This window comes from Hyphomicrobium sp. (genome assembly GCF_036262015.1).
In the GTDB taxonomy this organism is placed as follows: Bacteria; Pseudomonadota; Alphaproteobacteria; order Rhizobiales; family Hyphomicrobiaceae; genus Hyphomicrobium_C.
This window is the reverse complement of the sequence record NZ_DATAJR010000004.1, coordinates 568920-765612: the sequence shown is the minus strand read 5'-3', so window position 1 is coordinate 765612 and position 196693 is coordinate 568920. Positions and strand designations below refer to the sequence as shown.

Here is a 196693-nt window from a genome sequence, read left to right as displayed (position 1 = left end):
GACCTCTGCAATGTTGCGCACCTGGCCGGTGAGATTACCGGCCATCGAGTTCACAGAGTCTGTCAGCGTCTTCCACGTACCTGCGACACCCGGCACGTCGGCCTGACCGCCGAGCTTGCCCTCGGTGCCCACCTCGCGCGCGACGCGCGTCACCTCCGCTGCGAACGACGACAGCTGGTCCACCATCGTATTGATGGTGACTTTCAGCTCCAGGATTTCGCCTTTCACGTCGACCGCGATCTTCTTCGAGAGGTCACCGCCGGCGACGGCCGTCGTGACTTCCGCGATGTTGCGCACTTGGGCCGTCAGGTTGCCGGCCATCGAGTTCACGGAGTCCGTCAGGTCTTTCCACGTGCCGGCCACACCGCGAACGTCGGCCTGGCCGCCGAGCTTGCCTTCGGTTCCCACCTCGCGCGCGACGCGCGTCACCTCGGAGGCGAAGGACGACAGCTGATCCACCATCGTGTTGATGGTGCTCTTGAGCTCCAGCAGCTCTCCTTTGACGTCGACCGTAATCTTCTTCGACAAGTCGCCCATGGCGACGGCCGTCGTCACGTCGGCAATGTTGCGCACCTGGGCCGTGAGGTTACCGGCCATGAGGTTCACATTTTCGGTGAGGTCACGCCACGTCCCCGAAACACCCTGCACGTCGGCCTGGCCGCCGAGCTTGCCTTCGGTGCCAACCTCGCGCGCAACGCGCGTCACCTCGGCCGCGAACGAACGTAGCTGATCCACCATCGTGTTGATGGTGTTCTTGAGCTCCAGAAGCTCGCCTTTGACGTCGACCGTAATCTTCTTGGACAAATCGCCGCGAGCGACGGCCGTCGTCACGTCGGCGATGTTGCGCACCTGGGCCGTCAGGTTGCCGGCCATGAAGTTCACGCTGTCGGTCAGGTCGCGCCACGTCCCCGAGACGCCCTGTACGTCAGCCTGACCACCGAGCTTGCCTTCGGTGCCCACCTCGCGCGCAACGCGCGTCACTTCCGCCGCGAAGGAGCGAAGCTGATCCACCATCGTGTTGATCGTCTTGGCTGTGCGGAGAAATTCGCCTTCGAGGGGGCGCCCTTCCACTTCGAGCGCCATGCTCTTGGTGAGGTCGCCCTGGGCGACGGCGCCGATGACGCGCGCCACCTCGCTCGAGGGGTGAACAAGATCCTCGATCAACGAGTTGACGGCCTCGATAGACGAACGCCAGAACCCGGTCGCAGCGCCCGGATGGACGCGCTCCCGCAATTGCCCCTTCTTGCCGGCGACTTGGCTCAGCCGCTCAAGCTCGTGCTGAAGGTGGTCGTTCAGCTCGACAATATCATTGAACGTTTCAGCGATTTTGCCTGAGAGCCCCGGCCAGTCCACCGGCAAGCGGACGGTTGCATCACCTTTCCTTACGGCCAGCAGAGCGCCGAGAAGCGCAGGCGCTTCGTCGGCCAAATGCGCATGCGGATGCGCGCCGGCGTCACCGTTCAGCGAACGTGTTCCGAGCAAGCGGATGCGGCCGCCGTTGCGCGCTCGTCGCATGTTGTCGTTGGACGGAGCATGAAGCCCGTTGGCATCTTCGGCCACGGCATTGAATGCGCGCGCGACATCACCCGCAACGCCGGACCAGTCGCTCGGCAACCTGACGGATTTGTCCCCGTTGCCCAATGCCTCAAGGGCGGCAAGTACCGTTCGCAATGCCTGATCCTGGCCCGCGCTCTCAGCTGAAAGCACCCTACCCTCCACGCGCTACCAGACCTGCCGAAACGTCGTCCGGCAGGAAAGGTTCCAAGAATTTATCCCGCGGAGGCTCGTAGCCTTAAAAACCCCTTACGCTATTTGCCGAGCGGCATATTCAGCTGAAGACGTCCCGACCACGTGTCGGAGGCGGACTGGCCACCCGATTCAACGCCGCCGGTCGCCTGCAGGTTCATGCTGTCCTTGACGCCGACAGCAACCCCGGCCTCGGCCTTCCACCGCAGATCAGGCGACTGCGAGACGCCGCCAAGCTGGGAGACGTTGTCGAAGGGCACAAAACCTCCGGCGGCAATGCGAGGCTCGATAAACGCCTCGCTGTTCAATTCAAACCGGCGCTTCATCTCCGGAAGGACGTCGAGCCTACCCGTTCCCGTGGGTGACGTCGAAGCCCCTTCAAACGAACTCTCCTGCAAGGCGGGGGTGTCCTGCACGTAGCTCAGCCCCACGCTCGGCGCCACCGTCCATCCGCTGACCTGACGCGTTCCCCGAAGCGTGCCACGGAGAAGGCTGCGATCCGCCGGCGTCGTGTCGATGGCCACGCCGTTCGGGAGACTTTCGGCGACGCCCCAAGCCGCACGGCCGTCGAACACGACCCCGGGGCCGAAGCGGACGCTCATGTAGGGCCCTGCCATCCACCCGCTTGCCGAGGCCCCATCGCCGTAGCGGCTCACCTCGTCGGTCTGATCGAACTGGGCGAGATAGCCGAGCATGATATCTGGGCCGAGCATGTACTTGCTGCCGAGATACATGACGCTGTAGCTGCCGTCGCGCTGGCGTGCATTGAGGTCGAGCGCGTCGTAGGTAAGGTGACGTCCCTCGAACCAGAAGTCGAGAATGCCCGGCTCGGGCTTCGAACCCGGCTTCATCGCCGCTGCCAGCTCGGAGAGGCTTACTGAGGCGGTGACCTCGCGCGGTACTTCACCGTTTCTTGTGGTCTGCGCCTCGGGATCGATCGGCTTCACTTCAGCCGGCGGCCGATCAATACGAATTCGGTCCGGTTCACGGCTGGTGAGGAATGCCTTGCGCCGATCCAACAGCGCTCGTTCAGCCGCCGACCTGGCGACCGATGTGCAGCTCACGGATAGCGCAACGCGTTCGGTCTGCCCGGCATCGAGGCGAAAATCATAGGCGGCGGAGCTTGGCGCGACAAAAACAATGGCAGACGCGCGTCCATTGTGAAGGGTCCGCGTTACGCCGTCGCTGCCGGAAACCGTCACCACAGCTGTGCCGCGGGTCGAAACATTGAGGGTCAGTATCTCGCCCTCTTCGAGAGACGCCTGCTTCGCGGCACTTCCTGCCGCCGAGACGCTAAAGTTCATGCTGCCACGATTTGCGGCCTCACAACCGGCGCTTGCGTTGACCGCGGCAGTCGCGGGGGCGCTTCCAAGTAAGCCTACGCAAGAAACTATGCACGCCGCTCCCCACACGGAACGGTGCTGAACGATTTGCTGCATCGTTCGAGGACCTCCTTTGATCGCCAAATGTCGTTGCTGATCAATGTGATCTATGGCGGGGAATATCGGCCAAAGCATGACTTCGCTGCAGTGCATCCGAAGCCGGCACGCTGCCTTCACTCCAAGTGGCTGCCGTGGTCGTTCAAAATAAATGTTCGCTCGCGCGATCTTTCTGTCGGCGTACGGCGTTTAGTTCCCGGTCCAGATTCCGGACCGAGGTCTTTTCGAGTGTCCTCCCAAAAATTCATCCTTCAAAGGTGAGCGATTGCCAGTCATTACCGAACACGGCGCGCGGACGCTTCCGAGTGTGGACGTCGATAGCTACAACCTCGAGATCCGTGACGAGGACGGTTTCGTCGGAGATCGCGCGAGCCACGGTGCGTTCAAGGCCATCATCGATGAATGGCGCGAGCCCTTGCGCAAACTTGGAGATGACCCGCTCGGCGATCAGCCCACCAAGGAAGTCAGCAAGAAGGAGCTCGATGCCATTCTGGCAGAAGGCGCCCCCGAAGCCGGCGGTCTCATTCACAGCGCCATCGAAGCGTTCGCCAAGGAACTCGAGCATGTCATCCGCCGCTTTCTCAAGACTGCAAGCTGGCGCGATACGGAAGCCATCGTCATCGGCGGTGGTTTTCGCCAGAGCCGCGTCGGCGAGCTTGCAATCGGGCGCACCGGAGTGTTGCTCAAGTCAGGCGGCACCAATATCGAGCTTGAACTCATCAGCAATCACCCGGATGAGGCAGGGCTGATTGGGTGTGCGCACCTCATGCCGGCATGGACGCTCGAGGGCTTCGACGGACTTATGGCTGTCGACATCGGAGGAACCAACATCCGCGCTGGCGTTGTCGAGACCAATCTCAAGAAGTCCAGCAAACTCGACAAAGCGGGCGTCTGGAAATCGGAGCTATGGAGACATGGCGACGAAAAGACCAAGCGGGATGAAGCCGTGGACCGGCTGATCGATATGCTGAAGGATTTGATCAAAGCTGCGGGCAAGTCGAAACTCAATCTCGCACCTGTCATCGGCATTGGATGCCCCGGCCTCATCCGGGAAGACGGCTCGATCGAAACCGGGGCGCAGAACCTACCGGGCAACTGGGAAAGCAAGACCTTCAATCTGCCCAATTGCATCATCGACGCCATCCCCGAGATCGGTAAGCACGAGACGGCGGTCGCCATGCACAACGATGCCGTGGTTCAGGGGCTCAGCGAGCTGCCCCGTATGAGGGAGTATGATCGCTGGGGTGTCCTGACGATCGGTACGGGCTTGGGAAACGCTCGTTTCACTACGCGGCGGAAAAAGAGTTGAAGTGCGCCACGCATCGCTCAATTCGCCATGCGACGGCTCAGTTTACGACGCCTCGCAACCAGCTGACGCCCGGACGGAACCCAAATTCTCAAAGGCGCGTTATCCGTGGCGATATTGCAGCGCGAGAGGTAGGCGGCCATATGCAGGATTTTGAGCGCGTCTACATGCGCACACTGCGCCACATCTATGACACCGAAAAGCAGCTCCAGGCGTCAGCCTTGGTGATCGCGGCAACGGTGAAGGACCTGCGACTTGCCCAAGCACTCCGCGAGATCGGAGGCCAATCAAGTGCACAGCTTCGACGCATCGAGGACATCTTTCGGGTTCTCTACTTGGAACCGACAAGTGAAGCAGCATGGCCGACCACAGCGCTCCTGCGAGAGGCCCTGGATACGGTATCGAGTAGCCGGAATGGCGGAACGCAAGGCTGCGCGGCCGCACTGCTCGCAATAAAGCGGTATGAAATTACTCTCTACGAAGCTCTTCTTCGCTGGTCGGAGCAGTGCGAACTGGATGAAGCCATCCCGGACATCCGCCGAAGCATCGCTGAGGAGTTGGTGCAAGCCAGCATACTTTCAGAACTCGCTTTCGAAGCGGAGCCGGCCGAAGTGCCCGCCCTGACCGCTGAAGACGTCAACGCGCTTCTTCATTGAGGCCATCTCTTCTCCGCAAAAAAAGCCGACCCATGAAGGTCGGCTTTTTTTGCTGCGATCTCTCTGTCGCCTGCTCAGATCATCCCGAGCAGATGCAGCACAATAAGACCCGAGATCGGGACCCCGAGGGCCCAGAGTACAATGTAGCGCATGGCTTTCGCTTTCTCGTGGAATGGAGCGCTCAGCCTTCTGGCCGAGCGGCCTGTTATGCTTCCATAAACACGCCGCTCGCGCGGAAAGTTCCGCGGCATCAACGTGTGTCGCCGCGATGTAAGTCATCATCTTGGAGGTATGCGATCCTGAAAGCGGCGAGCGTATTGCCCTCCAAAGCAAAAGGGCGGGCCCGTAAAGAGCCCGCCCTCATCCAAACCAATATCGCTCGATGTTACGCCTTGGGGTCCTGAGGCAGGAAGGCGCTGACCTTGCGGACAAGGTCGGCAACGTTCTGTGCGCCGATCCGCTCCATCACCCAGGCGCGGTAGGTTTCTACGGTGCGCGGGCTGATCGAGAGCTTGGCGGCAATCTGCTTGTTGGACATGCCGGAGGCCACGAACTCAAGCACTTCGCGCTGGCGCGGCGACAGAGCCTTGAGGCGCTCGGCGATGTCGATGCGCTCGCTATTCTCGGAGCTCTGGCGCCGGCCCTTTTGCACGGCATCGTTGACGCTCGAAGCGAGGCGCTCGCCGTCGTAGGGTTTCTCGAAGAAGTCGAACGCGCCCTCCTTCAGGGCTTCCACCGCCATGGACACGTCGGCGTGTCCGCTGATGAGAATGAGCGGCGCTTCGTGATTTCTCTGCTTGAGCACGCGCTGGAGCTCGAGGCCCGACATGCCCGGCATGCGCACGTCCGCTACGACGCACGACGGCTTGGTTTCGGGCAGATCTTCAAGAAAGGCCTCGGCGGATTCATAGCAAGCCACGGGGAGCTCGCGGCTTTCGATCAGAAGCCGCATGGAATGCAGCACGGCAGAATCGTCGTCGATCAAAGCTACTGTCACTTCGGGCATCCTCTAGGTCGTTCTCTCTATTGGTGTCACACCGGCGACGGCTGTCGGTAGAGTAAAGGAAACAGCGGCTCCACCACCAGCGCTTTCCACCACGAGCTTGCCGCCGTGCGTTTCGGCGGTCGAATGGGCGAGCGCCAAGCCGAGGCCGAGCCCTTCTCCCTTGGTCGTGGTAAACGGCATCACCGCTCGATCCAGAATATCCGGATCAAATCCTGGACCATTGTCGCGAACGGTGACGATCACACGTCCAGCGTCGGTCATATCTGCTTCTACGACAATGCGGCCATCCGGCCTACCGCTTCCGGAGATGGATTCGGCTCCGTTGCGGATCAGGTTGATCAAAACTTGTTGAATCTGAAGCCCGTCACAAACTACCGAGGGAAGATTGCGTGCGTATCGCATCTCGATCGAGACGTGGCTGGCCTGTGCGTCGAAGCGGCAGTGCGAGATCGCCTCGCGGATCAAATCAACTGCCGCATGCGGACGCATCTCATTGCGGCCGAGCTGAATGAAATCCCGCAATCTGCGCACCACCTCGGCCGCGCGATCCACCTGGACCACCGCATGCCCAGCGGCGGTCCGCGCGGCATCATTGTCCGGCGGATTCTTCTCGACGGCCATCTTCGCAATGCGGGTGTAGTTGGCGATCGCTGTCAGCGGTTGATTGATCTCGTGCGCAAGCGCTGCCGCGAACGCACCCATCGTATCGAGACGGGCGGCACGTTCGAGCGCCTCCTGGTTGCGGCGGAGCTGAGCTTGGGTTCGCAACTGCTCGTTGACCACTGCGCCGATGGTCAATCCGGTCAACGCAAGCACGATCATCAGCGCCTGGTAGGCCGTGACTTCGTTGGGTTGGACGCCTGCATACTGCATCGCGGCCATCAGCCCGACTTGCGTGAGAACGAGACCGGCCGTCACGCCTTCCAGGCCGAACCGCACCGCCGTCCACATCACCGGAAGGAAGAAGAGATAGAACTGCTTGACGCGAAAGGTGTCCGATAGCCCGAAGACCGCCGCCAACGTCGCCATCAACACGAGTACAAGCGCCACTAGCTCGAGCGAGGGAACGAGGATGCGGCGGCGCGTGAAGAGGATCAACAGGAAGGGCGTCATCACGGTGACGCCGATCATGTCGCCGATCCAAAGCTGCGCGGTCGTGAACACCACATCCGGCGACGCGACGAGACCGTAGGCAACGAGAAGAGCGACATAAGTTACGGCCACGAGGCCCGTGCTCACCGCGGCGACGGCTATCAAGAGCATCAAGGACCGCTTCGTGCTCAGGGTCCGGTCAAACTTCCAGCGCGGCATCGTGAGAAAGCTCGCCGCGGCCCCGTAGCCCGCTCCGACGATCAACGAGCCAAAGATGTGGACGCCCATGGGGACCGGCAGATCCAACACGAAAGCGTTGACGATCAACGGCGCAACGAAGAGCCAAGGCACGTAGTCGCGGCCAAGCAGCAGGATCAGCGCGAAGCTAAGGCCTGTCGCGGGATTCCATGGGGTCACGCCGATGGGCGCAATGGGGCTGATGTAGCTCAGCCAATCCAACAGCGCGTAACTCATCAGATAGGCGAGTCCGATGGTCAAGTGCGACCATCTGAGCAGTGCCGCCACAGGTAGGTTCCTTGCCGCCGCTTCGCTGCCCCACTCATACATCTGGTGCCCCCTCACGGGCGTCTCCGGCAAACTACTCAGTAGGACCTCCTGATCGATACTACCGCCCGGGCGCATCACGAATTGCCAAGAGCCCCGGAGCGGTCGATCGTGCGATTTGATATACGGTTCGAGCGCCGTCATCCACAGACTGCAACTCTATACCAATTTGGGTTGCGCGTGACACGCGCGGCATATTGTTGGCTAAACGCCAAGCTCGCTGGACGCATTTGCGGTAGCAAGCACCTGCCACCACTACGCTCAACCCACTGACGCTTATGACCTTTTACACACGGAAAAATCCCCGAGCTCGCGACGAGCTCGGGGATTTTGGCATCTTCAAGATGTCGCAGGGCTAGGCGGCCGCAGTCTCTTTCAAGTAATGGTCGAGTCTGACCAGAAGGCCGGCGCAACCGTTCTTGCGGGATCCCGACTTGTCGATGCCATCGAAGAAGGCGTCGTGCTCGGTGAAGACAAGCTTCGTGCCCGTACCCTCCGGCACGAACTCGGCGGTGCCGAGCGATGCCGACATCGGTGTTCCCGCGATCACCATGGTGTAAGCGAACACGATGCGCTTCTCCGGTACGATATCGAGGTAGGTCGTGTCGTTGCTGATCACGTCGCCGCCCTTGAACCTGAATGAGCTCGTCTCTTTCCCCCCGACGCGAAAGTCCTGGTCGTAGCCAAACAGTTCCCACCCATCACCTTCTGCAAACCACACACGCTTTGCGGCAGGATCGGCCCATGCAGCGAAGACACGTGCGGGTGAGGCTGCATAGGTGCGCTCGATGGTGAACGTGTCGTGCGTCACAGTGCGCTCGGACATCAGTACTCTCCTTGTTCGACTTCATTTCCGTGCAATATGGAGCGGCTTTCTCAGCCGCCCTTTTCCTTGGCGTCAATCTCGGCGAGATAAGCGTCCAAGCGGTCGAGACGCTTTTCCCAAATCGATTTCTGGCGCGAGATCCAATGCTCGGCGCGCATGAGCGCCTTCGGCTCGATCCGGCAGGTCCGCACGCGGCCGACCTTTTCCGAACGGATCAGGCCGCTCTCTTCCAGAATTTGAAGATGCTGAAGCACCGACGGCAGAGACATCTTGAGCGGCTTTGCGAGCTCGCTGACTGTCGCCGAGCCGCGGCCCAGTTGCTCCACCACGCGCCGCCGCGTCGGGTCGGCGAGTGCGTGGAACATGCGATCGAGTGCGTCCGAATGGTTAAGCATATGCCTTAGTATCATCGCGCAACAAGACGCGCAAGAGATACTTTGGCACTTGCCTAACTAATGGAAAGTAGCGCTATGCGCGTATGAGGGTCGGCTTGCGAGGGGCGAAGCGCTCGACGACGATGTCGGCGGGTATCGCATGTCCGTAGAGATAGCCCTGCCCCGCATCGCAACCGATGGCACGCAGGAACTCGTACTGACCTTCAGTTTCTACACCTTCCGCGACGACCTGCATTCCCAGGTTATGCGCGAGATCGACGATCGCCTTGACGATAACAGTACTGTTGCCGCCGGATGTGAGATCCAGAACGAAAGACTTGTCGATCTTGATGTTGTTGATCGGGAAGTCACGGAGATGGGTCAGCGACGCGTAGCCCGTGCCAAAATCGTCCAGCGAGATCTGGCAACCTGCGGCCTTGAGAGTCCGGAGTGCCGCCTCGACCATTTTTGCGCTTTCGCCGAGAAACACTGTCTCAGTAATTTCGATCTCGAACTTCTGCGGCGGGATGCCCATGTGGTGGAGCCGAGCCAGGATCCGATCTGCGTAGTCACCATCCTGGAAACAAAACTCGGACGCATTGATGCTGACGAGGCCGGGGTCGTAACCCGACTGCAACCAGTCCGACATATTCTCCGTGATCGCCTTCAGCATGTGCTGACTGATCATGCGGCTACACTCGGCATCACTGAATGCGTGCCAGAATTCTCCCGGCGCCGAGAACGTCCCGTCGACGTTCTTCAGGCGGACGAGAGCCTCGAAGCCGAACATTTGCCGGGAACCGAGCCAGACCTTGGGCTGATAAAATGGAATGATCTTGCGCCCGATGCCTGCGCGCTTCACCATATCGATTGCGTAGCGCCGCGCGTCGAAGATGCCGCCGATATGGGGGCTGAAAATTCCGACAGACCCAGCGCCCGCTTTCTTCGCTTGATAGAGTGCCATATCCGCGGACTTGAGCAGATCCGAGGTCGTCGTTGCGTCTTGGGGATAGTTGGCGATGCCAATCGAAGCGGAGACGAATGCGTGCTGTTCTCCGGTCGGGATAGGCTTGCCGACTGCGGTCAAGATCCGCTCGGCCAGCTTTTTGCAACTCTCGGGCGACTTGCTCGCGACCAGAACGGCGAACTCGTCGCCGCCAAGCCGCGCGCAGAAGGCCTTCTTTCCTGACGTGGCGGCGATCCTTCCAGCCACAGCCTTGATCACCTCGTCGCCTGCGAGGTGGCCTCTCGTATCATTGACTTCCTTGAAGCCGTCGAGATCGAGCAACATCAAAGAAAGCTGAGCTTTGTTTTGCTCAGCCTCGGTTATCTTGCTTGCAAAGTGCTGCTGAAACCGTGCGCGGTTGGCGATCCCGGTCAGCGAATCCATATACGCTAACTTCGACAACTGCTGTTCGATCTCATACCGGTCGGTGATGTCTTCAAACACGCCAAGCAGGCGCGTGGGCTTGCCATCCTTTGTTTCCACCTCACCCATGGATCGAACCCGTCTCATGCGGCCTTTCGCAGTCACGAAGTCCGCTTCGAAGGTGTAGGGTTCACCAGTGACGATGGTGTTTTCTAGATATCTCTTGACCATGTCCCGGTTCGCACCTGGATAGAAGTCCAGGGCCTGCTCCAGATCCGGCGCTTGGCCGACCGGAAGATCATGCAAACGAAAGATCTCGTCCGACCAGGTCAGATGCTCCGTTTCGAAGTCAAACTGCCAAGCGCCGACAGACGACATTTGCTCGATTTGAAGCAGAAGACGATTGCGCGTTTCGGCGGTTCGGGTCTGCTCCCTAGAAATGGCTGCCGCCTCGACGGCTTTGTTTTCAGTCCGATGCGCCTTGACCAATCCCTCGACGGCGCGCGCCAACTGCGAGAGCTGATCCTTCTGACGTTGTGACAAACGGCGCGGCTTTCGGTCAGCAATGCAGAGCGTGCCGATAAAATGCTTGCCGTCTATCGTAATGGGACAGCCCGCGTAAAACACGATGCCGCCTTCGCCCGTGACATACGGATTGGTCTTGAAGCGTTTGTCTCGCCTCGCATCGCTGACGACAAATATGCCTTTGCTCGAAATCGCGTAGTTGCAGAACGCATACTCACGTGGCGTCGACGAAGTCTTTACTCCGGCGCGCGCCTTGAACCACTGCGTATCCTTCTCAAGAAAAGAAACAATCGCGATTGGGCAATCAAATATCGAACAGGCCAATTGGACGAGCGCATCGAACTCCGGACACGATTCCGTTCCGACGATTTTCAGCTCGCGAAGTGCTGCGAGCCTGCTTGGCTCGTCTTCTGGTATTGGAAAGGCCTGCATTGGATTTGCCGTTGAGACATATGTTTTGCAATGAAGGTAGCAATTGATTTGCTTCCAACATGTAAAAGTACGTCCACGGACGTCTTGTTTTAAACTTTCCTCCTAGAAAATTTGGCAATTTCTTGAATCATTTCACGGCGTCAGGCCGAGTTGCCGGTCAAAGCGCGCCATTGTTATTATGGCTCTTTGACCGGCGCCCGATCCATCTTTGGGGAAGAAATTGGCTCGAACTCTAGGTTGCAGCGGCCGCAAGCGCCTGATCGAGGTCCGCAAGAATGTCGTCGATGTGCTCGAGCCCAATCGACAAGCGGACGTACCCATCGGTTACGCCAGTCGCGCGCAGCTCCTCGCCTGAAAGCTGAGAATGCGTCGTCGAAGCGGGATGGATGGCTAGGCTCCGCGCATCTCCGATGTTGGCGACGTGGTAGAACATCTTCAGCGCGTCGATGAAACGCCTGCCGGCGTCGCGGCCCTTTGCAAGTTCGAAGCCGACTAACCCGCCCTGTCCTCCGCGCAGGTAGCGCTCGGCGCGTGCGCGCTGCTCACCGGTCTGTTCCGACGGATGGATGACCCGCGTCACAGCCGGATGCTTGGCAAGCCAAGCCGCGACCACTGCTGTGTTCTCGCAATGCCGGGCCATGCGGAGCGGCAGCGTTTCGATACCCTGTAGCAACAGGAACGCATTGAACGGCGAGAGTGCGGCGCCGAGATCGCGCAGAAGGGTCACCCTCGCCTTGATGATGTAGGCGATCGGACCGAGCGGCTTTACAGCCTCGTTCCAAATTGCCCCATGGTAGCTCGGGTCCGGTGTTGCCAGCGCAGGCTGACGAACAGGATGCGCAGCCCAATCGAAGTTGCCACTATCGACGATAACGCCGCCGATCGAGGTACCGTGACCGCCGAGGTACTTTGTCGATGAGTAAACGACGACGGCGGCGCCGTGCTCGAGCGGACGGCACAATACCGGTGCAGCAGTGTTGTCAACTATGAGCGGAATGCCGAGTGGGCGGCCGATCTCTGCCACTTCGGCGATTGGAAATACGCTGAGTTTCGGGTTCGGCAACGTCTCCGCGTAGTAGGCGCGGGTGCGATCGTCGGTGGCCCTGCGAAAATTTTCAGGGTCGGACGGATCAACGAAGCGAACTTCCAGGCCTTGATCCTTCAGCGTGTTGGCGAAGAGGTTCCAGGTGCCGCCGTAAAGATCGGTCGAGCTGACAATGTTGTCGCCCGCGCGCGCGAGGTTCTGCAGAGCGAAGGCGGAGGCTGCCTGTCCCGACGCCACGGCAAGCGCTGCAACGCCGCCTTCCAGAGCAGCGACGCGCTTTTCAAGCACATCGACCGTGGGGTTCATGATGCGCGTGTAGATGTTGCCGAGCTCTTTCAGAGCAAAAAGGTTTTCGGCGTGTTCCGTGTCCCGAAACTGATACGAGGTTGTCTGGTAGATCGGGACAGCGACGGCCCCCGTCGCGGGATCTGCGCGCCAACCGGCGTGAAGCACTAGGGTTTCGGGGCGAGGTTTCTTGCTCGCTTCATTATCGCTCGACACGGTGTTTCTCCTGCTAGACCGCACGCTGTGAGATGCCAGCTTTTAGCCTAGCGCGAGCGTCGCGTCATGTGGATGACACGCAGCAGAGACAATTCCGATATATCAGCGGTGGCACGCGGGACGCCGCGCTTCAGGGAGCTATCCACAGCAAGCGCCGGACGCGCCTCAAAAGGGAGAACATCTTGTTGCCTACTTGGTCAAAATCAGCCGACCATTGGCTGTAATGCGCAAACAATACTCGGCCCCGTCGTGCACGAGTATCGCTTCACGTCCGCCACGCAGCAGGTCGGCCAGATCATAACGAATGGGCTGGCCGGCTTCTCCAAATGCCGCCTTGTTGGACATACAGTTGTCGCCCTCGTCGGACTCGCTGTGAACCATCGTCTCGCCCAGTTTGGAACCGTTGCAATCAGCGACCGCGAGCGGAAACCCTATTCTGATCGTCTTTATTTGTTGACTATGTAATTCAAGATTACTACCGTGTGCAAGTCCGCAGTCGAGTTCGCGGATATTTCACTCACGAGTTTGCGGCTGTACCGACGCAAAGCGCACGCAATCGAGCGATGAGACGCAATGATATTTGCAGCGGGATGCCGAGGCGGAAGCCGGACAAAGGATATCCGGTGATCCGCTCTGAAAGTCTTGGGGCCTAGTAACTCCTCCCGCACTGCCTAGGACCCCCAAGTTGGCGGCAGCGTGCTCCTCCGGTCGTTCTTCCGAGACCGGACTAGGCGCTGCCGCCCCTTTTCGCTTGTTTGGCCACGGTCACTCCTGAAGACCGAACAAAGGAGCATCGCATGTTCATTGCCATGAACCGCTTCAAGGTCATCAAAGGCACAGAAGCAGATTTCGAGCAGCTCTGGCTCTCCCGCGAAACGCACCTCAACGAGGTGGCCGGCTTCGTGGAGTTTCATCTGCTCAAGGGACCGGAACGCGAAGACCACACGCTCTATGCGTCTCACACGATCTGGAACTCGCATGCCCACTTCGAGGCGTGGACCAAATCGGAGCAATTTCGCAAAGCCCATGCCGGCGCAGGAACGAGTAAGCCTCTGTACCTCGGGCATCCAGAATTCGAAGGTTTTGAAGTTTTGCAGACCGTCACACGCGACGGAAAACGACTTGCAGCTGCGGAGTAGCGGACAGACCGGAGGGTTCCTTCCATGACCATCGCGACACAACAGCGAGACGTATTCCTGCCACTCGAGCAGCGACTGGCGGCCAATCAGGACGGCATTCTGGAGGATATCGCGCGCACCTATTGCGTCAGCACGCTTGACGTTGTCCACGCCCTTCCCGAGGCCACGCGCAAGATCGTTTTGGGCGACCGGCTTGAAATGATCCTCGAGGAGGTCGCGGACTGGGGACCAATCCTCTTCATCGTGCACACTCCCGACCTCGTACTCGAATGCGAGGGACCGCTTCCGCCAGGCAGCTACGGCCGCGGCTTTTACAATATTCACGGCGCGAGCCCGATCGGCGGACATATCCGCGCCTCCCGCTGCCGAGAGATCGCGTTCGTCACGCGCCTTTTCATGGGGCGCGAGTCGCGCTCCATCCAATTCTTCAATTTCGACGGCGATACGATGTTCAAGATCTTCGTGCGCCGGGACGAGAACCGCAACCTCGTCGCCAGCCAAGTCGCGCGCTTCGACTCGCTACGGGCCGGCCTCTAAGGGGTCGTCAGCGAATTGATGCGGAGTTTTTGGAGACCCCTTTATGTGCACGAAAGAAGCTCCCGATCTTCGGGACATCAAGTCCACCGGGTTCGGTGAGATGGAACGCGAGTGGCTGCACCTCGTGCGACTTCACTGTATGAGCTACGAGCACAATCATGCCGAAGGCTGGGATCGCGCAATCAGTCACGCCGAAATGCGCTACGGCGCCGAGAACGGTCCGAGCATCGCGTCACGGGTCGCCGTTCTCATCCGGGCGATGCGTGCCGAGCGTCGTGGAGGATTTGGCTACCTTTCGCCGTACTGTCCGTCGTGCTGTCAACGCGTAACGGATGACGAGTGGGAGCTCGTCACGCTCATGCAGGCCGGCTACCGCGGCGAACCGTTCAATATCGAAGAGGCTGCTGCTGAATTCGCGCGACGGAACGAGGCGCCGAGCCTCGCGGCGGCGGCGGCCCGGTTCGGAAAAACGATTGTCGCTGCGGTTGGTGCCCGAAGGCCCGCCCCGTCGCACGACGCGACGTTGCACTAATATCCAATACCTAAAGGACAGCGATCGCTAGAGCGTATCGTCCCGTAGCGTGTCAGGTTCCCGTAAGGACCGGCCGCCATACGACTTGTCATGCAACCTGCCGCATACAGCGTCGACCCTCCCGCGTTCTCATCACGCCGCACCACTCAGCTCACTGAGCGTGGGGAGGGTGCTGGCGCTTTTCGCCCACCCGGCGCGTCAGCCGCTTTTGTGCTCAGCCATCCCCCTTTTCGCCATGATTTGTACGAGTTGCCCTCGTATGGAGATTCAGCTTCGCTTCGACGCGCGTTGCGTTTCGGAGGGGAGAACAGAGCGTAGCGGAGCCTTCCGCTCGTTGGCCAACCTGGCGGCCTCATATGCCGTCCGGCAACATTGGATATTTCATGACTCTACGCGCCCTTCCTGCCGCCCTCCTTCTCTCGACCGGTGCCATACTCTCCGGCTCGCCGGGCGCTCGCTCAGAGGTACTGCCGCTCGACCCAGCGGTGACGGCACCGTCGACCGCCGCTCCATCCGTCCAGCTCGCCCAGAACTTCACCGTCCAGCCCGTCGACAAGAACAAAGACAAGGACGGAAAAGGCAAGAAGCCTCCCGAGAAAAAGCCGCCTCAGAAAGAGGGCGCTCCGCCTCCCAACGCCGGGCAGCAGTATCAGATGCAGCAGGGCAAGGAGAACGCCCAGAAGCAAAAGCAGCTTCAAATCCAACAGGCCAAGGAAAGAGCTCAGCAGCAGAAGCAGCAGGCCGACCAGGCGCGCCAGAATGCGATCAAGCAGAAGCAGCTTGAGATGCAGCAGGCCAAGGACAGGGCTCAAAAGGCGAAGCAGGATGCTGATGCCGCGCGCCAGAACGCGCTGAAGCAGAAGCAGTTCGACATGCAGCAGGCCAAGGACAAGGCACAGAAGGCGAAGCAGGACGCTGATGCCGCGCGTGACAACGCGGTGAAGCAGAAGCAGTTCGACGTGCAGCAAGCCAGGGACAAGGCCCTCAAGCAGAAGCAGGACGCCGACGCTGCGCGTGACAACGCACTGAAGCAGCAGCAGTTCGAAGCACAGCAGGCCAGGGACAGGGCTCTCAAGCAAAAGCAGGACGCCGACGCCGCGCGTGACAACGCGTTGAAGCAGAAGCAGTTCGATTTGCAGCAGGCCAAAGACAGAGAGCAGAAGCAGAAACAGTTCGATCTTCAGCGCAGGGATGCGGCCGGCGCTGCGCCCCGCGGTGGGATCCAGTTCAATCGTGCCAAGACCGATCAGGAGTTCCAGAGAGCACGCGAGCGCGCCCAGCGCGAGCAGGCCGGCCGCGACGGACGCGGCGGCGATTTCGAGAAGTGGCGCTCGGGATCAGACAAAAAGTTCGAGGCTCTGCGCAAAGAACGCAAGACTCGCGAAGTCGGCAACCGCAACTTCATCATCGAACCGGACAAGCGCGTCATTGTCCGCAAGGACAACCGCACGTACATCCGGCACGATGAAAGCCAGCGCCTCAATCGCGTTGGACGCGAGCTTCGCCGCGAGCGGCGCAAGAACGGCACTCTGATGGTCGTCACGATGGGCCTTGCCGGCGCCCTCATCTACTCGTTGCAGGATGACGAAGGCCGTGTTCTGCGCCGTACGCGCAGGGACCACGACGGGCGCGAGATCGTCCTGCTCGACAACCGCCGCTACTACGGCCGGGGCGACTATTCGCCGTTCGGGCCCGAGCGGTACTATGACAGCTACGTTGACCTGCCGCCGCCGCGCATCCACATTCCGCGCGAGAAGTACATCGTCGAGTACGATCAGGCTTCCCCGGACGACATCTACGATGCGCTCAACGCGCCCCCGGTCGATGACATCGGCCGCGGTTACTCTCTCGACGAAGTGCGGCGCAGCTATCCCGTCCTCGAACGCATGCGCCGCGTCGACCTCGACTCGATCAATTTCGACTTTGGCTCTTGGGATGTCGGACCTGACCAGTACAGGAAGCTCGAGCGCATCGCGCGCGCGATGCAGCGGATCCTCGACCGCTCGCCAGGCGAGATCTTCCTGATCGAAGGCCACACGGATGCTGTAGGCTCGGAGATCGACAATCTTTCACTCTCCGACCGGCGCGCGGAGTCCGTCGCCGTGATCCTGTCGGAATCGTTCAGCATCCCGCCGGAGAACCTGACCACTCAGGGCTATGGCGAGGAACATCTCAAAGTGCTGACCGAAGATCCGTCGCGCATCAACCGGCGCGTTTCGGTGCGGCGCATCACTCCTCTTCTCTCGCGCGAGGGTTGGAACGACCCGGATTGAGGGACTTCGCGAGAAAAGGCCCCGGAACCGATCGGTTCCGGGGCCTTTTTTGTTTGGTGGCTAGGATCGTACTGCGGCCTACACGGGCCCTGCACTGCTCTCAGCGGGCTTCCGGCCTTCGCGCATCCGCTGAAACACCACGTAGAGCATCGGAATGATGAAGATGCCGAACACGGATGCGAAGAGCATACCGGCCAACACCGGAATGCCGACGGCAATCATGCTGTCCGCGCCAGGGCCCGTTGCAATGACGAGTGGGATGAGACCCATGATGAAGGCGATGCTGGTCATCATGACAGGCCTGAACCGGAGGCGGGCTCCATCCACCGCGGATTCGAGGAGCGTGTCACCGGCGGCGCGCCTCTCGATCGAGAACGCCACGATCAGAATGGCGTTCTTCGCCGCAAGCGCGATCAGCACGACGATACCGATCTGCACATAGAGCGTAAAGCTCTCGCCTAGCACCCAGAGCGTTCCCACAGCGCCCATGATCGACACGAGCACCGACAGCAGAACCGGGATCGGAATGTTCCAGCTTTCATAGAGCGCCACGAGGAAGAGGTAGGCGAACAACAGTGCGAGGCCGATGACAATTGGCGTCTGGCCCGCTGACTGGATCTGCTCCAGCGCCTGACCGGTCCATTCGTAGGCGTAGCCCGCGGGGAGCGTTGTCTTGGAAACATCTTCCATTGCCACGATGGCCTCGCTCGGTCCGCGTCCTGGGCCGGGCGAGCCGTTGATCGCGACGGCTCGATAGTTGTTGTAGCGGGTGAGCGTTCGCGGACCGACTTCGAGACGGGTGGTTGCGATGCTCGAGAGAGGTGTCATCTCTCCCGCCCCGTTCTTGACGTAGATTCCGGAGATGTCGTTGACCGAACCACGGAAGGCTTGTTCCGCCTGCATCTGGACGGTCCAGGTGCGGCCGAAAAGGTTGAAGTCGTTCACGTAGTATCCGCCGAGCGTCGCCTGCAGCGCCGTGAAGACATCGGACAGATTGATGTTAAGGGCGCGCGTCTTGTCCCGATCGATTTCGAGACGGATCTGTGGAGTTTCGGCCTCGAAGGTCGAGAACACGCCGGACAGCTCCGGCCGCTGATTGGCCGCCACGATGAGGCCGCGCATGACGGCCGCCATTTCGGATGCTTCCTGACCGCGCAAGCCTTCCAGCATGAACTCGAACCCGCCAACCTGGCCGATACCCGAAATAGCCGGCGGGTTGAGCGGGATGAAGCTGCCATCGGGGATCGCCGCCAGAGCACCGTAGAGGCGACGAACCACGCTCGTCGAATGCATGTCGCGCGCCGTGCGGACGTCGTACGGTTTGAGACGCACGAACATCACGCCGGCATTCGAGGCCGCGCCGCCGCCGAGGAAGTCGAGTCCGAGAACGGTCGTCACTGCGTCGACGGCAGGCTCGTTACGGATGATCTCCTCAGCCTTGCGCGCGGCATCGGATGTTCTGTTCAGCGATGCACCGGCAGGCAAGTTCACAACCGTCAGGATAAAGCCTTTGTCCTCGTCGGGAAGGAATCCCGACGGCGTACGGGCGAATACAAAGTAGGTGATGCCGGCGATGACGACCAACGCGAGAAGGCTCATGGACGCGTAGGTCACCAAACGCCGCACGATTGCGGCGTAACCTTCCGCGACGCCGTCGATCCCCTTCGTGATTTTGCCCATGATGCCGGTTGGATGGCCGGGCTTGAGCAGCACCGCGCAGAGCGCGGGCGTCAACGTCAGGGCGTTGATGGCCGAGATCACCATGGCCGCCGAAATGGTGACGGCGAATTGACGGAACAGCACGCCGGACGATCCGGGAAGAAACGCAATCGGCACGAAGACCGAGAGCAGAACCAGCGTGATGGCGATAACGGGTCCGGCGATTTCCGTCATCGCCTTGTGCGTCGCTTCCGCCGGAGTGAGGTTGGGCTCCTCGTGCATGACGCGCTCGACGTTCTCGACGACGATGATGGCGTCGTCGACCACAATGCCGATGGCGAGCACGAGCGCAAGCAGCGAGATGGTATTCGCCGAATAACCAAGTGCCAGCAGCACAGCGAAGGCGCCTATAATCGCCACGGGCACCGCGATGAGCGGGATGAACGTCGGCCGGAAGCGGCCCAGGAACACGAAAACCACGATCGCGACCAGGGCAAAGGCCTCGAACAGTGTGTGGATGACCTTCTCGATCATCGCATCCACGAACTCTGCCGTGTTGTACACGTAGGCGAATTCAACGCCCTCGGGAAAGCGGCTTCTCAGCTCTTCCAGCCGCTTCGAGACCGCTTCGGCGACACTGACGGCGTTGGCGCCGGGCGACAGGTAGACACCAATCGGAGCTGCGGGCTTACCTTCGTAGCGCGCCTCCGAGTCGAAGGTTTCGGCCGACAACTCCACGCGGGCGACATCCTTCACCCGAACGAACGAGCCGTCACCGCTTGCGCGTACGATGATGTCTCCGAATTCCTCGGCCGTGACCAAACGGCCCTTGGTCGTCACGGTGAGCTGGAGGCGCTGATCCACCGAGAGCGGCGCGGCACCGATGCGTCCGGCGGCAGCCTGCACGTTCTGCGACTGGATCGCGGCGATCACATCCTGGGCCGAAAGCCCAAAGTTGCCGAGCTTCGTTGGATCGAGCCAGATGCGCATCGCATAGTCGCGGGCGCCGAAGATCGAGGCGTCGCCGACACCCGGCACGCGCTTGATCTCGTCGAGCACGTTGATCGTTACGAAGTTGGACAGGAAGAGCTGATCCTTGTCGCCCTTGGGCGAGTAGAACAGGAACACCTGCAATAGATCGGTCGAACGCTTGGCGATGGTAAGGCCGGTGCGACGCACTTCCTCGGGCAGCTTGGCGGTCGCGAGGTTGGCGCGGTTCTGGACGTTAACGGTATCGATGTCGGGGTCGGTGCCGAGCAGAAACGAAACGGTCAGCGAATAGGAGCCATCGTTGGCCGAGGTCGACCGCATGTACCGCATGCCCGAGACGCCGTTGATGGCGTTCTCCAGCGGCTGGGCGATACTTTCCTCGACGGTCTTTGCGTCGGCACCGGCATAGGATGCGCTGACGCTGACCGTCGGCGGAGCGATCTCTGGGTACTGCGCGACCGGTATGACCGTAATGGCAATCAAGCCCGCCAGGGTCATCACGATCGAGATCACCATTGCGAGCCGCGGACGGCGAATGAACGTATCAAAGATCATGGTGTTGCCGGAGATGTCGAGGTGAGGGTATCGGTGGCGACTTGCGCGTCGACGGCAATGCCGGGTCGCACTTTCTGCTGACCGCTCACGATCACACGATCGCCTTCCTTGAGGCCTTCCTGGACAATGATCTCCGGCCCCCGCTGATCGCCCAGCTTGACGCGTCTTTGCTCGACCTTGTTGTCCTTGTCGACGACGAGAACATAGGCGCCTTGCTGGTCGAGGATGACAGCCGATTGCGAGATGACGAGCCTTTCCTCGGGCTCCCTCGCCTCAACCTGCACGCCCACGATCTGCTGATCGACGAGCAGGCGCTTCGGGTTGGGAAACGTCGCCCTGACGGTCACGGTATCGGTCTGCGGATTGGTCTCAACGTCCGAGAAGGCAATCGTACCATCCTGGTCATACATGGTTCCGTCCGGCAGCTTCAGGCGGACGACGACGCTTTCCTTCGAAACGCCCTCGCGGCGCACTTGCAGGAAAATCCGCTGAGGAACCGGGAAGGCCACGTAAATGGGATCCTGCCGAACGATCGTTACGAGCGGGTCGCTGCTCGGTCCGACATACTCGCCAACGGAATAAGTGGCGCGTCCAGCTGCGCCAGCTAGCGGTGAGCGGATTTCGGTGTAGCCCAGATTGAGCTTGGCCGTTTGGACGTTGGCTTCCTGTGCCTTGATGGCAGCCTTTGCCTGATCCAGCTGGGAAACGGCTTGATCCAAGGCAGCCTGAGAAGAGGTGCCCCGCTCTGCGAGCGGCTTTGTGCGATTGTAGGTCGCCTCGGCAAGCTCGAGTGCCGCCTGCGCATTTGCGTGATTTGCTTCCGCCAGCGCCAGCGCTGCCTCATAGGGCTCTTTTTCGAGCTGGAACAGGAGCTGGCCTTCGTCGACCTCCGTTCCCTCTTCGAAGCCGCGCTTCTTGATGAAGCCCGCTACGCGTGCGCGGATGGTCACCTTGTCGATCGCCTGGACCCGTCCGGTGAAGACCGATTGATCGGCAACATTGCGTTTGCGCGCGAGCTCGACGATGACGCTCGGCGGCGGCGCAGCCCCGGCGGGGGCTTGTGCATGTGTGGGAGACGCGAGGCTGGCAGCCAACCACATTGGGAGGGCGAGCCTACCAAGCCGCCAAGGAATCAGGCTGTCGAGTCGCAAGCGGAGATCTCTCATGAGGCTGTCATCAGGCTTCTGAAAAACATGTCAAAATTCGACGAACGCCCATTGTGCATTTGCTCGGGCACGAAGCAAGCGACAGTGTCATCGCCTTGATGACCGGGCACGGAGCAATGGCGGAGCAAGCCCTTGCAGTCTCGCGTCGGACGTTGGGTGGAACCCAGCGCAGTTGAGACCGTGTTGGCGTTCCGCGATAGATCAGCTTGCTGGAACACGCTAAATTTGAGCGCGTTCTCGGACTACCCGGAGACGCATTCCTTCCTCTGGAGGGTAAAACAGGAGCCTCGGACATGCATCGTAAAATCGTTGCACTCGCCTTCCTCGCCACTTCTTTTTACTGCGGCGGCGCGCTGGCGGATGGGCGTCACCCCAATGCGGACGAACGCACGGCAATAGAAAGTGCGCTCAAGGCAGCGGGCTATGCGAGCTGGGGCAAAATCGAGCTCGACGACAAGGGGCACTGGGACGTTGACGATGCGGTCGGCTCCGACGGCAAGAAGTATGAACTTGATCTCGCGGCTTCTGATCTCAAGATCATCAAAAAGGAGCTGGACAACGACTAGCGCATCTGCGCTCTGGCGCCAGCACCTTGAGCACAGTTGTCTTCGCTCATTTGGCAATGGCAATGCCCGGCGGCGCGCCTACAGTAGCGGCGTCGCCGAATTGCCGCGCTCACCCCAAACCACGAAACGAAAAACGTAATGACAAATGAAGGGTCTCAGTTCCCGTCAGCGTCGGCGGCCCAGGACCACAGTCTCGATGGAAGGCCGGTTCTGAAAGTCGGCTTCCTCGCACCGCTGACAGGCAAGCTCAAGTCCTGGGCGGAGCCTGGCCTCAATGGCAGCATGATCTGGTGCGACCGCGTCAATGCGTCCGGCGGCATCAAGGTGGGGATGCGCCGCTACACGGTCGAGATCGTTTCGTTCGACACCAAATACGACCCCGACCTCGCGCTCGCCGGCGTGCGTCAGTTGATCAACGAGGATGGGGTGAAACTCATCCTGATGATCGGCGGCAACGATCTGACCGAGCGGGTGCGGGAGATCATCAACAAGCATCGCATGCTGGTCACGACCACGTTGCCGAGCGACCTCTCCCCCGACACGCCGACGCTGGTTGCGCCAAGCGAGGTCCATCCGATTTACAATGTGACGGGCGTCGATTGGCTCAAGCGGCAGCATCCGGAACTCAAAACGGCGGCCATCTGCGCGCAGGACGACTTGCATGGACTTCCCTCCATCGCGACGTATCGCGCTGCTTTCGAAGTCGCCGGGATCAATCTCGTCGAAGAGCACCTCTTCCCCGCAAGCACGACGGATTTCGGACCGATCGTCGACAAGCTGCTGGCCAAGAACCCCGACATCCTCTGCTGGGACACCTGCTATCAGCCGTTCCTGCACGCGCTGACGCGCGAAGCGTTCCGGAGAGGGTTCAAAGGCCGGCTTATCTCCTGCACCTGTGACAACTACGAGGAGCTCGTCGCACACACCAGCGTTGAGTTCATGGAGGGCTTTGTCTTCCAATTCCCCGATTTCGACGACCCGCGCCTCAACGACTCTCAGGTCAACTTCGAAGATCCGACCGCGTTCTACTCCGAGTTTTGCGGGCGCTATCCAAACAATTGGAGCGCGGTGTCGTGGGAATACGCATCCTCACTCGAGCTCTGGAAGAATGCCGTTCAGCGTGCGCGCACCTTCGAGCCCTTTCCCGTACTAGCCATGATGAAATTCGGCGGCGTCGGCCATCACGCATTCGGAGAGGCCTTCTGGTGGGGGCGGGAGCTGTTCGGGATCGACAACGCCCTTGTCGGTGACTGGCCAGTGGTCGTGATCAAGAATGGACGCGCGCGAATTCAAGAATTCGCGTCCATTCCTGCGTGGTGGAACAAGCACAAACAGGTTCTGCTCCGGCACATGCGAGAGATGAACCTGATGTGGGACCAGCGTCAAGGCGCGCCCATCCGGCTGGCCCTGGAGTTCACGACAGACTAACCCCCGACAGAGCCGCGGCCAGCACCTCAGGGCGAAGCGTGATGCATACCTTCCTGGGCGCTCGACAGGTAAAGCCTCATGCATTCGACGGCGGTATCGACATCCCGGCGCTCCAGCGCCGCGAACAGCGAGCGCAAGCCACGCTGAGCTTCGCGAATACGCGCCGGCGTGAGGGCCCGCCTCTTAATTGCACACCACTGGGGCTGTCGACGGACTTCGTGCAGCACGCGATACATGCAGACGATCGGCGAATTGTGGGTCCCCTCGCAGATTGTCATCATGAACTGCTTCTCAAGAAGAGCGAACTGCTCCGCGTCGGCGACAATGCTATCGAGCCGCTCGAGCTGTGACCTGAGCTTCGCCAGATCGCGAATGGACATATAGACGGTCGCGAGCCGAACGATCTCCGGCTCGAGGATCGATTCCGCGATGTTCATTTCGAAGGGCGAGACGGTCTCGGCAATGGCCGCGACGTTGATGTAGCCGGACGACTCGCTTGGGCTCCGCTTCGCGGTGCGATGAGCCACGAAGGTTCCGCCACCCGGCCTCCGGGCAAGCGTTCCATAGGAAACCAGAAAGTCCAGCGCCTGGCGAACCGCATTGCGCGTTTCCCCAAATCCGGCCGCGAGTTCACGTTCCGCAGGAATGCGCGTGCCGAACGGATACTCGCCCGTGACGATGCGCTCGAAAACCCGGGTTGCGATCGTTTTCACCGATTGCCTGACGATGGGGTGAGGGGAAGCTTCCTTTTCCCAAGGCGGCGTGTCCGCGGATTCACCCGCTATTTCTTCAACCGTTTCCATTCAGCGGCCTGTCCTACTGGCTGAATCGTTCCCTTCTGTGCGCCCGTGGCGCGTGTCGCCTGGCTCAAACGAGCGTTGTTGGCGGGCAAACCGACCCTAGCAGCAGCTGAAAACTACTTCAACCATATCCAACCATTTTTGGCCAATAGTTGGTTTTTGCGGCTATTTCGTCGCATTTTTCAGTGAGGGTGGCTCCTTTTTATTCCGCGTCGCAGCATTTTTGATGCGACGCGGAATGAAAAAGTTTCCTTACAGTCAATAATTTCGCTTGCGCGCTATGTCGCATGATCTAAATTCAGCCGTCCGCGGCTATTTATGGTCATTTTTGGGCTATTTGTGGTTGATTTTGGTTGAACAAGCTCACCACGCACATTTCGGTTTCCCAAGCTCAAGGCCAGCATCCGAGGGCGCACAAAAAAGAAAACGACTTAATGACAATTGGGGAAAACGCACATGAGTTCGGAGGCACTTTCTAGTTCCGCCTTAGGGCACTCAAGTTCAAAAGAGCTCGTAAGAGCCATTGATTGGACCGGCGCATTCTGGGTCGCGAGTGGCGTCCCCGCATTGGTCCTATTTTCTATCGGCGGCATTGCAGGCACGGCAGGCAAGGTCGCGTTTCTTGTCTGGATCTGCTCAATGATCATGGGCTTCATCCAGTCCTTCACATACGCCGAGATCGCGGGGCTGTTTCCCAGCAAGTCCGGCGGCGCGTCGGTCTACGGCGCGGCGGCCTGGGTTCGGTATTCCAAAATCATCGCGCCGCTGTCGGTGTGGTGCAATTGGGTCGCTTGGTCACCCGTTCTGTCTCTCGGCTGCTCCATCGCTGCCGCTTACATCCTGAACGCACTCACCCCTATCCCTGCGGCTGACCATCCGGAAGTCCTGGCCTGGATCAAGGCTCATGCCAGCACGATCACGGCTGACAGCCCACGCGTTGCCGAGTGGCTGGCCGCGAACGCCGGCAAGGGCGCAAGCGATGCCGTCTCCGCACTGCTATCGGCCGATGCGGTTGCGGCGCTGACGCCGGCCATTCGTAGCTGGTCGCTTCATACCGGAACGCTTGGACCGGTCTCGTACTCGCTCAACGCGGCGTTCTTCATCGGCGCGGCACTGATGCTCCTCACCTTCGCCATCCAGCACCGGGGCATCCTCGGCACCGCTAACGTGCAGAAGTTCATCGGCCTGCTCGTCATCATTCCGATGTTGATCGTCGGCATCGTGCCGATCCTTACGGGGCAGATCGAGTGGTCGAACTATACGCCGCTCGCGCCTCTCAAGGCGGCATACGTCCCGGAAATGGGTGAATGGAATGTCGGCGGCTGGACACTCGTTCTCGGCGGCATGTTCATCGCGGCGTGGTCGACCTACGCGTTCGAAACCGCCATCTGCTACACGAGCGAATTCAAGAACCCGAAGACGGACACGTTCAAGGCCATTCTCTTCTCGGGTCTGCTCTGTCTCGTACTGTTCTCGCTCGTTCCGTTCGCCTTCCAGGGCGTGCTCGGCCTCGACGGCATGCTTGCCACGCCAATCGTGGACGGCTCCGGTGTAGCCGAGGCTATGGGCAACATGATCAGCGGCGGCACGAGCGGCTGGCTGACGAACGCATTCGTCATGCTCATGATCCTAGCGCTCATGCTGTCGATCATGACTGCCATGGCGGGCTCTTCGCGGACGCTCTACCAAGGTTCATACGACGGCTGGCTGCCCAAGTACTTGAGCCACGTCAACGAGCACGGCGCTCCGACGCGCGCCATGTGGACTGACCTGATCGTCAACCTCGTCGTACTGGCGATTGCCTGCGCCGACGCCACCAGCTTCTTCTTCATCCTGGCGGTGTCGAACGTCGGCTACATCATCTTCAACTTCCTCAACCTCAACTCCGGTTGGATTCATCGCATCGACAACGCCGAAGCCGTCCGCCCGTGGCGCGCACCCACTTGGCTCATGGGCCTCGGCGTCATGTTCGCCTACGTCAACGCGATGTTCCTCGGAGCTGGCGCCAAAGTGTGGAACCCCCAAGCCCTTTGGGCCGGGTTGATCACGGCCGCGATGATCGTGCCGGTGTTCTGGTTCCGTCACTACGTCCAGGATGGCGGCAAGTTCCCCGAGCACATGTTCAAGGATCTCGGCCTGACCACCGCCGAGGTGAAGAACAGGCGTGCGGGCATCCTGCCGTACATCGCGCTTATCGCAGGCGCCACCATCGTTCTGGTCTCCAACTGGTTCTTCCAACTCCCCGGCTAGTCGGCGTCGTGGAGCTGTAAACCAGGAGACCGAATCCCCCGGGGGCCCCTGTTCCCCTCCGCCCCCGGGGGAAACCAACGATCCAAACACAAACAAGCGAATGGGCAATTGGACATGCTTGTGAGCGATATCAAAAGCAGACCCATATATCCGGGTCTCGAGCCCGATCTTTACGCACTCTCGAACCTCATTGTCTGCGATCGGGCCGGCGCGGAAGCCGTTTCCGACATGATGAGGCGCGCCGATGCGCGCTTCGCGGAACGATCGGCCATTTTGATCTGTGCCGAAGATTTCGATCAGTGGAAGGCCATCGATGAAGCCATTCAAGGCTTCAAGCCGGCGGTCGCCACGACATTCCCAAGTCTCAACGACACGATTCTCGAACTGGACGCGCTCCTGGGCGGAGCCAAGATGGGCGTTTGCGTCTATGCGGCGGGGAGCGAACCTCTCATCGGATCTGTGGTCCAAACCGCGATGCGGCACCACATCGATCATCGTTCGGTGCGGACGGAGCATCGGGGCTCGCTCAAGCGGCGCGTGCAGTGCGTGCACTGCAAGGCTTTGACCGAGAACGTCACCACCAATCCCGTGAAATGCAGCGGCTGCGGTCTCATGCTGCTCGTTCGCGATCACTATTCGCGCCGCTTCGCAGCGTTTCAAGGCGTCTGCATCGACGCCGAAGTTCCAGGAGAAATCCCCGAACAGAAGGCAGAATTCCTATGACCTCATCCTCAACGCGACGCGTGCGCGTCGTTGAAGTCGAACCCGTCGCCGACCGCATCAAGCGCTTCCGCTTCGTCGATGTTTCCGGAGAGAAGCTGCCGACGTTTTCTGGCGGTTCGCATGTCGTGGTGACCATGCGCGCTCCCGACGGGCATCTCTGGCGGAACCCCTATTCTCTTATGGGCTCGCCGGCTGATGCGAGCAGCTATCAGATCAGCGTTTGCCGCGCCGACGATTCCCGCGGCGGCTCCGACTACATGCACGACAACGTGCGTGTAGGCAGCGAACTCGACGTGACAAATCCGATCAACCTGTTTTCCATCGCGCGCAAGGCCCGTAAGCACCTTCTGATTGCGGGCGGCATCGGCATCACGCCCTTCATGTCAATGATGCACGAACTCGCCGCCGCAAACGCGAACTTCGAGCTGCACTACAAGGTGCGATCGCAAACGCGCGGCGCTTTCTGCAATGACCTCGTGCGCCAGTACGGATCGCGCGTGCACACCTACCGGTCCGATGCCGGGCACGCGCTCCCCCTCGGTACACTGCTCCGCGATCAACCCGTCGGCACGCACCTCTACGTCTGCGGTCCCCAAGCGATGATCGACTGGGCGCTGGAGTCTGGGCGCGCCGCCGGATGGCCTCACGAGAACCTGCATTCGGAGCACTTCAGCGCACCACGGCCGGGTAGCCCGTTCACCGTGAAACTCGCCCGTTCCGAATGCGAGATCCAGGTCGGTCCGCAGCAGAGCATTCTCGAAGCGCTCGAACAGAACGGCATTGACCCGCCTTCCCTATGCCGCGGCGGCGCGTGCGGCCAATGCGAAACCCGCGTGCTCGCACGGACCGGCGCATTGCAACACAACGATCACTACCTGACCGAGGAGGAGAAGCTCGGCGGCGAGAAGATCATGATCTGCGTGTCTCGCACAGCGGGCAACTGCCTCACGCTGGATCTTTGAGAACCTAACGAGAATTTGGAGAAACCCCATGAACTTGGTTTTCAAGAATGAGACGTTTCGAGACGATTTTACGTTCTCGAACAGTCCGGCCGCCATCCGGCGCTTTCCCTTTCCGTTCCACGAAGACAAGTACATGTACTCGGTGAACATCGAGCCACATGTGCCGGGGCCGAAGGGTTCCCCTTTTGAGTTCCCCATCGACATCGATGAGCACTACGTGTCCGAGATGGCCGACCGCGCCAAGGTCCTCGAGCAGGACCCCAAGCGCTGTCAGGCGCTCCCGCACATGATGACCGCGCAGTGGGACATGCTCGAGCTGCTGATGACGTCGATGGCCGCGAGCTATCCTGAGCATTTCACGCTCAACCGCGACGGCGACCGCTGGCACTGGATCAACCGGCCGCTCAAGATCGAGCAGAAGTTCGTCTTCGGCGACGCCAGCACTTTGCCTGTCGGGCCGATGGAATTCATCGGCCGCCAGTGCCAGGGCGATTTCTCGCTGCAAGATCAGCGTGACAACCAGCTCTGGATGGACGCCGGCATCATCACGACGCAGGCCGACTGGTCGCTCGATTTCGACGTCGGCATGAATTTCACGGAGTGGCACGGACCGGTTCCGCTCGCTCACCAAGCGCGCGTTTTCGAGCGTGCGCTGAAGTTCCTGCTCAACCTGCAGAACGGCCATCCTGTGCGCCGACTGAACTGGACGATGACGATCAATCCGCGGCTCGATACGAGTCCGGAGAACTTCCACAAGTGGGGCTCCGACCGCATGACGGTGACGCCTGAGAACGTCGGCGACAAGGTACACCTGCGCGTCGAGTTGCAAGGACTTTGGCGCCTACCCCGCTCGAACGCGGTCCTTTTCTCGATCCGTTGCTACCTCATCAAGCTGCGGGAACTCGTCACGGTTCCGAAGTGGGGCCGCCGCCTCCCTCGGGTGCTGCAATCGCTTCCGCCGGAGCTGATCGACTACAAGGGCATCACCCGTTACCGCGACACCACTCTCGAGTGGCTGTCGAAGTACGACGACGGCGCGCCAACTTCACCCGGCACCCTGCCCGACTGATTTCAAGCGACAGCCTATTCCAACTTCGTAGCCCTAATCTGGAGACACGCCAATGACTGCCGCTCAGTATCAACGTCAATCGGTCCTCAACGACCGCCATACCGCACTCGGATCGGATCTCTCGAGCGCATGGAACGACATGCCGATCCCGCAGAACTACGCGACCAACCCGTACGACGAGGTCGCCGCAACGCGCCACAAGGCCGGTCTCATCGAAGTGACTGCGCTCAAGATCGTCAACGTGTCGGGCCCGCAGGCAACCGAATTCCTGAACTACCTGCTGACCACCGACATCTCAAAGATCTCGGCTGGCGACTCCCACATTTCGAACATCGTGAACGATCAAGGCGGACTGATCGACGACGTGCTCGTCTACTGCGATGGCCCGAACCAGTTCCGCGTCTCCCACGGCGGTGGCGCGTTCGAAGAAGCTGTCGCCGAGTTCGCCGGCAAGTTCAAAGTCACCGCTGCGCGCGACAACGACATCCACATTCTTTCTCTGCAAGGACCGGTTGCGCTCGAGGTTCTTTCCGCTCATACCCCCGCTGATCTGAGCAAGATCGGATACTTCAAGCACCAGAAGGCGACGCTGTTCGGGCGCGACGTTTCCATCGCCCGCGGCGGCTATTCGGGTGAGCGCGGATATGAGGTGTTCTGCTCGAGCACGGATGCGCCTTTCCTGTGGGACTCGATCCTGAATGCTGGAAAGGCGAATGGCGTGATTCCGGTCTCGTGGACCTGCCTTGACACCGTGCGCGTCGAAGCGGGGCTTCTCTTCTTCCCCTTCGACATGCCGCACAAGGACACGACGCCGTGGGAAGTGCGGGCTGACTGGACCGTCGATCTGAATAAGGCCGACTTCCGCGGCAAGGCCGCTTTGGCCGCGAGCAAGGGCAAGGAGCGCTCGTTCATCACCGGGCTCGAAGTCGATACGTCCGATGCCGTCACGCCGGGTGCCAAGGTGCTCGTAGGCGGCAAGGAAGTCGGCGTCGTGACGAGCACGGCCTACAGTCAACATCTGATGAAGTCGCTCGCGTTGGCCCAGATCGCTCCTTCGCATACCGCGTTGGGCACGGCCGTCGAAATCAACGACGGTGGAAAGGTTCTGAAGGGCACTGTCGTCCGGATGCCGTTCTACGATCCGCTCAGACTTCGCACCCACCCCCAGGCCTAAGCACTCCCTTCCTCCTCCCAGGAGTGCACCTTGCCGGGAGCTTTTTGCTCCCGGCTTTTTTGTGGCCGATGCGATGCCCGACCGAGATGCGTCAGAGTTTTGCGTAAGCCTCGATCTCCACCTTCTGCCACGGGCGCAACATCGACGTGACCTGCACCAATGTGCTGGCCGGGCGGACGTCGTCGAAAGATTCGAGATGCGCACGGGCAACATCGTCCGCATCGTTGATGTCACGCACATAAACGACCGTGCGCACGACATCCTGGAGATTAGCTCCGGCTTCATTCAAAGCCTTTTCGATGATCGCGAGCGCGGCACGCGCCTGCGCGTAGGCGTCGCTCTTCTCATGCCCGGCGGGCGCGCAGGTGCCGGAGACATGGACGTCGTTGCCCGCGCGAACGGCTCGCGAATAGCCGAAAATGCCCTCGTAGGCACCGCCTGAGGAAATGTTGGTGCGATCCACAATGGTCGGCTTCGGCATTCGAATGGTCTCCCTTCAGGGTTTTCGTTGATCAGAGTTTCGTGGCGTCGCGGAAGCGGTACCAGGTCTCGACGACTGGTACGGCGCGCTTGGCAATCGGGTGTACAGGGAAGCTCGGGAAAGCGAGGTCGTCGAAGGCCGTCTTGCCGTCCCGATGTCCGATGACTTGAAGGGCAATCTTGTGCCCGAAGTAGGTGGCTCGCGAGACGCCCGTGCCGCAGTAGCCGATGGCGTAGTGCAGACCCATCGCGGTGCGGCCGAGATGGGGAACCTCATCGTATGTGTATCCGATCATGCCATCCCATCCGTGCGTGACCGGTACGTCTGCCAAATCCGGAAAGACATGGAGCATGTCTCGCGCGAGGTGGCGGAACGCAAGTGGCGAGGTGTTGTTGGCGATACGCCCAACGCGCCCTCCCCAGATGACGCGACGCTCTCCCGGTGCCGCGCGGAAATAGTAGAATACGCGATTGGTGTTTCCGTAGACGCGGTTCTTCGGCATCAGGCGGGAGAATGTCGCCTCGGGTATTTCACCCGTTGCGATGAGGCCCGATCCGATCGGAACGATACGGCGGCCGAGCTCCGGCACCAGACCGTCCGTATATCCGTTCGTTGCGATAATGACGTCGTTGCACGCCACCGTGCCCCGCGGCGTCTTGACGGTGAAGCCAGCGCCTGTCGAGACGATGGCTTCGGCAGCCGCGTTGCCGGCAACCTGCCCTCCGAGTTCCTCGATCCGGCTTGCGAGACCGGCATGATAGAGTGCCGGATGTAACGATGCGTCTCCAGGAAGAACCGAGCCGCCGTAGAATGCGTCCGATCCAATCTCGCTGTGCTGCTCCGCGCGCGGCACCATGAAGCTCTCGACGCCGGCAATTTCGCGAAGATCGTCCATGTCGCGTGCCATGGCATCGTAGTGCTCGGGCCTGACTGCGGCCCGAAAGCGGCCGCAGCGGCGAAAGTGGCAGTCGATCTTTTCTGTCGAAACGAGTTGCTCGATGTAGTCGAGCATGCGAACGCCCTCGCGCAGCATCGCCTCGGCCTTCTTGCGTCCTCGCAACTCGATCAGGCGTTTGACGCGGAATTTCTGATTACCACTGCCGATCTGTCCGCCGTTGCGCGTGCTTGCGCCGAAACCCGGCACGTTGCGCTCCAGGACCAGTGCCGAGCGGCCATTGCGGAGCAAAGTGAGGGCAGCGGACAGGCCTGTGAATCCGGATCCTACAATCACGACATCTGCCGTCTGCGGCAGTGCGGCGGAGGAGCCTTGCCGGCGCGGAGCGGCGTCCCACCAATAGGGTTGATATGAGAGACCTGTTGTCTTGGCGCGGCCCTCCGCGAGCTGCGAGGCCATTGAGAGGCCCTCCTCGTTCTTTGTCACGCCCTCTTCCTTCTCGACGGGATTTCGCGCCTCACGGCCCGAGTCCATGTTTCATTCCATACAAACAAGTTGCATGACATGCAAGTTTGTTGTAGGCAATTCTTGCAAGCAACCGCAGCAATCAGATGACGACAATTGCCGTCGTCTGCATCCGACAGGATGACAATCGTTGCGGTCCTCGCGATTGGATGCCTCGTCCATGACACGGGAGCTTACCCGACTGTCTCGTTTGTCGTGAACCGAGCTTCAGTTGCACGCGTACTCCCCCGACTTTCCCCGGGAGCGAAAGCTCCCGGCTTTTTTCGGGCGATCCGAAGCGCATCCGCGCGCTATTCCGCATAGATGATGATTGATAAGAATTTTGCGTGGTCGTCGAGCAAGCGCTCCGGCCCGTGCACCACATCACCGGAAAACGTGAAGGCATCGCCCGGCTCCAGCAGATACGTGAACTCACCAAACCGGTATTCCACACGCCCCTGAAGCACATAGATGAACTCGGTGCCCGGGTGGGAGAAGCGTGGATAGGATTGGCTCTTCTTGTCCATCTCGATGAAGAAGGGATCGAACAGCTTCTTCGGGCCTTTGTCGTAGGAGAGCAGCTTGTAGGTGTAGCCGTACTTCGTACCGACGCGCACGACCTCCATCTGCTCGTCGCGCTTGACCAGCTGAGCCGTCCCCTGCTTCCTGTCGATCCGCTTGAATAGATCCGAAAGCCCGATACCGAGCGCAAGGCAAAGGCGCTCCAGCGTGTCGAGGCTCGCCGTTGCCATGCCATTCTCAATACGGCTCAACATGGCGCTGGAAACTCCGGCCCCTGCACTCAAATCCGCGAGGGTGAGGTTGGCCGCCAAGCGGAGCTGCTTGAAGACTTCGCCGATTCGTTTCTCCAGCGGAACGTTCGCCGTGTCGGACGTGGTGTCCGGCTGCACTTGAACTTTCGTCTGATGCTTGGCCTTGTGCCGGGGGCGACGCGCCGGGGCTCTCCGCACTTTCGATCTCACCATGGACCTTCCTTGCTATCATCTTCTGCCAATTGAAACTTCAGAAGCGACATTCCGCAATCCTTCGCCTACTTTTTTCTCTCGCGCGACGCCCTTTCCAGCTCCCCCCGCATGATCTCAATCATTACCTGAGCTGCAATTTATATGCATGCAGGTGATGCAAGTATATTGCATGACAGGCAACTGTGCGGCAGTATGCCTCGCGGTAGGACCTACGCAAATAGCTTCCCAACCAAGGGAAGCGCAGGGAGCGAAGCATGCAGGAAGTGGTGGATAGGAAGCCGGAGGGCGACGCCTTTCCGGGAGACGAATTCGGCGGGTTGCACCGCACGATCGACTGGAAGGGCGCGTTCTGGATTGCGAGCGGTGTTCCCGCTCTTGTTCTGATTTCGATCGGGGGCATGGGCGCAACGGCGGGAAAGCTCGCGTTTCTCGTGTGGTCCATCTCGGTCGTCATCGGTCTGTTTCAGGCCTATAGCTACGCGGAAATCGCGGGACTCTTCAAAAACAAGTCGGGCGGCGCCGCCGTGTACGGCTCGGCTGCCTGGCTCCGCTACAGCAAATTCATCGCGCCGCTGTCCGTCTGGTGCAACTGGTACGCGTGGACGCCCGTTCTCTCGCTCGGCTGCGCGATTGCCGCCGGCTACATCTTGAACGCGGTTGCTCCCATTCCCGTATTCGGCCCCGAGTCTCCGGAAGTCGTGGCTTGGCTAAAGAGCGCGGCAAACGCCGCTGCCATCGATGGCAAATCCGCGGAAGAAGCGGCGAAGCTCGCGATTGCCGCTGTAACCCAGGCTGCAACGCCCGCGCTGCGCACGATGACTCTTGCGAGCTTTTCGTTCTTCGGTCTCGCGAACATCGAGATCGGACCGACATTCTTCATCGGCGCCGCGCTGATGCTGATCACGTTTGCGATCCAGCATCGCGGCATTCTCGGAACGGCGCGCGTGCAGACCGTCATCGGCCTGTTTGTCGTTGTCCCGATGCTCATCGTCGGCATCGTTCCGTTTTTTAACGGCGGTGTGAACTACGCGAACTATACGCCACTCGTTCCTCCAAATGGAGAATGGAACAACGGCGGCTGGACCTATTTCCTTGGCGCGCTGTTTATTGCGGGCTGGTCGACATACGCCTTCGAAACGGCCGTCTGCTATACGCGCGAATTCAAGAACCCGGCCTCCGATACCAAGAAGTCCATCATCGCGGCCGGTATTCTTTGCGTGGTGCTTTACACGCTCGTCGCTGCGGCTTTCCAAGGGTATCTCGGCCTGGAAGGCATGACGCAGCCCGGCATCGTCGACGGTACAGGCGTTGCGGCCGCCATGGGCAACATGGTCGGCGGCGGATCAAAGATCGTCACGCATCTGCTCGAAATGATGATGATCCTCGCCCTGATCCTTGCGATTCAGATGGCGATGGCCGGCTCTTCCCGCACCCTCTATCAGGGCGGTGTCGATGGCTGGCTGCCGAAGTATCTCGCGCACACGAACGAGCACGGCGCGCCCACGCGGGCCATGTGGACGGATCTCATTTTCAATCTCGGTCTGCTGACGTTCGCCGCCTCCGATGCCACGGCGTACTACCTGATCCTGTCGATCTCGAACGTCGGCTACATGATCTTCATCTTCCTCAATCTCCAATCGACGTGGATCCACCGCATCGACAGTCCGCATATCCCTCGGCCGTATCGCACGCCGAACTGGCTCGTGGGCGTCAACGCCGGGCTAGGCTTCTTCAACCTGTTCCTGATGGGCGTGGGCGCGAAGGTGTGGGGCAATCCGAACGCGCTCTGGTATGGGCTTATGTTCGGCCTGCTCATCATCCCTGTGTTCGTCTTCCGACATTACGTGCAGGACAAGGGACGGTTTCCGGATCACATGCTGATCGACCTGGATCTCAAGAGCCAGGATCTAGGCGAGCGGCGGGCCGGCATTCTCCCCTATCTTGCGCTCGCGGCCGGCGCAGCGATTACACTCTTCGGCCACTTCTACTTCCAGCTTCCGTCCTGAGAGCACAGACCTGGGGCCGGCCGTGGCAGCGGCCGGCCCCAGGTGGCCCAGTACTCTGCATTTCTCAATAGACGAGCGTTGCGGCGAGCACCGCCACAACCGCCAACAGGCCTGCGGACGCGACACGCCAGCCTCTCAAAACCTGGTCCGCGTTCGACAGAATGGCCCCTCTCGTCATCATGGCTCGCGCGCCGGCTTCATAAGCGACGACGATGTCGCCCACCGGCAGCTCGCGCATCAGCACGCGACGCGCGCGTAAAAGCCAGGCCAACGCTCCGCCCAGAAGTACGGGCCACACGCCATCCCAAAGACCGGCAAGAGACAGTGCGTTTGCGTATCCATCCTGTACCGCCGTCGGATAGAGCGCCCAGGGTACGACAACGGACGCCAGCGCCACCGCGAGCCATGGCAGGAGAAGCCCGGCAGGCGCGGGCACCGGCTGCGCGGTTCGCGGCAGCGCGGTGACGCATCGTAGAAAGTGCAGCATCAGAAGCGTGCTTCCGGCGGCTGCGAGAGCTGCGAAGGTTCCGATCCACCCCGCTCCCAGCGTGGGTTTGACTGCAAGTTTGGCAAGCCACCCGCCGGTGAACGGCAATCCTGCAAGGCTGAGGGCCAAGACTGTAGCGGGAACAAGAACCGCCCACGTCGGGCGCGAGCCGCTCGAAAGCCCTATCCCTACCGCGAGGAAAAGGCCGCCCTTCACGAGCACATGATGGGCCGCATAGAAGCTCACGGCCGACGCGGTCGTGCCGTCGCCGCTGGCAAGCCCCATGCCGAGGACAGCCGCGATCAAGCCCATCTGGCTGATGCTCGAATAGGCCAGAACTGTTTTTGGATTGCTCTGGGTGATGCCGACGGCAACGCCGTAGAAAGCTGAGATGATCCCGAATCCCGCGAGCACCGAGCCCCATTCCGGCGATGCGGCGTCGAACGGAAGGAACCGCAGAAATCCGATCACGCCCGCCTTCACCGCCGCGCCGCTGAGCACGGCCGCCGCTGGTATGGGCGCGGCCGTATAGGCGAGCGGCATCCACACGTGCAACGGGACGAGCGCAATCTTCAGCCCGAGCCCCGCAATCACGAGGGCCAAGATGATATCGCGCGATGGCGACTGAGAGAGAACGGCAACTGCATCGCGGATGAGGATGGTCCGCTCTGGGGCGGTTGCAGACAGCAATACGAGCGCCATCAGCAGAAGGGCTTCGCCGAGCAACGCGAAGGCTATGTACATGATCCCGGCGCGGCGTGACGTTGATGTTCCATCGTGCGCAATGAGACCATAGGCCGACAGCCCGCCTACAGCGAAGAAGAGATAGAAGCTCGCGAGGTCGGCGACCATGAATACGCCGAGGTTTCCGACGAGCGCCAGAAGCCACCAAACGGCAAAGGCACCGCGATCGGTATCTGCTCGCATGAACGTAGCGGCATAGATACCGGCCGCGATCCACAAAAGAGCGGCCGTGCCGAGCAACATCGCACCTGGTTTATCGATGACGAACGTCGCTCCGAGCAGCGCCGGTGGAAGGGCGAGCGAGGCGTCACACTTCGACAGAATCGCCGCGAGAAGGGCCGGGATGGGCGCCAATGGCAACAGCTCCGTCATGCGCGCTCGCATCGGCGCCGAAAGGCATGCAACCAGCAAGGCGAGCAGCCCAAGCAGCGCAGCGGCAATCAGAACGCCTCCGCTCGTCATGGCGCGGCCCCCTGCAAACTTGCGGGCCGGCCGATCTGCAGCAGCTCCATAGGTTGCAGCGGAACGAGCCCGAGCAGCAGCGCGACAACCGCGAGCGCGAGCGGAACCATCTCCCGGTGCCGTAAGACGGAAGCTTGCAAGGCGGCGCGCGGCTCGGCCATCGCGGGCACGAGAATTCGAAACATGTATGCGCCTGCCAGCAGACCGCCCGTCAGAATGACCAGGGCCCACCACCACTGCCCCTCCATCGCGGATGCTGTGAGCAACATCCATTTGGCGACAAACCCACCGGTCGGGGGAATGCCCATCAGGGAGAGACCCGCCAGCGCGAAGGCGATGGTCGTCATCGGCAGCGCGCGGCCGATACCCCCAAGGTCCGCGATGCGGTCATGCCCCAGAGCCTCCGCGATCAAGCCTGCCGCGAGAAACATCGCGGCCTTGGCGAACGCATGTGAAAAGAGTTGCATCCACCCGCCCGTCCAGGCATCGCCGGTCCACGGCATTCCGCTGGCGGTTCCGATGATCAGTGGAAACATCAGGAACAGGTATCCGATCTGCGCGACCGTCGAATAGGCGACGACCATTTTCAGTCGCGGCTGCTGGAGCGCGAGCAGGCTGCCAAAGATGATGGCGCCAGCGCCCAGCGCTCCCAGCACCTGCGCAGACGCTGCATTAAAAATTCCCGGCAGGGCATCGAACCAAATCCGGACCACCAGGAAGAACGATCCCTTCACGACGAGGGCCGAGAGCACGGCGCTGGCGGCGGCTGGTGCACCGGCGTGGGCAGGCGGCAGCCAAAGATAGAGCGGAAAGAGCGCCGTCTTGGCCAACAATCCCGCCGTCATCAAAACGCCTGCCGCATAGACGGCTGGCTCGGGCCGTACGCGTGACGCGAGGAGGCCGATGTCGAGGGTCCCGTAGGTGCCATAGAGAAGCGCTGCGCCAAGCAGATAAAACATCGAGCCAACCAGGGCAAAGAGCAGATAGCGCAGTGCGGCCGTTAGCGTCTCCGCGCGACCGTCGAGGCTGACCAGCGGGACGGCTCCGAAGGTCAAAAGCTCCAAGGCGACGTATAGGTTGAAAAGGTCGTAGCCTAAGACCACCGCATTGAGCGCGGCCCACACGGCGAGGAGCAAGGTCCAGAACGCGAGGGGCGCCCTCTCGTCGTTCGTGTCTCGCGGGGTGGAGAATTTGGCGCGGGCAAAAAAGGCGGCCGCCGCGATGATGATCGCCGTCGTTACCAGCATCGCGGCCGACAGGCCGTCAGCGCGTAGCATGATGCCGAGCGGCGGTGTCCAGCCTCCCAGGACGTAAGTCAGTGCTTTTCCTGAGCGCCAAACGTCGGCGAGAATGACACCGGCAATCCCCATGCCGAGCGGAAGAAGGCACAGAACGATCCGTTCCGCCTGACGGCTGCCCAGCAGGAACGACAGCAGCACTCCGCCGACAGGCAAGATGATCGCGAGAACAAGCAGATAAGCTTCAGCGTTCCCCGCTCCAGTGGCGGCGGCCGTCTCGATCATCGGGGGGCTGCCTCTTTGTCCGGTCGTGGCGTTTCCACGCCGAGATCTGCAGTACCAGACACTTCATAAAGCCGCAGCACGAGCGCAACGGCCAAGGCCGTGGCGGAAAACGCGACGACGATGCCGGTGATGACCATCGCGTGCGGGACAGGATCTCCGGCAAAGCCGTTCCCCGCACCTCGGTTTGCAATCACGCCGAAGAATAGGAAGACACCGCTGCTCAATAGGTTGGACGCCAGTATTTTCCGCAGGGGGTGCGGATGCGTCATGAGCCCGTACAGGCCAAGCGCGATCAGGGCGGCGCTGCACAATCCGAAGAGGGCGGCAGTGCTCATCGCCGTTCTCCTGCTTGAGGCGGCCCAGCGACGAGCAACGCGAGCGTTGCCGCGACCGACCACACCATCCCGGCCTCGATCGCGATGATCAGTGCCTTCGCGAAATCGGGTGGATAGGCGAGGAACGCCCCGGCGATGTGAACACCGGCAATGCCGACGACGAGGAAGATGGCGGCTCCAGCAACGAGCGACAGGCGCAGAGCCGGTGAGCCAGTTGCGGGCAAGCGGGCAAGTCCCGCCATGACGACGATCAGCCAGATGGCCGCCAGAACTGCGCTCGCCTGAAAGGCTCCGCCTGGAACGTCAGCCCCGGCCCAGAAGGTGTAGATCGCGAACACGATCCCCACTGGTGCCAGCACCTGCGCGAAGAAGCGGAGCACGCCATCGCGACGGGATGCGGTCCACAGCTCCGGGGGGCGCCCCCAGGCTCGGTCCGCCGCGACCGACCAGACGCCGAGCAAGGCGAGCATCAGAACGACCTTCTCGAGCAGCGTGTCGAACGCGCGGTACGCCAGCAAGACAGCCGTCACAGGATTACCGAGCCCGGTGAGCGGCAGGCTCTCGGCAACCTGAGGCGCGAGCGTGGGGCCTGGTCCGGTGGCAAGCAGCACAACGGCGGCGAGGACAACAAAAACCACGCCACAAAGTGCGCCTGCTATGATGCTTGTGGTTCGATTGACGGGCTTGACTGGCGCATCAAATTTTCTGGCCTGCGCGCCTGCCCGGAGCAGTAGCATCCCCGTCACGCCACTTCCGATGGCCACTTCCGTCAGCGCGATATCGACTGCGGCCAAGCGCACCCACGCGAACGCTATCAGCAAACCCCACACGACAAAGCCGATGACGGCGGCGATGGTATCGCGCACGGCGAGCGTCCAGACGGTGACGCCGAGGATCAGCGCAATCAAGGCTGCATCGAACAGCAGCGTCTCGGTCATGGGGCACCGGCCTTTCTCAAGGCGCTTCGCGCGATGAGCTGCGAGACGGTTGCGCTTGCGAACAAGACAAGCAGCCAAATGCAAACGAGCTTGAGAGCGACGAAGACGCCAACGAGAGGCATGAGCCCGAGTACGACAAACCCTAGTCCCAGGTTGTCAGCTTTCGTCAGGGCATGAAGGCGGGTCAACGTATCGGGAAAGCGGAGCAACCCGACCGTGCCGGCGAGGAAGAACATAGCCGCTATCCCAACCGCGATAATGACGAAAAGGTTGGCGACGCTGCTCATGGATTGGTCCCCTCCTCGGAGTTTTCGTCGTCGGCGGCGGTAACGAAGGCCGCGGAGGCAAACGCCGAGAGCAGCGCGAGCAGGATGGCCACGTCGAGCAACGCCGGCGCATCCGTGGCCACGGACAAAAGCAAGAGAGCGGCGATACCACCGCTTCCCAGCAGTTGGGCCGACATCATGCGATCCGCCGCAGACGGCCCACGCAAAACGCGAAACAGGCCAATCGCCACCATCGCGAGGACGAAGATCGCCGCAGAGATCAGAAAGCTAGTCATGGCTCCTCCTCGCCCCGACCGCCTCTGTAAACAGCGCCTCGTCCTTGCCCATGTCGGCCGTCACGGGTTCATCGACATCGAGGCAGTGAATGACGATTGCGTCGCGGCGATCCGTGCTGGCCGGAAGCGTGCCGGGCAGCAAGCTTGCCAACGTCGAGAACGCGTTTAGTGCGACCCCATCCACCAGATGCGACCGGTAGGTCACTAGGCCCGTCTTCAACGGCAAACGGGGATTGAGCGCGCGAAGGGCGACGTCAATCCCGGCCAGGACCGACTGGCTAAAGAAGCGGACGGAAAGCGCGGCGATACCGCCCGGCGAAATCCGAGCGTTTTGAGGCGGCATCAGGCGCAGGCTCACCCAGGTTGCAAGGCCAGCAGCCGCAATTCCTACCGGAAGATCGGACAAATCGCCGAGCGTCAGTGCAAGCCACAGGCCCAGCAGTAGCGCACCTCTGCCAATCGCTGCACGCGGGAGTGCGGAGACTGATCCGACCGGGCTGTCCATCTCGGAAGCTCCGAAAGTGAGTTCCACCTAAATGAAACAATGGCTTCGGCGAAAACCAAACGTATTATTCATGCGACGAAGTTCGAAACTCAGTCGATGATGTCGCCTTTTGATCCGTTCGGCGACAAATTTTGCCATGATTCAGCGGAAAACTTTTCCTGTAATGTTTAAGAAGAGACGAAGCGACCGGAGGCGCGAGTGTTAACCGCACGCCAATTTGTCGTCGCTGGAACCGCATTGCTGAGCGCTTGCGCGCTTTTCGGCTCGACGGCGTTCTCCCAATCCAAAGCTTCATCCGGCCCGTGCGACGAGTCGGCGGGATTTTCCGTCCTTTCGTCGCCTGTGGTGCCGTGGAAGGGCGCACCGTTGCGCATTGTTTTCACGGCCGAGAAGCCACTCGACGGCGAGTTCACGTTGACTGGGCCGGACGGAAAGGTCGCCGTCTCATCGCGCGACCGGCGTGGCGGACCGCCCTACTTCTGGTTCGCCGAAATCGCTGCGCCGGCGGCTGGCACATGGCAAGCAAAGCTTGCCCGCGACGGGTCGGCGGGCGAATGCAGCACCATCTCGCGCGAGATCACAGTTCAGCGCAAACAGGGCTCCGTAGGTGGCGGGACTGCAAAGAGCGTCTGGCCCGTGCGGAACTCCTGGAACCGAGCGACCGAGAACCTCTACTCGGCGTGGATCGAGAAGCTCTTCGATGCACCCCTCGAAGAAGCACCCTCTTGGCCCGCCCTGCATGACGTGTTGCGGGACAAATCGCGCAACTTCCTGTTCAACCACCTCGGGCTCGGCGAAGACCAGAAAGGTCTCGTCATTCGACCGGATTGTGCCGACCTGCCATATTTCCTGCGCGCGTACTTCGCCTTCAAGATGGGCCTGCCGTTCGGCTACTCCAAATGTACCCGTGGCGGCGGCGGACAGCCGCCGAAATGCGGGCAGTGGTGGAATATCCAGAAGGAAGAGCCGCCGCCTGCTCCGCCCGAACAGAAATATGCGTCGGAGGGGCTCTTCGGGATGTTCGGCGGCCCTCCCCCGCCGGCCGCCTCCAAAATTCCTCAGAGACCACCAGGGCTCGTTCCGGGCTTCGGCTTCTATTTGCGCACGACCGTCGCCAATTCCGTGCACTCCGGCAACGGGCGTACGGCAGCAGACGACGACAACACGGATTACTACCCCGTACCGCTCAAGGAAGAGACTCTGCGGCCGGGAACCATCTACGCCGATCCTTACGGGCATGTGCTGGTGATCGCCAAACGCGTGGCTCAAACCGGGGACGGCGCAGGCGTATTCCTTGCGGTCGACGGACAGCCCGACGGGACGGTCGCGCGCAAGCGGTTCTGGCGCGGGAATTTTCTGTTCGCGCAGGATCCTGCGCTCGGCAGCCCTGGCTTCAAGCGGTTCCGGCCGATTGTCGTTGCCAAGGGCGGTGCGCTGAGGCGTCTCAGCGACGATGAGATCGCGAAGGATCCGCAATACGGAGACTTCTCGGTCGAGCAGTCGAAGCTCGTGATCGAAGACTTCTATGACCGCATGGATGACGTGATGTCTCCCGCGCCGCTCGATCCTTCGCGCGCCTTGAAAGAAGCCATCACGGCACTCGAAGAGCAGGTAAAAGCCCGCGTGACCTCAGTCGAGAATGGCCGAAAGTACCAGGTTGGTGGAGGCGGCGAAGTCGCCATGCCTGCCGGGGCGTCCATCTTCGAGACAACCGGGGCTTGGGAGGATTTCGCCACGCCATCCCGCGATCTGCGCCTTCTGATCGCGATCGATGTGGTGCGAGGTTTTCCGGATCGCGTCGCGCGGCGGCCCGATCGCTACGCGATGCCCAAGGACAAGAGCGTCACCGATGTCAAAGCCGATTTGGACAGCATCCTCGCGACGGAATTAGCCGCGCGCAAGTTTTCCTATTCGCGCAGCGACGGGTCGGAATGGACGCTCGCGCTCAAGGATGTCGTCGATCGCATTGCGGCGCTCGAAATGGCCTACAACGTGAACGACTGCGTCGAGCTCAGATGGGGCGCCGCCGAGAGCAGCGAAGAAGCGTCGACGTGCAAACGGCGCGCGTCCACGGCGCAGCGTGGAAAGATGACAGAGTACCGCTCGTGGTTCACCGAGCGGCGTCGCCCGCCGCGCGGATAACACCCCCTCACCCGCTGTAGGGACTGGAACTCTGAGCAACGCGTCGTTGGGCCATTGCTCCCGTTGCCTGCGGACGAAGCCATTCCTGCACGTGCGCTCGACACGAGTTGCATCAAAAATCTCACCAGCTCCGGAATAATAGCGTTTTACCTTAATCCTTTGCGGGTCGATCTTTCGACACATTCTCCGCAGCATTTGCTTGGCTGTAGATGCAGCCCATGCGACAGACCCAACCGGCCGGACGCTCATATCCATCACACCGTCTGGCTTTGTGGGAGTTCTTGTATTGGCGTTTTTGAGCGAGGGGGACTGCCATGCAAATCATCGTTGTTCTATTCGCTTCGGTCGTCGTCGCCTTTGTGCTCACTCAGATGCTCAACGACGATAGACCGGCGAACCCGAAGAAGCCGAAACGGCGCGCCTGACGCTCCAAGGCCGTCAAACCCAATCAGCTCCAGCCCGGATAAATCACGACAATGAGTGAAACGCCTTCGACTTTGCCGCCGCTTGTCATTCCCCGTAAGGCGACCCTCGAAGGTAACCTTGAGTATCCAGGGAACATCGTTGTCGAGGGCACACTGCTCGGAGACGTTCGATGCACGAGCATTCTTATCACCGAGCGCGGCGCCTTGGAGGGCACGATCTTGGCAAGCGCCGCAACGATCATGGGCGAGGCCTCCGGCGCCATCTACGCCAATCACGTCACGCTGAAGACGGCGTGCTCGGTCACGGCGGAGGTGTTTCATCAAAAGCTCACGCTGGAAAATGGTTGCTTCTTCGAAGGGAAGTCGAGGCGCGTGGCGAACCCATTGAGCCTCACCGATTGGATCCCTGCAGAACGCCACGCGTCTGATGAGTACGTTCGTTAAGGGAGGAAAAGCATGACGCCAAGTCATCAGCATTATCCTCGCGATCTCTATTTTGAGACCTTCACGTTAGACGTCGAGCCTACCGACCGCGTGGGCGCTCCCTTGAGGAACAGGCACAAAGCCAAGCTTCGGGGGATATTTTTGGGCGCTGTGGCGGCCGCGTTCATTTGGCCCTTTGTCGCTGGCGGCCAGGGCACCGACACTCTGATCGAGTCCGCCACGTCGCTTATTAATTTTGTTGTCTCGAATGCACGGGATATTGCTCTGCGGGCGGCCCAGAACAGCGCGCCAACTCCCGCACCCCCGCCGTCAGCATCTGCCGCTTCTCCGGAATTCCTGCAGCCGCTCGAAACAGCTCAGACCGAAACCACGAGCCCTTCTGCTTCTGAAGAACAGACGACCGCTTCGATGGGAGCGGCCTACTCGGAAACGCCGGAACCTGCGGAGGATGCTGTTGAGCAGAGCCCCAAGAGAGCGCACGCCATCGCGGCGGGCCTGAGTCCGGATTTGCCAAATGTTCTCCTGACGCGGCTGAGCGACTCCGATCTAAAAAATGCGGCTTATGCCATCAAGACGGCCCTGGCGAAGACACCGGACGATGGGACCTTCTCCTGGCCCCTGACGCCGACGCGCCAACAGGCCCTCTTCGAAGTGCGCTTCGTTACGGGCGCGTCAGAAGGGTGCCGCAGATATATTGTGTCGGTTACCAAAGACCGCTGGTCCTCAACGTCTGCGGCACTGGAGAAATGCGGCGACGCAAAGCCGACAGGGTGATGCACCGCATCGCGGTGATGCGCGTTCCAAGACTTGTCGGAACGCGCATGCCGGTTACTTCACCTTCGAGAGCGCCTCTAGGATGCCATCCTTGATCTGAATGCGCCGCTTCCGCAGCTTCTCTTCCTCAAACTGATCCATCGGCTTCACGTTCGTCTCGGCGAGGTGCACTTCGTCGTTCACGGCATCGTACTCGGTGAGCAGGCGCGCAAAGTGCGCATCGGACACCTTCAGCTTGTGGATCGCCTCGGCCATCCCCGGAAAGTCCTCGGAAAGTGTATGGGGTGTGTTCGACATTCGTCTGTCTCCTATCGTGAAGAGGGGCCGGCCTGTCACAAGGGCAGTAGCCGGATCTCCGGCCGTCGGTTTTGACAGCGATCAAAACGAAACAACCGGGTCGACAGATACGGCTTGATCTTATCTGCTGCAGCTGGACTGGGGAGCGGTGGCGCCTGAGACGTATGCGCTATCGAACCAGATGAAATGTGCAATTGGTAGAGGGAGACGACGTTACTCACTTCCAGCCTGGCCGCCATGTCTCCGCCGATAGTCAGCGGGCGTGACGCCAACCCTCCGCTGAAACGCACGGCGCAGCACGTCTACATCGGCAAATCCGCAGCGCGCAGCAACCTTCTTGGGCGCATCCTGTCCATCTTCGAGTATCCGGCGGGCCGCTTCGACACGGGCAACCTCAACCCATGCCGCCGGAGTCATACCAACCTCGGCCCGGAACATCCGCGAGAAATGCCGGGGGCTGACGTTCACACGCTTTGCCAGCTTGGCGACGCTGTGGTCGAGCGACGGATTTGCCGCTACCCAGCGCTGGACTTCCTGTAGCGCCGATCGCCCAACCGGTCCGGCCTCGCCTTTACGGCTGAACTGCAACTGCCCGCCCGGCCGCTTAAAGAACATGACGAGCTGGCTCGCGACCCGCATGGCAATGTCGCGGCCGAGATCTTCCTCGACCAGCGCAAGGGCCAAATCGAGGCCCGCCGTCACACCCGCCGCTGTGCGGACCTTGCCGTCGCGGACGTGGATGGCATCCTCGTCCACCGTCACCTCGGGAAACGCCTCCGCCAATGCCTTGGCAACCGCCCAGTGCGTGGTGACGCGAACGTCGTTGAGCAGACCGGCGGCGGCGAGTGCGAAGGCTCCGCTGCACACTGATCCGAAGCGCCGGCTCTTCGCTGCCGTACGTCGCAACCAGCCCAGCGCGGACGGATTCAGTGTAATCTCGGTGGCATTCGGACAGCCCGCAACGAGCAAAGTGTCGATCCGCATGTTTGCGCCTTCACCGACCACGAAGTCAGGTATCAGGCGCAAGCCGGAAGAACTGATCAGCGACCCCGGCGAGCAAGCGCCGACGATCAGGCGGTACGCAACTGCCCCCGCCTGCACGTTCGCCTCGGCAAACACATCCAGCGGCCCGGAAACATCGAGAAGCTGAACGCCGGGCATGGCGAGGATCGCAACGGTGCGAGTCATCGTCGGAAATCCACCTGTGTCCGTCCCAAACGGAACTTGTCTTATTTCGACGTATTACGTCGATTGCTGACACACTCGCACAAGACTTACCCTCCTTGCAATCGGAGCCAGCAAGGAGAAAACCATGGGCAAGATCGTCGAAACCGCCGCCATTCCCGACAGCAAGCTTGCGCGCGCGATCACTGAATATATCCGCGACAACGAGACGGAACTGCTCTTCAACCATTCGAGCCGCGTCTATCATTTCGGCGCGATTGCTGGCGTTCATCGTGGCCTAAAGTTCGACCGCGAGCTGCTCTACGCGGGCGCGATGTTCCACGATATCGGTTTGATGGCCAATCATGCGAGTCAGAACGAGCGGTTCGAGGTCGATGGCGCCCATGCTGCGCGCGACTTCCTGCGCAGCCACGGCATCCCCGAAGAGGACGCCTACACGGTTTGGACGGCGATAGCGCTCCACACTACGCCGGGCGTACCGCAGCATATGCATCCGGTCGTCGCGCTCGTGACGGCAGGCGTCGAGATGGACGTGCTGGGGCTGACCTACACTCAATATTCCGACGCCGAGCGCGAGGCGGTCGTCAGCGCCTTTCCACGCACGCCGAAGTTCAAGGAAGACATCATCCAGGCTTTCTACGACGGCATCAAGCACAGGCCGGACACCACCTTCGGCAACGTCAAGGCCGATGTCATCGCCGATAAGGATCCGCATTTCCATCGCGGCAACTTTTGCAGCGTGATCCGTTGCTCGCACTGGCACAGCTGACGCTCAACCGGCATCCAGCGCTCCGGCCTCCACGCGTCTCGGACGGTGCTACTGTCCAGAACGCGTGGAGACGGGATGCGGCTAGCGCACGGCGATCATATGCACAGCGGTCGGCGGGGCGGCGCCACGATGCAGCTTTGCGATCTCGTCCTGGAGCACGCGATCGGCGCCGCTCACACGCTCATGATGGCGCAAATGCTGTAGCCAGGATGCCTCCTGCCAGCATTCTACGAACCGCGTCGGCGAAGCAGCATCTTCCATGATTGACCATCCATAGGCTCCGTTACGGCGGCGGGCCTCGGCGAGATGGGTCATGAGGTCGAGGAAGCGTTCCTTGTCCGCGGCGTCAATCTCATAAGCGATTTGGATCGCGACGGGTCCGCGGTCGTTGGGCAGCTCGCTGTCCACGATCGGCGTTGGCCAGTGAAGCGACGGCGTGAGGTCAAGAGTTTCGCCCTGATTCAGCTTGGCGCGGCTGGTCAGTGGAATAGCGACAAGCGCGCCGGCGGCGGCGATGATAAGCGTTGTGGAAATACCTACGAGCGAGGCCAGATTGCCCCAGGTGAGACTGCCCACCGTCATGGAGCCGAAGAACACCATCATGAAGATCGACAGGCCGCGGGCGCGCACCCAGTTCGGCAGCGCCACCTGAGCCGACACGTTCAGCGTTGACACGACAGAGATCCAGCACACACCGGCGAGCAGCGTGGCAACGCCTGCCAGATAAGCATTTGGTGCCAGCGCGATGAGGATGATGACGCCAGCGAGCCCCACGGTGGCGGCTTTCACCGTCGCATCGGCGCCGAGCCGGGCTTTGATCTTCGGCAGCAGCACGGCGCCCCCCACGGCACCGACGCCAAGGCAGGCGAGGAGTACACCGTAGAGCGCCGCCCCACCTTGCAGCACGTGCCGAGCGATCAGTGGCAGCAGCGACCAGAATGCGCTCGCGAACAGGAAGAAGGCGACAGCCCGAAGAAGCGTGGCCTTGAGCGGCGCACTATGCAGCGCATAGCGTACGCCTGCGATCATGGCCGGCACGATGGTTTCGGCCGGAAGCGTGCTCTGCTTGGCTTCAGGCACACGCCACCAGAGCAGCGCTGCCACGATGCCGAGCACGCTCAGCGCATTGATGGCGAACGGCACAGTCAGCCCATAGGCGACGATCAGGAATCCCGCGAGTGCGGGACCGATGGCGCGGCTGACGTTGATACCCATCGAGTTCAGCGCGACCGCGGATATCAACTGCTCCCGCGGTACGAGCTGCGGCACGACGGCCTGCCACGCCGGCGCCATGAAGGCGGCTCCGGTTCCCATCGCGAAGGTGATGAGCAGCAGCAGCGTCGGTGTCACGGCGGAAAGGCTGACGAGGACCGCGAGCAGAGCCGCAACCGCTCCGAGAAAAATGTTGACGGTGATAAGAAGGCGGCGCCGGTCGACGATATCGGCCAGCGCCCCTGCGGGAAGCGCAAACAGAAACACGGGCAGCGTCGTGGCCGCTTGAACCGCCGCGACGACGGCTGGCGATGGCGAAAGCTCCGTCATGAGCCAGCCGGCGCCCACATCGTGCATCCAGGTGCCGATGTTGGAGACGAGCGTCGCGCCCCAAAGGACTGCGAAGGCGGGATGCTTGAACGGTTCCCAGGCGCCAGATTTTGCTGCGGGAAGAACGGATGCTACTTTCTGGTCGGTCACTTTTGCTCTCCCGAAGCCGTCGATGCGGCCGCGATTTCTGAGATTACCTTGACGTTCAGGCCCGGCACGAGCACGCCGTCGGGATTGGGGAACTCGGCCCAGGTGGTAAGATCACCCGTCTCGCGATCGATTTCTGCGCTTTCGAACTTCGGCTTGCCGCGATGCGCGTAGGTCGAGCCATTTGGCAGGACTAGCGTAAGAGTAACGTTGTCGAACAAGGCTCGCGCTGTCTTAGTCTGCGCCTTGTCGAGCGACCGTTGGCGGTCTTCGTAAGGCACGCGGTAGCCGACCAGGATCGGATCGATCTGAACGATCTCGCCTAGAACGGTGCCACCTTCAGCCTCGACAAAGGCGCCTGGCGCAACTTTTGTTTTGCCGACCGTGCCCGAGATCGGGGCCACGATGCGCGTACGCTCGAGTGCTAGTTCCGCGCGAGCGAGTGCGCTTTCCTGGCGGGCGACGACGGCTCGGGCAACTTCGACCTCGATCTCTGACTGGGTCGCACGGGCTTCGGCGCCGCTGCCGCGTTCGGCAAGACGGCCTTGGCGCGCAGCGACATCTTCCGCGAGGCGCAAGCGCGCGCGGGCTTCATTGAGCTCGGCCTTGGCTGTCGCAACGTCGATCTTGAACGGTTCGGAGTCGAGCTCGAAAAGGGCATCACCCCGTTCGACGTGTTGACCGGCCACGACAAGCACGCGGCTGACGACACCGGTGATCTGATTGGCGATCGCTACGCGCTCGCGAGGTTCGACGACGCCGCTGAGGTTCAATGTCAGAGGGTCTGCACCGAGGGCTGCTACTGGAAGAAGGGCCGTGAAAGCGAGGCCTGTGAAAAGAGAGGCCTGCCAATTTTTGCGTTTCATCTCGACTTCCATGGCTACACCGCAAAGCAAGAGCAGCCGAGGGCACCCCAGAAGGATCCCTTGTCGGCAACCGGAATAGGTTTGTTCCAGGCGATGGCGTGATCGTGTCCATGCACGCCGCACTGGTTGCCGCACGCGTTATGGCAGGCTCGCGCGTAGCGAATCTCGCCTCCCATGTCGACGCGCTTAGCCGGGCTCGGCATTTCGTTGACCGGGCTCCAGGATGGAGAGGCAGGCGGGAGCGGCGGGGAGAGATCGGCGTAGGCGTCTTCGCCGTAGACCACTTTTCCGCCGACCATCGTCATCACGGAATTGATGCGGCGGATTTCCTGTGGCGGCACCGTCATGTAGTCGGCCGACAGCACGGCGAGATCGGCGTACTTGCCTGGCGAGAGCGTCCCTTTGACGTCGGCTTCCCCCGAGAACCAGGCCGAGCCTGCCGTCCAGAGCCGAAGCGCCGTCTCGCGGTCGAGCACGTTCTCCTCGCCATAGAGGGGAAGCCCGCCCACTGTCTGACCGGTGGTGAGCCAGAAGAGCCCAACCCACGGGTCGTAGGAGGATACGCGTGTCGCATCCGAGCCGGCGCCGACCGGCAGGCCAGCCTTCAGCATCTTCGTGACGGGAGGAGTCTGGCGGGCGGCCTCTTTGCCGTAGCGATCGACGAAGTATTCACCCTGGAACGCCATGCGGTGCTGTATCGCAATACCGCCGCCAAGGGCTGAGATGCGGTCGATATTGCGGTCGCTGATGGTCTCCGCATGATCGATGATGAAGCGCGTCTCGAAGGGCGTCTTTCCGTTCACGCGTTCGAACACGCTCAAGAAGCGATCGATCGTTTCGTCGTAGGTAGCATGAATGCGGAACGGCCACTTGTTGGCGGCGAGCAGCTCCACGATTGGCTCAAGCTCACTTTCCATGGTGGGCGCCAGGTCTGGACGCGGTTCGAGGAAGTTTTCAAAGTCGGCAGCCGACCAAGTGAGGTTTTCACCGCCGCCGTTCATGCGCAGCATGCTCGAGCCGGCGCCGGGCTTGGTTATGGCGATCCAACGCTCGTAGTCGCTTTTCTCGGCGCCCGCCTTCTGAGCGAACAGATTGTAGGCGATGCGGACGGTGAGATCCCCCGCATCGTGCAGCTTCTGAATGACGTTGTAGTCGTCGGGGTAGTTCTGACCGCCGCCGCCCGCGTCGATCACCGACGTGATGCCAAGGCGGTTCATCTCGCGCATGTAGTGGCGGGTGGAATTGATCTGATCTTCCACGGGCAGCTTCGGTCCGCGCGCCAGCGTGGAATAGAGAATGAGCGCCGATGGCTTGGCGACGAGAAGACCCGTCGGATTGCCGTTTGCGTCTTTTTCAATCACGCCGCCCGGCGGGTTGGGTGTCGTCTTGTCGAAGCCCAGCGCATTGAGCGCGGCCTTGTTCAAAAGCGCCCGGCCGTAAAGATGGAGAATGAAAACCGGCGTATCGGGTGCCGCCTGATTGATCTCGTCGAGGGTCGGCATGCGCCGCTCCGCGAACTGGAACTCGCTCCAGCCGCCGACAACGCGCACCCATTGGGGAGCCGGTGTGCGGGCCGCCTGCTTCTTGAGCAAACGCAATGCGTCGGCGACCGAGGGCACACCTTCCCACCGCAGTTCCATGTTGAAGTTCAAGCCGCCCCGGATCAAGTGCGTATGGCTGTCGTTGAGGCCTGGAACAACCCGACGTCCGCCGAGCTCGATCAGCTTCGTCGCTGGGCCTGCCGTTTTCATCACCTCCTCGGTCGTGCCGATCGCCTGTACGAGACCATTCTTGATGGCGATAGCCTCGGCATCGGGTGTCGTCGTGTCGAGCGTGGTGATGCGCCCGTTGCGTAGAATGAGGTCCGGTGCGTCGGTCATCGTTTGCCCCCAGGCGAGAGGTGAAGTCATGGTGGCCAGCGCGCCGGTAGACGCAAGGCCCTGAACGAATGTACGGCGGCGTATCGTCATGGCAGGCTCCTGTTTCGAACCGGCGGCCTTATCGGGCCGCCGGTTGGATGTCGTGCAAGGGTCGATTCAGTTGGCAGGAACCGGCTTGAGGCGAGCGCCGTGGGTCACGCGTTCGGGCGCCTTGTGAACCATGGTGTATGCATAGTCGATGCCCATACCGTAGGCGCCGGAGTGGTCCTTCACGATCGCGGTGACGGCTTCGTAGGTTCCACGACGCGCCCAATCTCGCTGCCACTCGAGAAGGACCTGCTGCCAGGTCACCGGCACGACGCCTGCCTGGATCATGCGCTGCATGGCATAGTTGTGGGCGTCGAGCGAGGTGCCGCCGGAGGCGTCGGCCACCATGTAGATCTCATAGTCGGCATCGTGCATGGCCGAGAGCGCGAAGGTGGTGTTGCACACTTCCGTCCAGAGGCCCGAAACGATGATCTTGCGGCGGCCGTTCTGCACGAGTGCGTCGCGGACTTTCTGGTCATCCCAGGAGTTCATCGAGGTGCGCTCAAGAAGCGGGGCGTCGGGGAACACGGCCAGCAGCTCGGGATAGGTATGGCCGGAGAAGGAGTCCGTCTCGACGGTGGTGATGACGGTCGGGATGTTAAACGCCTTAGCGGCTTTGGCGAGACCGACGACGTTGTTCTTCAGCGTCTGGCGATCGATGGACTGCACGCCGAAGGCCATCTGCGGCTGTTGGTCGATGAAGATAAGCTGAGAATTTTGCGGGGTCAGGACTTCGAGCTTCTCTTTGGACACGGCGTGATCTCCGATGGGTTTGTTTGTAAGGCCATCATTGGCCGAAACGGCACTTGGCGACAATCCATGCAGCACAACGCACACTGTCGATGATTTTTCGCCAATTGTTTTTCGCGTCTGCACGGCGGAGCTGTACCGACGACAATCTGAAGTCGGCAAACCCCGGCTAGCTGCGTTTCGCGTGACAACGGAATCCGCGCAGGCCATAGCAAGCCGCCGAGCCGCGTGCTCGGTGCTCGCAATTCCCATGTCAGGCGTATTGTTTAGGAGGTTGGAAACGGCAAGCGGGTGAAGCTGCTCAACGTTCTGGGCACGACGAAATCAAGTGTTCGTATCAAGATGGCCTCCAGGTGCTACGTACGAGGCCGAGTCTATTTGCAAATATCCAAATGATAAGGAGGCACTTTTCAGTGACCAGGTTACGTCGCGGATACCGGGGCGCCGATCGCCTAAAGGAACTTCTCGAGTCTTGGCGTGCTCTGAAGTTTGATCCCGATAAATGCCCGGTTCGCAGTTTGCTTGCCCAGCTTGGAGACAAATGGACAATCCTTGTCTTGATCATTCTCTCGGAGCAGCCACGCCGGTTCAGTGAGATCGGCCGGGAAATTCCGGACATCTCGAAGAGGATGTTGACCGAGACCCTCAGAGAGCTCGAAAGGAACGGCCTCGTCGCTCGCACCGTCTTTCCGACGAAGCCGCCGAGCGTCGAGTATTGCTTGACGGATCTTGGTGGATCGCTGCTGCAGCCCCTTGTTGGGCTCGTCGTTTGGGCCAACGAGAACCTAGACAGAGTCGAGGCAACACGCTCGCAGTTCGATCAGGCATAAAGCGCGACGAAATTCGGCCTTCTGCTCTGGTGAGCTGCTCGTCGGCAAAGTGCGCGGATTCCTTGTAGAAGATTTCGACGCCGTCCGTTGAGGTGATCGTAGACATGGCTCAGCTCTCCCGTTTTTGGTTGGAGTTTGAGGTCGTTGATTGGATGCCCTTGGGTCGCAACGCCTCATCCGGCGGCCGTTCTATTTGAAAGAGGTCGTGCGTCGCGGCGTACCAGCCGCGCCCGTGCATACGTCCGATGAGATCGAGCTTGGGCGTGTCGATGTAGAACTTCTCCGGATCGAGCATCGCTTCATCGGCGATGTGCGCATACACGACTTCCCCGAGCACGATTAGATGATTTGGTGACACCTCGAGGTGGGTATGCAGCCGGCATTCGAACGCGACCGGGCTCAGTGCGATGCGGGGTGGCCGCACCACAACCGACGCTGTCGTCTCGATGTCCGCGGCTTCGAGTTCATCGACCTCCGAAGGCGCTTCGTAAGACGTGAAGCTCATCGGCTCTGCCAAGGCGTGTGGTACGAGGTTGACGACGAATTCCCCCGTGTCGAGTATGTTTCGACCGGTGTCCTTCATATCTCCGCGCGTGTTCGCCTGAACGCCGAGCGCCACCAACGGCGGATCTTTGCTCATCGCATTGAAGAAGCTAAAGGGTGCCGCATTGCGCGCACCTCCCCGCGAGAGCGTGGTGACCCACGCGATCGGGCGCGGCACGACGGTGCCGATCAGGATCTTGTAGCGCTCGGCTGCCGTCAATGTTCGAAAGTCAAACTGCATGGTGGCGCTCCTTCTCGCCCCCTGCAATAGCGGCGAGCATCGCTCGTATAGCGCGTATTTCATCGTCGACAACGGTATGACCCATGCCGGGGTAGATCCGCTTGGTGACGTTCGCCCCAAGCCGCTGCACAACCGCAGCACTCTCGTTCACCCTCTCCAGCGGGATGTGAGAGTCGACATCGCTGCAGCCGATGAAAACCGGCGTGCCGGCGAGCGAGCCCCGATAGTCGCGGGGCGTGCCGTCCTGCCCGATCAGACCGCCGCTCAGGGCTGCGACGCCCCCGAACCGTTCGGCGTTACGCGCCGCAAACTCGAGGGCGAGACATGCGCCTTGGGAGAACCCAATCAGTGCGATGCGTTCTGAGGACAGACCCGCGGACTTCAAGCTGCGGACAGCCTCGCCAACAGCCGCCAGAGAGTGGGTCAAATGTGGCTCGTTCTGAGAGATCGGAGCAAGGAACGAGTGCGGGTACCAGGTCCGGCTCGGCGCCTGCAGAGCCACATACGAGATGTCGCGTTGAGCGAACGCCTCAGACAGCGCGAGCATATCCTCGGCCATTCCGCCACGGCCATGCAGGAGGATGACGGCGCCGCGCGCTTTGTCGAGCGGCGCACCTGATCTTGCAATCTCATATCCATTTTTCGTCATGATACGACCTCCAACGATGGCAGCCTCGCTTCGATCTGAGTTCTGCGGCCTTCGAGAAAGTGGGGGAGCTTGAGATCCTGCCCCAACCGCTCCACAGGCTCGTCAACCGCGAAGCCCGGCTGGTCGGTTGCGACCTCGAAGATGATGCCGCCGGGCTCACGGAAATAAATGGAACGGAAGTAGTTGCGGTCCATCTGTTCAGTGGCCTGCAGCCGATGCGTTTCCGCGAGCTTGAGCCGCATCTCAGCCTGCTCCGCATCGCTCTCGGCACGGAAGGCGATGTGATGCACGGAGCCGCGCCCCATCCGCCCTTCCTCCTGGCCGGCTTCCTCGTGGATATCGACGACGCCTCCGTGCACAGCGCCAGCCGCCTCGAAACGGGTGACCGATCCTTCCTTGGCCACCTGCGTGAAACCGAGGACGCCGGTGAGGATGGCAGCCGTTCGCTCCGCCTTCCGGATGAGCAGCGTGATGCCATGAAAGCCTCGGATCGCATGGTCGGCCTCTACCTCGCCGCCCGTCCACGCCTCGCCGTTCTCGGCGCCGGCGACGCCGACGAGTGCGAGGCTCATTCCATCGGGATCTTTGAAGGCAAGAACGCGTTGGCCAAACCGGCGCGCGATGGCCTCATGGACAACGCCTTTGTCGGCGAAGCGGTGCGCCCAGTAGTCCAAAGACTTGTCGGGAACACGGAACGAGGTCGTTTCGGCAAGCCCAATCCCATTACGTCCGCGAGCCGCATGGGCCCACGGGAAGAACGTGAGGATCGTACCGGGGCGCCCACTCTCATCACCGAAATAGAGGTGATAGGTGCCCGGGTCGTCGAAGTTGACGGTTTTCTTGACCAACCGAAGTCCGAGCACGCGTGTGTAGAAGTCCAAGTTGCGGGCAGCGTTGCCGGCTATGGCTGTAACGTGATGAATGCCTGGCATAGATCGGGCCTTTCGTTTTGCGCTGCTCTCAGGGGCATCCCGGAATTGGGGCTTACTGAAGGGCAGCGTGATGCGTCTGGCCCTTATTTCTGTCGTTGACGATAATTTCTCAATCCATAGACTTACGCGCACACTGCATCCAAAAAGGATACAAATGGATAAGTTCGACGCCATGGGCGCATTCGTGAAAGTCGTCGCGAGTGGAAGCTATGCCGAGGCCGCACGACGGCTCGGGCTTACTCGGTCAGCCGTGAGCAAAGGTGTCATCGAGCTCGAGCACGACCTCGGTGTACGTCTCCTGGACCGGACGACACGGAGAGTCACACCAACCGAAGCCGGCCTCGCCTACTACGAGCGGTGCCTCTCGATCCTCGCTCAGATGGAAGAGACGGAGGAGCAGATATCGCGCCTCCATGACGAGCCGAAGGGTGTCCTAAAAATTAACGGACCGCTTTCGTTCGGGACGCTCTATCTCGGCAGGATGGTGGCCGAGTTCATGGCTCTCTACCGGGATTTGAGAGTCGAACTGTCTCTGACGGATCGCTACATCGATCCGCTTGAAGAGGGGGTCGATGTCACCGTCCGCATCGGATCTTTGAAAGACTCGAGTCTGATTGCCAGACGAATTTGTTCGACACGCATGATGATCGTTGCGTCGCCGGACTACCTGAAAGCTCACGGCACGCCGAAATCTCCGGCCGACCTCTCCGCGCATCGCTGTCTGACCTACGGACACACTACCTCCATGCAGAAATGGACGCTCGTCGACGGCGGAAAGGTGACAACCAGGGCTGTCGCAAGCTGCATGGCGTCAACCAATGGCGACGTTCTGTGCGACGCAGCCGTGGCTGGCGTCGGCATCACTCTTCTTCCGGAATTCATCGTGGGGCCCGATGTCGCTGCGGGTCGCCTCCGATCCCTTATGCCGAAACACGTTCCAGCTGATCTCGAAATCTATGCCCTCTATGCCCCGAACCGCTATCTCGCGGCGAAGACACGCGTGTTCATCGACTTTCTCGTGCAGAAGTTTGGAAAGAAGGCTGATTGGAGTGGTTTGGCGAAGTCGCGTTCTTAGGTGTCTGCTCACCCACATCGCCACGTCTTCAAGGACAGGCTCAGGAAGAGCTTTGTTATCGCATTTCGATTGATGCTTCGCGAGCCATCACATCGCCCTAGCCCCAGTGCGAACGTGCCTGCTCTCCTGCTTTCGTGATTGCATGCGCGCGCCAGCCAAACTGTGCGCGCGGGCTCTGTCCTCGGTGCCGTGCGGACGCAGAATGTCCGTAAACTTCCGCGACGAATTGTTCGATTGAAGATCCCGGATGCCTAAGTTACGAGACGGCCGCTTGGCAAATATTTGGGCGCTCGATCCAGGTCTTCGGACAAGAAACGAGCGCCTTCCGCAGCACGGAAAACCGTGACGCTGTGAGAAGTGTGCGATCGCGTCGCGTGCGTGGCGCGATCGTCCTGAAAGTCCGTTTTCACGACGACACAACGGTAGCAGCCGCAGATCGCCGCACCATCAGGCAAACGAATTGCGCCCACGCCAGAATCAAAAGATTTCAGGATAGCCGATTGGTCAGCCACGACAACTGGCCGCCGCGGCAGTTCTCAATCATCGAATATCGTGGCTGAAATGACATTTCACTATGTAGCGTGGCACGAAAGGCATTTGGCCCTGGGCGCATATTTTCTTACGCCTACAACACGGCTTGTGAATGTGAGGGGCACTCACCGGTAAAGCCATAGCTACCCAACCACTTAAGCGTCTCGATACACCGAGATGCCACGTCTAATATTCGTGATCGAAACTCTTCTTCTTGGCCAAAAGAACCAGATAGTTCGTCGGGTTGATCTCGCGGCTGTTTCCGCGGGGGGAATATTTAGAGCAACCGGGAGTTGCGCATGAGCGGCGAAAGCACGGCAAAAGCACGCCTGTCGTACAATCAGATCGACGAGGCGACAGCAGAGATGCTGCGTAAAAATAAAGAACTTGTTTTGCGTGAAATGCCCGAGGTCCTCGATCGGTTTTATGAACACTTGGGTAGATACTCAGAAACGGCAGCGTTCTTTAGTGACCGCGCCCACATGACCAAAGCGAGGGACGCGCAACTTCGCCACTGGTCCATGATCCTGGATGGCCGCTTCGACGAGGCCTATGAAGCCTCGATAAAAAGGATTGGCGAAACTCATCACCGTATTGGTCTTGAACCGCGGTGGTACATTGGCGGTTACAACGCGCTGGTGACGGGTCTTGTCCGTGCTATCTCGACCAAAGTCTCCGCTCACTCTGTAGACAAGCGCCGCAAGCTGCTGGGATCAACTTCTGAGCCGTCCAACAATAGTGAAGCAACAGAACTGCAGGTGGCCATCATCAAGGCCGCGATGTTGGACATGGATCTGGCGATATCCGTCTACCTCGACGCAGGAAAGCGCGATCTCAATGCCCTATCGGGTTCAGTGATCGAGATGGCGAAGTCGGTCTCTCTGACCGCAAGCGAACTTCAGACATCCGCTGAGGCCTTGGCAGACGTGGCCAAGAAGACCTCCGATCAGACTGCAAATGTGGCGGCAGCAGCCGAGCAAGCTTCGACAAATGTGGATGTTGTCGCAACGGCTGCCAATGAGCTCTCAGCGTCCGTTAGGGAAATTGGCCGCCAGGTTGCGATGTCGACGGAAATCGTCTCCAAAGCTGTCGCAACCGCCGATGAAACATCGAAAAAGGTGCGCGAGCTCTCTCGGTCGTCTCAGAAAGTTGGCGACGTCGTGGAACTCATCAGCAACATCGCTCGTCAAACCAACCTTCTAGCCCTCAATGCCACGATTGAAGCCGCACGCGCCGGTGAATCGGGCAAAGGCTTTGCCGTCGTCGCGCAGGAAGTGAAGTCGCTGGCCAGCCAAACGTCGAAGGCAACCGCCGAGATCGGAACGCAGATAAACGACATTCAGGGGTCAACCGCCGATGCCGTGGGCTCCATCGGAACGATCGGCGAAGTGATCCAAGCCATCGACCGGATAGCGAGCACAATCGCCACAGCCGTAGACCAGCAAGGCGCGGCGACGGTTGAGATTGCGCGTAATGTCGAGGAAGCAGCTCGAGGCACGTCCGACGTCGCCCAGAATGCGATGGGGCTGCAAACTTCGGCAGGCTTGACGGGCACTGCGGCGAGCACGTTGCTGGCATCAGCCCGAACGCTTGGGCAAAAGGCGGACGAATTGCGTCGGACCGCAGAAGGGTTCAAGATTGATACACATGCAGCTTAGACGTCATAGAACAATGTAAGAGAATATTTGTTTGAGCAGCAAGATCTTAGAAATCCTCTCCGGCGCAACGACGTCAATCTGCGGAGTGCAGACCAAGAGCGAACTCACGCAGTCAATGGAAGCGGGCTTTTCCGCTCTCGGCTTCGGTAGTTTTAGCCTAAGCTGCTATAAGGCGAACAAGCACGATCTGGCGCTCAATCCGACGCTCAGCACTTGGCCAGATTGGTTCATGGCCGAGTACGAACACCGGAACTGGGCCGACTGGAACCCCAATCTTGAACGCGCCGCTACCTCCAACGAAGCCTTTAGCTGGAATCTCGACCAGCGCTATAGTAATCGCAACGAACAGAGCTACATCGACTTCCTAATGAGCACTCCGATGAAGGGGGGCCTTTCGATCCCGCTGTCTCGCCGACCAGGCACGATTAGCGGCGTTTCCGTAGAATCCCATAAGGCCAAGCACTTCACCCCGGCAATCGTGAGTGCGGTCACCGTTATCGCCCACGCCGCGCAGATGAAGGCGGAAATGCTTGGTCTTTGTCCGGAGATATCGGCTGACGAGAGTTGGCACCTACGCGCACTTTCGGCGTCACAGCTGGAGATTCTGAAATGGCTCTCCGAGGGCAAATCCTACGCTGATATCGCCACAATCATGCAACTTTCGGAGCGTGCCATCAAATACCACGTCGGCGAAATTCTCCGCAAATTTGGTGTCGCCACACGCTCGCAGGCTGTTGCGATGTACGCCAACGGCAGCTACTTGAGACAGATGCCTAAGCCACGGCGATGAGCCCCTTTGCAACGTTACCGCGTGCCGCCAAATCGCGGGCACTGGGCTCCCGCCACGTCTATCAAAACGCCCCTCTCTATCTACCTGCAGTCGAGATCGGCTCGACGTTCCATTCTTCGTCAAAAAGAGAACAATGCGAAAGCAAGTCGGCGCACTGCCTATCCGCCCAACGAATGAGGGCCGTCTGGAGGTTCTGTTGGTGTCGTCGCGCGAGACGCGCCGTTGGGTGATCCCGAAAGGCTGGCCGTCCAAGAAACTTGCCGACCACAAGGCCGCCGCACGAGAGGCCAACGAGGAGGCCGGCGTCACCGGCACGATATCGCCACACTGCATTGGCTCCTATGTCTATCGGAAGACGACAGGCAAGGGGGCGTATCTGGTCGAGGTTTCAGTCTATCCCCTCACCGTTAGCAGACAGAGAAAAAGCTGGGCGGAGAAACGCGAAAGGGTCCGCGGCTGGTTCGATACCAAGACTGCGAGCCGCATGGTGCGCGAGCCGAAGCTGCGCAAAATGATTGCCGACCTTCCGAAAATCTACTCACACCCCGACAGCGATCGCGCCGCTTCGCCACGTCCGGCAAAGAGTTCCGTCTAAGCACTCCGTCCGTGATGCCAGGGGAGTTGCAGCCACGAGCCCAGCCAAGCTGGTGGCCATTGTGGATTTCGAGACGCCTCTGTTGTCGTTCCGGCTTTGACAAGACGCTGCCTGATCGGCGGCATCGCCTCGAGGACGTCAACCAATCGCTCCACCTCGCACGCTTTGCCGAAATACCAGCCCTGCAGCAGGTCGCAGTTCATCTGCGACAGGAGCTCGACCTGCTCCAGTGTCTCAACACCTTCCGCGGTCACGGCCTTTCCCAGGCTGTGTGCGATTTCTATGATCCCCCGCGCGATCGCCTGGTCCTCCTTGGAGGTGACCATGTTTGCGACGAAGCTGCGATCGATTTTCAATCGGTCGATCGGAAGCTGGCGCAAGTGCGTCAGCGATGCATATCCCGTTCCGAAATCGTCCAACGCGACTTCAACGCCGGCATCGTGCAATCGATGAAGCCCCTCCTCGACACGCTTCTGATTAAGGCCGAGGAACATGCCTTCCGTGACCTCGACGCAGAAGCACTGGGGGCCCACACCGGTCTCATTGGACAGTTCGAAGAACCGATCCAGAAATGAATCGGAACGAAAATCCGAATTGGTCAGGTTGATCGCCACGCGATTCAAGGGGACGCCTTTTTTGCGCAGCTGACCAACGTCGCGGAACACGCGCTCCAGCATGAACTGACCCAGCGTCGCCCGGACCGCCGGATCTGAAAAGCCCTCCTGAAAAACGGCCGGGGTCAGCAACCCGCGCTGCGGATGCCGCCAGCGCATGAGGGCCTCCAACGACATGTTCCTATCTGACGCGACCGGAACGATCGGCTGGTAGTGCAGTTCGAAAGCGTTCAGCTGCAGACCCTGTTCAATCTCTGCCAGAACCTCCGACTTTCTCTCCGCAACCTCCTTGAGCCTCGGCTGGAAGACTTCAACACGATCGCGGCCGAGAGATTTCGCATGGTAGAGTGCAAGGTCTGCCGCCGTTAAAAGACTATCGAGATCCCTCCCGTGTCCTGGGAAATTGGCGACACCCAGGCTCGCCGAGCAGCGGCGCGATGTTCCGGCGATTTGGGTCGGCTGTCGAATGGCCTCCAAGGCATGCTCGAAGAGCGCATTCGCTTCCTCGCTTGTTCCCTCGACGAAGATCAAACCAAACTCATCGCCTCCGAGCCGGAAGATCAGCATGCGCTCATCGGCGACCGAGCGCAGACGCGAAGCCACGGTTTGAAGGAACGCGTCACCAGCGGGATGGCCAAAGGAATCGTTGATTTCTTTGAACGTATCCACGTCGAGGAGCGCCAAATGAAACTCACGCCCGCTGTGGGCATGTTCGGCGACCAAAGAGGTGATGTATTCCTGGAACCGCCGACGGTTTGGAAGATCGGTCAACGGGTCGATATTGGCTATTCGCCTCAAATGCTCCTTGCTCGCCCGCAGCTCGTCCTCGAGAAGCTTGCGCGCTGTAATATCGAAACGGATTGAGGTGTAGCTGTCGATTTTTCCCCGTGCGGAAGTATGGGGGACAATGGTCGTGTCCACCCAGTAACGCGATCCGTCTTTGCGTCGATTGCAAATTTCGCCATGCCAGACGCGACCACGCGCAATTTCTCGATACATGGCACGGAAGAACTCCATGCCGTGCTCGCCGGACTTGAGCATCCGATGGTTGGAGCCAATCAGCTCAGCCTCGGAATACCCGCTAATTTCGCAGAACTTGCTGTTGACATAAGTGATCGTGCCTCGCACGTCGGTCGTTGCGACGATAGCTGCGCTGTCGAGGGCGTAGCGTACGAAGTCATCTTCCGGATTGAGCTGGGAAGGAATGCGAAGCTTCGCTGCGGCCTTCATAAGCGCGAGCACTAGTGACGATGGATCTTCTTCATCCAATTTTTGGGTCGCCAGATTCGTCATCTCAGTCTACTCGCCGCCAATATTCTCTATCCGGACTATAAAGCAGCGACTCGAAGATATCACCAGCGCACGTAGACAGTTGTTAAAGTATCTATGCTTCAATAAACGTGCGAAATTCCGTAAACTGTTTCTTAGAGTTTTCTAATGCGATGCAGAGTGGCGGCTGCTGTTTCTGCAAGCGCTATCGTTGCGAAACATGACGCGCCGACTGGTGCTCTCCAAGATTTGCGCACGCAGACAAAATGATCATGCTTCTCGCGTGGACCGTTTCATGTCGGGCCGATCAACGAATACCTCATCATCGGGGCGGATATGCGCGTTGATGCGCAGCCTGCCGCCTTCGTCGCGCGTCCGCATATGGCGATGGGTGTCGCCAAGGCCGTGGGTGATGCCTTTCGCGCTGCGCGATGCCTTGAGCATAGCGAAATCGCAACGGCGCTTACGGCCTATGAGCCCGATCGCGTACGGCCGGAAAGGCGATTGTCTCGTATGGGCAGAGGCTGGGACAGTCGCTCAACCTACACTAGCCTCAGCGGAGAAGGTCCGTTGAAAGGAATGCCATCACCCCCTCGCGGAATTCTTCTGGCGATTGCTTGTGCAAGTCCCCGCTCCGCCCCGAAGGTAAGCGGCGTTCTTTGAACAATTTCAGCGGTGTGAAATCAAAGGGATTGGTGGAGGGGGCTGGATTCGAACCAGCGTAGGCGAAGCCAACGGATTTACAGTCCGTCCCCTTTAGCCACTCGGGCACCCCTCCGTGACCAATCCTTGAGCTGCCGGCAACCCGATCCGGCCCCTCGACAGGGGCGGCCGATCCCGGCATGTCAAACGAAATCGCCCTGCGCTCGCCGAGCGGCAGGGCAATGTCCGTCCTTATCGTAATCCGCCTCCCCGATGTCAATTGGAAAAGCGCGCGAAAACCCGTATGGGTTCGGGCAGAGGCGGCTCGGCCGCATAGTTTATTCGGAAGGCACGATGAAAGACGGCTGGGCCGACAAAAAGGGACCGAAAAAACGGGGGTTTGGCGGTCCGAAGGGCGGTGCAGGACATCATCGGCGTCCGCACAAACCGGCCTCCCAGGTGCGCGGGCCAGCGATTGACGACGGCCTGGTGCGGCTGTTCGGCAGCCACGCCGTCGAGGCGGCACTGAAGAACCCCCGCAGGCGGGTCATTCGGCTCCTGGCCACCGAAAATGCCGAGCGGCGGCTGGCGGACGTGATAGCGGCCAAGGGCGTGCTCATCGATCGCGCGACACCCGGAGACCTCGACCACCTCCTGGGTGAGGACACGGTCCACCAGGGACTGCTGCTCGAAGCCGAACCCCTTCCCGAGCCGAGCTTCGATGAACTCGTGAAGCGCGCATCGGACGTGGGGCCGCTTGTGCTGCTCGATCACGTTACCGATCCGCACAACGCGGGCGCGGTGCTGCGGTCCGCGGCCGCCTTCGGTGCGGCTGGCCTCATCATGACGCGGCGGCACAGCCCGCCCCTCAATGGCGTGCTGGCCAAGTCGGCGTCCGGTGCGCTCGATCTCATTCCGGTGCTGCCAGTTCAGAACCTCGCCAAGACGATGCTCGAACTCCAGGCACTCGGCTTCCGGCTCATTGGCCTCGAGGGGACGTCGCCCGCGCGCCTCGAGGACGAGACCTTCAACGGTCCGACAGGGATTGTGCTCGGGGCGGAAGGCAAAGGGCTGCGCGAACTCACGGCCCAGACCTGCGACAGCCTGGTGTCCATCACCACCGCTGATACGCTTGCGAGCCTCAACGTCTCGAATGCTGCAGCCGTAGCACTGCACTGGGCCGCGCTGTCGCGGAGAAAGACGGCAGGAAAATAGAAAGGCGGTACCGATTGCCGGCACCGCCTTCCATTCCAAATCTATGCGACCGACTTAATCGCAGTACGTGGGACGCCAGCAGGTCCAGCGGCCGCCGCGGCAGACGGTGTCACCCCAGCTGTTGGTGAAGCAGCGGCGGTTCTTCCAGCCGCACTCCTCGGGGCCGGGATAGCAGCGCTCGCGAGATTCATAATAATAGTCGCGATCACGCGCGTTGGCGTAAGCACCGAGAATACCGAGGCCGATGATGCCAGCGGCAACGCCGGCTGCAACGCCGCGTCCTCGTCCATGTGCCTCTGCAGGCTGCACCGATGTGACGGCAACGCCGGCAATCAAGGCAAGCGCCATCAGCGAATTGATCAACTTCTTCATCATGGGTTAGCTCCCCCAGTCTCGATAGCTCGCGTTCGGCGCCGACGACGCAGATCGCGCAGGAAAGGTCATTTTCGGAACAAACCATATGGCGCATGAATAGGGCATGAACGCGGAGTTCTGGTGCCCGAAAAAAGCCAAAAGCCGCGTCGAGCGCGGCTTTCAGCATCATGCGGGAGCGAAGCCTACCAGCGGCGATAGCTGCGGTAGTGGCTGTTCCACCTCTTATAGCGCTTCGGGTAACCCCAAGCCTGATAGTACGGCGGCAGCTCCGCGAATGGCCGGCAGCAGGCGGCGCGACGGCGCAGCTCCGACGTCGGGCGCCAGTAGCCGGAGTTGTAGTAGGGATAATATCTGCGCGGCTCGTACCGGTAGCGGTGGGGATCCAGGTACCCGTCGGACCGAAGGTGACGATGGTAGTACGGAGAATACACATCCTGCCAACCGCGGCGGCCCGCTTCGGCGGCGACGGGGATCATGGCGATGCCGATTGCGGCCGCCAGCAGGGCAATAACCCGTGAACGCATGACAAACTCCTCGAGCTCAAACTGAGCAAACTTCTCCAACACCCTAACTCAGAACGGATAATATTGCTTTAACTTTGGATCATTGCTCTGATCGTCCGTCCCGCTGCTCCGTTCAAGGAGCCTTCCCGCTGCAAGACCGTTTGTAAACGAATTCATGGTAAGCGCCTCTTATGAGCATTCTTGTAACAGGCGGCGCCGGGTACATCGGCAGCCATATGGTGCTGGCGCTTCTCGACGCCGGTGAAAAAGTTGTCGTCGTCGACAATCTGTCGACGGGTTTCCGCTCGGCTGTTCCGCCACCCGCGATCCTCATCGAGGGCAACGTCGGGGATCAGGATCTCGTGCGGCGCGTTGTTGGCGAGCATGACGTTCGCGCCATCATCCATTTTGCAGGATCGATCGTCGTTCCGGACTCTGTTGCCGATCCGCTAGGGTACTACCTCAACAACACGTCGAACTCGCGCAACCTGATCGAAGTCGCGGTGAAGACGGGCGTCAAAGCCTTCATCTTCTCATCGACGGCCGCCGTGTACGGCAACCCGCAAGAGATTCCCGTCAAGGAAACAGCGGAGCTGAGACCGGTTTCGCCCTACGGCACATCGAAGCTCATGACGGAGCTGATGCTGGCGGACACCGCTTTCGCACACGATTTCCGTTACGTCGCCCTGCGCTACTTCAACGTCGCTGGCGCGGATCCGAAAGGCCGCACCGGACAATCGACTCCGCGCGCCACACATCTCATCAAGGTTGCGTGCGAGACCGCACTCGGCAAACGCGCTTCGATGGATGTCTTCGGCACCGACTATCCGACCGCAGATGGAACCTGCATCCGCGACTACATCCACGTTACGGATCTCGTCGCCGCGCATATGGTCGCCCTCAAGCACCTGCTCGCCGGTGGCAAGTCGGATGTGTTCAACTGCGGCTACTCGTCCGGCTATTCGGTTCTTCAAGTCATCGACGCCGTTACGCGGGCCTCGGGCGGCGCGTTTCCGGTCAAACTCGCGCCGCGCAGACCAGGCGACGCGGAGGCCATCGTGGCGGATTCGTCCAAAATCCGCAGCCAGCTCGGCTGGGAACCGCGCCTTGCAGATCTCGACCTGATCGTCAACCACGCGCTGGCCTGGGAGCGGTCGCTCAAGGCCTAGGTGCGGGGGCCGTGTCTTGGGGCCGCGTCACGAAGGGTCTTTTTCCGCGCCGCGGACTTCTATAAAAGGAGCGCACTGCTTCGTACCGGCCGATAGTCGTCGGCCCGTCGCCAGTTCGCCGGCTTAGCTCAGTGGTAGAGCAGCGGTTTTGTAAACCGTTGGTCGGGAGTTCAAATCTCTCAGCCGGCACCAGCCTTAAAGCTGTTTCTCCTTCCTGGCCTCCCCCAATCCCTATTGTCGGCCTGCTCTTTCCTCCGCGCCCGTATGGCAACGCCGGGAGCGACGTCAGTCCATGTCTACTGTCAGCCGCATTAAGCCCATGGATATCGAGCGACGCTATTGCTTCTCCGTTTCAGGGTTCGGTCTCACCACGATCTCGACGTCCTCTGACTTTAGAGCTTCGTCAATCGATGAGAATGGTCCGAGGCCCCCTGCGGGTTGAATGCATATCGTCCACTGGGTCGCGCATTCGTTGGGATTGGTACTGTCGCTCTTAGTGAGGATTTTATCTGGCTGATTTGGCTGGCGGACCGTGAGTGCTGCGAAAAGAGCTCCCACGCAGCCGCTAGGGTCGTCACTCTGCAAAGCGTCTGTTTGGCCCGGCGATAGGTTTACCGATTTCGAAGTCTGATAGTCGCGAATAATGCTTCCGTCGGCTCTCTTAAAGAAGAACTTTGCGCCGATCTGAACCAGCTTGACTTGCCACCAGTCCGGGGTTCGGTTTTCGAAAACTACTCTGCACTCGGGCATAGACAATTCCTCCGCACGCTGAACCATACCAGCTGCGTTTACCATGTTTTGTCCGTCGACGGAATAGACGATCCGGCCGCACGACCATTCAAAATCTTGAATGGCTTGTCGGGTTCAAAATGATGCTCACAAGAGGTAAGGGCCGCTCTTTTGAGTGCAGCCCTTGTCCTTCAAGTAGTTCGGGGATTTTGTCTTCCAGCGGTCTTGGCAGGGCCGGGGCGTCCGAGCGGCCAGCGCACAGTCATGTCTCTCGACGTGACATTCACACATCCAGAACAGGCATGAACCCACCGAGGATCATTCGCTTGCCATCGAAGGGCATGGTCGCGCCCATTTCCTTCATGCGGGGGTCAGACATCATCTTTTTGTTCGCCGCATCGCGGACGTCCTTGGACGGATACTCGATCCAGCTGAAGACAACGATCTCGCCCTCCTCGGCTTTTACTGCACCGCGGAAGTCCGTGAGCTTGCCCTCCGGCACATCGTCACCCCAGCATTCGACGACGCGCGTCGCGCCGAGCTCCTTGAACAAAGGGGCTGCCTTGGCAGCGTGCTTCTTAAAAGCCTCTTTGTTGGACGCAGGAACGGCAGCAATAAATCCTTCTACGTAGGTCATGTGCGTTCTCCTGTGCGGTTGAGCTTGGAACCGAAGACTGTCGCATTGCGGCACCGTCCGGGCCGGAAGCTTGTGCAGAGGACGAACCGCGGACCCCAAAGCCGACATTGGTTCGGCACCTCTTTTCGGCCGACCTTTCGGCAATCACCTTGGCCAAACGTGCGCCTCCAGGGCGCAGTTCCCCCAGGGTTAGCGACCAGATCGTTTCAAGCTTTCCGTTCTACTGCTCGATCCTTGCCAGATGGGGACGCGCGGTCGTTTTACCCACCTGGGGGCCAAGCCCTAACCAGGATTGCAGGCGAACCAGCGTTTCCGGCAACAGCACGAGGTTGAGGAACGTTGCCGACGTGAGGCCGCCCAGGATCGTGATGGCCATCGGGGCTTCGATCTCGTGGCCCGGGCGGCCGAGGCCCAAGGCCAGCGGCACGAGACCCAGCGCGGCCATCAACGCGGTCATGAACACGGGAGCAAATCGCTCCGCTGCCGCGAGATGGATGGTCTCGGCTGACCAGGGATGCCCTTCCTTGTCGACCAGGTGCTCCACATGGGCGAGCATCATCACGGAGTTGCGCGCGCCGATGCCGAACACGGTGACAAGACCGACGAGACTTCCGAGCGTCAGGCCGATGCCGCTGGCGACAATCGCCGCCATGCCGCCGATAAGACAGAAGGGAACATTGACCAGCAATACGGCGGCCATCGCCCGGCGCTTGAACGCAAGAGCGAGCACGATGACCACGAGGCCGATGCTGAGAGCGGTGAGGAGCGCCAAGCGGATCTGACCCGCCCGCTCTTCCTCGGCCTGACCTGCGTAGGACACGTAGACGTTTGCAGGTAGGGCGAGCGCGGAGACCCGCTCCTTCACATCCGCAACGGCATCGCGCAGCGAGCGCTCCGCCGAGCCGTTGAAATTGACGGTGACGCGGCGCTGTGCGCCCTGGTGCTGAATGTTGGAACGGCCATCTGTCACTGTGATGGACGCGACGTTGCCGAGCAGCACGCGTGTCTTTGCGTTGCCAATCAGCAAGTTGGAGAGCTGCTCGACCCGGTCGCGCTCGTTCGGCGCCAGAATAACAACAACGTCCACGGTCTGCGCGCCGACGTAGGTCTGCCCGATCGTGGTGCCTGCGAACGCCGTCTGCATGGCGTCAAGGGCGTCCTGTGCCGTGAGGCCGTAGCGCGCGAGGGCGGAGTGATCCAGCTTGACCGAAATGGTCGGCACCTTGGCGGCCCTCGGGATACGCAGATCCTCGACACCTTCGATCGGCGCAATCGCTTTCTGGACTTGCTCCGCTGCCGTCTCGAGCGCTTCGAGTTGCGGACCGGTGAGGTTGATCACCATTTGCGCGGTCTCGCCGCTGAGGCTCTCGCTAATGCGGTCACCGAGGAAGGTCATTGCCTCCGTGCGGACTTCCGGGAAACTCTCGAGGACCTCTCGGATCTTGTCCTGCGCCTCCGTCTCAGTCTCCTCGTGCTCGCCGGTCAGCTCGACGTGGAACTCGCTCTTGTCAGGGCTCCAGGTGTCTTCGCCCGCTTCCGCCCGGCCAATCTGGTGTCCGACGGCGCGGATGAACGGCAGCTTCAGAAGCTCGTTGGAGATGCGCACGCCGGTCGCGACGACATCGGCCACCGAAGTGCCTTGCGCCGCCGTCGACATCTGAATGACGAAGTGACCTTCGCGGAATTGCGGGATGAGCTCGCTGTGGAGATAGGGGGCAACGGCGATGGCGGCGGCGGAAGCGGCGACAAGCATCGCCACCGTGACGCGCCAGCTCCTGCGCACTCTGTCCATGCACCAGGCCTGAATCGCCTTCATGCGCTCAAGCAGTCGCGGCGTTTCCTTGGTTTCCTCGCCGGTAAGGAGAAGCGCGCAGAGGGCCGGGGTCACCGTGAGGGCCACCACCATCGATGCGATGACGGCAATGATGAATGTGAGGGCCATCGGTCCGATGAAGCGGCCCTGGACACCACCCGCAAACAGGATCGGCAGGAAGACGAAGATGACAGCAAGGGTGCCGTACAGCATCGATCCTCTGATCTCGATCGAGGCTTCCTCTATCGTCGCGAGGTCGTCGGTGCGGCCTTCCGCCTTGGCGAGGCGAAGGCGGCGCATGATGTTCTCGATATCGATGATGGCGTCGTCCACCAAGACACCCAACGCCAGCGCGAAGCCACCGAGCGTCATCGTATTGAGCGTCTGGCCGAATTCGGCCAGCACGACGATGGCTGCGAGCAGCGAAAGCGGAATGGCAAGGAACGAGATCAGCGCAGCCTTCCAGCTTCGCAGGAAGGCGTAGAGCACACCAAGAATGAGCGTGGACCCGAGCGCAAGGGCATGCTCCAGGTTTCCGAGCGCGCGCTCGATAAACGATGCGGGCCGATGGAGGAGGATGACGTCGATGCCGCGCTTGGCGAGCCCGGGCTTGAGATCCATCAGCGCGTTTTCGACCGCGGCCGTGGCCTTGAGCGTATTGGCACCGAACTGGCTCGAAACCGTCACCAGCACGCCGGGCTTGCCCATGATGGTGGCATCGCCGATTGGAACCTGGGGTCCGATCGTCACGTTGGCGACCTGGCCGATCGTGATCGGCACATTGTCTTGCATGGTAACGAGCGCCTGAGAAATCGTCTCGGGGTCGGGCGCCGGGGGCGGGGCGTCGAGGGTGATCCGCTGCGATGGGGTGTCGATCGTTCCGCCGCCACGGAGCGCAACCGCGGCCTTTCCGGCCTCCATCAGTTCGGTCAGCGAGATGCCCAAGCCCGTCAGCCGGTCGAGGTCGGGCTGGATCTGCACCTGGCGGACGGCACCGCCGTAAACGGTGACGCGGGCGATGCCCGGAAGCGCAAGCAAATGCGGATTGATGGTCCAGTCCGCGATGTCCCGGAGCGTGTAGGCGTCGACGACATTCGAAACCAGGCCGAACTTGAGCACGTCCATGGTGCTCGACGTCAGCGGCGTGAGCTTCGGTTGGGACACCCCTTCGGGCAACTCGCCCGTGAGTGTTGCGAGCCGCTCGGAAATTCCCTGACGGATCGTGAGGGGATCGACGTCATCGGAGAAGGTGATGAGGACGACGGAAAGCCCGTAGACCGATTCCGATCGCATGGACTCGACGCCTGGTGCGCCGTTGACCGCTGCCTCGATGGGGCGCGTGATGATCTGCTCCACATGCTCGGGAGCGAAGCCTGGTGCTTCCGTCTGGATGGTGACTTGGGGCGGTACGAACTCAGGAAAGACGTCGAGCGGCGCATTGAGCGCGAAAAACACGCCGGCGACGAGCCAGACCACGGACATCGCCGCAACGGCCACACGATAACGGATTGACCATCGGATCAGTGCATCCATTGGCGGGCTCTAGTCGGGGTCCGAGCTGGCGAGAGGGGGGCCGCTCTCCTGATGCTCCGGCTCTTCCTGCGTCTTCCGCGCAGGCTTCTTGGCGCGCGGCGCGTCGTCATCGTCGTCCTCGAAGGCACTCGGATCCGCCTCGCGCGACAGAAGCGCGGAGGCACCGTCGACAACGACTTTTGTGCCGGGAGTGAACTCCTTTGTGACGTAACCATCGGCGACGGGGGTGGAGAGCGAGATGCGCTTGCGTTCGAACTCGCCCGGCTCCGTCTCGACGTAGCACCAGGAGTCGCCGGCCGATACCACGACTGCCGACGCGGGGACAATGACGCCTGCAGTCGTCGTGCTGCGCTCCGCGTTGAGTTTCGCACGATCGCCCGGCCGCAGGCCCGGTCCGGTCGGCATGATGCCGAAGAACGAGGTTCCTGGCATCGCCAGGTTGCCGGAAGGCGCAGGCCAGACGGACGTCAGAGCCGTTTCCTCACCACCGCCGAGCGCCACGATCCGCACGTTCTTCGGATCTCGCTCGTCCGAGCGGGGGAAGTCCAAACGGACCAGTGTCGTCTTGCCCGACGATAGCTCGTCGACCAGCTTCTGGCGGTTCTCTGCTGCCAGGAAAGGGGCCTCTTCTCCCCAGGAGTTGCGAAGCTTCAGCTCGAGCAGCGCGACTTGTGTTGCGTCCGTTGCCGCTTGGCGCTCGGCATTGTCGAGACGATGCTCGCCGAGCGAGGTCGTTCCCTTGAAGCGCTCGACAGTCCGACGGCTGAATCCCAGAGCGATTTCGGCGGCGCGGATCTCGGCGTTGAGCTGCGTGAGGGGGTCGGGGCTCAGCAGCGTGGCGATACCCGTGATTTTCGCGGCCATCTCAGCCGGAACCACGGCAGCGGTTACGGGCTTGAACTTATTGCCTTCTTCCGGGCTGTAAGCTTCCGAGCGCGGCTCATCGCACGCTCCGAGGCCAAGGAGCGCGGCAAGAGCAACACAACGCAGACTGATCTTAACGGCTTCCACCCGGGAATTTTTCCTTATGTTTTTTAGGAAGAATGCCTCATCGGGGTCCACTTTGCCAGTGCGGACCTTCCCTACCCTGTGTTCCGGCTAGAACGGTTAAGACCGGCGGCTTTGAAAACGGCAATCTACCAAAAAAAAGAACACCCCACGGAGTGAGGTGTTCAGGTATCCGCGGGCACACACCGCGGAGGGGGAGAGGGAAGGTGACGTGATGCTGGTTTACATGCGGACGCGCTTCTTCTCCGGATCGTAGAAGGGGAACGGAATGACAGTCGCCTTGAGGCGCTTCTGCATGCCGTCCAGGCGGCCGACTTCGAGCGCTGTTTCGAGCGCAGAATGCGTGACGTCCACTCGCGCGAAGGCCAGCGTCTTCTTGAGCAGGGGCGAACGCATCGCCGATGTCACGATGCCAACCTGCGCCCGCCCGACGAACACCGGATCGCCGTGCGACGGCTTTTCGTTGCCCTTGATCTCGAGACCCACAAGCTTGCGGAGCGGATTGGCCCGGCGCTTCTCAACAGCGGCGCGGCCGATATAGTCCTCCTCCTTCTTCGTCGGCACCGTGAATGCGATGCCTGCTTCGAAGGGGTCGGTGGTGCTGTCGAAGTCGTGGCCGCCGAAGACGAGACCCGCCTCGATGCGGACGAGATCGAGAGCTTCAAAGCCGAACGGCTGCAAGCCGAGCGGTTTGCCGACCTCCATGATCGCATCCCAAACCGCGGGCGCGTCCTTGGGATGGCAGAAGACCTCGTAGCCGAGTTCACCCGTGTAACCGGTACGCGAAACGAGCACGGGAATTCCCGCTGTCCCGCCGATGCGTCCGACCGTGAAGCGGAACACACCCACCTCTTCGACGGTGGGGCGGCCCGGAGGTGTTCCGACGATCTGTTTCAGGATGTCGCGAGACTTCGGACCCTGGACTGCGACGTTGTGAATTTCCGACGTCGCAGTCTTGAGGTTGATGTTGTAGTTGGACTTCGCGGCCTGCTCCTTGAGCCAGATGAGGCTCGCGTCATCGCCACCGATCCAGCGGAAATTGTTCTCGCCGAGACGGAACAGCGTGCCGTCGTCGACCATGCCGCCGTGCTCGTAGCACATGGTCGTGTAGAACACCTGGCCGACGGAGAGCTTGCGCACGTCGCGCGTAACGATGCCCTGCAGGAACTGCTCGGCGTCAGGGCCCAGCACCTCCATCTTGCGCAACGGCGAAAGGTCCATGATGACTGCCTTCTCGCGGCAGGCCCAGTATTCCTCGATCGCGCCCGCATTGGCGAAGTGATGCGGCACCCAGAAGCCGCGGTATTCGCCGAAGGCGCGGGTGAGCGCGGACGTGCGCGGATGGAAACCGCTTTCGCGCGTGAGCTGAAGGGGGGCGTCTGGTGACATTCTGTATCCGATCGAGCGTTTGAAAGGCGTGTCCTTGGGATAGACCCGCACCTGTATTTCGGTGAGGCGCCAGCCGTTGGAGGCGTCGATGTCCGAGGGACAAGAGGAAGCCGCGCACACGAGGTCCGACAGGGCGCGCATAACGACGTAGTCGCCCGGTCGCGACCAGGGTTCGTCGGACCAGATGTGGTTATGGCAATCGACGTTCGTGTTGTAGAAGAAGTTGATGGCTGGCCAGCCGCTTAGTGAGTCGATAGGCGTGTATTCTTTCAGCACGGTGTTGAAGTTGTCCGTGCAGTTCGGATGGCCGAAGTAGCCCATGTCCTCGTAGTAGCGGGTGGTGCACGCGAGGTTGAAGGTGTCGTGGCGGCCGACCGTATCCTGCACGATCTCGACCAGTGCATTGCGATCTTTGTCGAAGAACTTGGCGTGCAAGCCCGGGACTGGATACGCGGCTCCGTTCATCGTGCGCGTCGTCGTGGAGTCGAGGCCCTGCTCTTTTCCTTCGTCGAGCGCCTTGCGATTGAAGGCCAGGAAGTCCGAGCATTGGCGTCCCTGGACGTCGACGATCTGGATGTACTCACCCTCGTAGACCTCGAACTTCTCGGCACTCGCAACATTGACGCGGATGTCCAGTCGCGGCTCGGCGAGCGGATCGGGAAGCCTGGCCGTGTTGAGCAGGCGCGGGTTCGCGCGCTGAATGAAGATGAGAATGTCGCTCGGGGGTGTCTGATCCCAGATCACCATCGGCTCCGCAGGCGCGCCGAACACGATGAATGCACTGCGCTCGGCTTCGAGCGCGATCATCTCACCCGGTCCGGCGTCGCGCGTCAGAAGGCGCGCGGCCTTCACGCGACCCAGATCGAGCCCGCGGCGGTAGAGGCCGAAGCGGACGCGCCCGGCATCCTCGGTATTGGCTACCAGCGCCTGCTGGATTCCCTCGGGCTTTGCCGAACCCTTGAGGCCCAGCGCGCCGAGATCGCTCTCGCCCTTGCTGCCGAAGACCGCAACCTCAACAGGTTGCCCGCCTTCCAAAGAAGCCAGCTCGATGCGATCTCCTGCGTCTATTTCAAAGGCCGCTGTGCCGCCGCCTTTCAAGACATATCGCTCGATACCCGGTTCGAGCGACGCCTGGCCCGGCACGAAAAGCTTCGGCCGCACGGGCGAAGTCAGAATTGTAGCGCTCATGAATTCCTCGCGTTCCGATCAACGGCGGTGTGCTGACCGCGCGCCCTCTGGCACGGCCAGCACGTTCTTTGCCGATGTTCGCCTTACTCCGCAGCCACCTTGGTTTCGGGCTGGTTGAGGAAGGCTTCCATCGAGTCGTCGAGCGCCCGCATCCACGGCGTGTGATGCACCGGCGCCACCGTTCCAGTCAGCAAAGACCGGTGCGACTGATCGCGATAGGTCAAGATGTTATCCATCTTGTGGTGCTCCCACTCCTTGAACATCTTGGCGACACCGTCGACGTCGAGGCGCGAATAGTCCGTCGGGGCGATCAGATCGCGCACGTACTCCGTCTGGAAGTCGATGGCCTGTGAGGGATCCTCTACTGCCTCTTCCAACGCGATCCATTTCTGGATGTCGGCGGCCATCTCGTCATACTTCGGCAGCTTGATGCGGCCGAGAACGACGTCGCGCGCATACCATGCCTGCGCGTCGAACATGTTGAAGGTGTAGAACTGATCCTGCATGCCGATGAACATCAGCTTCGGATTGCCCCACCAGAAGATGCCCTTGTAGATGCTCGGCGGATAGAGACGGTTACGCGTCTTGAGCCGCAGGCTGTCCTCAAGGAACGGGTGATGATGCAGGTAACCCGTGCAGAGGATGATGGCATCGATTTCCTTCTGGGTGCCATCCTTGAAGTAGCACGTCTTGCCTTCAACCTTCTCGAGCAGAGGACGCTCCGAAAAGTTCTCGGGCCAATTGAAGCCCATGGGTCGCGTGCGGTAGGAGAACGTCACCGACTTGGCGCCATACTTGTAGCACTGAATGCCGATGTCTTCCGACGAGTAGCTCGCGCCGACGCACAGCACGTCCTTGCCGGCGAACTCGTCGGCCGAGCGGAAATCGTGCGAGTGCAGAACGCGTCCCGGAAATTTGGCGAGGCCGGGGAATTCCGGGATTTGCGGCACCGAGAAATGGCCGCTCGCGCAGAACACATAGTCGAACTCTTCGGACGTCAGGGTGTCCTGAACCAAGTCCTTTACGGTGACGGTGAACTTCTCGGTCTTGGCATCGTAGGAGATCCAACGGACCGCGTGGTTCAGCTTGATATAGTGCGAGATGCCGTTCCGCTCGATGCGGCCCTTGATGTAATCATGCAGCACGGCGCGCGGCGGGAACGATGGAATGGGGCGGCCGAAGTGCTCCTCGAACGAGTAGTCGGCGAACTCGAGGCACTCCTTCGGGCCGTTCGACCACAGATAGCGATACATGCTGGCATGCACCGGCTCGCCGTACTCGTCCGTGCCCGTGCGCCACGTGTAGTTCCAAATGCCGCCGCTGTCCTTCTGGCGCTCGTAGCAGACAATATCAGGAATGGCTGCTCCCTTGCGCCGGGCACTTTCGAAAGCTCTCAAAACGGCCAAACCGCTGGGCCCGGCTCCAATAACCGCAATGCGCTGTGTCATATTTCTTCCTTTCACGTTTGGATATGTCGGGGATGGCCCGCGCAAGCCGGGGCGACGACCGACTCGATGAGCCGGCCTCACACGACGAAAACGGGCAGTGCGTTGTCTTACTTCGTGGGATGCGTACGGAGCCGCATCGGGTCGTAGAACGGCATCTTCACCACCACGGCCGGCCACTCGCCCTTGTCGTGAATTACGAGTTCCGTTCCGAGCTTGGTGGACCCTGGCTCGATCTGTGCCATCGCGAGCGACTTCATCAGATGCTTACTGTAGGTCGTGCTCGTTACGACACCGACTTCCTTGCCGTTGGCGGTGATCTTGGACAGGGGCTCGATTGCGCGATCGCACTCGACCTCAAGGCCCGTGATGAATGAACGCTCCTTGCCCTTGCTCGCCTGCACGGCCTTCTTGCCGATGAAGTCCGGCTTCGAAAGATCGATGGTCCAGTCGGCCTTGACCTCCCACGGCGTGGTATCGCCGTGCGTCATGTCGAACGGGAAGAACAGCAGGCCGCCTTCCACGCGCACGATGTCGAGCGACGACCAGGAGACCGGGATTACACCCTTGTCCTTTCCGGCTTCGAGGATCTTGTCCCAAATGAAGTGCGCATCCGCAGCCGAGCAGAAGACTTCATAGCCGCGCTCGGCAGAGTAACCGCCGCGTGCAATGCTGACCGGCTTGCCGAACAACGTCGTCTTCTGGTGCTGGAAGTACGGGAGACCCGCAAGATTCATCTGCGTGTGCGGAGCGAGCACGTCGAGCGCTACCGGACCCTGCAACGACAGAATGTGCACGTCGTTATCGCGCTTGACGCTGACGTCAAACTTCGACGCCACCGCCGGCAGGGCCTCCTCCAAAGCGCCGCCGCCGTGAGACAGGCGGAACTCATTCGGGCCATCGACGTACACGAGGACGTCGTCGATCAGAGCGCCTTCCTCGTTGACGATGTTCGAGATGTGAGAGTCGCCCGTCTTGGCCTTCGAAACATCGGACGTGAGGAAATAGTTCAGGAACTTGAGCGCATCCGGCCCCGAGACGTTCAGCATCTTGAGCGCCGTCACCTCGATCAAGCCGGCGCGGTAGCGGATCGCCGCAACCTCGTCATAGGGATCGGTGCTGTAGTTCTGCGGAATCGGCATATCGTTCCATGACGTGCTCGTCATGTCCGCGCCGAGCGCGATGTGCCGATCATTGAGAACAGACTGTCTTGTTTCCTTGCTCAGTCCCATGGGACGCTCCTCATTATTGGTTCTGTTTCTTTGTGATTGGTTTTGGTTCGTCGTGTTGTTTTCAGTCTGGCCCTCCGCCGGGCGACGTCGGCGCACCGTCGTCGTACTTGGAGAGCCAATCGAGCGTGGTCTGGCGGTAGCGCGTCAGGCCCTTGTATTCGGCAAGCTCGTTCGGCAGCGTTTGCAGGACGCGCGGGAAGCGACGCCCCCACTTCGGCACCGTTACGAGCTCTCTCATCTTTATGAGGTAGCAGCGGATCGAGAACAGAATGGCGTTCGACCGCGGCAGGCGGAACAGCCCCTGCAGCTCGACGCGCAGATGAACCTTGTCGCCGACGTTCTCGGGGGTGACCGTCAGGCGGTCGGTGCCCCACTTGTGATAGTTCTCCGGGCTCGTATCGAGGCGCGAATTAATGGTCATGGTCCAGTTGAGGCGCCGGACCGGATGGCCGACCTGGAGGTTGAGAAGGAACTTGAGTGCGCGATCAAAGACCCCCTTTTCGTGCGCAAGCGGGACGGGTCCGTGCCACTCGAAGAAGTTCATGCCAATGTCGAAATCCAGCGACCAGTCTGCCTGTGTGGTGATGATGCCCGCATCCATATAGAGCTGGCCGTCGCGCTGATCCTGGATCGAGAAGTCGCCCTGACACTGACGGCCGATGTACTCCATCGGCTGGTAGGGAAGCGTCGACACATCGCCGAACGTAAACTTCTGATCGATTCCGAGCGGACGGTTGATCCAGTGCCAATGGGCGCCATCGCGCGTCAGTGTGAAATGCTCAGGATAGCTCGCCGCCATCGACGTCATGAGCAGCTCAAGCATATCCCACTGCGCCGTCATCATATGGGGCAGTGCCTGACAGCGGCCGGGGTCGGCATCGAGAACCATCGCTCTGTCGCGCATCTCGGACACGTAATGCTCGTCGATGTCGATAGGGAATTCGTAGACCGAGCCCTTCGGACCAGCGGTATGCGGCTCGATGTTCACCGCATACATGTACTTGTCTTCGTGGAACGGGAACGGAAAGCGGCTAATGGCCGCCAGGCTGTTCGAGAACGTGAAGTCGTCCCGGAACGTCTCATTTTTAAATGCCAGAACCATTTCGGATCTCCTGGAGAGATGCTTCGGAGTTGCTGCTCAGAGGTCGAGCGTTATGGAGTCGCCGGAGATGCGCGAAAGGCAGATCATGATCTTTCGCCCTGACGCCTTCTCCGCTTCGCTCAGAAAATGGTCGTTGTGCTCGATGAAGCCGTCACAGGCGATGACGGTCTGCTCGCATTGCCCGCACGCCCCGCCGCGGCACAGGAACGGCGGATTGACGTCAGCCTGCTCCAGCGCCTCGAGGATGCTCTGGTGACTTCCGACTGCAATTTCGCGCACCGACCGCGCGAGCTTAACTTTGAACGGCTTGCCCGCAGGCGGCGCAGAAAACTGCTCTGAGTGGACGTTCTCCGTTGGCCATCCGGCCAGCGATGCCGTGCGCAACACCCACTCGATCATGGCCTTGGGACCGCAGACGTAGACATGAGAGCCGAGCGGCTGATTGCTCAACACGCGCTCCAGCGGCACGAACTGCCCCTTGTCCTGGAGGTAGATGTGGATGCGGGATCCGTAGCGCTGCTCGAGCAGCTTGCAGTAGGCGCCGTCCTCGAGCGAGCGCACGCCGTAATGCAGTTCGAAGTCCACATTGAGCTTCTCGAGCTCGCTCATCATCGACATGAACGGCGTAATGCCGATACCGCCAGCCACCAGGACGTGCTTGCGCGCGAGCTTGACCGGCGGAAACAGATTCAGCGGATCGCCGATTTCCAGCTCCGTGCCGACGGAAACGTTGTCATGCATGAAATTGGAGCCGCCGCGCGACGGGTCGCACTTCAAAACGCTGATCTGATAGCTCGAGGTGTCGGCCGGGGATCCCATCAGCGAATAGGGATTGCGGATCGTTCGATCCCTGGCGTGCATCGCAACCGTAATGTGCGAGCCGCCGGAAAACTCCGACAAAGGCGTGCTGTCAGCGCTGACGAGGCGAAATCGCTTGATGCGGCTTGTAACCGGCTCGACTTCAGCCACGCGAACACGGCGCATAGACGATGCGGTCATTGAAATTCTACCTTCGGTTCTGGGCTTTCATGCGGATCTTCGGCGTTGATGCAGACGCCCTGGAAGGCGGCGAGGCGCTTGGAATAATGGTCACGAACGAGCAGGAGCAGTCCGCAATGGGCGCACTTCACCGGGTTCGTAGTGACGTTCTCGATCATTCCTTTGCAATGCACGCACTGAACGCGCCGCATCAGCGAGCCCCGATGCTCGGTATAGACAGACAGAGGATCGATAGAATTCTCGATGCCGGCCTGGACGACCGAGCCGATCAGTGGCTCTGTGCCAGCCGCGTAGAGCCGCATCCCCATCGAGGCCGACGCCAACGTTGCTTTCAGCCGTTCGATTGCAGCAGGAAGATCGGCCTTTACCTCGACAGTCGCCGGCTGCAGCCGTTGAAGAAGACCGCTGCTTTCAGCGCTGCGCGCATCATCCGCGAGTATGACTGTGCTGCACTTGGCGAACTTCTCGTCCGCGCGCGCGAACAGCTCGACAACCGCTTCGGCTCCGTCACGATCGCACACAATCAAATTGATGCGGGCGTTCGGATCTGGCCTCAGACCTGGATAGATCGGCCTGCTTTTGATGCCGCTGTACATGTCACCTCAATTCCGAGAAGGCGTAGTTGTCGGGATTGATGGGAGCGGCCAGGGCAAGGAGGAACCCCCGGCCGCTCCCGCTCTGCTTAGCCGGGCAGCTGGAAGATCCAGTTGGACACCAGGACAACGGCTAGACCCGCCGCCAGCGTGATGTACGGCAGCATGCCGGCCTTGCGCTGCTTGAGGTCCGCCTGCGTGAGGCCGAGATCGCTCAGCATCTGCGCAGGGAACACACCCTTGTCCTGGACGTAGTGGCGGAACCAGAACACGGGGATGATCAAGAACGCGGTGAAGAGACCGGCCCAGAGAGCGATCGGGTTCCACACCTTGGCGCCTGCGCCCATAAACACAGCGTTGACGAAGGCCAACAGCGTACCCACCGCGATCACCCACGTGGGGGCGCGCCAGGGACGATGGACGTCCGCGTTATCGATGCGGTGGATCCAGCCCGAGTTCAGGTTGAGGAAGTTGAAGATGATGTAACCGCAGTTGGACACGGCGAGGATGAAGAAGAAGCTCGTCGCGTCGGCGCAGGCGATCGCCAGCAAGGCAAGGTTCACGCAGAGGTCCGTCCACATGGCCGCCGTCGGCGCGCCGTGCGAGTTGACGTGACTCAGGTAGCGCGGCAGCCAGCCGTCGCGCGAGCCCTGGTAGAGCGTACGCGAGGAGCCTGCCATTGCCGTCATGAGGCACAGCATGAGAGCAAGGATCATCATCATGACCAGCAGGCTGGTGACCCAGCCGCCATGCCCAACCATCTGACCCATGGCCTCCGCCACACCGGAGCCATCGACGATGGACGGTGCCAGCATTCCGTCAAGACCGAGCACGCCCTGGAACGTGAACGGCACAAGCGTGAAGAGTACGAGGCAGAGAAGGCCGGAGTAAAAAATGGCCTTGAACGTGTCGCGACCGGGATCGCGGAACTCGCTCGTGTAGCAGACGGCCGTCTCAAAGCCGTACGTCGACCACGCGGCGATGAACATGGCACCGAGGATCAGCGTCCAGCCCGGAATGTCCCATGCGCCCATTTCGGGAGCGTAGGCCGCTTTCAAAGGCTGAATCGGCGTGTAGTTCGACCAGTCGATCTGGCCGGTGATGATCGGAATGACACCGACGATAAACATCGGAACGATGACGGCCAGTCCGATGAACTTCTGTACGTTGGCAGTGCCGAGAATGCCGCGATGCTGAATGGCAAAGGTGATCAGCATCAGGATCGCGCCGATGAAGAACGCGGCGTTGAACGAGAAGGAAACCGGACCGAGCGTGCCGTGGAAGAGCGCCCAGTTGCGGATGGCAGGAGTGAGCGCTGCGACCGCATCGGCGGACAGGAGTGCCTGGACGGCATCAACCGCCGACTTACCCTGGTTCGCCGCCAACCACTCGACGACACGGGGTGAGTCCTGCGCGATGGACGATGCGTTTGCGCTCATCCAGGCGACCACTTGCGGTGCATCAGCCGGCGGAATGGGCGCGAGAGAGTTCAGGATATAGGCCGCTGCGATCGAGCAGCCGAGGGAGAGCACGGGGGTCCAGGCGAACCAGTTGCACCAAACCGAAAGCGGGGCGATCAATTTGGAATAGCGAACCCATGCCGCGGCACCATAAACGGATGCGCCGCCAGACTTGTTCGGAAAGAGGCCTGCGATTTCAGCGTATGTAAACGACTGAATAAGGCCCATGACCATTGAGACGGTCCATACAAGAAAGGCGACTTTACCGGCCACGCCGGCAATGCCGCCAATCGAAAACAAAACCAGAGCTGGAACGCCACTTGCGACCCAAAATGCCCCTTTCCAGTCGATAGCCCTTACGAGTTGACCGGATGAGGCATCTAGCCCATCCGCCGTCAAAGTTCCCTGCACCATCGTTGCCTCCAAGCCAGTTTCAGTTCACGTCCCATTCCCTTTTTCTTGGTTCCGCCCCCTGCGGTCCGCTCTTGAAGGGGCGGAGCCGTAAGCAGGAGAACGGGTGCTGGACTGAGTGGCCTGCGCCTTTTGAAGCGCTTATTTTTTCAACGACCAATTAAAACCAATTTATACCACTAAGGCCCAACGCTGATCATCTTATGACCGCAATTTTCTCTCGCAAGCCCAAAAATTGAAATTTCAGAAATGTTGTTCGTTCTTTGTGCAACTGCACAATGGCTAATCATGTGGACTTTCTTGGCCTTATGGCGAATGCTGCACCTGCAAAGCTACATTGGGCACAATTGGTCATTATTGGTTGAAAATTTTCATTGTTTTCTATATGGTCATTGAAAAACTGAATGACGTACACGCGCTAAGGCTCAGAGATGATGGGCAAGACAGCCGATTGGGAGGCCGAGACAATCGCTGGATTTCAGGCGATTGGCGCTTCGCGGTTTCAGGAGACGGCCAGGCATTGGATTCGGGCCGCGGACCGCCTCGCAGCCGAATGTCCCTCAGATCCACGGAACGGAACCGCTCGCTCAAACGCAGGGGTAGCTCATCTGCTGCTCAGTCAGCGACGCGCTGCGGACCAGGCTTTTCAAACGGCAGAGCAGGCCTGGATTGCCTTGGACGAGCGTATCCCGACCCTCGATGTTCCGCTCGTCGGAACGAGTTCGTCGTTTCACTTCCGGTTGGCGTCAGGGAATGTCACGTCTTTCACAGAGGCGCGCCGGAAGCGTTACGCGCGGCTGTGCGATGCAGCACTGGCGATCACTCGCTTCAATCGGCTCTTCACCCGCGACGAGCGGCCAAGTTCGGCGGCAATCGAAGCTGCCCGGCAGGCGCTCGCGTCCGTGCTGGCCGACGTCCTTGGCGCAGGGGCCCCTGAGATCCGCTTGCTCGCCTGGGCTGCCGACGACGATGGGGCACCTGCATACGCGGTGGAGAAGGTCGCGGATTTCAAGCAGCGTCGTCCTTCGATGTCGGAGGCCTTGTCGGAAGACTGCCACCGCATGGAAACGGCGTTTGCGCTCACGGCTCTTTTCAGCCCCGGACTACTGCGCCACGAAGCAAATTCGAACGGCTACAATCACGTTCCCGACTCATCGTCCAGGCACAAGGCACCTCAATGAACCAAACTCTAGAGATGGATGTTCCGCCCTGGATCAGCGATGTCTCGCGCCATCCCCTCGTGACGCCGCAGGTGAAGGAGATCGCCACGCGCATCTTCGCGCGTATTTCCGCCGGCCAGTATCCCTTTGGCACGCGCATTCCGGCTGAGCGGGACCTCGCGGTCGAGTTCAAGGGAACACGCGCTACAATCCGTCAAGCGCTGGACTTCCTAGCAGTTTACGAGATCGTTTCACGACGAGCCGGCAGCGGAACCTTCGTTTCCTATCGCAAGCCTGCAAACGCGCTGCCGCAGACCCGCCCCCCTGCCCAGACCGGCCCGATCAATATCGATCAGATCGCCGAGACCGCCTCCCCGTTTGCCATGAACATCGCCGAATCCATTCTGGAGCCGGAGATGGTGCGCCTCGCGACACTCTACATGTCGACGCGAGATCTCGCCGAACTCAGCCGCCAATTGGCGGGCCTCGAATCCATCGTCACGGAAGCCGATGAGTTTGCCGCGCTCGAAGATGAATTCATGATGGTCATCGCGCGTGGAACGCACAATTCGCTGATCGTCGCCATGTACGCGATCTTGAACGAGGTTCGCCGCCAGCCTCAATGGGCCGCAGGGCGCCGACAGATGTTCACGCCCGGAAAGATACGTGACGTGCAGCTCCTGCTGCGCTCCCTTCACGATGCCATCGCACGCCGGGACGTGGAGACGGCCGTGGAGCTTATCAAGCTGCACATCGCGAGCACGCACGAGGACATGATCGCCGAGTCGTGACTTTTGGTAGTGGTGACTACGACGAGGCGGCCGCTTGGTGCTCGCGCTGGTCCCACATCAGGTCAAGCGCGCGCATGTGCTTGATGAGCACGGACTTATGGCTGTTCCACCAGTCGATGATCGAGCCGTATTCCTGTATGCGCGCACGCCCATCGACGATGGCAACCACCGGCCAATCGCCCACGAGCGCATTGTCGATGCCGAACAGGTCTTTGCCCCACCAGATCGCCTCTCCAAAGGCGTGATGACCGACGCCACCCACACGCATGAAGGCGAGAACGGCGAACGGTTCGAACGTACGCGCGCGCTGTACGGCGTTCTTCCACAGCTCAAGCGTTGAGGCGTACTCCCAGGACACGGCGCTCCACTCGCCCGGGAAGCGTCTGCAGAACTCATCGTAGAATTCGCCGGGGTCCTCGAAATTCACCTGCGGCTCGTTGAGCTTGGGATCATCGAAATCCGGGAACTGGAAGACGAATCCTTCCATGAATTCCGGGCTCGTGCGCCGGATTAGCTCCTGATAGTTGTCGCACGTGCAGGACAGGAGCTGCCCCTTGAACCCGCGCTTGAAGGCCTCGACCGTCAGCTCATGCACAAACGGCTCATAGGCCGTATCCCAGCACAAGATATCGGGGTTCCGGGCCATCATCTCCTCGACGACCTGGCCAAAGTCCACGCTGTCGGGCTCGAACAGCTTCTCGGCCACCAGCTCGATACCCGCAGCCTCGAAAGCGGCGCGGTAGGTCGCCATCGATGGCAGACCAAGGAGGTCCTTCTGAGCGCACATGGCCGCCGTCTTGAGATGCGGCTTGTTTCGCCTTAGCCATTCGACTCCCGTGACGTTGTAGATTGGATGCACCTCGCTCGGCGCGACCAACGTAGGTGCATCGGGCGTGAGGTCGCTCGGCAGCAAAGTCGAGACAAGCATGCGCTGCTGGCTGATGAGCCGGCGCAATTCGGGACTGAGGTCGTCGCCACCGATCATCAGGATGAGCTTGACGTCGTCCTCGACAATGAGCTTCCGGGCGCCGCGCAAAGCCAGATCCGGCTGATACTTGGTGTCGTACTGGACCAGTTCGAGCATGTACCGCCGATTGCCGACCTTGACGCCGCCAGCGGCGTTCACGCGATCGATCCAGATGCTGCTTCCGTTCAGCCCCGGCGCCGCCCATGCCTTAAGCGGGCCCGTCAAGGGAGCCAAAAAGCCGATCTTGAGATCCGTTCGGGATTCAATGCCGAAATTGCGCAGGGCAACCGCAAGTGCGCTACCAACTGGACTTTTTGCTCGACCGCCCATCGATAGGCTTCTTCTCGTGGTTCCAAGCTCTCAATACGGGACAAGCCTCCCACTGGCTGCAACACTGATGAAATCAGTTCGAGCTTACCCGGCACTTATCATAGCCCGTATGCAAGCCTGCGTCTGTCGCCGACACGATGCTCATGCCATGAGCCGACGCGCGCGTCCATCGCACCTTGGATCAACGACTGTTGCAAGCGCATTCTACAGATTCTGCGTGTCGCGCGCATCCAAGGCCAATACCGGAGGCGAACACCCTTTTTTGTTCAGGCGGCGAGACCGTAACCGCTCAACTCTCGTGCATGCCGCGGCGGAGCGCGGCTTCGATCGGCTGCCAGAGGTACTGCAGCAACGTCCGCTCCTCCGCGACGATGACAATCTCAGCCGCCATACCCGGGATGAGCTCGACGTTCGGGGCGTCCTTCTTGAGCTTTTCCCGATCAACCTCAACCCGAGCCAGATAGTAGGCCTGCTGGCCACTGGGGTCGGTGACGCGATCCGGCGACACCGACTTGACACGGCCTTCAATGCGGGGAAGCACGCGGCTCGAATAGGCCGAGAGGTGGATCTGCGCCACGAGACCGGGGTGCACGCGGTTAATGTCGTTCGGATAGACGTGCGCGTCGATGATCAGCGCATCGTCAGTGGGCACGATCTCGAGAATGGACTCGCCACGCTGGACGACTCCCCCAAGGGTCTTGGCCCGCATGTTGATGACGGTGCCGCCTGTGGGCGCAGTGATGACAGTCCGCTTCAGCACGTCTGCGCTTGCGCGCAGGCGTTCTCCGAGATCGGCCAGATCGAGGCGCACCTTGTCGGACTCGGCCGTCACCTCGTCCAGCCGCTCGGCGTCCAGACTCAAACTCTGCAGCTCGGTCTCGGCAATCTGCTGACGCACCCTGCCGATTTCCGACATGTACTCACTGTGCCGTCCCACCAGCGCGCTTTCCTCGCGCTGCAGCCTCAGTGCTTCCGGCTTGGCGAGCAGACCCTTGTTCACGAGAGCGATCTTTCCTGCTGCTTCCTCGCGAATGAAGCCCAACTGGGTCTGCGTGCTCTCGGCCTGAGCCGTCAAGCCTGCCACTTGCTCGTTGAGTTGCTCGACTTTTTTGGCGAGCACATTCTTGCGTGCCTGATGGGTGGCGCGACGAGACAGGAAGATCTGCTGCTGGGACGCAGCGACCGCACTCAAATGGCCGTCGACTTGTAGCTCAGACGGAAATTGCAGCTTTTCCGCACCACTCTTCTCTGCATCGAGTCTTGCACTGCGCGCGAGCAGAGACTGACGCTGGCCCATGAGAGCTTCGTAGGTCGCGCTCGACTGAATGGGGTCGAGAACGATGAGAGGCTGCCCGGCGGCGACGGTCTCACCCTCGCGCACTTTCAATTCGCGGACGATGCCGCCTTCCAGATGCTGCACCGTCTTGCGGTTGCTCGTCGGGCTTACGATGCCCGGAGCGACTGCGCCACCGGCCAGCGGCGCGGTTGCCGCCCAAGCGCCAAATCCGAAGACAAAGAGGAAGATCAGCGCGTAGCCGGTTCGCGCCGGGCGTCCCACGTACTCGGAAAGGCTCGGCGTTTCCGCAGCCGGACTCCAATCGGGTGCCTCGATCAGTGCTTTGCCCTGGTCGCCGGAAATGACCGTGAGTGCGTTCATGACGCGCCCGCCTCGATTTGATGATCTGCAGATCGCGTTAGCGCGTTTGCCAAACTGCCGGGACGACGCATCGGCACGGCGTCGGCATTCCCTGTGTTGGCGGATGCTTCGCTCCAAGCCTTCAGGACCGTGTCGCGGCTTCCATACATGGCCATGGCCCCGTTGTTCAAAACCAGGACCTTGTCGGCCTGCGCCAGCGTCGAGGGCCGGTGCCCGACGATGACGAGCGTGCATCCGCGGCGCTTCAAATCCTTCAGCGTATCGGCGAGGGCGGATTCGCCGGCCTGATCGAGATTGGCGTTTGGCTCATCGAGGACGATGACACGCGCCTCACCAAACACCGCCCGCGCCAGGCCGATGCGTTGCCGCTGCCCGCCCGAAAGGCGGATGCCACCATCGCCAATCCACGTAGCGTATCCGTTGGGGAGCCGCTGAATCAGAGGATGCACACGCGCGCGGACTGCCGCATCGACAACGGCCTCGTCGTCACCCGCCCACATGCGCGCGATGTTGTCCTGCACTGTGCCGGGGAACAGCTCCACATCCTGAGGCAGGAAGCCGATGTAGCGCCCCAGCTCATCCGACTGCCAATGCCGGAGGTCGGACCCGTCAAGGCGCACGGCACCTTCTGCGGGCATCGTGAGACCGACGAGGAGCCGGCAAAGCGTGCTCTTACCCGCACCGGATGGGCCGATGATAGCGAGAGCTTCACCTGGCCGGATGTCGAACGAGATGTCCTTGAGCAGCATCGGGCCGTTGTTCGGCGCGGCATAGCTCAGGCCCTCGACGCTCACGTGCCCCTCCGGTTGCGGCAAGGCCGGATGGCGAACCTCGGGCGGATACTCTGTCAAATGCTCGCAGAGACGGCCGTAAGCGAGACGCGCGGATACGAATGTTTTCCAGCCGCCGATCGCCATCTCCACAGGGGCCAAGGCGCGGCCGAGCAGAATTGCCGCCGCAATCATGGCGCCGGTCGTGATGGCATTCTGAACCACGAGCCACGCGCCAACGCCAAGAATCGCGACCTGAACGAACGACCGCACGAACTTCGTCAGAGACAGGATACGTCCAGCCGTTTCGCCGGCCATCTGGTAAGCGGCCGTCACATCCGCGTTGACGATGCGCCAGCGTGCCATCATGGCAGGCAAAAGCGCCATCGCGCGCACCACCTCGGCGTTGCGCATGGTGACATCCGCCAACTGCATGGCCTCTGTCTGCGCCGTGTGGGCTGCCTGCGTCGGCGCTCGTGTCATCCATTCGTTGGCGAGGCTGAGCGCGAACAGTGCAAGCGCCGAAAGCAGCGCGACCGTGCCGAGATAGGGATGCAGGAACCAAATGAACCCGACAAAGATCGGCACCCACGGGGAATCAAAGAACGCTGACATGCCTTGCGTGGCGATGAAGCTCTGGATCTCACCAAGGTCGCGCAGTGCTTCCGCGCCGCCATGATCTCCCTTGAGGGCGGCCCGCACGCCGGTTTCGATGAAGACAGGGCTCAGCTGCTCATTGATCCAAGCTCCGGTCCGCATGGCAATCGAAGCGCGCAGCGTGTCCAGCACACTCATCACCAAGATCGCCACGCAGGTGATGAGAGCAAGAAGAACAAGGGTCTCGACTCGCCCCGAACGCAAAACGCGGTCCATGACCTGGAGCATGAAAAGCGGGGTCGCCAGCATGAGAATATTGATGACGAAACTGAAGGCCGCCACCGTCCGAAATGCGGAGCGGCACTCCCTCAGAACCGCAGCCATCTGCGGGGGAGTTGGGCGAACTCCGGAAATTTTTCTATTTGACATAGCTGGCACCGAGCCTCGGGCTCATTCGACGAAATGCCTTCAGCAAATTCCGCGCCATATTTTATTTTATACGCGCACCGCCACAGCCAAATGTCGTGACACTTCTATTTACTTTATGGCTAGCCTATTTTTCCATTATGCGAGCATATCTTTCACTCACTCGCATTTATGAACCCGCGCCAATTTTCATTTGGCGCGGGCCGTAATCGTGGCGCCGTCCCATCGCTCAGCTAGATGATTGGATCGGCTATTGGTGCGCTCAATTAAGCCGGCTGACCGTCCATTGAGGGGTGGCAGGGAATCTTTACCTCGCAGCCGTAATCCGGCTTGTAACCGCAGTCGGTCTTGACTTCGCACTTGGGTGGCTTGCATTCCTGCGGCGGTTTGCAATCCTTCGGGGGCTTGCAATCTTTTGGCGGCTTGCAGGGCTTCGGCGGGGGTTTCGGTTTAACTTTCGTGCATTTCCAGAAGGCCATATCGTACTCTCCAGCTAAGATCTTAGCCCCTAGGTATCGTATGGATACTTCCGCATATCCTTTTCGTCAGTACCGAAACGTTACACTGGTAAAGACCAAAGCTAGCATACGCCCATTTTTCGCGCCCCATTTCCGAACGGTTGGCAAAATTATGCAGCCCCGCCCGAATGTTCCCCAAACACGGAAACCAAAAAACAAAAAGGGAGCCCAAGGGCTCCCTTTTCCAGCCTTTGCGCTGGAAGATATCTATTTCAGAGGGGCAACCTCTTCGCGGGCGCCGAATTTGTATGCGATGCCCACTCTCGCAACCCAGAAGTCGTCTTCCCATTTTGCAGTCGCCCGGCAAACCTGCGAGCAACCATATGAACTGTCCGACGAGACTTTGTAGTTCTCGGTCTCGCTCCCCAGATCGACCCAGAGGCTTTCGGCCCGCACCGTCCAGTTGCCGGCGTGGATGAACTCGACGCCACCGCCAATGGTCCATCCCCATTGCGTGTCGTCGTCCTTTCTCGAGAAGGAGAAGAACGAGTCGCTAAAGCGATGGTCGACGGTGGCATAGGCCAAGCCGCCTGTGGCGTAGAAGAGAACACGGTCGCTGGAGACCAGGCCGAGCCGAACCCGTGAGGTTCCGTACCAGTCGATGTCGCTCTTCAGCGAGATCGTATCGACGTGGTCTTCGGACGACGAGTTCAGGAAGTTGATGTCGGATTCATAGCCGATCAGCCAGCGGTCACATTGATAGTTGTAGCCCCAGAAGGCGCCGCCGGTGAAATTGCTGTCGTCGTCACCGTACTTCCCGCCGTAAATCTTGTCCGTAATATCGGCGTCGTGCCGGCCGTAGCCGAGACCGGCGCCGACATAGAAGCCGTTGAACGGCCCTGTTCCGCAGCCAGTCGCCGCGGCAGCCACAGGCGCTGCGTTCATGCCATCCGCAGAGGCGCTGCCTGACCAGGTCAACGCCGTTACCACCAACAAAAGTGCCAATTTGCGCGTCATTGGTTCCATTCCCTTGCCAGGTAAGTCAGCCGTCAGCATCACCCCTAGGGGTATTCCGACTCTTGAATGCGCGTCGAAATGTGTGCCAAGCGAACAGTGATTCGCCCTCGCACGTCGAGGAGGTCACTCCACGGATCATGTGATTCAGAGCTAGGGTTGCAGGAAGAACACGTCCTCTATCCTGCGCAGGATTCACCCTTTTCCGGCCTAATCAGAACGCGCTGCGCGCTTCTAAAGTGAAGCATTCGAGCGGGCATATGCAGGTGAAATCAAACGGGGGCTGCCGTAGCTAGCCCCCGCCTATCCCCCATCGGCGTTCTGCGTCGAAATTAGTTTGGAGAGGATCCAAGACCCAGCGTCAGACGAAGACCTGAGCGTAGCTCCCAGAGATCGTCGGACTGGACGTGAGAGACGAGCCCGCCGCTCGGGTCGTTGCTTGTCAGATGCGCCGTCGGAACATCCGAAAAGTAGTCTGCCTCGGCGAAACCTTCGAGCTGGGCCGTCGACGAAATCTTGAACTTCAGACCGGCGCCAAGCAATCCACGAAAACCGACGCCAGAGTCGCCGTCGGATACGTGCGCCGCGAAGAGGTCAGGCGCCACTGCCGTAGAACTCGAGCGGAATTTGCCGTCGGCATCGTAGCCGTAGATGCCAGCGCCCAGGCGCGCGACAAGAGCAAAGTTGGACGTGAGCCATGTCTCGGGCTCCGCGGCGACATAGACGCCGTAGAGCCACGAATCTACGTCGGCGCCACGCCGGAATTCGCAACATCCTCCGCAGCACGTTGCCGTGGTCACGAGCGTGTCCGTGTCCTCGTCAAAGTTGCGAATGAAAGGTGACAGGACCCACGTGACAGTCGTGGTGCTGTTGATGGTGTCGTCATCCTCTAGGCGGAATCCGAACTCCCAGGACTTCCGCTCGACAGTCGTCCTACCAGTCAGGCCGCCGCCGCTGCCAAGAATGGCGCCATCGACCGTCTTCAGAACGATGTCGGACAGGGGCGGAGCCCGATCGCGCTCGCTGTCGTCGGCCTCACCGTAGAGCAGAAAGAGCTCCACGCGGTGGAAGCCGAAAAGATAAGGCGTGCCGTTGTCGTAGCCGACCATGCCCCCGACGAAGTAGCCATCTTCCGGAGACACCTTGACGTCGTGCGTGGAGCCGCCCGGCGAGAGAACGATGCCGTGGCCAGTGACTTCGGGGCCATCCTGAAAGAGATATCCACCTTCGAAGCCGAGGATGTAGCCTTTCGCGCCTACGGGCGCCTTGCCCATATCGGCCCAAGAGGACGCAGGAAATGCGAACAGCCCGGCTGCGAGCATCACGAGAGCCACGCGCCACTTCGTCATTTCGATCCCCCACCTGCTTCGTCGGCTGCACGTGTGCGAGCGCAAACGTATACGCTCCCTCGACCTGAAATAGGCGCGCCGACGACGGATAATCCCCAGCAATGCGCGATTCGTGAGCGAATCGCGACTGGCCTCGTGCAGCTCAGCCACAGGCAAGAAAAAGCCGGCAGCCGATTTGTCAGCCACCGACTTTTGATTGCAAAGCATTTCGCACTGTTTAGGCGGTCACAACCCAGTTCTGACCTTCGAAGAAGACCTTCACAGGATCCTGGCCCGCCGTGTTGGAGTCTTCCAGCGTCGCGACCTGCTGGAAGTTTTGGCCACCGGCAGTGCCGTTGGTGTCAACTTCGACGACGATGTTCGATCCGGACACCGTGAGACGTACGAAATCTGCCAGGTTGCTTCCCGACCCGAACGAGGCATCCAGCAATGCGCTGAGGTCGACGACGTCGCCTTCGACATAGCTGTAGTCGACGATGACGTCCGCGTTCGCAGAGCCCGGCGTTTCGGCAAAGACGAAGGTGTCGGCCCCGCGTCCGCCGGACAGCACGTCGTTCCCGGTTCCGCCCTTCAAGATATCGTTGCCGTCTCCGCCCAGCAGCAAGTCGTTGCCAGCGCCGCCGGCAAGCGTGTCGTTGCCCGCGAGTCCCACCAGGACGTCGTTGCCGTTGCTGCCGCTTGCGCCACCGAGCGCCGTATCGTTGCCGCTCGTTCCGATGATCAGATCGGCGTTGGCCGTCGGCGCCTGGCTGGGCGGCGTGGGCATCAGAATATTGCTGATATTGAGGATGCCGTTGCCGTAGCCCGTGGCCAGCGAGACCGTCGCGGTCTCGAATCCCGTCGCGTTCGCGTTCCAAGACGAGTCTTGCAGCGTGAGCGTGCCCGGTGTGCCGTCGAGATAGCCTCGCAGGTTGCCCTGCCACGTGGAGTTGGCGAGAATTTCCGCGAGCTGGTCGGGGGTGAACACGAGATTGATCGTGTCCGTGCCGCTGCCGCCCTCATAGACGACGGCGCTGGAGTTCTGGTGCCACCACGACGTGGTGATCACATCATTTCCGTTGCCGGCGTTCGGATCGGACGTGATGTCGTTGAGGTTGATGCCGGAGAAGTCGATCGTGTTGGTGCTACCCGTGAACTGCGGATTGATCTCCGAAATCGAGATGGTGGTGGAGACTTGGTTGCCGCCAGCCGCCGTCCCGTTGTCGTCAATCGTGACAGTCAGCGCGCCGGTGGCGCCGTTGCCGGACCCATCCGGGTTCCATTGTACAGCCCCCGCGTAAAGGAAGGCGTTGATGGCCGCAATCGTGCCGTCCAGGGTGATTTCACGCGAGCCGCTTCCGCCAACCGTCACGCCAGATCCTGACGTGGCCGTCAGTGCATCGTCGGCATCGTCCATGCGCAGCGTGACGCGGACCGTACTGCTCGCCGAATCCTCATCCTGGAAGCTGATGCGGTTGATCGCAGTCTGATCTCCGCTTCCGGTGCCCGACCAGTAGAGCAGGTTGGGCGCATTGATGATCGGTGCGAGCTCCGGCTTGAAGAGATCGAGCGTCACCGTGTCGATATCGGTCTTTACGCCGCCCGTTCCCGTTGCGCCGCCGTCGCTCGAGGTGACGGTCAGCGTCACATCGGCCACGGAGTTGCTGATGGGCGTAAAGGTGACACCCTGCGCAGCGTTGACGAGGAAGGCGTTGATTGCCGTCTGCGTGCCCGTGAGCGTCAGCGCCGACGACGTACCGCCAACCGTGACGCCTGCCGCACTGGTGGCGGACAGCGCTCCAGATCCGCCCGGGATCGACAGCGTAACCGTCAGATTGGACGAGCCGATGTCCGCGTCGGCAAACGAGATGCCCGAGAGCTTCGTCGGCGTATTCTGGAGAACCGAGATCGACGACGGCACGGTGTTGACCGGAGCGTCGTTCACGCCTGTGATGTTGATCGAAACGCTCTCGCTATCCGTCAGCGCACCGCCTGCGCCCGTGTCTCCGGTGTCGTCAACGAGCAGTGTCAGCGTGGTGGACGCCGGTGGCGCGTCGCTGTTGGCGTTGAAGAAGACCGTGCCGGTGGACGACCCGGACAAGAGGCTGTTGATCTGCGCCTGGCTGCCCGTAATCGTAACGCTCGACGTGCCGCTACCGCTCACCGAGGCGCCGCCGTTGCCGGCGGCGATGGTCAGGATTCCGGCTCCGACGGACAGTGTCACGGAGATGCTGTTGTTGCCGGCGTCGACGTCGGACACCGAGAGGCCGGTGCCATGCAACGCGAGGTTCGTCTGCTCCGTTGCCGAGTAGCTCGCCTGCGTGATGCTTGCGACCGGTGCGTCGTTCACGGACGAGATGTTCAGTGTGATCGTGTCCGTATCGCTCTTCGCGCCACCGGCACCCGTTGCACCGCCGTCGTTCGAGGTGACGGTGAGCGTGACCGCGCCGTTGGCATTGGCCGCCGGCGTATAGAACGCGCCGGAGCCCGACGACAGGAAGGTATTGATTGCGGCAAGCGTGCCCGTGAGGGTCAGCGCGCCGGTTCCGGAGCCACCGACCGTCACGCCCGCGCCCGATGTGGCCGACAGCAGACCGGCCGGGACCGACAGCGTCACGATGAGCGTCGAGCCGGCGATGTCCGAATCCGCGAAGGAAATGCCCGTCAGCTTCGTCTGCGTATCCTCGACAACCGCAATCGAGGCCGGCACCGTGTTCAACGGCGCGTCGTTGGTCGCCTGAACATTGACCTGCAGTGTGGCGGTGGATGCGTCGCCATCACGATCGACGATCGAGTAGGCAAACGACTCCGTCACATTGTTGGTGATACCGGTCGGAGCGGTATAGCTCCAGGCGCCTGTCACGAAGTTGAACGACAGCTTGCCGCCATTTCCGGTGACAATGCCAGAAAGAAGCGTGCCGGAGATCGGCGAGCCAACGCTCGGCGTGATCGTGCCGGCGCCGTTATACGCATAGGTCACGCCGTTGATGGCGATGGATGCGACGTGGCCTGCGCCATCCGCTCCGAACGCATCGTCATCGCCACCGCCGACGGCGTTGTCGTTGCCGAGCAGGACATTGCCCGAGATGTCGCCACCGATGCCCGCGCCGAGCAGCGCATTGATCACGTCGGCGAAGTTCGAGACGAGCACCGGCGAGCCCGAGCCGTCCACGTCGACGTCCTGCAGGCGGGCGTTGTTAATGCCGTCGCCGACACCGATCGTGGTGACGTTGACCGGGTTTGCCCCATTGACGAAGTTGGTCCACGCCGTCCGCGTGGCGTCCGCGAGCGAATTGCCGTTGCTGCCGGTCTGCTCGTTGGGATTGCCATCGCTGATGAAGAAGACTTGGTTGCTCCAGCCAGCCGTCGGCGTGTAGCTCGACATCGTCTTAATAATGGCGTCTGTGAAATCGGTCGCGCTGCTGAGCGGTCGCGAACCACCCGTTGCCGGGTTCAGACTGTCGATCAGCGTGGCGAGTGCGGCATACGACGTCACCGGTGTATAGGCGATGGCGTCGCTCGCAAAGGCAACGACCGTAACCTTCACATCGCCGCTCGTGCCGTTGAACAGCTCGGCCGCCGCGCCCTTGACGGCGGTCAGCATCTGGTTCAGCTCACTGCTGTCGATGCTGCCGCTGAAATCGAGCACGAAGGCGGCGTTGAAGTCCTTGCCTTCGCCTTCGACCACGCTGGCCACATCATTCTTTGCGAGCGGCGCGTCGTCGATCACCGTGATCGATGCATTGAGTCCGACATTGGTGTCGCCGGCCGGACCACCGGAGTCCGTGACGGTGACACGGCCGTTCAGATTAATAGCGATCGTGTTCTCGCCATTGCCGGACGGATGATCGATGGGGGCGAGCAGCGTGAACGTATAGTCGCCGGTCGAAGAGTTGACCGAGAGCTCGAACACCTTGGTGTCGCCTGCGCCATACGATCCATTGCCGCCGTCGCTGTTGGTGTAACCAATCAGGTTGGCGCCGTCCTTGGCGAAATAGACGGCCTTGCCGCCCGCGAACAGCGCGCCATTGGCGACCGTCGTGACCTGCGTACCCGCCGACACCGTGGGGATAGCGAACGACAGCGTGCCGTCGACGCCACCGGTTACGAGCGAGTGGAAGCTGCCCGTTGAAACGTTGGTGACCGTGTTGAGGCTGCCGGCCGTATCGGTATCGAGTGCGGGAACGCCTGCGTCATCGATCCCGTTCGGAAGCTGTTCCTCCTCGACGACGCCAGCAACGGCACCGTTGATCACCAGCGGCTGGTTGACGTTCACGACCTGGATCGCATGCGTGTCCGTGTCGCTGTCGCCATCCTTGTCGGTCAGCGTGATCGAAATGTTGACGTTCGCCGTGGCGTTGACTGCCGTGGGCGTGAATGTCCAGGTGCCATTGCCGTTTGCGGCGGGCGCAGAGAGCTGCAGCGTGCCCGCCGATGTGACGATGGTTTCTCCGTCGGCAAGCTGGGCCGCCGTGAACGACACGGGGTTTGCCCCGTCGATGTTCACAGTCAGCCCGCCCGACAGAAGCCCATCGGCGCCGGGCTGGAACTCGTAGGTTCCGTTTACCGCAGCGCCATTCTCGTTGACTGTGGTCGCACCGGCGAAATCGACATTCGGCGCGTCATCCTTGAACGAGATGGCATTGCCGAGGTTGATGGTGGCCGAGTCCGTATCGCCGTCCTTGTCGGTGATGGTCGCAGTGAGCTTGATCAGATCATCCGCGGACAGCGACGTCTCTTGATCGGGACCGCTGTTGGGCGAGTGCATGATCGCCCGCTGCTGATCGAGCGTCACCATGCCCGTCGACGTGTCGATGCTGATCAGGAAAACCTTGTCGCCGCCGGGGCCGCCGATGCGGCCGGTGACGTTGGTGCCTTCCAAGTAGAGCAGAATGGGCTGCCCCGTCTCGCTATCGACGAGACCCGAGTCCGCGCCGGTTTGGCTGATGTTCAGTGCATAGCTCACCGAGCCGGGGCCGTCGGCGCCGAAGGCGGACGTAAAGAGCGACGCAAAGTTTGCCGCGCCGTTGGTGTCGAGATCGGTCTCGTCGACCCGCAGGCTATCGGCCGGCACCGCGTTGGCGGAGATGCTCGGCGCGCTGTCCTTGAAGGAGATGGCGTTGCCGAGGTTGACGGTGGCTGAGTTCGTATCGCCGTCCTTATCGGTGATGGTCGCGGTGAGCTTGATGAGGTCATCCGCCGACAGCGATGTTTCTTGATCGGGACCGGTGTTCGGCAAATGCATGATCGCGCGCTGCTGATCGAGCGTCACCATGCCCGTCGATGTGTCGATGCTGATCAGGAAAACCTTGTCGCCGCCGGGGCCGCCGATGCGGCCGGTGACGTTGGTGCCTTCAAAATAGAGCAGAACGGGTTGTCCCGTCTCGCTATCGACGAGACCCGAGTCCGCGCCGGTCTGGCTGATGCTCAGTGCATAGGTCACCGAGCCGGGGCCGTCGGCGCCGAAGGCGGACGTAAAGAGCGACGCAAAGTTTGCCGTACCGTTGGTGTCGAGATCGGTTTCGTCGACTTGCAGGCTATCGGCCGGCACCGCGTTGGCGGAGATGCTCGGCGCGCTGTCCTCGAACTTGATCGCGCCGGTGATGTTGACGCTCGCGGTATCCGTATCGGCGTCGCCATCCGTGATCGTGGCAACGATGGAGATCAATCCAGCGCCTGAGAGCGAAACGGATTCGTCGGCGTTGGCAGGGTCGGGGTGCATGACGGCACGCTGCTGGTCGAGCGCGATGTGGCCCGTCGAATCGACAGAAAGCGCGAAGACAACGTGCTCCGTGCCGTCGTTCACGACGCCAAAGACCACACCATTGTCAATCTTCAGGGTGACGTCGAGGCCGGTTTCCGAGTCCTTCAGTCCCGTTGTGCCGTCGCCGCTGAGCGCGAGCGCATAGGCGACGGTTGCGCCATCTGCACCGGAGACGCTCGTGAAAGCTCCGGAGAAATCCCCGGTTGCATTCGTGTCGAGATCGCTCTCATCGACGATCAAGCAGGGGAGCGGCTTGTCGCTGGCGGCAATCGACGGCACGTCGTCCTTGATCTTGATGTCGATCGAGGCCGAGGCACAGCTGCCGTCCTTGTCGGTTACGGTGACGAGGGCGCTATCGGTATAGCTGTCCTCTCCCGGCGCGTTGATGACGTTGTCGAGCAGCGTGTAGGTGAAGCTGACGACGCCGTTGCTGAAACCGGTGACGGTGATCTTGCCGTGCGCTGTCGCGATCTCGGTCGTTGCCGTCAGGACGCCATTGGCGATGACGGTGACGCCGCCGATCTTGACGGTATTGAGCCCATCCGGCGCATCGATGCTGAAGGTGCCAGTTTTCACGAGGCCGGCCGCATCCGGCGACGAGCCGTCTGCCTCGCCTTGACCGCGTGAAGCCGAGAGATCGTTCTCATAGACGCAGAGATCAGCGCCTTCAGCATCAAGACCGGAGATCTTCACGCCATCGTCGGTGCCGCAAATGACGATGGTGATCGTCGTGGTGGCCGTGCCGCCGTGGCCATCCGAGATCGTGACCTTGTAGACCTGTGTCAGGGTCTGGCCGGGGGCCAGGTAGTCGATATCCGCGTCGTTGACCTTGAACGTCCAATCGACCTTGTCATTCGCCTGGTCGAGGGCGCCGAGAACAAGCGAACCGAGATAACCTTGGCCGACCGCTTCTACCTTGACCGTGTGGGTGTCTTTCTTGTCGACATCCTTGAAGGTGATGACACCACCCTGGACGTGATCGACGGTGTTCTCACCCTCGGCGCCGCTGTCGCTCGGGCCGCAACCGCAATCGCCGTCCTTGTCCTGCTGGCCCTCGCCACCTTCCGTACGCTCAGAGACAGCCGGTCCTTCGCCACCCTCGTCGCACCCCTTCGACGGTGCGCACTCGGAAATCTCCGTGACTTTGCCGATCTGAGGTCCCGACGTGATGACGGGAGCGTCGTTGGTCCCGACGATCTTCACGGTGACGGTGGTCGTTACCTTCTTTCCGCAGCCGTCGGTGATGGTGATCTTATAGTTCTGAATGAGCGTCTCGCCGCAGGCGAGATAGTCGAGATCGGCATCGTTGACCTTGAATGTCCAGGTGAGCGTATCCGCCGTCTGGTTGATCGCGCTCAGAACGAAGCTGCCGACGTAGTCGGTGCCACAGGGCGTGAACGATGCGACGTGCTTGTCGCCGGCCGTGTCCTTGAACTTCAACAGCGCCGACTTGGTGTGAGTGTAATTGTTCTCGAACTTGTCGCGGTCGGGGAGCTCGGCGACGCAGGCCGACTGGTTCGGCGTAAGGACGGTGGGGGCGGCAATCTTGCAAAGCTGAGCAAACGTAAGAATCTTCGGCTTAACTTTTTTCGCCACGGCGAATGCTCCACGAAAACTCGCAAGCCTTCGGCCCGACGGGGATAGCGGGGAGGCTTTGCGGAATAAAAAAGACCCCTTGAATTGGGACGCTTTTAAACCCCTCCGTAACTTCACTGAATGGTTTCGCCGATTTATCGTTAATGGGCATTAATTTTATTTCCAATTTCATTAAATTGGAAAAATCGAATAAACGAATTTTTATCCATAAAAAGTCTGCCCACACCGCGACCTAGCCGCGTCGACACGTCTGTGGACATGAGTCGCCGCTTGCTATTCGATCGCGCGCACAACAACTCGGACGATCCATGACTCCTGGACCCAAAGGCGGCACAAGCGCCCCTCCCATACTCACAAACGCAGCCCCGCTACTCGGGCGCTACACCGTGCTTTTCTGCGACGTTTGGGGCGTTATTCACGATGGCGTACGCGCATACCCGGCCGCGACCGATGCCCTCTTGCGATTCCGCTCACGCGGCGGGGTCGTGATCCTCGTGACCAATGCACCCGTGCCGATCCACCGGGTGGAAGCGATGCTCGAAGCGCGGCATGTTCCGCCAGAGGCCTATGATGGCATCGTTTCTTCAGGAGAAATCGCGCTCGCCCATTTGCGAAAAGAAAAATACGCGAATGTCTATTTCATTGGCCCACGACAGCGCGATGCCGCGTTTTTCGAAAAAGCTGGAGCAATGGACGTTTCGCTCGAAAAAGCAGAAGCCGTCGTTTGCACGGGCCTCAACGATGATGTGAATGAAACGGTCGAGAGCTACCGTGACGTTCTCTCGCAAGCTCGCGCCCGCGATTTACCCTTTGTGTGCGCCAATCCGGACCTCGTGGTCGATGTCGGAGGGCGCCTGTTTCTATGCGCCGGCGCCTTGGCCGACGCATACGCGCATATGGGCGGCGAAGTGTTCTGGGCCGGAAAACCACACGCCTCCGCATACGATGCCGCGCGGGCGATGGCCGAGGGCATCAGAGGAGCCAAGATCGACACAAGCGAAATCCTCGTCGTCGGAGACGCCGTTCGCACAGATCTCGCCGGCGCCCGGGGTGCCGGTCTCGATGCCCTCTTCATCGCGGGCGGCATTCATCGCCACGAAACCATGACGGGACACGCGCTCGCGCCGGAAAAGCTCGGGACGCTCTTTCCGGGCGACGGCCCCCCTGCGATCGCAGCCATGGCTGCGCTCGCCTGGTAGCGCGTTGCAGGCTAGATCTCGTGTGACATCCGGCGGCGCTTGGTTTCGAGATAGCGCTCGTTGTGCGTACCCGGCCTGACAACGAGTGGAATGCGGTCGACCACCTCGATTCCAGCCACCTCCAGAGCTTCCACCTTGGCCGGATTGTTCGTCATGAGGCGGATCTTCGGAAAGCCGAGATCGATCAGGATCTCCGTCGCAAGCTCGTAGTCGCGTGCATCGATCGGCGCGCCGATCTCGATGTTGGCATCGACAGTGTCGAGCCCCTGATCCTGCAGCGCGTAGGCCTGTATCTTCTTGAACAACCCAATGCCGCGGCCCTCTTGATAAGGCAAATATACGAGGACCCCGTTCGGAGTGACCGCGATGCGCCGCAGGGCACATTCGAGTTGCGCACGGCAATCGCAGCGCAGCGAATGAAAAATGTCACCCGTGACGCAGCCGGAATGCACGCGGACGAGTGGAATTTCGCCAGCCTCCTTGCCCTCGCCCCGGTTGATCAGGGCCATGGCCTGGGTGTGCTCGTCCTTGCCCTGATAGGCGCGGGCCTCCAGCACAACTTCCATGCCGTCGAGCTCGATCGGCAGCAACGTTCTCGCACAGCGATCGACGTCGAGCTTCATTGTTTGGACGCCGCTTGCCGGCATCTGGCACTCCTCGTTCTTTTCCGGCTCAGGGCGGGATTGACCGGTGGGGTTCACCCTTACGGCCGGTGGACATGTTGTAGCATAGGCCCCATTTCACAAGATGCGAATTGGACGCGGGCTGCCCTGCCCGTATAGCATGCCATCCTCGTTAACGGACAGAGCGGCTATTCGATGAGATTCGGCCTTTTTCTCTTTACCGTCATTGCGTCCCTCGTACCGCCTGCTGCCCATTCCACCCCCTCAACCCGCCCCCCCCTGGCGCGCGCGATCGAAGCCGAGATCGAAGCCAAAGTAACGGCGCTTCTTGGCCAGATGACGCTTGAGGAGAAAGTCGGGCAGCTCAATTTTCCCTCCTATGCCTTTCCAAGCGAGCCACAGATCGAGGCTGTGAAGAAGGGGCGGATCGGATCCCTGCTGAACGTGGCGCACCCGGATCACGTGCGTCTCTTCGAAGAGGCCGCGCAGGCCTCGCGGCTCAAGATTCCGCTGCTTTTCGCGATCGACTCCATTCACTCCTTCCACGTTGCATTTCCTACCCCTATCGCGTGGGCTGCAACCTGGCGCCCTGAGCTTGCGGAGCGCGCCACGGAGGCAATCGCCCAGGAGACGGCCCAGGTGGGCGTCAATCTGACGTTTGCGCCGATGATCGACATCTCCCGCGATCCACGATGGGGACGCGTGATCGAGGGCGCCGGGGAAGACCCCTACCTCGCGTCCGCCTTTTCCGCTGCGCGCGTCCGGGGCTACCACAAGGGCGGGCTCGCAACCTCGGCGAAGCATTTCGTCGGGTACGGCGCGCCAGAAGGCGGGCGCGAATACAATGGCGCGCAGATCTCGATGCCCGAGCTGTTCGACCGCTACATACCGCCCTTCCAGGCGGCGGTGGAAGCCGGGACCGAGACGGTGATGGCATCGTTCAACACCGTCAACGGCGTACCGGTGACCGCGAACCGGCTACTCATCACGGATGTGCTCAAAGGACGTCTCGGTTTCGACGGGCTCGTGATGTCGGACTTCGCTGCGATCAAGGAACTCGTCAATCACGGCGTGGCGGGGGACCTCAGCGAAGCGGCTGCGAAGGCCATCCGCGCGGGTATCGACCTCGATATGGAGGGCAAGGCCTACGACACCCATCTCGCCGAGAACGTGCACGCCGGCCGTGTGGCGATGGCGGACATCGATGCCGCGGTGCGCCGCGTGCTCCGCGTGAAGTACCGGATGGGATTGTTTCCCGACTCACCGGGCGGCGCACGTAAAGTGCCGCCGCCGATCGCTGAAGCGGCCGTGCGGAAGACCGCCCGGACCGTCGCCCGCGAAAGCTTCGTACTTCTCAAGAACAGCGGGGCAACGCTGCCGATCACGCCGCAATCCGGCACGATCGCGCTCATCGGTGCTGCCGCGCTCTCCACAAACGATCATTCCTGGTATGGCCCTGCGGGGCTCGAGAAGCCGGTGACGGAGAACCTGCGCGACGCGCTCCAGGCCCGCATCGGCAAATCGCAAAAGCTTCTGTTTGCGGACGCGTTCGCCGACCCTTGTGGCCAAGCTTTCGCAGATAAGGACAAGGCCGTCGAAACAGCGAAGGCCGCGGATCTCATCGTGCTGGTCTTAGCGGAAGATTGCGCGGTTTCGGGCGAAGGCGCCTCGCGGACAGATCTCCGGCTCTCGAGCGTTCACACCGAAATGCTGGATGCCCTCGCCAAAGCGGGCAAGCCGATTGCGCTCGTGCTCGAGACCGGACGCCCCCTCGCCCTGACGGGGGCGTCGGAAAAAGTGGCCTCCCTTCTTATTGCGTGGCATCCCGGCACTGAGGGCCGTACGGCGCTGGCAGAAGTGCTGACCGGTGAAATTGCGCCATCGGGCAAACTGCCAATGACGTTTCCGCGCTCTGTGGGCCAAGTGCCGATCTCCTACAACGACCTGCCGACCAGCCGCCCTTCAACGGGCGATCGGTTCACAACAGGCTATGTGGACGAGAAGCCGACCCCGCTCTACCCCTTCGGGCACGGACTGAGCTACACGACATTCCGCTACTCGGGACTGAAAATCAGCGCTCCGGAGATGGGGCGAGATGGGCAAGTCGAGATCCGTGTCGACGTCCAGAACACAGGCTCCCGTGCAGGGCAGGAAGTGGCGCAGCTCTACACGCACCAGCTCGTCGCGTCGCGGTCGCGGCCGTTGCAGGAACTGAAGGGATTCAAAAAAATCGGGCTCGCGCCGGGCGAGAAGGAGACCGTGCGCTTTATGCTAAAGGCGTCCGATCTCGCGTATCATGACGACGAAGGAAAGCCCGTCATCGAGCCCGGCCGCTTCAAAGTCTTCGTCGGCGGAAGCTCGGCTGCGGAGCTGGAGGGCGCGTTTCAGATCTCCGGGCCGTAGGGGGTATTACCCCCCGACAAGCCGCGCGTATTCGATCTTCGGGCAGCGATCCATCACAACCGCGAGGCCTGCCGCCTGCGCTTCCGAAGCGGCCGTTTCGTTGACGACGCCGATCTGCATCCAGATCGTCTTGATTGTGAGGCGATCCTTCTCGCGGATGGCGGAGCGGACCACTTCGAGCGCCGCGTCCGGCTGGCGGAAGATGTCGACGACGTCAATCGGAGTGTCGAGAGCGGAAAGATCCGGGGCAACGTGCTCGCCAAGGAGCGTGCTTCCTGCAAGAGCGGGATTTACCGGCACGACCTGATAACCCTTGGCTTGCAGGTACGCCATGACTCCATAGCTCGGGCGGCTCGCGTTGCTGGATGCTCCAACCACGGCGAACGTACGCGATGTCCGCAGAATGTCTGCGATTACGGCGTCACTGGGCGGCGTGTATGTCATGAGTTTCCGTACGGCAACACAAGGCGACCCGCATCATCGAAAGGAAAGAAGGGATTGTAGGCGACTTCCCAAACGTGCCCCTCGGGATCGGAGAAGTATCCTGAGTAGCCGCCCCAGAAGGCACGCTGCGCAGGCTTGATGATGGTGGCGCCAGCCGCCTTAGCTTCGAGCAAAACGGCTTCGACGGCTTCCTCCGACTGGACATTGTGCGCCAGAGCGACACCAGAGAACCCTGGCTTGCTGTCTGGCACGTGCGCGTCATCGGCGAGAGCCTTGCGGCCGAACAGAGCCAACACCACGCCGCCAGCGTCGAAGAAGGTTACGTTTTCGTTCGAATCTGAAGAGGCTTTGAAGCCCAGCGCCTCGTAAAACGCGCGCGCTCGGGCGATGTCCGCCACACCAAGGGTCACAAGGGAGAGGCGCGGCTCCACGGTTCAACAGTCCTTCCACACCGGCTGGCGCTTCTCTACGAACGCGCCGATGCCTTCGGCGGCGTCGCGCGCCATCATGTTTTCAACCATTACAGCGGCTGCGAAAGTGTACGCCTCGGCGAGCGGCTGCTCAATCTGGCGGTAAAACGCTTCCTTGCCGATGGCTACGGTCACCTTCGACTTGGACGCTATCGTGCGCGCCATGGCCAGCGCCTCCTCACGGACACGCTCGGGCGGCACGGCGCGGTTGATCAGTCCGTAGCCAGCGGCATCTTCGGCCGACAGCATCTCGCCGAGCAACAGCATCTCCATGGCTCGCTTTCGCGAGATGTTGCGAGACAGCGCAACCATCGGCGTGGAGCAGAAAAGACCGATGTTCACGCCGGGCGTCGCAAACGTTGCTGACATTGAGGCCACGGCAAGATCGCAGCTCGCCACGAGCTGGCAACCGGCGGCGGTCGCAACGCCTTCGATGGCGGCGATCACCGGCTTCGGCGAGCGCACGATGCTCTGCATCAACTCAGAACAGGCGTGCATCGTCTCCTCGAAGAACGCGCGTCCGCCGTCCGCGTCGGCGCGGTGAGCCGTCAACTCCTTCAAATCATGTCCGGACGAGAAGGCGGGCCCTTCGGCTGCCAGTACGATCGCCGCCACGCTAGGCTCGGCCGAGAGAGCGGCGATCGCCGAGTGGAGCGCCGTCATCATTGCCCGCGACAAGCAATTCCGCGTGCGCGGCGCGTTAAGTGTGACCAGCGCGAGGCCCGGCTCGGGCCGTGCGACGAGGACGGGCTCTTGAGAGGTGTCTGACCCGCGGGGCGATGCCGCCGCGGGTGTTTCGGTGTGTGTCGTGGTCACGGGGTCAATCCCCAAAGAATGCTGCCCGGCTTGCGCGGCAGTCTCACGGAGCCGGACCTTCTCCTGCCGGCGTTTCGCCGTCAGCGGCTCCGCTTTCACCTGCCTCTTCCGGAATCAGCGCCTCGATCTCGGCAATGTGCTTCTTCACCACCTCGATGTTGCTCTTATGCTCAAGCGGCTTGGCTGCGGCAATTTCCTGCGTCAGATCATCGACGGCCAGCTTCTTGTCCTCCGGCGGGATCGAGCCGTCAGCTTTGATCTCTTCGAGTTCCTTCTTCATCTTCTCGACGGGATCGGTGTAGGTGCCGGACGAGCGATCGAGCCCGTCAAGAATGATGGTGATGTTGGCGCCGACGTCCTCAAATTCAGCGAAGCTCGCGAAGCCGTGCTTCTTGGCGATGTCCTCGAGCTCTTTCGTCAGCGCGGCATCGGGGGTCTCCCCGCCCTCAGCGAGCTTGCCGGCCAGCGGGGCAAAATCCTTCTGGGCCGCGATGAACGAGGCTACCATTTTGTCGGTCAGTTCGATCTGCTTGAATTCCTGCGCCGAAGCCGTGTGCGCGCCGACGGCGGCTACGCCCGCGCTCAAGGCCATGATCACGGCCAGCGACTTGAGGCGTGAAATGAACGTCTTCATTAGGCGTAACCTCCATTCCCAAAAGCAGAATCGCGATCGTAGTTTCCCCAGCGCATCGCGTAGATGCCGTACTTAGAGATCACAACTGAGACGGATCTAAGAACGGGTGGCCGGAGCATGATGTTCGGCTTCACATTTCCCCCGAATCCCGCCCGCCTTGAGGTCCGTGAGCTCCAGGCATCCGCAGATGGGCTACACCTGGGCCTGACCCTCGGCAAGACGCGATCACAAGGTGCGGACAGGATTCAACACAGCAATTGAGGTATTCAGTAACCACATATGTGGTTATATTTTACCACATTATTTAATGTATTGATTTTCAATAGAATTTATATTTCTGTTGGCAATTGACGGATAGTGCCGCCTCGCGTAGAAAACGCGCTTCGCAACGGCGGCATGAATTGCTGCCTATCATCCAACTCTAGGCAGGAGCTGTTCCCGCCATGAAGACTTTCGTCGCCAAACCTGGCGAGGTGGACAAGAAGTGGGTGCTAATCGACGCCGAGGGTCTCGTCGTCGGCCGTCTCGCCACGCTCATTGCCACGCGCCTCAAGGGCAAGCACAAGGCCCTTTATACGCCGCACGTTGATTGCGGCGACAACGTCATTGTCGTCAACGCTGAGAAGGCCGTGTTCACCGGCAAGAAGTACAGCGACAAGGTCTACTTCCGCCACTCGGGCTACCCGGGCGGCATCAAGGAGACCACACCTAAGCGGATCATCGAGGGCAAGTTCCCCGAGCGGGTTATCGAGCTGGCTGTCGAGCGCATGCTCGCCCGCGGCCCGCTTCAGCGCAAGCTGATGAAGAATCTCAAGATCTACAAGGGTGCCGAGCATCCGCACGCGGCCCAGGCGCCGTCCACGCTCGACATCGCGAAGCTCAATCGCAAGAACTCGAGGGCATAAGCAGCCATGGTACAGGAAACGAAGACCCTGGATGATCTCGGCGCCCTCAAGGGTGCTGTCGCCGCGGAAGCTCCAGTACACGTCCAGAAGCTCGACTCGCTCGGCCGCGCCTATGCGACCGGCAAGCGCAAGGACGCGGTCGCCCGCGTCTGGATCAAGCCGGGCCGCGGCCAGATCACCGTAAACAAGAAAGACTTCAAAGCCTATTTCGCACGCCCCGTGCTGCAGATGCTGCTTCAGCAGCCGCTCGCAGCGGCAAACCGCGCGACGCAGTTTGACATTATCGTGACGGTTGCGGGCGGCGGGCTTTCGGGTCAGGCCGGCGCCGTGCGTCACGGCATCTCCAAGGCTCTGACCTATTACGAGCCGGAGCTGCGCGGCGTGCTCAAGAAGGGCGGCTTCCTGACGCGCGACAGCCGTACCGTCGAGCGCAAAAAGTACGGCCGTGCAAAGGCACGCCGCAGCTTCCAGTTCTCGAAGCGCTAGAAACGCCTCACTCCCTACGGAATTTCTCGCAACGGCCCGCTCTCGCGGGCCGTTGTTTTTTTTCTAAATATGGTGTTGTTCTTCGCTGCCCAAAAAATGGGGGACGCCACTTCGGCGGCGCTATCCAGCCCGGAAAGGCACTTTGATGCTCGAAGCTTTATTGACCGAGATCGGCCACCTCACGAGTCCCGAATGGTGGCATCAGAACGCCATTCCGCTGTTCAACATTCTCATGATCGACCTGACGCTCGCCGGAGACAACGCGATCGTTGTCGGCATGGCGGCGTCGCGCGTTCATCCGTCCATGCGCGCCAAAGTGATTTTCTGGGGCATCGCCGGCGCGGTTGTGCTTCGAATTCTTTTCTCGGGCGTCGCACAGCAGATGCTGCAGGTCATTGGCCTGACGCTCGCAGGCGGCCTGCTGCTCCTGTTCGTCTCGTGGAAAATGTACCGCCAGATCGTAGAAGGCTCCGAGCATTCGATTGACGAAATCGAAAATCAGCTCGCCTCCACGACCACACCCCACAACGAAACGAACTTCTGGTCGGCGCTTTGGACGATCATTCTAGCCGACGTGTCGATGTCTCTCGACAACGTGCTCGCCGTCGCAGGTGCTGCGGGTGAATCGACGCTCGTGCTCGTCATTGGCCTCGCTATCGCAATCATCCTGATGGCCGTCGCCTCGACCTATATCGCCAAGCTGCTGGCACGCTATCCTTGGATTGCGTGGATCGGATTGATCATCATCCTCTACGTCGCCCTCGACATGATCTATCGCGACAGCCACAAGATCGTGTGCGCCGCCTACGGCGTCGGCTGCTCCGAAACCATCTTCCAGGGCATTCTGCATCGGCTAGGGCTGAACTGATGGGTGCACGCGTCTTCATCGACGGCGAAGCGGGCACGACCGGACTCGAGATCCGGGAGCGGCTCGCTTCCGAGCCCTCCATTCAAGTCGCCAGTATCGCGCCGGAGGCCCGCAAGGATCCCGAGGCGCGGAAGGCGCTGATGGCGGACGTCGATCTCGTTGTGCTGTGCCTCCCGGATGCAGCCGCCATCGAGGCCGTGGCGCTTGCCGATGCTCTCGGCGAGAAGGCCCCCAAGATCGTCGACGCTTCGACGGCGCATCGCGTCGCCGAGGGCTGGGTCTATGGCTTCCCAGAGCTCGGCAGGGGGCAAGCGGATGCAATCCGGACGGCCCGCCGCGTGGCCAATCCCGGGTGCTATCCGACCGGCGGCATCGCGCTCATCCGTCCGCTCGTCGACGCCGGCATGATCCCGCACGACTTCCCCATCACCGTGAACGCGGTGTCCGGGTATTCGGGCGGTGGCAAGTCGATGATCGAGTCCTACGAGGTGGCGGGGACCGCGCCGGCATTCGAGCTTTATGGCCTCGGCTTCGAGCATAAGCACGTGCCGGAGCTGCAGCGGTACAGCGGCCTCTCGCGGCGTCCGATCTTCATTCCCTCGGTTGGCAACTTCCGGCAGGGGATGCTCGTCAGCGTGCCGCTCCATCTCGACGCGCTGCCGAGCAAGCCGACGGCCGGCGATCTCGAAGCGACACTTGCCGCCCACTACCAAGGGTCTCACCTGGTTCGCGTGGTGCCGCACGCGGAAACGGCCAAGCTCAATGGGCGGCTCGATGCCCTGATGCTCAATGGGTCGGACAAGCTGGAGATCTATGTCTTTGCCAACGACAAGCTCGGCCAGGCCGTTCTCGTCGCCCGGCTCGATAACCTCGGCAAGGGTGCAGCCGGCGCGGCCGTGCAGAACATCCGCCTGATGCTCGGTCTTTAAAAGACTACCCTGTTCCCCGCGGAACAGCGGCCCCTTGGATTATCTCCCAATATCGGGAATGTCCTCGTGGGAGGTCTCGCTATGGTCCTGCTATTCCTGATTGTTTTGATCGGAGGCGCATTCGCGATCGCTGTGCTTGCTTCCGATCTCCACTCGTCGCTGCCCGGACAGAAGAAGGCCAAGCCGCGCAAGCCTTCCGACGACTCCGGCTGAGCGTTCGCAGCTTCAGACGCCACGCCTCGCGACATGGAGGTGGCGCACGGCCAGTATCAGAAGGATGGCCGCGCACGACTGATGCGCGATGCCGAGGCTGAGCGGAACCGCTTCCAGCAGCGTCCAGATTCCGAGCGCGACCTGCCCAAGGACGCCGACCACCAAGAGCGCGACAGACGCCTTCGCCTTGTCGCTGGCGCCTGAGGCAAAGGTGCGCCACGCCTCCAAGGCCACGAGCAGGACCACCGTGTAAGCGACGAGGCGGTGATTGAACTGCGCCATCACCGGGTTTTCGAACGGGTTGTGATACCAGGGCTCGATAGCCATCAGGTCGTGCGGGAACAACGTACCGCCCATTGTCGGCCAGGTGTTGTAGACAAGGCCACCCTTGAGGCTTGCGACGAACGCACCCAGCACGACCTGCAGAAAAATGGCCCCTACGATCAGCCATGCCAGCGTCGCACTCCGATTTTGCGGCGATGTGTTCGTGCGCTCCGCATTGCCAACGTCAAGCGCCAGCCAAACGACAAGCGCAAGGATGAGGAAGGCAACGGTCAGGTGCAGGGCGAGCCGGTACTGGCTCACGTCCACACGATCGACGAGACCGGATTTGACCATGTACCAGCCGATGGCCCCCTGGAGGCCGCCGAGCGCCAGAACGCCTAGGAACTTGAGTCCATAGCCCGGCCTCAACGCCCCCGCGAACCAGAAGATCGCGAGGGGAAGCGCGAAGGCGAGGCCGATCATGCGACCCAAGAAACGGTGACCCCACTCCCACCAATAGATGGCCTTGAACGCCTCAAGGGACATGCCCTTGTTGACGAGGTGGTATTCCGGGATCTGCTTGTACTTGGCGAAGGCTTCGAGCCAGTGTGCTTCGGTCAGCGGCGGAATGGCACCGAGCAGGGGTTGCCACTCTGTTATCGAGAGGCCGGAGTCCGTCAGGCGTGTTGCGCCGCCGACGGTGATCATTGCCAGGACGAGCCCGGCCACCGTGTAGAGCCAAATCCGCACGGCGCGATCCCACGCAGCCGAGCCCGCGCGATCCGCCGGTTGGTTCTTCATCGTTCCGATGGCCGTCATGCGCTCAAATCCCTAGATTTTTTCCAGGGTTTGATAGGCCGAAGCGGCGCTCCGATCAATGCGATGATCGGGCGCTGGACGCCTTGCCGCTTCTCGGCTCTAAGTGGCCCCCGATGTTCAGGATTTAGGACGAACCCATGACCCTTCGGACGCGCAAGTTCGTCGGCGCCATCGCGCTTCTGGTGTTTCTTACCGTCTATGCGCTGGCGGCGATGATGGTCGCCATCGTGCTTCAGGTGAGCGCCAGCAAGCTTACGGAGCTTCTTTACTACCCGATCGCGGGCCTGCTTTGGGTGCTGCCCGCCATGTGGCTCGTCAAATGGATGCAGCGCCCGGACGTGTAGGCGCCGGAACGACTGCTGACGGAGCCTCTTTCCTGCCGCGGAGGTTGCTGAGGCGGCGGGCCATGGCCTTCGCCGTGTCGAAGAGCAGGAACGGAACGCCCGTCATCATGGCCGCGACGTAGCGCGGCTCTTGAAAATCCCCGTTGAGAGACACGCGCGGAAGACCGCTCATCGGATATTTGTCTCGTAGGACGTCCTTATGGGTCGTCACGGCAGTTTCGAGCCCGAGGGACTTCGCAATGGCGAAGTCCCGCTCTCCAGCGCTGCCGGCATCGCCATAAGGAAAGCTGAAATGGCGGCAGGGGCGGCTGAGCTCTCGCTCGATGCGCGCGACGCTCTCCGCAATTTCTGCGCGGGCCTCGTCCTCCGGGAGCTTCGCAACGGCGAAGTGGTTAAGTGTGTGTGCGCCAATGGTGACGAGCGGATCGGCGGCGAGTGCCCGGAGTTCATCCCAATCCATGATGAGATCGCGGCTCAGCGCGGACGGATCGTATCCAACGGTCTCCGCAATCCTGTGAACAGTCGCGCGCAACTCGCTCTCGGGCTTCTGTCGCAGCGGCCAGTAGATTTCTGAAAACGCGCGATCCTTGGCTTCGGGGGTCCTCGTGTCGAAAACGCGCGCGACGCCATCGAGCGTCACCGAAAGCCGGTCGGTTTTGCGGATGGCGGTCTCGAGTACGAACCACCACAGATCGCCCTCGCCGTCGGCGTAGGCGGTCGGCACATAGATGGCGAATGGAAGATTGTGCTTTTTGAAGATCGGATAGGCGAAGTCACGATTGTCGCGATAACCGTCATCGAAGGTGAAGCAGGCGAAGGGGCGTGTGAGCTCCGGTGACTTCAAGCGCCGCGCGGCTTCGTCGAGCGAGACGATGTCGTAGCCCGCCTTCTGGACCACCTCGATCGTTGTTTCGAGGAAGGACGGTGTCACTTTCAGGATCCGGTTCGGCTCGAACGCTTGAGGCGGTTCTGGCCGGACGTTGTGCAGCGTGAATATAATGCCCTTTCCACGCGTCAGAGGAGCCAACAGCGTACCGAGACCGGATCGGTCAAGCGCAGACAGCCCTATCTGCATCAGTTTGGTGCTCGTGGCGCCCATCGTCCGCACCTATCCCAGTGTGTGCAAAGAATACGAGCTAACGTCACGTATCGTTCAGATGGCGTTAGCCGCTGCGGATCTCCACCTGCTTAGGGTTAGTGACCGATTAACGACCGGCGCAGTCAGCCGGCGCGCGCGATCCTCTGCCGGCTCCGCGCTTCGCCTTGTGACTTGTCCAGGGTGAACAGCGCGATCCCCTCAACCTCGAAGCCAAGGAACGACCCGCCTTCGGCGAGCACCCGTGTCTTCTGGCGTTGGTCTGCGACCAGTGTGACGCCGCAATCGAAGCGACCCTGGATCGCCTCGAACAACGGTCGAGCCGCCTCCGTGCGGGCAACCACAACGATGTGCTCGTAGACATCATCCAACGCGTCGAGCACGAAGCTAATGCTGTTGCCATCGAGCTCATCACGCTTTGCAAGCGCGCGCCCCGACGCAATGATGTGGACGTCGCTGTCCTTCAACGAGTGTACGACGCCTTCGAAGCCAGCCTTACCTTCAACCAGCTCGGTGAACCCTGGCCAAGCGGATTGCCCCAAAGGTTCGGCAACGCCTTTGCCGTCGACACTCCAGTCGACCATGATCACGGTCAGGCCTTTGGACGCGAGATGACGGCAGACGGCGGCTGCTTCCGCTGAGAGAGACGCCACATCAGCCGAACTCGTGAAAAGCGTGCGCGTGCCGGAGAGCCCGACCTTGCGAAGCGCTTCAAGCTTCTCAGCTAGAGCCTCGGGCGTCGCGACATTGGACGACGCCACGGTTTGCTGTGCGGGCGGTTTCTCCGCTGCGGGCTCGGGCATCTCAGGTTCTGGGCGCGGCTCCTCACGCTTTGCGGGCGGCACCCAGCGCGATGGGGCGGGAGGACGTGGAGGCTCCGCGGTCGATGCCTCCGGTGTCAGTGCCGAAGGTCCCGTAGTATGAATCGGTTCGGGAAGGACCGGCACGGTTATTTCTTTCCGACCATGCGCCTTTGGCGCGCGCTGCCGCGGCACGCGGGCGCCCGTGAGAAGGCCGCGCGTAATCACGAGTGCCAGACCAATCAGGATCGACGCAACGGCGACAAGCAGGGCCGTGGATGTTTTCTTCGGGAACACGGGCGTGCTGTTGGGCCGTGCGCTCGATACGATCTTCGCTTCGACGGGGATCGCTCGAGTGTCGTCGGCCCGCACGCGATTGGCCTCGTATTGCGCACGCAGGCGATCGAGCTCAGCGCGCTTCGACTTGGCGTCCGCTTCGAGGCTCCGGAGCTTTGCTTCCTCCGGTCCGGAGGTCACGATGCGGTCCTTGATTTCGCTGACGCTCTTCTGGATGGCCTCCTCGCGCAGAGCCGCGACCTTGGCTTCCTTACCGATCCCGTCAACGATCTTGGCCACCTCGGCGGCGATCTGACCTTTGAGACCCTTCAGATCCGCATTCAGCTGGCGCATACGTGGATGGCCTGGCAGCAGTGTCGCGGACAGCTCCGAGAGCTGGCGCTCGACGCGGACCCGGCTCTGCACCAAGTTTTGGATCAATGGTGACTTCTGGACGTCGGCGAGCGTTTCCGCGCTGCCGAGATCCTGCATTTCACGCGCCTGCTTCGCCCGCGCCTCGGCCTCGCTGCGCGCCGCTTTGACTTTCGAGAGCTCGGCATTCAGCTCGGCGAGCTGCTGCTCGTTGAGACCCGTTGCTTGCTGACCGCCCTTGAAGATGTTCGCTCGGCCGCGGAACTTCTCGACCTCTGCTTCAGACGCGGCCGCTTCGTCGGCGAGCTTGGCGATCTTGGGCTCGAGCGCCTTCTGCACCTCGTCCGTCTGCGTAAGGCTCTGATGGGCGAGATTCTCGCGATAGGTCTCCGCGATGCGGTTGGCGACGGCTGCGGCCAGGTCCGGATCTATCGACGTAAAACGCACGCCGATGAAACGGCTTTCCTTTGGCGAGTACACCTCAAGCCGCTGGAAATAAGCCGCGAGCGCGCGTGCCTCGTCGGTTTCGGTCGCTCTGGGGGCTCCTATGCCGACAAGGCGCAGAAGCGCGGATAGCTTGTCCGGCGAACCGCGTGCGCTGTTGAACTCGGGCAGGTCCGCAAGCTTCATGTCCCGGACGATCGTTTCGCCGAGGTCCGCCGACATCAGGGCCCGCACGTGCGTATTGATCGCTTCCTTGTCCATGCGGACGGAGACGCTGTCGCCCGAGTCCGTGCGCGACGGGTCGGCGAACGGGTTATTGCCGCTCTTCGATTCGATGGCGAGTTGCGTCTCCGACACGTAGCGCGGAGCCACCAACGTGAGAACGCCATAGGTTGCCGCCGCCATTGCAATCGCAATCACGATAAGACGCGGCAAGCTGCCGATCGCTGCTTGCCACAGCGAACGCAGGTCGATGTCGTCGGAGCGCTGATACCTGTCTGAAGCCATTTCGCTTTCATGCCACTCGTGGCCAGACTTCGAGGGATACACGGGCGCCCGTTAGAATTTCCTTAAGATTCCCAGAATTGGGACAGTCCCTCAGATTTTGTTAACCCCGCGTCCCTAACACTGATCGCACCTTAGTGTCCCGATTCCGAAGTTCGCCAGAGTTCGTTGCTGGGTTCGGCACGAACTTCGGAATCATAAGGGCCACTAGAATCATTGGCTTACTAGTGTGATTCAGATCGAGAAATTCGCTCGGTCCCTCGTCGCTGATGATGGCGAATTTCTCGATCATCACACTAGTTGGTAAGCGGCTCATCATGCGCGCAGGCGTCAAAGCTTGGGTTTGGTTTTTCTCGTGCGCGGCGGCGCTCGGGTCGGCAGGGTGTGCCCATGATCCTGACGCTGTAATTTCGGGTGCGGTTGCAAACATCGAGGGCCAATCTGGCCGCGTGGTCTATGGCACGCCTCCTGAGCCGGTAGAGCCGGTGACTTGGGGTGCCGCAGTCGTCGAACCCGCCGGATACGCTCCGGCCATGGTTGCAGATGCCGAGAGGCCATACCTGCTCGACACCGGCGATCGCCTCCGCGTCTTCGTCTACGGACAGCCCAATCTTTCGCGCGCCTATACGGTCGACCAGGAGGGCAAGATTACGGTCCCGCTGATCAACGAGGTGAGGGCGCGCGGGCGCACGACACGCGACCTCGAGGCGGCGATACGTCATCGCCTCGGCTCCGAATTCGTGCGCGATCCGCAGGTGACCGTTGATATCCTGCAGAACCGTCCCTTCTTCATCTACGGCGAGGTGAAGGCCGGCGGGCAATATCCCTATGTCTCCGGCATGACCATCGAGACGGCGATCGCGATCGCAGGCGGCTATACCGAGCGGGCCAGCAGTCGAAGCTACCGCATCACCCGGCGCATCAACGGCTTTGCCGATCAGATCGAGGCGCCCGGCGATTATCCGGTGCAGCCGGGCGACATCGTCTACGTCAACGAACGCTTTTTCTAGAGGGCTGCTCGACAGGTGACAGAGACGCGCGCCGACGTCCCTCTCCGCATCCTTCACGTCATGCGGGCCCCCGTTGGCGGGCTATTCCGGCATGTCCTGGATTTGGCGGGAGAACAGGCGCAGCGCGGGCACTACGTCGGCATCGTGGCCGACCGCACGTCTGCCGATGCGCTCACGGTCCAGCGCCTGTCCGCTATCGAGCCGAAACTCAAGCTCGGCCTCTATCTCATTCCCATGAGCCGCCGGCCAGGATTGGGCGACTTGGGGGCACTGCGCTCGGTCGTGAAAATCGCGCGAGCGCTCGATCTCGATGTGCTGCACGGACATGGCGCCAAGGGCGGCGCCTACGCGCGTCTTGCGAAGCCCTGGCTCTCGTTCCGCGGCGGACGTGTCGCGGTCTTCTACACCCCCCATGGCGGCAGCCTGCACTACAAGCCCGGAACAGCGGCGGGCACGGCGTTCATGGTGCTTGAGCGGATCATGGGGATGATGACCGACGGTCTCATTTTCGAATCCGACTTCGCACGTTCGGCCTACGCGCGACTCGCCGGCACCGGGGGGGCGCCGCGGCGCGTCATTCCCAACGGGTTGCGGCCCTCGGATTTCGATGTGCGGCCGCCCAATCCCGACGCCGCCAACTTCCTGTTCATCGGCGAGCTGCGCGCGCTCAAGGGTGTCGACATCCTGCTCGATGCGCTGGCTCGCATCGTGCCGACCCATCCTGTCCGTGCTGTCATCGTGGGTGGCGGCCCTGATGCGGAAACGTTCAAGGCACAAGCGAAGTCGCTCAAGCTCGACCTTCACGTGACATTTCCAGGCGCGATGCCAGCGCTCGATGCTTTTCCGCTGGGCCACTGCCTCGTCGTGCCGTCGAGGGCTGAGAGCTTTCCCTATGTGGTGCTGGAAGCCGGTGCCGCCGGCAAACCGCTGATCGCAACGAACGTCGGGGGCATTCCTGAGATCGTTGCAGGGACTCAGACCGGGCTTATTCCGGCCGGGTCTGTCGAGGCGCTGGCTCGTGCCATGGAAGGCGTGCTCGCGGATCCGGACGGAGCACAGGCACGCGCGGCGGAACTTCGGGCTGCCGTGCAGAACAAATTCACGGTCGCCGCGATGACCGATGGCGTGCTCGACTTCTATCGGACGGCGCTCGCTGATCGCTCCGATAGCTGACTTAACTTGTTGTTTGTATTATCTTAACCGTATCGAAGCCTCCCATCTTCGATCGAAGCCGCTGGCATAGCGGCTGCACCTTCTGGCTCATCCAACCGGCCATCGCCGGGCCTTCGTCTCAAAGTGAGCCAAATTCATGCTTTCGCATGCTCCGACCCCTGTTGCCTTGACCCTTTCCGGTGCGCCATCTCCGGCGCGCCCCTCCTCCATCAAAGCGACAGCAGGCAAAATCTCGCCGCTCTCGCCCGTCGTGCTCGTCGGGTTGGTGCGTTTCGCTGACTTCACGATTGCCGTCGTGAGCGGCTTCGTCATGGCCGTGCTCTATCATGGGGCTCCGGACGTTATGGCGGATCTCTTGTACGGTGCGATGATCGTGCTCGCCGGCGCGAGCACCGTCATCGCCCTCGATCTTTTGGGCCTCTATTCATCGCGTCAGCTTTCCGCCTTTCACCTCAACGTCCCATGCCTGCTTCTCGGCTGGTCGGCCGCGTTCGCGGTGGTCGGGGTCATCGTGTTCTTTCTCAAGGCGGGGGCTGATCTCTCGCGCGGATGGCTCGCTCTCTGGTTCGTCGCAGGCGGCATTGCGCTGATCGCCGCGCGGGGTGGCGTTAGCCTATCCCTGCGCCGTCTCGCCAAGTCCGGGCGACTGCAGCGCCGTGCAGTCATCTATGGAACAGGTCGTCTCACCGACGATCTCATCCAATCGCTCGAGCACGATGAAGGCTCCGAAATCCAAATCGTCGGTGTGTTTGACGACCGGGGCGATGAACGGGCCCGCGGCCCGGACGGCTATCCTCGGCTTGGCGGCTTGAACGACCTGCTGGACGTCGCACGCGCCATGCGCGTGGATCTGGTCATTGTTGCGCTGCCCGTGGCAGGCGAGCAAAGGCTGCACGACATCGCAACGCGGCTTTCGGTTCTTCCGGCCGATATTCGTCTGCCAGCACAGGCGACGCAGATCCGCTTGTCCCAGCGCCTCTATTCGCATGTAGGCCCCGTCGCGATGATCGACCTCTACGATCGCCCGATCGCGGACTGGGATCATGTCATCAAGTCCACATTCGACAAGGCGATTGGTTTCCTTGCATTGGTTGCTCTCTCCCCCGTCATGCTGGCTGTGGCGATCGCGATCAAGCTCGACTCGCGCGGCCCCGTCCTGTTCCGCCAGAAGCGCTACGGCTTCAACAACGAGCTGATCGAGGTTCTGAAGTTTCGCTCGATGCATACCGACATGTGCGACGCCAACGCGAACAAGCTGGTCACGAAGGCGGACCCTCGCGTCACACGCGTCGGCCGCTTCATCCGCAAGACGAGCCTCGACGAGCTTCCACAGCTCCTCAACGTTCTCAAGGGCGATCTGTCGCTGGTCGGCCCGCGCCCCCACGCGGTCGCAGCGAAGGCGGCAGACCGGCTCTATAACGAGATCGTTGCGCGATACTATGCGCGTCACAAGGTCAAACCCGGGATCACCGGCTGGGCACAGATCTCGGGCTGGCGCGGCGAAACCGACACGGACGAGAAGATCGAGAAGCGCGTCGAACACGATCTCCACTACATCGAGAACTGGTCGGTGTTCTTCGACCTCTACATTCTCGCCATGACGCCAACGGCGCTTCTCAAGACGGAGAACGCTTATTGAGACCGGGAGCGGCTGCAATCCAATCCGGCCGCTCCGCACTTTCCATCGCGGCGAGCGTATCGCATGTCCAGCGATACGCCGTGTCGAATAGCTCGCGGTGGCGGTGCCAGTCGAGAAAGCCCATCCCGACTGGAATGGGAGGCGTCAACGACAGGTCGTCGTCCTCCAGCTCACGCATGAAGTCCCGGCGGTTCACCATCAGCGCCCGCATCAGAACCGCCACGAGCCCCGGGGCGTCCGGCAGCCTGTCACGCCGGAGCGGGTTGAGGACCAAACGCATGAGAGCGGCGCGCGAGGGCAGTGCTTCATAGTCAACATCGAACCGGTCCAGCTCCGGCGGTTTAAAGCTGACTACGACATTCGGGCCGGCCTTCAGCTCGCGCATGACGCGTACTGGCACGTTGTCGAGCAGGCATCCGTCGACCAGCATTTCCCCCTCGTTCGTATAGACCGGCGGCAGCATCACCGGGATGGACGCGGACGCGCGGATCGCGCGCCACAGCGGTCCCGTCCGATGACACATGATGGCGAACCGGGAGAGGTTCGTTGATACGGCGAAAAACGGGAGCCACAGGTCCTCAATTTCCGTGGTGCCATAGAGGCGCCTCAGCTCGTCATCGAAGAGGGTGTGGTCGAGGAGAGAGTACCGTGGCAGCGTGTACCGGCGCATGGCGCGATTTGTGACGAACATCTCGCCGACTTTCGCGTCGATCTCGTCGGGCGGTGCATCGAGCAAAAGGGCGGCCACCAATGCGGCGCCCGCCGACGTGCCTCCCATGATGTCGAACGTGATCCCGCCCTCACAGAGAGCCTTAAAAACTCCCGTGTGAGCCGCTGCAAGCGCGCCGCCGCCGGCGGCAACGAGACCGACCGCACGGCCCTGGATGAAGCGCACGAGCCGATCAACATCGCCGCAGCCGTCGAGCGCCACATGATGATGCATGGCGATCTGGCGCGGCGAAACCCAACGAGACGTGCCTGAAAGCTTTCTTTTGCGGGGATGCAACAGCACGAGCCGCGTGGCCTCAGGACCGACAAATCGCGCGGAGAATTGCTCGATAGCATTTGGCGCAATGTCTTGTTCCTCGTAGTGCGCAACGGCCAAGACGAGATCGGCGTGACGGATGGCCTTTTCCGTCCAAGGCGAGGGCGTGCCATCCGCAACGAGAAGAACATGATCGTGCGTGGTTTCGAGGGTATTCAACCTTGACGTGATCTCGGGCGTGTCGACTGTCTCCGATGACCCCAAAAGATCTCGCGCCGTGTCACGCGTGATCACCACACTGCGCCCTTCGCGGCTGAGCGCGTCTCCGAGCTTCCTGACAAAATCTGCACTGACGCGCGACCCGCCCGCCGGAATCACACAAAGCGTGCGTGGCCGGGCGGTCACCGGACGCGTGGCAGCGGACCGTGAGGTCGTGGCCGCCAGACGGCGCGCCAAGGTCGCCGTGAGCGCGCCCCAAATCCCAGGGTGCTCCCCGACGAGGCGGTCGAACTCCTCACGCGACAAGGCCATGACCAGACTGTCGCGCATGGCTGTGACGGTTGCCGTCCGATGCCCGCCTGTGAGGAATGCGATTTCTCCGACAGGCTGTCCGGCGCCGATCTCGCTGATGGGATCGCGCCGGTCCTCGAGCGTGACGGCGAGACGGCCCGACACCAGCACATAAAGGGCGTCGGCTTCGTCGCCTTGCTTCATCAGGACGTCGCTTCGCCGAAGCGTGCGGAGTGTGAGACGCGCCGCGAGCGCGGCCCGCTCCGTCTCGGACAAACCCGAGAAGAGGTCGATGTCGGGAACGCCGTGGGCAAGACCGTTGGCAGGTTTCATAGCGCCCAATCAGCTTGCAGCCGCCTACCCGATTATAGTCCGGATGAGCGCTCTCTGAACGGGCGTCTTTGGAGGGAGTTAATCAAAGCGGGGGCAATGGCCGGCACCTACTGGTCACGCTCACGCGCAAGTCCAGTGAGGCCCGCGACCAGCAGGCCCAATGCGGGCACGAACACCGCGACATAGCTGAGGACAAGTAAAAACGCCATGCCACCGATATGGGTACGCATGGCGTTCGGATCAGCGGGCTTGCCGAAAATTAAGCAGCGGCAGTTTGTCCTTCGGGGACCAGGGTCTCCGCGGCGGCGGCCAGAGCCTCGCTCATGGCCCGCGCCATCTTGTGCGGATTGAAGCCCCACTTCGCATTGAGACGCATCTTGGCCGCGGCTTCGAGGGCGATAACCAGCGCAGCTTGGCCGTGACGAGCAATCAGCTCGTTGACGTGGCGCGTCTGGCAGGCGGCGAGGAAACTGCGGAAGCGGAGAAGGACTGCCACCTTGCGAACGCGCGCGCGGGGCGAAATCATCCAGAAATCCTGCTCGACGCGACGCAGGTCCTCATCCGAGAGCGTGACGTTGGGCAGCAAGAGACCATTGCCGGCGGACAGGATCTTCAGCGCGAGCGCCAATTCACGTGCGCCAACCCGCGGCACATCACTGGTATCTACCGCGGACTCGACCTGGGCCTGGTTCATGACATTCGACATGGCGTTCAACTCCGCTTCAGGGCCGGACTTGCGCGGCCAAATACGGTCCAAGGAGATCCATGCAACAGAATGATGTCTCTCGGACTACGCGATTCGACGACAAAATCCACATCGAGACCGACCAGCCGGCCATTCGGATTGCGGATATCTGCCTCGGCGAAACGATATCTCCGGCCATCGGCGGCACTGATGACGCCAAATCCGATGCCCTCGTGAAACTTTGTGATCTGACCTTGCATAACACGCTCCATCTCGTCGGATCGCGACCGCTAGGCGGTGCCTGGCAGAACCATGACGAATATGGACAGCGCGCGCTGTTACGGCAGTTACATTCCTCAATCTTTTCAAATGAGTCAACCGAAGGGCTGACGCTTTAAACATAGAAAAGAGCCGCCTTTTCAGGCGGCTCCCAATTCGTCGCAGCTGTGTTGTATCTCTGCCTATGCGATCCGTGTGCGGCGTTTCCCTCAGAGGATCTCTTTCAGGACTGCCAGAGCCACTGGCCTCCGGCCGCTTGGCGTGTAGGGCGTCGCCGGCTTAGCCTTTACGAAAAAAGGCGTCTACCCGCATGCCCGGCTTCAACGCCGAGGACGTCCCCTGTAGTTCGATGGTTACTTCCATGACTTCCACATCGTTCGGACGCAGCGGACCGCGAGGGCCGATGCGAGCGGATCCAAGCGTCGGCGCGATGCTCGTCACCTTGCCCTCGAACTTCTGATCCGGAACCGAAATGCTTTTCACATAGGCGGTCTGATTGAGCGTGATCTTGCCGACATCGCCCTCGTCCACCTCGGCTTTGACGCGGACGACCGACATGTCACCCATCACGACGAGCGCCTGCTCGGGCGAAGGGGCCACGATCTCGCCCTGCTTGGCGTTCACCTGCAGGATCGTGCCGGCTGACGGAGCACGGATGCGCGTCTTGTCGAGCAGGGCTTCCGCCATCCTCACCTCGGCGCGCGCGGCGCTCACGGCGGACTCGGCGCGGCTCGGGGCGGGAAGGTTCGGTTTGGACTGTGCCTTCACATAGGCAATGCGTTCGCGCTCGAGACGTTCGTTGGCGTCTTTGAGGCGGCGGCGCGCATCCGCAACGGCCGCGTCGCTGCCACTGCCGCTGCGCTTCGCGGAGATCGCGTAGTCCAGCTCGATGCGAGCGCCCGTAACGGCACGCTCGGCGGAATAGATGGCGTCTTCGGCCTTGCGGACGTCCTCACGGCCGGAAGCGAACGCCTTCTCGCGGTCTTCGCGGAGGGCTTCAGCCTCGGTTTCGGCGGACGCGAGCTTGGCGCGCGCCTCGGCATCGTCGAGACGCAGCAGGAGCTCACCCTCCTCGACTTTGTCGTCGACGCTCACGAGCACTTCCTCGACGCGGCCGAGATAAGTCGCGCCAAGCCGGATCTCGCCCGACTTGGGCTCGACGCGTCCCGGAGCGGCCACTTCATAGTCTTTGACTTCGATCGCGACCTCTTCGACCGGTTGGCTGGCCTTGAATTTATCGTAGGCGAGATAACCGCCGACACCGGCAAGGCCGAGCAGGAGGACGAGGTTAAGGGGCTTCAACATGGCGCGTGGTCTTCCTTAGGCTGCAACGTTCTTGTTCTTGGACGCGCCGTTGCCGGGCCCACCCTTGTTGGGTGCGCGCTCGTCAGAGACAATGCGTCCGTCCTCAATGGTGATGATACGATCGGCATAGTGCAGAGTGCGGTGGTCGTGGGTCACGGCCATGACGGCACGGGTCGGATCCCTCGCGACTTCCTTCAAGAGTTCCATGACGGCCTTGCCATTCTCGCTGTCGAGGGCGGCCGTGGGCTCGTCGGCGAGCACGACCGACGGGCGGCCTGCCAGCGAACGAGCGATTGCGACGCGTTGCTTCTCGCCGCCCGAAAGTTTCGAGGGGTAGGCGTGCATGCGATGGCTGAGTCCGACAGCCTTCAAGGCTTCGGCAGCCGTTTCCATCGGGTCAGCGGAGCGAGCGTCACGTACGTCGAGTGCAACGAGCACGTTCTCGATGGCCGTCAACGTCGGGAACAGATTGTAGCTCTGGAACACGAAGCCGATATGCTGGCGGCGAATCTCGGCCAGCGCCTCCGAGGATTGGCCAACGGCCTGGTGGCCGGCCAGATGCAGCTCGCCATTTGTGGCCGTCAAGATGCAGCCCAAGATCGAAAGCAGCGTGGTCTTGCCGCTACCCGACGGGCCCATGAGCAGCGTCAGCTCGCCAGGGCGCAAATCCATGCTCACGCCCTTCAGAATGTGGAGTTCACCCGCGCCGGTATTAATCGATTTGACGATGTTGCGCGCTTCTAGCAGCGGACGCAGCCCGTTCGACGCTTTTCCAGGCTTGGACATTTTCACGAAGTCTCCCGAAACCAAAGGCGAGCACTCATCGCGGCGAAGATGGCATCAACGGTTTGCCGCGTCTGTTACGCCTGTCACATCACGTGTCGAAATCGAGCCAAAAGCGGAAATCGCTCCCACAACGGATCCTACACGCCCAAGGTCCGAAGCGGTATCTCAACGCAGGATCCGGAAAGCCTTTCGAGCTTTCCGGATCCTTGTATTCGAACTTTCTCCTGCCGCACCTTACCGATTGAACACACCGGCCGGGTCGATACGGGTCACTTTTCGGATCGCCGTGATCGCGGCGAAGATGCACATACCTACCGTCAAGGCGAACAGGTAGGCCGCGATCTTCGGCGTCATGACGATGGTGAGTGTTGGGACTCGTACGGACAATCTGTAGATCGCCAGCATCGCGAGCAGCATACCGGCCGCATACCCGAGCACTGCGCTCAGCAGCGCCTGGATGAGAATGACGGCGTGGATATAGCTGGCTGAAGCGCCCAGCGCTCGCAGCGTCGCAAATTCGTTCAAGTGATCCTTGGTGCTGGCGTAGAGCGTCTGCGCCACGATCACGATGCCCACGATCGCACCAAGCACCATACCGGTGATGAGGGCCAAGCCGGCGCCGGTGCTGAACATCCAGTAGTTGATACTGCGGCGCGTGAACTCGTCGTGCGTCAACACCTCGACGCCCTGCAGGCGATCCTCGAGCGACTTGCGTACGGCCTCGAGATCCGCGCCCTTCTGAAGCTTGACCAGGACGTAGGTGGACTGCGACGCATTTGCTCCGACGAACTTTCGCGCCGTCGTGATGGGCATGAAGCCATACGGCAAGGTCGTGAACGAGCGGATGCCTTTCGTCACGGCGGTGACTTGCGCGCGCGTATTGTTGATCTCGGCGTAGTCGCCGCGTTTCTCGATACCGAGATCCTTGAAGTACGATCTGTCGACAGCAAGGGCGTTCGGGGCGTTGAGGTCTTCGACCGTGCCTTCGTCGATGGCCCAAGGACGCGTGCCGCCATTGGCCCAATCAAGTCCTACGAGAATGAACGTCTTCTTGCCGCCCTCGGGCTTTCGCCAGGACGAGAAGCTGACGATCATGTCCTCGGCGCTGAGAACACCGGGCGTGGAGAGCGCGGCGTACTTTTCGTGACCGATCAGGAGCGACGGATCGTCGAAGCTCTTGGTGCCGAACGGCACGATCCAGAGATCGGCCGGCGCCTTGTCGAGCACGGTCGCGATCTTGTTCTCTGATCCCTTGTAGAGACCAACTTCGATCGCCACGAGCACGACGGAGAAGACAATGCCGACCAGCGTAACGATCAAGCTCATGCGGTCGTGGAAGAGGTTTCGATAGGCGATCTTGGGCGCCATCCTGATGATCTTGCCCTGACCGGCCGGCGCCGCTGACCCGGTGTCGGCTGCGTTCCTCTTCATCATCTCAGTCTCCAATACGGCAACGGGAGAGTTGTGCGCTGAACTCGTTGCCACGTCCAGCATCTGACCAATTTCAAGCGAGCTTTTATTCCATTGCGGCGTGCCGTGTCAGACCGATTTTTCTGATCCGATACGAACGCGTCACATTCAGGGCGTCGGAGGCCCGAGCCGTTGGCTATTCGTCGCAGCCGACGGAAACCGTCATACCGATCGCGGGGATGAACTTTTTGCAATGTTTGGATGCGTCGGCGGCCGACGTCGCTGTCGATGACGTATCGGCAGGCTTGGTCTCGGCCTTCGCTTCGGCGGCCGTCACGGCCGTCGTCTTGTTGTCCGTATCCTGTGCCGGGATCGAATGCTGGATCAGCGCCGTGCTGCCTGTCACTGACGCTTTCGTATCGGCGGCCTCGGCGGTGCTATCTGCTGTCCCGTTCGTGACGGACTCGGTCTTTTCCGTTTTCGGGCTGGCGCCCTTTGCCGGCTGCACCCTTACGACATGAGCGGGTTTATCAGGCTTGCGAGTTGCGTGCTGCACGACCGCGGCCCGCTTAGGTCTTGTCGCGCGATACGAACCGCCGCCACCACCGCCTTGTGCGGGCGTGGCCGTGAACGATCCAAGTGGGAAACCGAATCCCAAGCGGACACCACCGCCTGCTTCTGCCGCCGAGGCCAGTGTCGCGGTCGCTACGAATGCTGACGCGATGGCAATGAGCTTCGTGTTCATGGCTGTATCCCATCGGAGTTCGCAGAACGTCTGAGCCGTTCCGCTTCAAATTCTGATCGGACAATGCGCCGGAGCCAGCGCCGCCGCTGTTCCAGGCGAGACAAAGCGCAGGTTTCTTTTTGTAGCGCACCTTGGCCGTTCCCGCGCCCTCAAAACAAAAAAGCCGGCCCTACGCGGGCCGGCTTGGTCGCCGATAGCCAGATTGGTGTTTTTAGCAGCCGACCGAGACAGCCACGCCAAGGGCCGGAACGTAGCGCTTGCAGGTGTCGGTGGCCGGAGCCTCGTCCTTCGCTTCAGTGGTGGACGTGGCCGAAGCGGTATCGGCGGTAGCGGCTACCGTCGTTTCCGTGGCCGGCGGCGGCTCCTTGGCAGCGTTGGCCGCGTTCACGTCAACCTGAGTCAGAGCAGCAGAGCTCGAGGCCGCCGGGACATACGTGCTCGGAGTGGACTTGTTGTTCGTCGTGGTCTCCTCGGCGACGTCATCCTGGCCGTTCTCCGCAGCATTTGCCTTGGCCTTCTCGGCGGCGGCGGTTTCCTGCTGACGCTTGGCGGCGGCGGCCTGAGCTTGTGCCTGGGCGCGGGCCTGAGCCTGTGCTTTTGCCCGAGCCTGGGCCTGAGCCTTGGCGCGAGCCTGGGCCTGGGCTTGAGCGCGTGCGCGCGCCCTTGCGGCTTCAGCCTGCTTAGCCTGGTGGGCCATAGCGCCGACGGCGAGGACGCCGAGGCCTATGCCGAGACCAACGCCACGTCCGCCGGCGTTTGCCGAAGGGGTAATCGCCAAGCTGGCGGCCGTTAGTGCGGCGATGACGGTGATGCTGAGCTTCGGGGCCATGTTCGTCTCCATCTGGCTATCCATCAGAGCGAACGGGGCGTGCCGCCATCGCTCTCGTGAAGCAGAGAATGCAGGAAGCGGGGACCTATTTCTGTTCCGAGGGTAACACGGCGCGCCGCGCTTGGAAAAAAATCGTTCGAGACAGGATTATCAGCAAGCTGGCGCCGGTCGTCTTTCCAGCGGCGCGACGCGATGGATTTGTTAATTTCCATGTCGCTTCAGGCTGCTGCGGTGCTCAATCCACCCACGACGCGAAGCTGGGCGGCCGGCTTGACACCAATGCTACCGGCAATCGACCCGGCGATGCGGGAGATGAAGTCGGCGGTCCGCTCGAGAACTACGTGACGCTGCCGGTCGACGGTAACCATGTGATAGCTGTCCTCGAGAACGACGAGGTCCACGGGGCCTCCGAGCTCACGCTGCAGATAGGCGGCATTGTCGAGGCCGGCATAGTCGTCCTCACGGGCGTGCAGGATGAGCACCGGCTGGTTTACGGCGCCGAGGTTCTGCATCACCTGCTTGGCGAGGCGCCGGCGTTCCAAAACCGCTCCGCCGGGCGTGCAGACCTGGGCCATTTTGGACCCTTCGGTCGCCATGGCGTTGCAGATGAAATCGCGGACGCGCTTGTCCTTGATGCCGACGTGCAGCGGCACCGGGAAACGGAAGAGGTTCGCAACCCACTTGCTATTGACCATGCGAAACAGCGGCAAATACCAAGGGATGTGGCGCCCGCTGAGCCAAAGCGTGGGAGAATACAGGGCTACGGCGTGCACCTTGTCGGGGTGACGCTGTGCCAGCATGAGGCTCAAAACGGCGCCCGTCGAAAGGCCGCCGACAATGACCGTTTCGCAGGTGGCGGCGAGTTCCTCGAGGCCTTTTTCGGCGCTCTCGTACCAATCCCGCCAAGTGGCGGCCATGAGGTCTGCCTCGGTGCCTCCGTGACCGGCGAGCTGCGGGCAAAGAACCGTATAGCCGCTCCGGGTCAGGCCGTTGGCAACAAAGCGAATTTCGCTTGGCGAGCCGCAAAGACCATGAATGAGCAGCACGCCGATGCGGCCGTTCTTGCTCCCAGTGGTCTTTTCGATCGTCTGCATGGCCAACCCCAATTGCTTGCCGTGTTCGATGACCGGCAAAGTACGTGAGCAAGAAGGGTGCCGCTGTTCCGGGGGGCACACAGAAATCAAAGGGTATTTGGTGACGCGGCCTTGAAAGTTTTCGCGCCGCTGGTGAAAAGCTATCGTTGACGACGGTTAACGTGCGCAGGTCATTGACCTCGCCGCCCGCTCGGACTAGTTTTAGAATTATTCTAAATTAAGTGAGCACGGGTAACGCTCCGCTATCGGATGTTTGCTTCGCTCATTTGGCCATAGGGAGGTCCCATGAAAGGGAAACGCGAAGTCATCGACATCCTGAACGAGGCGCTGAAACTCGAACTCGGTGCGGTGAACCAGTACTGGCTGCACTTCCGAATGCTCGAAAACTGGGGCTTCACGAAGCTGGCCAAGAAAGAGCGGGCCGAGTCGATCGAGGAAATGCACCACGCCGACAAGCTCGTTCACCGCATCATTTTCCTTGAGGGCCTGCCGAACCTTCAGCACGTCGCCCCACTCATGATCGGCGAGAACCTCAAGGAGGTCCTCGAGTGCGACCTCAAGGGCGAGAAGATCGCGCATGAAACCTACATCCGCGGCCGCGACATCTGCAAAGTGGCCAAGGACTACGTGACCATGGAGCTGTTCGAGGAGCTCATCGAGGACGAGGAAGGGCACATCGATTTCATCGAGACGCAGCTCGATCTCATCGACAAGATCGGAATCGAAAACTACGGGCTCCTCCAGTCCGACCCGGCCAATGAGGCCGAAGGCCACTGACCTTGCTGACGCGGGCGGATCCCTCGCCCGCGTCCTTCATTCCGGCCTCTCCCCCCGTGCGCTCAGCCGGATCCCTTGTCGCGGCGGCAAGGTTGCATCGGAAATCTTGAGTTTGATACCCTGGCCTCGCGCCGAGTATCGCTTCACGGCGCAATCGGGAACCCGCCGTCTTCGCCTGCGTTGCAAAGCAGGTGAATCTCATGGCCTTGACGCATCTTAGTCCCATTTCCCCAGACAGACCGGTCGCTACCGTTCTGATCGTCGAAGACGACCCGATCCTGCGCTTCTCGCTGGCGATGGAAGTCAGCGAGGCGGGTTTTTGCGTGCGGGAGGCTGCCAGCGCCGATGAGGCAGAGACGGTGCTGGAGTCCGGCGTTACGATCCACGTCGTCGTGACCGACGTCGAGATGCCGGGCTCGCGCGATGGACTGGCGCTGGCAAAAACCGTGCGCGCATTTCATCCGCATATGAAAGTGATCGTCGCGTCGGGCGTCGTACCACCCGCCGACATCGTGGGGATCGCAGATGCGTTTTTCGGCAAACCCTACGATACGGATCGTGTGATTTTCAGGATCCGCTCGCTCCTTGGCGCCCCGCACGAGAAACAGGCCGAGCACCGCTGACGGGGCCTATCGCCCTATCCCTTTGCCAAGACACGGCCGGCGACCGCATCAAGCTTGCGGACAAGCGACGCATCGCGCGCTTCGGGCGCAGTGATAAGGGCGACGTCGAGAGCCCGGTCAGAGCCGATCGGGCAGGCCGGGTGCTCGCGCGGGAAATCCCGGGCCAGGCGGCCGACGAGGCGCTGCGCCTTCTCAGTGTTGTCCTTCATGACGGCGATGATCGACGCGACGTCGACGTCCGCGTGATCGTCGTGCCAACAGTCGTAGTCCGTCACCATGGCGACGGTCGCATAGCAAATCTCGGCTTCGCGCGCGAGCTTGGCCTCCGGCATGTTCGTCATGCCGATGACGTCCATACCCCAGCTTCTGTAGAGATTGCTTTCGGCCCGCGTCGAGAACTGTGGACCTTCCATCACGAGGTAGGTCCCGCCGCGCGTGTAGGTAATGCCCTCAGCCTGCGCGGCCTTCTCAACCGCGTCGACCAGGAGCGGGCTCACGGGATCGGCGACCGAGACGTGTGCCACGAGCCCAGGGCCGAAGAAGCTTTTCTCACGGGCGAAGGTGCGATCGACGAACTGATCGACAAGTACGAAGTGGCCCGGCGCCAAGTGCTCACGCAGCGAGCCACAGGCGGAAATCGAGACCAGATCCGTGACGCCGGAGCGCTTCAACGCATCGATGTTGGCGCGGAAGTTGATTGCCGAAGGCGGGACGGGGTGCCCCCGGCCGTGACGGGGAAGAAAGCGGATAGGCAAGCCGCCGATCTCGGCGAAGAGGATTTCGTCGGACGGTGCCCCCCAGGGCGTCATCACCTTTTCCCAATGGGCGTTCTCGAGCCCGGGCAGGTTGTAAAAACCGCTCCCCCCGATGATGCCGAGCACAGACTTTGTCATCCCGATTACCCTCGTCCCATCCTGCCGCACGTGTCAGGCATCTCATCACACACGCCGGCCAAAAGAAAAGGCCCGCGAACGGGCCCTTTCCAATTCATCGATCTGTCATCTCCGCTCAGTGCGGGATCTTCGACCAGAGCAACCGCTTGCCGGCATAAAGCAGGCCCGTCGTAACGACGAGATACAGCATCACCAGCCAGCCAATGCCCTTACGGCTGTTCAGGTGCGGGTCGGCTGCCCAGGCCAGGAAGGCCGAGACGTCCGCCGCGTTCTGTTCGAGCGAACCTTTGCCGTCCTGATAGGTAATGAAGTTGTCCTTAGCCAGCGGCTGCGGCATGGCAATCTGATGTCCAGGGAACACCGCGTTGTAATGCATGCCTTCGGCAAGTTTCACGTCGGCAGGTGCTTCCGCATAGCCGATCAGCAGCGCGTAAAGATAATCGGCGCCGCCCTCCTGATAACCGGTCGCGATGTCCCGCAGCATGGAGAACGGATGGGCCCACCAGGAGCCGGTGTATTCCACGTTGCGGGCCTTCACGACGAGCGAAAGGTCCGGCGGCAAGGCGCCGTTCTGTGCCGAACGTGCCTCTTTGTCGTTCTTGAACGGGCCGAGAATCGGGTCGAACGCCTTGGGCTCGCGCTCGAACATCTTGCCCTCGTCGTCCGGGCCGTCGACGATCTTGTTCGGCCAATCGTGAGCCAGTGCCTTCACGGCGTCCTCGGGAAACTCGGGACCACCGGGCTCAAAGAGGTTGCGGAAGCGTACCCGCTTCAGCCCGTGACAGGCCGAGCAGACTTCCTTGTAGATCTGGAACCCGCGCTGAAGCTGCGCGGGATCGTACTGGCCGGTGAAGCCACCGAAGGTCCAGGTCTGGCGATCGATATGAACGCCGTGTCCGCCTTCGCTCGCTGCGTTGGCGTTTGTTACTGCTAGACCCAATGCCAGCGTCAGCGCAGCAAGAGATCCTGTCAGGATGCGTATCATTGCAGTTCTCCCGCTCAGCGTGTCTCTGGGGCTGCGGTGGCGCCTCGCGGCGCTCCAGAGCCACTGGGCAGGACGGACGCCGATATGGATTTCGGCAGCGCAGTCGGCGTCTCGATCAGGCCGAGGATCGGCATAACGAGCAGGAAATGCGCGAAGTAGTAGAACGTAAAGATACGCGACCAAATCACGTAAGCGCCTTCGGCCGGTTTCGCTCCGAGGTAACCGAGCGCGACGCTGGAAATGACGAGCAGCCAGAAGAACCACCTGTAGAGCGGGCGGTACTTGGCCGAGCGAACGCGGCTGGTGTCGAGCCAGGGCACGAAGACGAGAACGGCAATTGCCGAGAACATGGCGATCACGCCGCCGAGCTTCGACGGGATGGCGCGCAGGATCGCGTAGAACGGCAGGAAGTACCACTCCGGGACGATGTGCGGCGGCGTCACCAGCGGGTTCGCCTCGGTGTAATTGTCGGCGTGACCCAGGTAGTCCGGCAGGAAGAACACGAACCACGCGAAGAGGATCAAGAAGGCGAAAAGGCCGACGGCATCCTTTGCGACCGCGTAGGGGAACATCGGAACGGCATCCGACTTGGTCTTGATGTCGAGGCCCGTGGGATTGTTCTGACCCGCGACGTGCAGCGCCCAGATGTGCAGCACGACGATGCCGAACAGTACGAACGGCAGCAGGTAGTGCAGCGCGAAGAAGCGGTTCAGTGTGGTGCCGGAGACCGAGTATCCGCCCCACAGCCATTCGACGATCGCGGTGCCGACGCCGGGGATGATCTCATTCAGCGACGAGAAGAGGTTGGTGATAACGGTCACGCCCCAGAAGCTCATCTGGCCCCAGGGGAGTGCGTAGCCCATGAAGGCCGTCGCCATCATGACGAGGAAGATGATGACGCCGAGGATCCAGAGCACCTCGCGGGGGGCCTTGTAGGAGCCGTAGTAGAGGCCGCGGAAGATGTGGATGTAGACGGCGATGAAGAACATCGAGGCGCCGACGGCGTGGAAGTTTCTCAGCATCCAGCCAAAGTTCACGTCGCGGCGGATCGCTTCCACCGAGTTGAAGGCCTCGGCCGCGCTCGGCTGATAGTGCATCGCAAGCACGATACCCGTCACGATCTGCGCGACGAGGCAGAACGTCAGGATGCCGCCGAACGTCCAGAGATAGTTGAGGTTGCGGGGGGTCGGGAAGTCGACGAACTGCCCGTGCATGAGGCGCGCGATCGGAAGGCGATCATCCCACCACTTTGCGAACGACGATTTCGGCTCGTAGCTCGACGTGTGCTCCATCGAATGCGCCCCTCTCAACCGATCTTGATCTTGGTGTCGGAGACGAACTCGTAGGGCGGCACCTCAAGGTTGCGTGGTGCGGGGCCTTTGCGGATTCGGCCAGACGTGTCGTAGTGCGAGCCGTGGCAGGGGCAGAACCAGCCGCCGAAGTCACCGCGCGAGTCGCCCATGGACTGTCCCTTCGGGATGCAGCCCAAGTGCGTGCAGATGCCGATGAGGACCAGCCAGTTATCTTTGCCCGACTTAATACGGTTATCGTCAATCGCCGGCGCCGACTCCGGCAGGAGATCGTTGCGGGCGGACTGATCGGGAAGGTCGGCGAGCGGAACGGCTTCGGCCGTCTTGATCTCCTCGGGCGTGCGGTTGCGAATGAAGATCGGCTTACCGCGCCACATGGCCGTGATCGCCTGACCTTCCTTGACCGGCGAGAGATCGATCTCGACCGAGGCCAAGGCTTGAGCGCCAGCGTCCGGGTTCATCTGGGAGATGAAAGGCCACAGCGTCGCTGCGGCTCCAACCGCGACGAATGCATTACCGGCGATGATGAGGAAATCTCGGCGATTCGGCTCTTCGGCTTCGACTGCCACGTACCCCTCCAATTTCGAGGATTTTTTTAATTCGCGCGACGCGACCATGCAGCGAGCACTACAGGTCCAACCTCAATCGTTCGCGTGGCCTCCCCGAATTTTCGGTCACGCCACCGAACGCACTATCAGCAGACTCGCAGCACTAACTTAGGCTCGCCCCAGGCGCAAGGATTGCACCCAAGACCGACGCACGAATCCCGCGCTTTTGCGCGACATTCTGCCCGGCATGTTCTGGCACCGTTTGCAGGGTGGCTCAAGACGACTTGACCTGAACCCCTACGGGTCATAGTGGCGCACACATCTTAATCCGACAGGACCGCTCTGAAATGCGTCTCGCGCTCTACCAACCCGACATTCCACAGAACACCGGAACCATCCTACGGCTGGCGGCCTGCCTCGGCGTCCCGGTCGATGTCATCGGCCCGGCCGGGTTCGATTTTTCCGACCGTTCGCTGAAACGTGCGGGCCTCGATTATCTCGAGCACGTCGAGATCGTCCGTCATGACAGTTTCGCCGCGTTCGAGGCGTGGCGCGGGGCGGCTGCGTGTCCACCACCGCGGCTTGTCCTGCTCACCACCCACGCGGCGGAGTCGCACGCCGCGTTTTCATTCCACCCGGACGACGTGCTGCTGCTCGGCCGCGAAAGCGCCGGTGTGCCCGACAGCGTTCATCAGCTGGCGGACGCCCGTGTCCGGATTCCGATCCGGGCGGGCTTGCGTTCGCTGAACATCGCTGTGGCGGCGGCGATGGTCCTCGGGGAAGCGTTGCGGCAGACGAACGGGTATCCGGAGTAAAAGTGCGGTCTCAGCCCTTATTGAGGAGCAGCGTCAGTCCGATCAGCGTCTCGCTGAAGAACTGAATCTCGACCATCTGCTTCGCGTCTTTGACAATGATGTCCATGTTGGCGGAGAGGGTCGTGCCATTGGTGCCCTTGATGGACACGCGGAAGCCGCGCGGCGTCACCGCGCCATCGAGAACGCCGGTGACGTTGTAGACCGTCTCCGTCCAATCGCCGCTGAGCTTGCCATCCGCATGGCGGACGATCCCCTTCACCTCGATCTTGCCGCTCCCCGAGGCGCAGCGAATCGTCTGCTTGAGATCGTTTCCGCCGCCTTCAATGATATAGGTGGCGCGGCATTTGACGTTTTCCTGCTTGCCATCCTTGAAGCGGAGGCGCCCCTCGCCTCCCCACCACCCGTCGAGGCTGGCGAACGGACCTACGGCTTGCGGCGCCGCATCTACCGCCGGCGCGGTGGTCACCGCCACCGTCATAGCCAACGTGGCAAGCAGCGCCTGCGCCGCGCGGCGCTTGATCATCACCCAAGCCAGTTTCATGAGGTCCCCTCGGAAGTGTCCGCGATTCCCTGGCTCCTCAGGTTGCCGAGACGTACTCGTCTTGCAACAGGCCGCACTCCCAGGTCCGTCAATAATTGACGGCCTGTGTCAACAACGCCGCAGCCTGAGCATCGATCCCGTCGGGATGGTCAGAGACCGAGCTTCTTCTTCAGGATGTCGTTCACGGCCGCGGGGTTCGCCTTGCCGCCCGTGCTCTTCATGACCTGACCGACGAACCAGCCCAGCATCGACGGCTTGGCCTTCGCCTGCTCCACCTTGTCGGGGTTGGCGGCGATGATCTCGTCGACGGCCTTCTCGATGGCGCCGGTGTCGGTCACCTGCTTCATGCCGCGGGCTTCTACGATCTCTGCCGGATCGCCGCCCTCGGTCCAGAGGATCTCGAAGAGGTCCTTGGCGATCTTGCCCGAGATGGTGCCGCCGGCGATGAGGTCGACAAGGCCGCCGAGCTGACCCGCCGAGACCGGCGAATGCTCGATGTCCTTGCCCTCTTTGTTGAGGCGTCCGAACAGCTCGTTGATGACCCAGTTGGCCGCGAGTTTGCCGTCCCGCCCCTTGGCAACCGCTTCGAAATAGTCGGCGTTGTCGCGCTCGGCGACGAGCACACTCGCATCGTAGGCGGAGAGGCCGTAGTCCTTGACGAAGCGGGCGCGCTTCTCGTCCGGCAGCTCAGGCAGATGCCGGTTCAGATCGTCGACGTAAGCCTGCTCGAACTCGAGCGGCATCAGGTCCGGGTCCGGGAAATAGCGATAGTCGTGCGCTTCTTCCTTCGAGCGCATGGAGCGCGTCTCGCCCTTCACCGGATCGAAAAGACGCGTTTCCTGGTCGATGGAGCCGCCATCCTCGATGATGTCGATCTGGCGGCGTGCTTCCACTTCCACCGCCTGACCGATGAAGCGGATCGAGTTGACGTTCTTGATCTCGCAGCGTGTGCCAAGCTTGTCGCCGGGCTTGCGCACGGACACGTTCACGTCGGCGCGGAGATTCCCTTTCTCCATGTCGCCGTCGCAGGTGCCGAGATAGCGCAAGATTGTGCGCAGCTTCGTCACGTACGCCTGCGCTTCCTTCGATGAGCGCAAGTCGGGCTTGGAGACGATTTCCATCAGCGCGACGCCTGAGCGATTCAAATCGACGAAGGAGTATTCCGGACTCTGGTCGTGAATCGACTTGCCGGCGTCCTGCTCGAGATGCAGGCGCTCGATGCCGACGCGCTTGGCCTCGCCGTCGACGTCGATCTCGATTTCGCCCTCGCCGACGATCGGCTGCTTGTACTGGCTGATCTGATAGCCCTGCGGCAGATCCGGGTAGAAGTAGTTCTTCCGGTCGAACACGCTCTTGAGATTAATCGCCGCCTTGAGGCCCAGGCCGGTGCGGATCGCCTGCGCGATGCATTCCTCATTGATGACAGGCAGCATGCCGGGCATGGCCGCATCAACGAGCGACACGTGGCTGTTCGGCTCGGCGCCGAACGCGGTGGACGATCCCGAAAACAGCTTCGATGCGGATGCGACCTGGGCGTGTACCTCCATGCCGATCACGACCTCCCAATCCCCGGTCGCTCCTGGGATCAGGTTGCTCGATTTGGCCTTGCCGCCGCTCTTAGACGTGTCCTGCATGTCATCCATCTCCTGCCCGCGAGCTTAGCGCGGACGAAACCAATAGCCCAGCGCAGCCCAGACCAGTCCAAAGAGGAACTGGAGCAGGAACATCGCTGCCTCGCCGCCGACCGCATGGATGGCAAAGAAGCCTACCTGGCCGCCCACCCAGTACAGGAGGAAGCCAGCTGCCGCCGCCGCAAAGGCGGCTATAGGCAGCTTCTGCCACTGGTCCGCGCTCCGCCCCATACAGACGGCCACGGCGATGACCGCGGGATTGACCAGGGAGAGCAGCACCAGCGTCAGGGGATCAAACGAGTTGATCGCGATCATGCCCGAGGTCCGCCGCTGCTCGCTTCCTGCTTGCGAAGTTTCTCTTCCTCGTACTGGACGAACCAGCCGATCATGTTGCGCCACTGGGCGCCAACCATCTCGATCATCTCTGACGGTAGACCGCGCTGGCGTGCCTGGGTCTTGACCTTGTCGATGACCTGCTGAATTCGCCAGGGCACATTTGCCTCGCTCGGATCTTTCTTGAGCTGCCAGGCGCGCTCCACGTAGCCGAAGCGCTCGGCAATGAGGTCGACCAACGCGGCATCAATGCGGTCGATCTCGGCGCGGACCTGGTTCATGTCAGCGCATTCCCAAGGACGCTTCGGATCCATTTTACTTGCCTCCCGGCTTCTTGGCAGCCGCGGCCCCGGCCCACCACTGGTCATTCACGGTGAAACGGCCCGCAGCATCCTCAATGGCCTGGGCGGCGCGGAACAGCGTTCCCTCGTCGAAGGGTTTGCCGATGAGCTGGAGCCCAAGCGGTGTTCCTTCGGACGAAAGACCCGCGGGCACCGAGACGCCCGGTAGGCCCGCCATGTTCACCGTCACGGTGAAGATGTCCTCCAGGTACATGGCCAGCGGATCGCCCGTTTTCTCTCCGAACGCGAAAGCGGGTGACGGCGTGGTCGGCGTGAAGACGACGTCGACCTTGTTCCAGGCCTCATCGAAATCGTGCTTGATCAACGTGCGGACCTTCTGCGCCTTCAGGTAATAGGCATCGTAGTAGCCGGCCGAGAGCACGTAGGTGCCGATCAGAATGCGGCGGCGAACTTCCTTGCCAAAGCCAGCGGCGCGCGTGTTCTCGTAGGTGTCGATCACGTCCTTGCCGGGCACGCGCAGACCGTAGCGGACGCCGTCGTAGCGGGCGAGGTTCGAAGAGGCCTCGGCGGGCGCGACGATGTAATACGCCGGTAGCGCATACTTCGTATGCGGCAGGCTGATCTCGTGGATCGTGGCGCCGGCGGCCTTGAGCCACTCGATGCCCTTCGTCCAAAGGGCGTCGATCTCCTTCGACATGCCTTCGACGCGATACTCCTTCGGCACGCCGACCCTGAGGCCTTTTACGCCCTTGGCGAGGGCTGCCTCATAGTCCGGCACCGGCGCATCGACGGAGGTCGAATCCTTAGGATCATGACCAGCCATGTTGCCGAGCATGATGGCGGCATCGCGCACCGTCTTTGCAATTGGCCCCGCCTGATCGAGCGAAGACGCGAAGGCCACGATCCCCCAGCGCGAGCAACGTCCATAGGTCGGCTTGATGCCGACCGTGCCGGTCAAAGCTGCCGGCTGGCGGATCGAGCCGCCCGTGTCGGTGGCAGTGGCGGCGAGGCAAAGGCTCGCAGCAACAGCCGCTGACGAGCCGCCGGACGAGCCGCCCGGCACCAGCTTGTCCGTCTTCCCATTGCGGCGCCACGGCGACACCACGGGGCCGAAGGCGCTCGTCTCGTTTGACGAGCCCATGGCGAACTCGTCGTTGTTGAGCTTGCCGAGCATGACGGCACCGGCGTTCCAGAGGTTGGCGCCGACCGTCGATTCATAGGTCGGCGTAAACCCGTCGAGGATTTTCGAGCAAGCCGTCGTGCGTATACCTTCCGTCGAGAAAAGATCCTTGTTGCCTAGGGGCAGACCTTCCAAGGGACGTGCGTCGCCCTTGGCAAGCCGCGCATCTGCGGCCTTTGCCTGCGCGAGTGCATGATCGGGCGTCACGAGCACATAGGCATTGAGAGCCGGATTCGCGGCTGCGATGGCGTCCAAATGGGCCCTGGTCAGCTCCTCGGCCGAGAAGGTCTTGGCTTTCAGTCCGTCGCGCGCTTCGGCCAGCGTCAGGCGCGTTAAATCGCTCACGTTAATGGGTTCCCTTCTTGGAATCGCACCGCGTGTAGGACTCGGGGCCGTCTTCATCGCCAGCGCGAGAGACCTCGAAGCTGTCGTCCGTCTCGTGCTTTGAGAACACGTACATCTCGGGGGTCATCGAGTTGCCCTCCGAGCAAATCATGAGGCCGACCCACACCTTGCCCGTGTCATGCTCCATGACCTTCGTAAACTCACAGCCGCCCTCCCAGCTATGAAATCCGTCCGGATCGAGCAGCTCAGGAGCCGTTCCGACGTTCTTCGGACCGCCATCCTCGACCTTGCGCAGTTTCTGGCATTGGGCGGCGGTCGCGTATTGCCCGTTGAGGAACGTGGCACGGTCCTTGGCAACGGCGGCAGTCGACGCGATGAGCGCCAGGGCGATCAGGAAAGAGCGCATTGAAACTCCTCGGGATGGGCTAAACGGTGCGGCCACGCTCGGTTTCGGCACGGGCCTTGTTGATGTGATACGAGCGACGTGAGTAGTAGAGGCTCACAAGACCGAACAGGATGGAGAGCGGCGCGTTGACCTGCTCGGCGAGGTCTCTCGCCTTCAAGAGATAAGCGGGTGTTTCGCTGACGCTCTGCGGAGAAAGCGACCGGGCGCCCTCGCTCCCCTCTTCGCGCGGAACAGCGAGCACGAGAAGGCCGGTCGCAATCAATGCAACCGCCAGCAGCGCAAAAATCTTGGACATTTCCGGTCTCCGATTTCGTTCGCGTGCTTCAACTACTCGACGACCTTGGGAACGACGAAGTAGTGGTCATCGACCATCGGGGCATTCTTGAGGATGTCGTCGGCGATTTCGCCGTCGGTCACCTTGTCCTCTCGCTTCTTGAGTTGCTGATCCACGACACGGGTCATGGGCTCGACATTTGTCGTGTCGATCTCTCCTAACTGCTCAACCCAGTTCAGAATTCCCGACAGCTCGCCTTCGAGGCTCTTGGCCTCGTCGTCCGTGATCTTGATGCGCGCCAGGCGCGCGATGCGCCGCACGGTCTTCTCGTCAACCTGCATGGAACCCGCTCTAATTATTAAGAGACGGCGGCCGAGGCGCCGCGTGTCCCTCATAGCGGGCTCGCTCCGCGCGTGCAACTGCGCCAGCGCCCCAAAGCGGGCGGCGGCGGCCTACCACCGGTGCTTGTGGTACTGGGACATGAACGGCCCCAAAACGTCGGAGGCGTCGTCCGTCCAGGGCCTGACATGGGGTTCGGGCAGGTTTCGTGCGCCCGGGAAGGTCCGGAACTGATCGATGACCTGCCAGTTCTTCGCCACCACCACCACGGTCGACCCTGTCACCGCATATCCGTCGTCGTTGCTATCCTCAATGGTGAGGGCGTGGAGCCCCCCAATCTGCGGGATTGTCGCGGCGAGCACCTGCTCGAGGTCCAGGTAGCGGTTCGAAATGTGCAATACGAACGCGCCCTCCGGTTTGATTTTCGAGGCGTAGAGGCGGATTGCCTCGGCCGTCATCAGGTGCACGGGGACTGCGTCGGACGAGAAAGCGTCGACGATCAAGAGATCGTAGCTTTCGTCCGGCTCCTTCGCGAACGTCTGGCGCGCATCGCCCAGTACGATATCGGCGTTCGGCTGGCAGTTGGCCAGAAACGTAAATTTCTTGGACTTGGCGATCCCCACGACGACGGGATCGATCTCAAAGAAGCGCCACTTTTCGCCCGAGGCTGAATGGCAGGCGAGCGAGCCGGCTCCGAGCCCGATGACGCCGAACTTAGCTTCTTTCCGCGTGATCGCACTGATCATCCCCGTGAGGCGAACGGCCGAGGCCATCGGTCCGTGCGCATGATAGTACGTTGCAGGCGTCGTACTGGCGACCGTGTTGCCGTGCTTGTCGCGAATGCGCTGCGCGCCGTGAAGCGTGGTCCCATGCTGGAGCACGTTGAATTGACCGTCGCTCGACTGGATGACGCGATAAACGCCGAAGTAGCTGCGTTCGGCATTTCCGCGGTGAACGCCCGAGGGGAGCAGCACAACTGTCAAGTAGAGGCAGGCGGCCGCAGCCAGCATGTGCGGCGGATAGCGCCAGGCCGCGAGCGCCAGCAGTGCAAAGCCAGCTGCAATACCCGCCGTCGCGCCCCATCCACCGAATCCGATCTGATACTCATAGGCGACGGTTGGCCCCCAATAGAGAACGGCGGCGCCGGCGAAGAGCAGCGCCACGAGGGCCGCAAGTGACTTCGTGCTCTGCGTTCTCAGGTCCAGCGCGCCAGGGCGGCACGCAAAGCTCAGCGCGAGCAGTAGAGGATACTCAAACACCTCCGAGAAGACTTGCGGGGCGATCAGGGCGGCGAAAATTCCACCAAGGACGCCGCCAAAGGACATCCACAAGTAGAACTCGGTGAGATGGCGGGTGTCGGGCCGCGCTTCGTAGAGGGTTCGATGGGCGACCAGTGTCGCGGTCACGAACGCCGCGACACCGAACCCGGCCGCATAGAACCACGTCTCCTTTTCGGTCTGCGCGAGTTGCAGAAGCGCGAGGAGCGTCGCGACCGCGTGCAGGGTTAGGAGAACGGGGCGCGGAATGAGCGCGCGTTCGCGGAACACGACGACGAACGTCGCGAGATAGAGTGTCAGCGGGATCACCCAGATCAGCGGCGCGGACGCCACGTCCGTCGCGACGTGGGTGGTGAAGGCGGTGAGGAGGGCCGACGGCACAAATGCCAGCCCGACCCAGCCGATACGCGCCCGCCAATCGGGCTCAGGCCGGGATGATGCGGCTGTTCGCGTCTCCAGTTGTGAAACGGCTGTTGCCGCCGTCTTTCTGACAACCCAGAAACAGGACGCGAGCGCCGTCACGAGGGCTACAAAACCGGCTGTCCAAATCGTCGCCAGTGCCTTGAGGCCGAAGGCCGGTTCGAAGAGGAAGGGGTATCCGAGCAATGCGAGAAGGCTGCCCAAATTGGACGCTGCATAGAGGAAGTAGGGATCGGCGCTGTCTCGTTGTCCGGTTTTCGAGAACCAAGCCTGAAGCAGCGGCGCGTTGGCCGAGACGGCAACAAACGGCAGCCCAATGGCCACGGCAAAGAGCCCGAGCTGCCAAAGGTAGGGATCGCCCGGCGGGGGTTCAGACCAACCTTGCGGTATCGCGATCGGCAAGGCCGCGAATGCGAGCGCGGAAACCGCAAGATGAACAATGCCCGTCGATGCCGTCGGCACATAGCGCACGAGCAGATGGGCGTAGCTATAGCCGACGAGGAGAGCGCCCTGGAAAAAAAGGAGCGCGACCGCCCACACAGATGGCGCTCCGCCCAGCAGGGGCAGAACCATCTTCGCGAACATCGGCTGGATGAGGAACAGGAGGAACGCCGATAGAAAGCTTGTTGCCGTGAAAAGCCAACGAACGCTTGCAGACCGATTTCCCAACTCTGCATCCGTGGCCAAGGTGTCCATCTCGTAAGGTGCCGTCACGGTTCCCCCAATTTCGCCGCTCCTGCATTCGCCGAATGCGGGCGGATCTCTTTGTCGCGGCGACCATAAACGCGAAGCCATGCTCTGTCAGGCGCTTCGGTCACCCAGGGAAATGACAGAGGAGCCGACACGGTTAACCTCGTGTTTGCGGCTCGCGCGTAAAGCGCGTAACCGGTCTCGCGTCCCATGCGCCAACCGATATAGTGCCAATATGATTGAAACCGGAGACCTGCTTCCATGACCGACGACAGCAAAGCCTCGCCGAGGGGCGTCACGGTCGGAGACGCAGAAGCGTTCGCCAAACTTCTCGGACCGGGACGTCTCATCGGCATTGATGCCGGGACGAAGACACTTGGACTTGCGCTCAGCGACGTAACCCGCGCCATCGGTTCCGCACTCGAAACCATTCAGCGCACCAAGTTTTCCGTTGACGCAAAACGGCTTCTCGACATTACCGCCAAGCATTCCGTGCAAGGATTTGTGCTTGGTCTGCCATCCAACCTCGACGGAACGGAAGGTCCGCGTGCGCAGGCCACGCGTGCTTTCGCGCGCAACCTCAACGCGCTCACTCCGCTGCCGGTTCTGCTTTGGGATGAACGGCTCACCACAGTCGAAGCCGAGCGCATGCTGATCCAGGCGGATGCCAGTCGCAAACGGCGTGCGGAAGTGATCGATAAGCTTGCGGCCACCCTCATCCTGCAAGGCGCGCTCGACCGGATGCGTCTGCTCAACCGCTGATCACCGCTTGGCAGCGGTGCGAGCGCTTCCTATCTCACGTTGGACAAACTGGGGTCGCATGCACGCCGCATTAATTGCGGAGGCTCGAGGCGATACTGGTTGTGCGCGTTTCGCGCATCGTCTTTCGACCGGGTGGTTGCCGATGCGCAGCAGAGCCAACACCATGGACGCCGAGCGCAGCGCGCCTTCCAATCGCGAGACGCGCGATCTGGAGACGCTCATCAAACGCTTCGATCCGGCGCGCCGGGCGAACGTGCGGCGCCTCGCTTCCTCTTCCTCACGGGTTGCTGACCTGGCGATCGCTTTTCCTGGTGCGCTTTACACGATTGCGTGCCGACAGAGCCCGCTGCGCCAGCGCCAAAAAGCGCTCGAACTTATCGAAACCGGCGCGCCACTGCGGGAGGTTGCCGCCACCCTCGGATTGCCGTTGTGGCTAAGGCGTCTTCCACCGGAAGCCTTCGCGGGGCACCTCGCCAGCCTGCCTCGATCCGACATCTTTACACGCCGGATCGCGAACCACCTGCCGACATCAGCCGAGAACAGTGCCTTTTGGCTGCGTTCCGTAATGTTCGGAGCGAATGCTTGCGACGAGTACTTCGCGCTCTGGCTCGCACAGCAGGCCATCTTCCTGGAACCGGGCGATCCGGAACGCTTGTTCGGACTGCTCGCCGCCTATGCCTGGTTCTCAAATACCGACCTTTCACGCGCGCACGGTCTCATCGTCGTGCCATGGCGCCCGGAAATGGCAATCGATACCGCGGTTTGTGCGGCGAAGAGCTGGCTCAATCGGATGCGCCTGGTGCTGCAGCTGCCAAAAGGCGCCATCACCGACTCCTGGCTCGAACCCGGAGAAGCGCGGGGCTACACGTTCTTACCGCTGCTCGATCACGCGTCGATCCTTGCAGAAGCGCACGCCATGCAGAATTGCGCCGACCAGTACGCAGACCGTCTGGCTCGCGACAAATGCCGTTTGTTTTCCATAAGACGGCGTGGCGTAAGGATTGCGACGCTGGAAATCGGCCCCCATCCGCGAGAAGCGGGCGTGCTTGCAATTTCGCAGCTCAAGGCGCGTCACAATCTTCCGGCCAGTTCCGATATCTGGCAGGCAGCTCACACCTGGCTCGGCGCGCAAAGCGAGATCAAGCGCGCGAGCAACGGTGTTCAGCCGGAGCGGCAGTTCGACACAGAAGCGTGGAGCGCACTGATGGCGACATATCGAGCAAAAAAGGCCGGTGCGGCTTGGATTCCGGAACAGGCGGACAAAGAAACTTTCTCGGTTCTTGAAGGCGGTATCGCGGAACTTGCACGCCGAGCAGGCATTACTTCGTGGCTCTTCACATGACGCGCGCGCGCCGATCGGAAAGGCTTCGGCACAACATTACAAATGCATGGCGTGACCACTCGCCGCGCAGACAAACTCCGCAAACAAATGTCTTCAGGGGCCGGCAACGCTTGCAAAATTGGGTGCGGCAAGCACTCAATCAACCGCGACTGCAGGTGCAGGTCTGCTTTCCCCTGATCTTTCGTACTATTCAAGTTCCGATACTGCGGGAGCATATTCAGGTTAGTGAGTTTCCACGTACGTCTGATGTGCACGATCCAATCCTGCGGTTGAGCGGATTTTTCGACATACGTACCCCCCGGAACTCGCTACCCCGGCAAGAGGACGAGACCCATGAAACATGATGCTGGAGACGACAGAATGTCGTCGGCGCTCCACCTTCTGCATAGGGCTGGACAATGCGCCGATGAAATGTTCGCGATCAGCGTAGGCGAAGCGGGGCTCACGCCGCGTCAGTTCGCCGTGATGGCTGCAATCGCCGATAGCGAGGAACCGAGCCAGACAACGCTTGTCGAGCGTACGGGTATCGACCGTTCCACGATGGCCGATATCGTTCGCCGTTTGACTTCGCGCGGGCTCGTACAGCGCCGCCGGACGCGACGCGACGCGCGCCGTTACGCCGTGCGCTTGACGGACAAGGGCGAAGGAGCGCTGCGTACGGCAGAGCCTGCAGCGCGCACCACCGACGAGAAGATCCTCGCAGCGCTTCCCCCGACGCAGAGAGATGCGTTTCTCCGCTCGCTGTCGCGGATCGTGCTCGCTGTCGAGCCCGAGAGCGCGGCACGCGGCGGCCGCTGATAACCGCTTCGCTCCGGCGATCTCGTCAGTTGCCGGAGCTCAAAACTCCCTCTAGCCTTGAGACCGTGCTCAAGGTTGTGGGATTCGACGTTATGCCTCTCAGCGTGCTGTTTGCCGCTCTATTGATTGCCGCGCCTCTGGCGGCGTTTGCTGCCACGGGCGATCTAACCCTCGCCCCTACTCCGCTGTCGCCCTCAGAGAGCGCCGTCGCGTACCTCGCGCCGATTGCCCTGGGCTACCTCCTCGGTTCCATCCCCTTCGGGCTTCTGCTCACGCGTCTTGCTGGTCTCGGGGATATCCGCGCCTTGGGATCCGGCAACATCGGAGCGACGAACGTCTTAAGGACTGGCCGAAAGGGTCTTGCCGCGCTTACGCTTTTGCTGGACGGGCTCAAGGGAACGCTCGCCGTGTTCCTCGGCTACACGGTCGGAGCGCAGTTCGGATTGGCCATCGATGGCGCACTTCTCGCGGGGCTCGCTGCATTTCTCGGCCACATCTTCCCTGTCTGGCTCGGTTTCAAAGGCGGCAAGGGTGTCGCGACGTACATCGGCGTTCTTGCCGGGCTCGTGTGGCCTGGGGCGCTGATTTTCTGCGCGCTTTGGCTCGGAACCGCGTTCCTTACGCGTTACTCGTCCGCGTCGGCCATCGCCGCCAGCATCCTGACTCCGGTCGCGCTCCTCATCCTCGGATACGTTCCGGAAAGCCTGCTAGCCGCTCTCATGACGCTGCTTCTGCTGTGGAAGCACTCCGCCAACATCAGCCGGCTTCTCAAGGGTGAGGAGCCCAAGATCGGTGCCAAAGCGTGATTCAACGCTCTTCACGGCTGCGCCGCTTCCCGTCTCGCCGCTCGACGATGGGGAACGCCTTGCCTGCTTGCGCCTGATCCGGTCGACACACGTTGGCCCCGTCACGTTTCGAGATTTGATCAATCACTACGGCGGAGCAAGGGCGGCGCTCGATGTGTTGCCAGATCTCTCGCGCCGCGCTGGACGTTCGATCCGCATCTGCCCGGCAAGCGAGGCCGAAGCGGAACTCGACGCCGCGCGCAGCATCGGCGCCAATCCGGTGTTCACGATTGAACCGGGATATCCCGCACTGCTTGCCGTCATCGACGCGCCGCCGCCGTTGCTTTACGTGAAAGGCCGTACGGAGCTCTTTCGACGCCCCGCAGTTGCGATCGTCGGATCGCGGCTAGCGTCGGCTGCAGGCCTCAAGCTGGCGCGTCAATTTGCAAGTGAGCTGTCCGCGAGTGGCGTGGTCATTGTGTCGGGATTAGCGCGCGGCATCGATGGCGCTGCCCATCATGCCAGCCTCGATCGCGGCACCGTTGCCGTGCTCGCCGGAGGATTGGATATCGTCTATCCGCCCGAGCACGACGCGCTGCAGGCTCGTATCGGCGTGGAAGGCTGCCTCGTCTCAGAACAACCGCCGGGGTTTACTCCACGCGCCAAGGATTTTCCGCGTCGCAATCGTTTGGTATCGGGACTTTCCCTTGGCGTGCTGGTTGTCGAAGCCGCACATCGGTCGGGCACGCTGGTGACTGCGCGGTTCGCGGGAGAGCAGGGACGCGAGATTTTTGCCGTCCCGGGGCACCCCTTGGATCCACGCGCCGAAGGAACCAATCAACTCTTGAAGTCGGGCGCGACATTGGTGACGCAAGCAGGGGATGTTCTCGAGACCTTGGGTCCGCAGCTTTCGCCAGCGACAATCGGACTGCCGGAAAACCTCGACGTTCAACCTCTGGCCCCCGTTTCCCGCGAACGGATCGCCGAGCCGGGCGACTGCGAACGGGCTCGTGTCCTTGCCGCGCTCGGCCCGCACCCTATCGATATCGACGAGGTCGTGCGGGCAACGGAGCTCGACGTCCGAGACGTTCGTATCCTGCTCATGGAATTGGATCTTGCCGGTGAAATCACACGACACGGGCGGCAATTGGTTTCGCGCTCACCCCGCTGAGGCAATATCTCAGTCGCGTGCGCGCTGGCGGGCTTCTGCGTAGGCTAAATCGAGCAATCCGGCCAAAGTGGTTAGGTGACTATCGTGTGCCATTTGGCGAAGCTGTCCAATGAGATCCGCCATATACTCAATTTGGTCCCGCGCCGACGGAGGTTTGGTGTCTTCGTTTGAATGCACTGTCGCTTCCCCGCTTAATTTCCGTGTTTTGCCAGACGTGCTTAGGCAGATTAGAGACGCCCTGTTAAAGTTGCAATAATGTTCTAAACACACCCTTCGGTTGTTATTCCAGACACGCTCAATGCTCGGAGTCTTTGATCGGCGGGTTGCCTTGACACTCCAGAGCTTGGCCTTCTAGAACCCCACATCGGACTGGCACTCAATGCCTGCTAGTGCCAACCCCGAAGCTCGCGCGGATACACCCGCAGAGCCCTCCCCAGAGCCCCAAATGGAGTAAATTTCTTCCATGAAGTTTCGCCCCCTGCACGATCGCGTCGTCGTCAAGCGCGTGGACAACGAGACCAAGACCGCCGGCGGAATCATCATTCCGGACACCGCCGCCGAAAAGCCCCAGCAGGGCGAAGTGCTCGCTGTGGGTCCCGGCTCGCGCGACGAAACGGGCAAGCTCGTGCCGCTCGACATCAAGAAGGGCGACAAGGTGCTGTTCGGCAAGTGGAGCGGCACGGAAGTGAAGGTCGATGGCACCGATGTCCTCATCATGAAGGAGAGCGACATCATGGGCGTGATCGAGAAATAGATCAGCCACTCCAGAGATTCTAAACGGGTGACGACGATACACGTCGGTCCCCTCGGTCCTTCTGCTCATAATGGAGCCCGCCACCATGGCTGCCAAAGACGTTCGCTTTTCCTCCGACGCGCGCGACAAGATCCTCCGCGGCGTCGATATTCTCGCCAATGCCGTCAAAGTCACGCTCGGTCCCAAGGGCCGGAACGTCGTGATCGAAAAGAGCTTCGGAGCTCCCCGCACCACCAAGGACGGCGTCTCGGTCGCCAAAGAGATCGAGCTCGAGGACAGGCTCGAGAATATGGGCGCGCAAATGGTGCGTGAAGCCGCACAAAAGACCAATGATCTCGCTGGCGATGGCACCACAACCGCCTGCGTGCTCACACAGGCCATCGTGCGTGAAGGCCTCAAGGCTGTGGCCGCCGGCATGAACCCGATGGACCTCAAGCGCGGCATCGAGAAGGCCGTCGGACAGGTCGTCGAGGAGATCGGCAAGAAGGCCAAAAAGGTCAAGAACTCGGGTGAAATCGCGCAGGTCGGCACCATCTCGGCGAACGGTGAGAAGGCCATCGGCGAGATGATCGCCGAAGCCATGCAGAAGGTCGGCAACGAGGGCGTGATCACGGTCGAGGAGGCCAAGAGCCTCGAGTCCGAGCTAACCGTCGTCGAAGGCATGCAGTTCGACCGCGGCTACCTCTCGCCGTACTTCATCACCAACGCCGAGAAGATGATCGCCGAACTCGACGAGCCCTATATCCTCATCCACGAAAAGAAGCTCTCGGGTCTGCAGCCGCTGCTGCCGGTGCTCGAAGCCGTCGTTCAGACCGGCAAGCCGCTTCTCATCATCGCCGAAGAAGTCGAGGGCGAGGCGCTCGCAACCCTCGTCGTCAACAAGCTGCGTGGCGGCCTCAAGATCGCGGCCGTCAAGGCTCCGGGCTTCGGCGATCGCCGCAAGGCCATGCTTGAGGACATCGCCGTTCTGACCAAGGGACAGACCATCAGCGAAGATCTCGGCATCAAGCTTGAGAACGTCACGATCGACATGCTGGGCCGCGCCAAGCGCGTCACCATCAGCAAGGAAGACACCGTGATCGTTGACGGCGCCGGCAAGAAGAAGGAAATCGAAGCGCGCGTCAGCCAGATCAAGGCGCAGATCGAGGAGACCTCCTCGGACTACGACCGTGAGAAGCTGCAGGAGCGTCTCGCAAAGCTCGCGGGCGGCGTGGCTGTGATCAAGGTCGGCGGCGTGACCGAAGTGGAAGTGAAGGAGCGCAAGGATCGCGTCGACGACGCGCTCAACGCGACCCGCGCGGCCGTCGAAGAAGGCGTGGTTCCGGGCGGCGGCGTTGCCCTGCTCAAGGCTTCGAACGCCATCACCGTCAAGGGCGACAACGAAGATCAGAACGCAGGCATCGCCATCGTGAAGCGCGCGCTGCAGGCACCGATCCGCCAGATCGCCGAGAACGCCGGAACGGAAGGCTCGATTGTCGTCGGCAAGGTGCTCGAGACCAAGGGCGCGAACTTCGGCTACGACGCACAGGCTGACGAGTACGGCGACCTGATCGAGAAGGGCATCATCGACCCGGCGAAGGTCGTCCGCACTGCCCTCCAGGACGCGGCCTCCATCGCGGCTCTTCTGATCACGACGGAAGCCGCCATTGCTGAGGCGCCGAAGAAGGACGCGGGAGTCGGTGGCCCCGCCGGAATGGGCGGTATGGGCGGTATGGATATGTAGGCGGCGCCCACCCGTTCACGGATCACGACAATCAAAGCGCCCGCGGGAGGTGACCTCTTCCGCGGGCGCTTATATATTCTGAGCGTGCGCCATCATAAGAAATTCCTATCGCAATTATCTGATAATTATATTTGCTCTTATCGCTTGATCTCGTTAAGACCCTGGAATTCCTCTAAACAGCACCAGTGGTGAGTTCGTTATCAGCGCTTACATTTGAAGAACTACAGGACGGCACTGCCGACAGGCGCGCGAACCTCTGCTTCACCCCCATCGGGCGTGCAGCGGATGATGCGCAAAGCGATACGCACTTTCGCGGACGCCGAGAGCGGGGCCGAAACCCGGAACAATCCGAACAGAATTACCGGACACGATCGGAGAAGAAAAATGGATGCAAAAACCGATGACCAAGGCCCGGGCAAATGCCCGTTTTCCGGCCGCGAACGCACGAACCGCGACTGGTGGCCGAGCCAGTTGCGCGTCGACCTTTTGAACCAGCATTCGTCCAAGTCCGATCCGCTGGGACAGACCTTCGACTATCGGGACGAGTTCCAGAAGCTCGACTACGAAGCTCTGAAGAACGACCTGCGTAAGCTGATGACGGACTCGCAGGATTGGTGGCCGGCCGATTTCGGCCACTACGGTCCGCAGTTCATCCGCATGTCGTGGCATGCCGCTGGCACCTACCGCCTCTCCGACGGACGCGGCGGCGGCGGCCGCGGACAGCAGCGTTTCGCTCCGCTCAACTCCTGGCCGGACAACGTCAACATCGACAAGTCGCGCCGCCTGCTGTGGCCGATCAAGCAGAAGTACGGTCAAAAGATCTCCTGGGGAGACCTCTTGATCCTCACCGGCAACGTTGCTCTCGAGACGATGGGCTTCCGCACCTTCGGCTTCGCCGGCGGGCGAGAGGATACCTGGGAGCCCGATCAGGACATCAACTGGGGCGAGGAGGGCCAGTGGCTCGCCCATCGGCAGCTCGAGCAATTCGCAAACCCACTCGGCGCGACCGAGATGGGTCTCATCTACGTCAATCCGGAAGGCCCCAACGCCAGCGGCGATCCGCTCGAAGCGGCCGCCTTCATCCGCGAGACCTTCGCGCGCATGGCGATGGACGACGAGGAGACCGTCGCTCTGATCGCAGGCGGTCATACCTTCGGAAAAACGCACGGCGCGGGCGCGGGCACCCTTCTGGGCCCGGATCCCGAAGGAGCCGACCTCGAAGCGCAAGGCCTCGGCTGGGCGAGCAGCTACGGCTCCGGCAAGGCCGGCGACGCGATCACGAGCGGCATCGAGGTGACCTGGACGCAGCTGCCCACCCAGTGGACCAACCTCTTCTTCGAGAACCTGTTCAAGTACGAGTGGGTGCAAACGCGTAGCCCCGGCGGAGCGATCCAGTGGGAAGCCAAGGACGCGCCGGAAGACATCCCGCTCGCGCATAATTCGTCGAAGAAGCAGAAGCCGCGCATGCTGACGACGGACCTGTCGCTGCGCGTCGATCCGGCCTACGAGAAGATCTCGCGCCGCTTCCACGAAAACCCTCAAGCCTTTGCCGAAGCTTTCGCTCGCGCCTGGTTCAAGCTGACCCATCGCGATCTCGGCCCGCGCTCGCGCTATCTTGGCCCCGAAGTGCCCAAGGAAGTGTTGGTCTGGCAGGATCCAGTTCCTGCTGTCGATCATCCCTTGATCGATGACAAGGACGCCGCCGCCCTCAAGGCCAAGGTGCTGGCCGCGGGCCTGACCGTATCGGAACTGGTCGGCACGGCCTGGGCTTCGGCTTCGACCTTCCGCGGGGGCGACATGCGCGGCGGAGCCAACGGCGCGCGTGTCCGTCTGGAGCCGCAGAAGGACTGGGAGGTCAACCAGCCGGCCCAGCTCGCCAAGGTTCTTGCCGTTCTGGAAAAGATCCGCTCTGAGTTCAACAAAGCCGCGGCCGGCGACAAGAAGGTTTCGCTCGCCGATCTGATCGTGCTCGCCGGCAATGCGGGCGTCGAGCAGGCGGCGAAGGCCGACGGCCATGCGGTGACGGTGCCGTTCACGCCTGGCCGCACGGATGCTTCGCAGGCGCAGACCGACGTCCATGCCTTCGACGTCATGGAGCCCAAAGCAGACGGCTTCCGCAACTACCAGACCGCCACACTCACGGTGCCGGCCGAGGTGGCCTTGATCGACAAGGCGCAGTTGCTGACGCTGACCGCGCCGGAGATGACCGCACTGATTGGCGGTCTGCGCGCGATCAACATCAATGTGGACGGCTCCGCACACGGCGTCCTGACCGAGCGGCCGGGCACGCTGACGAACGACTTCTTCGTCAATCTCCTGGACATGGGCACGGAATGGAAGGCCGTTTCCGAGGACAAGAAAGTGTTCGAGGGACGCGACCGCAAGACAGGCGATGTCAAGTGGACCGGTACGCGCGTCGACCTCGTGTTCGGGTCGAACGCGGTGCTTCGCGCGCTGGCCGAGGTCTACGCCAGCTCGGACGCGAAGGAAAAGTTCGTTCGCGATTTCGTGGCGGCATGGGCCAAGGTCATGAACGCGGACCGTTTCGACCTCGCGTAATTTCTACCGGACTGCTTTAAAAAACGGGGCGGCGCTGAGTTCCAGCGCTGCCTCGTTTTCTTTTTTGCCCATTGCGACTTTCGGCATCCGGCCCTGCGGTCCGCACCTACTGCCAAAACCCGCCGAAGCTGATATGATGACGCCGTCATTGGAAAAGAGCGCCATGCTGCACGCTGCCGTCCCACCTCGGGACCTCAACCCAGGCCGTCTCATCGCAGGTGCTTAGCCCTGGCCGGGCCATTGCGCGCCAAGGCCAGGGCTCCTCCTCCCATCATCGATCGTTCCACCATTTCCGGCCGGACTTCGCGTCCAGGCCCGATTGAGGTCATCCATGACAAGCCTGCAACTGACGGCCAAAGACCACCTTTTCCTCGAATCCCTCCTGCACGGGAACCACGACGACCTCTACCACTCGCTCTTGAAGAGGAAGCTCGAAAACGCCGATGTCGTGCTTCCGGAATTGCTCGATGCCCGGACCGCGACGATTGAAAGCTGCATTGAATTCAGTGTGGGAGGCGGATCATCGGAGCGGCGCGTCCTCACGCGCCACGAAAAGGACGCGACGCGCGACCCTCCTCTGCCCGTAACGACGCTGCGCGGCCTCGCCTTGCTGGGACTGAAGGCGGGAGACGTGTTCGCGCTCCGCACCGCGAGCGGCATCATCGAACCTCTTCGGCTCGAGGTGGTCGTCCATCCGCCCAACTGGGCGTCGTCCAGCAAGAGCCACGGCAAGACCGTTGTTGCTCTCCGCGCTTTCGAGAAGGCCCCGCGCATCACGTCGTCGCCCGCCGGCGACGACGATGACCCGGGCCCGCGTGCCGCATAACAAAAAGCCCGCGGCCTCCGAGTGGGGCCGCGGGCTTTTGCTTTTTGGACGCAGCGAAATAGCCACGGGGCGCGATTACTCGGCCGCCGCCTCCGTGAGGAAGCCACCCGACTGGCGAGCCCAAAGCGCGGCGTAGAGCCCGCCCTTGCGCAGCAACTCGCCGTGCGAGCCCTGCTCGACGATACGGCCGCCGTCCATGATGATCAGCCGATCCATGGCGGCGATGGTCGAAAGCCGATGCGCGATAGCGATGACGGTCTTTCCCGCCATCAGCGTCTGGAGGCTCTCCTGAATGGCCGCCTCGACCTCGCTGTCGAGGGCGCTCGTCGCCTCGTCAAGCACGAGAATGGGCGCGTTCTTCAACAGCACGCGCGCGATGGCGATGCGCTGGCGCTGTCCGCCGGACAACTTCACGCCGCGCTCGCCGACATGGGCCGCGTAGCCAAGCCGGCCGCTCATATCCTCGAGACCTCCGATGAAGTCGTGAGCATGGGCGCGTTTGGCAGCGGCAATGACCTCGCTCTCGCTTGCTTCAGGGCGGCCATAGAGGATGTTGTCCATCACCGAACGGTGCAGCAGTGATGTGTCTTGCGTCACCAGGCCGATGTTGGCGCGCAGGCTTTCCTGCGTCACGTGCGAGATATCTTGGCCGTCGATCAGGATGCGACCGGCTTCGACGTCATAGAAGCGCAGCAGCAGATTGACCAGCGTCGACTTGCCTGCTCCGGAGCGGCCGACGATGCCGACCTTCTCGCCGGGCTTGATCGTCAGCGTAAGCTCTTCGATGACGCTTTTGACCTTGCCATAGTGGAAGCGGAGGTTTTCGAAGCGGATCTCACCGTGCGGGACGGCCAGCGGCGGTGCATTCGGACGATCGACGACCTCGTAGTCGCGCGAGATCGTTTGCATGCCCTCATGCACGACGCCGATGTTCTCGAAGATGCCGGCGACGGTGAAGAGGATCCAACCGGACATGGCAATGATGCGGATGACGAGCGTCATGGCGACCGTGATGGCGCCCATGGACACCGCGTCATGGCTCCAGAGCCACAACGCGAGACCGGCGACCGACACCAGCAACGCGCCGTTCAGCGTGTACAGCACGAATTCCATGACGGTGAGGTTGCGTACCGACGCTTGATGGCGCTCGAGATGCGCCTGCATGGCTTCGCGCGCGTAGGCCTCCTCGCGTTCGGCATGGGCGAAGAGCTTGACGGTCAGGATGTTCGTGAAACTGTCGACCACGCGGCCCGTCAGCCAGGAGCGCGCTTCGGACGCTTCGGTCGAGAGCTTCTGGATCCGCGGTACGAAAAAGCGCAGGACGACGCCATAGAGCGCGATCCAGCAGAGCAGCGGCACGACGAGGCGCGCATCCGCCTCCCAGAAAATGAAGAGCGCGCCAGCAACGTGCACGGCCATGTACCAGATGGCATCGACCGCTTGCACGACGGAGTCGCGCAGGGACGCACCCGTCTGCATGATGCGCGTCGAGATGCGGCCTGCGAAATCGTTCTGGAAGAAGGCCAGCGACTGGCGCAGGACATAGGTATGCGTCTGCCAGCGGATGCGCGTGGTCACCGATGGTGAGATCATCTGGTTCTTGACCAGATCGTGCATCGTGGAGACGGCGGGGCGGGCGATCAATGCCACGAAGGACATCAGCAAAAGTGTGCCGGCGTACTCCGAAAAGAAGTCTTGGGCCGAGGATGCGGCTCGCATCATGTCGACGAGATTGCCGACAAAGGCCATCAGCCAGACTTCGATGAGCGAACCGACCAGACCGATCGCCAGCAACACCGCAAACGGGCGCCAGACCGGCTTTATGTAAAACCAGTAGAAGGCCGCCACGCTGTCGGGCGGGCGTCCCGGCGGAGCGGGCGCAAACGGATCTATTCGGGTCTCAAACCAGCGGAACATCAGGCTCTTTCTGTTGCATAAGCGTTTGTCGCGAGCCCGCGACCGCTCCGCGCAAACCCCTTCTCGTTTCCCGTGGATCGGGGTATGCGCTACCCACCCATGGTGCCCAAACGATGGCACCCGGCCGACAGATGGGCAAGGAACGAGGAAAAGACAACCATGACCGACGCGGCAGCCGACATCGAGACCAAGAAAACTGCTGCCGAGACCTGGTTTCAGCAGCTTCGCGACGAAATCTGCGCAAGCTTCGAGAGGCTCGAAGCCGACCTTCCGCCGACCGCTCAACTGGGCGGCGAGGAGCCTGGCCACTTCGTGCAGACGCCGTGGTCGCGCACGGACCATACGGGCGCGCCGGGCGGTGGCGGCAAGATGAGCCTGATGAAAGGCCGCGTGTTCGAGAAGGTCGGCGTGCACACCTCGACGGTGTTCGGCGAATTCGCGCCCGAGTTCCGCAAGCAGATCCCCGGCACGGACGAAGACCCGAGGTTCTGGGCTTCCGGAATCTCGCTGATCGCGCACCCGCAAAACCCGAACGTTCCCGCCGTGCACATGAACACGCGCATGGTCGTTACCAGCAAGTGGTGGTTCGGCGGCGGCGCCGACCTGACACCCGTGCTCGACCGGCGGCGCAAGGAGGAGGACGCGGACAGCCTCGCCTTCCATGCCTCCATGTACGGAGCCTGCGCCGCCCACGAAGCCATCGCCGACTACGCGAAGCTGCGCAAATGGTGTGACGACTACTTCTACCTTCCGCATCGCAAGGAAGCGCGCGGCGTGGGCGGCATCTTCTATGACTATCTGACGCCGACCGAGGAACAGGGCGGCTGGAATGCGGCCTTCGCGTTCACGCAGGACGTGGGACGCGCTTTCCAGCGCGTTTATCCGATGCTCGTGCGTGGTAACTATTCTATGCCGTGGACGGACGCTGACCGCGAGGAGCAACTCATCCGGCGCGGTCGATACGTGGAGTACAACCTGCTCTACGACCGCGGCACGGTGTTCGGCCTAAAAACAGGCGGCAACGTGGACAGTATCCTGTCCTCGCTGCCGCCCGTCGTGAAATGGCCTTGAGGCACGGCCTCGCTTAGGCTGCGCGTACCGTCGACAGGAAGCGCTCGACCTCGCGGCGGAGCCGCGTGCTGTCGGACGAGAGCTGCTGCGCGGACGACAGCACCTGCGAGGAGGCGGTTCCCGTCTCCGACGCACCCTTGCTGACGTCAGTGATGCTGGCTGCTACCTCGGACGTACCCTTGGCGGCTTCGAGCACGTTGCGGCTGATCTCCTGCGTGGTCACGCCCTGCTCCTCGACGGCGGCGGCGATTGCGCCGCAGATCTCGGACATCCTGTTGATGGTGGACGTGATCTCCTCGATGGCACCGACGGCTTCCTGGGTCGCCTGCTGCATGCCAGCGATTTGAGCGGCGATATCGCTGGTCGCCTTGCCGGTCTGCGCAGCGAGGGCCTTGACCTCCTGCGCGACGACCGCGAAGCCCTTGCCAGCATCGCCCGCGCGGGCCGCCTCGATGGTCGCGTTGAGCGCTAGCAAGTTGGTTTGGCCGGCGATGGTGTTGATCAAGCCAATGACGTCACCGATGCGGTCAGCCGACTGCGAGAGCTGTGCAACGCGCTCGTTGGTATTCGAAGCCTGCTGCACGGCCTTGTCGGCGATGGTGCTGCTTTGCTGGACCTGGCGGCCGATCTCGCTCACCGTAGCGGAGAGCTGCTCGGACGCGGCAGCAACGCCCTGCACGTTGACCGAGGTCTGCTCCGATGCCGTAGCGACAACGCCGGAAAGCTCCTGTGTCGTCTCCGCCGTCCGGGTCAACGATCCGGCCGCGGTTTCGAGCTGAGTCGAGGCGCTCGAGACCGCATCCACGATACCGCCCACGGAGTTCTGGAATTCGTCCGCGAGACGGCGCATCTCGGCCTTGCGCGCGGCCTCGACGCGTTCCTCGGACGCCTCCTGCTCAGCGCGCAGCCGCTCGGTCTCGATCATGGCATCCTTGAAGATGCACACGGCGCGTGCCATATCGCCAATCTCATCGTGGCGCGACGCATGGGGAATGTCTGATTTCTTGTCGCCACCGGCCAGTGCCAGCATCGCAGCCTGCAGCGACTTGATCGGGGCAACGACGCGACGCAAGAGAACAACGCCCGACGTAAGCAGCGAGAAGAGCAACACGCCCAGCGAGCCCTGCATCCAGAGACCAGCCGTTGCTGCCTGCGATCGCGCATCCTCGACCTGACGGGCGGTACGTCCCTCAATCATCCCGTAGAATTCTTCGACCGGCCGATTGATGCCGGCAATGTACCCTTGATATTGATCCGAATAGAGGAGGCCGAGGGCCATTGTCGTATCCGGTTCCTTTTTCAGCGTGTAGCCGCCAGAACCATCATCGAAGAAACCTTTGACGGCATTCATCGCCTTGGTTTCGAGCGCGACAAGCGCGTCGGAAGCCTTTTTCGATTCCTGGAGTTTACCCAACTCTTCGGCGGTGAATCCTTCCTCGCGCATTTCATCGAGGAGGGATTTTTTCTGGCCATCGGGACGCGGGCGCTTATCGTCGCGCAGCACGAGCTCCCAATAGAGGCGATGCGGATCGACCGCGCGTGCATGGCTGCCGTCGCTGCGGGCAATCACTTCGTTGTATCGATCCTCGTAAATCTTATCGCCACCGGTCGCGACGAAGGTGCGCGCAAAGCTGCTGAGATCCGCCGAGTTCTGGCGCGCTTCGTCCGCGAGCAGATAAGAGCGATAGCGTGTCGTGTGCGCCTGCTCCAGTGCATCGACGGCCGCCGAACGCATCTGATAGCTCCACAAGACGATTGCGAAAGCCAACACGTTCAACACGGTCAGCCCAATTGAGGTGGTCCGAATATTAGGAGTGGCAAGCAATCGCATGTCCGGCTCTCGTTTCGTTGCGCGTAGCGCCGATTGGATTTTCGCCGGCCAGATTAAAATGCATCTATAAAATAGACGTAAACCTACAATATATTCTCAATTATTGAATTCGCAACCGTTGCATATGAATCGCGAAAAAACTTCAAAAGAACGGAATTCATTCTTTCAAGTACAACAGCGCGAAACGATCGAACGTTGAATGAGACTACCGGGCACTGCGGCGCTCGGGGGCGATTTCGCGAAACGCATCGGCGAATTCAATGGCGCCAGCGTTGGTGAGGTTCTGATCCATGCGCTTATCGAGCGCAACGAGCAGCTCGGCACTCGTCTTGTCACGCACAATCGTGTTGCGGAAGTAAGCGCTTCGCTCGAAGAAATTCGTCGTCGGCGCCTTCTGGGCGGCCGGCCGCATCATCTCAAGTCCCGTGGCGGGGCCCGCCAGGTTCATGAGCTCGATCTCCGCACCGGTCAGGGCCGCGATTCCGGCTTTCTCGGCCATTTCCTTCAGGCCATGCAGCTTGACGACTTGCAGCCAGGGACCGATGTCGCCATCGAGGTTGATGGCGTGAATACCCATGCCACGTTGAGTGCGCGCAAAGGCAACGTGCGCATCCCAGCGGTGCGGAATGGAGCGCGCGGCTTTGAGCATGGTGGCAAGCTTCTCGTGCTTCTCAGCGAGCGCACGGCGGCGGGCAGGATCGTAGCTTCGATCATTGGCCATCGACTTGAGGCGGGCCAGGAACTTGGGGCCGTGCTTCACCAGCTCGTCCGTCGTGTTGGCGACGAGAAGCTGTGCGTAGCCGATGGCCGTCGAGATCGGCGTTCCGGTTTTCTTGATCGGGTGAATGCCCGACACCATGTCGGCGGTGCCGAGCCCGCTGGTCTCGAGCGCGTACACGCGCACGACTTGATCGCCGGTTAAACCGTGCGACATCGCCTCTCGAGCGTAGCGCAGCTTGAACTCGCGCTCGGGAATTTGCTCGGGTTTGAAGTCGTATTCCTCTTGGGCATACGCCAAGAACTCGGCAATGCCCGGCTTGGGCTTTGGTGGCTCCTTGTCTTTCTTCTTGTCGTCCTGCTCCTGGAACTCGGCCCAGCGCTTCGCCAGCGCCGCGGACAACTCAGGCCCGGCGTACTTCGGCGGAAACGTTTTCACATAGTCCTCGGACGTAATCGGCTCGCCACGTCCCCGCTTGCCCCGGCGCAACGCACGCTTGTCCGTCACGCTGCGCCAGTAGGCATCGCTCTTGAAATCGAACGTCGCCTTCGCGGACAGATAGTCCTCGAAGAGCTTCCGCTCGGCTGGAGGCAGCGCTCTGGCAAACTGTTCGGAGCTGCGCGCAACGGCGCCCGTGCTGGCCGACACGACACCCCAAAGTCCGGCAAGAGCAATCACCGCGCATCGCAGTGCATTCCCGGCGAATCTGGTCAGGTGGGCTGTCGTCATCGAAATCGTCCTTCGGCGTCGAATCGTATTGGCTTACTGACAGCAGAATGGGGCGTTTCCAGGGGGCGGGCAGCTGATTTTGCTCAAGTGCTCGCATCTCCTGCGATCTCGCCCTATGACAGGATCATGATGCTTTCACCGCTCGCCAGCGATCCTGACTTCAGCCCCTCCGGATTTCGGGAGATGGTGTATCGTGCGCTGTCGAAATCCCCTCCGGCACAACCCGCAAGTCCAAGTGACTACGATCTGAATCCGGAGATGATCGCGGCACGGCAGCGGGCCGATGCGTTCCAATCGGCGCGCCCTGCGGCTGTCCTCATTCCGGCTATCGCGCGTCCGGTGGTCACGCTGCTTTTCACCCAGCGGACCGAGCACCTCGCCGCTCACGCGGGACAGATCGCATTCCCCGGGGGAAAGACCGAGCCCTCCGACGCCAGCCCGCTCGCCACGGCACTCCGCGAGGCACACGAGGAGATCGGATTGGACGCAGCGCTCGTCGAGCCACTCGGCACACTCGATCTCTACCTTACGGGAACCGGCTATCGGATCACGCCCGTTATTGCGCTCGTGGACCCCAACGCACAGCTCGCGCTCGATACCAACGAGGTTGCCGATACGTTCGAGGTTCCGCTGCCGTTTCTAATGGATCCACGCAACTATCAGCGACATTCAAGAACGATCGGCGATGCTGAGCGCCATTTCTATGCCGTTCCGTTCGGTGACCGCTTCATCTGGGGCGCGACAGCCGGTATTCTGCGCAACATGCATGAAAGGCTCTTCGGTCCATGATCCGAACGGTTATCGAGAACTTCCTGCTATTTCTGCTGCCGACGCTGCTCTATCTGGCTTGGGCCCTCTTCCAACGCACGCGGGCAGAAGCGCGCGGCGAGAGCACGTCCGAAGACAGGATCACAGCCGGCCTGCTCGACGACGCGCCTTTCCTGTGGCTGTTTGTCGGCGGCGCGCTGCTGGTGATCGTCACACTCGCGGCCTTCGGGAGCTCGTCGGGCGGCAAGCCGGGCCAACACTATCAACCGTCCGTCCTGAAGGACGGGCAGATCCAGCCCAGCCACATCGAATAGGTAGGGGATGACGCGCGAGGTTGGCGATCCACGGCCGCCGAGCCTTGCCGGTGCTCCATGGCTGGGGCACGCGAACACGCGTGCCGTTCTCAGCGCGCTCGAAAGCGGCGGGTTTCAGGCCCGCATCGTCGGCGGCGCCGTACGCAATGCGTTACTCGGACGCGCCGTCAAAGACATCGACATCGCGACGACGGCGCTGCCCGAGGATGTTCTGCGGCTGGCGAAAGCCGCGGGGCTCGGCGCAATCCCGACGGGACTTGCCCACGGGACGGTGACGGTTGTCGTGCATCATCAGCCGTTTGAGGTTACGACCCTCCGGCGCGACGTCGAGACGTTCGGGCGACACGCACGCGTGACGTTCACAACTGACTGGGTGGAGGACGCCCAACGCCGCGATTTCACACTCAACGCTCTCTATTGCGACGCGGCGGGTACGGTTCATGATCCGCTCGGCGGTTATCCGGATCTCGTCGCACGCCGCGTGAGATTTATTGGAGAGGCGCGCGACCGCATTCGGGAAGATTTCCTGCGCATTCTCCGCTTTTTCCGGTTTACCGCCGAGTACTCTCCCGGTCCTCTCGATGCGGACGGCCTGGATGCGTCGGTCGAGCTGGCCTCCGGGATGGCGCAACTTTCCGCGGAACGGGTCCGTGCAGAACTTTTGCGACTGCTTCGAGCTCCACACGCGGTGGAGACCGTCGCCGTCATGGCCAAGGCGCGCCTTCTGGACGGTCTGATCGGGTCACCGGGCGACATCGGCTTACTGACCCGGCTCGTTGCTGTAGAAGCTGCGCTCGGCCGAGACGGAGACCCGCTCCTCAGGCTTGCCGCACTGGCGGGGCAGCAACCTGGTCGGCCGCTCATGACGCTCGCCGCCCGCCTCAGGCTGTCGAATGCCGAAGGAGAACGGCTTGCGCGGCTTGCGTTGCCCGATCCGGCGTTCGATCCCGTGAATGGCGAGCCAGAAGCGCGCGCCTTTCTTTACCGGTTTGGGATCGAAGCATTTCGCGATGGCGTGCTTCTGGCGTGGGCGAGCAGCGAGGCCGCGACAGACTCCGCGCCGTGGCGCGACCGGTTCACGCTTCCCGAGCGATGGAAGATACCGACGCTACCCGTGCGCGGCTCCGATCTCCTCGACCGAGGACTGGCGGAAGGGCCAGCCATCGGCCGTATCGTGCGCGCTTTCGAAGACTGGTGGATCTCCGAAGATTTTCCGACCGACGAGCTTCGTCTCGCGCATGCGTTGTCGGATCTCGTCAAATCCAATCGGACCTGAACTTACTTCGAGCGCGGCCCCTGAAGACGAAGCATCGCGGCTTCGATCCTGCGCCACGTTGCAGCCTGCTCCGCGGCTCCCTCCTCCTCGAAGGAACGGGCCTTCTGTGCGGCTTCGGCAATGGCCTTCGAACCCTGGACTTCCATGAGTTTACGAGCGTGCTCTTCGATCTCGATAGCGAGCATCTGTCCTGCCTCCTTTGCTCGTTTCCGTGACCCTCTGGTGTTTGCATTTGGGGCGCGTGTGCCGAATGGCAAGAGTGCTCGTAAAAGCAAAAAGGCCGGAGCATGCGCTCCGGCCTTTCATTTGGTTGCAGTGGCCGGGACTTAGAAGTCCATGCCGCCCATGCCACCCATGCCGCCGCCCATCGGCATTGCGGGAGCGTCCTTCTTCGGCTTGTCCGCGACCATCGCTTCGGTCGTGATCAAGAGGCCGGCAACGGAGGCTGCGTCCTGCAGTGCGCAACGCACGACCTTTGCGGGGTCGATGACACCGGACGAGACGAGATCGACGTACTCGCCCGACTGAGCGTTGAAGCCGAAGTTGTACTTCGAGCTTTCGAGGATCTTGCCGACGACGACAGATCCATCCTCACCAGCGTTCTGGAAGATCTGGCGAGCCGGAGACTGGAGCGCGCGGCGAACGATGTTGATGCCGACCTTCTGGTCTTCATCATCGGTCTTCAGCGAGTCGAGAGCCTTGATGGCGCGAAGCAGAGCAACGCCGCCGCCCGGAACGATGCCTTCCTCGACGGCAGCACGCGTGGCGTGCAGAGCGTCGTCGACGCGGTCCTTGCGCTCCTTGACTTCAACCTCGGTAGCGCCGCCGACCTTGATGACGGCTACGCCGCCAGCGAGCTTCGCAAGGCGCTCCTGCAGCTTCTCGCGATCGTAGTCCGAGGAGGTCTCCTCGATCTGCGCCTTGATCTGCTTCACGCGAGCTTCGATGTCAGCCTTCTTGCCGGCGCCGTCGACAATGGTGGTGTTTTCCTTGTCGATGGTCACGCGCTTGGCGCGGCCGAGCATGTCGAGGGTCACGGTCTCGAGCTTGATGCCGACGTCCTCGGAGATCACGGTACCGCCCGTGAGAACAGCGATGTCCTCGAGCATGGCCTTGCGGCGATCGCCGAAGCCCGGAGCCTTGACAGCCGCGACTTTCAGGCCGCCGCGAAGCTTGTTGACGACTAGGGTTGCGAGAGCCTCGCCTTCGACGTCCTCAGCGATGATGAGGAGCGGCTTGCCGGTCTGAACGACGGCTTCGAGCACCGGCAGCATGGCCTGGAGACCCGAAAGCTTCTTCTCGTGGATCAGGATGTAGGGGCTATCCAGTTCCGCGATCATCTTGTCGGCGTTGGTGATGAAGTAGGGCGAGAGATAGCCGCGATCGAACTGCATGCCCTCGACGACGTCGAGCTCGGTCTCGAGACTCTTCGACTCTTCGACGGTGATGACACCTTCGTTGCCGACCTTCTTCATGGCCTCGGCGATCTTGGCGCCGATCTCGGTGTCGCCGTTGGCGGAAATGGTGCCAACCTGAGCGATCTCGTCGTTGGAGGTGACCTTCTTGGCCTTGGTCTTCAGCTCGTCGACGACGGCCTGGACAGCGAGGTCGATGCCGCGCTTGAGGTCCATCGGGTTGGCGCCGGCTGCAACCGACTTGGCGCCTTCCTTGACGATGGCCTGTGCGAGAACCGTGGCCGTCGTGGTGCCGTCACCGGCGAGATCGGCGGTCTTCGAGGCGACTTCGCGCAGCATCTGCGCGCCCATGTTCTCGAACTTGTCCTCGAGCTCGATCTCCTTAGCGACCGTCACGCCGTCCTTGGTGATGCGGGGGGCGCCGAAGCTCTTCTCGATAACCACGTTACGACCCTTCGGGCCGAGCGTAACCTTGACTGCGTTGGCGAGGATGTCGACGCCGCGGAGCATGCGCTCGCGAGCATCCTGCGAAAACTTTACGTCCTTAGCTGCCATGTGTGGCACTCCGTTGGATTAAATGGGGGGCTTCTGAAAAAGGAGGCTTAGGCAGCCTTTTTGGCCGACGCCTTGCCTTCGAGAATGCCGAGGATGTCGCTCTCCTTCATGATGAGGAGGTCCTCGCCGTCGATCTTCACCTCGGTGCCGGACCACTTGCCGAAAAGCACGCGATCGCCGGGCTTCACTTCGAGGGCAACGACCTTGCCCTGCTCGTCGCGGGCGCCGGGGCCGACAGCAACGACTTCACCCTGCTGGGGCTTCTCCTTGGCGGTGTCGGGGATGATGATGCCGCCAGCGGTCTTGGTGTCCTCCTCGACGCGCTTTACGACAACGCGGTCATGCAAGGGACGGAACTTCATGGGTAAACCCTCATGATGCTTAGGTGGTTGAATTTGGGGTCATTTCTTCCTGGCCAGCCGTAGCGACGCCAGGTTGCACAGCCCGCCAATCTCAAGGAGACGGGTCCGTGCAGCGCCTATATGTGAGGCGCTGCTAGCAGTGTCAAGGCGTGAGTGCCAATTGTATGGGGTGCGGACTTGAGACAGGCGGTCCGAGCTGGCGACACGTCGACCGCGAAAGCCATTACGCCGTAGGCGGCGCATCCGTCGCAGAGCGCGATGACCAGGGTCGTTTCCAAAAACCCTTGCCACAAATCCGAAGACGGATACTGCGAAAGCGGACACAAGCGCTTCGAAAAGCGTTTGATTTGATCATGAGGTTTGCTGCGCAATTCAGCAGAACACCGCGATCCATTTGGGATGAGACAGTGCCCGATTACCTGTCGCACGCGATCGTTGAGGATCTATGAAACGGCGACGGTGTGCGTCCAATCGCCGCGAAGCAATGCGCTCCGCATAAAGAGTGCGCCGCCAGCATCTGGAGATGCACGGCGGCGCAAAAAAACAACTTAGGGGTTTGAGTAGGATCAAACGGCGAAATCGGTAATTTTCGCACCCTTGCTCAGCCTGGCGACAAGCCAATTCGGCTTTCTGCCGCGCCCTGTCCAAGTTTCCGTGCGATTGTCCGGGTTCATATACTTTACCGCAACAGCCTTGCCCCGCTTACCGCCACCGAAAAGTTCGCCAACGGAAAAACCAGCATTTTCGGCCAGCGATGCAATCTTGTGCTTCAGCTCGGCCCGTTCGCGATCCTTCGCTGCGTTGAGCGCCTTTTGCGCACGCGCGATGTGATCCATCAGCTCCTTTACCGACATCTTATCGTAGTTGATACTTGCCATTATTAACTCCGTTGGTGCGTCGTCCGGTTTATCGGGGCCGAGCCATGCTGCTTCTATAAGCCCTCAAATTCCTCAGCGCATGTAATTTCTTCGAAATGGATAAAGTGCCAATCGAAAAACACTACGCTCACAAACAATCTCAACTTCCGCGAGAGGTCGGCGCCTCCCAGCGACAAGCCGGGCTCAGTAAATTCTTTTCGTGGGGAACGTCAAGGCGGGAGCGAAAGTAAACTCGCCGTTTTATTCGCTTCGCAGAGCATCAATGGGATTTAGGTGCGCTGCACGACGAGCGGGAAATAATCCGAAACAAATTCCGGTTGCCGCCGCGGCAGCCAGCGCGCCACCCAACACCGATGGCGAGACGAGGACCGGCCAGTCCGCTGCATAGGCAATGATTGTCGAGGCTGAAACGCCGATCGTAATGCCGATCAGGCCACCCAGCAGGCACAAGGAAACCGCTTCTACAAGGAATTGCAGCATGATATCGCGCCGCCGGCCTCCGACCGCCATCCGGAGCCCGATTTCGCGCGTCCGCTCTGTCACGGACACAAGCATGATGTTCATGATGCCGATGCCGCCGACAATCAACGAGATGACCGATGTCGCGGCCAGGAGGTAGCTGAGCGTCGTGAGGACCTCGCTCCTCGCTTTCATGGTTTCCGCGAGGTTCCGAACCGAGAAGCTGTCCTCGCCGCCAGACCGGGACTTTCGGCGCTGCCGCAGAAAATTTTCTATGTCTTCCTGCACCTCGGCCATATCCGCCGCCGCGTCGACCTTCACGTAGATGCGTCCGATCCGGTCGTTTTGGACCTGGCTCTTGCCGGACACCCGCATGCGCGCGGTCGTAATCGGCATCAGAACGATGTCGTCTTGATCGCGGCCCATGACCGACTGTCCCTTCGGGGCCAGCACGCCGACCACTTCAAAGGGCACGTTCTTAATTCGGATAGAGGCGCCGACAGGATCCTCGCCAGCGAAGACCTCCTTCGCGACGGTTGCTCCAACGACGGCGACTTTCGCCCCCGTCCGTACATCTTGCAGGGTCAAATCGCGCCCCGACGCGATCGGCCAATCCCGCACCATCGCGTATTCCGCGTGCACGCCGCTGAGGCTCGAGGTCCAGTTGGAGTTTCCGCGCACAACGGGACCAGAATCTTCGATCTGTCCGGATACGGCAGTCACACCGCTAACCTTATCGCGTATTCCAGCGAGGTCGATCTCACTCAATGGAATGTCGGTTCCTGCGCCACCGGCGCGTCCCATGACGCGCATCGATCCTGGAAAGACGACCAGCATGTTCGTGCCGAGCGCTTTGATCTGGCGATCGACTTCGCTCGAGGCGCCGGTGCCTACCGCAACGAGAATAATGACCGACGCGACGCCGATGACGATGCCGAGGGTCGTCAGGACCGAGCGCAAGAGGTTGATCCGCAGAGCGCGGATGGCAATCAGGATGCTGTCCCACACGGTCATGGCGCCTGCCCACTCTGTGTTTGCGGCTGGCTTTGTGTGATGGGAGTCTGACGCACGTCATCGACGATATGTCCGTCTCGGAACGTGATACGGCGTCCGGCCCAAAGCGCGACTTCCGGCTCGTGCGTTACGACGACGATGGTGATGCCTTCGCGGTTCAGGTCGGTAAAGACCTGCATGATCTCTTCAGACGTTCGGCTGTCGAGCGCACCGGTCGGTTCGTCTGCCAGAAGCAGCTTCGGATTGTTAACCAGCGCGCGGGCGATGGCGACACGCTGCTGCTGACCGCCAGAAAGTTGACGGGGGGTATGGTCCATGCGGTTTGCAAGGCCGACCTGCTCCAGCCGCCGGCGCGCCATGGCTTCGCTCTCGACGGGCCTCGGGTGGGCATAGAGAAGCGGGAGCATCACCTGCTGCAAGGCCGACGTCCGCGGCAATAAGTTGAACTGCTGGAAAACGAACCCGATCGTGCGATTGCGAAGAGCGGCAAGCTCGTCGACCGACATCGTGCCGATGTCCCGGCCGTCGAGAATGAGTTTTCCGGACGACGGAACATCGAGCGCGCCGATGAGATTCATCATGGTGGACTTGCCTGAGCCGGACGGCCCCATGATGGCCACGAAATCACCGGTTGCGATTTCGAGCGACACGTGATCGAGCGCGACCAGATCTTGCTCTCCGACGCGGTACACCTTGGTCAGGTCGCGCGCGGAAATGAGCGGGGGGCCCAGCGCTGCGGATGCGCGCGGCTGATCGGATTCAGACTGTCGCTCGATCACGGTCATGACTTGGCGTCGCGCGCGCGCACGATGACGGCTTCTCCTTCCACGAGATCACCGCCGACGACTTCGGTGAACTGGTCATCGGACAGTCCGGTGCGGATGCTGCGCCGCTCAGGCATTCCGGTCTTGCCAAGCACCCAGACACTGGCCGGACGAACGGCCTCGCGACCCTCCTTCCAGCGCTGGAATGCGGTTTTCTGAGCGTCCGTGAGCAACGGGCTCAGCGCCTGCTCCAGACGCGCCGTGAATCGCTGGCGCATGGCGCTGCGATCTCCGCCGCCGGGGCCTCCGCCCATAAAGCTCGACTGGCCCGCGCCTTCGCGCATCTCGCGGCCGAGTTTTTCCATGGCCTCTCGCGCGGCTTTCACTTGGTCGTCCGTGAGGCCGACCTCGGTTTTGATGCGCTCAATCATCTGGGCGCCGCGGTCAGCACCTCGCCCTTCTCCCGCGCTCTGGCCGCCGGCATTGGCGGTATCGATCTTCGGCTTGAAGCGCAGGGCATCGTTCGGAATGCGCAGTGCGCCATCCCGCGTCGCGGAGACGATGGTCACGTTGGCCGTCATACCGGGAAACAGCTTCCGGCCTTCGTTCGCTGCTTCAACGATAACCGTGTACGTAACGACGCTGTTCAGCTCTGTTGCGGCAAGACGCACTTGAGTGACGGCACCTTCGAACTGGCGGTCCGGATAAGCATCGACCGTGAAGGATGCCGGGTTGCCTTCGGATACCGACCCGACGTCGGCTTCGTTGACTTGTGCCTCGATGCGAATGCGCGAGAGGTCTTGGGCGATTTTGAACAACTCGGGAGCCTGCAGGCTCGCGGCAACAGTCTGTCCGGGATCGACGGTTCGCGAGATGACTGTGCCTTCGATTGGCGAGCGGATCTCGGCGCGATCCAGATCGATGGCAGCCTGATCGAGTGCCGCCTTGCGCTGCTCGATCGTGGCTGCGGCGCTCTTGACCTGCGCCTGGGCCACGGCAATTTCGGCCTTGGCCACGTCACGATCGCGCAAAGCCGTTTCGAAGGTGAGCTGCGTCGACAATCGCTTCTCGGCCAAGCCCTCTTGACGCGTGACGTTGGTTTCGGCCGCCTGCAGCATGGCCTTGGCCTTGTTCATCGCCGCTTCCTGGTTGGCCAGAGCAGCGTCGGCGGCCGCAAGATCGGCCTTTGCCTGCTCGACCTTGGCAGCGAAGGTTTTGGCGTCGATGGTGGCCAGGATGTCGCCCGGCTTCACCTCACTGTTGAAGTCAACTTTGACCGCATCGACCTGGCCGGACAGCTGCGAGCCGACGCTGACGGTCACCAGGGCCCGAACCGGCCCGGAGGTGGAGACGATCTTGCGGATCTGCCCCTTCGAAACCCCAACGGTGTCATAAACTACGCCTCCGCCCGATTGCGACGGCGACCCCAGCAGCCACAGGGCGGCAAGGCCGGCCGCGCCCACGGGCACCGCTAGGGTAAAAAGGGAACTCATACGTCTTTTCATCGATGTTCAGCCGATCGCCAAGCTCTCTGCGCAGTTACTCGCATTAGAAGACGGAACAACGGCACGGTTCCGTCGCTTTTTCGGAACCCGAGTAACAGCTTTAGCCGAGAGGCGCAAAATGGCCACAACGATGAATGGCAGGTGAACGCGCCGTTCAGAACGCATTCAGGGGGCGGGGACTAGGGTCATATCACCCTGAGATCCTATCTTCCCCGGCGTGATCCACGGGGGTGTACCGCTCAGGGTCGGTGCACCCCCATCCCCCCTGCCCACAATTTCGGGCCAACGCCGGATCGGTCGCCTTCCTGACAAAGCTTGAATGGAACCTCCCGAGCCGGTAGGCATTGGGCGAAATGATGTTTTCCTCAAGCGGAGTAATGCCGGTGACCTTCAAACTCCCTGAACTTCCTTATGCTTATGACGCCCTCGCGCCGTACATGTCGGCCGAGACGCTGCAGTTCCATCATGACAAGCACCATCAGGCCTACGTCGATAACGGCAACAAGCTGATCGTGGGGTCAGGCCTCGAGGGCAAGTCCCTCGAAGAGATCTGCAAGGCTGCTTACTCCGGCAAGAACCAGCCGATCGTGAACAACGTCGGCCAGCACTACAATCACATCCACTTCTGGAAATGGATGAAGAAGGGCGGCGGCGGCAACAAGCTTCCGGGCTCCGTTCAGAAGCTCGTCGACGGCTACGGCGGCTTCGACAAGATGCGCGCCGACTTCATCAATGCCGGTGTCACGCAGTTCGGGTCGGGCTGGGCTTGGCTCGCGATCAAGGACGGCAAGCTGGAAGTCACCAAGACGCCCAACGGCGAGAACCCGCTGATGCACGGCGCGCAGCCGATCCTCGGCGTCGACGTGTGGGAGCACAGCTACTACATCGACTACCGCAACGCGCGCCCGAAGTACCTCGAGGCCTGGTTCGACAATCTCGTCAATTGGGAGCACGTCGAGGAGCTAGCCGCACAAGCCTAACTTGGGGCGCTAGCTGACGAAATTGGCGCGGGACTTCACGGTCCTGCGCTTTTTTGTTTAGCGGCGGCGCCAGCCGGCCAGCGCGGAAATGAGGCTTTCCCCTTCCGGCGCTTGGATCTCGACTGAAAAGCGGCGATCGGGCAGCGCGACCGGAGCGGGCACGCCGCGGCGATCCCGAAGCAGAGCGGAAATGCGGACCACCAGATCCTGAGGCCCGAGCGCTCTTGGGGTCACGAGCCAGGCCCACCGTCCGACGGTTGCAGGATCGCGCGCCTGCATCATGTGTTTGGCCGTTACGAATTGTGTACGCTCGGACTGGCGCTCGATCTCGAACACTTCGGAGGCACCGTAGAGGCTGATGGACAAGGTCTCCACGCTCTGGCCAACCTCAGGCTGCGAGAGCCCGGCTAAAACGTCCCGATCAAGCGTCAGCTCAACTGTTGTCAGCGATCCCAGCCCCATCGCCTCGGGGATGTGATGCAGGAGAAGTCCCGCCTCGACGGCCTTGGTCAGGTCTTCCGCGGTGATTACGCCCACAGAGGGCCGATCGAACCCGGAGGCGCGATATTGTCCTCTGTCGCCCGGGGCGCCCGGATCGAACGGACCTTGCGGCGAGAGCGTTGGTTCCCGCCGTTCGAACGGACCTGCTTCGACTTCCGGCAGATCCGAGAGTGGGCGGACGCGAATGTTTGTCTTGGCTTCAAGTGTCGGTTCGGGCTGGGCGCCTCCTGGCGCGGATCGCTTCGCGACCGGCGTCTGAGCTGGTTTGCGCGCCGCAACGGGCGAATTCGCAACTGGAGCAGCACCCGTTCTTCGTTGCGTTTCGGCGTTCTCGCGCGAAGACGCCGCAAACTCCCGCAGTGACGATGCAGCCGCGCTCAGCCGGCCAATCATCCGCGCGATGCCATCGATATCCCGCGGTGGGAACATGTTGAGCTTGCGGAACATCAGCGGGAGGCGGCCGGCGTCCAGCTCGGATGGGCGCACGGGTACGAGCAAATTCAGAGGCAGCGCCTCGCGGGCAATCTCCGTAAGCCCTGGGTTTTGAGCCGACGATTCACTCCAGAGCACGATCACGGCCTCGAATTGGCGCAGACGGGACGAACGATCGGGACGCGGCGTATCGGGTTCTCCGTCGAACGAGACGAAATGGCCGCGCCCCATGAGCGTGGCGCCAAGGTCTCTCGCCGTACCGCCGTCCTTGGGCACATGACAGATCAGAATACGTGCCATGCCTGTTTCCCCGAGCTTTGGCCGGTCCTGATGGCCGGCCTAGCCGTCGCCTTCTTCGCAGCCGGACGGCCGCGATCAACCTATTACGCCACGTCTCCGGGCACCTCCCTCAGCGGCTCCTGCCCGTAATGGACTTCACGATGATGTTCTTGATCGTCGTCGCGATCGTGCGGGAGATCGAGCGCTGAAGATCCTTGCCGATCATCTCACCCATACCTTGGCTCGGACGGCCGCCCTTGCCTTTCGCGCCACCGGACGAGCCGCCGCCGAAGATGATATCGCCCCAGCCGCCGCCACCTGCGCCGGCCTCTTCGGTTGCCTGATTGGCGCGCTTGGTGAGGATCTCGTGCGCGCTCTCGCGATCGACCGTTTGTTCGTATTTGCCGTAAACCGGGCTGTACTCGATCACGCTCTGGCGTTCGTCAGCCGAAACCGGCCCCACGCGGCCCTCCGGCGGACGGATGAGCGTACGCTGAACCATGGACGGCTCGCCCTTGTTCTCCAACATGGAGACCAGCGCCTCGCCGACCTTGAGCTCCATGATCACGCGCTCGGTGTCGAGATCCGGGTTCTTGCGGAAGGTCTCGGCGGCCGCTCGGACGGCCTTCTGTTCCTGCGGGGTGAAGGCGCGCAGCGCGTGCTGGACGCGGTTGCCGAGCTGGGCCGAAACGGAGTTCGGCACGTCGAGCGGGCTCTGCGTGATGAAGTAGACGCCGACGCCCTTGGAACGGATCAAGCGGGCGATCTGCTCGATGCGCTCAAGCAGGGCCTTGGGCGCCTCATTGAACAGAAGATGCGCTTCGTCGAAGAAGAATACGAGCTTGGGCTTCGGCAAATCGCCGGCCTCGGGCAGCGTCTGCCAGAGCTTGGTCAGCATCCAGAGCAGGAACGTGGTGTAGAGGCGCGGCTTCTCCATCAGCTTGTCGGCCGCGAGAATGCTGACGACGCCGCGCCCGTCCGGAGCGATGCGCATGAAGTCATTGATGTCGAGCGACGGCTCGCCAAAGAACTGGTCGGCGCCCTGCTCCTCGAGCACGAGCAGGCGGCGCTGGATGGCGCCTACCGACGTGGTCGCCACGTTGCCGTACTTGGCGACGAGTTCCTTGGAACGTTCGGCAACGTTGGAAATGATCGAACGCAGATCCTTGAGATCGAGGATCGGGATCTTCTCGTCGGCGGCGACGCGGAAGGCGATGTTGAGCACGCCCTCCTGCACCTCGTTCAACTCAAGCATACGCGAGAGCAGCAGAGGTCCCATGTCGAGCACGGTGGCACGGATGGGGTGGCCTTCCTTGCCGAAAACATCCCAGAAGATGGTCGGGAACGCCTGCTGCTTCCAGTCGGAGTCGAGGCCCACTTCCTCAGCGCGCTTGACGAGGAAATCCTTCGGTTCGCCGACGGCGGCAAGGCCCGACAAGTCACCCTTGATGTCAGCCGCGAAAACCGGAACGCCAGCCGCCGAAAATCCTTCGGCCACCCCTTGAAGGGTCACCGTTTTGCCGGTGCCCGTCGCACCGGTGATGAGGCCGTGGCGGTTGGCGAAGCGCAGCTCGAGGTATTCCGGCTTCGTGCTCTTGCCGATGAAGATCTTGCCGTCCTGAAGCACCGACTGGCTCATTCCACTCTCCGAATTAACCCAAAAGGCGGCGCTTCCACACGCGCCCGCAACCGGACGGCCACCGCCGACTCGGCCTTGCGCACCCCCTAGCCCTCTTTGCATGGCGCCAAGCCTATTGCAAATTCAGTTGCATGGCCCTCTCCGTCAAGCTGGGGAAATGTTTTTCGCCTCTCGGAAGGCCTTGTGCGAAAGCGCAATTCCGCCGCCCGACATGCGTGTCGTCCAACTGTCGCAGAACACGATTTCCGCGTGCGCAAAGGCGCCATTTTCCTTATAGAGCAGAGCGAAAGTCCGGCGCCCGACGGGGGGCCTCCGACACACCAATCCGATCGACAGGGTTTGAAGGCAACCATGACGGCCGCTGGCACATCCCAAGGCGTTTCCACGACACCCCTCGCTGCCGATTTCGAAGCGGCAACGCGCGAGCAGTGGCTCAAACTCGTCGACAAGGCGATCAAGGGCGCTGATTTCGAGAAAAAGCTCGTCACGCGGACGCAGGACGGCATTCGGGTCGAGCCGCTCTACCGCCGCGAAACAAGCGTCCCGGCGCTGCAGGGCGCGCTTCCGGGGCATGCACCCTTCACGCGCGGCGCCCGTTCCACGGTCGAGGGCCTCGGCTGGGAAATCCGCCAGCGGATCGGTGCGCTCGACCCCGACCGCGCCAACCGCGAGATCCTCGTCGAGCTGGATGGCGGCGCCAACGGCATCATCCTCGACATTGAGGCTCCGGGCCAGACCGGCTGCCGGATCTCGAGCGCCGCCGACATGGCGACCGCGCTTGCCGGGATGCGCCTCGACCTCGCGCCGCTGGAGTTGCGTGCAGGGCTCGGTGCAGCAGATGCGGCCCGTCACCTCATCGCCGCCCTGCCGGGTCTCGATATTCCCTCGAAATCCGCGCAGGTGTTCCTGGGCCTCGATCCGATCGGCTCGCTGGCCCGCTGGGGTACCCTTCCGCTTGCCGTCGACAAGGCGCTCGTCGAGACGATGGCGCTCGCCCGCGAGGCCCGCGCAGAGGTGCCGTCCGTGCGCAGCGTTCGCGTCGACGCGACGGTCTATCATGAGGCCGGGGCGACGGAGGCTTTCGAGCTGGCCGCGCTCGGCTCGACGCTGATTGCCTATCTCCGCATGTTCGAGGCAGCCGGCATCGCACCCGCCGACGCACTTGGACAGATCTCGTTCGCGCTCTCCTCCGATACGGATCTCTTCTCGACGGTAGCCAAGCTGCGTGCTGCGCGTCGCCTCATCTGGCGGATCGCGGAAGCTTCAGGCGCCGGCGATGCCGCAGCAAATCTGCATCTGTCGGCTCACGCCTCGTTCCGGATCATGGCCAAGCGCGATCCCTGGACCAACATGCTGCGCTCGACGCTCGCGTGCGCGGGTGCTGTGCTCGGCGGGGCGGATGCGATTACCGTGCTTCCTTTCACGGCCGCGCTCGGCGAAGCGGACGACTTCGCGCGCCGCTGCGCCCGCAACATCCAGATCGTGCTTCAGGAAGAATCCTGGCTCGGACGCGTCGTCGATCCGATGGGCGGCTCCTGGTACATCGAGAGCCTGACGGACGAAACGGCCAAGGCCGCCTGGGCGCTTCTCCAGGAGATCGAAGGCAAGGGCGGCATCATCGCCGCGCTCGATCAGGGCTTCATTCAGGATCGCGTTGCTGCCGATGCGGCGACGCGGGCCAATGCCATCGCAACAGGCCGCAAAGATCTGACGGGCGTTTCGGCCTTTCCGCTGCTCGGGGACGACGGCGTGAAGGTGAAACCGCTGCGTGCCGCACCCGCCGTACGCTGCAAGGAATTGGTGCGCCCGCTCACACCGCATCGTCTGGCCGAGCCGTTCGAAAAGTTGCGCGATGCAGCCGATGCCCATGCCGAGAAGACCGGCGACGAGCTGCGCGTGTTCCTCGCCAGCATCGGTCAGGTGATCGACCACACGGCGCGCTCGACCTGGATCAAGAACTACCTCGCGGCTGGTGGCATCGCTTCGCTGACGTCGGACGGCTATGCCTCGGCGGATGAAGCCGCCAAGGCCTTCAAGGCCTCGGGCGCCACGGCGGCCTGCATCTGCTCGTCGGATGCGCTCAATGCCGAGCACGCGGAAGCGACGGCCAAGGCGCTCAAGGCCGCAGGCGCGAAGCTCGTACTGATGGCTGGCCGGCCCGGCGACAAGGAAGCCGACCTCAAGGCAGCGGGCGTGGATCGGTTCCTGTTCGCGGGCGCCGATGCGGTCGCGACCCTCAAGGGCCTTCAGGAAAAACTCGGAATTTCGTAAGCTTCGCCCTTCGTGGCCGGCATTCACCATTCAAGGGCGCTGCCCAACAAAAAATGGCTCAAGGCATGACCAGCATTCCGGATTTCACCAAGATCTCGCTCGAAGCCGCGCGCAAGGCCAATGGACTGGCCCATGATGCCCCTTCGGCCAGCGCCGAGGACGAGGTGTTCACGACGCCGGAAGGCATTGCCGTGAAGCAGGTCTACGGCGAGAGCGACACGGCGGGGCTCGACTTCCTCGACACATACCCCGGCATCGCGCCGTTCGTGCGCGGCCCGTATCCGACGATGTACGTCACGCAGCCCTGGACGATCCGCCAGTACGCAGGCTTCTCGACAGCCGAGGACTCCAACGCGTTCTACCGCCGCAACATCGCGGCCGGTCAGAAGGGCCTCTCGGTGGCGTTCGATCTCGCGACGCACCGCGGCTACGACAGCGACCATCCACGTGTGCGCGGCGACGTCGGCATGGCGGGCGTCGCCATCGACAGCATCTACGACATGCGCACGCTATTCGACGGCATTCCCCTGCAGGAAATGACCGTCTCCATGACCATGAACGGCGCCGTGCTGCCGGTGCTCGCGCTCTTCATCGTCGCGGGCGAGGAGCAGGGCGTTCCGGCCGCGAAGCTCGCGGGAACCATTCAGAATGACATTCTGAAAGAGTTCATGGTGCGCAACACCTACATCTATCCGCCCGAGCCTTCGATGCGGATCGTGTCGGACATCTTCGCCTACACCTCGGCCAACATGCCGAAGTTCAACTCGATCTCGATTTCCGGCTATCACATGCAGGAAGCGGGTGCGACGGCGGACCTGGAACTCGGCTACACCATCGCCGACGGCATCGAGTATGCGCGCGCGGGTGTGGCAGGCGGCCTCGACATCGACAAGTTCGCGCCGCGCCTGTCGTTCTTCTGGGCAATCGGCATGAACTACTTCATGGAGATCGCCAAGATGCGCGCCGCGCGTCTGCTCTGGGCGACGCTCATCAAGAAGGAGTTCGCACCGAAGGACGACCGCTCGCTCTCGCTGCGCACGCACAGCCAGACGTCCGGCTGGAGCCTCACGGCGCAGGACATCTTCAACAACGCGACGCGCACCTGCATTGAGGCCATGGCGGCCACGCAGGGCCATACGCAGAGCCTGCACACGAACGGCATCGATGAGGCCATCGCGCTGCCGACCGACTTCTCAGCGCGCATCGCCCGTAACACGCAGCTTGTGCTGCAGCAGGAAAGCGGCACCACGCGCCCGATCGATCCGTGGGGCGGCAGCCATTTCATCGAACGGTTGACCTACGAGCTTGCGCTCAAGGCCATGAAGCACATCGACGAGGTCGAGAAGCTGGGCGGCATGGCCAAGGCCATCGCGGCGGGCATTCCGAAGATCCGCATCGAGGAAGCCGCCGCCCGCACGCAGGCGCGCATCGACAGCGGCCGACAGACCATCGTCGGTATCAACAAGCTGCGCGTAACTGACGATCTGCCGATCAACTTCCTCAAGGTCGACAACGCGTCGGTCCGCGAGCAGCAGATCGCCAAGCTCAAGCGGTTGCGCGGCGAGCGCAACGAGGCGGAGGTGCAGGCCGCCCTCAATGCGCTGACGGAAGGCGCAAGAGGCAACGCAAACCTGCTCGACCTTGGCGTCAAGGCGGCGCGCGCGATGGCAACCGTCGGCGAAATGTCGGAAGCCATGGAAAAGGTATTCACGCGGCACCGCGCCGAGGTCCGCGCCATCTCGGGCGTTTACAGATCGGAGGCGGGTTCCATGAACGACGACGTCGGCACGGTCATCCAGATGGCTGCTGCGTTCGAGAAGGTTGACGGACGCCGTCCGCGCATCCTGATTGCCAAGATGGGCCAGGACGGCCACGATCGCGGCCAGAAAGTGATCGCGTCCGCGTTCGCCGACCTTGGCTTCGACGTCGACATCGGACCTCTGTTCGCGACGCCGGACGAGGCGGCGCGGCAGGCGGTCGAGAACGACGTGCACGTGATCGGCGTCTCGACCATGACGGCCGGGCATCTTACACTGGTGCCGGATCTCAAGGCGGCGCTCGGCAAGGACGGCCGCGACGACATCATGGTCGTCGTCGGCGGCGTGATCCCGCCGCACGACTACGAGGCGCTCTACGCGGCAGGCGCGTCGGCCATCTTCGGCCCGGGCACGAACATCCCGAAGGCGGCCGCGGATCTGATCAACAAGCTCAACGAAAAGTTCGGGTACACGAAGGCGGCGGCGGAGTAATACCCCGGCACCTTCCCTCTGTTTTTGGGCCCCCTAACCTTGAGCGCCGCTCGCGATTGTACGCCGCGGCGACTGGAGGAGGGCCAGCTGTGTGCACGCCATCAGGTTCCATCGATCTTTGGTGCGGGTAGCCGAAGCGTTGCGTGTGGCCTAGGTTTGCTCTCCAAGATCCATTCGCAAAAGCAGAGCTCCCAACAATGAAAGCCATCAAACTCTCGCGGCCGCCAGGCCTCGCCACTCTGCAGGTCGCCGAGACCGACGATCCCGGCGCACCCGGCCCAGGCCAGATCCGCGTGCGGTTGTATGCGAACTCGCTCAACTATCACGACTACGCCGTAGCCATCGGCGCCATTCCGACCGCAAACGGACGTATCCCGTTGTCGGACGGCGCCGGTGTCGTCGAAGCCGTGGGTGACGGCGTGACCGAGTTTGCCGCGGGCGATCACGTGGTCTCGTGCTTCTTTCCCTATTGGCAGGACGGCACGGAGCCGCACGGCAACTTCAGCCATGTGCCGGGCGACGGCATCGACGGGTACGCGCGGGAGGCGGTCGTCACGCCGGCGCATTGGTTCACCCACGCGCCCAAGGGCTGGAGCCACACGGAGGCGGCGACGCTGCCGTGCGCGGCGCTCACGGCATGGCGTTCGCTCGTCGTGGATGGCTGCCTGAAGGCGGGCGACAGCGTGCTGATCCTCGGCACCGGCGGCGTCGCGATCTTCGCGCTGCAAATGGCAAAGGCGATGGGCGCGACGGCCATTGTTACCTCGTCGTCGGATGCAAAGCTCGAGCGGGCGCGCGCGATGGGCGCCGACTTCACCGTCAATTACAAGACTGATCCCGAGTGGGGCCGAACCGTTCGCACCTGGACAGGCAAGCGCGGCGTCGATCACGTGCTCGAGATCGGCGGGCCCGGCACGCTGGCACAGTCGATCGTCGCGTCGCGCATCGGCGGACACATTTCGATGATCGGCATTCTGACCGGTATCAAGGGCGAGGTACCCACCCTCGCGTTGATGGCGAAGCAGATCAAGCTGCAGGGCATCATCGTCGGCAGCCGGGCGCATCAGCTCGACATGATCCGCGGCCTCGAAGCGACGGGCATCCGCCCGGTGATCGACAAGACGTTCCCGCTCGTGGACCTCGCCGACGCGTTCCGCTACGAGGAGGCGGCTCAGCACTTCGGCAAGATCTGCGTGGAGACGTAGCAGCAGATGAGGGTCCCTCCCCTGCCGATCAACGACGTGGTCGCGCTCGCGTGCTTCCTGATTTGCTGGCTCGGCTACGGTGCCATTGCGAAGTGGCAGAGCACGCGGCGGCCGAGCCTGATCTCCACCGTTAACATCTTCCGGGCGCGCTGGATGCGGCGCATCTGCCAGCGCGAGTCGCATATCGCCGATGCCACGCTGCTCGGAAATCTGTTGAGGGGCGCTTTGTTCTTTGCGTCCACGACCGTGTTCATTCTCGGCGGGCTCATTGCGCTCCTGGGACCGACCATGGGGGATGTCATTTCCCGGCTGCCCTACTCGACGCCGGCCGAGCCTTGGCTGCTGGAGGTGAAGGCGCTCACTCTGATCGCCGTATTCGTCTACGCGTTCTTCAAATTCACGTGGTCGGCGTGGCAGTACAATGTGGTGTCCATCATCGTCGGCGCGTCGCCGAGGGCGGCCGACACCGACGCGACGGAGGTGGCGCACTATGTCGAGAGCGCCGCGCATATCGCCGGTCTGGCGGGCGATAGCTACAACAAGGGCATTCGGGCTTACTATTTCGCCATCCCGCTGCTGGCGTGGTTCGTCGACCCGCTGATGTTCCTGGGCGTGACGCTGGTGGTGACCTTGGTGCTCTACCGGCGCGAGTTCTCCTCGCCCATGCTCGACAGCTTGAGGCGTGTCGCGCCCGACGGCCTTTGAACCGAAACGCCGCGAACTGTTTCGCGGCGTTTCTCGTTGACGCAAGAGGGCCGCGACGGCGCCCCCCATCTCCGCAGAGGTTTGGGCGCGCATCTGCGTTGACTTTTGACAATCAGAAGAGCCTCGCCGTGCGTTCCCCGAACGCGCGGCGTTTGTATGTCTTTGCGGACAAAGCCATTCCCGCGACTTTCGCGCGCGCCGCACGCAAACCGTCCGTGTTTTAGTTGCAACAGTGTTGGACATATCGCCAGTCGTCCGACGGGGAACGAATGGCGGAGCGGTTAGTAAATTGTTAATTGTCTGTGGACGGCTTGTTGTGCGTATTGGGGGTAAGTATGCGTAAGTTATTTATTATATTGACTATTTTCTGTTCGGCAACGGTGTCCGGCGTTGCTTCTGCCCAGAATTGGTCCGGTCTCTACGTTGGCGTCCACGGTGGCTACGCCACGGGCGACTGGGATGTAGACTTGTCCAAGACAACCGGAGCGCTGATTTATAGCGACCCTTTCGTTCCGGATCAGAGAAGCCTCAGCGATGACGGCGGCTGGCTCGGCGGCTTTCAGGTTGGTGGCAACTATCAGACTGGCAATCTCGTAATTGGCATCGAAGCCGATGCTTCTTGGACGAATGCGGAAGCCAGCGGCCAGTTCGAAACGACCACCGCCGGTCCGTGTGCGCCGAATTCCTGTACACAGTGGAACATCGATTCCGAGCTCGAGGTGTTCGGCACCGTTCGCGGGCGGCTCGGGTTCGTCGCCGGCAACGCGCTCCTCTACGGAACAGCGGGCCTCGCTTGGGGTGTTACGGACTCCCGCGAAGCGTCGCAACACAATGGCCCCACCTTCCCAGACGCGGGCGGCAGGACATCCGGGGACACCAACCACATCGGCTGGACGGCGGGTGTCGGCGCGGAGTGGAAATTTGATCCCAACTGGTCCCTCAAGGGCGAATATCTGTACGTCGATCTCGGCAAGGAGAACTACAGCCTCACCGGTACGGTCTCTCCGACGTCCTCGACACCTTGGGAAGAGCACTATGCACAGAAGCTTGAGCTTCACACTTTCAGGGTGGGTTTGAACTACGCACTTAACAACTGACCAAGTTCGACTGCATCAAAACAGAACGCCGCGAAGCTTGCTTCGCGGCGTTCTCATTTTTCGGTTCAGAAGCGGCCTAAAGCCTACTCTTCCTTCTTGCGTGGCACACTCGGAACAGCACTCGAGGAGCGTGTCGACTTCTCCTTCTTGTCCTTCGGGCCCGGGAGAGCCTTGCGGGGCGCTGTTGCCTCGACAAGAGCAGCCTCAGCCCCCTCGACATCATCGTCCTCGTCGTCCTCATCCTTCGCTCGCGGCTTCTTGGACGGATCGCCGGGAATGATCTCGAGGGTAAGCGCGCTGTCCTCGCCTTTGCCCTGGACCAGCACCTTGACGGTGCCGCCATGCTCTAGCTTGCCGAACAGCAGCTCATCCGCGAGCGGCTTCTTGATGTGCTCCTGGATGACGCGCGCCAGCGGCCGGGCGCCGAACTTCTCGTCGTAGCCCTTCTCGCCGATCCACTTCTGTGCACCTTCCGAAAGCTCGATGGTGACGCCGCGGTCTGCGAGCTGGGCCTCGAGCTGGAAGATGAACTTCTCGACGACCTTGGCAATGACCTCCGGCGGCAGGCCCGAGAAGGCGATGACCGCGTCGAGACGGTTGCGGAACTCCGGCGTGAACAGACGGTTCACGGCCTCGGTATCCTCGCCTTCCCGCTTCTCGCGGTTGAAGCCCATCGGCGGACGCGCCATGTCGCTCGCACCCGCGTTGGTCGTCATGATCAGGATGACGTTGCGGAAGTCGACTTGCTTGCCGTTGTGATCGGTGAGCTTGCCGTGGTCCATCACCTGCAGAAGGATGTTGAACAGATCCGGATGCGCTTTCTCGATCTCGTCGAGGAGCAGCACGCAATGCGGATGCTGGTCGATACCGTCCGTCAGGAGGCCGCCCTGGTCGAAGCCGACATAGCCCGGAGGCGCGCCGATGAGGCGCGAGACTGTGTGCTTCTCCATGTACTCGGACATGTCGAAGCGCAGCAGCTCGACACCCATGAGAGCAGCCAACTGCTTGGCAACCTCGGTCTTGCCGACGCCGGTCGGACCTGAGAACAGGTAGCAGCCGATCGGCTTCTCCGGCTCGCGGAGGCCCGCGCGCGCGAGCTTGATCGCGGCGGAGAGCGCCTCGATGGCCTTGTTCTGACCGAACACAAGCCGCTTCAGGTCCTTATCGAGGTTACCGAGAACCTCGGCGTCGGACTTGGTCACCGTCTTCGGCGGGATGCGCGCCATCGTGGCGACGGTCGCCTCGACCTCCTTCACGGTGATCTTCTTCTTGCGCTTGCCTTCCGGCACTAGCATCTGCGACGCGCCCGTTTCGTCGATCACGTCGATCGCCTTGTCGGGCAGCTTGCGGTCATGGATGTACTTCGCGGACAGCTCCACAGCGGCCTTGATGGCCTCGCCCGTGTACTTGAGCTTGTGGAACTCCTCGAAGTAGGGCTTGAGGCCCTTGAGGATCGCGATCGAGTCCTCGACCGTCGGCTCCTTGACGTCGATCTTCTGGAAGCGACGGACGAGTGCGCGGTCCTTCTCGAAGTGCTGACGATATTCCTTGTAGGTCGTCGAGCCGATGCAGCGCACCGTTCCCGACTGAAGCGCGGGCTTCAGCAGGTTGGACGCGTCCATCGCGCCGCCGGACGTGGCGCCGGCGCCGATCACGGTGTGAATCTCGTCGATGAAGAGGATCGCGCCGGGATAGTTCTCGATCTCCTTCATAACGGCCTTGAGGCGCTCCTCAAAGTCACCGCGATAGCGCGTACCGGCGAGCAGCGCGCCCATGTCGAGCGCGAAGATCGTGGCGTGCTTCAGCACTTCGGGAACCTCGCCGCGCAGGATCTTGCGCGCAAGGCCTTCGGCAATGGCGGTCTTGCCGACGCCGGGATCGCCGACGAAGAGCGGGTTGTTCTTCTGGCGGCGGCAGAGCACCTGGATGGTGCGCAGCACTTCCTGCTCGCGCCCGATCAACGGATCGATGCGGCCATCGCGCGCCTTCTTGTTGAGGTTCACGCAGTAGGTATTGAGCGCGTCCTGGCCAGGTTTCTTCTCCTCGCCTGCCTCGCTCGCCTGCTCGTCGTCCACGCCGCGCACTCCCTTGGGCTCCGACATGCCCGCTCGTTTGGCAATGCCGTGGCTGATGTACTGGACTGCATCGAAGCGCGTCATCTCCTGCTCCTGCAGGAAAAACGCGGCATGGCTCTCGCGCTCGGCGAAAATCGCGACAAGCACGTTGGCGCCCGTCACTTCTTCACGGCCCGAAGACTGCACGTGGACAACTGCGCGATGAATGACACGCTGAAAGCCGGTGGTCGGCTGAGCTTCGGCCGTGCCTTTGTGAACGAGATTCCCGAGCTCGGTATCGAGATACTCTCCGACACGCGCGCGGAGCTGGTCGAGATCCACATTGCAAGCGCGCATGACGGCGGCCGCGTCACGGTCGTCGATCAGCGCTGCGAGCAGATGCTCGAGCGTCGCAAATTCATGATTGCGCTCGTTCGCAAATTCGAGCGCACGGTGAAGTGAAGATTCAAGGCTCTTCGAGAAGGATGGCACGTCTGACCTACTCTTTCTCCATGGTGCATTGTAGAGGATGGCCATGCTGCCGCGAGAAGTCCATAACCTGCGTCACCTTTGTTTCTGCGACCTCATAGGTGAACACTCCGCAGATGCCGACTCCCTTGTGGTGTACGTGCAGCATGATGCGCGTGGCTTCCTCGCGCCCCTTGCTGAAATATTTCTCCAGCACGAGCACAACGAATTCCATCGGCGTGTAGTCGTCGTTGAGAAGCAGCACTTTGTAGAGTGACGGCTTCTTAGTCTTCGGGCGTGTCTTGGTAACGAGGCCCGTCTTGCCTTCCTCGCCCCCGCGGTCGTTTCCGCCGCCGTTTTTGCCCGCCATTCTCAGTCCCAGTGTCATCTTACCCGTCGTAGATCGAACTGACGCCGTCGCGAGGAAAGCGCCCTTGGTGTCCCTGCCATGTTTACGCAGCTAGCTTGCGCCAGCAATGCCCTTTGCAAACCTGGGCTGCGACCCATGGCGACAAGTGAACAAACCAATCGGGCGAAATGAAAGTGGGATCTCCCGCCAGATAAAAAAGGCCCGGGCGAGCGCCCGGGCCAAATCTCTGTCAAAGCTGAGCGTCTTTCCCCGTCACAGAGCAATGCTCAGCGCTCATGGCGCGACTACCTGCCGTTCTGGAAAGCCTTTTCGACCGGCTTGTAAGCGTCCTTAGCCAGGTTCGAGTACATGCCGCCGATCTTGGTCAGCTGATGGACGTAGTCGTCGTAGGCGCGCTTTGCGAAGCTGGCCTGGATTTCAAAGGCCTGGTCGATCGACTTGGCGGAAGCGAGCTTTTCGAAGGTCGAGGTGCCGTCTTCGAATGCGCGCTTCGAGTAGTCGGTCATTTCAGCCGCGATCGCCTGCCAACCTTTGTTCCAATCACCGAACAATTTCAACACAGTATCGACGTTGGTCTGGCCGAATTTCTGGAAGTCCTGGAAGCCGTTGATCATGGGATGCCTGCCTGCTGCTAGCGGTTGGAGAAGACCCTACTATCGGCACGGGATGCCTAGGCCTTTAGTTCTAGGCGCAGCGCACCATTTTTTCAAGTGTTATGCTGCATCGCAGCAATGCGACCCAGACTGGTGACCGATCTGTTAACTCAATGGCAGGACGCGTCGGCTAGCGTATCGGTCGCTTTCCCCTTTCGGGTGGCCCCAAAGTGGCCCAGATGAATAGGCATGGAGAGCCGGTTCGGGTTATGGTTGACGGTCTGCGCAAGGGTGGGCCGAACTTCGCTTTTTCGGCTATGCGCGCATACGCTACAGGGGGTCCATTGGCCACTGCCTTCTCGCGATCGATGCTGCTCCTGCTCGCGCTCTGTGCAGCGATGCTGGCGCCGCGGGAAGCCGCGAGCGCGGAGGTCAAGCAATCCGCTATGGTCATCGACGCGAACACCGGCAAGGTGTTGCACGCGCAATTTGCAGACGAACCCCGGTTTCCCGCGTCGCTCACGAAAATGATGACGCTCTACATGCTCTTCGGCGAGATCGAGGCTGGGCGTCTCTCCTACGACAGCATGATCAAGATCAGCGCCAGAGCCAACGGCATGGCGCCTTCGAAGCTGGGTCTCGACGTTGGCGAGGAAATTTCGGTGCTCGACGCCATCAAGGCGCTGGTCACCAAATCGGCCAATGACGTCGCAGTCGCGATCGCCGAGCATATCGGAGGAAGCGAATATCAGTTCGCCAGCCTGATGACGGAACGTGCGCGGCAGATCGGCATGACGTCGACCACGTTCCGCAATGCATCCGGGCTGCCGAACCCGAACCAGAAGTCCACCGCGCGCGACATGTGCACCCTGGCGCTCAGGCTCCAGGACGACTTCCCCAAGCACTATCGCCTGTTCGCCATGAACTCATTTACGTTCCGTGGAAAAACCTACAAGACGCACAACACGCTGATGCTGGGCTTTCCCGGCATGGACGGCATCAAGACCGGATACACGCGGGCTTCCGGCTTCAATCTGGTTTCGTCCGTCCGTACGGAGAACAAGCATCTCGTAGCGGCCGTCTTCGGCGGCAAAACCGCCAGATCGCGCAATGCCCATATGCGTATGCTGCTCTTCCGTGCGCTCGAAAACGCATCCACGCAAAAAACACGCAAGCCGGCGCAACAGCTGATCGCGCTGCCGAAACCCGCGGCGCGTCCACCGAGCGCTCCCGCGCCGACCGAAGTCGCCTGGGCGACGGAAACGAAGCAAGCGCCTGCGCCCGCAAAGCCGGTCAAAACCGTCACCGTCAAGACGACCCCGGTCAAAACTGCGCCGCCCCAGGCTCCGGCGCCCGTGCCGGCCCCGGCTCCGACACCCGCCGTTCGCCCCACGCACGATCCGATTTCTCAGGTTCTCGCGCAGGGTAACACTCAAACTGACGCGCCTCTGGTCGTCGCTGATGCTACGCCCGCCGCGCCTTCGGCACACCCTCCCCGCCTTGACCTGCAGGCCCTCAGAGCCGCGATGTCTGAAGGCGATCCCGAACCCGGCGCCGCACAGACCCGCTCTCTCCAGGCGTCTGCCGCCGCAGGCCCGCAGGACATCGCAGCGCTCATCAGAAATTCGATCGTCGACGGGGCTCCTCAAGGCGCCGTTCGTCAGCCGTCAACGCTCGACTCGCAAGCGAGCGCCCTGATGACGGCCTCCACGTCCCAGGGGGAGACGCGGATCAGCGATGCGAGCGACACGGCCCAGCCTTCGGCGCCCAAGTCCGACGTTCCGCCGTCCTATCTCAAGGGACCGGTTCCGTCAGGAAAACCGTTTTCTGCTGCTCCGCTGGGCCAAGGTTATGAGATCCAGATCGGCGCATATGGCTCGGTTCAGGAGGCCCAGTCCAAGCTTGAGCTCGTCCGCGGCCGTGCTGTCGGCCTGCTCGAGGGCCATAGCAGCGTGACACTGCCCGTCCAGCGCGAGAACCGGCAGATCTTCCGCGCGCGCTTCGTGCACTTCAACGAACAGGGCGCCTCGAACACCTGCCTCGAGCTGCGCCGTCTCGCCATCGACTGTTTCGTCATGAAGGCCGAGTAGACCTTCCCAACAATTCGCGTTGTGGACCGACCCATGCTGCAGGACTGGCTTTCGACCGGCGGGATCGCGCTCGATTTCCTCGGCTTCATCCTGCTGTTGCGCGAATGGTGGCTCGCCTTCTTCCATGAGTCCGCTGTCATCGAATACGAAAAGCAGCGCGCTTGGCAACAATCGCTCCGCCATCAGCAGCGCACGCACGCCTCCGATCACTTGCGCGCCCATCTCGACGTTTCGTCCCGGATCCAGGACGAAATGGCCGACAGGAGCGCCCGCGACCGGCATCTCGCGACGCTGAAGTCGCGCAAGCGCATGTTCATGCTGGCGACGGTTCTGATCGTGACCGGATCCCTGCTGCAGCTCGCGGGGGCGCTACCGGAGAGCATCTTTTCGCTCGTCAGCGCTGGTTGAGCAGCACGTCCTTGGCTTCATTCACCTGAGCGGCGAGATAGGTCGAGCCTCCCCGATCGGGGTGCAGCTTGAGCATCAGGTCGCGGTGCGCGCGTCGGATTTCCTCATCACTCGCGCCCGGCGATAGTCCCAGGATCTCATAGGCCTCATCCGGCTGCATGCGGCCGTCGTGGTCGCGCATTTCGCGCTCGCCGCGCGAGACGTCCTCGCGCCAGCTCGGATGAATGCGATCGAGGTACGCTTCGAGGAGTTGCGCCGACTGCGGATCGACGAAGCGGCAGTCATGCCAGAGTAGCGCCACTTCAGCAGGCTTCAAGCTGTCGAGGTTGCGGCCCGCAAACATGCCTTTCAGCACGCGGCCCGACATCGCGCCACTGTCGTGGTCGAGCTCCATCGCGAGATGCTCGGTAGTGACCGTCGACGTCTGGCCGGACGATTTGGGGGACGATCCACCCCAGCCCGCAGGCGCTCTGCCGCTCCATCCCAAGAGCCAGGACCCCAGCATGCCGAGCAGCGCGGCTGGACCAGCCATCCCGCGCACGAGGAAGATCGCGGATGCGCCCAGCGCGAGTGCGCCGCCTGCGAGCCGCATCTGCCGCGCCATTGCCGCGGGGTTTGCGCGTGTGAACCCGCTGATTGCGAACAACGCCAGCACGAGGGCGGCAAGGCCGAGGAGGAAGAATTGCATCAGCGCGTCACTCTCGGCAGATCCATATCCAGCACATGGGATCGGCGGTTCAAGCCTTCCGAATCCTGCGTAGCACACCGAAGTGCACTATACTCATTGCGTTTCCTGGCGGAAAACCCGCTTGTCGCGCGGCATCTATCGCATTTGCCCCAAGAGGCGGCGCGCCCCTTCGCCGCCTGGCTTCGCAAGCAGCGCCTCAAGGGCCTTCTGGCCGCCCGCCGCATAGACCGCCACCGCCTTCAGTAACGCGCGGAGCTCGGCCGCCGACCCCGGACCGAACCGACAGTGCGCCCCCTTCGTGAGGCGCGCGATTTCCCGGAAGGCTCGCGTCGCATTGGCATCGTCGCCCTCCTGGAACAAGAACGCCGGAACACCCAGCAAGGCCAGCTCACCAGCGCGGCCCGCCAGATCGTCGATCGGCTCCTCGACGGCATCGCCGACATAGACGAGCGCGCTGATTTTCGCCTTCTCGGACTCGCGACGTGCCTGGGTCAGAACCTTGCCGATCTGCGTATAGCCTCCTTGGCATGCGACCTGTCGCATCAGGGCGGCGAGCGCGTCCGCGTTCGTTACCCAGCGGGAGGCCCGGGCCTCACCAGCACCGCGGAAGTACATGAGTTGCACTTCCAGCGTGCCGATCTCCTTCACGGCCTGAAACATCTCGGACTGGAGCGCCAGCGCCATATCCCAGGTGGGCGCCCGGCTCATGGTGGCATCCATGGCGAACAGCAGCCGGCCGCGCGACGTGCCGGTGGAAGGTGCCAACGCTTTCACTTTCGCGAGGAAGTCCGACACCTCCGCACTGGACGTTTCCGCACGGGCTGCCTCGCGTCCGGTTTGCTTGTCGGAGGCGGCATCTCCCTGCACGATGTCGGACGGCTTGGTTTCGCGCGCCATACAGGCTCCCTGCCAGAGATCTCTTGGACCCTAACATGGCGAGCCTTCGTCGCTGGGACAATCGGCATTCCGAGCTGTCGTCACTCCAGGGCAGGCGATAACGCGAACCGCTAATTCCCTTCGGCGACAGGTTTGTCTAGAAATCATCGTGCTGAGATCCGTGCCCCGAAGGAGAATTATGTGCCGTACTGTCAATCTTTGCTTCGGTTCACCTTCATTGCGATGACTGCGGCCCTTGTTGCTGGGCCATCGGCGGTGGCAGCAGACACGCCTTCCGGCACTGCGCAAAACGCCCCCCTAACACAAGCGACTGTCGACAACGTTATCAATGCGGTCGTCGTCGAGTTGCGCGATGGATATGTGTTCCCCGACAAGGGAACGCGGGCTGCCGATGCCCTGGAAGGGGGATTGGCGGAGGGAACCTACGCCAGTGTAAAGGACCCGGTTCAGTTCGCGCAGATGGTTACGGACCAGCTTCGAGCAGTCACCAATGACAACCATATGCGTTTGATCTTCGGCTCGCCTTTCGCCGATCAGCCGCCGCCGGCCATGCCGCAGGACGCAGGTTTCGAGGTGAAAAGGCTTGAGAAGGATATCGGATATCTTCGTCTGGCGAGGTTCGTACCACCAGACGAGTTCAATCCAGCAGCCGACAAAGCGATGCGCAGCCTTGCCGATACCAGGGGGCTGATTGTCGACATGCGCGGAAACGGCGGCGGACATCCTGCATCTGTTGCCTATCTCGCTAGCTTCTTTTTCGACCCGAAACAGCCCGTCCAGATGAGCAGTCTGGTCTGGAGAAACCGCGGGACGACAACCTTTCGGACCGAGACATTTCAGACATCGCCGACCTCGGTTCGTTATGCCGATAAGCCGCTTTACATACTTGTCGACGCAAGAACATATTCTGCCGCCGAAGCCTTTGCTTATGACCTACAAGCGCTGAAGCGTGCGACGATTGTCGGGACGAAGACGCGCGGGGGAGCCAATGCAGGCGGGCTGAAGGATCTTGGCTCTAACCTGTTTGTCGTCGTTCCTGTAGGCCGAGCGGAGAACCCAATTACTCGCAGCAATTGGGATGGTATCGGCGTTCTCCCCGATGTCCCGGCCGCGACAGAAGTCGCAGAAGCCACAGCCATCGCTCTGGCAGATAGCCGATCGACACACTCGCTACGAGACTAGGCTCACCGAAAGAATACGTTCATAGCTGCTTGTCGGTCGGCGACCAGCGAGCAGCCGACCGAAATGCGCGCTGCGCTTCGGCGAAAGTCGCGGGCGAAACAGCTTAGTCCGTTCCGGAGGCGCCGTCTGTCAGGAGCCCGACGTTGCCGCCGGTGGCGGTGATGTCGGTCGTGCGTACCCGCTCGGTCGCGAAGCGCACGAGGTAGTTCGGACCGCCCGCCTTGGGGCCGGTGCCGGACAGCCCCTCGCCGCCAAAGGGCTGAACGCCAGGCACGGCGCCGATCTGGTTGCGGTTCACGTACAGGTTTCCGACGCGCGCGTGCTCGGCCACATAGTCGGCCACGTAGCCGATGCGGCTGTGCACTCCGAGCGTCAGGCCGTAGCCCGAGGCATTCACAGCTTCGATCACTTTCGGCAAGTGCCCGCCTGCGAAGCGCACGACGTGCAGGATCGGTCCGAACACCTCACGCTCGAGCATGCTCATGCGGTCAATCTCGTAGCAGGCGGGTGTGACGTAGGTGCCCGCGCGGCAGTCCGTCGGAAGCCGGAGATCGATCAGCTCGCGCGCGTCACGCTGCATTCGAATCTTGTGCGCTTCGAGCGTGTCCTGGGCGGCCTCGTCGATTACTGGGCCGATATCGGTCGCGTAGTCGAAAGGATCGCCGACATCGAGCGCTTCGATGGCGCCGGTCAACATGCGGATGGTGCGCGTCGCGATCTCTTCCTGGACGAAGAGCACGCGAAGGGCCGAGCAGCGCTGGCCCGCGCTGTCGAACGCGGACCGCACAGCATCGCGCACGACCTGCTCGGGCAGCGCGCTACTATCGGCGATCATCGCGTTCAGGCCACCGGTTTCGGCGATGAAGGGCACCATGTCGGACTTGCGCTCGGCGAGCGTCTTCTGGATGGACCAGGCTGCTTCGTTGCCGCCTGTGAACGCAATGCCCTTGACCTTGGGCGACTTGACGAGGGCCGCACCGACCGCGCCCGTGCCCGTCAGCAAATGCAGCACATCCTTCGGCACACCGGCTTCATGCAGAATGCGGATCGCGAGCATGGCGGAGACGGGGGTCTGCTCGGCCGGCTTGGCGAGCACCGGATTGCCCGCCGCAAGAGCCGCTGCGATCTGGCCGACGAAGATCGCGAGCGGGAAATTCCACGGCGCGATGCAGGCGAACGGCCCGCGCCCGCGCAGATCCAACGTGTTAGCCTCGCCGGTCGGTCCCTTGAGCGTGACAGGTGCACTCATCAGGCGGCGCGCCTCGACGGCGTAATAGCGCAGCAGATCCGCCGTCTCGCGCACTTCGGCGAGCGCGGCGGGCAGCGTCTTGCCCGCTTCGCGCACCAGCACAGCCATCAGCCGCGCGCGATCGCGTTCGAACATGTCGGCCGCAAGATCGAGAATGCGGGCCCGCGCCGGACCACCGAGCTTGTCCCAGCCATGAGCCGCCCGCTCGGCGCTCGCAATGGCGGCATCAACCTCGCGCGGTGTCGCAATTCGGACGGAACCGAGCCGTTCGCGCCGATCGTGCGGACACGTAAGAAGCGCGGCTTGCGGCCCACCGACAGTTTCCACACCGTCGACGATGGGGCCTGCATCGAACGGACGTCCGAGTGCGGCATCCATATCGGCGATCAACACCTGGCGCGCCGTGCGGTCTGTCAGGGCCACGCCGAACGAGTTCTTGCGCTCGGGCCAGAAAATGTCGCGCGGGCGCGGCATGAGCTTTGCGCTGCCCGGCTCGGCGCGCTCGCGCTCGGCTGTCTCTACAGGATCGCGGATGATCTGGCCGATCGGCGCCTCTTCGTCGGCGAGGCGGTTGACGAACGATGTGTTGGCACCGTTTTCGAGGAGGCGGCGCACGAGATACGAGAGAAGATCCTCGTGTTCACCTACCGGCGCGTAGATGCGGCAGGGATGGCGCATCTTGCCGGGTGCCGAGACCTCTTCGTAAAGCGCCTCGCCCATGCCGTGCAGACGCTGGAACTCGAACGCCGTTTGGCCCGCCGCGACGAGCGCAGAGGCGACCGTGTGGGCATTGTGGGTTGCGAACTGCGGATAGAACGCCTTCGAGTCCGAGAGCAGCAGGCGCATGCACGCGAGATACGAGACGTCGGTGTGCAGCTTGCGAGTCAAAACCGGATAATCCGCGAGGCCACGCTCCTGCGCCCATTTGACCTCGCTGTCCCAGTAGGCACCTTTGACAAGGCGCACCGGGATACGCTTGCCGTGCTGCTCGGACAGGCGGCGGAGCCAACGGATGGTCGGGATCGCACGCTTGCCGTAGGCCTGCACGGCAAGTCCGAGCCCGGTCCAGCGATCGAGCGCGGGCTCGGCGTAGGCGCGGGCGAAAAAGTCGAGCATGATCTCGTGGCGATCCTGCTCTTCCGCATCGATGGTCACAGCGAGGCCGCGCGATTCTGCGCTTTTCAGCAACTCAAGCACGCGCGGATAGAGTTCCGCGGCGAGACGCTCCTCCTTGCCGGGCTCGTAACGGGGATGCAGCGCGGAGAGCTTGATCGAAATGCTGGGGCGAGCAAGCAACGCGTCCGGATGCGAAAGCGGGTTGGGACCTGCCGCATTGCCGACGGCATCAATGGCCGCCATGTAGCGTTCGTAGTAGCGCTCGGCGTCCTTATCAGTTTTGGCTGCCTCGCCGAGCATGTCATAGGAGAAGCGGAAGCCGCGCGCCTCATAGGGCGCCGAACGGGCAATCGCTTCGCGGATCGAACGGCCGAGGACAAATTGGTCGCCGAGCAGCTTGACCGCCTGCCGCACAGCCTGACGAATGAACGGCTCGCCCGAACGAGCCGCGAGGCGCTTCAACGCCTCCCACGGATTGGCGCCGCGCGCTTCCTTGAGCTTTACAATGCGGCCGGTGAGCATCAGCGCCCAGGTCGAGGCGTTGACGAGCGTGCTGTCGGAATGGCCGCGATGGCGCTCCCACTGTCCGCCCGCGATCTTCTCGGCGATGAAGCGATCGGCCGTTTCGGAATCCGGAATACGCAGCAGGGCCTCGGCGAGGCACATCAGAATGATGCCTTCCTCGCTCGACAGGCCGTATTCGCGCATGAAGGCATCGACACCGCCATGGTTGGCGGCATCCGCACGGGCGGCTTCGACAAGCGAACGGGCGATTTCGGACGCGCGGCGGCGTTCATCCTCGGTGAAGACGGCGCGCTCCACCAATCCCCCGACCAGTCGTGTCTCATCCGAAAACAGGTGAGCGGCGATCTCGTCACGCGGCGGACCCTCAGCCTCGCCGCCGGAGTCAACGGCGAACTCGGATTTTCTCAGCGCGACCATGGAGTCCCCTCTTCTCAGCGAGAGCACACCTGATTCTCCGGGCCTTTGCACTCCGGAGCCCAGGGCCTGCTGTTGGAATCGCGCCACAGGCGGCTCTCGGGGCGTCTCTAGACATGGGCCTTCTGCTGCCGGTGTACAACGTCGGCTCGCATCCGATCGGTCGCTGCAGCGCGGCCGGAAATGCTGTGCAGTGCGGTGGCTTGTGCACGGAGTTGATGAGGGTGATCTAGGAGGGCGGAGTAGGTTATGTGAGTCTCAAACCGGTTGTTCTTTTTTTGTTCAGTCGTACCCGAAAAACCGCATCAGCCTGTTGATAACTTGTGGAATTCTTCTCGCAACCATCTGATTTTACGGTGTGTTCTCCTTCATGTTGCCCCATGAGAACACCTGTGGATTTCTCGCGTGGATGACGTGGCATTATGGCGACGACTGACGTCGAAAGCGTTGTGATTGGAGCGGGCGTCGTCGGCCTCGGGATCGCGCGCGCGCTCGCTGCTGCAGGGCACGATGTGCTTGTGCTCGAACGACATGACGGGATCGGCCAGGAGACCAGCAGCCGGTCCAGCGAAGTGATTCACGCCGGTCTCTACTACCCCCGCGGGAGCCTCAAGGCGAAGCTGTGCGTCGCGGGCCGCGACTTGCTTTACGCCTTCGCCGCCGAGAACGGCGTGCCCCACAGACGCGTCGGCAAACTCGTCGTTGCGACCGACCCGAGCGAACTGGATCGCCTCGATGCGCTCGCCCGCACCGCGCTCGACAATGGCGTTTCAGATCTCACGCGTCTCACGGCGGCCGAGGTCCGGGCGCTCGAACCAGAGATCGCCAGTGTCGGCGCCCTGCTCTCACCCTCGACAGGTGTTATCGACAGCCATGCTCTGATGGTAGCGCTCGAGGGGCACCTGAGCGCGGCCGGTGGAAGTATCGTCCTCAATACCGCGGTCGATGGGATCCTAGCCGGCGACGTGTTTCGATTGATCACCACCAGTGATGGACAACGGTCGGAGCTTTCGGCGCGCAATCTCGTCATTGCGGCGGGGCTCGGCGCGTCGCGGCTAGGCCGGATGGTTGCGCGCGAACGGTATGAACCGCCGCAGGTGTACGCCTCGCGGGGGCACTACTTCACTCTCGATGGGCGCGCGCCGTTTCACCACCTCGTCTATCCGCTGCCGCAGCCGGGCTTCCTCGGCGTGCACCTCACGCTCGATGTCGCGGGCCAAGCCCGGTTCGGACCGGATCTCGAATGGAGCGACGCGCCGAACGAGCGGGCGGATTACACGTTCGACGATGGCGGCGGGGCGCGATTGGCCTGCTTCGAAGCCGACATTCGCCGCTATTGGCCGGACTTACCCGAAGGACGGCTGTCGCCCGGCTACGTCGGCGTCCGGCCCAAGATCTACCGGCGCGGCGATGCTGTGCCCGACTTTGCGATCCACGATACGCGCGTTCACGGCGTCCCTCGGCTCGTTGCGCTCTATGGCATCGAGAGCCCCGGGCTCACGTCGTCGCTGGCGATCGGCGACTACGTGGCGGAGATGCTTGCGAAGTAGCCAAATAAAAAAGGGTGGCCGCGAAGCCACCCTTTCGAAGTTCTGCGCTCGAACGCGACTAGGGCGCGGGCGTCGGAGCCGGCGCGGGAACGGTCACGGTCGGAACCTCGATGCCTTCCTTCTTGGCAACGTAGGTGAGGCCACCGAAGATCGCGGCGAACACAATCGCCGTGACGAGCGCGTTCACGAAGCGGTTCGAGAACGACAGCACGTTGCCGATCAGGTCGATGACGAACACAACAGCCGATGCGATCAGCACGGGTTCGAGCCATGAGTAGTCCGGCGGCAGGAACTGCACTGGGCTTACCGGCGCCTGAGCCTTCGAGAGGAACGTGAGAACACCGAAGATCACAGCAAAGACAATTGCCGTGACGAGCGCATTCACGAAGCGGTTCGAGAAAGACAGAACGTTGCCGATCAGTCCTACGACAAAGACCACACCGGCAGCGATGAGAACTGGCTCAAGCCAGTTATATTCGGCTGGTAAAAACATTGTATTCCCCCAATTTCGCGCCACCGGATTCTGTTTTTGATGGCGTTTCATCCTTATACCAGCGGGGTTGGCTTGTCATGCCGCAATGTCGGGAAAGCCTAGCATCCACTGTCGTGCGGACGTCATGAACGCGCGCGATTCTGAAGCTTCGACTCGAGCGCGGCGGAGTAGCGCGACATCGCAAAGCAAAAGATCCAAAATATTATTCCTGCGAAGAAATATCCTGTAGCCGCAGTTTGTGGTGAGACCCATTTCGCATCCGCTTGAACGGACTGCTCGACAATGCCGAGCAGATCGAAAAGGCCAATGATGAGTACAAGGCTCGTGTCCTTGAATAAGGAAATGAACGAGTTCACGAGACCGGGAATCACCAATCGAATGGCCTGCGGAAGTACGACCAAGCCCATCTTCCGCCAATAGCCCAATCCCAATGCGTCGGCCGCTTCATACTGACCGCGTGGAATCGCCTGCAGACCACCGCGGATCACCTCGGCGAGATAAGCGGCAGAGAAAAGCGCCACGCCGACAAGTGCGCGCAGAAGCTTATCGATGGTCACGTCCGGCGGCAGAAACAGCGGCAGCATAACGGAGGCCATGAACAGCACTGTGACAAGCGGCACGCCCCGAACGAGCTCGATGTAGCCGACCGCCACCCAACGCACGATGGGCAGCTCCGAACGGCGGGCCAGCGCCAGCAGAATGCCGAGCGGGAACGATGCCGCGATGCCGACGCTCGCGATGACGAGCGTGAGCATGAGGCCGCCCCAAAGATCCGTGCCGACGACAGGAAGCCCGAGCGGGCCGCCGCGCAGAAGGATGAAGGCGAGCACAGGAAACACCAGCAGCATGTAGAGCGAGAGGGCGAGCTTTCGCGGTACCCGCGGCGTCATAAGCGGCACGAGCCCCGCAAGGGCCAATACGTAGGTGAGGTTGACGCGCCAAATCTCTCCCTCCGGGTATCGGCCATAGAGAAACACGCCCATCTTGTGCGTGATGAACGGCCAGCAGGCGCCGACGCCGGGGGCGCGGCAGGCCGTGCCGTCCTGCCCATGAAAGACAGCGCCGAAGAGGGCCCAATCGGCAAATGCGAAGGCTACCTTCGCCAAGAGCCAAAGCAGAACGAGCGACAGGATCGCCTGTCCCGGCGAGGCGAACAGTGCGTCTCGGATCGTGCGCAGCGCAGGCGGGAGGTCGCGGCCTCCGGACTCCTGCGGGCCGCCCCACCGCCATGCCGAGAGAATGCGGGATACGTTCATCACCCTCACCTCTCGGCCCACGCGGCGCGAGCGTTGAACCAATTCATCAAGAGCGACGTGGCGAGGCTGATGAGCAGATAGACAGCCATGGTGATGACGATCACCTCAACGGCTTGTCCTGTCTGATTGAGTACTGTGCCGGCGAAGACCGACACCAAATCCGGGTAGCCGATGGCGACGGCGAGCGAGGAGTTCTTCGTGAGATTCAGATACTGGTTCGTGAGCGGCGGGATGATGATCCGCATCGCCTGAGGCAGGATGACGAGACGGAGGGCCTGACGGCGGCTGAGACCGAGCGCTGCGGCCGCTTCCCGTTGGCCTTTCGGCACGCCGAGTAGTCCAGCGCGCACGATTTCGGCAATGAACGCCGCCGTGTACGTCGAGAGACCGAGCAGCAGGGCCATGAATTCGGGTTCTATCGACACACCACCGTCGAAGTTAAACCGTCCGAGCTCCGGATATGTGATGTGCATGTCGACGCCTAGTGTCGCGACGAGCACGGGCAGCATCAATACAAGGGCCCACGCGGCGCTCGATAGACCCGGCCATCGCGCTTCGAAGGATTTTCCGTGCCGCCAGAGCCACGCCGCCGCGATCAGCGAGATGGCGATAGCGGCGAACAGCAAGCCGCCGCCGTGCTCGAAGGAAACGCGTGGAAGATGCAGGCCTCGCGTATCGAAATACGCACTGCCGATCAACGGACGTGCCTCGGCGGGCGCCGGGAGCGCACGCAAGACCGCCACGTACCAGACGAAGAGCTGAAGCAGCAGCGGCACATTGCGGATGACCTCAACGTAGGCGAGCGCGAGGCGTGAGGCGAGCCAGTTCGGCGAGAGGCGGGCGATGCCGAGGGTGAAACCGATGACGGTGGCGAGCACGATGCCGAGGGCCGCCACAAGCAGCGTGTTCGTCAGGCCGACGAAGAAGGCCTGTAGGTAGCTGCTCTTGCTCGAATACGGGATGAGGGATTGCGAGACATCGAAACCCGCCGTGCGGGCCAGAAAGTCGAAGCCCGACGCGACGTTCTGCTTTTCGAGATTGGCGGCCGTGTTGAGTACGATCTCGACAACGAGAAAAACGAGCGCGACGACCAGCAGCACCTGAAACGCGACGGCGCGGACGTTCGGATCGTAGGCAGCGTCGGTCCAAGCCTTCGGATCCCGCCAACGCTTGATCAAGGGCTCAACGCGCATCGGCGCCTCACCGGACCGGCGGGGCATACATCAGCCCGCCGTCCTTCCAGAGTGCGTTGCGACCACGCGCGATCTTGAGCGGCGAGCCTTGGCCGAGGTTGCGTTCAAAGCATTCGCCGTAGTTTCCGACGGCCTTAAGCACGGATACGGCCCAGTCGTCGGCCAACCCAATTCCCTTGCCGTACTCACCCTCGGCGCCCAGCAACCGGCGGATCTCCGGGTTCGCGGCGTCGCGCATGGATTCCACATTATGTTGCGTGATGCCCAACTCCTCGGCGTTGATCATCGCGAACAAAGTCCAGCGGACGATGTTGGCCCAGGCGGCATCGCCCTGGCGCACGGCGGGGCCGAGCGGCTCTTTCGAGATGAGGTCGGGCAGGATTTCGTGCGCATCGGGATCGGGTAACCGCGTGCGCTCCGCCACGAGCTGAGAGCTGTCGGTCGTGAAAGAGTCGCAGCGGCCGCTGTTGTAAGCGCCGAGCACCTCAACGAGACGTTCGAATACCACGGGCCGGTATGGCAGCCCGCGGGTCGCGAAGAAGTCGGCAAGGTTCAACTCGTTCGTCGTGCCGGACTGCACGCAGATGCTGGAGCCTTTCAGGTCCGCCGCGGACTTCAGACCCAGCGCCTTGCGCGTCATGAAGGCTTGTCCGTCGTAGAAAATGACGCCGGTGAAGTTGAGCCCCAAAGACGTGTCGCGGCTCATGGTCCACGTCGTGTTGCGCGAGAGAACGTCCACTTCGCCAGACTGCAGCGCGGTGAAGCGCTCCTTCGCATTCAACGGAACGAAGCGCACTTTGTTGCGGTCGCCAAAGATTGCGGCCGCGACGGCGCGGCAGAAGTCGGCATCGATGCCGGTCCATTGGCCGCGGTCGTCCGGAACGCTGAAGCCCGCGAGCCCGGTGTTGACACCGCAGACGAGCTGACCGCGACGCTTCACATTGTCCAGCGTCGGCGATTGGGCTGCAGCCAGTGGGATGAGCCCGCACAGAATAACGAGGGCAGCTACGGCGCTCTTGGCGACACGGATGAGGGATTGTTTGCCCAGCATCTCAATGATCCAGAATTTGAGACAGGAAGGCGCGCGTCCGCTCGTGACGGGGCGCAGCGAACATCTCTTTCGGCTTGCCCGTCTCGACGATCTCGCCCTTGTCCATGAACACGACGCGATCGGCGACCGCGCGGGCAAATCCCATCTCATGGGTGACGACGAGCATCGTCATGCCTTGGCCCGCGAGCTCGGTCATCACGTCGAGGACCTCCTTCACCATTTCGGGATCGAGCGCGGATGTGGGCTCGTCGAACAGCATGATGCGCGGCGTCATGGCGAGCGCGCGCGCAATTGCGACACGCTGCTGCTGCCCGCCCGAGAGTTGGGCCGGAAACTTGTCCGCCTGATCTGCAATGCGAACGCGCTCGAGCAAGGCTCGCGCCACCTGTTCGACCTGGGCACGCTTCACGCCGCGCACCCACTGCGGCGCGAGGCACAGATTGTCCAAGACCGAGAGGTGAGGAAAAAGGTTGAAGCTCTGAAAGACCATTCCGACATCGGAGCGGATTTTCTCGAGCGTGCGTAGATCGCGCGTCAACACGGTGCCGTCGATGACGATGCGCCCCGCATCGTAGATCTCGAGACCGTTGAGGCAGCGGATCAGTGTCGATTTGCCCGATCCCGAGGGTCCGCAGATGACGATTTTTTCGCCTTGCGCAACGTCGAGGGAAATATCCTTCAAGACATGGAAGTCGCCGAACCACTTCTGGACGCCTTCAAGGATCACAGCACCGGCTCCACCCGGATTGGTGCCGTTTGCTCCTCCGGTCGGGTTCGAAGCTGCAGCGTTCATCGACCCTCGGCAAGTTGCGGACGAATCTCTGAATTATGCGCGGAAGTCGCTCCGCATCTCAAGGGCGAGCGGCCGAAGGGCGATGCCGCACGCCCTCTGCCACTGGTCAGAGATGGTGCTCCATAGCAGTGATAATCCAACGCCATTCCGATCCTGCGGCGCTGGTGGCGTTCTCGCCTTGCAGAATTGTCATCAGCTCCTGATAGCGCACCGCGCGCGAGTGGTATCTGCGATACTGGTCAAGATGCCAGTCGAGAAAAGATGCGTTCGGCTCTCGCTTCATCGCCGTCGCAGAGGCTTCGAGCCAATCCCTGGCAATCGCCTTGCCGATACCTGATTGAGGTGCATGGCCCTCTTTGATCGCCGCTCGGACTTGATCGAACGTCTGGTTCGATGCCTCCGCATAAGCGAAGGCATCGAACTCCTGCGTCCACATCTTGGACATGCTCGCACGCACCTCCTGGATGTAATCCTTGTCGGATAGAAGGGCGGCGAGCTCCGTCCAAGCATCGAGCTGCTCCGGCGTCGGGTCGTCCGGAAGCTCCGGTGTGCTGATGTCGATCATCTTCTGACGCCAAGACGGATCTATCTTTGTGCCTTCGGCGGCCTCGTCGAAAAAGCGTTCGACGGCTGTGCGGAATTCCAACTGCGATAGGTGGGTCACGGTCCAGAGTCTCCTGAGATCCTGAGGGGTTGGTTCGGAAAGTTTCAGGACCGACCGCAAGGCCGCTGCGACGCGACGCTTGGACACAATTTCCGCTTCGAGCGTTTTGAGACGGAGGGCGAGCACGTCTGCGAGA

170 protein-coding genes and 2 tRNA genes (1 of these 172 running past the window's edge) are annotated in these 196693 nt (G+C 61.6%); 66 read left to right on the top strand and 106 right to left on the bottom strand.

Translation table 11 applies throughout. The features are described from left to right. Positions 1–1515, bottom strand: a 1515-nt coding sequence (locus tag VHO05_RS04485; protein ID WP_329645426.1) for a HAMP domain-containing protein, incomplete at its 3' end; no start/stop codon positions are given. 293 nt (positions 1516–1808) lie between these two features. Then, positions 1809–3050, bottom strand: a complete 1242-nt coding sequence (locus VHO05_RS04480) for an autotransporter outer membrane beta-barrel domain-containing protein (RefSeq protein WP_329645416.1) — start codon at positions 3048–3050, stop codon at positions 1809–1811. Positions 3051–3450: 400 nt separating this feature from the next. Between VHO05_RS04480 and VHO05_RS04475 the strand changes: the two genes are divergently transcribed. Continuing rightward, on the top strand, positions 3451–4494 hold the full coding sequence (locus VHO05_RS04475; protein WP_329645415.1) for an ROK family protein: 1044 nt from the start codon (positions 3451–3453) through the stop codon (positions 4492–4494). 140 nt (positions 4495–4634) lie between these two features. Beyond that, positions 4635–5147 carry a DUF892 family protein gene (locus VHO05_RS04470; RefSeq protein ID WP_329645414.1) on the top strand — a complete coding sequence of 171 codons (513 nt, stop codon included), beginning with the start codon at positions 4635–4637 and terminating at the stop codon, positions 5145–5147. A 385-nt stretch (positions 5148–5532) separates the two neighbouring features. Here the strand turns inward: VHO05_RS04470 and VHO05_RS04465 are convergent, their stop codons facing one another. The 7 genes from VHO05_RS04465 to hemP all read right to left on the bottom strand — a co-directional run bounded on the left by VHO05_RS04465 (position 5533) and on the right by hemP (position 13226). Continuing rightward, a complete protein-coding gene (locus VHO05_RS04465; protein WP_329645413.1) occupies positions 5533–6144 on the bottom strand; it encodes a response regulator transcription factor in 612 nt (203 codons plus the stop codon). Positions 6145–6156: 12 nt separating this feature from the next. Then, positions 6157–7743, bottom strand: a complete 1587-nt coding sequence (locus VHO05_RS04460; RefSeq protein ID WP_329645412.1) for an ATP-binding protein — start codon at positions 7741–7743, stop codon at positions 6157–6159. 421 nt (positions 7744–8164) lie between these two features. Continuing rightward, a complete protein-coding gene (locus VHO05_RS04455; protein ID WP_329645411.1) occupies positions 8165–8635 on the bottom strand; it encodes an SRPBCC family protein in 471 nt (156 codons plus the stop codon). Positions 8636–8685: 50 nt separating this feature from the next. Beyond that, the gene (locus VHO05_RS04450) at positions 8686–9030 is read right to left on the bottom strand and encodes a metalloregulator ArsR/SmtB family transcription factor (RefSeq protein ID WP_329645410.1); all 345 of its coding nucleotides are present in this window, start codon (positions 9028–9030) and stop codon (positions 8686–8688) included. Positions 9031–9103: 73 nt separating this feature from the next. Continuing rightward, on the bottom strand, positions 9104–11335 hold the full coding sequence (locus VHO05_RS04445; RefSeq protein ID WP_329645409.1) for a sensor domain-containing phosphodiesterase: 2232 nt from the start codon (positions 11333–11335) through the stop codon (positions 9104–9106). A gap of 232 nt (positions 11336–11567) precedes the next feature. Then, positions 11568–12881 (bottom strand): O-acetylhomoserine aminocarboxypropyltransferase/cysteine synthase family protein, encoded by a 1314-nt coding sequence (locus VHO05_RS04440; protein WP_329645408.1) that lies wholly within the window; start codon positions 12879–12881, stop codon positions 11568–11570. 189 nt (positions 12882–13070) lie between these two features. Beyond that, positions 13071–13226 carry a hemin uptake protein HemP gene (hemP, locus tag VHO05_RS04435; protein WP_329645407.1) on the bottom strand — a complete coding sequence of 52 codons (156 nt, stop codon included), beginning with the start codon at positions 13224–13226 and terminating at the stop codon, positions 13071–13073. A 452-nt stretch (positions 13227–13678) separates the two neighbouring features. On the opposite strand from hemP, the gene VHO05_RS04430 reads away from it, so the two are divergent. From VHO05_RS04430 to VHO05_RS04415, 4 genes are all read left to right on the top strand, one after another. After that, positions 13679–14020 (top strand): antibiotic biosynthesis monooxygenase, encoded by a 342-nt coding sequence (locus VHO05_RS04430; RefSeq protein ID WP_329645406.1) that lies wholly within the window; start codon positions 13679–13681, stop codon positions 14018–14020. 24 nt (positions 14021–14044) lie between these two features. Further along, positions 14045–14557, top strand: coding sequence for a heme utilization cystosolic carrier protein HutX (gene hutX / locus VHO05_RS04425; RefSeq protein WP_329645405.1), 513 nt, complete (start codon positions 14045–14047; stop codon positions 14555–14557). A 43-nt stretch (positions 14558–14600) separates the two neighbouring features. Beyond that, the gene (locus tag VHO05_RS04420; protein WP_329645404.1) at positions 14601–15089 is read left to right on the top strand and encodes a hypothetical protein; all 489 of its coding nucleotides are present in this window, start codon (positions 14601–14603) and stop codon (positions 15087–15089) included. A 383-nt stretch (positions 15090–15472) separates the two neighbouring features. Further along, positions 15473–17362 (top strand): OmpA family protein, encoded by a 1890-nt coding sequence (locus VHO05_RS04415; RefSeq protein WP_329645403.1) that lies wholly within the window; start codon positions 15473–15475, stop codon positions 17360–17362. A 78-nt stretch (positions 17363–17440) separates the two neighbouring features. Here VHO05_RS04415 and VHO05_RS04410 read toward each other — a convergent pair whose 3' ends face one another. Together VHO05_RS04410 and VHO05_RS04405 are read right to left on the bottom strand one after the other, a co-directional pair. Further along, on the bottom strand, positions 17441–20566 hold the full coding sequence (locus tag VHO05_RS04410; RefSeq protein WP_329645402.1) for a multidrug efflux RND transporter permease subunit: 3126 nt from the start codon (positions 20564–20566) through the stop codon (positions 17441–17443). After that, a complete protein-coding gene (locus VHO05_RS04405; RefSeq protein WP_329645401.1) occupies positions 20563–21666 on the bottom strand; it encodes an efflux RND transporter periplasmic adaptor subunit in 1104 nt (367 codons plus the stop codon). The genes VHO05_RS04410 and VHO05_RS04405 overlap by 4 nt, the downstream gene beginning before the upstream one ends. 359 nt (positions 21667–22025) lie before the next feature. Between VHO05_RS04405 and VHO05_RS04400 the strand changes: the two genes are divergently transcribed. Next, complete coding sequence (locus tag VHO05_RS04400; protein ID WP_329645400.1) at positions 22026–22298, top strand: PepSY domain-containing protein; 273 nt, start codon at positions 22026–22028, stop codon at positions 22296–22298. 138 nt (positions 22299–22436) lie between these two features. After that, the gene (locus tag VHO05_RS04395; protein WP_329645399.1) at positions 22437–23726 is read left to right on the top strand and encodes an ABC transporter substrate-binding protein; all 1290 of its coding nucleotides are present in this window, start codon (positions 22437–22439) and stop codon (positions 23724–23726) included. 26 nt (positions 23727–23752) lie between these two features. Here VHO05_RS04395 and VHO05_RS04390 read toward each other — a convergent pair whose 3' ends face one another. Further along, positions 23753–24529: a FadR/GntR family transcriptional regulator gene (locus tag VHO05_RS04390; RefSeq protein WP_329645398.1), complete on the bottom strand. Its 777-nt coding sequence runs from the start codon at positions 24527–24529 to the stop codon at positions 23753–23755. A gap of 453 nt (positions 24530–24982) precedes the next feature. Here VHO05_RS04390 and VHO05_RS04385 point away from each other — a divergent pair, with 453 nt between their 5' ends. The 5 genes from VHO05_RS04385 (at position 24983) to VHO05_RS04365 (ending at position 30704) form a co-directional block, all read left to right on the top strand. Next, a complete protein-coding gene (locus VHO05_RS04385) occupies positions 24983–26776 on the top strand; it encodes an APC family permease (protein WP_329645397.1) in 1794 nt (597 codons plus the stop codon). A gap of 114 nt (positions 26777–26890) precedes the next feature. After that, positions 26891–27499 (top strand): dimethylamine monooxygenase subunit DmmA family protein, encoded by a 609-nt coding sequence (locus VHO05_RS04380; RefSeq protein WP_329645396.1) that lies wholly within the window; start codon positions 26891–26893, stop codon positions 27497–27499. Next, positions 27496–28461, top strand: coding sequence for a PDR/VanB family oxidoreductase (locus VHO05_RS04375; protein ID WP_329645395.1), 966 nt, complete (start codon positions 27496–27498; stop codon positions 28459–28461). The genes VHO05_RS04380 and VHO05_RS04375 overlap by 4 nt, the downstream gene beginning before the upstream one ends. A 28-nt stretch (positions 28462–28489) precedes the next feature. Next, positions 28490–29530: a DUF3445 domain-containing protein gene (locus tag VHO05_RS04370; RefSeq protein WP_329645394.1), complete on the top strand. Its 1041-nt coding sequence runs from the start codon at positions 28490–28492 to the stop codon at positions 29528–29530. Positions 29531–29582: 52 nt separating this feature from the next. After that, on the top strand, positions 29583–30704 hold the full coding sequence (locus tag VHO05_RS04365) for an aminomethyltransferase family protein (protein WP_329645393.1): 1122 nt from the start codon (positions 29583–29585) through the stop codon (positions 30702–30704). A 91-nt stretch (positions 30705–30795) separates the two neighbouring features. On the opposite strand, the gene VHO05_RS04360 is transcribed toward VHO05_RS04365, so the two are convergent. The 3 genes from VHO05_RS04360 to VHO05_RS04350 all read right to left on the bottom strand — a co-directional run bounded on the left by VHO05_RS04360 (position 30796) and on the right by VHO05_RS04350 (position 33570). After that, positions 30796–31185 carry a Rid family hydrolase gene (locus VHO05_RS04360; RefSeq protein ID WP_329645392.1) on the bottom strand — a complete coding sequence of 130 codons (390 nt, stop codon included), beginning with the start codon at positions 31183–31185 and terminating at the stop codon, positions 30796–30798. A 31-nt stretch (positions 31186–31216) separates the two neighbouring features. Continuing rightward, positions 31217–32614 carry an FAD-binding oxidoreductase gene (locus VHO05_RS04355; RefSeq protein WP_329645391.1) on the bottom strand — a complete coding sequence of 466 codons (1398 nt, stop codon included), beginning with the start codon at positions 32612–32614 and terminating at the stop codon, positions 31217–31219. A gap of 281 nt (positions 32615–32895) precedes the next feature. Next, positions 32896–33570, bottom strand: a complete 675-nt coding sequence (locus tag VHO05_RS04350) for an XRE family transcriptional regulator (RefSeq protein WP_329645390.1) — start codon at positions 33568–33570, stop codon at positions 32896–32898. A 254-nt stretch (positions 33571–33824) separates the two neighbouring features. Between VHO05_RS04350 and VHO05_RS04345 the strand changes: the two genes are divergently transcribed. After that, a complete protein-coding gene (locus tag VHO05_RS04345) occupies positions 33825–35576 on the top strand; it encodes an APC family permease (protein WP_329645389.1) in 1752 nt (583 codons plus the stop codon). 64 nt (positions 35577–35640) lie between these two features. On the opposite strand, the gene VHO05_RS04340 is transcribed toward VHO05_RS04345, so the two are convergent. From VHO05_RS04340 to VHO05_RS04310, 7 genes are read right to left on the bottom strand one after another with little or no spacing between them, the layout of a single operon-like run. Continuing rightward, on the bottom strand, positions 35641–37269 hold the full coding sequence (locus VHO05_RS04340) for a complex I subunit 5 family protein (protein ID WP_329645388.1): 1629 nt from the start codon (positions 37267–37269) through the stop codon (positions 35641–35643). Next, on the bottom strand, positions 37266–38792 hold the full coding sequence (locus VHO05_RS04335; RefSeq protein ID WP_329645387.1) for a complex I subunit 5 family protein: 1527 nt from the start codon (positions 38790–38792) through the stop codon (positions 37266–37268). Before VHO05_RS04335 ends, VHO05_RS04340 begins: the two co-directional genes overlap by 4 nt. Continuing rightward, positions 38789–39127, bottom strand: coding sequence for a cation:proton antiporter subunit C (locus tag VHO05_RS04330; protein ID WP_329645386.1), 339 nt, complete (start codon positions 39125–39127; stop codon positions 38789–38791). The genes VHO05_RS04335 and VHO05_RS04330 overlap by 4 nt, the downstream gene beginning before the upstream one ends. Further along, positions 39124–40065, bottom strand: coding sequence for a hydrogenase subunit MbhD domain-containing protein (locus tag VHO05_RS04325; RefSeq protein ID WP_329645385.1), 942 nt, complete (start codon positions 40063–40065; stop codon positions 39124–39126). Before VHO05_RS04325 ends, VHO05_RS04330 begins: the two co-directional genes overlap by 4 nt. Then, positions 40062–40352: a monovalent cation/H(+) antiporter subunit G gene (locus VHO05_RS04320; RefSeq protein WP_329645384.1), complete on the bottom strand. Its 291-nt coding sequence runs from the start codon at positions 40350–40352 to the stop codon at positions 40062–40064. Before VHO05_RS04320 ends, VHO05_RS04325 begins: the two co-directional genes overlap by 4 nt. Further along, a complete protein-coding gene (locus VHO05_RS04315; RefSeq protein WP_329645383.1) occupies positions 40349–40627 on the bottom strand; it encodes a monovalent cation/H+ antiporter complex subunit F in 279 nt (92 codons plus the stop codon). The genes VHO05_RS04320 and VHO05_RS04315 overlap by 4 nt, the downstream gene beginning before the upstream one ends. Continuing rightward, on the bottom strand, positions 40620–41132 hold the full coding sequence (locus VHO05_RS04310; RefSeq protein ID WP_329645382.1) for a Na+/H+ antiporter subunit E: 513 nt from the start codon (positions 41130–41132) through the stop codon (positions 40620–40622). Before VHO05_RS04310 ends, VHO05_RS04315 begins: the two co-directional genes overlap by 8 nt. 198 nt (positions 41133–41330) lie before the next feature. Here VHO05_RS04310 and VHO05_RS04305 point away from each other — a divergent pair, with 198 nt between their 5' ends. The 3 genes from VHO05_RS04305 (at position 41331) to VHO05_RS04295 (ending at position 44917) form a co-directional block, all read left to right on the top strand. Then, positions 41331–43274: a hypothetical protein gene (locus VHO05_RS04305; RefSeq protein WP_329645381.1), complete on the top strand. Its 1944-nt coding sequence runs from the start codon at positions 41331–41333 to the stop codon at positions 43272–43274. 476 nt (positions 43275–43750) lie between these two features. Further along, positions 43751–44143 carry a polymer-forming cytoskeletal protein gene (locus VHO05_RS04300; protein WP_329645380.1) on the top strand — a complete coding sequence of 131 codons (393 nt, stop codon included), beginning with the start codon at positions 43751–43753 and terminating at the stop codon, positions 44141–44143. Between the two features lie 12 nt (positions 44144–44155). After that, positions 44156–44917 carry a hypothetical protein gene (locus VHO05_RS04295; protein ID WP_329645379.1) on the top strand — a complete coding sequence of 254 codons (762 nt, stop codon included), beginning with the start codon at positions 44156–44158 and terminating at the stop codon, positions 44915–44917. Positions 44918–44971: 54 nt separating this feature from the next. Here VHO05_RS04295 and VHO05_RS04290 read toward each other — a convergent pair whose 3' ends face one another. Then, positions 44972–45214, bottom strand: a complete 243-nt coding sequence (locus tag VHO05_RS04290; RefSeq protein WP_329645378.1) for a YdcH family protein — start codon at positions 45212–45214, stop codon at positions 44972–44974. Positions 45215–45427: 213 nt separating this feature from the next. Then, positions 45428–46402: a GlxA family transcriptional regulator gene (locus VHO05_RS04285; RefSeq protein WP_329645377.1), complete on the bottom strand. Its 975-nt coding sequence runs from the start codon at positions 46400–46402 to the stop codon at positions 45428–45430. Positions 46403–46526: 124 nt separating this feature from the next. Here VHO05_RS04285 and VHO05_RS04280 point away from each other — a divergent pair, with 124 nt between their 5' ends. Beyond that, positions 46527–47168: an HD domain-containing protein gene (locus VHO05_RS04280; protein WP_329645376.1), complete on the top strand. Its 642-nt coding sequence runs from the start codon at positions 46527–46529 to the stop codon at positions 47166–47168. Positions 47169–47249: 81 nt separating this feature from the next. Here VHO05_RS04280 and VHO05_RS04275 read toward each other — a convergent pair whose 3' ends face one another. The 4 genes from VHO05_RS04275 to VHO05_RS04260 all read right to left on the bottom strand — a co-directional run bounded on the left by VHO05_RS04275 (position 47250) and on the right by VHO05_RS04260 (position 52443). Next, entirely contained in the window at positions 47250–48860 is a 1611-nt protein-coding gene (locus VHO05_RS04275) for an MFS transporter (protein WP_329645375.1), read from the bottom strand. Beyond that, positions 48857–49723 (bottom strand): efflux RND transporter periplasmic adaptor subunit, encoded by an 867-nt coding sequence (locus tag VHO05_RS04270; protein WP_329645374.1) that lies wholly within the window; start codon positions 49721–49723, stop codon positions 48857–48859. The genes VHO05_RS04275 and VHO05_RS04270 overlap by 4 nt, the downstream gene beginning before the upstream one ends. Before the next feature lie 14 nt (positions 49724–49737). Then, positions 49738–51693: an amidohydrolase gene (locus tag VHO05_RS04265; RefSeq protein ID WP_329645373.1), complete on the bottom strand. Its 1956-nt coding sequence runs from the start codon at positions 51691–51693 to the stop codon at positions 49738–49740. A gap of 66 nt (positions 51694–51759) precedes the next feature. After that, positions 51760–52443, bottom strand: coding sequence for a hydrolase (locus tag VHO05_RS04260; RefSeq protein ID WP_329645372.1), 684 nt, complete (start codon positions 52441–52443; stop codon positions 51760–51762). Positions 52444–52853: 410 nt separating this feature from the next. Between VHO05_RS04260 and VHO05_RS04255 the strand changes: the two genes are divergently transcribed. Continuing rightward, positions 52854–53270, top strand: coding sequence for a helix-turn-helix domain-containing protein (locus VHO05_RS04255; protein WP_329645371.1), 417 nt, complete (start codon positions 52854–52856; stop codon positions 53268–53270). A 109-nt stretch (positions 53271–53379) separates the two neighbouring features. Here the strand turns inward: VHO05_RS04255 and VHO05_RS04250 are convergent, their stop codons facing one another. Genes VHO05_RS04250 through VHO05_RS04240 form a run of 3 tightly spaced genes read right to left on the bottom strand, consistent with a single transcriptional unit; the run spans position 53380 to position 55635 of the window. Continuing rightward, entirely contained in the window at positions 53380–54054 is a 675-nt protein-coding gene (locus tag VHO05_RS04250; protein WP_329645370.1) for a flavin reductase family protein, read from the bottom strand. After that, complete coding sequence (locus VHO05_RS04245; RefSeq protein ID WP_329645369.1) at positions 54044–54703, bottom strand: alpha/beta hydrolase; 660 nt, start codon at positions 54701–54703, stop codon at positions 54044–54046. Before VHO05_RS04245 ends, VHO05_RS04250 begins: the two co-directional genes overlap by 11 nt. Then, on the bottom strand, positions 54700–55635 hold the full coding sequence (locus VHO05_RS04240; protein WP_329645368.1) for a ring-cleaving dioxygenase: 936 nt from the start codon (positions 55633–55635) through the stop codon (positions 54700–54702). The genes VHO05_RS04245 and VHO05_RS04240 overlap by 4 nt, the downstream gene beginning before the upstream one ends. Before the next feature lie 154 nt (positions 55636–55789). Here VHO05_RS04240 and VHO05_RS04235 point away from each other — a divergent pair, with 154 nt between their 5' ends. The 4 genes from VHO05_RS04235 (at position 55790) to VHO05_RS04220 (ending at position 60284) form a co-directional block, all read left to right on the top strand. Then, positions 55790–56710 carry a LysR family transcriptional regulator gene (locus VHO05_RS04235; RefSeq protein ID WP_329645367.1) on the top strand — a complete coding sequence of 307 codons (921 nt, stop codon included), beginning with the start codon at positions 55790–55792 and terminating at the stop codon, positions 56708–56710. Positions 56711–57540: 830 nt separating this feature from the next. Beyond that, positions 57541–58899 carry a globin-coupled sensor protein gene (locus VHO05_RS04230; RefSeq protein WP_329645366.1) on the top strand — a complete coding sequence of 453 codons (1359 nt, stop codon included), beginning with the start codon at positions 57541–57543 and terminating at the stop codon, positions 58897–58899. A 31-nt stretch (positions 58900–58930) separates the two neighbouring features. Continuing rightward, positions 58931–59689 carry a helix-turn-helix transcriptional regulator gene (locus VHO05_RS04225; RefSeq protein WP_329645365.1) on the top strand — a complete coding sequence of 253 codons (759 nt, stop codon included), beginning with the start codon at positions 58931–58933 and terminating at the stop codon, positions 59687–59689. Between the two features lie 133 nt (positions 59690–59822). Continuing rightward, positions 59823–60284, top strand: coding sequence for an NUDIX hydrolase (locus VHO05_RS04220; protein WP_329645364.1), 462 nt, complete (start codon positions 59823–59825; stop codon positions 60282–60284). Here the strand turns inward: VHO05_RS04220 and VHO05_RS04215 are convergent. The 3 genes from VHO05_RS04215 to VHO05_RS04205 all read right to left on the bottom strand — a co-directional run bounded on the left by VHO05_RS04215 (position 60281) and on the right by VHO05_RS04205 (position 62945). After that, entirely contained in the window at positions 60281–62128 is a 1848-nt protein-coding gene (locus VHO05_RS04215; protein ID WP_329645425.1) for a putative bifunctional diguanylate cyclase/phosphodiesterase, read from the bottom strand. The two genes, VHO05_RS04220 and VHO05_RS04215, sit on opposite strands and share 4 nt — an antisense overlap. Before the next feature lie 309 nt (positions 62129–62437). Beyond that, complete coding sequence (locus VHO05_RS04210) at positions 62438–62611, bottom strand: hypothetical protein (RefSeq protein WP_329645363.1); 174 nt, start codon at positions 62609–62611, stop codon at positions 62438–62440. 249 nt (positions 62612–62860) lie between these two features. Next, a tRNA-Tyr gene (locus VHO05_RS04205) sits at positions 62861–62945 on the bottom strand. A 218-nt stretch (positions 62946–63163) separates the two neighbouring features. Here VHO05_RS04205 and rlmB point away from each other — a divergent pair. Then, entirely contained in the window at positions 63164–64024 is an 861-nt protein-coding gene (rlmB, locus tag VHO05_RS04200; protein ID WP_329645362.1) for a 23S rRNA (guanosine(2251)-2'-O)-methyltransferase RlmB, read from the top strand. A gap of 54 nt (positions 64025–64078) precedes the next feature. Here rlmB and VHO05_RS04195 read toward each other — a convergent pair whose 3' ends face one another. Then, on the bottom strand, positions 64079–64399 hold the full coding sequence (locus VHO05_RS04195; protein WP_329645361.1) for a hypothetical protein: 321 nt from the start codon (positions 64397–64399) through the stop codon (positions 64079–64081). 182 nt (positions 64400–64581) lie between these two features. Beyond that, the gene (locus tag VHO05_RS04190) at positions 64582–64923 is read right to left on the bottom strand and encodes a hypothetical protein (RefSeq protein WP_329645360.1); all 342 of its coding nucleotides are present in this window, start codon (positions 64921–64923) and stop codon (positions 64582–64584) included. A gap of 170 nt (positions 64924–65093) precedes the next feature. Here VHO05_RS04190 and galE point away from each other — a divergent pair, with 170 nt between their 5' ends. Together galE and VHO05_RS04180 are read left to right on the top strand one after the other, a co-directional pair. After that, positions 65094–66071, top strand: a complete 978-nt coding sequence (gene galE / locus VHO05_RS04185; RefSeq protein WP_329645359.1) for a UDP-glucose 4-epimerase GalE — start codon at positions 65094–65096, stop codon at positions 66069–66071. A gap of 117 nt (positions 66072–66188) precedes the next feature. Continuing rightward, positions 66189–66263: transfer RNA gene (locus VHO05_RS04180), tRNA-Thr, on the top strand. 820 nt (positions 66264–67083) lie between these two features. On the opposite strand, the gene VHO05_RS04175 is transcribed toward VHO05_RS04180, so the two are convergent. The 10 genes from VHO05_RS04175 to VHO05_RS04130 form a co-directional block, all read right to left on the bottom strand. Continuing rightward, complete coding sequence (locus VHO05_RS04175) at positions 67084–67437, bottom strand: DUF1428 domain-containing protein (RefSeq protein ID WP_329645358.1); 354 nt, start codon at positions 67435–67437, stop codon at positions 67084–67086. A gap of 220 nt (positions 67438–67657) precedes the next feature. Beyond that, positions 67658–70783: an efflux RND transporter permease subunit gene (locus VHO05_RS04170; protein ID WP_329645357.1), complete on the bottom strand. Its 3126-nt coding sequence runs from the start codon at positions 70781–70783 to the stop codon at positions 67658–67660. A gap of 9 nt (positions 70784–70792) precedes the next feature. Further along, the gene (locus VHO05_RS04165) at positions 70793–71794 is read right to left on the bottom strand and encodes a hypothetical protein (RefSeq protein ID WP_329645356.1); all 1002 of its coding nucleotides are present in this window, start codon (positions 71792–71794) and stop codon (positions 70793–70795) included. 219 nt (positions 71795–72013) lie between these two features. Beyond that, the gene (locus VHO05_RS04160; protein ID WP_329645355.1) at positions 72014–74368 is read right to left on the bottom strand and encodes a DUF1989 domain-containing protein; all 2355 of its coding nucleotides are present in this window, start codon (positions 74366–74368) and stop codon (positions 72014–72016) included. Positions 74369–74451: 83 nt separating this feature from the next. Further along, on the bottom strand, positions 74452–75816 hold the full coding sequence (locus VHO05_RS04155) for an NAD(P)/FAD-dependent oxidoreductase (RefSeq protein WP_329645354.1): 1365 nt from the start codon (positions 75814–75816) through the stop codon (positions 74452–74454). A gap of 107 nt (positions 75817–75923) precedes the next feature. After that, entirely contained in the window at positions 75924–77045 is a 1122-nt protein-coding gene (locus VHO05_RS04150) for an aminomethyltransferase family protein (RefSeq protein WP_329645353.1), read from the bottom strand. 61 nt (positions 77046–77106) lie between these two features. Then, positions 77107–78147, bottom strand: coding sequence for a DUF3445 domain-containing protein (locus tag VHO05_RS04145; protein WP_329645352.1), 1041 nt, complete (start codon positions 78145–78147; stop codon positions 77107–77109). Between the two features lie 36 nt (positions 78148–78183). After that, positions 78184–79146 carry a PDR/VanB family oxidoreductase gene (locus VHO05_RS04140; protein ID WP_329645351.1) on the bottom strand — a complete coding sequence of 321 codons (963 nt, stop codon included), beginning with the start codon at positions 79144–79146 and terminating at the stop codon, positions 78184–78186. Further along, complete coding sequence (locus VHO05_RS04135) at positions 79143–79742, bottom strand: dimethylamine monooxygenase subunit DmmA family protein (RefSeq protein ID WP_329645350.1); 600 nt, start codon at positions 79740–79742, stop codon at positions 79143–79145. The genes VHO05_RS04140 and VHO05_RS04135 overlap by 4 nt, the downstream gene beginning before the upstream one ends. An 86-nt stretch (positions 79743–79828) precedes the next feature. Beyond that, positions 79829–81613, bottom strand: a complete 1785-nt coding sequence (locus tag VHO05_RS04130; protein WP_329645349.1) for an APC family permease — start codon at positions 81611–81613, stop codon at positions 79829–79831. Positions 81614–82284: 671 nt separating this feature from the next. Here VHO05_RS04130 and VHO05_RS04125 point away from each other — a divergent pair. Together VHO05_RS04125 and VHO05_RS04120 are read left to right on the top strand one after the other, a co-directional pair. After that, complete coding sequence (locus tag VHO05_RS04125) at positions 82285–82791, top strand: hypothetical protein (protein ID WP_329645348.1); 507 nt, start codon at positions 82285–82287, stop codon at positions 82789–82791. Next, complete coding sequence (locus VHO05_RS04120) at positions 82788–83561, top strand: FadR/GntR family transcriptional regulator (RefSeq protein ID WP_329645347.1); 774 nt, start codon at positions 82788–82790, stop codon at positions 83559–83561. Before VHO05_RS04125 ends, VHO05_RS04120 begins: the two co-directional genes overlap by 4 nt. Before the next feature lie 16 nt (positions 83562–83577). Here VHO05_RS04120 and VHO05_RS04115 read toward each other — a convergent pair whose 3' ends face one another. From VHO05_RS04115 to VHO05_RS04090, 6 genes are all read right to left on the bottom strand, one after another. After that, on the bottom strand, positions 83578–84858 hold the full coding sequence (locus VHO05_RS04115; RefSeq protein WP_329645346.1) for an ABC transporter substrate-binding protein: 1281 nt from the start codon (positions 84856–84858) through the stop codon (positions 83578–83580). 289 nt (positions 84859–85147) lie between these two features. Continuing rightward, positions 85148–86515: an HlyD family type I secretion periplasmic adaptor subunit gene (locus VHO05_RS04110; RefSeq protein WP_329645345.1), complete on the bottom strand. Its 1368-nt coding sequence runs from the start codon at positions 86513–86515 to the stop codon at positions 85148–85150. Continuing rightward, positions 86512–88311 (bottom strand): type I secretion system permease/ATPase, encoded by a 1800-nt coding sequence (locus tag VHO05_RS04105; RefSeq protein ID WP_329645344.1) that lies wholly within the window; start codon positions 88309–88311, stop codon positions 86512–86514. The genes VHO05_RS04110 and VHO05_RS04105 overlap by 4 nt, the downstream gene beginning before the upstream one ends. A gap of 722 nt (positions 88312–89033) precedes the next feature. After that, entirely contained in the window at positions 89034–89783 is a 750-nt protein-coding gene (locus tag VHO05_RS04100) for an outer membrane protein (protein WP_329645343.1), read from the bottom strand. A gap of 329 nt (positions 89784–90112) precedes the next feature. Continuing rightward, positions 90113–91129 (bottom strand): hypothetical protein, encoded by a 1017-nt coding sequence (locus tag VHO05_RS04095; RefSeq protein ID WP_329645342.1) that lies wholly within the window; start codon positions 91127–91129, stop codon positions 90113–90115. A gap of 217 nt (positions 91130–91346) precedes the next feature. After that, a complete protein-coding gene (locus tag VHO05_RS04090; RefSeq protein WP_329645341.1) occupies positions 91347–98468 on the bottom strand; it encodes a DUF5801 repeats-in-toxin domain-containing protein in 7122 nt (2373 codons plus the stop codon). A gap of 308 nt (positions 98469–98776) precedes the next feature. On the opposite strand from VHO05_RS04090, the gene VHO05_RS04085 reads away from it, so the two are divergent. Then, the gene (locus tag VHO05_RS04085) at positions 98777–99667 is read left to right on the top strand and encodes a TIGR01459 family HAD-type hydrolase (protein ID WP_329645340.1); all 891 of its coding nucleotides are present in this window, start codon (positions 98777–98779) and stop codon (positions 99665–99667) included. Between the two features lie 11 nt (positions 99668–99678). Here VHO05_RS04085 and ribA read toward each other — a convergent pair whose 3' ends face one another. After that, positions 99679–100314, bottom strand: a complete 636-nt coding sequence (gene ribA, locus VHO05_RS04080) for a GTP cyclohydrolase II (RefSeq protein WP_329645339.1) — start codon at positions 100312–100314, stop codon at positions 99679–99681. 171 nt (positions 100315–100485) lie between these two features. On the opposite strand from ribA, the gene VHO05_RS04075 reads away from it, so the two are divergent. After that, positions 100486–102693 carry a glycoside hydrolase family 3 N-terminal domain-containing protein gene (locus tag VHO05_RS04075; protein ID WP_329645338.1) on the top strand — a complete coding sequence of 736 codons (2208 nt, stop codon included), beginning with the start codon at positions 100486–100488 and terminating at the stop codon, positions 102691–102693. Positions 102694–102699: 6 nt separating this feature from the next. Here VHO05_RS04075 and VHO05_RS04070 read toward each other — a convergent pair whose 3' ends face one another. From VHO05_RS04070 to VHO05_RS04055, 4 genes are read right to left on the bottom strand one after another with little or no spacing between them, the layout of a single operon-like run. Further along, positions 102700–103137: a CoA-binding protein gene (locus VHO05_RS04070; RefSeq protein ID WP_329645337.1), complete on the bottom strand. Its 438-nt coding sequence runs from the start codon at positions 103135–103137 to the stop codon at positions 102700–102702. Next, entirely contained in the window at positions 103134–103568 is a 435-nt protein-coding gene (locus tag VHO05_RS04065; protein WP_329645336.1) for a VOC family protein, read from the bottom strand. Before VHO05_RS04065 ends, VHO05_RS04070 begins: the two co-directional genes overlap by 4 nt. Positions 103569–103571: 3 nt before the next feature. Then, positions 103572–104423 (bottom strand): enoyl-CoA hydratase, encoded by an 852-nt coding sequence (locus VHO05_RS04060; RefSeq protein ID WP_329645335.1) that lies wholly within the window; start codon positions 104421–104423, stop codon positions 103572–103574. A 43-nt stretch (positions 104424–104466) separates the two neighbouring features. Next, positions 104467–105057, bottom strand: a complete 591-nt coding sequence (locus VHO05_RS04055) for a hypothetical protein (protein WP_329645334.1) — start codon at positions 105055–105057, stop codon at positions 104467–104469. 443 nt (positions 105058–105500) lie between these two features. Between VHO05_RS04055 and rplM the strand changes: the two genes are divergently transcribed. From rplM to VHO05_RS04030, 5 genes are all read left to right on the top strand, one after another. Further along, a complete protein-coding gene (gene rplM / locus VHO05_RS04050) occupies positions 105501–105962 on the top strand; it encodes a 50S ribosomal protein L13 (protein WP_329645333.1) in 462 nt (153 codons plus the stop codon). 6 nt (positions 105963–105968) lie between these two features. Continuing rightward, entirely contained in the window at positions 105969–106448 is a 480-nt protein-coding gene (gene rpsI / locus VHO05_RS04045) for a 30S ribosomal protein S9 (RefSeq protein WP_329645332.1), read from the top strand. Between the two features lie 145 nt (positions 106449–106593). Continuing rightward, on the top strand, positions 106594–107316 hold the full coding sequence (locus tag VHO05_RS04040) for a TerC family protein (RefSeq protein ID WP_329645331.1): 723 nt from the start codon (positions 106594–106596) through the stop codon (positions 107314–107316). Beyond that, entirely contained in the window at positions 107316–108245 is a 930-nt protein-coding gene (gene argC / locus VHO05_RS04035; protein WP_329645330.1) for an N-acetyl-gamma-glutamyl-phosphate reductase, read from the top strand. Before VHO05_RS04040 ends, argC begins: the two co-directional genes overlap by 1 nt. Before the next feature lie 81 nt (positions 108246–108326). Next, a complete protein-coding gene (locus VHO05_RS04030) occupies positions 108327–108458 on the top strand; it encodes a hypothetical protein (RefSeq protein WP_329645329.1) in 132 nt (43 codons plus the stop codon). 12 nt (positions 108459–108470) lie between these two features. On the opposite strand, the gene VHO05_RS04025 is transcribed toward VHO05_RS04030, so the two are convergent. Next, positions 108471–109541 (bottom strand): COX15/CtaA family protein, encoded by a 1071-nt coding sequence (locus VHO05_RS04025; RefSeq protein WP_329645328.1) that lies wholly within the window; start codon positions 109539–109541, stop codon positions 108471–108473. A 137-nt stretch (positions 109542–109678) separates the two neighbouring features. Here VHO05_RS04025 and VHO05_RS04020 point away from each other — a divergent pair, with 137 nt between their 5' ends. Further along, entirely contained in the window at positions 109679–109885 is a 207-nt protein-coding gene (locus VHO05_RS04020) for a DUF2842 domain-containing protein (RefSeq protein ID WP_329645327.1), read from the top strand. On the opposite strand, the gene VHO05_RS04015 is transcribed toward VHO05_RS04020, so the two are convergent. Further along, positions 109857–110984, bottom strand: a complete 1128-nt coding sequence (locus tag VHO05_RS04015) for a polysaccharide deacetylase family protein (RefSeq protein ID WP_329645326.1) — start codon at positions 110982–110984, stop codon at positions 109857–109859. The genes VHO05_RS04020 and VHO05_RS04015 overlap by 29 nt on opposite strands. 122 nt (positions 110985–111106) lie before the next feature. Further along, a complete protein-coding gene (locus tag VHO05_RS04010; RefSeq protein WP_329645325.1) occupies positions 111107–113380 on the bottom strand; it encodes a GumC family protein in 2274 nt (757 codons plus the stop codon). Between the two features lie 266 nt (positions 113381–113646). On the opposite strand from VHO05_RS04010, the gene VHO05_RS04005 reads away from it, so the two are divergent. The 3 genes from VHO05_RS04005 (at position 113647) to VHO05_RS03995 (ending at position 117199) form a co-directional block, all read left to right on the top strand. After that, a complete protein-coding gene (locus tag VHO05_RS04005) occupies positions 113647–114387 on the top strand; it encodes a polysaccharide biosynthesis/export family protein (protein WP_329645324.1) in 741 nt (246 codons plus the stop codon). Positions 114388–114402: 15 nt separating this feature from the next. After that, positions 114403–115560, top strand: coding sequence for a glycosyltransferase (locus VHO05_RS04000; RefSeq protein ID WP_329645323.1), 1158 nt, complete (start codon positions 114403–114405; stop codon positions 115558–115560). A gap of 136 nt (positions 115561–115696) precedes the next feature. After that, entirely contained in the window at positions 115697–117199 is a 1503-nt protein-coding gene (locus VHO05_RS03995) for an undecaprenyl-phosphate glucose phosphotransferase (protein ID WP_329645322.1), read from the top strand. Here the strand turns inward: VHO05_RS03995 and VHO05_RS03990 are convergent. The 3 genes from VHO05_RS03990 to VHO05_RS03980 all read right to left on the bottom strand — a co-directional run bounded on the left by VHO05_RS03990 (position 117177) and on the right by VHO05_RS03980 (position 119733). Continuing rightward, the gene (locus tag VHO05_RS03990; RefSeq protein ID WP_329645321.1) at positions 117177–119027 is read right to left on the bottom strand and encodes a cyclic nucleotide-binding and patatin-like phospholipase domain-containing protein; all 1851 of its coding nucleotides are present in this window, start codon (positions 119025–119027) and stop codon (positions 117177–117179) included. The two genes, VHO05_RS03995 and VHO05_RS03990, sit on opposite strands and share 23 nt — an antisense overlap. A gap of 107 nt (positions 119028–119134) precedes the next feature. Further along, positions 119135–119257: a hypothetical protein gene (locus VHO05_RS03985; RefSeq protein WP_329645320.1), complete on the bottom strand. Its 123-nt coding sequence runs from the start codon at positions 119255–119257 to the stop codon at positions 119135–119137. A 29-nt stretch (positions 119258–119286) separates the two neighbouring features. Continuing rightward, positions 119287–119733: a hypothetical protein gene (locus tag VHO05_RS03980; RefSeq protein ID WP_329645319.1), complete on the bottom strand. Its 447-nt coding sequence runs from the start codon at positions 119731–119733 to the stop codon at positions 119287–119289. A 59-nt stretch (positions 119734–119792) separates the two neighbouring features. Here VHO05_RS03980 and VHO05_RS03975 point away from each other — a divergent pair, with 59 nt between their 5' ends. Continuing rightward, positions 119793–120110, top strand: coding sequence for a hypothetical protein (locus VHO05_RS03975; RefSeq protein WP_329645318.1), 318 nt, complete (start codon positions 119793–119795; stop codon positions 120108–120110). 160 nt (positions 120111–120270) lie between these two features. On the opposite strand, the gene VHO05_RS03970 is transcribed toward VHO05_RS03975, so the two are convergent. The 6 genes from VHO05_RS03970 to VHO05_RS03945 all read right to left on the bottom strand — a co-directional run bounded on the left by VHO05_RS03970 (position 120271) and on the right by VHO05_RS03945 (position 126160). Further along, positions 120271–121296: an HlyD family secretion protein gene (locus VHO05_RS03970; protein ID WP_329645317.1), complete on the bottom strand. Its 1026-nt coding sequence runs from the start codon at positions 121294–121296 to the stop codon at positions 120271–120273. Between the two features lie 15 nt (positions 121297–121311). Beyond that, the gene (locus VHO05_RS03965) at positions 121312–122082 is read right to left on the bottom strand and encodes an ABC transporter ATP-binding protein (protein WP_329645316.1); all 771 of its coding nucleotides are present in this window, start codon (positions 122080–122082) and stop codon (positions 121312–121314) included. 234 nt (positions 122083–122316) lie between these two features. Next, positions 122317–123516: an ABC transporter permease gene (locus VHO05_RS03960; protein WP_329645315.1), complete on the bottom strand. Its 1200-nt coding sequence runs from the start codon at positions 123514–123516 to the stop codon at positions 122317–122319. A 172-nt stretch (positions 123517–123688) separates the two neighbouring features. After that, a complete protein-coding gene (locus VHO05_RS03955; RefSeq protein WP_329645314.1) occupies positions 123689–124237 on the bottom strand; it encodes a hypothetical protein in 549 nt (182 codons plus the stop codon). Between the two features lie 211 nt (positions 124238–124448). Continuing rightward, a complete protein-coding gene (locus VHO05_RS03950; RefSeq protein ID WP_329645313.1) occupies positions 124449–125066 on the bottom strand; it encodes a hypothetical protein in 618 nt (205 codons plus the stop codon). 218 nt (positions 125067–125284) lie between these two features. After that, the gene (locus VHO05_RS03945) at positions 125285–126160 is read right to left on the bottom strand and encodes an alpha/beta hydrolase (protein WP_329645312.1); all 876 of its coding nucleotides are present in this window, start codon (positions 126158–126160) and stop codon (positions 125285–125287) included. 285 nt (positions 126161–126445) lie between these two features. Here VHO05_RS03945 and bfr point away from each other — a divergent pair, with 285 nt between their 5' ends. Beyond that, positions 126446–126937 (top strand): bacterioferritin, encoded by a 492-nt coding sequence (gene bfr / locus VHO05_RS03940; RefSeq protein ID WP_329645311.1) that lies wholly within the window; start codon positions 126446–126448, stop codon positions 126935–126937. 200 nt (positions 126938–127137) lie between these two features. Continuing rightward, positions 127138–127560: a response regulator gene (locus VHO05_RS03935; RefSeq protein ID WP_329645310.1), complete on the top strand. Its 423-nt coding sequence runs from the start codon at positions 127138–127140 to the stop codon at positions 127558–127560. A 14-nt stretch (positions 127561–127574) separates the two neighbouring features. Here VHO05_RS03935 and VHO05_RS03930 read toward each other — a convergent pair whose 3' ends face one another. The 4 genes from VHO05_RS03930 to petA form a co-directional block, all read right to left on the bottom strand. Then, positions 127575–128453: an S-methyl-5'-thioadenosine phosphorylase gene (locus VHO05_RS03930; RefSeq protein ID WP_329645309.1), complete on the bottom strand. Its 879-nt coding sequence runs from the start codon at positions 128451–128453 to the stop codon at positions 127575–127577. A 115-nt stretch (positions 128454–128568) separates the two neighbouring features. Further along, positions 128569–129438: a cytochrome c1 gene (locus VHO05_RS03925; RefSeq protein ID WP_329645308.1), complete on the bottom strand. Its 870-nt coding sequence runs from the start codon at positions 129436–129438 to the stop codon at positions 128569–128571. Between the two features lie 14 nt (positions 129439–129452). Further along, positions 129453–130730, bottom strand: a complete 1278-nt coding sequence (locus VHO05_RS03920; protein WP_329645307.1) for a cytochrome b — start codon at positions 130728–130730, stop codon at positions 129453–129455. Positions 130731–130744: 14 nt separating this feature from the next. Further along, the gene (petA, locus tag VHO05_RS03915) at positions 130745–131365 is read right to left on the bottom strand and encodes a ubiquinol-cytochrome c reductase iron-sulfur subunit (protein ID WP_414653677.1); all 621 of its coding nucleotides are present in this window, start codon (positions 131363–131365) and stop codon (positions 130745–130747) included. Between the two features lie 278 nt (positions 131366–131643). Between petA and VHO05_RS03910 the strand changes: the two genes are divergently transcribed. Continuing rightward, a complete protein-coding gene (locus tag VHO05_RS03910; protein ID WP_329645305.1) occupies positions 131644–132111 on the top strand; it encodes a tRNA (cytidine(34)-2'-O)-methyltransferase in 468 nt (155 codons plus the stop codon). Positions 132112–132121: 10 nt separating this feature from the next. Here the strand turns inward: VHO05_RS03910 and VHO05_RS03905 are convergent, their stop codons facing one another. The 9 genes from VHO05_RS03905 to VHO05_RS03865 form a co-directional block, all read right to left on the bottom strand. Beyond that, on the bottom strand, positions 132122–132652 hold the full coding sequence (locus VHO05_RS03905) for a hypothetical protein (RefSeq protein ID WP_329645304.1): 531 nt from the start codon (positions 132650–132652) through the stop codon (positions 132122–132124). Between the two features lie 149 nt (positions 132653–132801). Beyond that, positions 132802–134286, bottom strand: coding sequence for an Asp-tRNA(Asn)/Glu-tRNA(Gln) amidotransferase subunit GatB (gene gatB / locus VHO05_RS03900; protein ID WP_329645303.1), 1485 nt, complete (start codon positions 134284–134286; stop codon positions 132802–132804). A 24-nt stretch (positions 134287–134310) separates the two neighbouring features. Next, positions 134311–134598: a hypothetical protein gene (locus tag VHO05_RS03895; protein ID WP_329645302.1), complete on the bottom strand. Its 288-nt coding sequence runs from the start codon at positions 134596–134598 to the stop codon at positions 134311–134313. Next, the gene (locus VHO05_RS03890; protein WP_329645301.1) at positions 134595–134930 is read right to left on the bottom strand and encodes a chorismate mutase; all 336 of its coding nucleotides are present in this window, start codon (positions 134928–134930) and stop codon (positions 134595–134597) included. Before VHO05_RS03890 ends, VHO05_RS03895 begins: the two co-directional genes overlap by 4 nt. A gap of 1 nt (position 134931) precedes the next feature. Continuing rightward, positions 134932–136443, bottom strand: a complete 1512-nt coding sequence (gatA, locus tag VHO05_RS03885) for an Asp-tRNA(Asn)/Glu-tRNA(Gln) amidotransferase subunit GatA (protein ID WP_329645300.1) — start codon at positions 136441–136443, stop codon at positions 134932–134934. A 1-nt stretch (position 136444) separates the two neighbouring features. Beyond that, positions 136445–136849, bottom strand: a complete 405-nt coding sequence (locus VHO05_RS03880; RefSeq protein WP_329645299.1) for a hypothetical protein — start codon at positions 136847–136849, stop codon at positions 136445–136447. 19 nt (positions 136850–136868) lie between these two features. Continuing rightward, on the bottom strand, positions 136869–137144 hold the full coding sequence (locus VHO05_RS03875; RefSeq protein WP_329645298.1) for a hypothetical protein: 276 nt from the start codon (positions 137142–137144) through the stop codon (positions 136869–136871). A 32-nt stretch (positions 137145–137176) separates the two neighbouring features. Next, positions 137177–137464, bottom strand: coding sequence for an Asp-tRNA(Asn)/Glu-tRNA(Gln) amidotransferase subunit GatC (gene gatC, locus VHO05_RS03870; protein WP_329645297.1), 288 nt, complete (start codon positions 137462–137464; stop codon positions 137177–137179). Between the two features lie 111 nt (positions 137465–137575). Continuing rightward, positions 137576–139873 (bottom strand): fused MFS/spermidine synthase, encoded by a 2298-nt coding sequence (locus VHO05_RS03865; protein WP_329645296.1) that lies wholly within the window; start codon positions 139871–139873, stop codon positions 137576–137578. Positions 139874–140110: 237 nt separating this feature from the next. On the opposite strand from VHO05_RS03865, the gene ruvX reads away from it, so the two are divergent. From ruvX to VHO05_RS03820, 9 genes are all read left to right on the top strand, one after another. After that, positions 140111–140611 carry a Holliday junction resolvase RuvX gene (gene ruvX / locus VHO05_RS03860; RefSeq protein WP_329645295.1) on the top strand — a complete coding sequence of 167 codons (501 nt, stop codon included), beginning with the start codon at positions 140111–140113 and terminating at the stop codon, positions 140609–140611. Between the two features lie 142 nt (positions 140612–140753). Continuing rightward, positions 140754–141953 carry a hypothetical protein gene (locus VHO05_RS03855; RefSeq protein ID WP_329645294.1) on the top strand — a complete coding sequence of 400 codons (1200 nt, stop codon included), beginning with the start codon at positions 140754–140756 and terminating at the stop codon, positions 141951–141953. 360 nt (positions 141954–142313) lie between these two features. Continuing rightward, entirely contained in the window at positions 142314–142751 is a 438-nt protein-coding gene (locus tag VHO05_RS03850) for a MarR family winged helix-turn-helix transcriptional regulator (RefSeq protein WP_329645293.1), read from the top strand. 92 nt (positions 142752–142843) lie between these two features. Then, positions 142844–143557, top strand: a complete 714-nt coding sequence (gene plsY, locus VHO05_RS03845) for a glycerol-3-phosphate 1-O-acyltransferase PlsY (RefSeq protein ID WP_329645292.1) — start codon at positions 142844–142846, stop codon at positions 143555–143557. Next, on the top strand, positions 143544–144707 hold the full coding sequence (gene dprA / locus VHO05_RS03840; protein WP_329645291.1) for a DNA-processing protein DprA: 1164 nt from the start codon (positions 143544–143546) through the stop codon (positions 144705–144707). Before plsY ends, dprA begins: the two co-directional genes overlap by 14 nt. Positions 144708–145170: 463 nt before the next feature. After that, positions 145171–145461 carry a co-chaperone GroES gene (gene groES / locus VHO05_RS03835; RefSeq protein WP_329645290.1) on the top strand — a complete coding sequence of 97 codons (291 nt, stop codon included), beginning with the start codon at positions 145171–145173 and terminating at the stop codon, positions 145459–145461. 85 nt (positions 145462–145546) lie between these two features. Then, positions 145547–147184, top strand: coding sequence for a chaperonin GroEL (gene groL, locus VHO05_RS03830; RefSeq protein WP_329645289.1), 1638 nt, complete (start codon positions 145547–145549; stop codon positions 147182–147184). 384 nt (positions 147185–147568) lie between these two features. Further along, complete coding sequence (katG, locus tag VHO05_RS03825; protein WP_329645288.1) at positions 147569–149743, top strand: catalase/peroxidase HPI; 2175 nt, start codon at positions 147569–147571, stop codon at positions 149741–149743. A gap of 331 nt (positions 149744–150074) precedes the next feature. Next, positions 150075–150569 (top strand): hypothetical protein, encoded by a 495-nt coding sequence (locus VHO05_RS03820; protein WP_329645287.1) that lies wholly within the window; start codon positions 150075–150077, stop codon positions 150567–150569. Positions 150570–150644: 75 nt separating this feature from the next. Here the strand turns inward: VHO05_RS03820 and VHO05_RS03815 are convergent, their stop codons facing one another. Next, positions 150645–152486, bottom strand: coding sequence for an ABC transporter ATP-binding protein (locus VHO05_RS03815; RefSeq protein WP_329645286.1), 1842 nt, complete (start codon positions 152484–152486; stop codon positions 150645–150647). 159 nt (positions 152487–152645) lie between these two features. Between VHO05_RS03815 and hemF the strand changes: the two genes are divergently transcribed. Continuing rightward, the gene (gene hemF / locus VHO05_RS03810; protein WP_329645285.1) at positions 152646–153557 is read left to right on the top strand and encodes an oxygen-dependent coproporphyrinogen oxidase; all 912 of its coding nucleotides are present in this window, start codon (positions 152646–152648) and stop codon (positions 153555–153557) included. Positions 153558–153570: 13 nt separating this feature from the next. Here the strand turns inward: hemF and VHO05_RS03805 are convergent, their stop codons facing one another. Together VHO05_RS03805 and VHO05_RS03800 are read right to left on the bottom strand one after the other, a co-directional pair. Beyond that, the gene (locus VHO05_RS03805; RefSeq protein ID WP_329645284.1) at positions 153571–155292 is read right to left on the bottom strand and encodes a methyl-accepting chemotaxis protein; all 1722 of its coding nucleotides are present in this window, start codon (positions 155290–155292) and stop codon (positions 153571–153573) included. A 301-nt stretch (positions 155293–155593) separates the two neighbouring features. Beyond that, a complete protein-coding gene (locus VHO05_RS03800) occupies positions 155594–156835 on the bottom strand; it encodes a hypothetical protein (protein ID WP_329645283.1) in 1242 nt (413 codons plus the stop codon). Between the two features lie 126 nt (positions 156836–156961). On the opposite strand from VHO05_RS03800, the gene VHO05_RS03795 reads away from it, so the two are divergent. From VHO05_RS03795 to VHO05_RS03785, 3 genes are read left to right on the top strand one after another with little or no spacing between them, the layout of a single operon-like run. Further along, positions 156962–157624 (top strand): CoA pyrophosphatase, encoded by a 663-nt coding sequence (locus VHO05_RS03795; protein ID WP_329645282.1) that lies wholly within the window; start codon positions 156962–156964, stop codon positions 157622–157624. Then, complete coding sequence (locus tag VHO05_RS03790; RefSeq protein ID WP_329645281.1) at positions 157621–157917, top strand: hypothetical protein; 297 nt, start codon at positions 157621–157623, stop codon at positions 157915–157917. The genes VHO05_RS03795 and VHO05_RS03790 overlap by 4 nt, the downstream gene beginning before the upstream one ends. Positions 157918–157924: 7 nt before the next feature. Then, positions 157925–159193 (top strand): CCA tRNA nucleotidyltransferase, encoded by a 1269-nt coding sequence (locus tag VHO05_RS03785; protein WP_329645280.1) that lies wholly within the window; start codon positions 157925–157927, stop codon positions 159191–159193. Between the two features lie 2 nt (positions 159194–159195). Here VHO05_RS03785 and VHO05_RS03780 read toward each other — a convergent pair whose 3' ends face one another. The 7 genes from VHO05_RS03780 to VHO05_RS03750 all read right to left on the bottom strand — a co-directional run bounded on the left by VHO05_RS03780 (position 159196) and on the right by VHO05_RS03750 (position 166133). Then, positions 159196–159378 carry a hypothetical protein gene (locus VHO05_RS03780; protein WP_329645279.1) on the bottom strand — a complete coding sequence of 61 codons (183 nt, stop codon included), beginning with the start codon at positions 159376–159378 and terminating at the stop codon, positions 159196–159198. 141 nt (positions 159379–159519) lie between these two features. Beyond that, positions 159520–161163: a chaperonin GroEL gene (gene groL / locus VHO05_RS03775; protein WP_329645278.1), complete on the bottom strand. Its 1644-nt coding sequence runs from the start codon at positions 161161–161163 to the stop codon at positions 159520–159522. A gap of 47 nt (positions 161164–161210) precedes the next feature. Further along, positions 161211–161525, bottom strand: coding sequence for a co-chaperone GroES (groES, locus tag VHO05_RS03770; RefSeq protein WP_329645277.1), 315 nt, complete (start codon positions 161523–161525; stop codon positions 161211–161213). Between the two features lie 566 nt (positions 161526–162091). Beyond that, a complete protein-coding gene (locus VHO05_RS03765) occupies positions 162092–162403 on the bottom strand; it encodes an H-NS histone family protein (RefSeq protein ID WP_329645276.1) in 312 nt (103 codons plus the stop codon). 240 nt (positions 162404–162643) lie between these two features. Then, complete coding sequence (locus VHO05_RS03760; protein WP_329645275.1) at positions 162644–163876, bottom strand: ABC transporter permease; 1233 nt, start codon at positions 163874–163876, stop codon at positions 162644–162646. After that, a complete protein-coding gene (locus tag VHO05_RS03755) occupies positions 163873–164661 on the bottom strand; it encodes an ABC transporter ATP-binding protein (protein WP_329645274.1) in 789 nt (262 codons plus the stop codon). Before VHO05_RS03755 ends, VHO05_RS03760 begins: the two co-directional genes overlap by 4 nt. Further along, the gene (locus VHO05_RS03750; protein ID WP_329645273.1) at positions 164658–166133 is read right to left on the bottom strand and encodes an efflux RND transporter periplasmic adaptor subunit; all 1476 of its coding nucleotides are present in this window, start codon (positions 166131–166133) and stop codon (positions 164658–164660) included. The genes VHO05_RS03755 and VHO05_RS03750 overlap by 4 nt, the downstream gene beginning before the upstream one ends. A 395-nt stretch (positions 166134–166528) precedes the next feature. Here VHO05_RS03750 and VHO05_RS03745 point away from each other — a divergent pair, with 395 nt between their 5' ends. Continuing rightward, positions 166529–167125, top strand: a complete 597-nt coding sequence (locus tag VHO05_RS03745) for a superoxide dismutase (protein WP_329645272.1) — start codon at positions 166529–166531, stop codon at positions 167123–167125. 57 nt (positions 167126–167182) lie between these two features. Here VHO05_RS03745 and VHO05_RS03740 read toward each other — a convergent pair whose 3' ends face one another. Both VHO05_RS03740 and VHO05_RS03735 read right to left on the bottom strand, forming a co-directional pair. Continuing rightward, positions 167183–168358, bottom strand: coding sequence for a hypothetical protein (locus VHO05_RS03740; protein WP_329645271.1), 1176 nt, complete (start codon positions 168356–168358; stop codon positions 167183–167185). A gap of 109 nt (positions 168359–168467) precedes the next feature. Next, positions 168468–169976 carry a helicase HerA-like domain-containing protein gene (locus tag VHO05_RS03735; RefSeq protein WP_329645270.1) on the bottom strand — a complete coding sequence of 503 codons (1509 nt, stop codon included), beginning with the start codon at positions 169974–169976 and terminating at the stop codon, positions 168468–168470. A 351-nt stretch (positions 169977–170327) separates the two neighbouring features. On the opposite strand from VHO05_RS03735, the gene VHO05_RS03730 reads away from it, so the two are divergent. From VHO05_RS03730 to VHO05_RS03710, 5 genes are all read left to right on the top strand, one after another. Further along, positions 170328–172247: a methylmalonyl-CoA mutase family protein gene (locus tag VHO05_RS03730; protein ID WP_329645269.1), complete on the top strand. Its 1920-nt coding sequence runs from the start codon at positions 170328–170330 to the stop codon at positions 172245–172247. 65 nt (positions 172248–172312) lie between these two features. After that, positions 172313–174496, top strand: coding sequence for a methylmalonyl-CoA mutase (gene scpA, locus VHO05_RS03725; protein WP_329645268.1), 2184 nt, complete (start codon positions 172313–172315; stop codon positions 174494–174496). Positions 174497–174693: 197 nt separating this feature from the next. After that, complete coding sequence (locus VHO05_RS03720; protein ID WP_329645267.1) at positions 174694–175701, top strand: NAD(P)-dependent alcohol dehydrogenase; 1008 nt, start codon at positions 174694–174696, stop codon at positions 175699–175701. A gap of 6 nt (positions 175702–175707) precedes the next feature. Beyond that, positions 175708–176406, top strand: a complete 699-nt coding sequence (locus VHO05_RS03715) for a DUF599 domain-containing protein (RefSeq protein WP_329645266.1) — start codon at positions 175708–175710, stop codon at positions 176404–176406. A gap of 335 nt (positions 176407–176741) precedes the next feature. Beyond that, positions 176742–177503, top strand: a complete 762-nt coding sequence (locus VHO05_RS03710) for an outer membrane protein (protein ID WP_329645265.1) — start codon at positions 176742–176744, stop codon at positions 177501–177503. Between the two features lie 83 nt (positions 177504–177586). On the opposite strand, the gene clpA is transcribed toward VHO05_RS03710, so the two are convergent. The 3 genes from clpA to VHO05_RS03695 all read right to left on the bottom strand — a co-directional run bounded on the left by clpA (position 177587) and on the right by VHO05_RS03695 (position 181009). Beyond that, on the bottom strand, positions 177587–180049 hold the full coding sequence (gene clpA / locus VHO05_RS03705; protein WP_329645264.1) for an ATP-dependent Clp protease ATP-binding subunit ClpA: 2463 nt from the start codon (positions 180047–180049) through the stop codon (positions 177587–177589). Between the two features lie 7 nt (positions 180050–180056). Then, a complete protein-coding gene (gene clpS / locus VHO05_RS03700; RefSeq protein ID WP_329645263.1) occupies positions 180057–180395 on the bottom strand; it encodes an ATP-dependent Clp protease adapter ClpS in 339 nt (112 codons plus the stop codon). Positions 180396–180679: 284 nt separating this feature from the next. Next, the gene (locus tag VHO05_RS03695) at positions 180680–181009 is read right to left on the bottom strand and encodes a phasin family protein (protein ID WP_329645262.1); all 330 of its coding nucleotides are present in this window, start codon (positions 181007–181009) and stop codon (positions 180680–180682) included. A gap of 323 nt (positions 181010–181332) precedes the next feature. Here VHO05_RS03695 and VHO05_RS03690 point away from each other — a divergent pair, with 323 nt between their 5' ends. Further along, positions 181333–183078, top strand: coding sequence for a serine hydrolase (locus VHO05_RS03690; protein ID WP_329645261.1), 1746 nt, complete (start codon positions 181333–181335; stop codon positions 183076–183078). 33 nt (positions 183079–183111) lie between these two features. Then, positions 183112–183486: a hypothetical protein gene (locus VHO05_RS03685; RefSeq protein ID WP_329645260.1), complete on the top strand. Its 375-nt coding sequence runs from the start codon at positions 183112–183114 to the stop codon at positions 183484–183486. On the opposite strand, the gene VHO05_RS03680 is transcribed toward VHO05_RS03685, so the two are convergent. Together VHO05_RS03680 and VHO05_RS03675 are read right to left on the bottom strand one after the other, a co-directional pair. Further along, positions 183473–184174 (bottom strand): DnaJ domain-containing protein, encoded by a 702-nt coding sequence (locus tag VHO05_RS03680; protein WP_329645259.1) that lies wholly within the window; start codon positions 184172–184174, stop codon positions 183473–183475. The two genes, VHO05_RS03685 and VHO05_RS03680, sit on opposite strands and share 14 nt — an antisense overlap. Before the next feature lie 135 nt (positions 184175–184309). After that, a complete protein-coding gene (locus tag VHO05_RS03675) occupies positions 184310–185071 on the bottom strand; it encodes a VWA domain-containing protein (RefSeq protein WP_329645258.1) in 762 nt (253 codons plus the stop codon). A gap of 255 nt (positions 185072–185326) precedes the next feature. Between VHO05_RS03675 and VHO05_RS03670 the strand changes: the two genes are divergently transcribed. Beyond that, on the top strand, positions 185327–186253 hold the full coding sequence (locus VHO05_RS03670; protein ID WP_329645257.1) for a S41 family peptidase: 927 nt from the start codon (positions 185327–185329) through the stop codon (positions 186251–186253). Between the two features lie 103 nt (positions 186254–186356). Here the strand turns inward: VHO05_RS03670 and putA are convergent, their stop codons facing one another. After that, the gene (gene putA, locus VHO05_RS03665; RefSeq protein ID WP_329645256.1) at positions 186357–189560 is read right to left on the bottom strand and encodes a bifunctional proline dehydrogenase/L-glutamate gamma-semialdehyde dehydrogenase PutA; all 3204 of its coding nucleotides are present in this window, start codon (positions 189558–189560) and stop codon (positions 186357–186359) included. A 419-nt stretch (positions 189561–189979) separates the two neighbouring features. On the opposite strand from putA, the gene VHO05_RS03660 reads away from it, so the two are divergent. Beyond that, complete coding sequence (locus VHO05_RS03660; RefSeq protein ID WP_329645255.1) at positions 189980–191107, top strand: NAD(P)/FAD-dependent oxidoreductase; 1128 nt, start codon at positions 189980–189982, stop codon at positions 191105–191107. Positions 191108–191165: 58 nt separating this feature from the next. Here the strand turns inward: VHO05_RS03660 and VHO05_RS03655 are convergent, their stop codons facing one another. From VHO05_RS03655 to VHO05_RS03630, 6 genes are all read right to left on the bottom strand, one after another. Next, on the bottom strand, positions 191166–191600 hold the full coding sequence (locus tag VHO05_RS03655; RefSeq protein ID WP_329645254.1) for a hypothetical protein: 435 nt from the start codon (positions 191598–191600) through the stop codon (positions 191166–191168). Between the two features lie 122 nt (positions 191601–191722). After that, positions 191723–192856 (bottom strand): amino acid ABC transporter permease, encoded by a 1134-nt coding sequence (locus VHO05_RS03650; protein WP_329645253.1) that lies wholly within the window; start codon positions 192854–192856, stop codon positions 191723–191725. Between the two features lie 5 nt (positions 192857–192861). Further along, positions 192862–194049 carry an ABC transporter permease subunit gene (locus tag VHO05_RS03645; protein ID WP_329645252.1) on the bottom strand — a complete coding sequence of 396 codons (1188 nt, stop codon included), beginning with the start codon at positions 194047–194049 and terminating at the stop codon, positions 192862–192864. A gap of 7 nt (positions 194050–194056) precedes the next feature. Continuing rightward, positions 194057–195100 (bottom strand): amino acid ABC transporter substrate-binding protein, encoded by a 1044-nt coding sequence (locus VHO05_RS03640; RefSeq protein WP_414653674.1) that lies wholly within the window; start codon positions 195098–195100, stop codon positions 194057–194059. Position 195101: 1 nt separating this feature from the next. Further along, positions 195102–195893, bottom strand: coding sequence for an amino acid ABC transporter ATP-binding protein (locus VHO05_RS03635; protein WP_329645251.1), 792 nt, complete (start codon positions 195891–195893; stop codon positions 195102–195104). A gap of 106 nt (positions 195894–195999) precedes the next feature. After that, positions 196000–196693 carry the 3' portion of a MerR family transcriptional regulator gene (locus VHO05_RS03630; RefSeq protein ID WP_329645250.1) on the bottom strand. 230 nt of this gene lie beyond the right edge of the window, so 694 of the gene's 924 nt are visible here — the last part of the coding sequence; its start codon lies beyond the right edge, outside the window; its stop codon occupies positions 196000–196002.

What these genes read in the sequence shown, in the direction of transcription:
- VHO05_RS04145 (WP_329645352.1), bottom strand. Translation starts at nt 78,147, where the DNA reads ATGGTTCTGGCATTTAAAAATGAGACGTTCCGGGACGACTTCACGTTC.
- VHO05_RS04175 (WP_329645358.1), bottom strand. Translation starts at nt 67,437, where the DNA reads ATGACCTACGTAGAAGGATTTATTGCTGCCGTTCCTGCGTCCAACAAA.
- rplM (WP_329645333.1), top strand. Translation starts at nt 105,501, where the DNA reads ATGAAGACTTTCGTCGCCAAACCTGGCGAGGTGGACAAGAAGTGGGTG.
- VHO05_RS04430 (WP_329645406.1), top strand. Translation starts at nt 13,679, where the DNA reads ATGTTCATTGCCATGAACCGCTTCAAGGTCATCAAAGGCACAGAAGCA.
- VHO05_RS04400 (WP_329645400.1), top strand. Translation starts at nt 22,026, where the DNA reads ATGCATCGTAAAATCGTTGCACTCGCCTTCCTCGCCACTTCTTTTTAC.
- VHO05_RS03720 (WP_329645267.1), top strand. Translation starts at nt 174,694, where the DNA reads ATGAAAGCCATCAAACTCTCGCGGCCGCCAGGCCTCGCCACTCTGCAG.
- VHO05_RS03800 (WP_329645283.1), bottom strand. Translation starts at nt 156,835, where the DNA reads ATGACGACAGCCCACCTGACCAGATTCGCCGGGAATGCACTGCGATGC.
- plsY (WP_329645292.1), top strand. Translation starts at nt 142,844, where the DNA reads ATGCCTCTCAGCGTGCTGTTTGCCGCTCTATTGATTGCCGCGCCTCTG.
- VHO05_RS04220 (WP_329645364.1), top strand. Translation starts at nt 59,823, where the DNA reads ATGCGAAAGCAAGTCGGCGCACTGCCTATCCGCCCAACGAATGAGGGC.
- VHO05_RS03970 (WP_329645317.1), bottom strand. Translation starts at nt 121,296, where the DNA reads ATGTTGAAGCCCCTTAACCTCGTCCTCCTGCTCGGCCTTGCCGGTGTC.
- VHO05_RS03680 (WP_329645259.1), bottom strand. Translation starts at nt 184,174, where the DNA reads ATGCAATTCTTCCTCCTCGGCCTTGCCGCCCTCGTGCTGGCGTTGTTC.
- VHO05_RS04025 (WP_329645328.1), bottom strand. Translation starts at nt 109,541, where the DNA reads ATGACGGCCATCGGAACGATGAAGAACCAACCGGCGGATCGCGCGGGC.
- groL (WP_329645278.1), bottom strand. Translation starts at nt 161,163, where the DNA reads ATGGCAGCTAAGGACGTAAAGTTTTCGCAGGATGCTCGCGAGCGCATG.
- VHO05_RS03925 (WP_329645308.1), bottom strand. Translation starts at nt 129,438, where the DNA reads ATGATACGCATCCTGACAGGATCTCTTGCTGCGCTGACGCTGGCATTG.
- VHO05_RS03785 (WP_329645280.1), top strand. Translation starts at nt 157,925, where the DNA reads ATGACGCGCGAGGTTGGCGATCCACGGCCGCCGAGCCTTGCCGGTGCT.
- VHO05_RS03895 (WP_329645302.1), bottom strand. Translation starts at nt 134,598, where the DNA reads ATGATCGCGATCAACTCGTTTGATCCCCTGACGCTGGTGCTGCTCTCC.
- gatC (WP_329645297.1), bottom strand. Translation starts at nt 137,464, where the DNA reads ATGCAGGTTGACGAGAAGACCGTGCGGCGCATCGCGCGCCTGGCGCGC.
- VHO05_RS04470 (WP_329645414.1), top strand. Translation starts at nt 4,635, where the DNA reads ATGCAGGATTTTGAGCGCGTCTACATGCGCACACTGCGCCACATCTAT.
- petA (WP_414653677.1), bottom strand. Translation starts at nt 131,365, where the DNA reads ATGGTCGCGTCGCGCGAATTAAAAAAATCCTCGAAATTGGAGGGGTAC.
- VHO05_RS04030 (WP_329645329.1), top strand. Translation starts at nt 108,327, where the DNA reads ATGGTCCTGCTATTCCTGATTGTTTTGATCGGAGGCGCATTCGCGATC.
- VHO05_RS03965 (WP_329645316.1), bottom strand. Translation starts at nt 122,082, where the DNA reads ATGTCCAAGCCTGGAAAAGCGTCGAACGGGCTGCGTCCGCTGCTAGAA.
- VHO05_RS03685 (WP_329645260.1), top strand. Translation starts at nt 183,112, where the DNA reads ATGCTGCAGGACTGGCTTTCGACCGGCGGGATCGCGCTCGATTTCCTC.
- VHO05_RS04105 (WP_329645344.1), bottom strand. Translation starts at nt 88,311, where the DNA reads ATGTCAAATAGAAAAATTTCCGGAGTTCGCCCAACTCCCCCGCAGATG.
- VHO05_RS03920 (WP_329645307.1), bottom strand. Translation starts at nt 130,730, where the DNA reads ATGGAGCACACGTCGAGCTACGAGCCGAAATCGTCGTTCGCAAAGTGG.
- VHO05_RS04450 (WP_329645410.1), bottom strand. Translation starts at nt 9,030, where the DNA reads ATGCTTAACCATTCGGACGCACTCGATCGCATGTTCCACGCACTCGCC.
- VHO05_RS04270 (WP_329645374.1), bottom strand. Translation starts at nt 49,723, where the DNA reads ATGAAACGCAAAAATTGGCAGGCCTCTCTTTTCACAGGCCTCGCTTTC.
- VHO05_RS04095 (WP_329645342.1), bottom strand. Translation starts at nt 91,129, where the DNA reads ATGACGAAGTGGCGCGTGGCTCTCGTGATGCTCGCAGCCGGGCTGTTC.
- VHO05_RS04040 (WP_329645331.1), top strand. Translation starts at nt 106,594, where the DNA reads ATGCTCGAAGCTTTATTGACCGAGATCGGCCACCTCACGAGTCCCGAA.
- VHO05_RS04315 (WP_329645383.1), bottom strand. Translation starts at nt 40,627, where the DNA reads ATGACTAGCTTTCTGATCTCTGCGGCGATCTTCGTCCTCGCGATGGTG.
- VHO05_RS04085 (WP_329645340.1), top strand. Translation starts at nt 98,777, where the DNA reads ATGACTCCTGGACCCAAAGGCGGCACAAGCGCCCCTCCCATACTCACA.
- groES (WP_329645290.1), top strand. Translation starts at nt 145,171, where the DNA reads ATGAAGTTTCGCCCCCTGCACGATCGCGTCGTCGTCAAGCGCGTGGAC.
- VHO05_RS04410 (WP_329645402.1), bottom strand. Translation starts at nt 20,566, where the DNA reads ATGATCTTTGATACGTTCATTCGCCGTCCGCGGCTCGCAATGGTGATC.
- VHO05_RS03660 (WP_329645255.1), top strand. Translation starts at nt 189,980, where the DNA reads ATGGCGACGACTGACGTCGAAAGCGTTGTGATTGGAGCGGGCGTCGTC.
- VHO05_RS03735 (WP_329645270.1), bottom strand. Translation starts at nt 169,976, where the DNA reads ATGAGCCAGTCGGTGCTTCAGGACGGCAAGATCTTCATCGGCAAGAGC.
- hemP (WP_329645407.1), bottom strand. Translation starts at nt 13,226, where the DNA reads ATGTCCAACAAGGCGGCATTTGGAGAAGCCGGCCAGCCCATTCGTTAT.
- VHO05_RS04010 (WP_329645325.1), bottom strand. Translation starts at nt 113,380, where the DNA reads ATGGCTTCAGACAGGTATCAGCGCTCCGACGACATCGACCTGCGTTCG.
- VHO05_RS04405 (WP_329645401.1), bottom strand. Translation starts at nt 21,666, where the DNA reads ATGTGGTTGGCTGCCAGCCTCGCGTCTCCCACACATGCACAAGCCCCC.
- katG (WP_329645288.1), top strand. Translation starts at nt 147,569, where the DNA reads ATGGATGCAAAAACCGATGACCAAGGCCCGGGCAAATGCCCGTTTTCC.
- ribA (WP_329645339.1), bottom strand. Translation starts at nt 100,314, where the DNA reads ATGCCGGCAAGCGGCGTCCAAACAATGAAGCTCGACGTCGATCGCTGT.
- groL (WP_329645289.1), top strand. Translation starts at nt 145,547, where the DNA reads ATGGCTGCCAAAGACGTTCGCTTTTCCTCCGACGCGCGCGACAAGATC.
- VHO05_RS04370 (WP_329645394.1), top strand. Translation starts at nt 28,490, where the DNA reads ATGAACTTGGTTTTCAAGAATGAGACGTTTCGAGACGATTTTACGTTC.
- VHO05_RS04015 (WP_329645326.1), bottom strand. Translation starts at nt 110,984, where the DNA reads ATGGGCGCCACGAGCACCAAACTGATGCAGATAGGGCTGTCTGCGCTT.
- VHO05_RS04280 (WP_329645376.1), top strand. Translation starts at nt 46,527, where the DNA reads ATGGGCAAGATCGTCGAAACCGCCGCCATTCCCGACAGCAAGCTTGCG.
- VHO05_RS04335 (WP_329645387.1), bottom strand. Translation starts at nt 38,792, where the DNA reads ATGATCGAGACGGCCGCCGCCACTGGAGCGGGGAACGCTGAAGCTTAT.
- VHO05_RS03945 (WP_329645312.1), bottom strand. Translation starts at nt 126,160, where the DNA reads ATGCAGACGATCGAAAAGACCACTGGGAGCAAGAACGGCCGCATCGGC.
- VHO05_RS04140 (WP_329645351.1), bottom strand. Translation starts at nt 79,146, where the DNA reads ATGACCGCATCGTCTATGCGCCGTGTTCGCGTGGCTGAAGTCGAGCCG.
- VHO05_RS04160 (WP_329645355.1), bottom strand. Translation starts at nt 74,368, where the DNA reads ATGAGCGCTACAATTCTGACTTCGCCCGTGCGGCCGAAGCTTTTCGTG.
- VHO05_RS04330 (WP_329645386.1), bottom strand. Translation starts at nt 39,127, where the DNA reads ATGAGCACTGCCGCCCTCTTCGGATTGTGCAGCGCCGCCCTGATCGCG.
- VHO05_RS03875 (WP_329645298.1), bottom strand. Translation starts at nt 137,144, where the DNA reads ATGTCCAAGATTTTTGCGCTGCTGGCGGTTGCATTGATTGCGACCGGC.
- VHO05_RS04020 (WP_329645327.1), top strand. Translation starts at nt 109,679, where the DNA reads ATGACCCTTCGGACGCGCAAGTTCGTCGGCGCCATCGCGCTTCTGGTG.
- VHO05_RS03765 (WP_329645276.1), bottom strand. Translation starts at nt 162,403, where the DNA reads ATGGCAAGTATCAACTACGATAAGATGTCGGTAAAGGAGCTGATGGAT.
- VHO05_RS03880 (WP_329645299.1), bottom strand. Translation starts at nt 136,849, where the DNA reads ATGCGCTCTTTCCTGATCGCCCTGGCGCTCATCGCGTCGACTGCCGCC.
- VHO05_RS04365 (WP_329645393.1), top strand. Translation starts at nt 29,583, where the DNA reads ATGACTGCCGCTCAGTATCAACGTCAATCGGTCCTCAACGACCGCCAT.
- VHO05_RS03980 (WP_329645319.1), bottom strand. Translation starts at nt 119,733, where the DNA reads ATGTCGAATGTCATGAACCAGGCCCAGGTCGAGTCCGCGGTAGATACC.
- VHO05_RS03905 (WP_329645304.1), bottom strand. Translation starts at nt 132,652, where the DNA reads ATGAAACTGGCTTGGGTGATGATCAAGCGCCGCGCGGCGCAGGCGCTG.
- VHO05_RS04380 (WP_329645396.1), top strand. Translation starts at nt 26,891, where the DNA reads ATGCTTGTGAGCGATATCAAAAGCAGACCCATATATCCGGGTCTCGAG.
- VHO05_RS03975 (WP_329645318.1), top strand. Translation starts at nt 119,793, where the DNA reads ATGCAACAGAATGATGTCTCTCGGACTACGCGATTCGACGACAAAATC.
- VHO05_RS04350 (WP_329645390.1), bottom strand. Translation starts at nt 33,570, where the DNA reads ATGGTGAGATCGAAAGTGCGGAGAGCCCCGGCGCGTCGCCCCCGGCAC.
- VHO05_RS04390 (WP_329645398.1), bottom strand. Translation starts at nt 24,529, where the DNA reads ATGGAAACGGTTGAAGAAATAGCGGGTGAATCCGCGGACACGCCGCCT.
- VHO05_RS03750 (WP_329645273.1), bottom strand. Translation starts at nt 166,133, where the DNA reads ATGAGTTCCCTTTTTACCCTAGCGGTGCCCGTGGGCGCGGCCGGCCTT.
- VHO05_RS03640 (WP_414653674.1), bottom strand. Translation starts at nt 195,100, where the DNA reads ATGCTGGGCAAACAATCCCTCATCCGTGTCGCCAAGAGCGCCGTAGCT.
- VHO05_RS04070 (WP_329645337.1), bottom strand. Translation starts at nt 103,137, where the DNA reads ATGACATACACGCCGCCCAGTGACGCCGTAATCGCAGACATTCTGCGG.
- VHO05_RS04055 (WP_329645334.1), bottom strand. Translation starts at nt 105,057, where the DNA reads ATGAAGACGTTCATTTCACGCCTCAAGTCGCTGGCCGTGATCATGGCC.
- VHO05_RS04100 (WP_329645343.1), bottom strand. Translation starts at nt 89,783, where the DNA reads ATGACGCGCAAATTGGCACTTTTGTTGGTGGTAACGGCGTTGACCTGG.
- bfr (WP_329645311.1), top strand. Translation starts at nt 126,446, where the DNA reads ATGAAAGGGAAACGCGAAGTCATCGACATCCTGAACGAGGCGCTGAAA.
- VHO05_RS04310 (WP_329645382.1), bottom strand. Translation starts at nt 41,132, where the DNA reads ATGGACAGCCCGGTCGGATCAGTCTCCGCACTCCCGCGTGCAGCGATT.
- VHO05_RS03795 (WP_329645282.1), top strand. Translation starts at nt 156,962, where the DNA reads ATGATGCTTTCACCGCTCGCCAGCGATCCTGACTTCAGCCCCTCCGGA.
- VHO05_RS04115 (WP_329645346.1), bottom strand. Translation starts at nt 84,858, where the DNA reads ATGGGCGGTCGAGCAAAAAGTCCAGTTGGTAGCGCACTTGCGGTTGCC.
- VHO05_RS04235 (WP_329645367.1), top strand. Translation starts at nt 55,790, where the DNA reads ATGGATAAGTTCGACGCCATGGGCGCATTCGTGAAAGTCGTCGCGAGT.
- VHO05_RS03780 (WP_329645279.1), bottom strand. Translation starts at nt 159,378, where the DNA reads ATGCTCGCTATCGAGATCGAAGAGCACGCTCGTAAACTCATGGAAGTC.
- VHO05_RS04195 (WP_329645361.1), bottom strand. Translation starts at nt 64,399, where the DNA reads ATGATGAAGAAGTTGATCAATTCGCTGATGGCGCTTGCCTTGATTGCC.
- VHO05_RS03655 (WP_329645254.1), bottom strand. Translation starts at nt 191,600, where the DNA reads ATGTTTTTACCAGCCGAATATAACTGGCTTGAGCCAGTTCTCATCGCT.
- VHO05_RS03950 (WP_329645313.1), bottom strand. Translation starts at nt 125,066, where the DNA reads ATGGCCCCGAAGCTCAGCATCACCGTCATCGCCGCACTAACGGCCGCC.
- VHO05_RS03850 (WP_329645293.1), top strand. Translation starts at nt 142,314, where the DNA reads ATGTCGTCGGCGCTCCACCTTCTGCATAGGGCTGGACAATGCGCCGAT.
- galE (WP_329645359.1), top strand. Translation starts at nt 65,094, where the DNA reads ATGAGCATTCTTGTAACAGGCGGCGCCGGGTACATCGGCAGCCATATG.
- VHO05_RS04385 (WP_329645397.1), top strand. Translation starts at nt 24,983, where the DNA reads ATGAGTTCGGAGGCACTTTCTAGTTCCGCCTTAGGGCACTCAAGTTCA.
- VHO05_RS03820 (WP_329645287.1), top strand. Translation starts at nt 150,075, where the DNA reads ATGACAAGCCTGCAACTGACGGCCAAAGACCACCTTTTCCTCGAATCC.
- VHO05_RS03730 (WP_329645269.1), top strand. Translation starts at nt 170,328, where the DNA reads ATGACGGCCGCTGGCACATCCCAAGGCGTTTCCACGACACCCCTCGCT.
- VHO05_RS04005 (WP_329645324.1), top strand. Translation starts at nt 113,647, where the DNA reads ATGATGGCGAATTTCTCGATCATCACACTAGTTGGTAAGCGGCTCATC.
- VHO05_RS04360 (WP_329645392.1), bottom strand. Translation starts at nt 31,185, where the DNA reads ATGCCGAAGCCGACCATTGTGGATCGCACCAACATTTCCTCAGGCGGT.
- VHO05_RS04415 (WP_329645403.1), top strand. Translation starts at nt 15,473, where the DNA reads ATGACTCTACGCGCCCTTCCTGCCGCCCTCCTTCTCTCGACCGGTGCC.
- VHO05_RS03985 (WP_329645320.1), bottom strand. Translation starts at nt 119,257, where the DNA reads ATGCGTACCCATATCGGTGGCATGGCGTTTTTACTTGTCCTCAGCTAT.
- VHO05_RS04445 (WP_329645409.1), bottom strand. Translation starts at nt 11,335, where the DNA reads ATGCAGGCCTTTCCAATACCAGAAGACGAGCCAAGCAGGCTCGCAGCA.
- VHO05_RS03935 (WP_329645310.1), top strand. Translation starts at nt 127,138, where the DNA reads ATGGCCTTGACGCATCTTAGTCCCATTTCCCCAGACAGACCGGTCGCT.
- scpA (WP_329645268.1), top strand. Translation starts at nt 172,313, where the DNA reads ATGACCAGCATTCCGGATTTCACCAAGATCTCGCTCGAAGCCGCGCGC.
- VHO05_RS04375 (WP_329645395.1), top strand. Translation starts at nt 27,496, where the DNA reads ATGACCTCATCCTCAACGCGACGCGTGCGCGTCGTTGAAGTCGAACCC.
- VHO05_RS04250 (WP_329645370.1), bottom strand. Translation starts at nt 54,054, where the DNA reads ATGCAGTTTGACTTTCGAACATTGACGGCAGCCGAGCGCTACAAGATC.
- VHO05_RS04150 (WP_329645353.1), bottom strand. Translation starts at nt 77,045, where the DNA reads ATGGGACTGAGCAAGGAAACAAGACAGTCTGTTCTCAATGATCGGCAC.
- VHO05_RS04265 (WP_329645373.1), bottom strand. Translation starts at nt 51,693, where the DNA reads ATGACGATACGCCGCCGTACATTCGTTCAGGGCCTTGCGTCTACCGGC.
- VHO05_RS03960 (WP_329645315.1), bottom strand. Translation starts at nt 123,516, where the DNA reads ATGATGAAGAGGAACGCAGCCGACACCGGGTCAGCGGCGCCGGCCGGT.
- VHO05_RS04245 (WP_329645369.1), bottom strand. Translation starts at nt 54,703, where the DNA reads ATGACGAAAAATGGATATGAGATTGCAAGATCAGGTGCGCCGCTCGAC.
- VHO05_RS04210 (WP_329645363.1), bottom strand. Translation starts at nt 62,611, where the DNA reads ATGCTCAAGGCATCGCGCAGCGCGAAAGGCATCACCCACGGCCTTGGC.
- VHO05_RS04240 (WP_329645368.1), bottom strand. Translation starts at nt 55,635, where the DNA reads ATGCCAGGCATTCATCACGTTACAGCCATAGCCGGCAACGCTGCCCGC.
- VHO05_RS04135 (WP_329645350.1), bottom strand. Translation starts at nt 79,742, where the DNA reads ATGTACAGCGGCATCAAAAGCAGGCCGATCTATCCAGGTCTGAGGCCA.
- VHO05_RS03815 (WP_329645286.1), bottom strand. Translation starts at nt 152,486, where the DNA reads ATGTTCCGCTGGTTTGAGACCCGAATAGATCCGTTTGCGCCCGCTCCG.
- VHO05_RS04190 (WP_329645360.1), bottom strand. Translation starts at nt 64,923, where the DNA reads ATGCGTTCACGGGTTATTGCCCTGCTGGCGGCCGCAATCGGCATCGCC.
- VHO05_RS03635 (WP_329645251.1), bottom strand. Translation starts at nt 195,893, where the DNA reads ATGAACGCTGCAGCTTCGAACCCGACCGGAGGAGCAAACGGCACCAAT.
- argC (WP_329645330.1), top strand. Translation starts at nt 107,316, where the DNA reads ATGGGTGCACGCGTCTTCATCGACGGCGAAGCGGGCACGACCGGACTC.
- VHO05_RS03755 (WP_329645274.1), bottom strand. Translation starts at nt 164,661, where the DNA reads ATGACCGTGATCGAGCGACAGTCTGAATCCGATCAGCCGCGCGCATCC.
- VHO05_RS03695 (WP_329645262.1), bottom strand. Translation starts at nt 181,009, where the DNA reads ATGATCAACGGCTTCCAGGACTTCCAGAAATTCGGCCAGACCAACGTC.
- VHO05_RS04130 (WP_329645349.1), bottom strand. Translation starts at nt 81,613, where the DNA reads ATGGTGCAGGGAACTTTGACGGCGGATGGGCTAGATGCCTCATCCGGT.
- VHO05_RS04395 (WP_329645399.1), top strand. Translation starts at nt 22,437, where the DNA reads ATGACAAATGAAGGGTCTCAGTTCCCGTCAGCGTCGGCGGCCCAGGAC.
- VHO05_RS03955 (WP_329645314.1), bottom strand. Translation starts at nt 124,237, where the DNA reads ATGAACACGAAGCTCATTGCCATCGCGTCAGCATTCGTAGCGACCGCG.
- VHO05_RS04345 (WP_329645389.1), top strand. Translation starts at nt 33,825, where the DNA reads ATGCAGGAAGTGGTGGATAGGAAGCCGGAGGGCGACGCCTTTCCGGGA.
- VHO05_RS04285 (WP_329645377.1), bottom strand. Translation starts at nt 46,402, where the DNA reads ATGACTCGCACCGTTGCGATCCTCGCCATGCCCGGCGTTCAGCTTCTC.
- VHO05_RS03675 (WP_329645258.1), bottom strand. Translation starts at nt 185,071, where the DNA reads ATGGCGCGCGAAACCAAGCCGTCCGACATCGTGCAGGGAGATGCCGCC.
- VHO05_RS03910 (WP_329645305.1), top strand. Translation starts at nt 131,644, where the DNA reads ATGCGTCTCGCGCTCTACCAACCCGACATTCCACAGAACACCGGAACC.
- ruvX (WP_329645295.1), top strand. Translation starts at nt 140,111, where the DNA reads ATGACCGACGACAGCAAAGCCTCGCCGAGGGGCGTCACGGTCGGAGAC.
- VHO05_RS03650 (WP_329645253.1), bottom strand. Translation starts at nt 192,856, where the DNA reads ATGAACGTATCCCGCATTCTCTCGGCATGGCGGTGGGGCGGCCCGCAG.
- VHO05_RS04480 (WP_329645416.1), bottom strand. Translation starts at nt 3,050, where the DNA reads ATGAACTTTAGCGTCTCGGCGGCAGGAAGTGCCGCGAAGCAGGCGTCT.
- VHO05_RS04170 (WP_329645357.1), bottom strand. Translation starts at nt 70,783, where the DNA reads ATGGATGCACTGATCCGATGGTCAATCCGTTATCGTGTGGCCGTTGCG.
- VHO05_RS04325 (WP_329645385.1), bottom strand. Translation starts at nt 40,065, where the DNA reads ATGACCGAGACGCTGCTGTTCGATGCAGCCTTGATTGCGCTGATCCTC.
- VHO05_RS04215 (WP_329645425.1), bottom strand. Translation starts at nt 62,128, where the DNA reads ATGAAGGCCGCAGCGAAGCTTCGCATTCCTTCCCAGCTCAATCCGGAA.
- VHO05_RS04230 (WP_329645366.1), top strand. Translation starts at nt 57,541, where the DNA reads ATGAGCGGCGAAAGCACGGCAAAAGCACGCCTGTCGTACAATCAGATC.
- VHO05_RS04110 (WP_329645345.1), bottom strand. Translation starts at nt 86,515, where the DNA reads ATGAACGCACTCACGGTCATTTCCGGCGACCAGGGCAAAGCACTGATC.
- VHO05_RS04295 (WP_329645379.1), top strand. Translation starts at nt 44,156, where the DNA reads ATGACGCCAAGTCATCAGCATTATCCTCGCGATCTCTATTTTGAGACC.
- putA (WP_329645256.1), bottom strand. Translation starts at nt 189,560, where the DNA reads ATGGTCGCGCTGAGAAAATCCGAGTTCGCCGTTGACTCCGGCGGCGAG.
- VHO05_RS03760 (WP_329645275.1), bottom strand. Translation starts at nt 163,876, where the DNA reads ATGACCGTGTGGGACAGCATCCTGATTGCCATCCGCGCTCTGCGGATC.
- gatB (WP_329645303.1), bottom strand. Translation starts at nt 134,286, where the DNA reads ATGCAGGACACGTCTAAGAGCGGCGGCAAGGCCAAATCGAGCAACCTG.
- VHO05_RS04340 (WP_329645388.1), bottom strand. Translation starts at nt 37,269, where the DNA reads ATGACGAGCGGAGGCGTTCTGATTGCCGCTGCGCTGCTTGGGCTGCTC.
- VHO05_RS03790 (WP_329645281.1), top strand. Translation starts at nt 157,621, where the DNA reads ATGATCCGAACGGTTATCGAGAACTTCCTGCTATTTCTGCTGCCGACG.
- VHO05_RS03990 (WP_329645321.1), bottom strand. Translation starts at nt 119,027, where the DNA reads ATGAAACCTGCCAACGGTCTTGCCCACGGCGTTCCCGACATCGACCTC.
- VHO05_RS04300 (WP_329645380.1), top strand. Translation starts at nt 43,751, where the DNA reads ATGAGTGAAACGCCTTCGACTTTGCCGCCGCTTGTCATTCCCCGTAAG.
- VHO05_RS03710 (WP_329645265.1), top strand. Translation starts at nt 176,742, where the DNA reads ATGCGTAAGTTATTTATTATATTGACTATTTTCTGTTCGGCAACGGTG.
- VHO05_RS03930 (WP_329645309.1), bottom strand. Translation starts at nt 128,453, where the DNA reads ATGACAAAGTCTGTGCTCGGCATCATCGGGGGGAGCGGTTTTTACAAC.
- hemF (WP_329645285.1), top strand. Translation starts at nt 152,646, where the DNA reads ATGACCGACGCGGCAGCCGACATCGAGACCAAGAAAACTGCTGCCGAG.
- VHO05_RS04120 (WP_329645347.1), top strand. Translation starts at nt 82,788, where the DNA reads ATGAACCAAACTCTAGAGATGGATGTTCCGCCCTGGATCAGCGATGTC.
- VHO05_RS04355 (WP_329645391.1), bottom strand. Translation starts at nt 32,614, where the DNA reads ATGGACTCGGGCCGTGAGGCGCGAAATCCCGTCGAGAAGGAAGAGGGC.
- VHO05_RS03890 (WP_329645301.1), bottom strand. Translation starts at nt 134,930, where the DNA reads ATGGATCCGAAGCGTCCTTGGGAATGCGCTGACATGAACCAGGTCCGC.
- VHO05_RS04320 (WP_329645384.1), bottom strand. Translation starts at nt 40,352, where the DNA reads ATGAGCAGCGTCGCCAACCTTTTCGTCATTATCGCGGTTGGGATAGCG.
- VHO05_RS04455 (WP_329645411.1), bottom strand. Translation starts at nt 8,635, where the DNA reads ATGTCCGAGCGCACTGTGACGCACGACACGTTCACCATCGAGCGCACC.
- VHO05_RS04290 (WP_329645378.1), bottom strand. Translation starts at nt 45,214, where the DNA reads ATGTCGAACACACCCCATACACTTTCCGAGGACTTTCCGGGGATGGCC.
- VHO05_RS03805 (WP_329645284.1), bottom strand. Translation starts at nt 155,292, where the DNA reads ATGCGTTCGGCGGCCGTCGATGCACTGGAGCAGGCGCACACGACACGC.
- hutX (WP_329645405.1), top strand. Translation starts at nt 14,045, where the DNA reads ATGACCATCGCGACACAACAGCGAGACGTATTCCTGCCACTCGAGCAG.
- VHO05_RS03715 (WP_329645266.1), top strand. Translation starts at nt 175,708, where the DNA reads ATGAGGGTCCCTCCCCTGCCGATCAACGACGTGGTCGCGCTCGCGTGC.
- rpsI (WP_329645332.1), top strand. Translation starts at nt 105,969, where the DNA reads ATGGTACAGGAAACGAAGACCCTGGATGATCTCGGCGCCCTCAAGGGT.
- VHO05_RS03740 (WP_329645271.1), bottom strand. Translation starts at nt 168,358, where the DNA reads ATGGCACGTATTCTGATCTGTCATGTGCCCAAGGACGGCGGTACGGCG.
- clpS (WP_329645263.1), bottom strand. Translation starts at nt 180,395, where the DNA reads ATGGCGGGCAAAAACGGCGGCGGAAACGACCGCGGGGGCGAGGAAGGC.
- VHO05_RS04075 (WP_329645338.1), top strand. Translation starts at nt 100,486, where the DNA reads ATGAGATTCGGCCTTTTTCTCTTTACCGTCATTGCGTCCCTCGTACCG.
- VHO05_RS03855 (WP_329645294.1), top strand. Translation starts at nt 140,754, where the DNA reads ATGCGCAGCAGAGCCAACACCATGGACGCCGAGCGCAGCGCGCCTTCC.
- VHO05_RS03645 (WP_329645252.1), bottom strand. Translation starts at nt 194,049, where the DNA reads ATGCGCGTTGAGCCCTTGATCAAGCGTTGGCGGGATCCGAAGGCTTGG.
- VHO05_RS04155 (WP_329645354.1), bottom strand. Translation starts at nt 75,816, where the DNA reads ATGACACAGCGCATTGCGGTTATTGGAGCCGGGCCCAGCGGTTTGGCC.
- rlmB (WP_329645362.1), top strand. Translation starts at nt 63,164, where the DNA reads ATGAAAGACGGCTGGGCCGACAAAAAGGGACCGAAAAAACGGGGGTTT.
- VHO05_RS04420 (WP_329645404.1), top strand. Translation starts at nt 14,601, where the DNA reads ATGTGCACGAAAGAAGCTCCCGATCTTCGGGACATCAAGTCCACCGGG.
- VHO05_RS03995 (WP_329645322.1), top strand. Translation starts at nt 115,697, where the DNA reads ATGCTTTCGCATGCTCCGACCCCTGTTGCCTTGACCCTTTCCGGTGCG.
- groES (WP_329645277.1), bottom strand. Translation starts at nt 161,525, where the DNA reads ATGAAGTTCCGTCCCTTGCATGACCGCGTTGTCGTAAAGCGCGTCGAG.